The 230,686-nt window shown below is 39.2% G+C and carries 204 protein-coding genes, 1 tRNA gene, 1 other RNA gene, 2 pseudogenes and 1 riboswitch (2 of these 209 only partly in view); of the genes and pseudogenes, 114 read left to right on the top strand and 94 right to left on the bottom strand.

Annotation, left to right across the window (positions count from 1 at the left end; all coding sequences use genetic code 11):
- Together GR160_RS01285 and GR160_RS01280 are read left to right on the top strand one after the other, a co-directional pair.
- Positions 1 to 563 (top strand): annotated as a pseudogene (locus GR160_RS01285) (alkene reductase) (it extends 538 nt beyond the left edge of the window).
- A gap of 15 nt (positions 564 to 578) precedes the next feature.
- Positions 579 to 1,567 (top strand): annotated as a pseudogene (locus GR160_RS01280) (aldo/keto reductase).
- A gap of 17 nt (positions 1,568 to 1,584) precedes the next feature.
- Here GR160_RS01280 and GR160_RS01275 read toward each other — a convergent pair.
- A complete protein-coding gene (locus GR160_RS01275; protein ID WP_160748020.1) occupies positions 1,585 to 2,160 on the bottom strand; it encodes a Crp/Fnr family transcriptional regulator in 576 nt (191 codons plus the stop codon).
- A gap of 207 nt (positions 2,161 to 2,367) precedes the next feature.
- On the opposite strand from GR160_RS01275, the gene GR160_RS01270 reads away from it, so the two are divergent.
- From GR160_RS01270 to GR160_RS01245, 6 genes are all read left to right on the top strand, one after another.
- The gene (locus tag GR160_RS01270) at positions 2,368 to 2,907 is read left to right on the top strand and encodes a hypothetical protein (RefSeq protein WP_160748019.1); all 540 of its coding nucleotides are present in this window, start codon (positions 2,368 to 2,370) and stop codon (positions 2,905 to 2,907) included.
- 40 nt (positions 2,908 to 2,947) lie between these two features.
- Positions 2,948 to 3,175: a 2TM domain-containing protein gene (locus tag GR160_RS01265; RefSeq protein ID WP_160748018.1), complete on the top strand. Its 228-nt coding sequence runs from the start codon at positions 2,948 to 2,950 to the stop codon at positions 3,173 to 3,175.
- Between the two features lie 2 nt (positions 3,176 to 3,177).
- Positions 3,178 to 3,744, top strand: a complete 567-nt coding sequence (locus tag GR160_RS01260) for a cupin domain-containing protein (protein ID WP_160748017.1) — start codon at positions 3,178 to 3,180, stop codon at positions 3,742 to 3,744.
- A 12-nt stretch (positions 3,745 to 3,756) separates the two neighbouring features.
- Positions 3,757 to 4,311, top strand: coding sequence for a carboxymuconolactone decarboxylase family protein (locus GR160_RS01255; RefSeq protein WP_160748016.1), 555 nt, complete (start codon positions 3,757 to 3,759; stop codon positions 4,309 to 4,311).
- Positions 4,312 to 4,395: 84 nt separating this feature from the next.
- Complete coding sequence (locus GR160_RS01250) at positions 4,396 to 5,250, top strand: alpha/beta hydrolase (RefSeq protein ID WP_160748015.1); 855 nt, start codon at positions 4,396 to 4,398, stop codon at positions 5,248 to 5,250.
- Positions 5,251 to 5,489: 239 nt separating this feature from the next.
- Entirely contained in the window at positions 5,490 to 6,575 is a 1,086-nt protein-coding gene (locus GR160_RS01245) for an adenylate/guanylate cyclase domain-containing protein (protein ID WP_160748014.1), read from the top strand.
- A gap of 140 nt (positions 6,576 to 6,715) precedes the next feature.
- Here GR160_RS01245 and GR160_RS01240 read toward each other — a convergent pair whose 3' ends face one another.
- Positions 6,716 to 7,234 (bottom strand): hypothetical protein, encoded by a 519-nt coding sequence (locus tag GR160_RS01240; RefSeq protein WP_160748013.1) that lies wholly within the window; start codon positions 7,232 to 7,234, stop codon positions 6,716 to 6,718.
- 242 nt (positions 7,235 to 7,476) lie between these two features.
- Here GR160_RS01240 and GR160_RS01235 point away from each other — a divergent pair, with 242 nt between their 5' ends.
- Entirely contained in the window at positions 7,477 to 7,767 is a 291-nt protein-coding gene (locus tag GR160_RS01235; RefSeq protein ID WP_160748012.1) for a hypothetical protein, read from the top strand.
- A gap of 79 nt (positions 7,768 to 7,846) precedes the next feature.
- Here the strand turns inward: GR160_RS01235 and cysK are convergent, their stop codons facing one another.
- The 5 genes from cysK to GR160_RS01210 form a co-directional block, all read right to left on the bottom strand.
- Positions 7,847 to 8,755: a cysteine synthase A gene (gene cysK / locus GR160_RS01230; protein WP_160748011.1), complete on the bottom strand. Its 909-nt coding sequence runs from the start codon at positions 8,753 to 8,755 to the stop codon at positions 7,847 to 7,849.
- Between the two features lie 28 nt (positions 8,756 to 8,783).
- A complete protein-coding gene (gene epsC / locus GR160_RS01225; protein ID WP_160748010.1) occupies positions 8,784 to 9,599 on the bottom strand; it encodes a serine O-acetyltransferase EpsC in 816 nt (271 codons plus the stop codon).
- A 353-nt stretch (positions 9,600 to 9,952) separates the two neighbouring features.
- The gene (locus GR160_RS01220; protein WP_160748009.1) at positions 9,953 to 10,333 is read right to left on the bottom strand and encodes a hypothetical protein; all 381 of its coding nucleotides are present in this window, start codon (positions 10,331 to 10,333) and stop codon (positions 9,953 to 9,955) included.
- A gap of 149 nt (positions 10,334 to 10,482) precedes the next feature.
- On the bottom strand, positions 10,483 to 12,396 hold the full coding sequence (locus GR160_RS01215; RefSeq protein ID WP_160748008.1) for an OmpA family protein: 1,914 nt from the start codon (positions 12,394 to 12,396) through the stop codon (positions 10,483 to 10,485).
- A 10-nt stretch (positions 12,397 to 12,406) separates the two neighbouring features.
- Positions 12,407 to 13,345, bottom strand: coding sequence for a type IX secretion system membrane protein PorP/SprF (locus tag GR160_RS01210; protein ID WP_160748007.1), 939 nt, complete (start codon positions 13,343 to 13,345; stop codon positions 12,407 to 12,409).
- Between the two features lie 320 nt (positions 13,346 to 13,665).
- Between GR160_RS01210 and GR160_RS01205 the strand changes: the two genes are divergently transcribed.
- From GR160_RS01205 to GR160_RS01190, 4 genes are all read left to right on the top strand, one after another.
- Entirely contained in the window at positions 13,666 to 15,255 is a 1,590-nt protein-coding gene (locus GR160_RS01205) for a peptide chain release factor 3 (RefSeq protein ID WP_160748006.1), read from the top strand.
- A 375-nt stretch (positions 15,256 to 15,630) separates the two neighbouring features.
- The gene (locus GR160_RS01200; RefSeq protein WP_160748005.1) at positions 15,631 to 16,425 is read left to right on the top strand and encodes a sensor histidine kinase; all 795 of its coding nucleotides are present in this window, start codon (positions 15,631 to 15,633) and stop codon (positions 16,423 to 16,425) included.
- A 4-nt stretch (positions 16,426 to 16,429) separates the two neighbouring features.
- The gene (locus GR160_RS01195) at positions 16,430 to 17,098 is read left to right on the top strand and encodes a response regulator transcription factor (RefSeq protein WP_160748004.1); all 669 of its coding nucleotides are present in this window, start codon (positions 16,430 to 16,432) and stop codon (positions 17,096 to 17,098) included.
- Between the two features lie 223 nt (positions 17,099 to 17,321).
- Positions 17,322 to 17,795: a hypothetical protein gene (locus GR160_RS01190; RefSeq protein WP_160748003.1), complete on the top strand. Its 474-nt coding sequence runs from the start codon at positions 17,322 to 17,324 to the stop codon at positions 17,793 to 17,795.
- A 53-nt stretch (positions 17,796 to 17,848) separates the two neighbouring features.
- Here GR160_RS01190 and GR160_RS01185 read toward each other — a convergent pair whose 3' ends face one another.
- A complete protein-coding gene (locus GR160_RS01185) occupies positions 17,849 to 20,923 on the bottom strand; it encodes a T9SS type A sorting domain-containing protein (RefSeq protein ID WP_160748002.1) in 3,075 nt (1,024 codons plus the stop codon).
- 294 nt (positions 20,924 to 21,217) lie between these two features.
- Between GR160_RS01185 and udk the strand changes: the two genes are divergently transcribed.
- The 6 genes from udk to GR160_RS01155 all read left to right on the top strand — a co-directional run bounded on the left by udk (position 21,218) and on the right by GR160_RS01155 (position 28,158).
- Entirely contained in the window at positions 21,218 to 21,826 is a 609-nt protein-coding gene (gene udk, locus GR160_RS01180; protein ID WP_160748001.1) for a uridine kinase, read from the top strand.
- Between the two features lie 88 nt (positions 21,827 to 21,914).
- Positions 21,915 to 22,265 carry a septum formation initiator family protein gene (locus GR160_RS01175; RefSeq protein WP_160748000.1) on the top strand — a complete coding sequence of 117 codons (351 nt, stop codon included), beginning with the start codon at positions 21,915 to 21,917 and terminating at the stop codon, positions 22,263 to 22,265.
- A 13-nt stretch (positions 22,266 to 22,278) separates the two neighbouring features.
- Positions 22,279 to 23,649, top strand: a complete 1,371-nt coding sequence (locus GR160_RS01170) for a methylmalonyl-CoA mutase subunit beta (protein ID WP_160747999.1) — start codon at positions 22,279 to 22,281, stop codon at positions 23,647 to 23,649.
- Positions 23,650 to 23,806: 157 nt separating this feature from the next.
- Positions 23,807 to 25,942, top strand: a complete 2,136-nt coding sequence (scpA, locus tag GR160_RS01165; RefSeq protein ID WP_202390686.1) for a methylmalonyl-CoA mutase — start codon at positions 23,807 to 23,809, stop codon at positions 25,940 to 25,942.
- Between the two features lie 19 nt (positions 25,943 to 25,961).
- Complete coding sequence (locus GR160_RS01160; protein WP_237421152.1) at positions 25,962 to 27,494, top strand: hypothetical protein; 1,533 nt, start codon at positions 25,962 to 25,964, stop codon at positions 27,492 to 27,494.
- A gap of 43 nt (positions 27,495 to 27,537) precedes the next feature.
- Complete coding sequence (locus tag GR160_RS01155; protein WP_160747997.1) at positions 27,538 to 28,158, top strand: M949_RS01915 family surface polysaccharide biosynthesis protein; 621 nt, start codon at positions 27,538 to 27,540, stop codon at positions 28,156 to 28,158.
- Between the two features lie 3 nt (positions 28,159 to 28,161).
- Here GR160_RS01155 and GR160_RS01150 read toward each other — a convergent pair whose 3' ends face one another.
- Complete coding sequence (locus tag GR160_RS01150; protein WP_160747996.1) at positions 28,162 to 28,725, bottom strand: DUF4256 domain-containing protein; 564 nt, start codon at positions 28,723 to 28,725, stop codon at positions 28,162 to 28,164.
- A 139-nt stretch (positions 28,726 to 28,864) separates the two neighbouring features.
- The gene (locus GR160_RS01145) at positions 28,865 to 30,313 is read right to left on the bottom strand and encodes a glyceraldehyde-3-phosphate dehydrogenase (RefSeq protein WP_160747995.1); all 1,449 of its coding nucleotides are present in this window, start codon (positions 30,311 to 30,313) and stop codon (positions 28,865 to 28,867) included.
- A 249-nt stretch (positions 30,314 to 30,562) separates the two neighbouring features.
- Between GR160_RS01145 and GR160_RS01140 the strand changes: the two genes are divergently transcribed.
- Positions 30,563 to 32,158 (top strand): T9SS type A sorting domain-containing protein, encoded by a 1,596-nt coding sequence (locus GR160_RS01140; protein ID WP_160747994.1) that lies wholly within the window; start codon positions 30,563 to 30,565, stop codon positions 32,156 to 32,158.
- 351 nt (positions 32,159 to 32,509) lie between these two features.
- Here GR160_RS01140 and GR160_RS01135 read toward each other — a convergent pair whose 3' ends face one another.
- Positions 32,510 to 33,907 carry a Do family serine endopeptidase gene (locus GR160_RS01135; protein WP_160747993.1) on the bottom strand — a complete coding sequence of 466 codons (1,398 nt, stop codon included), beginning with the start codon at positions 33,905 to 33,907 and terminating at the stop codon, positions 32,510 to 32,512.
- Positions 33,908 to 34,019: 112 nt separating this feature from the next.
- On the opposite strand from GR160_RS01135, the gene dapF reads away from it, so the two are divergent.
- From dapF to GR160_RS01115, 4 genes are all read left to right on the top strand, one after another.
- The gene (gene dapF, locus GR160_RS01130; RefSeq protein WP_160747992.1) at positions 34,020 to 34,802 is read left to right on the top strand and encodes a diaminopimelate epimerase; all 783 of its coding nucleotides are present in this window, start codon (positions 34,020 to 34,022) and stop codon (positions 34,800 to 34,802) included.
- Positions 34,796 to 35,326: a GNAT family N-acetyltransferase gene (locus GR160_RS01125; protein WP_160747991.1), complete on the top strand. Its 531-nt coding sequence runs from the start codon at positions 34,796 to 34,798 to the stop codon at positions 35,324 to 35,326. The genes dapF and GR160_RS01125 overlap by 7 nt, the downstream gene beginning before the upstream one ends.
- An 11-nt stretch (positions 35,327 to 35,337) precedes the next feature.
- A complete protein-coding gene (mltG, locus tag GR160_RS01120) occupies positions 35,338 to 36,378 on the top strand; it encodes an endolytic transglycosylase MltG (protein WP_160747990.1) in 1,041 nt (346 codons plus the stop codon).
- Positions 36,379 to 36,649: 271 nt separating this feature from the next.
- Positions 36,650 to 37,303, top strand: coding sequence for a peptidoglycan-binding protein LysM (locus GR160_RS01115; RefSeq protein WP_160747989.1), 654 nt, complete (start codon positions 36,650 to 36,652; stop codon positions 37,301 to 37,303).
- 7 nt (positions 37,304 to 37,310) lie between these two features.
- On the opposite strand, the gene GR160_RS01110 is transcribed toward GR160_RS01115, so the two are convergent.
- From GR160_RS01110 to GR160_RS01045, 14 genes are all read right to left on the bottom strand, one after another.
- Entirely contained in the window at positions 37,311 to 37,718 is a 408-nt protein-coding gene (locus GR160_RS01110) for a hypothetical protein (protein WP_160747988.1), read from the bottom strand.
- A 365-nt stretch (positions 37,719 to 38,083) separates the two neighbouring features.
- Positions 38,084 to 40,360 (bottom strand): aconitate hydratase, encoded by a 2,277-nt coding sequence (locus tag GR160_RS01105; RefSeq protein WP_160747987.1) that lies wholly within the window; start codon positions 40,358 to 40,360, stop codon positions 38,084 to 38,086.
- A 54-nt stretch (positions 40,361 to 40,414) separates the two neighbouring features.
- Positions 40,415 to 43,195, bottom strand: coding sequence for a bifunctional aconitate hydratase 2/2-methylisocitrate dehydratase (locus GR160_RS01100; protein ID WP_160747986.1), 2,781 nt, complete (start codon positions 43,193 to 43,195; stop codon positions 40,415 to 40,417).
- Between the two features lie 716 nt (positions 43,196 to 43,911).
- Positions 43,912 to 44,286, bottom strand: a complete 375-nt coding sequence (locus GR160_RS01095; protein ID WP_160747985.1) for a hypothetical protein — start codon at positions 44,284 to 44,286, stop codon at positions 43,912 to 43,914.
- A gap of 56 nt (positions 44,287 to 44,342) precedes the next feature.
- Positions 44,343 to 44,762 (bottom strand): hypothetical protein, encoded by a 420-nt coding sequence (locus GR160_RS01090; RefSeq protein ID WP_160747984.1) that lies wholly within the window; start codon positions 44,760 to 44,762, stop codon positions 44,343 to 44,345.
- 25 nt (positions 44,763 to 44,787) lie between these two features.
- Positions 44,788 to 45,741, bottom strand: a complete 954-nt coding sequence (locus GR160_RS01085) for a MoxR family ATPase (protein WP_160747983.1) — start codon at positions 45,739 to 45,741, stop codon at positions 44,788 to 44,790.
- A 105-nt stretch (positions 45,742 to 45,846) separates the two neighbouring features.
- Positions 45,847 to 47,256 carry a peptidylprolyl isomerase gene (locus GR160_RS01080; protein ID WP_160747982.1) on the bottom strand — a complete coding sequence of 470 codons (1,410 nt, stop codon included), beginning with the start codon at positions 47,254 to 47,256 and terminating at the stop codon, positions 45,847 to 45,849.
- Complete coding sequence (locus GR160_RS01075; protein ID WP_160747981.1) at positions 47,240 to 48,091, bottom strand: peptidyl-prolyl cis-trans isomerase; 852 nt, start codon at positions 48,089 to 48,091, stop codon at positions 47,240 to 47,242. Before GR160_RS01075 ends, GR160_RS01080 begins: the two co-directional genes overlap by 17 nt.
- Positions 48,091 to 50,100: a peptidylprolyl isomerase gene (locus tag GR160_RS01070; RefSeq protein WP_160747980.1), complete on the bottom strand. Its 2,010-nt coding sequence runs from the start codon at positions 50,098 to 50,100 to the stop codon at positions 48,091 to 48,093. The genes GR160_RS01075 and GR160_RS01070 overlap by 1 nt, the downstream gene beginning before the upstream one ends.
- A gap of 224 nt (positions 50,101 to 50,324) precedes the next feature.
- Positions 50,325 to 50,525: a hypothetical protein gene (locus tag GR160_RS01065; RefSeq protein WP_160747979.1), complete on the bottom strand. Its 201-nt coding sequence runs from the start codon at positions 50,523 to 50,525 to the stop codon at positions 50,325 to 50,327.
- Between the two features lie 138 nt (positions 50,526 to 50,663).
- Positions 50,664 to 51,326, bottom strand: a complete 663-nt coding sequence (gene mnmD, locus GR160_RS01060; protein WP_160747978.1) for a tRNA (5-methylaminomethyl-2-thiouridine)(34)-methyltransferase MnmD — start codon at positions 51,324 to 51,326, stop codon at positions 50,664 to 50,666.
- 154 nt (positions 51,327 to 51,480) lie between these two features.
- Positions 51,481 to 52,884, bottom strand: a complete 1,404-nt coding sequence (locus GR160_RS01055) for a glycosyltransferase family 2 protein (RefSeq protein WP_160747977.1) — start codon at positions 52,882 to 52,884, stop codon at positions 51,481 to 51,483.
- 238 nt (positions 52,885 to 53,122) lie between these two features.
- Positions 53,123 to 54,256, bottom strand: coding sequence for an aldo/keto reductase (locus GR160_RS01050; RefSeq protein WP_160747976.1), 1,134 nt, complete (start codon positions 54,254 to 54,256; stop codon positions 53,123 to 53,125).
- Positions 54,257 to 54,345: 89 nt separating this feature from the next.
- Entirely contained in the window at positions 54,346 to 55,236 is an 891-nt protein-coding gene (locus GR160_RS01045) for an OmpA family protein (protein WP_160747975.1), read from the bottom strand.
- 144 nt (positions 55,237 to 55,380) lie between these two features.
- On the opposite strand from GR160_RS01045, the gene GR160_RS01040 reads away from it, so the two are divergent.
- Positions 55,381 to 56,922, top strand: a complete 1,542-nt coding sequence (locus GR160_RS01040) for a serine hydrolase (protein ID WP_160747974.1) — start codon at positions 55,381 to 55,383, stop codon at positions 56,920 to 56,922.
- Positions 56,923 to 56,925: 3 nt separating this feature from the next.
- On the opposite strand, the gene GR160_RS01035 is transcribed toward GR160_RS01040, so the two are convergent.
- Both GR160_RS01035 and GR160_RS01030 read right to left on the bottom strand, forming a co-directional pair.
- Positions 56,926 to 57,708: an OmpA family protein gene (locus GR160_RS01035; RefSeq protein ID WP_160747973.1), complete on the bottom strand. Its 783-nt coding sequence runs from the start codon at positions 57,706 to 57,708 to the stop codon at positions 56,926 to 56,928.
- Between the two features lie 114 nt (positions 57,709 to 57,822).
- Positions 57,823 to 60,012 (bottom strand): glutamine synthetase III, encoded by a 2,190-nt coding sequence (locus GR160_RS01030; RefSeq protein WP_160747972.1) that lies wholly within the window; start codon positions 60,010 to 60,012, stop codon positions 57,823 to 57,825.
- A gap of 353 nt (positions 60,013 to 60,365) precedes the next feature.
- Between GR160_RS01030 and GR160_RS01025 the strand changes: the two genes are divergently transcribed.
- Positions 60,366 to 60,629 carry a hypothetical protein gene (locus GR160_RS01025; protein ID WP_160747971.1) on the top strand — a complete coding sequence of 88 codons (264 nt, stop codon included), beginning with the start codon at positions 60,366 to 60,368 and terminating at the stop codon, positions 60,627 to 60,629.
- A 129-nt stretch (positions 60,630 to 60,758) separates the two neighbouring features.
- Entirely contained in the window at positions 60,759 to 63,122 is a 2,364-nt protein-coding gene (locus GR160_RS01020) for a glycosyltransferase (RefSeq protein WP_160747970.1), read from the top strand.
- Between the two features lie 60 nt (positions 63,123 to 63,182).
- On the opposite strand, the gene GR160_RS19360 is transcribed toward GR160_RS01020, so the two are convergent.
- Positions 63,183 to 63,365 (bottom strand): helix-turn-helix domain-containing protein, encoded by a 183-nt coding sequence (locus GR160_RS19360; protein ID WP_237421151.1) that lies wholly within the window; start codon positions 63,363 to 63,365, stop codon positions 63,183 to 63,185.
- A 222-nt stretch (positions 63,366 to 63,587) separates the two neighbouring features.
- Here GR160_RS19360 and GR160_RS01010 point away from each other — a divergent pair, with 222 nt between their 5' ends.
- The 7 genes from GR160_RS01010 (at position 63,588) to GR160_RS00980 (ending at position 69,602) form a co-directional block, all read left to right on the top strand.
- The gene (locus GR160_RS01010; RefSeq protein ID WP_160747969.1) at positions 63,588 to 63,842 is read left to right on the top strand and encodes a hypothetical protein; all 255 of its coding nucleotides are present in this window, start codon (positions 63,588 to 63,590) and stop codon (positions 63,840 to 63,842) included.
- 2 nt (positions 63,843 to 63,844) lie between these two features.
- Positions 63,845 to 64,591 carry a DUF3667 domain-containing protein gene (locus GR160_RS01005; RefSeq protein WP_160747968.1) on the top strand — a complete coding sequence of 249 codons (747 nt, stop codon included), beginning with the start codon at positions 63,845 to 63,847 and terminating at the stop codon, positions 64,589 to 64,591.
- A 278-nt stretch (positions 64,592 to 64,869) separates the two neighbouring features.
- Positions 64,870 to 65,727, top strand: coding sequence for a carboxylating nicotinate-nucleotide diphosphorylase (gene nadC, locus GR160_RS01000; protein WP_160747967.1), 858 nt, complete (start codon positions 64,870 to 64,872; stop codon positions 65,725 to 65,727).
- A complete protein-coding gene (locus GR160_RS00995) occupies positions 65,727 to 66,653 on the top strand; it encodes a YihY/virulence factor BrkB family protein (RefSeq protein ID WP_160747966.1) in 927 nt (308 codons plus the stop codon). Before nadC ends, GR160_RS00995 begins: the two co-directional genes overlap by 1 nt.
- 28 nt (positions 66,654 to 66,681) lie before the next feature.
- Entirely contained in the window at positions 66,682 to 67,110 is a 429-nt protein-coding gene (locus GR160_RS00990; RefSeq protein ID WP_160747965.1) for a DUF2147 domain-containing protein, read from the top strand.
- Between the two features lie 287 nt (positions 67,111 to 67,397).
- Positions 67,398 to 68,630 (top strand): GAF domain-containing sensor histidine kinase, encoded by a 1,233-nt coding sequence (locus GR160_RS00985; protein ID WP_160747964.1) that lies wholly within the window; start codon positions 67,398 to 67,400, stop codon positions 68,628 to 68,630.
- A gap of 54 nt (positions 68,631 to 68,684) precedes the next feature.
- Positions 68,685 to 69,602: an AraC family transcriptional regulator gene (locus GR160_RS00980; protein WP_160747963.1), complete on the top strand. Its 918-nt coding sequence runs from the start codon at positions 68,685 to 68,687 to the stop codon at positions 69,600 to 69,602.
- Positions 69,603 to 69,678: 76 nt separating this feature from the next.
- On the opposite strand, the gene GR160_RS00975 is transcribed toward GR160_RS00980, so the two are convergent.
- The 7 genes from GR160_RS00975 to GR160_RS00945 all read right to left on the bottom strand — a co-directional run bounded on the left by GR160_RS00975 (position 69,679) and on the right by GR160_RS00945 (position 77,015).
- Entirely contained in the window at positions 69,679 to 70,056 is a 378-nt protein-coding gene (locus GR160_RS00975) for a DUF779 domain-containing protein (protein WP_160747962.1), read from the bottom strand.
- Positions 70,057 to 70,198: 142 nt separating this feature from the next.
- Positions 70,199 to 71,233 carry an alcohol dehydrogenase AdhP gene (gene adhP / locus GR160_RS00970; RefSeq protein WP_160747961.1) on the bottom strand — a complete coding sequence of 345 codons (1,035 nt, stop codon included), beginning with the start codon at positions 71,231 to 71,233 and terminating at the stop codon, positions 70,199 to 70,201.
- A gap of 199 nt (positions 71,234 to 71,432) precedes the next feature.
- A complete protein-coding gene (locus tag GR160_RS00965; RefSeq protein ID WP_160747960.1) occupies positions 71,433 to 72,485 on the bottom strand; it encodes a 2,3-butanediol dehydrogenase in 1,053 nt (350 codons plus the stop codon).
- Positions 72,486 to 72,573: 88 nt separating this feature from the next.
- Positions 72,574 to 74,100 carry an aldehyde dehydrogenase family protein gene (locus GR160_RS00960; RefSeq protein ID WP_160747959.1) on the bottom strand — a complete coding sequence of 509 codons (1,527 nt, stop codon included), beginning with the start codon at positions 74,098 to 74,100 and terminating at the stop codon, positions 72,574 to 72,576.
- 142 nt (positions 74,101 to 74,242) lie between these two features.
- Positions 74,243 to 75,157 carry a phospholipase A gene (locus GR160_RS00955; RefSeq protein WP_160747958.1) on the bottom strand — a complete coding sequence of 305 codons (915 nt, stop codon included), beginning with the start codon at positions 75,155 to 75,157 and terminating at the stop codon, positions 74,243 to 74,245.
- A gap of 126 nt (positions 75,158 to 75,283) precedes the next feature.
- Positions 75,284 to 76,345, bottom strand: coding sequence for an inorganic phosphate transporter (locus tag GR160_RS00950; protein ID WP_160747957.1), 1,062 nt, complete (start codon positions 76,343 to 76,345; stop codon positions 75,284 to 75,286).
- Between the two features lie 25 nt (positions 76,346 to 76,370).
- Complete coding sequence (locus tag GR160_RS00945) at positions 76,371 to 77,015, bottom strand: DUF47 domain-containing protein (RefSeq protein WP_160747956.1); 645 nt, start codon at positions 77,013 to 77,015, stop codon at positions 76,371 to 76,373.
- A 196-nt stretch (positions 77,016 to 77,211) separates the two neighbouring features.
- Between GR160_RS00945 and GR160_RS00940 the strand changes: the two genes are divergently transcribed.
- On the top strand, positions 77,212 to 78,840 hold the full coding sequence (locus GR160_RS00940; RefSeq protein WP_160747955.1) for an acyl-CoA carboxylase subunit beta: 1,629 nt from the start codon (positions 77,212 to 77,214) through the stop codon (positions 78,838 to 78,840).
- Between the two features lie 571 nt (positions 78,841 to 79,411).
- On the opposite strand, the gene GR160_RS00935 is transcribed toward GR160_RS00940, so the two are convergent.
- Positions 79,412 to 81,046, bottom strand: coding sequence for an NADP-dependent glyceraldehyde-3-phosphate dehydrogenase (locus tag GR160_RS00935; protein ID WP_160747954.1), 1,635 nt, complete (start codon positions 81,044 to 81,046; stop codon positions 79,412 to 79,414).
- A 187-nt stretch (positions 81,047 to 81,233) separates the two neighbouring features.
- Here GR160_RS00935 and GR160_RS00930 point away from each other — a divergent pair, with 187 nt between their 5' ends.
- Positions 81,234 to 82,127 carry a sulfite exporter TauE/SafE family protein gene (locus GR160_RS00930; RefSeq protein WP_160747953.1) on the top strand — a complete coding sequence of 298 codons (894 nt, stop codon included), beginning with the start codon at positions 81,234 to 81,236 and terminating at the stop codon, positions 82,125 to 82,127.
- Between the two features lie 68 nt (positions 82,128 to 82,195).
- Here the strand turns inward: GR160_RS00930 and GR160_RS00925 are convergent, their stop codons facing one another.
- From GR160_RS00925 to GR160_RS00910, 4 genes are all read right to left on the bottom strand, one after another.
- Complete coding sequence (locus GR160_RS00925) at positions 82,196 to 82,714, bottom strand: DinB family protein (RefSeq protein WP_160747952.1); 519 nt, start codon at positions 82,712 to 82,714, stop codon at positions 82,196 to 82,198.
- Positions 82,715 to 82,716: 2 nt separating this feature from the next.
- A complete protein-coding gene (locus GR160_RS00920; protein WP_160747951.1) occupies positions 82,717 to 85,293 on the bottom strand; it encodes a phosphoenolpyruvate carboxylase in 2,577 nt (858 codons plus the stop codon).
- 79 nt (positions 85,294 to 85,372) lie between these two features.
- Positions 85,373 to 85,852: an Lrp/AsnC family transcriptional regulator gene (locus GR160_RS00915; RefSeq protein ID WP_026300077.1), complete on the bottom strand. Its 480-nt coding sequence runs from the start codon at positions 85,850 to 85,852 to the stop codon at positions 85,373 to 85,375.
- An 84-nt stretch (positions 85,853 to 85,936) separates the two neighbouring features.
- Positions 85,937 to 87,091 carry a M14 metallopeptidase family protein gene (locus GR160_RS00910; protein WP_160747950.1) on the bottom strand — a complete coding sequence of 385 codons (1,155 nt, stop codon included), beginning with the start codon at positions 87,089 to 87,091 and terminating at the stop codon, positions 85,937 to 85,939.
- Between the two features lie 272 nt (positions 87,092 to 87,363).
- Between GR160_RS00910 and GR160_RS00905 the strand changes: the two genes are divergently transcribed.
- Positions 87,364 to 87,942, top strand: a complete 579-nt coding sequence (locus tag GR160_RS00905) for a helix-turn-helix transcriptional regulator (RefSeq protein WP_160747949.1) — start codon at positions 87,364 to 87,366, stop codon at positions 87,940 to 87,942.
- A gap of 262 nt (positions 87,943 to 88,204) precedes the next feature.
- On the opposite strand, the gene GR160_RS00900 is transcribed toward GR160_RS00905, so the two are convergent.
- Positions 88,205 to 88,810 (bottom strand): NUDIX hydrolase, encoded by a 606-nt coding sequence (locus GR160_RS00900; protein WP_160747948.1) that lies wholly within the window; start codon positions 88,808 to 88,810, stop codon positions 88,205 to 88,207.
- Between the two features lie 7 nt (positions 88,811 to 88,817).
- On the opposite strand from GR160_RS00900, the gene pyrE reads away from it, so the two are divergent.
- From pyrE to GR160_RS00880, 4 genes are all read left to right on the top strand, one after another.
- Complete coding sequence (gene pyrE, locus GR160_RS00895) at positions 88,818 to 89,462, top strand: orotate phosphoribosyltransferase (RefSeq protein WP_160747947.1); 645 nt, start codon at positions 88,818 to 88,820, stop codon at positions 89,460 to 89,462.
- A gap of 104 nt (positions 89,463 to 89,566) precedes the next feature.
- The gene (locus GR160_RS00890) at positions 89,567 to 90,037 is read left to right on the top strand and encodes a hypothetical protein (protein ID WP_160747946.1); all 471 of its coding nucleotides are present in this window, start codon (positions 89,567 to 89,569) and stop codon (positions 90,035 to 90,037) included.
- Positions 90,038 to 90,073: 36 nt separating this feature from the next.
- A complete protein-coding gene (locus GR160_RS00885; RefSeq protein WP_160747945.1) occupies positions 90,074 to 90,466 on the top strand; it encodes an SRPBCC family protein in 393 nt (130 codons plus the stop codon).
- A 134-nt stretch (positions 90,467 to 90,600) separates the two neighbouring features.
- A complete protein-coding gene (locus GR160_RS00880) occupies positions 90,601 to 91,311 on the top strand; it encodes a DUF4241 domain-containing protein (protein WP_160747944.1) in 711 nt (236 codons plus the stop codon).
- Positions 91,312 to 91,379: 68 nt separating this feature from the next.
- Here the strand turns inward: GR160_RS00880 and GR160_RS00875 are convergent, their stop codons facing one another.
- Positions 91,380 to 92,000, bottom strand: a complete 621-nt coding sequence (locus tag GR160_RS00875) for an L-threonylcarbamoyladenylate synthase (RefSeq protein ID WP_160747943.1) — start codon at positions 91,998 to 92,000, stop codon at positions 91,380 to 91,382.
- A 129-nt stretch (positions 92,001 to 92,129) separates the two neighbouring features.
- The gene (locus GR160_RS00870) at positions 92,130 to 92,642 is read right to left on the bottom strand and encodes a DUF6155 family protein (protein ID WP_160747942.1); all 513 of its coding nucleotides are present in this window, start codon (positions 92,640 to 92,642) and stop codon (positions 92,130 to 92,132) included.
- Positions 92,643 to 92,764: 122 nt separating this feature from the next.
- Between GR160_RS00870 and GR160_RS00865 the strand changes: the two genes are divergently transcribed.
- The 3 genes from GR160_RS00865 to GR160_RS00855 all read left to right on the top strand — a co-directional run bounded on the left by GR160_RS00865 (position 92,765) and on the right by GR160_RS00855 (position 94,788).
- Positions 92,765 to 93,133 carry a hypothetical protein gene (locus tag GR160_RS00865; RefSeq protein ID WP_160747941.1) on the top strand — a complete coding sequence of 123 codons (369 nt, stop codon included), beginning with the start codon at positions 92,765 to 92,767 and terminating at the stop codon, positions 93,131 to 93,133.
- Between the two features lie 125 nt (positions 93,134 to 93,258).
- A complete protein-coding gene (locus tag GR160_RS00860) occupies positions 93,259 to 93,543 on the top strand; it encodes a DUF3817 domain-containing protein (protein ID WP_160747940.1) in 285 nt (94 codons plus the stop codon).
- Complete coding sequence (locus GR160_RS00855; protein WP_160747939.1) at positions 93,544 to 94,788, top strand: mechanosensitive ion channel family protein; 1,245 nt, start codon at positions 93,544 to 93,546, stop codon at positions 94,786 to 94,788. It abuts the gene before it with no gap.
- On the opposite strand, the gene holA is transcribed toward GR160_RS00855, so the two are convergent.
- Positions 94,785 to 95,789 carry a DNA polymerase III subunit delta gene (gene holA / locus GR160_RS00850; RefSeq protein WP_160747938.1) on the bottom strand — a complete coding sequence of 335 codons (1,005 nt, stop codon included), beginning with the start codon at positions 95,787 to 95,789 and terminating at the stop codon, positions 94,785 to 94,787. The two genes, GR160_RS00855 and holA, sit on opposite strands and share 4 nt — an antisense overlap.
- A gap of 46 nt (positions 95,790 to 95,835) precedes the next feature.
- Here holA and GR160_RS00845 point away from each other — a divergent pair, with 46 nt between their 5' ends.
- From GR160_RS00845 to GR160_RS00835, 3 genes are all read left to right on the top strand, one after another.
- Positions 95,836 to 96,288, top strand: a complete 453-nt coding sequence (locus tag GR160_RS00845) for a type I restriction enzyme HsdR N-terminal domain-containing protein (RefSeq protein ID WP_160747937.1) — start codon at positions 95,836 to 95,838, stop codon at positions 96,286 to 96,288.
- Positions 96,285 to 97,274, top strand: a complete 990-nt coding sequence (locus tag GR160_RS00840) for a glycosyltransferase family 2 protein (RefSeq protein ID WP_160747936.1) — start codon at positions 96,285 to 96,287, stop codon at positions 97,272 to 97,274. The genes GR160_RS00845 and GR160_RS00840 overlap by 4 nt, the downstream gene beginning before the upstream one ends.
- 82 nt (positions 97,275 to 97,356) lie before the next feature.
- Positions 97,357 to 98,193: an OmpA family protein gene (locus tag GR160_RS00835; protein WP_160747935.1), complete on the top strand. Its 837-nt coding sequence runs from the start codon at positions 97,357 to 97,359 to the stop codon at positions 98,191 to 98,193.
- An 83-nt stretch (positions 98,194 to 98,276) separates the two neighbouring features.
- Here the strand turns inward: GR160_RS00835 and GR160_RS00830 are convergent, their stop codons facing one another.
- From GR160_RS00830 to GR160_RS00820, 3 genes are all read right to left on the bottom strand, one after another.
- Positions 98,277 to 98,522 carry a hypothetical protein gene (locus GR160_RS00830; RefSeq protein WP_160747934.1) on the bottom strand — a complete coding sequence of 82 codons (246 nt, stop codon included), beginning with the start codon at positions 98,520 to 98,522 and terminating at the stop codon, positions 98,277 to 98,279.
- A gap of 200 nt (positions 98,523 to 98,722) precedes the next feature.
- Positions 98,723 to 99,208 carry a hypothetical protein gene (locus GR160_RS00825; RefSeq protein ID WP_160747933.1) on the bottom strand — a complete coding sequence of 162 codons (486 nt, stop codon included), beginning with the start codon at positions 99,206 to 99,208 and terminating at the stop codon, positions 98,723 to 98,725.
- A 117-nt stretch (positions 99,209 to 99,325) separates the two neighbouring features.
- Positions 99,326 to 99,820: a DNA-deoxyinosine glycosylase gene (locus GR160_RS00820; protein WP_160747932.1), complete on the bottom strand. Its 495-nt coding sequence runs from the start codon at positions 99,818 to 99,820 to the stop codon at positions 99,326 to 99,328.
- Positions 99,821 to 100,008: 188 nt separating this feature from the next.
- On the opposite strand from GR160_RS00820, the gene GR160_RS00815 reads away from it, so the two are divergent.
- The 3 genes from GR160_RS00815 (at position 100,009) to GR160_RS00805 (ending at position 108,237) form a co-directional block, all read left to right on the top strand.
- Positions 100,009 to 100,635 (top strand): ferritin-like domain-containing protein, encoded by a 627-nt coding sequence (locus GR160_RS00815; protein ID WP_160747931.1) that lies wholly within the window; start codon positions 100,009 to 100,011, stop codon positions 100,633 to 100,635.
- Between the two features lie 158 nt (positions 100,636 to 100,793).
- On the top strand, positions 100,794 to 105,899 hold the full coding sequence (locus GR160_RS00810; RefSeq protein ID WP_160747930.1) for a translocation/assembly module TamB: 5,106 nt from the start codon (positions 100,794 to 100,796) through the stop codon (positions 105,897 to 105,899).
- Complete coding sequence (locus GR160_RS00805; RefSeq protein WP_160747929.1) at positions 105,889 to 108,237, top strand: BamA/TamA family outer membrane protein; 2,349 nt, start codon at positions 105,889 to 105,891, stop codon at positions 108,235 to 108,237. The genes GR160_RS00810 and GR160_RS00805 overlap by 11 nt, the downstream gene beginning before the upstream one ends.
- A 72-nt stretch (positions 108,238 to 108,309) precedes the next feature.
- Here GR160_RS00805 and GR160_RS00800 read toward each other — a convergent pair whose 3' ends face one another.
- Positions 108,310 to 109,587, bottom strand: a complete 1,278-nt coding sequence (locus tag GR160_RS00800; RefSeq protein WP_160747928.1) for an NAD(P)/FAD-dependent oxidoreductase — start codon at positions 109,585 to 109,587, stop codon at positions 108,310 to 108,312.
- Between the two features lie 271 nt (positions 109,588 to 109,858).
- Between GR160_RS00800 and GR160_RS00795 the strand changes: the two genes are divergently transcribed.
- Positions 109,859 to 110,827 (top strand): YihY/virulence factor BrkB family protein, encoded by a 969-nt coding sequence (locus tag GR160_RS00795; RefSeq protein ID WP_160747927.1) that lies wholly within the window; start codon positions 109,859 to 109,861, stop codon positions 110,825 to 110,827.
- Here the strand turns inward: GR160_RS00795 and GR160_RS00790 are convergent.
- Positions 110,817 to 111,884: an FUSC family protein gene (locus GR160_RS00790; RefSeq protein ID WP_160747926.1), complete on the bottom strand. Its 1,068-nt coding sequence runs from the start codon at positions 111,882 to 111,884 to the stop codon at positions 110,817 to 110,819. The two genes, GR160_RS00795 and GR160_RS00790, sit on opposite strands and share 11 nt — an antisense overlap.
- A gap of 154 nt (positions 111,885 to 112,038) precedes the next feature.
- Here GR160_RS00790 and GR160_RS00785 point away from each other — a divergent pair, with 154 nt between their 5' ends.
- From GR160_RS00785 to GR160_RS00760, 6 genes are all read left to right on the top strand, one after another.
- Positions 112,039 to 112,569 carry an RNA polymerase sigma factor gene (locus GR160_RS00785; RefSeq protein ID WP_160747925.1) on the top strand — a complete coding sequence of 177 codons (531 nt, stop codon included), beginning with the start codon at positions 112,039 to 112,041 and terminating at the stop codon, positions 112,567 to 112,569.
- Positions 112,569 to 113,357: an anti-sigma factor domain-containing protein gene (locus GR160_RS00780; protein ID WP_160747924.1), complete on the top strand. Its 789-nt coding sequence runs from the start codon at positions 112,569 to 112,571 to the stop codon at positions 113,355 to 113,357. The genes GR160_RS00785 and GR160_RS00780 overlap by 1 nt, the downstream gene beginning before the upstream one ends.
- Before the next feature lie 184 nt (positions 113,358 to 113,541).
- Positions 113,542 to 114,231 (top strand): NAD-dependent deacylase, encoded by a 690-nt coding sequence (locus GR160_RS00775; RefSeq protein ID WP_160747923.1) that lies wholly within the window; start codon positions 113,542 to 113,544, stop codon positions 114,229 to 114,231.
- Between the two features lie 400 nt (positions 114,232 to 114,631).
- Complete coding sequence (purB, locus tag GR160_RS00770) at positions 114,632 to 115,981, top strand: adenylosuccinate lyase (protein WP_160747922.1); 1,350 nt, start codon at positions 114,632 to 114,634, stop codon at positions 115,979 to 115,981.
- 102 nt (positions 115,982 to 116,083) lie between these two features.
- Positions 116,084 to 116,686, top strand: a complete 603-nt coding sequence (locus GR160_RS00765) for an NAD(P)H-dependent oxidoreductase (protein WP_160747921.1) — start codon at positions 116,084 to 116,086, stop codon at positions 116,684 to 116,686.
- A 2-nt stretch (positions 116,687 to 116,688) separates the two neighbouring features.
- Positions 116,689 to 118,569 (top strand): monovalent cation:proton antiporter-2 (CPA2) family protein, encoded by a 1,881-nt coding sequence (locus tag GR160_RS00760; RefSeq protein WP_160747920.1) that lies wholly within the window; start codon positions 116,689 to 116,691, stop codon positions 118,567 to 118,569.
- Between the two features lie 86 nt (positions 118,570 to 118,655).
- Here the strand turns inward: GR160_RS00760 and GR160_RS00755 are convergent, their stop codons facing one another.
- Positions 118,656 to 119,459 (bottom strand): SDR family oxidoreductase, encoded by an 804-nt coding sequence (locus tag GR160_RS00755; protein WP_160747919.1) that lies wholly within the window; start codon positions 119,457 to 119,459, stop codon positions 118,656 to 118,658.
- A 108-nt stretch (positions 119,460 to 119,567) separates the two neighbouring features.
- A complete protein-coding gene (locus GR160_RS00750; protein ID WP_160747918.1) occupies positions 119,568 to 120,614 on the bottom strand; it encodes a family 43 glycosylhydrolase in 1,047 nt (348 codons plus the stop codon).
- Between the two features lie 191 nt (positions 120,615 to 120,805).
- Here GR160_RS00750 and GR160_RS00745 point away from each other — a divergent pair, with 191 nt between their 5' ends.
- Positions 120,806 to 122,590 carry a long-chain fatty acid--CoA ligase gene (locus GR160_RS00745; RefSeq protein ID WP_160747917.1) on the top strand — a complete coding sequence of 595 codons (1,785 nt, stop codon included), beginning with the start codon at positions 120,806 to 120,808 and terminating at the stop codon, positions 122,588 to 122,590.
- A 79-nt stretch (positions 122,591 to 122,669) separates the two neighbouring features.
- Here the strand turns inward: GR160_RS00745 and GR160_RS00740 are convergent, their stop codons facing one another.
- A complete protein-coding gene (locus GR160_RS00740; protein WP_160747916.1) occupies positions 122,670 to 123,263 on the bottom strand; it encodes a hypothetical protein in 594 nt (197 codons plus the stop codon).
- Positions 123,264 to 123,434: 171 nt separating this feature from the next.
- Here GR160_RS00740 and GR160_RS00735 point away from each other — a divergent pair, with 171 nt between their 5' ends.
- Positions 123,435 to 124,325 (top strand): alpha/beta hydrolase, encoded by an 891-nt coding sequence (locus tag GR160_RS00735; RefSeq protein ID WP_160747915.1) that lies wholly within the window; start codon positions 123,435 to 123,437, stop codon positions 124,323 to 124,325.
- An 81-nt stretch (positions 124,326 to 124,406) separates the two neighbouring features.
- Here the strand turns inward: GR160_RS00735 and GR160_RS00730 are convergent, their stop codons facing one another.
- Both GR160_RS00730 and GR160_RS00725 read right to left on the bottom strand, forming a co-directional pair.
- The gene (locus tag GR160_RS00730; RefSeq protein WP_160747914.1) at positions 124,407 to 125,789 is read right to left on the bottom strand and encodes a T9SS type A sorting domain-containing protein; all 1,383 of its coding nucleotides are present in this window, start codon (positions 125,787 to 125,789) and stop codon (positions 124,407 to 124,409) included.
- A 133-nt stretch (positions 125,790 to 125,922) separates the two neighbouring features.
- Positions 125,923 to 127,497: a helix-turn-helix transcriptional regulator gene (locus GR160_RS00725; protein WP_160747913.1), complete on the bottom strand. Its 1,575-nt coding sequence runs from the start codon at positions 127,495 to 127,497 to the stop codon at positions 125,923 to 125,925.
- 144 nt (positions 127,498 to 127,641) lie between these two features.
- A riboswitch (Fluoride riboswitch) is annotated at positions 127,642 to 127,713 on the top strand.
- A gap of 40 nt (positions 127,714 to 127,753) precedes the next feature.
- Here GR160_RS00725 and GR160_RS00720 point away from each other — a divergent pair.
- On the top strand, positions 127,754 to 129,022 hold the full coding sequence (locus tag GR160_RS00720; RefSeq protein WP_202390685.1) for a voltage-gated chloride channel family protein: 1,269 nt from the start codon (positions 127,754 to 127,756) through the stop codon (positions 129,020 to 129,022).
- Positions 129,023 to 129,028: 6 nt separating this feature from the next.
- Here the strand turns inward: GR160_RS00720 and GR160_RS00715 are convergent, their stop codons facing one another.
- Positions 129,029 to 130,705 carry an amino acid permease gene (locus GR160_RS00715; protein ID WP_160747912.1) on the bottom strand — a complete coding sequence of 559 codons (1,677 nt, stop codon included), beginning with the start codon at positions 130,703 to 130,705 and terminating at the stop codon, positions 129,029 to 129,031.
- Between the two features lie 230 nt (positions 130,706 to 130,935).
- On the opposite strand from GR160_RS00715, the gene GR160_RS00710 reads away from it, so the two are divergent.
- The 4 genes from GR160_RS00710 to GR160_RS00695 all read left to right on the top strand — a co-directional run bounded on the left by GR160_RS00710 (position 130,936) and on the right by GR160_RS00695 (position 132,899).
- Positions 130,936 to 131,574 (top strand): peroxiredoxin, encoded by a 639-nt coding sequence (locus GR160_RS00710; RefSeq protein ID WP_160747911.1) that lies wholly within the window; start codon positions 130,936 to 130,938, stop codon positions 131,572 to 131,574.
- Positions 131,575 to 131,602: 28 nt separating this feature from the next.
- A complete protein-coding gene (locus tag GR160_RS00705) occupies positions 131,603 to 131,917 on the top strand; it encodes a thioredoxin family protein (protein ID WP_160747910.1) in 315 nt (104 codons plus the stop codon).
- Positions 131,898 to 132,158 (top strand): hypothetical protein, encoded by a 261-nt coding sequence (locus tag GR160_RS00700; protein ID WP_160747909.1) that lies wholly within the window; start codon positions 131,898 to 131,900, stop codon positions 132,156 to 132,158. Before GR160_RS00705 ends, GR160_RS00700 begins: the two co-directional genes overlap by 20 nt.
- 234 nt (positions 132,159 to 132,392) lie before the next feature.
- Positions 132,393 to 132,899, top strand: coding sequence for a GNAT family N-acetyltransferase (locus GR160_RS00695; RefSeq protein ID WP_160747908.1), 507 nt, complete (start codon positions 132,393 to 132,395; stop codon positions 132,897 to 132,899).
- A gap of 99 nt (positions 132,900 to 132,998) precedes the next feature.
- On the opposite strand, the gene hxlA is transcribed toward GR160_RS00695, so the two are convergent.
- Both hxlA and hxlB read right to left on the bottom strand, forming a co-directional pair.
- Positions 132,999 to 133,631, bottom strand: coding sequence for a 3-hexulose-6-phosphate synthase (hxlA, locus tag GR160_RS00690; protein ID WP_160747907.1), 633 nt, complete (start codon positions 133,629 to 133,631; stop codon positions 132,999 to 133,001).
- 35 nt (positions 133,632 to 133,666) lie between these two features.
- On the bottom strand, positions 133,667 to 134,272 hold the full coding sequence (gene hxlB / locus GR160_RS00685) for a 6-phospho-3-hexuloisomerase (protein ID WP_160747906.1): 606 nt from the start codon (positions 134,270 to 134,272) through the stop codon (positions 133,667 to 133,669).
- A gap of 203 nt (positions 134,273 to 134,475) precedes the next feature.
- Between hxlB and GR160_RS00680 the strand changes: the two genes are divergently transcribed.
- Positions 134,476 to 135,333, top strand: a complete 858-nt coding sequence (locus GR160_RS00680) for a helix-turn-helix domain-containing protein (protein ID WP_160747905.1) — start codon at positions 134,476 to 134,478, stop codon at positions 135,331 to 135,333.
- Positions 135,334 to 135,434: 101 nt separating this feature from the next.
- Here the strand turns inward: GR160_RS00680 and GR160_RS00675 are convergent, their stop codons facing one another.
- Both GR160_RS00675 and GR160_RS00670 read right to left on the bottom strand, forming a co-directional pair.
- Positions 135,435 to 136,559: an endo-1,4-beta-xylanase gene (locus GR160_RS00675; protein ID WP_160747904.1), complete on the bottom strand. Its 1,125-nt coding sequence runs from the start codon at positions 136,557 to 136,559 to the stop codon at positions 135,435 to 135,437.
- A 12-nt stretch (positions 136,560 to 136,571) separates the two neighbouring features.
- Positions 136,572 to 137,678, bottom strand: a complete 1,107-nt coding sequence (locus GR160_RS00670) for a glycoside hydrolase family 43 protein (protein WP_237421150.1) — start codon at positions 137,676 to 137,678, stop codon at positions 136,572 to 136,574.
- Between the two features lie 232 nt (positions 137,679 to 137,910).
- Between GR160_RS00670 and GR160_RS00665 the strand changes: the two genes are divergently transcribed.
- The 6 genes from GR160_RS00665 (at position 137,911) to GR160_RS00640 (ending at position 143,484) form a co-directional block, all read left to right on the top strand.
- A complete protein-coding gene (locus GR160_RS00665) occupies positions 137,911 to 138,762 on the top strand; it encodes an AraC family transcriptional regulator (protein WP_160747903.1) in 852 nt (283 codons plus the stop codon).
- Between the two features lie 177 nt (positions 138,763 to 138,939).
- Positions 138,940 to 140,892: a threonine--tRNA ligase gene (gene thrS / locus GR160_RS00660; RefSeq protein ID WP_160747902.1), complete on the top strand. Its 1,953-nt coding sequence runs from the start codon at positions 138,940 to 138,942 to the stop codon at positions 140,890 to 140,892.
- A 41-nt stretch (positions 140,893 to 140,933) separates the two neighbouring features.
- A complete protein-coding gene (gene infC / locus GR160_RS00655; RefSeq protein WP_370519201.1) occupies positions 140,934 to 141,467 on the top strand; it encodes a translation initiation factor IF-3 in 534 nt (177 codons plus the stop codon).
- 124 nt (positions 141,468 to 141,591) lie between these two features.
- Positions 141,592 to 141,789, top strand: coding sequence for a 50S ribosomal protein L35 (rpmI, locus tag GR160_RS00650; protein WP_160748961.1), 198 nt, complete (start codon positions 141,592 to 141,594; stop codon positions 141,787 to 141,789).
- Between the two features lie 103 nt (positions 141,790 to 141,892).
- The gene (gene rplT, locus GR160_RS00645; RefSeq protein WP_160747901.1) at positions 141,893 to 142,237 is read left to right on the top strand and encodes a 50S ribosomal protein L20; all 345 of its coding nucleotides are present in this window, start codon (positions 141,893 to 141,895) and stop codon (positions 142,235 to 142,237) included.
- A 209-nt stretch (positions 142,238 to 142,446) separates the two neighbouring features.
- Complete coding sequence (locus GR160_RS00640; RefSeq protein WP_160747900.1) at positions 142,447 to 143,484, top strand: heme A synthase; 1,038 nt, start codon at positions 142,447 to 142,449, stop codon at positions 143,482 to 143,484.
- Between the two features lie 3 nt (positions 143,485 to 143,487).
- Here the strand turns inward: GR160_RS00640 and GR160_RS00635 are convergent, their stop codons facing one another.
- Positions 143,488 to 143,937, bottom strand: coding sequence for a hypothetical protein (locus GR160_RS00635; RefSeq protein ID WP_160747899.1), 450 nt, complete (start codon positions 143,935 to 143,937; stop codon positions 143,488 to 143,490).
- A gap of 310 nt (positions 143,938 to 144,247) precedes the next feature.
- Here GR160_RS00635 and GR160_RS00630 point away from each other — a divergent pair, with 310 nt between their 5' ends.
- Entirely contained in the window at positions 144,248 to 144,640 is a 393-nt protein-coding gene (locus GR160_RS00630) for a hypothetical protein (RefSeq protein ID WP_237421149.1), read from the top strand.
- Between the two features lie 77 nt (positions 144,641 to 144,717).
- Positions 144,718 to 144,900, top strand: coding sequence for a CsbD family protein (locus GR160_RS00625; protein WP_160747897.1), 183 nt, complete (start codon positions 144,718 to 144,720; stop codon positions 144,898 to 144,900).
- Between the two features lie 75 nt (positions 144,901 to 144,975).
- On the opposite strand, the gene GR160_RS00620 is transcribed toward GR160_RS00625, so the two are convergent.
- The 12 genes from GR160_RS00620 to rpmH all read right to left on the bottom strand — a co-directional run bounded on the left by GR160_RS00620 (position 144,976) and on the right by rpmH (position 158,649).
- On the bottom strand, positions 144,976 to 145,824 hold the full coding sequence (locus GR160_RS00620; protein WP_160747896.1) for a sugar phosphate isomerase/epimerase: 849 nt from the start codon (positions 145,822 to 145,824) through the stop codon (positions 144,976 to 144,978).
- Positions 145,825 to 146,164: 340 nt separating this feature from the next.
- The gene (locus GR160_RS00615) at positions 146,165 to 147,574 is read right to left on the bottom strand and encodes a carbohydrate porin (protein ID WP_160747895.1); all 1,410 of its coding nucleotides are present in this window, start codon (positions 147,572 to 147,574) and stop codon (positions 146,165 to 146,167) included.
- Positions 147,571 to 148,830 (bottom strand): sugar MFS transporter, encoded by a 1,260-nt coding sequence (locus GR160_RS00610; protein ID WP_160747894.1) that lies wholly within the window; start codon positions 148,828 to 148,830, stop codon positions 147,571 to 147,573. The genes GR160_RS00615 and GR160_RS00610 overlap by 4 nt, the downstream gene beginning before the upstream one ends.
- A 12-nt stretch (positions 148,831 to 148,842) precedes the next feature.
- A complete protein-coding gene (locus GR160_RS00605) occupies positions 148,843 to 149,781 on the bottom strand; it encodes a carbohydrate kinase (protein ID WP_160747893.1) in 939 nt (312 codons plus the stop codon).
- 46 nt (positions 149,782 to 149,827) lie between these two features.
- On the bottom strand, positions 149,828 to 150,850 hold the full coding sequence (locus tag GR160_RS00600; RefSeq protein WP_160747892.1) for a LacI family DNA-binding transcriptional regulator: 1,023 nt from the start codon (positions 150,848 to 150,850) through the stop codon (positions 149,828 to 149,830).
- A 140-nt stretch (positions 150,851 to 150,990) separates the two neighbouring features.
- The gene (locus GR160_RS00595) at positions 150,991 to 152,385 is read right to left on the bottom strand and encodes an NAD(P)/FAD-dependent oxidoreductase (protein ID WP_237421148.1); all 1,395 of its coding nucleotides are present in this window, start codon (positions 152,383 to 152,385) and stop codon (positions 150,991 to 150,993) included.
- A gap of 232 nt (positions 152,386 to 152,617) precedes the next feature.
- Entirely contained in the window at positions 152,618 to 154,117 is a 1,500-nt protein-coding gene (locus GR160_RS00590; protein ID WP_160747891.1) for a malate:quinone oxidoreductase, read from the bottom strand.
- Positions 154,118 to 154,219: 102 nt separating this feature from the next.
- Positions 154,220 to 154,636, bottom strand: coding sequence for a Holliday junction resolvase RuvX (gene ruvX, locus GR160_RS00585; protein WP_160747890.1), 417 nt, complete (start codon positions 154,634 to 154,636; stop codon positions 154,220 to 154,222).
- A 58-nt stretch (positions 154,637 to 154,694) separates the two neighbouring features.
- The gene (locus GR160_RS00580; RefSeq protein ID WP_160747889.1) at positions 154,695 to 154,973 is read right to left on the bottom strand and encodes a hypothetical protein; all 279 of its coding nucleotides are present in this window, start codon (positions 154,971 to 154,973) and stop codon (positions 154,695 to 154,697) included.
- A gap of 140 nt (positions 154,974 to 155,113) precedes the next feature.
- A complete protein-coding gene (locus GR160_RS00575; RefSeq protein WP_160747888.1) occupies positions 155,114 to 155,386 on the bottom strand; it encodes a hypothetical protein in 273 nt (90 codons plus the stop codon).
- Between the two features lie 104 nt (positions 155,387 to 155,490).
- Entirely contained in the window at positions 155,491 to 158,343 is a 2,853-nt protein-coding gene (carB, locus tag GR160_RS00570) for a carbamoyl-phosphate synthase large subunit (RefSeq protein ID WP_160747887.1), read from the bottom strand.
- Positions 158,344 to 158,487: 144 nt separating this feature from the next.
- The gene (gene rpmH, locus GR160_RS00565; protein WP_026979292.1) at positions 158,488 to 158,649 is read right to left on the bottom strand and encodes a 50S ribosomal protein L34; all 162 of its coding nucleotides are present in this window, start codon (positions 158,647 to 158,649) and stop codon (positions 158,488 to 158,490) included.
- Between the two features lie 171 nt (positions 158,650 to 158,820).
- Here rpmH and GR160_RS00560 point away from each other — a divergent pair, with 171 nt between their 5' ends.
- Positions 158,821 to 159,360: a DUF2892 domain-containing protein gene (locus GR160_RS00560; protein ID WP_160747886.1), complete on the top strand. Its 540-nt coding sequence runs from the start codon at positions 158,821 to 158,823 to the stop codon at positions 159,358 to 159,360.
- Positions 159,361 to 159,418: 58 nt separating this feature from the next.
- Positions 159,419 to 160,048: a hypothetical protein gene (locus GR160_RS00555; protein ID WP_160747885.1), complete on the top strand. Its 630-nt coding sequence runs from the start codon at positions 159,419 to 159,421 to the stop codon at positions 160,046 to 160,048.
- 64 nt (positions 160,049 to 160,112) lie between these two features.
- Here GR160_RS00555 and GR160_RS00550 read toward each other — a convergent pair whose 3' ends face one another.
- From GR160_RS00550 to GR160_RS00540, 3 genes are all read right to left on the bottom strand, one after another.
- Positions 160,113 to 160,274 (bottom strand): lmo0937 family membrane protein, encoded by a 162-nt coding sequence (locus GR160_RS00550; protein WP_160747884.1) that lies wholly within the window; start codon positions 160,272 to 160,274, stop codon positions 160,113 to 160,115.
- A 22-nt stretch (positions 160,275 to 160,296) separates the two neighbouring features.
- On the bottom strand, positions 160,297 to 160,893 hold the full coding sequence (locus tag GR160_RS00545; protein ID WP_160747883.1) for a DUF4142 domain-containing protein: 597 nt from the start codon (positions 160,891 to 160,893) through the stop codon (positions 160,297 to 160,299).
- A gap of 135 nt (positions 160,894 to 161,028) precedes the next feature.
- Positions 161,029 to 162,231, bottom strand: coding sequence for an FAD-binding oxidoreductase (locus GR160_RS00540; RefSeq protein ID WP_160747882.1), 1,203 nt, complete (start codon positions 162,229 to 162,231; stop codon positions 161,029 to 161,031).
- Between the two features lie 137 nt (positions 162,232 to 162,368).
- Here GR160_RS00540 and GR160_RS00535 point away from each other — a divergent pair, with 137 nt between their 5' ends.
- The gene (locus tag GR160_RS00535) at positions 162,369 to 163,568 is read left to right on the top strand and encodes an LETM1-related biofilm-associated protein (protein WP_160747881.1); all 1,200 of its coding nucleotides are present in this window, start codon (positions 162,369 to 162,371) and stop codon (positions 163,566 to 163,568) included.
- Positions 163,569 to 163,583: 15 nt separating this feature from the next.
- On the top strand, positions 163,584 to 164,069 hold the full coding sequence (locus GR160_RS00530; protein ID WP_160747880.1) for a DUF4199 domain-containing protein: 486 nt from the start codon (positions 163,584 to 163,586) through the stop codon (positions 164,067 to 164,069).
- Between the two features lie 79 nt (positions 164,070 to 164,148).
- On the opposite strand, the gene can is transcribed toward GR160_RS00530, so the two are convergent.
- Positions 164,149 to 164,793, bottom strand: a complete 645-nt coding sequence (gene can / locus GR160_RS00525; protein ID WP_160747879.1) for a carbonate dehydratase — start codon at positions 164,791 to 164,793, stop codon at positions 164,149 to 164,151.
- 184 nt (positions 164,794 to 164,977) lie between these two features.
- Positions 164,978 to 165,475: a Dps family protein gene (locus GR160_RS00520; RefSeq protein WP_160747878.1), complete on the bottom strand. Its 498-nt coding sequence runs from the start codon at positions 165,473 to 165,475 to the stop codon at positions 164,978 to 164,980.
- A gap of 120 nt (positions 165,476 to 165,595) precedes the next feature.
- Here GR160_RS00520 and GR160_RS00515 point away from each other — a divergent pair, with 120 nt between their 5' ends.
- From GR160_RS00515 to GR160_RS00440, 16 genes are all read left to right on the top strand, one after another.
- The gene (locus GR160_RS00515; RefSeq protein ID WP_160747877.1) at positions 165,596 to 166,546 is read left to right on the top strand and encodes a LysR substrate-binding domain-containing protein; all 951 of its coding nucleotides are present in this window, start codon (positions 165,596 to 165,598) and stop codon (positions 166,544 to 166,546) included.
- A 122-nt stretch (positions 166,547 to 166,668) separates the two neighbouring features.
- Complete coding sequence (locus GR160_RS00510) at positions 166,669 to 167,433, top strand: TIGR02757 family protein (RefSeq protein ID WP_160748959.1); 765 nt, start codon at positions 166,669 to 166,671, stop codon at positions 167,431 to 167,433.
- Between the two features lie 68 nt (positions 167,434 to 167,501).
- On the top strand, positions 167,502 to 168,074 hold the full coding sequence (locus GR160_RS00505) for a hypothetical protein (RefSeq protein ID WP_160747876.1): 573 nt from the start codon (positions 167,502 to 167,504) through the stop codon (positions 168,072 to 168,074).
- Positions 168,075 to 168,147: 73 nt separating this feature from the next.
- Positions 168,148 to 168,504: a heavy-metal-associated domain-containing protein gene (locus tag GR160_RS00500; RefSeq protein WP_160747875.1), complete on the top strand. Its 357-nt coding sequence runs from the start codon at positions 168,148 to 168,150 to the stop codon at positions 168,502 to 168,504.
- A 33-nt stretch (positions 168,505 to 168,537) separates the two neighbouring features.
- A complete protein-coding gene (locus tag GR160_RS00495) occupies positions 168,538 to 169,497 on the top strand; it encodes a hypothetical protein (RefSeq protein ID WP_160747874.1) in 960 nt (319 codons plus the stop codon).
- A gap of 183 nt (positions 169,498 to 169,680) precedes the next feature.
- A complete protein-coding gene (locus GR160_RS00490; RefSeq protein ID WP_160747873.1) occupies positions 169,681 to 170,130 on the top strand; it encodes a MarR family winged helix-turn-helix transcriptional regulator in 450 nt (149 codons plus the stop codon).
- 66 nt (positions 170,131 to 170,196) lie between these two features.
- Positions 170,197 to 172,587, top strand: coding sequence for a 3-hydroxyacyl-CoA dehydrogenase/enoyl-CoA hydratase family protein (locus GR160_RS00485; RefSeq protein WP_160747872.1), 2,391 nt, complete (start codon positions 170,197 to 170,199; stop codon positions 172,585 to 172,587).
- Positions 172,588 to 172,735: 148 nt separating this feature from the next.
- A complete protein-coding gene (locus tag GR160_RS00480) occupies positions 172,736 to 173,917 on the top strand; it encodes an acetyl-CoA C-acyltransferase (RefSeq protein WP_160747871.1) in 1,182 nt (393 codons plus the stop codon).
- A 156-nt stretch (positions 173,918 to 174,073) separates the two neighbouring features.
- Positions 174,074 to 175,876, top strand: coding sequence for an acyl-CoA dehydrogenase family protein (locus GR160_RS00475; RefSeq protein WP_202390683.1), 1,803 nt, complete (start codon positions 174,074 to 174,076; stop codon positions 175,874 to 175,876).
- Positions 175,877 to 176,048: 172 nt separating this feature from the next.
- Positions 176,049 to 177,719 carry an OstA-like protein gene (locus tag GR160_RS00470; RefSeq protein ID WP_237421147.1) on the top strand — a complete coding sequence of 557 codons (1,671 nt, stop codon included), beginning with the start codon at positions 176,049 to 176,051 and terminating at the stop codon, positions 177,717 to 177,719.
- A gap of 52 nt (positions 177,720 to 177,771) precedes the next feature.
- Entirely contained in the window at positions 177,772 to 178,962 is a 1,191-nt protein-coding gene (locus GR160_RS00465) for an aspartate aminotransferase family protein (RefSeq protein ID WP_160747870.1), read from the top strand.
- Positions 178,963 to 179,118: 156 nt separating this feature from the next.
- On the top strand, positions 179,119 to 180,516 hold the full coding sequence (locus GR160_RS00460; RefSeq protein ID WP_160747869.1) for a tetratricopeptide repeat protein: 1,398 nt from the start codon (positions 179,119 to 179,121) through the stop codon (positions 180,514 to 180,516).
- A 156-nt stretch (positions 180,517 to 180,672) separates the two neighbouring features.
- Positions 180,673 to 181,413 carry a shikimate dehydrogenase gene (locus GR160_RS00455; RefSeq protein ID WP_160747868.1) on the top strand — a complete coding sequence of 247 codons (741 nt, stop codon included), beginning with the start codon at positions 180,673 to 180,675 and terminating at the stop codon, positions 181,411 to 181,413.
- Between the two features lie 152 nt (positions 181,414 to 181,565).
- The gene (locus GR160_RS00450) at positions 181,566 to 183,638 is read left to right on the top strand and encodes a DUF349 domain-containing protein (protein ID WP_160747867.1); all 2,073 of its coding nucleotides are present in this window, start codon (positions 181,566 to 181,568) and stop codon (positions 183,636 to 183,638) included.
- A gap of 242 nt (positions 183,639 to 183,880) precedes the next feature.
- A tRNA-Arg gene (locus GR160_RS00445) sits at positions 183,881 to 183,954 on the top strand.
- 266 nt (positions 183,955 to 184,220) lie between these two features.
- Complete coding sequence (locus tag GR160_RS00440) at positions 184,221 to 184,631, top strand: VOC family protein (RefSeq protein WP_160747866.1); 411 nt, start codon at positions 184,221 to 184,223, stop codon at positions 184,629 to 184,631.
- Between the two features lie 107 nt (positions 184,632 to 184,738).
- Here GR160_RS00440 and ffs read toward each other — a convergent pair.
- Positions 184,739 to 184,837: signal recognition particle sRNA small type (gene ffs, locus GR160_RS00435), an RNA gene on the bottom strand.
- Positions 184,838 to 184,926: 89 nt separating this feature from the next.
- Between ffs and GR160_RS00430 the strand changes: the two genes are divergently transcribed.
- Positions 184,927 to 185,964: a glutaminyl-peptide cyclotransferase gene (locus GR160_RS00430; RefSeq protein WP_160747865.1), complete on the top strand. Its 1,038-nt coding sequence runs from the start codon at positions 184,927 to 184,929 to the stop codon at positions 185,962 to 185,964.
- Between the two features lie 244 nt (positions 185,965 to 186,208).
- On the opposite strand, the gene GR160_RS00425 is transcribed toward GR160_RS00430, so the two are convergent.
- The 3 genes from GR160_RS00425 to GR160_RS00415 form a co-directional block, all read right to left on the bottom strand.
- Positions 186,209 to 186,604, bottom strand: a complete 396-nt coding sequence (locus tag GR160_RS00425) for a response regulator (protein ID WP_160747864.1) — start codon at positions 186,602 to 186,604, stop codon at positions 186,209 to 186,211.
- On the bottom strand, positions 186,591 to 188,093 hold the full coding sequence (locus GR160_RS00420; protein ID WP_160747863.1) for a PAS domain-containing protein: 1,503 nt from the start codon (positions 188,091 to 188,093) through the stop codon (positions 186,591 to 186,593). The genes GR160_RS00425 and GR160_RS00420 overlap by 14 nt, the downstream gene beginning before the upstream one ends.
- Before the next feature lie 82 nt (positions 188,094 to 188,175).
- Positions 188,176 to 189,078 (bottom strand): site-specific tyrosine recombinase, encoded by a 903-nt coding sequence (locus GR160_RS00415; RefSeq protein ID WP_160747862.1) that lies wholly within the window; start codon positions 189,076 to 189,078, stop codon positions 188,176 to 188,178.
- A gap of 88 nt (positions 189,079 to 189,166) precedes the next feature.
- On the opposite strand from GR160_RS00415, the gene GR160_RS00410 reads away from it, so the two are divergent.
- Positions 189,167 to 189,820 (top strand): porin family protein, encoded by a 654-nt coding sequence (locus tag GR160_RS00410; RefSeq protein WP_237421146.1) that lies wholly within the window; start codon positions 189,167 to 189,169, stop codon positions 189,818 to 189,820.
- 211 nt (positions 189,821 to 190,031) lie between these two features.
- On the opposite strand, the gene dnaB is transcribed toward GR160_RS00410, so the two are convergent.
- From dnaB to GR160_RS00380, 6 genes are all read right to left on the bottom strand, one after another.
- Entirely contained in the window at positions 190,032 to 191,567 is a 1,536-nt protein-coding gene (gene dnaB, locus GR160_RS00405) for a replicative DNA helicase (RefSeq protein ID WP_160747861.1), read from the bottom strand.
- Positions 191,568 to 191,712: 145 nt separating this feature from the next.
- Positions 191,713 to 192,666, bottom strand: a complete 954-nt coding sequence (locus GR160_RS00400; protein ID WP_160747860.1) for an acetyl-CoA carboxylase carboxyltransferase subunit alpha — start codon at positions 192,664 to 192,666, stop codon at positions 191,713 to 191,715.
- Positions 192,667 to 192,745: 79 nt separating this feature from the next.
- Positions 192,746 to 193,720 (bottom strand): DMT family transporter, encoded by a 975-nt coding sequence (locus tag GR160_RS00395; RefSeq protein ID WP_160747859.1) that lies wholly within the window; start codon positions 193,718 to 193,720, stop codon positions 192,746 to 192,748.
- The gene (locus GR160_RS00390; protein ID WP_160747858.1) at positions 193,707 to 194,783 is read right to left on the bottom strand and encodes an LptF/LptG family permease; all 1,077 of its coding nucleotides are present in this window, start codon (positions 194,781 to 194,783) and stop codon (positions 193,707 to 193,709) included. The genes GR160_RS00395 and GR160_RS00390 overlap by 14 nt, the downstream gene beginning before the upstream one ends.
- A gap of 150 nt (positions 194,784 to 194,933) precedes the next feature.
- Entirely contained in the window at positions 194,934 to 196,064 is a 1,131-nt protein-coding gene (tgt, locus tag GR160_RS00385; RefSeq protein WP_160747857.1) for a tRNA guanosine(34) transglycosylase Tgt, read from the bottom strand.
- A gap of 181 nt (positions 196,065 to 196,245) precedes the next feature.
- On the bottom strand, positions 196,246 to 197,364 hold the full coding sequence (locus GR160_RS00380) for a DUF4476 domain-containing protein (RefSeq protein WP_160747856.1): 1,119 nt from the start codon (positions 197,362 to 197,364) through the stop codon (positions 196,246 to 196,248).
- 322 nt (positions 197,365 to 197,686) lie between these two features.
- Here GR160_RS00380 and GR160_RS00375 point away from each other — a divergent pair, with 322 nt between their 5' ends.
- Together GR160_RS00375 and GR160_RS00370 are read left to right on the top strand one after the other, a co-directional pair.
- Positions 197,687 to 198,370 (top strand): hypothetical protein, encoded by a 684-nt coding sequence (locus GR160_RS00375; protein ID WP_160747855.1) that lies wholly within the window; start codon positions 197,687 to 197,689, stop codon positions 198,368 to 198,370.
- A gap of 247 nt (positions 198,371 to 198,617) precedes the next feature.
- On the top strand, positions 198,618 to 199,562 hold the full coding sequence (locus tag GR160_RS00370) for an FAD:protein FMN transferase (protein WP_237421145.1): 945 nt from the start codon (positions 198,618 to 198,620) through the stop codon (positions 199,560 to 199,562).
- A gap of 40 nt (positions 199,563 to 199,602) precedes the next feature.
- On the opposite strand, the gene GR160_RS00365 is transcribed toward GR160_RS00370, so the two are convergent.
- A complete protein-coding gene (locus tag GR160_RS00365) occupies positions 199,603 to 201,192 on the bottom strand; it encodes an ATP-binding cassette domain-containing protein (protein WP_160747854.1) in 1,590 nt (529 codons plus the stop codon).
- A 479-nt stretch (positions 201,193 to 201,671) separates the two neighbouring features.
- Positions 201,672 to 204,548, bottom strand: coding sequence for a glycoside hydrolase family 2 protein (locus GR160_RS00360; protein WP_237421144.1), 2,877 nt, complete (start codon positions 204,546 to 204,548; stop codon positions 201,672 to 201,674).
- Between the two features lie 302 nt (positions 204,549 to 204,850).
- Here GR160_RS00360 and GR160_RS00355 point away from each other — a divergent pair, with 302 nt between their 5' ends.
- The 3 genes from GR160_RS00355 to GR160_RS00345 all read left to right on the top strand — a co-directional run bounded on the left by GR160_RS00355 (position 204,851) and on the right by GR160_RS00345 (position 210,395).
- A complete protein-coding gene (locus GR160_RS00355; protein ID WP_160747853.1) occupies positions 204,851 to 207,373 on the top strand; it encodes an alpha-L-arabinofuranosidase C-terminal domain-containing protein in 2,523 nt (840 codons plus the stop codon).
- 1 nt (position 207,374) lies between these two features.
- Positions 207,375 to 208,442, top strand: a complete 1,068-nt coding sequence (locus tag GR160_RS00350) for a glycoside hydrolase family 43 protein (RefSeq protein WP_160747852.1) — start codon at positions 207,375 to 207,377, stop codon at positions 208,440 to 208,442.
- A 63-nt stretch (positions 208,443 to 208,505) separates the two neighbouring features.
- Positions 208,506 to 210,395 carry a family 43 glycosylhydrolase gene (locus tag GR160_RS00345; protein ID WP_202390722.1) on the top strand — a complete coding sequence of 630 codons (1,890 nt, stop codon included), beginning with the start codon at positions 208,506 to 208,508 and terminating at the stop codon, positions 210,393 to 210,395.
- A gap of 69 nt (positions 210,396 to 210,464) precedes the next feature.
- Here the strand turns inward: GR160_RS00345 and GR160_RS00340 are convergent, their stop codons facing one another.
- Positions 210,465 to 210,983, bottom strand: coding sequence for a lipoprotein (locus GR160_RS00340; protein WP_160747850.1), 519 nt, complete (start codon positions 210,981 to 210,983; stop codon positions 210,465 to 210,467).
- A gap of 117 nt (positions 210,984 to 211,100) precedes the next feature.
- Here GR160_RS00340 and GR160_RS00335 point away from each other — a divergent pair, with 117 nt between their 5' ends.
- Together GR160_RS00335 and GR160_RS00330 are read left to right on the top strand one after the other, a co-directional pair.
- Positions 211,101 to 211,676: a DUF1543 domain-containing protein gene (locus GR160_RS00335; protein WP_237421143.1), complete on the top strand. Its 576-nt coding sequence runs from the start codon at positions 211,101 to 211,103 to the stop codon at positions 211,674 to 211,676.
- A 40-nt stretch (positions 211,677 to 211,716) separates the two neighbouring features.
- Complete coding sequence (locus GR160_RS00330; protein WP_160747849.1) at positions 211,717 to 212,379, top strand: spermidine synthase; 663 nt, start codon at positions 211,717 to 211,719, stop codon at positions 212,377 to 212,379.
- 2 nt (positions 212,380 to 212,381) lie between these two features.
- On the opposite strand, the gene GR160_RS00325 is transcribed toward GR160_RS00330, so the two are convergent.
- Complete coding sequence (locus tag GR160_RS00325) at positions 212,382 to 213,428, bottom strand: endonuclease/exonuclease/phosphatase family protein (RefSeq protein WP_160747848.1); 1,047 nt, start codon at positions 213,426 to 213,428, stop codon at positions 212,382 to 212,384.
- Between the two features lie 215 nt (positions 213,429 to 213,643).
- Between GR160_RS00325 and GR160_RS00320 the strand changes: the two genes are divergently transcribed.
- Together GR160_RS00320 and GR160_RS00315 are read left to right on the top strand one after the other, a co-directional pair.
- Positions 213,644 to 214,495, top strand: a complete 852-nt coding sequence (locus tag GR160_RS00320; RefSeq protein WP_160747847.1) for an aldose 1-epimerase family protein — start codon at positions 213,644 to 213,646, stop codon at positions 214,493 to 214,495.
- A 70-nt stretch (positions 214,496 to 214,565) separates the two neighbouring features.
- Positions 214,566 to 214,970: a hypothetical protein gene (locus GR160_RS00315; RefSeq protein WP_160747846.1), complete on the top strand. Its 405-nt coding sequence runs from the start codon at positions 214,566 to 214,568 to the stop codon at positions 214,968 to 214,970.
- 70 nt (positions 214,971 to 215,040) lie between these two features.
- On the opposite strand, the gene GR160_RS00310 is transcribed toward GR160_RS00315, so the two are convergent.
- Complete coding sequence (locus GR160_RS00310; protein ID WP_160747845.1) at positions 215,041 to 216,015, bottom strand: hydrogen peroxide-inducible genes activator; 975 nt, start codon at positions 216,013 to 216,015, stop codon at positions 215,041 to 215,043.
- 221 nt (positions 216,016 to 216,236) lie between these two features.
- Here GR160_RS00310 and GR160_RS00305 point away from each other — a divergent pair, with 221 nt between their 5' ends.
- The 3 genes from GR160_RS00305 to GR160_RS00295 all read left to right on the top strand — a co-directional run bounded on the left by GR160_RS00305 (position 216,237) and on the right by GR160_RS00295 (position 218,529).
- On the top strand, positions 216,237 to 216,656 hold the full coding sequence (locus GR160_RS00305) for an OsmC family protein (RefSeq protein WP_160747844.1): 420 nt from the start codon (positions 216,237 to 216,239) through the stop codon (positions 216,654 to 216,656).
- 107 nt (positions 216,657 to 216,763) lie between these two features.
- Complete coding sequence (locus GR160_RS00300) at positions 216,764 to 217,204, top strand: hypothetical protein (RefSeq protein WP_160747843.1); 441 nt, start codon at positions 216,764 to 216,766, stop codon at positions 217,202 to 217,204.
- 146 nt (positions 217,205 to 217,350) lie between these two features.
- Positions 217,351 to 218,529, top strand: a complete 1,179-nt coding sequence (locus GR160_RS00295; RefSeq protein WP_160747842.1) for an acetyl-CoA C-acyltransferase — start codon at positions 217,351 to 217,353, stop codon at positions 218,527 to 218,529.
- 94 nt (positions 218,530 to 218,623) lie between these two features.
- Here GR160_RS00295 and GR160_RS00290 read toward each other — a convergent pair whose 3' ends face one another.
- Positions 218,624 to 219,514 (bottom strand): DUF808 domain-containing protein, encoded by an 891-nt coding sequence (locus tag GR160_RS00290; protein ID WP_160747841.1) that lies wholly within the window; start codon positions 219,512 to 219,514, stop codon positions 218,624 to 218,626.
- A 295-nt stretch (positions 219,515 to 219,809) separates the two neighbouring features.
- Between GR160_RS00290 and GR160_RS00285 the strand changes: the two genes are divergently transcribed.
- The 7 genes from GR160_RS00285 (at position 219,810) to GR160_RS00255 (ending at position 229,411) form a co-directional block, all read left to right on the top strand.
- Complete coding sequence (locus GR160_RS00285) at positions 219,810 to 220,571, top strand: C40 family peptidase (protein ID WP_160747840.1); 762 nt, start codon at positions 219,810 to 219,812, stop codon at positions 220,569 to 220,571.
- 72 nt (positions 220,572 to 220,643) lie between these two features.
- Complete coding sequence (locus GR160_RS00280; protein WP_160747839.1) at positions 220,644 to 221,489, top strand: alpha/beta hydrolase; 846 nt, start codon at positions 220,644 to 220,646, stop codon at positions 221,487 to 221,489.
- 64 nt (positions 221,490 to 221,553) lie between these two features.
- Positions 221,554 to 222,054 carry a carboxypeptidase-like regulatory domain-containing protein gene (locus tag GR160_RS00275; protein WP_160747838.1) on the top strand — a complete coding sequence of 167 codons (501 nt, stop codon included), beginning with the start codon at positions 221,554 to 221,556 and terminating at the stop codon, positions 222,052 to 222,054.
- Positions 222,054 to 222,749 carry a carboxypeptidase-like regulatory domain-containing protein gene (locus GR160_RS00270; protein ID WP_160747837.1) on the top strand — a complete coding sequence of 232 codons (696 nt, stop codon included), beginning with the start codon at positions 222,054 to 222,056 and terminating at the stop codon, positions 222,747 to 222,749. The genes GR160_RS00275 and GR160_RS00270 overlap by 1 nt, the downstream gene beginning before the upstream one ends.
- A 679-nt stretch (positions 222,750 to 223,428) precedes the next feature.
- Entirely contained in the window at positions 223,429 to 223,806 is a 378-nt protein-coding gene (locus tag GR160_RS00265; RefSeq protein WP_240409066.1) for a hypothetical protein, read from the top strand.
- Between the two features lie 82 nt (positions 223,807 to 223,888).
- A complete protein-coding gene (locus GR160_RS00260; protein WP_160747836.1) occupies positions 223,889 to 228,268 on the top strand; it encodes a CusA/CzcA family heavy metal efflux RND transporter in 4,380 nt (1,459 codons plus the stop codon).
- 3 nt (positions 228,269 to 228,271) lie between these two features.
- The gene (locus GR160_RS00255; protein WP_116787916.1) at positions 228,272 to 229,411 is read left to right on the top strand and encodes an efflux RND transporter periplasmic adaptor subunit; all 1,140 of its coding nucleotides are present in this window, start codon (positions 228,272 to 228,274) and stop codon (positions 229,409 to 229,411) included.
- A 234-nt stretch (positions 229,412 to 229,645) separates the two neighbouring features.
- Here the strand turns inward: GR160_RS00255 and GR160_RS00250 are convergent, their stop codons facing one another.
- A protein-coding gene (locus GR160_RS00250) for a cation:proton antiporter (protein ID WP_160747835.1) crosses the window boundary here: on the bottom strand, positions 229,646 to 230,686 show its 3' end. 1,080 nt of this gene lie beyond the right edge of the window; the window shows 1,041 of its 2,121 coding nt (coding positions 1,081-2,121); its start codon lies beyond the right edge, outside the window; its stop codon occupies positions 229,646 to 229,648.

The following is a 230,686-nucleotide window of genomic DNA, read 5'->3' as shown; positions in this document are numbered from 1 at the left end:
GTGCAAATGGCTACCTGATAGAGCAATTCCTGAATCCTTTTGTTAATAACCGTACAGATGAGTATGGCGGCAACATAGAAAACAGGTCGAGGTTTTTACTTGAGGCCATTGACGCTACAATAGAAGCTATTGGAAATGATAAAGTAGGCATAAGACTTACACCTTACGGAGGTCTTGGAGATTTACCTCATTATGAAGAAATAGAGGCTACATATCAATATCTCGCAAAAGAATTAGCCAAAAGAAATATAGTATACATCCACCTGATGGATCAACTGTCAAAAGGCAGCCATGCATTACCTAATGGATTTATTGAACGCTTTCGTTCGTGGTATGACGGAGTAATTATCCTGGCAGGAAGTATGAACAGAAAATTGTCTGAACAACTTATCAATGACGGGACAATTGATATTGCCGGATTTGGAGAACCGTTTATTTCTAATCCTGATTTAGTGGAACGCCTACAGAACAACTGGGAGCTTACACCTCCAAACCGTGAGCTGCATTATGGTTTGGGAAACCATGGCTATACAGACTGGGAAACTTACAAAAAAGTATCATAATTAAAGAAATTAGAAATGGAATATCGAAAATTAGGAGATTCAGATCTCCAACTGTCGGCAATTACGTACGGTAGTTTTGCTATCGGAGGTACGATGTGGGGTGGTACAGAGAAGAAACAGGCATCAGCAGCTATTCTCGCGTCTCTGGATAATGGAGTTACAACTATAGATACTGCGCCTTTTTACGGCCTTGGCCTTAGTGAGGAACTTATTGGAGAAACCATTAAAGGACTTGACCGGTCTAAATTACAGCTGCTTACCAAATTTGGAATGGTATGGGACGGCAGCAATAAAGGGCGTGGAGATTTTATGTGGAACCAGGAGCACGATGGAAAGAGCTACCCGATTTATAAATATGCATCTAAGGAGAACGTAATCAAAGAAGCAGAAGAAAGCCTTAAACGCCTTGGCACAGACTACATTGACCTTTTACAGTTGCACTGGCCTGATTCTACTACTCCTATTGAAGAAACTATGGAAGCACTTGAGAAACTTGTTGATCAGGGTAAAATTCGTGCAGCCGGGGTGAGTAATTTTAATAGTGACCAGATGTTGAAAGCACGTAGATCGATAGCAATTGCATCCAATCAAATGCCATATAGCATGCTTAACAAGGCCATAGAGCAGGAAGTGATTCCAGCCGCAATGATAATAATATCGGGATCATTGCATATAGCCCGCTCGAAAGAGGATTGCTTAGCGGTAAATATTTCAGGGGAGAACAATTAAAGTCTGATGATCATCGCAATAGTTATTTTGGCAGATTTAACCCGGAAAAAGTTCAGGAATTCTTAAGCAGGATAGAAACAATAGCTCAGGATAAAGGTAGCAGCCTGGCACAACTTGTACTACGATGGACAACCTTACAGCCGGGAATAACAGTAGTGCTTGCAGGTGCAAGAAACGCATCACAGGCAATTAGTAATGCCGAGGCGATGAATCTACAACTGAAGGATGAAGAGCTTCGTTTGATCAATTTTGAATTGAACAGCATTCTCGGTTAAATAATTCTTCATTCAATTTACTTTCCCAGCATCCTTTTACGAAGTCTGCTTAACGACTCCGGTTTGATACCAATATAAGATGAAAGCTGGTTTTGGGAGACTTTCTGGAACAGGTGGGGTTCATTTTTGAGGACGGTTGCATAACGCTCTTCAGGAGTCTGAAAGTGAAGCATCTCTTCCCTGTTAATAATAAAAAGGTATCCCCACTCTGCTATAAGCCTGCCAAATTTAGACCAGTTTGGAGTGCTGTCATACAGTTTTTCTATTTCTTCATGCGCTAAGGCAATAACTGTAGAGTCTTCCATGGCTCTCCAGTAATAAAGAGCAGGTTTTCTTGTAATAAAACTGGCAAAATCAACAACAAAATCATCCGGTTTACAAAACCTGCTGTTTATTTCATTGCCTTTATAGTCAACATAAAACATCCTGAAAAAACCCGATTCTATAAAATATACATGACGGCATACCTCTCCCTGTTGTAAAAGGTCGGCGTCTTTCTTTATAGTCATGCGATTTATCAGAGGCAGCATACGTTCATACTCCTCATCGGGCATTGCTACAAAAGAGGTTATCACGGCTTTGATCCGGTCCATAAAATTACCATTTGTATAGTTCTTTAAAATTAACGGTAATCTGTAAACAAGCAAAATTATAAGCCGAAAATTTATTTAGATACAGGTTATGTTCTTAACCAAAGTCAATGGCATCTGAATAACCTCCACAATAACTTTGCCTTGTAAACAAACTGATAATCAAACACTTTATTCAATAAAAATTTAACCACCTAACAACTATCAATCATGAAACCAGTATTAAAAAATCAGAAAGCAGTCCAGACCAAATATGCCGACCAATATGTTGCTGCTTTTCCCATCAACCTGCCAGCAGAGCAAATAGATCTTAGCAAATGGTTCAGGGAAATGATACAGACAGATTATGTTTCGTATTCGCCCGCCCATATTGCCATGAACAGCTTTACAAAAAATGGAATTCTTTACAGTACCAATGTAGAGAATATAGGTTTCGACCAGATAGTTCAGCATTATGCTATGCGCTATGAAACTAAAGGGCATATACTGCTACAATCTTCTAAATCTGATGTCTATATCATGAGGTTTGTACCAATTTCTGTAGGTGTGCCCTGGGAAATGCAAATAAGACCGCTTACTGAAAACACCTGTGAATTTGTATGCATGTTTGGTATAAATTACCCAAACCGGCTTTTAAAAGCTGTATTCTCTTTCTACGGACTTGGTGGCTTATTCCTAAAAAAACACCTAAAAAGAGAAGGTGTTGAATTTGCCAAAGACATTGAAAGAAAATTCAGCATGCATAATTAATACTCATAAATCATATTATCAACACAAAAACCATAAAATCATGAAAACAAATCTTGACGCTGAAACAGCACTGAAAAATGCAAAATTAGGATTTCGTATCCACCTATTAGCTTTCATTGTACTTACCCCTATCATCTGGCTGGTATGGTACTTAACTGATACTACTTACCCTTGGCCATTATGGACAACACCTGCATGGGCACTTGGGGTTATTTTCCACTATTTAGGAGCATTTGTTTGGAGTAAAAAACACTCTAAAAACTATTAATCATGGAAACCATCACATCAACATTTAGACGCATCGTGACAGGTCATGATGCCAATCGTAAAGCAATTGTAGTATCAGATGCTGCTCCGGAACGCACCTACATGGTAGGTGGCCCAAATGGTGCAAAGTTTTTCGAGGTATGGAATACAGCACAAACTCCGGCTATTATAGACAACGGATCTTTTGATCAGGAAACCAGCCTTGTTCTTGGCCCACCAAAAGGAGGTACCCGCATAAGAGTAATTGATTTTCCGCCCGAAGGAGATGAAATAAGAAATCTTACCAAAGAAGAAGCTGCAAAACACTTTAAAACCATGAGCGATGAACATGCTTCAAGGGCAGGTGATGAGGCACCGCATCCTTTAATGCACCGCACCCAAACCATTGATTATGGTATAGTGATCGAGGGCGAACTTACTATGATACTTGATCGTGGAGAGACTACTGTTAAAGCCGGAGATATAGTGATTCAGCGGGGTACAAATCATGCCTGGGCTAACAGAACCAACAAAATATGCCGTGTAGCATTTATCCTGATAGACGGCCAATTTGAAGAATCATTACGTTAAAACAACAGTATCATGAGAGCAAAACCCTTTCTCCCTGAAGAAATGAACTCCGAAGTGCGATTTGTACATGACGAAGTGGTAAAACTTGTAACCCACAGCCAAGGCCCTGTCTCAATGCTAAATGCGCAAGGCGCTTTAATTGGTCCCTTCCCTCCTATGTTACGATTCCCACAGTTTGGGATACCCGCACTAAGTTTTGTGCGTTCGTTAGACAACCATGCAACATTACCTAAAAAATTAAAAGAGGTAGCCATTCTTACGGTTGGAGCAGCATTCAATTGCAAATTTGAACTATATGCCCATAAAATAATGGCCCTGCATTTTGGTTTTACTGCCAAATCTGTCGAAGACCTTTCATCAGGAAACCGTCCAAATGATCTTACTCCTGAAGAAAATATTACTTACGACATTGCCACAGTTCTGGCAAAAGGAGATTCGCTACCTGATTCATTATATAACCATGCAATAACATTGCTGGGAGAACATGGAACGGCAGAATTACTTTTTCTTATCTCTGCCTATGCAATGCTTGCCATGGTATTGAACGGTTTTGATGTGCAGGAATAAATATAAGAGCATTCTGAAATAAAACACTTACCCGTACGCACTACATGTGCAATAATCTGAATATTAATTTTTACAAAGAAAAAAATGAAAACAAATGAATTTAATGTAACCAGGTCTTTTAAGACCGTATCGAAGGCATTCATATTGCTGTTGACCGTATCAGCATTTGGTGGCTGTTCGGATAATGACAATGAAGATGTCAGCGCAAAATCTCCCATAGTTTTAGTACACGGAGCATGGCAGGGCGCTTATGTATGGGATCAAACCGAATCAGACCTAAAAGCTGCCGGATATCGTGTAAGTGTAGTAAAATTACCGGCACATGGCGACGACACTACACCTGCATTTCAGGTATCACTTAAAGCATATGTAGATGTGGTTAAAGCTGCTGTTAACAATTATAACGAACCGGTAATCCTTATTGGGCACAGCCTGGGTGGTGCAGTAATAACACAAGCAGCCTCTGAGCTTCCTACAAAAATCAAAAAACTGGTCTATGTTGCTGGTTTTATCCCAAAAAGCGGAAAAAGTGTTCTGGACTATGCAAATATTGATACCACTTCTTTGTTAGGTCCTGCCATACGTTTATCTGAAGATCAAACCGTTGCAAATATTGACAATCCTGCTGTAAACCTTTCAAATATATTTTGCCAGGATGGTACAGATGCACAAAAACAATATCTTGTGGGTCGGTATAAAGGAGAACCAACAATTCCTTTAGGAACCCCGCTAAATTATAATGCGGCAGATTATAGTGCCGCGGGTACTAAATATTACATTCACACTACTGCAGACAAAACCATTACTTATGGCTTTCAGCAACAAATGGCAACAGATGCAGGAATCACTAACGCTTATACTATAAATTCAGGCCATAGTCCTTTTATTTCAAAATCATCTGAATTGACCTCGCTTCTTAAAAAAATTGCAAAAAAATAAATGCCATTGAGGTAACCGAGTCGCTGATTCATTACTTCGGATCAAATATTAAAAATCCGATTGAATACAATACAGACTGAAATTGATTGTTAGGTTGATGATAATGTGTGTTATGCGCATTATCCTAAAAGCCCACTGAATTTTCTGTGGGCTTTTGTTGTTAAATAAATTATAGCATAAGCTTTTATCGTAATCACTTCAAAAAATAATACCTTGCATATAAGTAATCCACGTAAAATATGTTTTCACCTAAAGCAAAAAGGAATATTATACGCTTATTGCCATTTGGCTTTATGTGGGGATTGTTTAGTTCGATCTATCTTTTTCTTGAGAAAGGACTTCTTGGAGATCTGAAGTATTATCCGGCATCTGGAAATCAATATGCTTTCGAAAAGAACATTATTGCTATTCCCTCACTGGCATTACTTATTGGCATCATTACAGGCATCCTGGAGATCTTTTATTTTAGTAAGCGGTTTAACAGAGAAAGCTTTACCAAAAAAATTCTTTACAAATCTATTATTTATTTGCTGCTTATTGTTCTTTTTCTTGTCATTGTATTTATTGTTACAGCTAATAATATACCTGAAACAATTACACATGTAGATTTCTGGATGAGTATATGGATTTTTTTTAACGACTATTCTTTTTTGTCAGTACTTCTTTATATAACTTCAATAATTGTAGTAACCCAATTTTATACCGAAGTGAGTGAAAGCATAGGAACAGTTAAATTAAGCAACTTCTTTTTAGGAAAATATTACAAGCCTGTAGAAGAAGAAAGGATATTCATGTTTTTAGATATGAAATCGTCAACTCAGATTGCAGAAAAACTTGGCCATGCGAAATACTTTGTGATGTTGCAGCAATATTTTTATGACCTGTCCGATTCCGTAATTGAGCATTCAGGAGAAATATATCAATATGCCGGTGACGAAATGATACTGACATGGAAGCTGGACAAAGGCCTTAAAAATAATAACTGCGTGTGTTGTTTTTTTACCATGAAAGAATCTCTACTTAACAAAGCTACTTCTTATAAGGAAAAATATGGTATAGTACCCAGCTTTAAAGCAGGATTACATTTTGGAAAAGTAACTACCGGAGAAATTGGTGTCCTTAAAAAAGAGATAATTTTTACCGGAGATGTACTTAACACTACAGCACGAATAGAAGGGCTTTGTAATCAATATAATGTTGACCTTCTTGTATCAGGTCTGTTAATTAAGAAACTTGATCTTGATGAACATTACAAAATTATATCAATTGGAGAAAATGAATTGAGAGGAAAAGAAGAGAAAATAGAATTATTTACCCTTGTCTAAGATTAAACAGCCTAAGACGTAGCCAATTTATTTAAATCCTTAATAAAATAGTTTGGGATTTGTCCTGTAAAGATCATTAACAAAAAAACCATCAGCAAATTACGCTGATGGCTTTCTTCCACTATAAAAAATCAAAGTACTTAAAAAAGAGGAGCATCATACCATGATGATAACGATTTGCATGGCGTTACACTGTTAGATCTTTCAAACACAAATCTCCACCTGTAACATGCGGGTAAATCAGCAGGCACTACATTAATAACAGGGGCATTTGCAACAACGTTATAAAAAACAGAACCCCCAAAAAATACAGGTAAACCGCTGGCAACATTAATATCTTCGCAGTCTGCAAGCTCCTGTACTTCAACAGTAACCACATACCCGGCCGATGCCGATAAATTTGACGGTGCATCTGCAACAAAATTAACTATAGGTTTGTTTAGCCCTGCTGTTACATCAATTGTTGTATGTGCGGCAAGACCATTAAAACAAGATGCTACAGGCAACTCTCCTGTACCCGGTTTAGTTTTAGATGCAGTTGCACGTGCACTATATATAATTTCGGTATTTTTTTCCTGATTTAATATTTCATTACTGTCGTCTGCAGAACACGCAGCAAAGAATAAAGCTATTAATAATAGCAGGTATATTTTTTTCATTCGTCGTAATTTTTATGTTTTTAGCCGCCACAAACATACATCTTACCGAAATACCTATAATTCAAAACCTTAAAAAAACGTTAAAGCGACAAAATTTTTCGGCAAGATGCACCAAATACAAAAAAATAGTCGTGTTAATCATGCGTTAATTGTAAAATGTTTAAAGTGAGGTATTAGTAACTTTATAACTATACATTGAACAACAAGCATTTTACCAGATTATTAACCATAAAAAAAATATCATGGAAAACGATCAAAACAGCATTATTGGTAACAGCGTGCCAGTAAACCCACAGAAAACCGTAGGGATAAGCAATAAAAATACAGCGCATGATCCGGATCTGCCTTATGAAGATCCGGCAATTACAAATCCGCAGGAACTTGCTTCGTTTCCTAAACCAGCACCTATTGTCGATGCTGAGGATGTTGAAAACGAGAGTGAAAGCAGACTTGTAAACCACAGAAGTCCGGTTAGGGATGGCAGTCATATTGCAAGAACAGATAATGCCCCGGATGAAAGAGGGTATATATAACCAACAATCCTAAAACTATAAACAACAAAAAAGCGGAAATTTATTCCGCTTTTTTGTTGTTTATAAGTGTAATGCGAGTTTAAAATAATCCTTCAATAGACAGGTAACGCTCTCCTGTATCATAGTTAAAGGTAAGCACCACAGCATCGGTATGAATTTCGCCCAGCTTTTTGTTTACAGCTGCCAAAGATGCTCCGGTAGATATACCAGCTAATATACCTTCTGTTTTGGCAATATTACGGGCATAATCAAAAGCATCATCTTTCCCTACCTGTATAACTCCATCTATGGCATTACTGTTATAAATAGACGGTACAAAACCTGCTCCAATACCCTGTAATGGGTGAAGTCCCGGGCTACCACCGCTTAACACCGGAGATGCCTCCGGCTCTACAGCAAATACTTTAAGACCAGGCCATTTTTCCTTTAATGCTTCGGCAACACCTGTAATGTGTCCACCCGTACCAACACCAGTAATAATATAATCTACACCTTCAGGAAAATCGGCTATAATTTCCTGAGCAGTAGTCTTTTTGTGCACCTCAACATTAGCAGGATTATCAAACTGACGGGGAGACCATGCATTAGGTGTACTTTCGGTAAGTTCGGCTGCCTTTGCAATAGCGCCCTTCATGCCAAGTTCGCGCGGTGTAAGCTCAAACTCTGCCCCATAAATAGACATTAGTTTTCTGCGCTCAACACTCATACTTTCGGGCATTACAAGAATTAACTTATAGCCTTTTACAGCCGCTACCAACGCAAGACCAATACCTGTGTTGCCACTGGTTGGTTCTATAATAACACTGTCTTTATTTAAAAGACCTTTTGCCTCTGCATCTTCTATCATGGCAAGGGCAATCCTGTCTTTAATACTATTGCCGGGGTTAGTGCGCTCAAGCTTTATATAAACATTGTTATTAGGAAAAAGTTTGGTAAGCTTTACGTGGGGGGTGCCCCCTATGGTTTCTAAAATACTTTCTACTTTCATGTTGTATTAATTTATTATGTTGCGGATATTATATTACAAAATTTAACGGCTCCGGAAAAACTTCCCTACTTCTTACCGATGCCACACTTTTATGATATACAAGCGAATTTTCGGGTACAGAATTGGTTATCCATACATTGCCACCAATAACACACCCGTCTCCAATAGCAGTTTTTCCACCTAATATTGTAGCATTGGCATAAATGGTAACATCGTTGCCTATGGTTGGATGGCGCTTTATTTCGGCTTCCGCCTTGCTTACACTAAGGGCTCCAAGAGTAACGCCCTGATACATTTTTACATCGTTGCCAATAACAGACGTTTCCCCAACCACAATGCCTGTGCCATGATCTATAAAGAAACGTTCTCCAATTGTAGCCCCCGGGTGTATATCTATACCTGTTTTGCCGTGCACATACTCGCTAAGCATGCGTGGCAATACCGGTACATTATTGATCCATAATTCGTGCGCAATGCGGTAAACGGTAATGGCAAAAAAACCTGGATAGGAAACCAACACCTCGCTTCGTGACTTTGCTGCCGGATCGAACTCAAAAATGGCTTTAAGATCATCTTCAAGCTTTTTATGAAGCACTACCGACTTGTTATGAAGCTCCAGCTGCAACGGCTCTATTTTATCTTCGGCAAGACCACTTAAGTGTAAAAGCTGTTTAAGCAAATCTTCCAGTTCTTTTTCTTTCGTAATAAAAAAATTATAGTCGGCATATTGTGGGCCAATACAAAAAAACCACTGAAAAAATTCCTCGATCCAATAAGCAGTTTTTGCCTTATCAGGCAAAATGCCCGATTTAATATAATTAGCCGTGTATATAGGATGTTTCATATAAAAAAGGCTTCTAAATATTAATACGGAAGCCACAAAAAATTGCAGTAAATTAATTCTAAACAGGCATGTTTACATGCACGGTTAACAAATGTAAGGAAAAAAATTACAAAGTCTACAGAATAAGTAGATTTATATAATGGTTAAAATTTAGTCGATTTGAAAATTATCTTCAAAAGATATCGGTGAAGGTAATATAAACGAACTTATAGGTACTCAAGGAATAATCCTTGGAAATGTATTGATGTCAATCAAACTTTTACAGGATTGAAAATTCAGATATTTTTCAAATACGTTTCAAACAAAAAAACATCCCTTAATAGGGATGTCTTTAATTGTGGGTTATTTTTTATTTACTGCCTTACAAACGTTGTTATGATAGGCTCTGTTTCCGCCTGCATATCCTGTACATACATATTACCTAATGTAATAGTGGTGTTATTTACCACTTCAAGGTCGTGTAATGTAATATAGTCATTATTTAAAAGTGCTAAATGCAATTGCCCATCCTTTACCGTATATTCATAAGTGTCAATGTAATTAGTATTTCCATACTGAAGGGTTACGGTACCCGCAGAAAATGTAAGTGTCCTGGCGTTAGGTGTTGGGGTTGTTTCCACCCATGTGCCTAACAGCGCATTACTTGTAGCAGTTTGTTCTGTAATTGGGTCATTGTCGCTGCAAGCCGTGAGGGTAAATGCAGAAAATGCCAAAAAGAGGAATATTTTTTTCATGATTTTATGGTTTTTTATACAGATGCAGAATAATTATAAAGGTTGCGTTAATATATATATTTTAACGATAAAATTCTGTCTTTTACATAGTCCTAAGATGCCAAACCTCTAGGTACTTTAAATTTAAAACCTGATGGCTTTCAACCAACTCACTTCTTCACCACAATAAAATCTGATCTTCGGTTTAGTTGGTGCTCTTCTGGAGTACATTCTACGCCGTTAGAGCAATGGTTGCGAAGCTGGCTCTCGCCATAGCCTTTTACGCTTTCGATGCGTGTTGGCAATATTCCTTTACTCACAATATAGCTGTAGGTAGATTTTGCCCTGTCGTCGGAAAGGCGCATGTTATAATCGTCGTTACCACGCGAGTCGGTATGCGATTCGATCTTAATAACCACATCCGGGAAATTTTGCATAACATATACCACCTTATCCAACTCTACGGCAGCCTGCGGAGTAATGTAATATTGGTCGAAATCAAAATAGATGGGGTTTATATCTATCCTTTCGACGTTGTCTTCTTTCTTTACGAGATCGGCATAGGCAGATAGTTCAAAATCAATCCTGAGCAATTCGGGCTGTATTTTTACAATAGTATGCTCTGGTTTAGAAGCTTCTATAACCACTTTGCCACACGGTATATCTAAAGTATAATTTCCATTGGCATCTGTTTTAACCGAAGCTGTTAAGGTTCCCTGCTCATCATAAGCTTTTACGTCGGCACCTTCTATCGGGGTTTTGGCTTTCAGGTTTACTACAGTTCCGGCAATGCTATGGGTACAGGGCTTTTTAACCTGTGCAACATAATAAATATCATCATCTCCTTTGCCTCCTGCCCTGTTAGAAGAAAGGTAGCCAAACGCACCGCTATTATCTGTCACAAAAGCAAAATCATCAAGATTAGAATTTACAGGACTGCCAATATTCTGTGGAGCCTCGAACTGCACTTCTCCTGTTCTTTTACTTATAAAAACATCAAGACCTCCCAATCCGTAATGCCCATCTGACGAAAAATACAGAACATCATTATTAATAAAAGGAAACATTTCACGCCCGGGCGTATTTATTTCAGGACCAATATTTTTAGGTTCTCCCACTACCCCATCGCTAAATATTTGTGCTATATAAATATCTGTTTCGCCATACCCCCCCGGCATATCGCTTACAAAAAATAGCCAGTGCCCATCGGCACTTACTGCCGGTTGACCAACTGAATAGTCTTTGCTGTTAAACGACAGTGTTGCAACATTTACAAGCGCATCGCCTTTTATTTCTCCTTTTATTAGTTGTATGTTGTTAGTACCTTCAACACTGTTTTGAAGTTTGTCTTTTTTATTTACCGTATTGGCACTGTAGTACACCGTCTTTAGGTCAGGGCTAAATGCAGGTGCAGCATTATGATAATCAGTCTGTGTTTTTGCTAAAAATTTCTTTTCATTTAAGAATGCTCCGCTTGCAGTATCTCTGTCGGCAACATACAAAGAAAGATAAGGTTGCTGGTTCCATGAATAGGTTTTGCCACCTCCTTTAACTGTATCTTTTGCCGATGCATAGACCATCTTATTGCCATAAAAGGCAGTACCAAAATCGGCCTTGTTTGTATTAATATCAAGATTTTTAACCGTATATAGATCAGCATTCTTTACAAGGCTGTCTAAATGCTGTTTTTGGTTAACAAAACTTTTTTTGAGTGTTTCATCTCCAATAGCATCTAACCGCTGAAATAATAATTCATCCGCCCTTTCATATCGTTCCTCCCCTCTTAGTGCCAGGATATAGCGTCTAAAATGAGTGTCATCCATGGCCGCTCCCTGTAGTTCATACAATTTTTCATACCAGCGCAACGCCCCTCCCATTTTAGCAGTAAAATAATAAGCATCGGCAGCATGAGTTATCACTTCGGGTTTAGGATCTTTTACACCTGTAAGATACTCTTCATACAACTGTGCCGCCTCTGTATAAGCAAACTCTGCAAAAAGCTTATCGGCACGTCTAAGCTTTTGCTGGGCAAAAGTTCCTGCAAAACACAAAAAGAATGAGAGTATGAAAAGCGGTTTTGACATATCTTTTATCTTAAAAAAACCTCGGCGATCTTATACGGTTAGCTTTTGGCAGCAACTGAAAACGTATCATAAACTCGTGTGTGCCGTTATTATATTTATTGAGCTCAGTAACCGAATAATCATAAGAATAGGCTACAAAAATATTTTCGGTTACCTGTACGCCTGCCAACGCACTCACGGCATCATTCCAACGATAGGCTGCACCAAGGGTAACCGTTTCCTGTATTAAAAAATTAGCCGAAGCATCTACCGTTATAGGAGCGCCATTTACAACTTTTGCCATTACTGCAGGTTTAAATTTAAGATTATCGCTAAAATTAAAAACATAGCCTGCAATGGCATAATAATGAAGCCTGTCACTCACAATGCTTTCCTTTACATCGTCATAAATATTAGTGCGCACAAAATTGGGTACAGATACACCTGCATACCAATTATTAGTATAATAATAAATACCTGCTCCAAGCGCAGGAGCGATCCTGTTGTTAATGTTGTTGTTTAATAATGGGTCGCCCTCCTGATAATACCTCCCGCGGGACCAGTCTGTATTAAGTACCCTTGCTCCGGCCTTAAGACCAAAAGCAAGTTTACCCTCTGCTCCCGTTAGTATTGTATAAGAAAAATTACCATCTACATACACCTCATCGCTCGGACCTATCCTGTCGTTTACTACACTAAGACCTATCCCTATATGTTCATATAATTGCGAATATGGCGAATGTATACTGAAAGATTGTGTGCGTGGTGCCCCATCTATGCCTATCCATTGCGAACGGTGTAAAAGGTTAGCTTCTATGCCACCTGTAGATCCTGTATAGCCGGGATTGATGGTAAGCGTATTGTACATATACTGTGTGTATTGCGGATCCTGTTGTGCCTCCAGGTTTATAGCCCAAAGCAACAGCAACAAAACCAAATACTTTTTAGTAAATGCAAACAAGCCTTTCATAGATTTTTTACAAATATGCCCACCTTTTTAGCAGAAGGTTTGTAAAAATAGCATTTTCATTATTAATAACTCACATGTTTGAACTGATTTTTAAAAACACATCATTAGTGTGTGAATTTTACAATGCATTTCGCAGTAAAACCCACTATTATCACTAACAACCACCATTAATGTTAATTGAGTATGATAGTGAATTGGACTACTAACTCAATGTCCCCGTTTTTACAGCAAACTTTAAGTGGTAAGTTAGCATTCAGATTTTCAGATTAATATTATATAGCTTATTTTTGCGGCTTTAAACAAACAATTGTTAAAGACTGATGAGTTTTACAGACGAAATTGAAAGAAGGAGAACATTTGGCATTATATCTCACCCGGATGCGGGTAAAACAACACTTACCGAAAAACTACTGCTTTTTGGAGGTGCCATACAGGAGGCAGGAGCTGTAAAAAGCAACAAAATAAAAAAAGGTGCTACGAGCGACTTTATGGAAATAGAGCGCCAGCGTGGTATATCGGTATCTACATCGGTACTGGCATTTAATTATAAAAACAAAAAAATAAATATACTCGACACCCCCGGCCACAAAGATTTTGCCGAGGATACCTTTAGAACCCTTACCGCTGTAGATAGCGTTATTGTGGTTATAGACGTTGCAAAAGGTGTTGAGGAACAAACCGAAAAACTTGTAAAGGTGTGTCGAATGCGCAAAATACCTATGCTGGTTTTTATAAACAAGCTTGACCGCGAAGGTAAAGATGCATTCGACCTTATGGACGAAGTAGAACAAAAACTTGGACTAAAGGTTACACCGCTTAGTTTTCCTATTGGTATGGGCTATGATTTTAAAGGTATATATAACATTTGGGAAAAGAACATTAACCTTTTTAGCGGGGACAGCAGAAAGAATATTGAAGAGACCATAGCAATATCTGACATTAACAGTAAAGATATAGATGCTCTTGTAGGTGAAACCGCTGCCACGCGCCTGCGCGAAGAATTAGAGCTTATTACAGAGGTATATCCTGAATTTGACCGTAAAGATTATCTTGACGGCAATTTACAGCCTGTTTTCTTCGGTTCGGCATTAAATAACTTTGGTGTTCGCGAATTACTGGATTGCTTTATAGAAATAGCACCATCGCCAAGACCAAAAGACAGCGACACACGCGAAGTTAAACCTTACGAAAATAAATTTAGCGGCTTTGTATTTAAAATACATGCCAACATGGACCCTAAACACCGCGACCGTATTGCATTCGTTAAAATAGTATCGGGTATTTTTGAGCGTAATAAGCCCTATTTGCATGTGCGCCATAACAAAAATCTGAAATTCAGCAGTCCTAATGCGTTCTTTGCCGAAAAGAAAGAGATTGTAGATATATCTTATCCAGGAGACATTGTCGGCCTGCACGATACAGGCAACTTCAAAATTGGTGATACACTTACCGAAGGGGAGCAAATGAGCTTTAAGGGCATTCCAAGCTTTTCGCCCGAGCACTTCAGGTACATTAACAATGCCGACCCAATGAAAGCTAAACAGCTTGAAAAAGGTATAGACCAGCTTATGGACGAAGGTGTGGCACAGTTATTTACCCTCGAAATGAACGGTCGTAAGGTAATTGGAACCGTTGGCGCACTACAATATGAAGTAATACAATACAGGCTGGAGCACGAATATGGTGCCAAATGTAGCTACGAAAATTTCCCTGCCTACAAGGCCTGTTGGGTAAAGCCTGAAGATCCTAAAAATGTAGAGTTTGCCGAGTTTAAAAGAATTAAGCAAAAGTTTTTGGCTAAAGATAAATTTGGTCAATTGGTGTTTTTGGCCGACTCTGAATTTTCAATTCAAATGAGTCAATCTAAATATCCTACAGTAAAATTATTTTTTACATCGGAATTTGAATAAAAAGTAGTAATTTAACATTAAATTTTTTAATTCTAAAAACAGTATAAAACAGGCCCTACTGAGTTTTAAACAAATTGTCTCAAGAGCAGCAGGCTTAGTCTAAGCCTGCCTTTACAAACACAGGTTTCGTTAGGAAACAAAACGATATTGGTTGTGCTATAAACTATATGTAAGTTTTTGACTCATATACAGGTGTCTTTTGCATAGCTTACAATCGTATGGTCATGTTTGCACACCGTTGCAACTTAGATTATGTTTTAGTACAGGTTATTTTCATGATTTTAATTATCCCGTCCTTTTTATTACATGATAAGAAAAATTATTATAACTGTTTTTTTGCTGCATTTTTTTATATGTTCAGGCTGTTGTAATGCAATGGCTCATACACCTGTGCAAATCGGCAATGTATCGACATTTATAGTATTAAGCAAAAATTTTTCTTTTCCGGCCCAGGAGGCCGAACATTTAAAACAGGATACGGACAATAACAAAATACTTGCTCTTGCATTAATAGCCAGTGTGTTCTCGTCTATGCTGTTATTCTATCAGCTTGTACAAAGGCACAAAAAAGAACGTCTCCTGGACACTTATGCCGCCGAAACCAGGCTATCGAGAAAGGTGCACGATGAAATTGCCAATGAAATTTATACAACGCTGCATTATATAGAAAATGAAGAAGTTATATCAGGATCTAAAAAAGATAAACTGATTGCCAAACTGGACAGCATTTATATGCTTACGCGAAATATATCGCGGGAGAATAATGATATAGATGTTGGCCTCAGGTACCCCTCCCAACTAAAACTAATGCTTGGCTCTTATGCCGATACAAGCGTAAACGTTATTACAAAAGGGCTACAAAAAATAGAATGGGATAAAGTAGAGGCTACTAAAAAAATTGTGGTTTACCGCATTTTGCAAGAACTCATGGTAAATATGAGAAAACATAGCCATGCCTCTATTGTGTTAATCGATTTTAATTATGACAGAAAAAAGATACGAATCATTTATTCTGATAATGGCGTAGGATTTTCGGCATGTAAGGATATAAAATCGAAAAATGGACTCCAAAATGTGGAAAACCGTATTGCTTCTATTGGTGGTACTGCTATTTTTGACACCAAAGCCGAAAGAGGTTTTCACCTTGAACTAAATTTTACCGGCTCTTAAGTGTATGTTTACAAAAATTTTAGTGTGCGAGGATATAGACAGCATAAGCCTTGGCATAATGACAGTGCTGCAAAAAAACTTCCCTGCCGATATCAGGAGTGCTAAATATTGCGATGATGCGCTTTTAAAAATTAAAAGGGCAATTTACGAACAGGAAGCTTTTGACCTTTTAATTACCGATCTCTCTTTTAAAGCGGATTACCGGGATGCAAAAATCGTGTCTGGCGAAAAACTTATAGAAGCAGCAAGGAAAGAACAGCCCGACCTGAAAATCATTGTTTATTCTATAGACGATAAACCCTACAAAATAAAGTCGCTTTTTGATGATCATAGTATAAATGCCTTTGTTGCAAAAAGTCGCGAAAGTGCAACAGAACTTGTAGAGGCAATAGAAACTGTATACACAACAGATGAATTTTATATATCGCCACAGTTATCTCACATTGCCCGTGATATGGCAGTATTGGAAATTGATGAAAACGATATTTTGCTATTAGATTATCTTTCTAAAGGACTAACCCAACCCGAAATAAGTTCCATACTAAAAAATGCCGGAATAGTACCATCCAGCACAAGCAGTATTGAAAAAAGGATCAATAAACTTAAAATTTATTTCAAAGCACACAATACTATCCACCTCATAGCAATTGTAAAAGATTTAGGGTTAATATAATTGCTGTATATTAACTCGTTTTAACATTTTGTTAACGTTTACTTACGGAAAACCGTAAGGAGAATTTGTAGTTAATGGATAATTTTATTACATAAAATAACATTATTATCTCAATTTAAAGCAATAAAATTATCATTTTAATAATTGACAGCGAATTCGTTTGCTAGCACAGTTATGCATTCTTCACACAAAAAAACAAACCAAACCAAATTATTTAGTAGCTATGAAGTACATAATTGTTAAAGGTGGTAAAAGTGCCGGAAAGGCAGAGACCATCAACGAGGTATGCCGACGGCTAAAGCCCGAACAAATCTGCAGGGTCTATTTTGCTGACAACGGCAAAATATTTTTAAAAAAACTCAATTCCACTTCAGATCTTTCAGACGGCACTTACATTATAACGGTAAGGAAAAAGCATATACTGCTTGTCTCATCGTCGCCAACACAACAAAGGCAACGTATTACCACTATAATCGAATCAGTGCTCAACCTAAACTTACATCCTGAATTTGCCATCGTTGCCATGAGTGGCCTCGAAAAACTGAAGAACTTTGCTACCGCAAAGGAGCTCGAAAAATTTGGCAAGTGTATTTATGAAACTAAAATTTGGCGTATTCCCTCCAACAAATATAACCTTACTGAAGAGTGGAATAAAAGGGTGTCTTATCTTACGGCAATTACCCTTCACAACATATAAAAAGCAAAGGCCACCTTTTCAGGCAGCCTTCAATTAATTTATTCTTTTTGTTATTAGTTCTTGATAACCTTAATAGTTTCAAAATTATTGCTAAATTCTACTCTAATAAAATAAGTACCTCCTGTTAGGTTGGCCATATTTACAGTTACAGAATCAGCATTGCTGTTCTTAGAGATAACCGGCTGACCTAACAGATTGTGTACTGTTACTCCTGTTATAGTTTTATTGCCTTTTACAGTTACAACATCGGTAACCGGGTTAGGGTATGCTGTAAACGCAGTTTTTGTAAATTGTGTATTACCCAATATCTCATCTACAGTAACCGCAAGAGCCTCGCTTGCGCATTCTCCAATATTTGCAACTGCAAAATAAGTTGTACCGTCTACAAGAGCGGTTGAAGCATCTAATACTTCTGTAAGCTCGCTATTTTCATACCACACTATACCATCACCTGTAACTGCAAGGGCTGCCAAGGTGTCTCCTGCGTTAAACATTTGTGTTTGTTCACCTTCCGGTGCGGGTGTAACATTAATACTTACCTCAACAGCCGTTCTTGCACTTTCACAACCGCTTATTGTTTGAGAAACATAATAAGTACGTGTTTCCAAAGCTGTATCTTGTGTAAGAGCTTGCCCACCTGTCTGTTCAGTATACCATAGCGGTGCTATTCCTGTAGTTACTGTAAGACCACTAACCGTACCAGTCCCGCAAAATGCCTGAGCCAAAGCCACAGGGGCAGCAGTGCTGTTGAACTGTATTGCAACTGCCGTTCTTGGACTTTCGCAACCGTTTACCGTTTGCGATGCATAATAAATTGCTATACCAGGTAATAAAATAGTGTCTTCAGTCAAAATATCGCCACCTACAGGTGTTGAGTACCAATGTATATTTTCGCCATCAACATCAAGCTCTGCCACAGTTGCATTATTGCAAAATGTTTGTACGCCAGCATTGTTTACAGGAGCAGCAGGCAATGCATTAACCGTAACTGCAACAGCTATCCTCGGGCTTTCGCAACCATTTACAATTTGAGACACATAATAATTACCTGAAGTCAGGGCAGTGGTATTGCTCAAAGGTGTTCCTCCCTGCGCGGCATCATACCATAAAGCATTTACACCCTCAGGTACTATAAGCTGGGCAACAGTGGCCGCTCCGCAAAACTCGCTCACAACAATTGTTGGCGCAACAGGTATCGTGTTAATAGTTACTTCTACTGGCGTGCGCAACATGCTTTCGCAACCGTTCACTGTTTGCGAAACAAAATAAATACCGTCTGTAACAACAACATCAGGAGTTAAAGCCTCACCACCAGTGGCCTCAGTGTACCATAATGGGTTTGTGCCGGTAAGCACAGACAGGTCTGCAACAGTACCTTCCCCACATATAGCCTGGGCAGCAGCGGTTGGGGCAGCAGGCGTGGTGCTTATCGTTACTGCAACAGCAGTCCTAGCACTTTCGCAGCCATTTATGGTTTGAGAAACATAATAAGTAGCCGAACCAAGCGGCACATCGGCTGGTAGTGCATTGCCCCCTGTAAGGGCAGTGTACCATTTTGGAGCTTCACCAGTAACCATAAGTGATGCTATGGTAGCAGGACCACAAAACAACTGGTCTTCGGCAACAGGAGCCTGAGGAATTTCGTTTACGGTGATTTCAACAGCAGCACGCGGGCTTTCGCAAACACTTACTGTTTGCGATACATAGTAAGTACCCGTAGCAAGTACTGCATCGACTGCAAGGGCTTCACCATCAGTATCTGTAGTATACCACTTTGGAGCTTCGCCTGTAGTAACTATTAAATCGGCTACTGTAGCTGTTCCGCAAAATTGTTGTGCCTCTGCAACAGGAGCCCCCGGAATTTGTAATATAGATGCCTCGGTACTGGCTGTAAGACTCTCACAACCATTAATAGTTTGTGTAACAAAATAGTTACCGTTTATAAGCATAGTGTCAGGGCTAAGAGGCTCACCCCCTACTTGCTCATACCATGTTAAATTTTCACCTGTAAGGGCAGTAAGCTCACCTACAGTACCAATCCCGCAAAACAATTGCTCAACAACAGTTTCAGGTGCCGGGGGCAGTTGGTTTACAGTAACCTCAACGGCTAATCTTTCGCTTTCGCATCCTCCAACAGTTTGCGATACATAATAAGTAGCAGTAGTAGCTATAACAGTATCTGCCGTTAGTGCTGTGGTGCCTGTTTGGTCTTCATACCATTTTATTACAGCGTTGGTATCTCCTGTAGCCATAAGCCCGCTCACGGTGCCTCCGCCACAAAATAATTGCGCAGCGGCAGTTGGCAGTGGAACAACCCCACATGAAGGAACATCAACCGTAATTATATTAGAATGTCCGGAAATTAACTCCCCTATTTCGGCTCTTACTCTATAATAGTAAGAAGTATTAGGCAATATACCACTACTAACGTACTGAGATAAGCCTGAAACAGCTAAATTATCGTAATCTTCGAGTATGTTATTAAAATCGGCATCGCTGCTAACATCAAGACGGTAGCCCGTAGCCCCCGTTACGGCATTCCAATTGGCTGTAAAACCTGCCGTAGTTAATGCTGTAGCCGCAGTTGCCAACGGGGCCTGTATAAATACTTCGCCATTAATTACTAATGTTTTAACGTGGCTATAGCCAAGGCCTGACGTGCTGCCCGGAGACCTTGGTATGTTTATGGTAACTATATTTCCTGATGTTACAAGTTGGTTCTGTTCCGGAACCAAAAGTTCGCTAATTTGAGTTCCTCCGTTACAACTACTTGAGCCGCTTACAGTACTGGCGGCACCATTTGCGGTACCATTATTTATTACCTGAAAATTAAACTGTGTTGGCCCCGAATTACTCCTTACACCGGTTCCGGTAATAGATTCTATTGTAAAATTATATCCCGGAGCGGCTCTTAATATTAAGGTTGTAACGGCATTACCTCCATTAGATGTTGTTACACAACTTGTCTGGCCGCTATAGCTAACAATCTCAATGCCGGTAGGTAATCCGGTTGGGCCGCCAAACCCATGGTTTAAAGTGTAGGAAGTTTGCGCCCATGCTGTATGGACTGAAAATAAGGTTGTCAGTGCTACAAAAAGCCATAACCTTTCCTGTAAAAATCTAATCATAATTGCTTGTTTTATTAATTTTAATTGGTGGTTATGCATTGAAAAAAATCAATGCTATCAAAATTATGATTCTACAGCACTGCAAAGGTTTTCGCTAAATAAAATTTATGTTATCAATTTATCAATCAAACAATTAGCTTTGAACCAAATTGTATCTTTTATATTTATTTAACATTACCTGTTTGTTTAAATCCAATAAAGAAGGGAAACACAAATTTGACATATTAATTTGTGTTCAATGCTTTTTATCACGCCTCTAATTGCTATTTTTGCAAAAACAAAACAAACTTTTAAATGCTTATTATAGGAATTGCAGGCGGCACCGGTAGTGGAAAAACTACAGTAGTACACCAAATAATGAACCAACTGCCATTAACAGAGGTAGGGATCATATCTCAGGATCATTACTATCGCGAAACCACACACCTTAGCTATGACGAACGTGCCAAAATTAACTTTGACCATCCGCGGGCTATAGACTTTGATCTTTTAACAGAGCATTTAAAAGAGCTTAAAGCAGGAAACACGATTCCACAACCAGTATATTCATTTGTTACCCATAACCGTACAGACGACACGATACTTACACACCCACGTAAAGTAATGATCGTGGAAGGTATTTTAATACTTGCCGACCCAAAACTGCGTGAGATGTTTGACATTAAAATATTTGTACACGCAGATTCTGATGAAAGGTTAATCCGCCGTTTAAAACGTGACATTGCAGAAAGAGGGCGCGATATGGAAGAAGTTTTAAACCGCTACCAAAACACCCTTAAACCTATGCATGAGCAGTTTATAGAGCCTACAAAAGCCTTTGCCGACATTATTATTCCAAACGACAAGTATAATACTGTGGCTATTGATGTAGTAAGGGCAGTTATAAATCAAAAAATACTGTAACAGTATATTAGATTTAGAGAATATAGACAAAAATTAAATTTTTTGACTGTAAATTTGTAATTTGGTTTCCGTAATCCGGTTTTAATTCATGGGATTCTTTAAAAATTTTTCCGAGCGCTATCCGTTCCTTGCTATTTTAGGGAACCGCTATGTGCTGGTCATAATTTTTGTTATTGTATGGATGATGTTTCTCGATAATTATTCGTATTTTGAGCATAAAGTGCTTGATAAAGAAATTAACGAGCTCGAAGACAATAAACAATATTATATTAACGAAATAAAAAAGGACAGTGCCAGCATTAAACAGCTTAAAAATGCTGACCAAACCGAAAAATATGCCCGCGAGAAATATTATATGAAGCGCGAAGATGAGGATATTTATATAATAGACTTTGAAGAAGACGCTCCTAAAATAGAAGACAGCACATCTGCACTTTAAAATATTGTAGACTATGAGCGAAAATCTTTTTGACGAATTTGATCCTGTATCCTCTAAATTGTGGAAACAAAAAATTCAGTATGAGCTTAAAGGAGCCGAATACACTACCCTTTTATGGGATAGTCCCGAAGGCATAAATGTAAAGCCATTTTATCATATAGATGAGGCTAAAGAACCTCTTGCCATTGGTGCTAAAAACGATACCTTTAAAATTGTTCAGGACATTTTTGTGAAGGACATTGAAAAAAGTGTTTCGAGGGCTAAAACCACCCTTAAGCGCGGTGCCGAAGCGTTACAGTTTGTTATAAACACTCCTGATACAGATATTGATACCCTTTTAAAGGATATTGACACATTGGTTTCGGTCTATTTTTATTTACAATTTTCATCAATCGATTTCGTAAAAAAACTTGACCGTATAGCTGCCGATAAGTCTGCAACTTTTTATGTATATACAGACCCAATAGGCAATCTTGTAAAAACCGGAAATTGGTTTGTGGGTCAGGATAATTTTGAACTGCTTAAAACCCTAAATACGTCATGCAAAAAAATAAACTTTTTAAGCATTAATTTAGGCATATATCAAAATGCAGGAGCAAATATTGTTCAGCAAATAGCTTATACCCTTGCGCATGCCAACGAATATTTTAACCGTATAGCTGATATAACTAGTACAATAACCCTACAGGTATCTGTTGGGTCCAATTACTTTTTTGAAATTGCAAAGTTGCGTGCGCTCAAAGTACTATTTTCATTAATTGCTAATGAATATGGATATAAGCAAGACTGCCACATAGTAGCCACCCCTACCCGACGTAACAAAACCTTATATGATTATAACACGAACATGCTTCGCACCACTACCGAATGCATGAGTGCTATACTGGGTGGTGCCGATGCTGTACTGAATCAACCTTATGACGTTTTATACCACAAAAGCAACGAATTTGCCGACCGTCTTTCGCGTAACCAGCTGCTGATCTTAAAAAATGAAAGCTATTTTGATGCCGTAAACAACCCTGCCGACGGCAGTTATTATATTGAAGAGCTAACACGTCAATTGGCCGACAGAGCCTTGGAGCTTTTTAAAGATATAGAGGCCCAGGGCGGATTTTTAAAGCAACTTAAAGATGGGGTAATTCAGCGAAAAATACAGGAAAGTGCAACAAAAGAGCAGGAGCTTTTTGATACTGGAAAAGAAGTCCTTACAGGCACTAATAAATATCCAAACCCCAAAGACAGGATGAGCGAAGACATACAGCTTTATCCGTTTGTAAAAAATAATCCGCGTAAGACCCTAATAAGTCCGGCTATAGAAAAAAGACTGGCAGAGAAACTGGAGCAACAGCGTTTGGAACAAGAGAAAGTTAGCAGTACTCAATAACTTTCGTAGCAAAAAATTATTATATTTACATAAAAAGGAATCGTATGGAAGCAATTCGTCAATATGTAAAGATAAATAGCAGGAATATCAGTATTACACTACCTGATGATTTTGTTGCCGAAGAGGTAGAAGTGATTTCCTAAATAATTTTCTTATAATGAGAAAAAACCTCCAACATCTAAAGCTCAACTCTATACCTAAACAGGATATTTTACCTTATCCTGAAAAGGAAAACCTGGTTACAGCCGAAGGCATTGGCCTTAAGCAAAACTACAGCCATGCAGATATTGAAAATTTAGAACATCTCGACTTTGGTTCCGGGTTTGCTCCATATCTTCGTGGCCCTTATACAACAATGTATGTGCAAAAACCCTGGACAATAAGGCAATATGCAGGCTTTAGTACAGCTCAGCAAAGTAACGCTTTTTACAGGCGTAACCTTGCCGCCGGTCAAAAAGGGCTTTCGGTTGCATTTGACCTTGCCACGCATAGGGGCTATGACAGCGACCATGATCGCGTTGTTGGCGATGTTGGCAAAGCCGGAGTAGCCATAGACAGTGTAGAAGACATGAAAATACTGTTTGATGGCATTCCTCTCAATGAAATGTCGGTCTCAATGACCATGAACGGGGCTGTACTGCCCATAATGGCCTTTTATATTGTTGCTGCCAAAGAACAGGGAGTTACTCCTCAACAGCTTTCGGGCACTATACAAAATGATATACTCAAGGAGTTTATGGTGCGCAATACGTACATATACCCTCCTGCTCCATCGATGAAAATTATTGCTGATATTTTTGAATATTCCAGCAAAAACATGCCTAAGTTTAATTCGATAAGCATATCGGGTTATCATATGCAGGAGGCAGGCGCAACAGCAGATATAGAACTTGCTTACACCCTTGCAGACGGACTTGAATATCTGCGCACCGGGCTTAAAACGGGCATGAAAATAGATGATTTTGCACCCCGACTATCATTTTTTTGGGCTATTGGCATGAACCACTTTATGGAAATAGCAAAAATGCGTGCAGGCAGGCTGCTATGGGCAAAGCTATTGAAACAATTTAATCCTAAAGATGAAAAATCGCTGGCATTGCGCACCCATTGCCAAACCAGCGGATGGAGCCTTACTGAACAGGATCCGTTTAACAATGTTGCCCGCACCTGCATTGAGGCTGCGGCAGCCGTTTTTGGGGGTACACAATCGCTGCACACCAATGCTTTGGATGAAGCTATAGCACTGCCTACTGATTTTAGTGCACGCATAGCCCGCAATACACAACTCTATTTACAGGAAGAAACAAAAATCACTAAAACAGTAGACCCCTGGGCAGGCAGTTACTATGTAGAAAGTCTTACTAACGAGCTTGTGCAAAAAGCGTGGACACTTATTGAAGAGGTTGAAGCTCTTGGCGGCATGACAAAAGCCATTGAAGCAGGCATACCCAAACTTCGCATTGAGGAAGCGGCGGCACGCAAACAGGCACGGATAGACAGTGGAGAAGATGTTATTGTGGGAGTTAATAAATACCGCCTGCACAAAGAAGATCCGCTTGATATATTGGAAGTAGACAATCAGGCGGTGCGCAACCAGCAGATAGCCCAACTTGAAATTATAAAAGCATCCAGAAACAGTGAAAAAGTTACAGAAATACTTAATAGGTTAACTGAATGTGCTAAAAGCGGAGAAGGTAATCTATTGGAAATTGCCATTGAAGCGGCTGAACAACGGGCAACACTTGGCGAAATAAGCAGTGCTCTTGAACTGGTTTATGGCAGGCATAAAGCTCAAATAAAATCGTTTAGCGGTGTGTATAGTAAAGAAATAAAAAATGACGAAAGTTTTGCAAAAGCAAAGCAACTTGCCGATGAGTTTGCCAAACTTGACGGACGCAGGCCACGCATTATGATAGCCAAAATGGGGCAGGATGGGCATGACCGTGGAGCCAAAGTAGTAGCCACCGGTTATGCCGATGTGGGTTTTGATGTAGATATTGGCCCACTGTTCCAAACACCTGCCGAAGCTGCAAAGCAGGCAGTTGAAAATGATGTGCACATTCTTGGAGTATCTTCGTTAGCGGCCGGACACAAAACATTGGTTCCGCAGGTAATTGATGAACTTAAAAAATATGGTCGTGAAGATATTATGGTAATCGTTGGTGGTGTAATACCAAAGCAGGATTATCAACATCTTTTTGATGCCGGTGCAGTAGCTGTATTTGGTCCCGGCACAAAAATAAGCGAGGCTGCCATAACACTGTTGGATATATTACTTCAAAGTTTTGAGTAATAGATTTGGGTATTTTGCCATGAAAGCACTTGCTTTAATTGCTGCTATTATTTGTATTAGTGCCTGCTCCAATAAAATAAGCCCATACTTTAAAAACAACAAGTATATAGCAGTGTCAAATAATATTATTATTAATGATAGCCTTAAGTTTCAGCATAAATCTTATGGTGATGTAGATTTTACAAAAGAGAAAAAACATTTAAAGCTTGTTTTAAAACAAAAACATTATAGGTTTGATAATGTACTCGCTTATGGTAAAACTAACATAGAGCCTATTTATGAATATTTTATATTAATAGATTCTAAAACAAGGTGGAAAGAACAGCCGTGCTTTTATATAAAAGATACGGTTGCTAACAATCATACCTATACTTTTATTGGTATTCCCCAAAATAATCACTTACCGGAATATGATTTTAAATATCTTTCTTCAAGCTTCAAGTTTGAAGAAGATTACAATAAAGGTACAGAATCTATAATGGCTGTATCTGAGAAATATGCCAATACCAATTTGTTTTATAAGGCACTGACCGAAATAAGCGACTTTCCGGTTTATGACAGTACTGAAGAGAACATAAAATTGCAACTTCAACTTACCTATGCTTCTTTTCTTGGCCCAAATAATATTTATAATTCACTTATTAAAGAATGGGAAAAAGGTATGCCTAACGACAGTATTTCGGCAATAATAAAAGCTAAAGGTATTTCGGGATTGGATAATGTTAAGACCAACATTTTAACTGCAACCAAAGATCGAAAGGTTGTAATGTTTAATGAAAATCATTTTTATCCTGAACACCGCAGGTTTTTTACTATGCTGCTACCCAAATTAAAAGAACAGGGATTTAAATATTTGGCACTCGAGGCACTGTATGAAAAACAGGACAGTGTACTTAATTTGGGAAACAAAGTTAGCCTACAATCAGGCTTCTATACTAAAGAACAAAATTACAGACAACTTATTGAAACAGCTCAGGAACTTGGCTTTCTATTTGTTGTTTATGAATATAGCAGCAACGGTAACCGTGAAGAAATGCAAGCCACTAACCTCTACAACAAGACAATTGGTTTGGATAAAAGTGCAAAAGTTGTAGTATTTGCAGGCATAGACCATATTAATAAACTGCCCGGCAGCGATGGCAAAAAAAGAATGGCAGCTTATTTTAAAGAAAAATATAATATAGACTCTTTGACATTTTCGCAAACGGGTTTATTATTATATCGATATGATTGTCCGGATGTAACGCTTTTAGAGAGTTCTGATTTTTCAAATAACAAGTTACATGTAACAGACTATCAAATAGTAAACAATATAAGCTTAAAGGACAGTTTGCACAATTTTGAGTATAAGAATAATTTTAAACAAACTGTACAACTGAATATTTTTGAGTTTGAAGAAAATAAGAAAAGTTATATGTCTACAGTTCCCTACAAATCACGTTTGGTAGAAAGTAATGAGATCATGAAACTGCATCTTACTAAAGGGAGTAAAAAAATAATAATTTTAAATAAAGAAGGTAACGTTATTGAAGAACAAATGATTTCTTTATAGATTATTAAAAATTGCCTGCTATTTTATTCTTAACAACAACACTATGTATAAAACCATCTTACTTATTTTTCTTAGTATAACGTGTTTTGCACAGCTAAAGGCGATAAAGCTTACCACAAAAGATATTCCTGAGTCTATTGAGTATAAAGGTAATATTGTAGATGCCCAGCGTTTTAAAGATGATCTGGGGGAACACATTATACTAATTACAGAAACCGGTGTAATTGATAATAAAAGTAGCGGAGAAGAATTATACCGCGAAGCAGAATTGTTTGCTTATAAGTACTTATTATCAGATGGTAAATGGGCCTTGCAATGGAAAGTATATGACTTTATAAAAGAATGCCCCGTTGATGTAGAAGCTAAATTTATAAAAGATGCTTTTACAGTGACTGACCTTAATAAAAATGGCAGAGCAGAGGTGTGGCTTATGTATAAAATTGCCTGCTATGGAGATGTAAGTCCCGCTGAAACAAAAATTATAATGTATGAAGAAGGTAAAAAGTATGCTATGCGAGGCGAAGAAAAAATAACATTTCGATCTACAAAAGATAAATACGGAGGACAATATATTTTCGATCAATCATTTAAAAAAGCTCCTGTAAGCTTTAGAGAGTATGCTAAAGCCCTTTGGACAAAATATGCATACCGCATAATAGAATAAAAGTTACACTCTCAACATCCCTCTGAAACCTCTGGCGGCATAATAAGACTGTGCCCCGTTATGATATACAAACACGGTTTCATAACGATAATCGGCAAAAACAGCACCTCCAAGCTTTCTAATAGCAGCCGGAGTAACAATCCAACTCGAAGTTTTGGCATCAAAATTCCCCAAAGTTTGCAGGTAGCGATACTGCTCTTCATTTAAAAGCTCTATACCTAATTCTTCAGCCATCACAACGGCACTACTCTCCGGTTTGTGCTCTTTTCTTCCTTCAAGAGCTTCATGGTCATAACATAAACTTCGACGCTCTTTAGGGCTCTCGGCAGAACAGTCATAAAAAATATACTCTCCGGTATTTTTATCAAAATCAACTACATCGGGCTCTCCTCCGGTTTCTTCCATTAGATACAGCGACCATAGTTTACCATCATTATTTTCAAGTCGCGCTAATACATTTGTCCATGTAACATGTTTATGACGGTTCATATTTTTTTCAAACCGCTTTTTTAGAACACTAAACAGTTCTTGTTGTTGCTCTGATGTTACTTTCTTTATAACTGACATATTTAGAGAAATATATTAATGTTAGATGTTCTGTAAAGTTATAACTTAATCTGAAAATTGTAGCAAAAAAAATCCGCCCCGTTTGGATTGGCAGGGCGGAAAAATCACACAATAAATATTAAAAAGATTGGTCAAACTCTTAGTAATAGGTAAATCTTCTGACTTTGGCTATATATTTTGCAAGCCTGATTACCTGATGGCTATAGCCATATTCATTATCATACCAAACATATAAAATAATGTTCTTTCCGCCAGTAGCCACGATAGTTGCATTACTGTCGTATATTGCAGGAGCAGTTGTGCCTACAATATCACTCGAAACCAGTTCATTATTAAGCGAATATTTTATTTGTTCAACAAGCTCTCCCTCAAGAGCATAATGTTTCATTATTTCATTTATCTCAGCAACCGTTGTAGGTCTTTCAACTTCGAGGTTAACTACCACAAGCGATCCGTTAGGTACAGGAACCCTAATGGCATTACTGGTTAGTTTACCACTTAACGAGGGTATTGCCTTCGCTACAGCGCTACCCGCACCGGTTTCTGTTATAACCATATTTAGAGCTGCTGCCCTTCCCCTACGGTATTTTTTATGCATATTATCGACCAAGTTCTGATCGTTAGTATAGGCATGTATTGTTTCGAGATGTCCTTTTACAATACCCAGCGTATCTTCTATAGCTTTAAGTATAGGTGTAATAGCATTTGTAGTGCATGATGCTGCCGACCAAACCTGAACCTCATCAGGATTATAGTCTTCATGGTTCACACCATATACAATATTAGGTACTCCTTTTCCTGGTGCAGTAAGCAGCACTTTACTTACACCTTTAGACTCTAAATGACGATTTAAAGCTTCGGATGTTGTAAAAGCCCCGGTATTGTCTATTACAAGTGCATTATTAATGCCATAAATAGTATAATCGATCTCTTCAGGGCTGGAAGCGCTGATAATATGAACCGTTGTACCATTAATTATTAGTGTATTATTCTCTGTATCGGCAACTACCGATCCTAAAAAATCGCCATGAATTGAATCATATTTTAAAAGAGAGGCTCTTTTAGCCAGTAGTACAGCATCATTTTTATCGCGTACTACTATGGCACGCAACCTGAGTTGTGCCCCTTTGCCAATTTTAGAAACCATCTCGCGGGCAAGCAGCCTACCTATACGACCAAAGCCATACAATACAACATCTTTAGGTTTTATATTTTTAGACGCCTTGGCTTTGTTAAGCTTGTAACCAATAAATTCGACAGCATCATGAAAAGGATTTTCTTCAAGATGATATTCATAAGTCAGCTTGCCAATATCTATTCTTGCCGGGGGCAAATTGGCTGTTTTAATAGCACGGGCAATTTCTACAGTATCAAAAACATTTATAGGTTTCTTTATAAATTCGGCTGCATATTCGTGCAGGTTTACTATTTCGCCCACACTTTTATCAAGCAACTGGTTGCGAAAAAGAACCAGCTCTATAGATCTGTCATACCACAACTCACTTACAATTGCTATAAGTTCTACACAGGCTTTACGCCTGCTGGCCTGATAGGAAAGTTCTTTTTCAAATAAAACAGCATTATTCATTATGCAAACTATTAAATTTTATAGAAACAAAGCAAATGTATAAAATTTCAATCGTTTTCGTAAAATTATTTTCAATATTTTTTTCATTTATTTTACTTTTAAAGTATTCAATATATAAATAATGTAGATTATACACCATTTACATTTAATAGCCAAAATAAATATAAAACAGTATTTTTTTATTTTTTATACACATAAAGTATATTTTTTGTTATTTTTATATATTGAAAAATACATTAAAATTTTACTATGAAAAACACATTACACTTATTTTATGCATTAGCCGCAGGCTTATTACTGCTTCCGGCGACGGGAAATGCCCAGATTAGCTACACTCAGGGATTCGATGATGAAAACCATGGCTGGACAGAGTCAGAGTTTTATATTGAAGAAGCTGCCGCTTGTGCAGGTACCAGCTCGTTAGTGGTAAATTTATATGATGGATTCTTTTGGGGCTATACCGGTGAAACTATTTCTCCTTCATTAGGCACCTCTAATGGCGGTGAAATAACACTGACTTACAGCTACAAAATTGTAGATTGGGATATAGAGTTCCCAAGTGTCCCAACAACAAATGATTCTAACTGGGGAACCTTTGGTGTATATTATGCTACTTCAGAGGAAGGCCCTTACACACTTGCGGAATCTATTACGCCACAAAACCACACAGAATCGGCTGACTGTGCTCCACGTTCTGTTAGCTTTTGGCTTCCTGAAGGAGAACAGCTTTATATTCGTGTTTATGGTATGCTTGGCAATTTAGAAAGTGATTTCCTGATCTACCTTGATGATATCGAAGTAACTCAGGCAGATCCTGTACAATGCTCCGGCACTCCTGGTGTGTCAACTACTGTGGCCACAGCTACTGCACTATGTAACGGAAACTCATCTACACTATCACTTAGCCCTGCATATACTGACGCGGGCCTTGCCTACACCTGGCAATCTTCTGCTGATGGTGAAACCTTTACTGATATTGCCGGCTCTACGGGCAGTACTTACAGCATTACCCAATCACAAACTACATGGTACAGGGCAATAGTTACCTGTACTGCAAGTAACGACTTTGTGTATAGCGAACCTGTACAAATTACAAACACAGGACTTAACTGTTTGTGCGATATTCTTTTTGACTCTGATATTGAACCTATTAGCCGTGTAATATTTGCAGGAATAGACAATACATCTCCGGCACCAGTAAACGGCAGCCCTGGTGTAGAGAATTTTACTGGTGTTACTCCGGGCGAAGTAACACAGGGAGAAACATATGACATTGCATTAGAAGGTAATACTGCCGATTCTGGTGATGATGCATATGAAAACTATTTTACTGTTTACATAGACTGGAATCAAAACAGCGACCTTACAGACGAAGGAGAGCGTTATGAAATTGGCTCTATCATATTCTCTGATGGAACTGACGGAATACAGGCTACAGGACAGATTGATGTGCCTGAAGATGCTTTACCGGGACTGACACATATGAGAGTTATAAAACTTTATGACGAATATGCTGATGACCCTTGCTCAAGCGAAATAGGTCTTGGCTATGGTCAGGCAGAAGATTACCTTTTAAATGTATCAACATCTACAAACAGCAGAGACGGTTTTAATGCAGCAAACTTTAAATACTATCCAAACCCTGTAACCAACGTACTTAATCTTAACTACATTAAAAACATTACTGGTGTAGAAGTGTTTAACATTGTAGGACAAAAAGTAATAAGTAAAACTGTAAATCAAACAGAGACTACAGTTGATATGTCTGCTTTATCTGTAGGAACTTATATGGTTAAAGTAAGTTCTGCAGAAGGATCTAAAACAGTAAAAGTAGTTAAACAATAGCATTTCTGATTTTAGTTTTTTATATCGGGCTGCCAATTGGCAGCCCGATTTTTTTACAAATCATCGCATCATAAAAGCTTTTTAACGTACAGGCTTAAAACTACCCCCAGATCAATACCAATTTGATGCAGTTTACCCACACTTAATTTACTTTATCTTTTTGTATGTCTTGCAGCTTTGCAAATAACAAGCAAAGCACTTAATCATATTAAAATATAGTATAGCTTTCAATTAACCTTACCTATCTTACTTAGATGAATATAAATCAGCATTATATAGCTATTAAAACACAAAGCCCCGGCCTGCATTACAGGCCGGGGCTTAACAATATAAAAAAGCAAGATGAATTTATTACATTATAAAACGTACTATTTGTCCGTTTTTGGTAAGCATCTCTACACGTACACGCTGGTTAGGGTTTTTATTTCCTAATATAGACGATACTGTTTCTATATCGATGGCTTTTGTATTGTTTATGGTAAGTATAATACCGCCTTTTAATTCATCATAATAAGGCATATAATCTTCATCAGTAATCTCCTTTATACGAACACCATAGTTTAATTTAAGCTGTTTCTTTTCATCTGCACTTAAATCCTGTAACTCAAGACCATCGTAACTATAGCTGTTTATTTCATTTTTACTCAGTTTTACAGGTACAGTAACTAGATCTCCACCGCGTTGCAATGTAACTTTAACTACATCGTTAGGGCGTTTGGTTACAATAGCAGCATTAAGGTCAGAGAATCCGTTAACAGCCTTATCATCAATTTTAACAATAATGTCTCCTTTTTTAATCCCTGCTTTTTGGGCACCACTTTTATCTACCACACTGTTAACATAAAATCCCTGCGTTTGGTTTATACCCAGCTCTTTGCTCACAGTGCTGTTAAGTTCGCCACCCTGCACGCCAAGTGCACCACGCTGCACATTGCCATACTCCATGATGTCTTCAATGATCTTACGTGTAATATTACTTGGCACTGCAAACGAGTAGCCTACATAAGAGCCTGTTTGAGAAGATATCATAGTGTTTATACCTATAAGTTCTCCACGCGTGTTAACTAATGCACCGCCACTATTACCCGGATTAACGGCCGCATCGGTTTGTATAAAAGACTGTAAGCCATCTTTGCTAAGGTTTCTGGCTTTTGCCGAAACGATACCTGCTGTAACGGTACTGGTAAGGTTATAGGGATTACCCACGGCAAGCACCCACTCGCCTACCTTCATGTTATCGCTGTTTCCAAAAGTGGCATAAGGCAGTTTTTCTTTAGCATCGATTTTTAAAAGTGCGATATCCATTTTGCTGTCGGTACCCACAAGCCTCGCTTTATAAGACTTATTGTCGTTCAGGGTAACTTCGAGGTCGCTCGCATTTTGTATAACGTGGTTATTGGTAACAATATAACCGTCTTGTGTAATAATAACACCGCTACCCGTGCCTACCTGAGCCTGTGGTTGCTGACCCCTTGAGCCGTAGAAAAATTCAAGCATAGGGTTGGTGGCAGTGGCATAAGTTGTGTTCTTTACGTGTACCACTGTATGTACAGCTTTGTCTGCCGCCTCAGTAAAATCGACCGATTCGGGTACGCCTAATGATACATTTTTTGTGTAAGATGATGATTGCGGAGCGGCAATTGATAAGGCAGAACTTGGTGTGTCGTTATCAAATACCAGTTTATAAGCTCCAAGAGTAGTGGCCCCGCTTAAAAGGGATACCAAAAACAAGCTCGAAAATCTTTTCATAATAAAAGCAGTATTTAATTTAAATGGTTAATTAATTATAACTAAACTGCGGTTGCAACCCTGTACGGAATGTCGTTAATATTTGTACTTTTGTTCTTTATTATCTGCAAAAATGGAATACACTTTTTACAAATATCAGGGTACCGGTAACGACTTTGTCATGGTAGACAACCGTGATGATGTATTTCCCAAAAATGATACCAAACTTGTTGCAAAACTGTGCGACCGCAAATTTGGCATTGGTGCCGATGGACTCATCTTATTAGAAAACGCAGAAAGTACCGATTTTCGTATGGTGTATTATAATTCTGATGGAAATGAAAGTACTATGTGCGGTAATGGGGGAAGATGTATTGTAGCTTTTGCCAACCACTTAGGCATTATTGACAACGAAACTGAATTTGATGCAGTAGACGGGAAACACCATGCTACGATAAATAATGAGGGAATTGTATCGTTGCACATGAAAGATGTTAACACAGTATCGGTTTATGAAAATTATGTTTTTCTTGATACCGGATCGCCCCACCATGTAGAAATAGTAAGCAACCTCCCGGCACTAGATGTTAAAGGTATTGGTGCCAACATTAGATATAGCGGCCTATATGGAGACAAAGGTGCTAACGTAAATTTTGTGAGCCAGGCTGCCCCTGACATTTTTTCAGTGCGCACCTACGAACGCGGTGTAGAAGACGAAACACTTTCGTGCGGAACAGGTGTTACCGCAGTGGCTTTAGCTATGAAAGTTACTGGAAAGACAGAATCTGACAGCGTAACGCTAAACACTCCGGGGGGTGAACTTAATGTGTCTTTTAAACAAAACGGGCATCAGTTTACTGAGGTATATTTAACCGGCCCTGCAAAATTTGTTTTTAAAGGCCAGGCGCAATGGTAACCCTAACCGGAAGCACAATATATCTTAGGGCACTCGAACCCGAAGACCTTGAATTTATTTACCGCCTGGAAAATAATGAGACACTTTGGAGTGTGAGCAATACACAAACGCCTTATAGCCGTTTTTTAATACGCCAGTATCTTGAAAATGCCCATCAGGACATTTATGAAGCTAAACAACTTCGACTTGCCATTTGCCTTAGTGGAAGTTTTGGAGCAATTGGACTCATAGATCTTTTTGATTTTGACCCAACAAACCAAAGGGCAGGTGTTGGTATTGTAATACAAAACCCGGAAGACCGTAGCAAAGGCTATGCAAAAGAGGCATTACAGCTTGTAATAAACTATAGTTTTAAGGCGCTGCAACTACATCAGCTATATGCTAATATTGATGTTGCTAATGTTGCAAGTACCAGCCTTTTTACTAATTTTGGCTTCCGTTTAATAGGGATAAAAAAAGATTGGAACAGACGCGAAAATCTCTATTTTGACGAAGCTTTATATCAATTGGTTAACAAACTTTAAAAAAATACACTTTGAGTTTTAAAAGAATTATCAGCATCGCATCGGTTGTAATCATCATAGGAGTTTCGATCTATGCCTACATTATGTACCAAAAAGTTTTTTCTGTAAACACTAAATTCAGCGAAAGCGAAGTAGCGGTTTATATACCTACAGGGTCTGATTTTAATAAGGTAAAGGAACTGGTTGCCCCTTATGTGGAAGATATGGATCGTTTCGAGATGGTAGCCGAAAAAAAGAAATATCCGCAAAACGTTAAATACGGAAAGTTTATACTTACGAACGGTATGAACAGTAACGATATTATTAATGCCCTGCGCTGGCCTGTGCCTGTAAAACTCTCTTTTAACAATCAGGAAACACTGCAAAACGCTGTAGGCCGTATTGCCCAACAGATAGAACCGGATAGCCTTTCGTTATTACAAGCTTTTACCGACAAAACATTTTTAGAAGAGAACGGCTTTAACGAAGATAATGTGCTTAGCATTTTTATACCAAACACTTATGAGTTCTTTTGGAATACGAGTGCCACAAAAGTTAGGGATAAGCTAATTAAAGAATACCGAAAATTCTGGACACCGGAGCGTGTTGCAAAAGCAGAAGCGCAGGGGTTGACTCCGTTACAGGTATCTGCATTAGCTGCTATTGTACACAAAGAAACCGTTAAGAACGACGAAAGGCCTCGTGTCGCCGGAGTATATCTTAACCGTCTTCATAAAGGGATTAAACTTGAGGCCGACCCTACAGTGATCTATTCAATCAAAAAACAATCAGGTGATTTTGACCAGGTAATTAAACGTGTATTCTTTAAAGACCTTGTTATAGATTCTCCTTACAATACATATAAGTATGAAGGCCTGCCACCAGGCCCGATTGCTATGCCCGATGTGACTGCTATAGATGCCGTATTAAACCCGGAAAAGCACAATTATATTTATTTTTGTGCAAGCGTAACCAATTTTGGCTACCATGAGTTTGCCGTTACTCCGGCACAACACGAAGTAAACCGTCAAAAGTATGTTGCCTGGGTAGAAAAAATGGGTATAAAGAGGTAATTTCTTACATTAAATCATATTATACCCGGACAGTTTTACAGCTCTCCGGGTATTTTTTTTCAAAAAAATACCCATTAAAAAACGTCAGACTGAATTTTCCTTAAGCCCTTTGTTTCGGGTAGTTTAAAGCCGTTTTTATGTTAAATTAACAGTCTTAAAATTACGTTAAAACAAAACCATTTTGTAATTATCTGTAAATCAAGCGTTGTTTTTGCTTATATTTGCATCCTGTGAAATTCATAAAGTGACAGTTTATGAGCAATCAAATAGAATGATAAAAAGACAATGGACATACTTTTTGGGTTTAGCCCTTTTTATAACAGTAGTAAGCTCAGGCTTTAAAGCTAAAGAAGAGAAACAGTTTGGAAAAATAGAAGGTTTTCACCTTTCAGAAGATGAAATTACAAACTACTCTGTTCCTACCATTGATGAAACCGTTAAGGTAAACTTTAATTTTCCATTTACAGGAAAATCATACATAGGCTTTAAACAGGCTATAGCCATTAAAGAAAGCCAGGGCCTTTACAAATTAGTAAGCCGTTACGGTTATTTAGGCAAATACCAGTTTGGCAGAAGCACCCTTCGTGCCCTTGGCATAAAAAACACACAATCTTTTTTAAACAATCCGGGGTTACAGGAACGCGCATTTAAAGCCCTTTTAAGCAAAAATAAATGGGAACTTAAAGGCGAGATAGAACGTTATGAAGGTAAGGTAATAAAAGGCGTAAAAATAACCGAATCGGGCATTTTAGCAGCAGCTCACCTTGCTGGGGCTAATTCTGTAAAAGGATACCTTAATTCAAACGGCAGGCGTGGCTTTAAAGACGGTTTTGGAACTTCTTTAAAAAGCTATATAAGAAAGTTTGGCGGTTATGACACATCTAATATTGTAGCCCATCCTGAGCCAAAAGTAAGGCTTAACTAAGATTTTTTTAGGCGGTTAATTTACTAATTAAAGCCTGAGCTTCATTTAACTTAATTTGCTGGCTTTTTAATTCTTCAGTTGTTTTCATTAACACAATCCTATTGTCGGTATTTTTTACTTTTAAAAAAACTTTATCAGAGAGATTCTGTAAATGATTCTTTTGCATTTGCCTAAGATATTCGCCACAGGTAATGTCCTTCTCAATAATTGTCTTATTAGCATTATTAGCTAAAATATAATTACTAAGGTCGTCCTGAAGTTTCTTAGAACGTAACCTCTCCTGCTGGAAAATATCTAGCAGATTTTTCTTCCTGTTCCTGTAAGAAGAACGACCATTAATGAGTCTGAAAAGCAGGTATAGCAACAATATAGCTATAAGCGACAATAAAAATATAAGGTCGGGAAAGAGTGGCATAATAAAGTTTATTGAAGCCACTAAATTACATAAAACAACACATTATTGTTAACAGTTTTAGATATTAAATAATAAAAACCAATTATTTAATACAAATAGCTTTTAATTAACAAATACCGCATTGTAAACCCTTAAAAATCAGAAAAACTTAATATTATACCGAGTTTTTCAATCTCACAGATGTATATGCTCACTCAATTTATTTAAATTTTACATTTAAATACTATAGGTAATATGAAAATTCTGGAGGCAAAAAACCCTTTTAGAGTTGTGTGCAAACTAAAATAACTAACCGTCCAAAAAATCACATAAAAAAACTCCTACCTTTTCAGGTAGGAGCTTTTGATATACTAAAAAAATATGTTTTAAACTTTTTCTTCTTCGCCTGCCTTAGCAATAAGGTTAAGTGCGCTACCTGCCACAAACCAGCCTATTTGGCCTTCGTTGTAGCTGTGGTTTACTTTAATCTCTTCAGTAGTACCATTATCGTGCACTATCTGAATAGTGATTTGCTTACCCGGAGCAAATTCTTTAAGATCAGTGAAGTTAAAGGTATCATTCTCCTGTATTTTATCATAATCAGCCTCATTATCAAAAGTAAGCGCAAGCATACCCTGTTTTTTAAGGTTTGTTTCATGAATACGTGCAAACGATTTTACAAGCACAACCTTAACACCAAGATGTCTTGGCTCCATAGCTGCGTGCTCGCGGCTTGAACCTTCGCCATAGTTGTGGTCTCCCACAACAATACTTGGCACACCGGCAGCTTTATAAGCGCGGGCAGTAGCAGGTACAGCCTCATATTCGCCTGTAAGCTGGTTTTTAACATTATTAGTTTTCTGATTAAAGGCGTTTACTGCACCAATAAGCAGGTTGTTAGATATGTTGTCAAGGTGTCCGCGGAAACGCAACCATGGGCCCGCCATAGAAATATGGTCGGTAGTACATTTACCAAATGCTTTTATAAGAAGTTTGGCACCTGTAATATTCTCACCATCCCATGGAGTAAAAGGAGCAAGAAGCTGTAAACGCTCAGACTCCGGATTAACAGCAACCTGCACTTTAGAACCGTCCTCTGCCGGAGCCTGATAGCCCGGATCTTCGGCGTCAAATCCTTTAGGAGGAAGTTCATTTCCTGTTGGTTCATCAAGCATTACCTCTTCGCCATCTTCGTTAATAAGCTTGTCAGTAAGCGGGTTAAAACCAAGATCGCCAGCAATAGCAAGAGCCGTAACAAGTTCCGGAGAACCTACAAACGCTAATGTATTAGGGTTACCATCTGCACGCTTAGAGAAATTACGGTTAAATGAGTGTACAATAGTGTTACGCTCTTCTTTCTCTGCACCTTCCCTGTCCCACATACCAATACATGGGCCGCAGGCATTAGCAAATACAGTACCTCCTATTTTATCGAATGTATCGATAAAACCATCGCGTTCTATAGTGTAGCGTACAACCTCCGAACCCGGAGTGATCGTAAACTGCGCTTTTGTTTTAAGTTTCTTTTCGGCAACCTGCCTGGCAAGAGAAGCCGAACGTGAAATGTCTTCATAAGACGAGTTGGTACAAGAACCTATTAAACCAACCTGAACCTGTAAAGGCCAGTTGTTCTTCTCTGCCTCTTCCCTCATTTTAGATATAGGAGTAGCAAGATCCGGAGTAAAAGGGCCGTTTAAGTGCGGCTCAAGCTCGTTAAGGTTAATTTCGATAACCTGATCAAAATACTGCTCAGGGTTAGCATAAACTTCTGCATCACCAGTTAGGTATGGAGCTACAGCATCGGCAGCATCAGCTACATCGGCACGATTTGTAGCACGAAGATAACGGCTCATAGAATCGTCATAACCAAAAGTAGATGTTGTTGCACCCACCTCGGCACCCATATTACAAATAGTACCTTTACCAGTACACGACATAGATGTGGCACCTTCGCCAAAATATTCAACAATAGCACCAGTACCCCCTTTTACAGTAAGAATACCAGCCACTTTAAGAATAATATCTTTAGGAGCTGTCCAGCCCGATAGTTTGCCTGTTAGTTTTACACCTATAAGTTTAGGGAATTTAAGCTCCCATGCCATGCCGCTCATTACGTCTACTGCATCAGCACCACCAACACCAATGGCAAGCATACCAAGACCACCTGCATTAACAGTGTGAGAGTCGGTACCTATCATCATACCACCCGGAAATGCATAGTTTTCAAGCACTACCTGGTGAATGATACCTGCACCCGGTTTCCAAAACCCAATGCCATATTTATTAGATATAGAAGACAGGAAGTCAAAAACTTCGTTGCTCTGTTCTTTTGCACGTTTTAAATCGGTCTTAGCATCAACCTTAGCCTGTATAAGGTGGTCGCAGTGCACAGTTGTAGGCACAGCAACGCGCGCTTTACCTGCGTGCATAAACTGTAAAAGAGCCATCTGGGCGGTTGCATCCTGACAGGCTACCCTGTCCGGAGCAAAGTCCACATAATCTTTACCTCTTGTAAACGCCTGGGTTGGTAAACCTTCCCAAAGGTGAGAATACAGGATTTTTTCTGATAGTGTCAGAGGGCGGCCAACCAGTTCGCGTGCTTTATCAACACGCTCAGCCATAGTCCCGTACACCTTTTTTATCATTTCAATATCAAAAGCCATATCTCTATAATTTAATATTAAACGTTTATTGTTCTGTCAGCCTAAGCACCAAATTTACACAGCCAACTGTTTATGAGTCGGAGAGAACTTAGTTAAGTTAATTCCCTCTACTGCAGCCTTGTATTCATTGATGGTTGGGATACGGCCTAAAATTGCCGATAATACAACAACCGGTGTAGAAGCAAGCAACGATTCTCCTTTTTTACGTTCTGTATCTTCTACAACACGGCCTTGGAAAAGACGTGTAGAAGTCGCCATAACGGTATCGCCTTTGGCTGCTTTTTCCTGATTACCCATACAAAGGTTACAACCCGGACGCTCCAAATACATCATGTTTTCGTATTCCGTACGTGCAGTATTTTTAGGTAAAAGGTCGCTGAACTCAAAACCTGAATACTTTTGTAACAAATCCCAATCGCCTTCAGCTTTCAGCTCATCAATAATATTATAAGTAGGTGCGGCTACAACAAGTGGGGCGTTAAACTTAACTTCACCCTGTTGTTCTTCAAGGTTCTTAAGCATTTGAGAAACGATTTTCAAATCGCCTTTATGAACCATACACGAACCTACAAAGCCTAAATCAACTTTTTTATCATCGCCATAATAAGATATAGCGCGAATTGTATCGTGTGTATATCGTTTAGAAACATCTTCATTATTCACATCCGGGTCAGCAATCATCGGTTCTGCTATAACATCAAGATCGATAACAACTTCTGCATAATATTTTGCATTTTCATCCGGAGTTAAGACCGGTTTTACGCCTAATTTTATATCAGTTATCCTCTTATTAGCCTTGTCTATCAAGCCCTGTAGTACCTGATTGTGGTTATCCATACCTTTATCGATCATGATCTGGATCCTGCTTTTAGCGATTTCCAGTGATTCGATCAAAGTATCGTTATTAGAGATACATATTGAGGCTTTCGCCTTCATTTCCGCTGTCCAGTCTGTAAACGTAAATGCCTGATCTGCTAAAAGTGTGCCAATATGAACCTCTATGATCCTACCCTGGAAAACATTTTCGCCATCAAATTGCTGTAGCATTTGCAATTGTGTTGCATGAACAATATCGCGGAAATCCATGTAATCTTTCATTTCACCTTTGAATGTAACTTTTACAGACTCCGGTATTGGCATCGAAGCCTCACCCGTTGCCAATGCAAGTGCTACGGTTCCTGAATCGGCTCCAAAAGCAACACCTTTAGACATCCTTGTATGCGAGTCACCCCCAATGATGATAGCCCATTCATCTACAGTAATATCGTTCAGAACTTTGTGAATAACGTCGGTCATTGAATGGTAAACGCCTTTAGGGTCGCGGGCAGTAATAACACCAAAATCGTTCATGAACTTCATTAGTTTAGGGATGTTTGCCTGCGCTTTTTTATCCCAAACCGAAGCCGTGTGGCAACCTGACTGATAAGCTCCGTCAACACTTGGCGAAATAACCGTTGCTGCCATAGATTCCAGTTCCTGTGCGGTCATAAGGCCTGTCGTATCCTGAGAACCAACAATGTTTACCTTTACACGAACATCAGAACCTGCATACAACAGTTTGCCCGGTGTTACGCCAACTGCATTTTTATTGAATATTTTTTCTACAGCAGTAAGTCCCTGTCCTTCGACTGAAATTTCTTTTGATGGTGCAAATACCGCCGGAATATCAATACCCAAAGTTTGGGCCGCGAATGTTTGTATTTTTTTACCGAACACCACAGCATAAGAACCACCCGCTTTGATGAATTCTAATTTTTGCGGCGTAAAGGATTTAGAAAGGTCAATCAGTTCCTGATCTCCGTTATATAATTTTTTCTTCCTGGTATTAATCGTTAAAACGGTTCCGGTAGCAACAGAATAAACCTCTTCTAAAACAGGCTCTCCTTTTTCGTTACGTACAAGGTTGCCGTCTGCGTCATGTTTTTTAACCCAGTTTTTAAGGTCAATCCCTATACCACCTGTAACATCTACAGTTGTAAGGAAAATAGGCGAGATACCATTTGTTCCGCCCACAATTGGTGCAATATTTACGAACGGTATGTAAGGACTTGCCTGTTTACCTGTCCATAGTGCCACGTTATTTACACCCGACATACGAGATGAACCTACACCCATTGTACCTTTTTCCGCAATCAGCATGATGCTTGCATCGGGAAACTGTACTTGAAAATCCTTTATTTCCTGTTGTTGCTGTGGCGTCATCATACACAATCCATGTAATTCGCGGTCAGAGCGTGAGTGCGCCTTATTACCCGGCGAAAGCAAATCAGTAGAAATATCACCTTCAGCAGCAATATATGTAACAATTTTTATCTCTTCCGGAACTTCAGGAAGCTGTGTAAAAAACTCTGCCTGCGCATAGCTTTCTAAAATTTCTTTGGCAATTGCATTTCCGCTTTCGTAGGCCGCTTTCAAACGGTCTGTATCCGCCTCATAAAGAAAAACCTGTGTTTTCAGTACATCTCCAGCATGCTTTGCTATAGAAAAATCATGACCAAGAGCTAAATCAAGCAATACCTCGATTGATTTACCACCTTTCATGTGCGATAATAATTCAAAGGCAAATGCAGGAGTGATTTCTTCAACTACAGCTTTACCAAGAATAATTTCCTTTAAAAATTGTGCTTTCACACCTGCCGCTGGAGTTGTACCCGGCAAAGTATTATAAATAAAAAACTTAACAGAATCTGTTCTGTGCGGATTATCGGTATCTTTTATTTGGGCAATAATTTCGCTTAATAGTTCTGCTCCGTCAATTGGTTTAGGGTGAAGTCCCTGGGCTTTTCTTTCTTCAATTTCTTTTATATAATCTTGATAAATATTATCAAAAGCCATAGTAAGTATATTATGTTCGTTTGTAAAAAATGTCTGTAAAGTTACTCAAACTTATTTCAATTAAAAAATTTTTAGCTATTCTTTAGTTTGACGAAATTATTATTTATAAACATTCTATTTTACTGTTTATATTTCAATAAATTTAAGATTAAAGGCTCTTCATTCAGGATTAGTCAATTATTTTTAAAAATATTAACAAATCGTAATCATTAGGCTTAATTTTATAAAATATAGAAAATTAGCTGAAACAAAAAATACAAAAATATTTTACTTAAATCAATTACTAAACCGTTTTAGTTGGTGGTTTTGCTGCTATTTTTCATTTTCATGTAATAACTAAGTAGTCCTGAAGACAGCACAACTCCAATCCCAAAAAGCAATGCTTTTATAATCAGAAATTTTAAATGTCCATCCGCTTTTACAACGGTTGCAAAATAGCCGAAAAATGCACTGATAAACATGTAAAGAGAAAACACAAAAAGTGGTATACCGCAAAATATACCCAAATATTTTTGATCATAAAATAACTGCAGCATAAGTAATACAAATGCACCAACTGCCGGATAATTGATAATACCTAACGAAAGGTAAGACTCTGAAAACCAAAAAACAGCAAGTAAAATAAAGTACAAATAAGAAATATTGCGAAACACTCTAACCATAACGCAATTAAATAAAAAAACTGAATAATTGAATATTTAATCTCTGTTTATGCATTAAGTAGTGTATGGCATTTTAAGAGCCGGTTTAGCCTTTGCATATTTGTAAACCATAGCCGAAGCGGTAAAAAAAGAGAAGATAAAAACTCCTGCGCCTGTAATTAAAAAATCTAATCCGTCTGCCGATCCCACAGGAAAGTCGTTAAATTCAGAGCACACAGCAAGCAACATAAATAGCGAGAATATTGCAACTACAATACCAACAGCAAGCCCTACTATCCTTTTCTGAAAAAATATCTGAAATAGAAATAATAAAGCAGCAGTAATGGCAAAATAATTTACATGGCCACTTGCAGCAAGATTTTCCAGCAGCCAGTATAACGAAAACGCAAGAAAGAAAAATTCAGGAAAAACAAGAATATTTTTTTTCATAGTGATAACAATTGGTTGTAAATAATCTAACGGCAAGATGTTTACTTTAGTATGAATTAATTTACACCATAACTTTGAATTGCTACAATTCGGCTATTCCTGTAGAAAGAATATTTTTTTTCAGTACGCTCAAGATACCTGTAAAGTAACAGGGATTTATTAAACAGTTGTTTTGCCTCTCCTCTATTTTCAGTCTGAAGCTGTTCTTGTGCCATAAGGTAAAGCACATCAGCAAGCTTTTCATAATTACCCTCATTGAATTTACCTGTATCTATAAGTCTCTGTAAAAAATCATCATCACCCAACATTACAGCTTCATCAGGATCAAAACCTAATTCAGCTTTAAGCGCAAGTGATGCAAGCTGCTTAGAAGTTTCCAGCCCCGGACTTTTCTTTCCTATCAAAAAGCCTATAATATTCTTAAGCACAAGCCCCAGCTGCTCTATCTGACTTTCTAAATAATCTCTTTTTTCCATAATACATAAATACAAAAAAAGCTGTTTAAAACAGCTTTTTGATTATCATTTCTTCGGTTATACCTTCGGCATCAGCCTTGTAGTTTTTAATAATCCTGTGGCGCAATATACCTGTTGCAACAGCCTGGACATCTTCTATATCGGGGCTAAACTTGCCCTGCAAAGCTGCATTGGTTTTTGCCGCCAATATAAGGTTTTGCGAAGCTCTTGGCCCCGCCCCCCAGTCAAGATAAGTCTTCACATAATCGTTGCTAAGCGGATTGCCCGGCCTTGTCTTATTTACCAGGGTAACGGCATACTCTATTACATTATCTGCCACAGGAACACGACGAATCAGGTGCTGAAAATCAGTTATTTCCTGTGCGTTAAATAGTGGATTTATAGTGGCTTTGGTGTCGGCAGTAGTACTCTTAACAACCTGTACCTCTTCGGCAAATGTTGGATAATCAAGTTTAATAGCAAACATAAACCTGTCCAACTGTGCTTCCGGCAGCGGATAGGTTCCCTCCTGCTCTATTGGGTTTTGTGTTGCCAATACAAAATAAGGCAATGGAAGCCTATGATTTTCTCCGGCAATAGTTACCGATTTTTCCTGCATAGCCTCAAGCAGCGCAGCCTGTGTTTTGGGCGGTGTACGGTTTATCTCATCAGCAAGGATAATGTTAGAAAAAATAGGCCCTTTTAAAAATTTAAACTGCCTGCTCTCGTCTAATATTTCGCTGCCCAATATATCAGATGGCATAAGGTCGGGCGTAAACTGTATGCGCTTAAACTCCAGACCCAGAGCCTGCGATATAGTGTTTACCATCAATGTTTTTGCAAGACCCGGCACACCCACTAAAAGGGCATGGCCTCCTGCAAAAACACTAAGAACGATCTGGTTTATAACTTCTTCCTGACCTACAATTACTTTTGCTATCTCTTTTTTTAATGCTGCCTGTTTTTGTACTAAGTTTTGTATCGCTGCTACGTCTGACATAGGGTTTGCTGATTCTTTTAATTAAAAATAAAGCTAAGGAAATCCTTAGCTTCAAACTTATAAATAATTTTACGGTTTACCTAAATATTAAACACACAAAGGCAATTATTTTTTTACCCAGTTGTTCGTGAATTTACACTCACGATACTCACCATTTACTTTAATATAGGTGTCCTTAATTTTTTCGGCACTCCATTTTGCAATGGTCTTTATCTGTTTTTCCTTAAGGGCAAGCTCCTTAATTTTTGTATAATCTTTTGCATAATCAGCAGGATGTTCATCATAGCGGTTAGTAACCGTTAGCAGCTTATAGCTTTGCATACCTCTTTGATCTGTATCCAATATAGGTTCAGACACTTGTTTATCCTTAAGATCTGACACCTGATTATAAATGGTAGGATCCATTTTAGTAAGCTCAAAACGGGTTTCCAGCGTGCGTGGGTTCATTAGTAACCCCCCACTGTTTTTTGTCTCTTTTTCATCCGATTCTGATCGGGCTGCATCAGCAAAACTTATCTCCCCGCTAACAATTTTTTTCCTTATCGATTCGGCCTTGTCTTTGGCTTCGCGCAATGCCTCCGGAGTAACTTTAGGTGAAATAAGTATGTGCCTTACATCAAGCTCTTGGCCTCGTATTTTTTCAACATAAATAAGGTGATAACCATACTCAGACTCAACAGGTTCAGATATTTCTCCCTCTGCAAGGCTAAAAGCCGTATCCTTAAACTCTTTTACAAATTGTGTTTTACGTGTAATTTTATAAAAACCTCCACTGGAACGCGACCCGGGGTCTTCTGAATAAAGCACTGCCTTACTGTAAAAACTCGAACCATCCTGAACGTCTTTTTTTATCTGCTTGAGCCTGTCTATTACTATTTGCTTTTCTGCCTGAGAAACCTTTGGCTTTATAACAATTTGTGCTACTTCCATCTCTGCACCAAACACCGGCAGGTCGTCTTTACCAAACTTTGCATAAAACTGCCTCACCTCTTCAGGGGTAATAGTAACTTCATCAATGATCTTTTTTTGCATCTGCTCTGTAAGCTTTTGCGTTTTTATCATTTCGAAAAGCTCGGTTTTAAAGCTCTCTATGTTTTTCTTTTTAAAGTATGCTACCATTTTATCTACAGACCCCAGTTGCTCTACGAAGTAGTCTATCTGACGGTCCATAGTTTCGTTTACCTCAGCATCATGCACAATAATACTATCCTGTATTGCCTGGTGAGCATAAAGTTTATCTTCCAACAATTTACCTAAAAGTTCGCAACGGGTTACCTCTTCAACAGGTACATTTTGAGCCTGGAGCTCTTTATACATAAGATCTATATCGCTGTCTAAAACCACATAGTCACCTACAACTGCAATTACACCGTCAACCTTAAGTTTACCTTTTTTAGATGCAGGCTTTACACTGTCTTTCACCGTTGCTGTAGGTATAATTTCCTGAGCAGCGGCCGATAGCCCTAAGAACACAAAGGCTAAAAGCAATGCCAACCTGTTATTTATAAATTTCATACTTCTTATTTTTAATCGCGTCATCCGTAATTTCTTTTTGGAATTTCTTTATTAACTCCAGTTTCCTGTTATTTATTATTACCTGCTCTAAAGTTGGCTTTATATATTCAAAAGGGGCTATTTGGTTTGCATCTATTACACGCGATACCTTAACAATATAAACATCTGTAGAATCAGGATATTGATAAGATATACCGCTGCTTATATATTTTGCACGGTTGTCGGGCGTAATAAAAGGCAGTTTTTGGTAAATCCCATTCATATCTGTCCAAACCGTATCGTTAAAAGCATAGCTTTTAAATTGCAAAGCCATATCTGTAAGCGCCTTAAAGTCTTTTTTATTGCCACTTAAAAAACGTTGTCTTGCAATACCATATTTTGGATGGTCTTTAGCTATGCGAATATACTTTAACCTTGCAAGGGAGCCTGTTGTTTTAAAATTCTCTTTGTTGCTGTTGTAATATTTTACAAGCTCATCATCTGTAACAAGAGTATCTACGCTTTGCTTAACTACTTCCTCCAAATAAGCTTTGGTGTACAGATCGGCAGCATATTGTTTGACCAGTGCATCAAGCTCCTGTTGCTTTTCGCTGCCAATGTTTACAACGGCTGCATCATACATAAGCCTTTGCGATGCCCAGCGGTCTATGTAGTTCTTTATAATGGCAATACTGTCCTGTTTGGTAGTTCCGGCAGGTACCATACCTGCAAGTTCCTGCCTGTCAAGATAAGAATTGTTTACCCGCGCAGCGGCATTATCAGGTCCTGCTTCCTGTTTGTTGTTGCAGGCCCACAATGTTATTGCGCAAAATAGCAGTATTGCCCTTTTTACCATTATTGGTTAAGCTCTTTTTTTACTTTTTCAAACACTTCAGCATTTACCTTAACAGTAAACTCTTTCTTAAGGTCGTCTACCCATGTGTTTTCAAGATACTGCTGATAATCGTTAACAACACGGCCTTTGGCCTCTTCAAGTGTTTTAGGACCCGCAGGCAATACTTTTATCGTTTTTGTTACATAAAAATAATCACCCTCTTTTATAATTGAAGATATACCAGTTTTCCACTCTGCCTGTTTTGGTAAAGCTTCACTGTCCTGCTCATAAGTACCCGTTTTTTCAATTACGTTTACTTTATCTTTAGTATTAAGTTTACTTTTAATATAGGCTGCATCTTTACCTTTAAGCAGATAATCTCTTGTTTTCTTAATGTCCTTTTCGTTAGTAGACGAATACACCTCTGCTTCTACCCTTGCTTTCCATTGGTAATTGGCAACATTGGCATCATAGAAATTCTTAAGGCCAATAGTATCGTTTTTAGCTTTTTCCCATATCTCTTTTTCCATCAGGTCAAAAAGCAGTAATCCGTCACGATATTCTTCCATAACCTGTGCAAACTCCGGAAACTCCTTTTCCAGGTTATCATTGTAATACACATTAAGTTGTTCGCTTGTAAAACGGTCTAAAAGCATGTCGGCAGCTTTGGCTACAGGCTTAGTACTGATGCCCATTCTTTGCTGAGCGTTTACATATTCCAGAAAATCTTTACCCGTAAACTTTTTATCATTGTTTATAGTAAGCAGTGTCTTATCAAATGGTTTAAGGTCGGCAGGAGGTGTCCAGCCCATAGTGTAGATACTGTCGGTAATCGTTTTTACAACCTCGCCATATAGTTTTTTATCTTTCTCTACGGCATATTTGTTTTTAAGCTTTTCATTCATAGACTCAACAATGCGTCTTGAACGTTCGTCTCTTTTTATCCTTGCTTCAATATCGCCTTTAACCTCTTCAAGTTTTTTAACAGGTTTCTTTTCCACAAGCTTTATTATATGCCATCCAAACTGGGTTTCTACCGGAGCAGAAAATTCCCCCGGTTTTGTAAGAGCAAACGACGCATCTTCAAATTCCTGAGAAGTAAGGTCTCCTGAGTTGAAAGAATTAAGCACACCGCCAGCATCAGAACTTGATTTATCTTCACTAAACTGTTTGGCAAGAGCAGCAAAATCTTCGCCTTGCTTAAGTTTTTTATAAATATCGTCTATCTTGGTTTTAGCTTTTGCAGCCTCTGCAGCATTCTCAGCCTTAGGCTTCATTATCATAATATGAGCCACTGTAACCTCGCCTCTGTTTGCTCTCTCATCGGTAACTTTTACAATATGGTAACCAAAACGTGTTCTTACAGGTTTAGACACCTGTCCTTTTGGAGTGTTGTATGCTATATTTTCAAACGGATAAACCATTCTGAATACTGTAAAATAGCCAAGATCCCCCTTATTTTCTTTTACAGACGGATCTTCAGATGTTTCTACTGCCAGTTTTTCAAAATTCTCTCCGGCAGCTGCTCTCTTATAAACAGCAATAGCCTTATTATAAGCTTTAAGAGTATCGGCAGGTGCAGCATTTTCATCTGCCATGATCAATATATGCGACGCTCTTAATTCTTTAAGCGAACGGTTGTAGGCTTCATCTATAAGTTCTGTAGTAACCTTACTGTCGGTAAGATAGTTTTTTGCAAGCTGAGTGCGGTAGCTTTTAAGCTCTCCCTGGTATTTTTTGTTATTTTGAAGCCCAAGCTTATTTGCTTTATTTACTTTAAGCTTATATCCTGTAAAGAGTTCAAGATAATTGGTCAGGTCTTTTTGAGAATCGTCTTTTACGAGGTCGAGGTTTTTGTTATAAACCCTTACAAATTCATCTGTGTAATATGGTTTATCGTCTATGGTAAACAAAATATCTTTTTGGGGTGCCGGTGCTGCCGCTGTTTGTGTGGTTTCCTGAGCGGTTTTGCAACCCGAAGTAAGTAACGCCGTTAGTAAAAGGCCTGAAAGAACCTGGTTTAGTCTCATTATAAAATTAATTTATATGCTTAAATACGGTTTGTAAACGTAGTATCGGTTAAAAAATTATGATTGCTTATTTTTTGCAACTCACAAAAGTAAGCAATCGGCAGTATTATGCAAGTATATAATGTTTATTTATACACTAACCTGCTCAACTTTTTAGCGAAAAAACATGTATAAAAAAAGGCATCTGCAAACAGATACCTTTTAGACAGAGGCATTAAAGCCTTTTATTTCTCTTCAACATAGGCAAGGCATTCGTGCAGTTCCGGCCTGTTGGTTATAAAACCTTTAAGCCAGTCTATTAACTGCTCCAGTTCGTAGGGCAAAAGTAATTTTAAAGCTTTTTCTACTTCCTTGCTAAAAAGTTTAGGGTCAAAGCTCACATTTTCCAATACAGTCTTTGTGTAGCTAAACATTGATGCAGGCATAGTTAATTATACATATTGAGGTTAGTGGTGATTGAAAAATTTCATTGTAAAAGTAAATAAATATTTTTTCACTATAACGTTTTATATGATAATTTTATTACTCCCAAATTCTCAATATGCGATTTATTTAACAAAAGATTAAGTTTTTGTTGCCATTAGCATTTCACGCTTACCGGGAGGTCCGGCCAGTTTTTGCGTAGTAAATCCGGCGGCTTTCATGTTGTTTTTAATAACCGATCGACATGCATAAGTAACAAGTATACCTCCGGGTTTTAATGCATTATACATTTTTTTAAAAATTTCCTCACTCCATAAGTGTGGTTGATACTGATAACCAAAGGCATCAAAATATACTAAGTCAAAAATATTTGAATCGTTAATATCTTCAAAAAACTGTTTACGCTTGGTTAATCTGAAATTTAGGTTTAGTTTAACTTCATTGCCCCAGTCGGCGCTGTGCATAAAGTTAAAAACATCTAAATATTGCGTTGCTTTTAGCTGCTCTGCATAATTAAGCAGGGCACTATGTTCTTGTTCTACCGGATAAGCCTCTACTCCTACATAGTCTATCTTTTGTCCTGTCCCTACCGATTCTAAAAAAGTGATAAAAGCATTAAGCCCTGTGCCAAAGCCTATTTCTAAAATAGAGAGTTGTTCATTAGGTTTCAAATGTAGTCCGTTCTTTATAAAAACATGCTGCGCCTCCTGTATGGCTCCAAATTTAGAATGGTAGGTTTCCTGCATTTCAGGCAGGTATATGGTTACAGAGCCGTCTTCTGTAATAATAATTTCTCTTTTCAACTGTATCAGCTTTTAATCATCAGTAATAACAAAGGTATATTTAAAAACCTAAACACCTGTCAGTCTCAAAACAATAAAAAAGAGAACCCGCATGGATGGGTTCTCTTTTCCGTTTGTAGATATATAGATATGTAGAAAATTTACTTTAAACAGCTTACCCTCTGGTAAGCCAGCCTCTTTTGCTTGCTGTGGCAATAGCATAAGGCGTTATCCAGAAAAGTGCAAATGTGTATAATAAGCTGTATGAATAAGCATAAAACGATTCTGACACATTATATTTTTTAGCATAAAACAGTACCGAAAAACTCGACATTACCAGTATACTGAACAGCGTTGAACTTAAGAACAATACCGGATAGCTTATTACCAGGAACAGCATTAGTATGATAAAAGGATATGACAAAAATATAGACATAGCCTGATTTAACCACAGCAATCGTGTCCCCACTTTAGACTGCTCCCTGAATCCTTTAAATACAAACTTGGCCATCATCAGGTTTTCACGCACATTGCTCCTGCCCCATCGTATAAACATTTTATACAGTCCTTTATATTTTTCAGGAACGTTGGTTAAAACATAAGCATTACGCTGGAATAAAATGTGGTAGCCCTGTTTCATGATCATGTTTGTCATAGCACGGTCTTCGCCAATATCCGATGGTTTACCCATAAACGTTTGGTTTATCCATTCAGGCAGGCAGGCAAAAACAGCTTCCCTACGGTAGGCAGCCAATGCGCCCGGAGTACATAATACAGATCCTAAAGCACTCTCAGCAGAACGAATAAATTCAAAACTAAGCACAAAGCTAACATTAAGCATTTTAGGGATAATGCTTTTACGATTATTAAGCACTCTTACGTTACCTGCAACCGCACCACATTGTTTGTTTGTTACAAGCGGGCTAACCAAGTTTCTTAATGTATCTGCTTTTACAATAGAATCGCTGTCTACCGTTACAAAAACCTCGCCTGTACCAACATTAAAACCACGGTATAAAGCATGGCGCTTGCCCATATTTTTTGGTTGTTTAAATATCGAAACCTTATCGCCCAGTTCTTCTTTAGCCTTTAATATCCATTGCCATGTATCGTCTTTACTACCATCATCTATAGCCAAAAGCTGTAATTTATTTTCAGGATATTTGCTGGCAACGAGGCTTAGAAGTGTATCATAAACCAATTTACCCTCATTATATGCAGGAACAATAACTGTACATGTTGGCAATTCATCATCAGATACTGATTTTACAGGCTTGTACCTAAAATATAAAAACAGATTATAGGCAAAAAAAGCTCCCTTAATGGCAAGCAGACCCAACGTTACAGCAATCAGCACTATTCCCCAAAAAGAAGCCATACGCTCTTCGTGCAGCTTTTCAAACTCAGGCTGTAATTCATAAACCAGAAAAGTTCCGGCAAGAAGCACCAATAACGTCGCTGCCTGAATCATCAGCCCCTTAGTATTTTTATGTTTTGGTTTATTCTTTGTAGTATTAGAAGTAGTAAAACTTTCTTTATTTAAATTGATCGGGTTTGTGGTAAACGTTTCTGCATTCATATTGTGCTTGTATTTATTGAGAGGCATAATTTATCCCCTCAATTATTTACAAGCACCATACCACCACAAAAAACAACTGTAAATCAAAACATTACACATATACGCAAAAATTGCGAATTGTAGAATTGTGTAGAAAAAAATCCCCATTTTCTACACAATTGAATCATTAAGAAGCAATATAAAAGTAAAATGCCCACCAAAATATGGCAGGCATTTCTATTACATTATAACCTATTATTTACACTGGAGCGTTTTGCTCTATAAGTTTCTCTTTTTTGAGCTCAGCCCAAAAATCAGCAGGTATGCTAACCTTCATAGATGCTGCATTTTCCTGTACCTGTTTTGCGTTACGCGCACCTGGTATTGTTGCCGATACCACTTTTGGTGCAACAGTAAATTGCAGGGCAGCCGTTCGAAGGTCTACCTTATGTGCAGCAGCCACCTTTTTCATTTTTTCATATTTAGCCATGATGTCAGTAGGTTTTTCTCCCCCATACAAATAACGATCCTGACCTGCTAAAAGCCCGGCAGCAAGAGGCGCGCCAACAACTATACTTACTCCTCTTTTTTCGCAGGCGGGAAAAAGCGTATTAAGGTCGTCTTTGTGTTTTACAAGCGAATATTGCGTTGCTGAGAGAAATATATCAGGATCTGCTACTTCAAGGGTTTTAAGTGCGGGCTCTATAGTATTTACTCCCAATCCCCAGCCTTTTATAAGCCCTTCGTCGCGCATTTTTGTAAGCTCTTTCATGGCGCCATTCTGTGCTATTTTAAAATAGTCCAGCCATTTATCGCCAAGATCTTTGTTATCAGGCGAAAGGTCGTGTATAAAAACAATATCTAACGCAGGTATACCCAATCTCAGCAGGCTGTCTTCTACCGATTTTCTTGCTCCCTCGGCAGTATAATCGTATTTATAATTAAAGTTAAGCCTGCCTTTCCACAACGGATGGCTAAAATTTGCATCAGGGTGCATAAGCCTGCCTACCTTAGTCGATATAACATATTCTTTTTTGTCTTTACTGTGTAAAAAATTACCTATTCTGCGCTCGCTAAGACCAAGCCCGTACCATGGCGACGTATCAAAATAGCGAATGCCCGAATCCCACGCGGCCTGCATAGCCTGTAGCGAATCGGTATCTGAATTTTCTTTAAAACCATTACCCAGTGCCACACCACCAAGCCCAATAGTATAGGGCGGACGATAATGCTCTCTGACAGACGGTTCAAAACTACCCGAAGATTGGGTAATTACAGGTGTTACATTACTTTCGGGAGCAAGGTCGAAAGCATTGCCCACGAGTGGAGTTATAGAAGCTGCTGCAGCCCCTTTGGTGAGTGTGTTTATAAAAGTGCGTCGTGTAGTAGCCATGATAGTATTTGGATTTAATAGTTAAAATCCAAAGTTAGTCATCGCTTCATAGCAAAGCAATTATAGAATCTTAAAATATTGCTAAAGCCCTACGGATTTTCAACTATCATTACCTCTACCCTACGGTTGGCCTCACGCTCTTCGGGAGTTTTTTCGGGGATGGTATAAACAGGTTCAGAGACTCCAAACCCCTGAAATGACAACCTGCTTTTATCTATACCGTTTTGGTTTAAGAACATCATTACTGCTTTAGCCCTTTGGGTAGATAGATTTTTACGGTCAGCCGTCATACAGCACACATGCCCTAACAGTTTAATCTTAAGCCCCGGATTAGATTCCATTACCTGCAACAACTCATAAAGCCTGTGGCGTGATTCTGTCATTACTGCAAAAGTATTCTCATAAAAATTAAGGTTCTCTATCTTAATTTTCTCACCCTGTTTGGCTTCGTTTACTTTTTTCATAAAAACTACATCAAGAGTCATTTCCTGATCTTTACCGCCCGGCCCCTGTACCATTATCTTTTCAGGATATTTTATAGATTTTTTATCTACTGCGACGGGCTTTTTCTCTTTAATGCCTAATATTTCGTTCTCTTTAGCAAGATCTTTTTTCTGGAGGAAATAAATAGTAACCTTACGGTTCTCAGCTTTTACAGGCGAATGTTTGTGCAGTTCGCCAAAACTCCTTATCCGGAAATCTTCTCTTGTATTGATCTTTCCTTTTAAAAGACTAAATACATGTGTTACACGTCGCTGAGCCAATGTATCGTTAAGACCTGTGCTTCCGTCTTCATCGGTGTAACCATTTATAGCCAGCACCTTGCTCTCTTTATTGTCGCCCATCCAGGTTTGCAGTTTTGCAAACTCTGAAGGTTTAAGTTCGTATTTATTGCTGTCAAAATAAACCGAAAATTGTTCCTGTGCACTCAATGTGACAGTAACAAACAAAAGCGACAATAGCGAAAACAGCTTTTTCATAATAGTGTTGTTAGATTAGCTAAACGAAAATAAGTATTTATTTATTATTAACCGTTAAGTATATGTTTATTACCAACAAAAATTCCTACAGGTTTACAAATTCAATTCGTACTATTGTACAATCAATCATCAAACAATCATCTAATGAAAAAATCTCTCTTAATACTGTTCTTCTGTCAAAGTATCCTGGCGCAAATCCCGTCTGCTAAAATAGACAGCATGGTTACTCATGCCATGAAAAAATTTAATGTAGCAGGCACCGCAATAGCCATTGTTAAAGACGGTAAAATTATTCATAATAAAGGGTATGGCGTAAAGTCTATTACTACAAAAGAACCAGTAAATGAGCATACTAATTTTGCAATTGCATCGAATACAAAAGCCTTTACATGTGCAGCACTTGCCATTTTAGCAGAAGAGGGAAAAATTTCGTGGACTGATAAGGTTAAAGACCACATACCCGAGTTCAAAATGTATGACGATTATGTTACTGAAAATTTTAACATACAGGATTTGCTTACCCATCGCAGCGGACTTGGGCTTGGTGCGGGCGATCTTATGTTTTTTCCTAACGGAAGCGATTTTACACTGAAAGATCTGTTAAACAGTTTCCAGCATTTTAAACCGCAGTCTGCCTTTAGGACAAAGTTTGACTATGATAACCTGCTGTATATTGTAGCGGGCGAAGTTATTGCCCGCGTGAGCGGCATGAGCTGGGAGCAATATGTACAAACGCGTATTATTAATCCTTTAGGCATGAATGATTCATATACTTCCATTGGCATGATGAAAGATAAAAACAATCTGGCAACCCCTCATAACGATGTAAAAGGTGTTTTAAAACCACTGCCCCACTGGGATGAAATGATAAATGGTGCTGCAGGAGGCATTTATGCAAATACTGACGACCTTTGCAAATGGATGTTGGTACAACTTAATAAAGGTAAATACGGCGAAAGCTTAAGCTCCAAACTATTTACTGAAGACAGTCAGCGTGAAATGTGGAAGCTGCACACTGTTGAGGATAGCTATGGAGGGCGTTATAATACTCATTTTTCAGGGTATGGCCTGGGCTGGTTTTTAACCGATGTTAAAGGCAATATGATGGTGACGCATACCGGGGGATTGCCGGGAATGCTATCTATTACCACACTTATACCCGACCTTAACCTGGGCATCGTAATACTTACTAATACAGATCCGGGCGGCGGTTTGTTATTTTCTGCAATCAACAATACCATTTTAGACAGTTACCTTAAAATGGATGATTTTGGCTGGATAGATAAATATCATAAGGAATTTGCAGAAATACAAAATGAAGGCGATAAAGTAACCGATAACGTTTGGAAAACCGTAAAAGCGGCATCTAAACAAAAAATAAACTTCAGCCCCTATATAGGTATTTATGAAGACAAATGGTTTGGCAAAGCCGAAGTTTTTATGAAAGGTAAGCAACTTTGGTTTAAATGCCTGAGGTCTCCAAAGCTTAACGGACCGATGTATTTTTACAAAGCAAATTCTTTTGCAATAAAATGGGAATATCAGGATATGAATGCTGATGCTTTTGCTGTTTTTAGCCTCGACGAAGAAGGTAAAGCACAAGGCATAAAATTAAAGGGGATCTCGCCAAATATTGATTTTAGTTTTGATTTTCAGGATCTTGATTTTGTGCGCATAGAAAAGTAAAGCCTAATTATCCAGGATTTCTATCTCTACCCTTCTGTTAGCTATTCTTTCTTCTTCATTTTTTTCGGGCAATGGGTGTATAGGCCTGCTACTGCCAAAACTTTTATATGACAGCCTGTCTTTGGCAATACCGTTGTTTATTAAAAATTTATAGACCAAAACAGCTCGCTTAAGAGATATTTCGTTCTCTTCTTTTTTTTGGCAGCAAATATGTCCCTGTATATCAATTTTCAGCACAGGGTTCTTCTGTAAAATGTCAAGCAACTCCCTTAGCACTGGCTTCGAGGTGTTCAGCATAATATCAGTATTATTATAAAAGTTCAGGTTAGGTATTACTATTTTGTCTCCTTTCTCAGCATCGGCAACCTTTTTTGCAAAGGCGGTTGGATCTTTCTCCTGTACAGGTAACTCATTAATTGAAGGGGAAACACTATAATGTATTACCACTTTACGGTCTTTTATGCTTTTTCCTGTAGCCTTTGTTTCTCCATAACCAATCTTCTCGGCATCATCAACACTAAAACCATTTTCTTTTAATAGGTTATAGATATAAGCTGCCCTTCGCTCGGAAAGATCTGTGTTATAAATTGCTTCACCCACACTATCAGTATAGCCGCATATTTTACTTACAACAGCATGAGGGTTCTCTTTTATCCAGTCATATAGCTTTTTATTTGACTGTTTATCAGCCTCATCTATATCAAAATCAAAATATACGGTAAACTGTTGCTGGGCCTGAATTTGCCCCATAATTAAAAAAGACATACAGGCTAAAAGACGTTTCATTTGTGTAAGTTTTTTAGTATAACGATAGGCTCCAGATTTTATTTTGTATACAAAACTTAAAAAGCCTGCCGCAATCCGCGACAGGCTTTTTACATATATAAACCCTATGTAATATTAGCGTGTAAACAACAGCTCTCTGTATTTTGTAAGTGGCCATGCCTCGTCGTCTACAATAAGCTCCAGCTTGTCGCAGTGCCTCCTGATAACGTCAAAATATGGTTTTACGCTGTCGCAGTAAGCATGAGCCATTTCTTCGGCAGTACCAAGTGCATTAGCAGCTTTACGTGCCTCGGTCATTTCTTCAACTTTGCTATTAATACCGGCAATGTGACCAGAAATTTCCTTAATGATGCTTATTTGTTCTTTACCTATAGCCTCATATTCAGAACCAAAGATCTCTTTAAGACCTTTTACGTTATCAATAAGTACATTTTGGTAACGTATAGCCGTAGGTATAACGTGGTTACGTGCAATATCTCCAAGTACACGGCCTTCTATCTGTATCTTTTTAGCATACTCTTCAAGTTCAATCTCGTAGCGTGCCTCAGCCTCTGTGTGATTCATTACGCCAAGCTCTTCAAATAAAGCAAGTGCCGACTCAGATACTTTAGCTTTAAGTGCGCCCGGAGTTGTTTTATGGTTGCTAAGTCCGCGTTTAGCAGCTTCTTCAGCCCATGCATCGCTATAACCGTCACCTTCAAAAAGAATCGCTTTTGTTTCTTTAATATACTCTCTCAGTACATTAAATATAGCATCGTCTTTTTTCATGTCTTTACCTTCTATAAGCGCATCCACTTCTTTTTTGAAGTCTCTTAGCTGCTTAGCCATGATAGAGTTAACTATGGTCATTGCGTTAGCACAGTTTGCAGAAGAACCAACTGCCCTGAACTCAAATTTATTACCTGTAAATGCAAATGGCGATGTACGGTTCCTGTCTGTATTGTCAAGCAATACATCCGGAATTTTACCTACCACGTTAAGTTTAAGATCGGTTTTTTCTTCAGGAGAAAGTTTACCTGCAGAAACACCTTCAAGCTCAGCAAGTACTTTTGTAAGCTGGTCTCCAATAAATACTGATATAATTGCAGGAGGTGCCTCGTTTGCACCAAGCCTGTGGTCGTTAGATGCCGTGGCAATAGAAGCCCTCATTAGCTCCTCGTTAGTATAAACCGCTTTAATAGTATTTATAAAGAACGTAAGGAACTGTAGGTTGCTCATTGGCGTTTTGCCCGGGCCTAACAGGTTAACACCTGTATCTGTAGCCATACTCCAGTTGTTGTGCTTACCGCTACCGTTTACACCTGCAAAAGGTTTTTCATGAAGCAGTACTTTAAAAGCGTGGCGCTCGCCCACTTTTTGCATAACATCCATTAATAAAGAGTTATGGTCTACCGCAAGGTTAGCCTCTTCAAATATTGGAGCAAGCTCAAACTGGTTAGGGGCAACCTCGTTGTGGCGGGTTTTAACCGGTATACCTAAAAGCATACACTCGTTTTCAAGGTCGCGCATGTAGTTAAGTGCCCTTGTAGGTATAGAACCAAAATAATGGTCGTCTAACTGCTGGCCTTTCGCTGAAGAATGCCCAAGCAACGTGCGTCCTGTAAGCGTAATATCGGGCCTTGAAGCAGCAAGAGCAGCATCTACAAGGAAATATTCCTGCTCCCATCCAAGAGTTGCAGTTACTTTTTTAACGTTCTTGTCAAAATAGTTACATACAGCCACAGCAGCTTCATCTACAGCCGTTAGTGCCCTTAGTAAAGGAGTTTTATAATCTAATGCCTCACCTGTATAAGATATAAATACTGTAGGGATGCAAAGGGTCGTACCAAATATAAATGCAGGCGATGTAGGATCCCATGCGGTGTAGCCACGTGCTTCAAACGTGTTACGGATACCACCATTAGGAAAACTTGATGCATCCGGCTCCTGTTGTACAAGCTGGCCGCCGCCAAATTTTTCTACCGGATCGCTGCCATCAAAAGATGTTTCAAAAAACGCATCATGTTTTTCGGCTGTAGTGCCTGTTAATGGCTGAAACCAGTGTGTATAGTGAGTTACACCTTTGCTTAGTGCCCACTCTTTCATACCCATTGCTATATAATCGGCCAGTTTACGGTCTATTTTAGTTCCATGCTGCACTGCACTTTTAACCGCCTTGTAAGCCTCGGGCGTTAAAAACTGTCGCATTGCTTTGTCATTGAACACATTACTACCAAAGATAACAGACTTTCTGTCCAGCTCTTTAACCTCTACCGGCTTTCTGCCTGCGGTTTCTTTCAGAGCCTCAAAACGAAATGTTGACATGAAACTTATTTTTAAATGTTTATTTTATGTTTAAAACTGGTGCAAATGTACAAAAAAATGTTTCGCACAACAGCCACACCCTATTTTCTTAGGGGTTAAAGTTTGCATATTTTATCAAAATCTCAATTTAACCCACATAAATTAAGGAATCATCACATAAAAATTAATTTACGTGAAATTTACATTCTGGGATTACATTATTTTCAATAAAATTCCTACATAGGTTAAAATTAATTTAAAATTCATAACGCCCCGTTAATTGAGTTAAATATTTACTAACCAAATAGGTAGTAAGATGAAGATACTGTAATTTGGCTGAAGATAAAAAAACAATCTTTAAAACCTAAATACAAATGGCAAACAAAAAACTGATATTGGGTATTGCTGCGGGAGCAGCGGTACTTGCAGGTGCAGCGGTAGTAGTAGCCCGCAAAAGGTCTCAAAACAAATACCGCGCACAGGTAGAAGAAGCTAAAGAAAACTTTAAAGGCAAACTTAATGAGTTGCAGCGCAAAGCGCAGAAAGAGTTTAAAAATGCTTCATCTGATGCTAAAGAAGCTGTAAACAGCGCAAAAGAAAGAGCTACAGAGTGGGTTAACAAAGCTGCGAATGCTTAAACAGCCACCTGATCTTTTTGGATACTAAAAACCGGTTTTAATATAAACCGGTTTTTTAAATCGTTCTTGTACAACCAACCATATATACATGACTTAAAAAATTATTATTAAAAAATACCCTACAATGCCATGAAAACCAGAAAATCTGCCGGAAACAAGTTCCAGCCATTCCATTCGATCATTGAGCAAATATCAGCCCAAAACATACCTACAACATTAGATGTACTCCCCGAAATACTGGTTATAACAACGTTTCCGCCAAGGCAGTGTGGCATTGCAACCTATTCGCAGGATCTTATCAAAGCACTTAACGACCATTATGTAGATTCTTTTTCTATAAAAGTATGTGCTATAGAAAGTAAAAACGAACAACACACCTACACAGATCCTTCGGTTAAATATATCCTGAACACATCTGAACCGCAATCGTACACCAAACTGGCCAAAGCGATTAATGAAGATGAGAATATTAAGATCGTGCTAATGCAGCACGAATTCGGGCTTGTACATGAAACCGTAAGCCATTTTAATACATTTATTGACGATGTACAAAAACCGCTTTCGGTAGTATTTCACACAGTACTGCCCAACCCTAACGAAGAATTTAAAGCCAATGTGCAGCACATCCTTAACAGGGCAGACTCTTTAATAGTAATGACAAATAACGCGGCCGATATACTGGTTCGCGACTATATAGTAGACCGTACTAAAATTGCAGTTATTGCGCACGGTACACACCTTGTTGCCCATGGCCGTGAGGCAGAACTCAAAAAACAATATGGCTTTGAAGGCCGCAAGGTGCTTTCAACATTCGGGTTGTTAAGTTCGGGTAAAAGTATCGAAACCACGCTCGATGCCCTCCCACAGGTAGTAAAAAATCATCCTGATGTGCTTTTCCTTATCATTGGCAAAACCCACCCTACCGTGGCTTTGCAGGAAGGCGAAGTGTACCGTGAGTTCCTTACACAAAAAATCGCAGAGAACGGACTGGAGAATAACGTACAGTTTATAAATAAATATGTTGCGTTAGATGAGTTGCTGGATTACCTGCAACTGACAGATGTCTATGTATTCTCGTCTAAAGACCCTAACCAGGCTGTAAGCGGCACATTCTCTTATGCATTGAGCTGTGCCTGCCCTATTGTGTCTACGCCTATTCCACATGCCAAGGAAGTATTAGCAGGAGATACCGGAATGATCTTCGACTTTGGCAATAGCCAGCAACTGGCAGATTGCCTCAATGAAATGCTGGGCGATGAAGAACTGCGAAACAGAATGATACATAACGGCCTGCACAAAATTGTGCACACCATTTGGGAAAACTCTGCCGTAAACCACGCAAAAGTGCTGCAAAAAACTGCCGGAAACAGCTTCAAACTGCAATACCGTAACCCTAAAATAAACTTAGATCATGTAAAACACATGACTACCGATTTTGGGTTCCTGCAATTTTCTAAACTTAATGTGCCCGACCCGGAATCAGGCTATACTATAGACGATAATGCAAGGGCAATGATAGCACTGTGCCAGCATTATAAAAAATACAGGGACAGAGAGGTTATTAAATACCTTAAAATTTATCTTGACTTTATTGAGTTTTGTCAGCAGCCCGACGGCAGATTTCTTAACTACGTAGATGTAAATAAAAAATTTACTGCACAAAACGATAACGAAAACCTCGAAGACAGTTCGGGCCGTGCCATGTGGGCATTGGGCTATATGGTATCGTTAACCGGAATGCTGCCTGCCGAGCTTACCGATAAAGCTGAAGGATTATTCCAAAAAACACTAAGCCTTACAAAAGACATTTATTCTACTCGGGCTATGGCATTTGTTATAAAAGGGCTTTATTACTACAACCGTCAGGTTAAGGATGCAGATACTCTAATATACATTAAAATGTTTGCCGATCGATTAGTACAAATGTACCGCCATGAAGCCGATGAAAACTGGAAATGGTTTGAAAGCTACCTTACCTACGCTAACAGCGTACTACCCGAAGCTCTATTACTATGCTATGCCATTACAAATAATGAAGTATACAGGGATGTAGCTAAAGAGGCTTTTGATTTCCTTCTTGAAAACACTTTTGATGATACTTCAATTAAAATTATTTCTAACCGTGGCTGGATGGTTAAGGGCAAAAACCGCGAGCAGTATGGCGAGCAGCCTATAGATGTGGCCTACACCATACTGGCACTGCGCAAGTTTCATGATATTTTTAAAGATGAAGAATATCTTAATAAAATGGAAATGGCCTTTAACTGGTTTTTGGGCAACAACCACCTTAACCATGTTATTTACAACCCATGCACCGGAGGATGTTTTGACGGACTTGAGGAACACAGCGTAAACCTTAACCAGGGAGCCGAAAGCACACTAAGCTACCTAATGGCAAGGCTTACCATTACCAAATACTTTGGCAACCCAGACACCGTTTACTTTAGAAGAAAAATTAAAGCTGCCAAAACTGGTGCTTTTAAGATTGCGTAAAAAATAAATATACTTATATAACTGAGGGCTGTTTTTAAATAAGACAGCCCTCTTTTAGTATTAAACCAAGCCTTCCAGTTGTTTAAATACCGGTATTAAGAGCCTGCCTTTTTCGGCAAGATTGTATTCTATGTGCAGTGGCTTTTGTTTTATAATTAATTTTTCCAGCAGTCTAGCTTCTTCAAGCTCACGAAGCGCTACAGATAATGATTGCCTGTTTGCCTCTTTTATTTCACGCAACAATATACCGGATGAGGATGAAGCCGAAAATCTCTGCTTTCCATTTACCTGATAATAATTTTAGAAGAGCCTGAGCCGGGCATGTTTCGGCTTCATTGGTATTTTTTTGAGTAGTCATAAATTTCTGACTTATTGCAAAGCAAAAATAATTGGTTGATGTTTGTAAAGATAGAAAAATTAGTTTCTTTTCAAAATAATACTTATACTTGCTTTTAAAATTACACAATGAAGAATAATAGCTTTACAGAATTAAGCACTGAAAAACTAATAAAAAAACGGGATTTGCTAAAAGGCATCGTTATCGGAATTGCAATTGTATGGATTGCGATGTTTGGTCTTGCTTTGTATTTTTACATCAATAAGTCATCGGCTATATTATTTATATCTGTGGCGGCACTTCCTGTTACCCTTTTACCTGTTTATAACTACATAACTGCCTTAAACAAAGAAATTAAGCATAGGCAGCAAAATATTTCATAGCCATGAAAGAGGTTAATTGCCTAAATTGTGGTCATGAAATTACAGCGAATTATTGTCCTAACTGTGGCCAAAAAAACAGCACACACAGGTACTCTTTAAAACATTTTTTAGAGCACGACCTTATACATGGAATTTGGCATGTAGATAAAGGAGCACTATTTACTATTAAAGAACTTTTTACCCGTCCAGGACATAGTGTAAGGGAATATATTTTAGGGAAAAGAGCTCCTTATTTTAGTTTTGTTACACTTATATTGCTAACTTTAGCCGTATCTACCTTAATAGGACACTATTCACATGTAAAGTTATTAGATATTATTCCGGAGGCAAGTAGAGAAGCAATGTCTCCATTTGAAAAATTTGTATCTAAAAACCCTAAGATAATCCTCTTAGTTACTATACCTATATATTCTTTATTTAGTTTTTTATGGTTTAAAAAAGCAGGATTCAATTATTCTGAACACTTAGTTTTGAATTCGTATAAAGTTGCATCAGAATTAATTGTAGGATTGCTCTTTACAATACTCACCGTTTTTTACACGAACCCACAAGGCTTAATGCTTATAAACTACATTTTTGTAACCGGATTCAGCATTCTATATACCGCCTTTTTTTATTACCAGTTTTTTTCTAAGTCAGGATTATCAAAAAGATCGCGCATTTTCAGAAGTATAATGGTGCCTGTTTCTTATCTGTTATTAGCAATGATGGCCGGCGTAATATGGGCAATAGCGACCAAATCCAGATAAATAACTTTAGTATTAAGCGAATATTATACTCAGAAACTTGTCTTGTTATTAGCTATATCTTGAATAAACTCAGAAAACCGAAAGCTTAAAAAGCTATAAAAAAACTAAACACGTGCAAACTGAAAGTCTATACATTTAAGAATAGCCGGGGAGTAGCCGATTGAGATCAAAACCAACAAACCTACGCTTCCCCCCACCCCCGGCTTAATTCTTATAAGGATATCAAAAAAACATTAATTCCGCAAAAAATCCTTATTTTAGCGTTATAATACCACATAATGATATCTGACATTCAATTTCAAAAAGAACTCGATATAATAATAGCCAATGCCATCCGCGAAGACGTTGGCCCCGGCGATTACAGCTCTCTTGCCTGTATTCCCAATACCGCAACCGGACGTGCCAAACTGCTCGTTAAAGACAACGGACTCCTTGCCGGTGTGGCTTTTGCCCAGCAGGTGTTTGCCTATGTAGACCCGGCTCTTACTTTTGAGGTTTTTATTCAGGATGGCACCCCTGTACAATATGGCGATGTGGCTTTTCATGTACACGGCAGTTCGCAAAGCATTCTTAAGGCCGAAAGACTTGTACTCAACGCCATGCAGCGCATGAGTGCCATTGCAACCAAAACCGCCAAATACGTTAAAATACTTAAGGGCACCGGAACTGGCGTGCTGGACACCCGCAAAACCACTCCGGGCATTCGTGCGCTCGAAAAATGGGCGGTAAAAATAGGCGGAGGAGAAAACCACCGTTTTGCCCTTTATGATATGGTAATGCTTAAAGACAATCACATAGATTTTGCAGGCGGCATTACCCCTGCCATACAAAAAACACAGGAGTACCTTAAAGCCAACAACCTCGACCTTAAAATTATTGTCGAGGCCCGCGACCTTGACGAGGTTAAAGAGATTATGCAAAACCCGGGTATTCACCGAATACTGCTTGATAATTTTGACTATGCACAAACCCGCGAAGCAGTGGCTCTTATTGGAGATTATTGCCAAACCGAAAGTAGTGGCGGCATTAATGAAGACACCATGCGCCATTATGCAGAGTGTGGTGTAAACTATATTAGCAGCGGTGCGCTAACCCATTCTGTTTATAACATGGACCTCAGCCTAAAAGCATTTTAATGTCTGTAGAACTGGAACATAAGCTGGAGCGCATTCCGGTAATAAAACACCTTGTGCGTTTTGGCAAAAGCATAAAACTTCCTTACAGCGAAGGGCTTACCCTGTACCACCTTTTAGAACTATACATTACAGGTATTGTAAAAGGCGATATATCCTATAGAGCCGGAGCCATTGCATTCAGTTTCTTTATGTCGCTGTTTCCGTTTGCGCTGTTCATCCTCAACCTTATACCCTATATTCCGTTAGAGGGGTTTCAGGAAGATTTTTTAAACTTCGTGGCAGATAATGTACCTCCAAATACCTTTGATGCCATTAAGGACATACTGGCAGATATTTTATTAAACAGCCAGGGCAGCCTCCTCTCTACAGGTATATTGCTCGCTATATTGCTTATGAGCAACGGCTTGAACGCTATATTGAGCGGTTTCCAGAACAGCATGCACATTACCATAAAGCGCACTTATTTCCGTCAATATGCTTTGGCTATTGGGCTGTCGCTCATACTCACCCTCCTGTTAATAGTAACAGTGGCATCTATAGTAACGCTCGAAGTTATTATACGCACCCTCGAAAAGCAAGGCATTATTGGCGAAGACGATTACCTGCTTCCGCTGGGGCGCTATGTTTTTCTTATTTTAATGATACTAACCACTACCTCGTTACTCTTTAAATTTGCCGCAAAAGAAACCCGTAATGCCGCTTTTTTCAGCTATGGATCGGTTTTCAGCACGCTGCTTTTTGGTGTAACGTCGTTTGCTTTCAGTATATATGTAGTGCGTTTTAGTAAATACAATGAGTTGTACGGCTCTATTGGCACGTTGCTTGTATTGATGCTTTATATATGGATCAACTGTTTTATTTTGTTGCTTGGTTTCGAATTAAATGCGCTGATTCATAAATTAAAAAGAAAAAATTTGTATATTTAGCATAAATAACAACTCAAAATTATTTACTATGAAAAAATACATATTCGCATCCTTACTTTTTATTGGCATCGGTTTTACGTCTTTGCAGGCTCAGGTAACCGGAAAATGGAAAACAGTAGACGATGAAACCGGTGAAGCAAAATCGATTGTAGAAGTGTATGAAAAAGACGGAAAAATTTATGGTAAGGTAGTAGAGATACTAAACCCTGCCAAAAAAGATGCCAAATGCAAAGACTGTAAAGGTGCCGATAAAGACAAACCTATTCTTGGACTGGTTATTATAAAAGGGCTTACCAAAGACGGCGACGAGTATACAGACGGCGATATTTTAGACCCTAACAAAGGCAAACTTTATAGCTGCACTATTAAATTAGATGGTAAGGATAAACTTAGTGTTCGCGGATATATGGGCATTTCTTTATTAGGCCGTAGTCAAACCTGGAGCAGGGTTAAATAGTTTAAAAATACTACATATCAAAATATATCAAGGAATCTTAGTAACAGGGTTCCTTTTTTCATAGATTATATTTTATTTTTTAACAAAGATTAACAGCCATTCATGACCTTAATTGATACAATAGCCTTAATTTAGGGAAAAATTAGTAAGAGTAGGATGCACAACCTCATAAGGTTATAACATCATGCGGTTTTGGTTACAACATTGCGTACAACCCTTACTAATGTAAAATTTAAAATTTAATTTCGCCCCACAGGATTTAACTTAGAATCCGTTTAAAAGTGTCAATGACGTACCGCAGACCATATTCAGTGCCCGATAATGAGCTCCTTAGACTTGAAAAACTAAGGGAATATCACATTTTGGACACGCACTCTGAAGATACCTTTGATAAAATTGCTCTTTTGGCCGCACAGGTATTCAACACATCCGGGGCATTTATAAATTTTGTAGATCAGGACAGGGTCTTTGTCAAATCTAATGTGAGCCTGTTGCACTTTCAGGACGTTCCCAGGGCCGACAGCATATGCTCTCTGGCAATTACATCAGATCATGTTACTGTTTTTAACGATGCGTTAGAATCGCCTGAACTTGCCAATAAATCAGATAAAATATTAGAAAGCGGTGTGCGTTTTTATGCCGCTGCCCCTTTAAAAACCCCCGAAGGTTTTAATGTGGGTACTATATGTGTGGTTAACAACACTCCTCTACACCCTGCCGAAGAACAACTTGACATGCTTAAAACCATGGCATCGTTGGTAATAGACAAGTTAGAGAACAGGCTGCGCTACCGAAAATCGATAGAATCTCAGGTTAATTTAATGAACATTGTGCTTCATGAAATTAAAAACCCATTGGCATCTATAAAACTTGCTAACGAAATCATATCTAAAAAGCCCGAAAGTGCCGTGCGCATGACCGATAATATTCAGTCGGCTGTAGTAAGAATCCAGACGAAACTCTCTGAGCTTTTAAAACAGTCTGAGCTCGAAGAAAAAGACATGATGCTCAACATTGAGGAAGTAGACCTTAAAGAGATGTTCGTTAGGCTTTTATACAATTTTGAGCTTTTAGCCAACCGCAAAAAACAGGTTATAGAGTTTAATTGTGATGAAAGCCTGCCTAAAATCGAGGCAGACCGTACCAAAATATCTGATGTACTTCATAACCTTTTAAGTAACGCTATTAAATATTCGTATCACGATACTACTATAAAAGTTACAGCAAGAGAGGCTGGAAACTATGTGCACATAGAAGTGAAGGATGAAGGACAGGGACTGAATTTCAGCGACATGCAAAAGCTATTTACCAAGTTTGCTAAGTTAAGCTCTACCCCTACCGGTAAAGAAACCTCTAACGGTTTGGGATTGTCTATTACAAAATCTTTTGTGGAACTGCATGATGGAAACATTTATGCCATGAGCCCAGGAAAAGACAAGGGTACTACGTTTATTGTTTCCATTCCATTTAAGCACAAAAGAAACGAAGAGCTAACCGAAATCTCAGAATTAAATCCCTAAAAATTTTTCTGAAACGTTTAATATCACTAAATTTAAGTTACTTAAAATTAGGGTATGAACAACCACAAAACACTACTGCAAACACCATCGCTATCAGTAGAAAAATCGCTTAAAACTTTAGTAGAGAACCGTACTATTTATTCACTCGACAATTGCGAACTCAATTTATTTGAAACCTATCAGGAAAGTGTATTGGTACCTTTAAAGTTTAACGACCTTGTGGTTACAAGCATGCTACGCGGCAAAAAGGTAATGCACCTGTTTGATGACCCGGAATTTGAATACCTTCCGGGCGAAACAGTTATTGTTCCCGGAAATGTAGAAATGAAGATCGATTTTCCTGAAGCTTCAGCCAATAACCCTACGCAATGCCTTGCCCTGGCAATAGACCACGATAAAATTACAGAAACACTCGATTTTTTAAGTGAGCGATATCCTAAGCAGGATGGCGCATGGCAGCTTAACCACCATAATTACTTTTTTTATAATAATACTGATCTTGCCACAACACTAAACAAACTGGTTAAAGAATGCATGGGAACATCGGTTACTAAAGATGCCCTTGCCGATCTTGCATTGCAGGAACTGCTAATAAGAATTGTACAAACACAAACTACCCAGCGCGCCCACGAAAATAAGGGAATAGATACTGACAGTGCCATTTATGAGATTACGAAATACATTCGAGATAATATAAACGCGCATATTAATCTAAAGGAACTTAGCGACAAAGCCAATATGAGTACCGCCTCTTTTTACAGGTATTTTAAACGGGAACTAGGCACTACCCCAATGGAATTTATATTAAATGAAAAAATAAAGCATGCCAAACAACTGCTCAACAATCCAGGTATACAGGTAAATGAGGTATGCTATATGGCAGGTTTTGAAGACTGCAATTATTTTATCCGTCTCTTTAAAAAACACGAAGGCATTACACCAAAACAATACCAAATGCTTAATGTTAGCTGATTTGTTCTTTTGGTAATTTGCTGATTTGGTAATTCGGTTATTTGAAAATCCAACAACCATCAACTTACAACCAAAACTAATCCTCGTTCAAGCGCACAGGCTCTAAATTCTTTTCTTCTTCGGGAGTAAATATCCTGTAATTTACTTTAAACGATTTTCCTCGCGGAGATTCTAACGAAAAACCGCCTGCACCAAACGCATCTACAACATCAAGTTCAAAATGGGCATGCTTCCAATACTCAAACAGGTCGCGGTCTACCCAAAATTCAAAACTTTCCACTTCTCCTATACACACATCATTGCTGCGCAGGTAGTATCCTCCTTTTTCAAAACATTGCGGTTGCGTACCCTCGCAGCATCCGCCTGCCTGATAAAACATCAAGTCGCCAAAATCAGCCGAAATTTCCTTTATCAGCTGCCTGGCTTTATCGGTAGCATCGAGCCTTTTTATCATAACTAATAGCTTAAATTAAAACATAAACCTCTAAGACCATAACTTTTTATGCAGTGAATTTGGGGGCCAACGTTACATATAATACATTATGGCCTTAAGGTTTACAAATTGGGTTAGTTAGGTTAACAACAGGTTATTTTTGCTAAGTGTTTGCAATATCTAAAACCATACGCCCGTCTATTTGGCCTTTTTTCATTTTGTCAAACACTTCGTTTATATCTTCAAGTTTGGCTGCAGTTACATTAGCTTTTACTTTACCTTCATTGGCAAATTCTATGGCCTCCTGCAAATCTTTACGTGTACCTACGATAGATCCTCTTATAGTGATCCTGTTAAGTACCGTATCAAAAATAGAAAGGTCAAAATTGCCCGGGGGCAAACCATTTAATGCCATAGTGCCTTTTCGCCTTAATGTTTCTAAACCCTGTTTAAATGCAATGGGCGAAACAGCCGTTACAAGTGCACCGTGCATACCCCCTACTTCTTTTTTAAGATATTCTCCCGGATTTTGATTTTTTGCATTCACAACCAAATCTGCACCAAGGCGTTTTGCAAGGTCAAGTTTTGTGTCATCAACATCAATGGCAGCAACATGCATTCCCATTGCTTTTGCATATTGTACAGCCACGTGGCCCAAACCACCAATACCCGATATAGCAACCCACTCTCCAGGTTTGGTCTCTGTTTCTTTAAGTCCCTTATAAACAGTTACCCCGGCACAAAGAATAGGAGCCATTTCCATAAAGTTTACATTGTCGGGCAGTTTACCCACATAGCGCGCATCGGCAATTACATACTCGGCAAAACCTCCGTCTACGCTATATCCTCCATTTTGCTGGCTGTCGCAAAGCGTTTCCCATCCGGTAATACAATATTCGCAACCACCACAGGCACTATACAGCCAGGGCACACCCACGGCATCGCCCTCTTTTACATTGTTTACATCAGGCCCTACAGCAACTACATAGCCCACACCCTCATGGCCTGGTATTAAAGGCATTTTTGGTTTAACAGGCCAGTCTCCTTCTACGGCATGCAAATCGGTATGGCAAACACCACTGGCTATAACCTTAACCAATATCTGGTTTCTGCCGGGACGTTTAACTTCTACTTCTTCTATCTGAAGATCCTTTCCAAATTCGCGCACAACAGCGGCTTTCATTGTTTTTGGAAGCATAATTTATGTTTGTTTAATGGTTAAATCATTTACAATTTTGGCTAAGAAAAGGCATAACAGCCCTGAACATACTTTTTATTGTATATTCTAAAAGCCTAAAGAAATTACCTGCTTTAAATTTTAAAACAGGTAATTTTTTAAAAAAAATTAGATTAAAAAAACAGACATTATTTTACGTATGCCTGAAATAAGTTTAGAATTATCCGTTTATATCTACCAATATTTTTACCTGAGACGGATTGGAAACGAGAGCTTCAAAACCATCAGTAACAATATTGTCGAGACCAATTTTTTGTGTCACCAGTTTTTCTACCGGCATGCGGCCACTGTCTATAAGACTTATAACCTGCGGAAATATATTCCTGTATGCAATAATACCTTTGATTGTAATTTCGCGCACCACTTGTGCAAAAGCATCGTGCGTAACAGGTTTTCCAAACAGGGCTACAAGCACTGCAGTACCACCATTGCGAAGACTTTTTATTCCGTTATTAAAACTAACCTGAACCCCGGCAGCATCAAGAAACACATCAGCACCTCCATTGGTCAGTTTTTGTATTTGCGCTACTACATCGTCAGCTTTACCGTTAATAACATGTGTTGCCCCTGCCTCTTTAGCTTTTTCAAGCCTTTTATCGGCAATATCGACCACTATTACATTTGCTGCACCAGCAGCAATAGCAGCCTGCACACACAACAAACCAATTGGCCCGGCACCATAAATAACACATGATTGCCCAAGTTTTAAACCACTTTGCAATACAGCATAAACAGCTACGGCAGCAGGTTCTACAAGCGCACCCTGTTCAAAACTCATCGTATCGGGAATTTTGTGCACCATATAATCTTCTACTACAGTATATTTTGCAAAACCACCGTTTGATGTTAAGCCCACAAAACCAAGCGGTTCAGATAAATTATATTCGCCATTAGCAATAAAAGGACTGTCAGGATTTTTAAAAAGCGGTTCTACCACTACCCTGTCTCCGGGTTTAACGGTGGTTACACCTTCGCCCACTTCGCTCACCACTCCTGAGAATTCGTGCCCAAGTGTGGTAACTCCCTGATGTCCGTTAAGTGAATAAGGTTTATCTACAGGAATAAGCATTGGGCCATGACTGTATTCGTGTAGGTCTGACCCACAAATACCTGCAAATTTTACTTCAATTTTTACTTGTTTTTTTCCGGCAACAGGAATTTCTGCCTGCTCGACACGGATATCTTTTGCAGCATACCAACGTGCTGCTTTCATTGTTTGAGACATTCTTATTTTATTTGTATTATTTAAAAGCATAAAAAATGCAGGCCGCAAAAGCAGCCTGCAACCCCAAAAAATTATCTTAGAAAAAGCCTAATTTCTTTTTATCGTAAGATATAAGCATGTTTTTGGTTTGCCTGTAGTGATCAAGCATCATTTTGTGGTTTTCGCGTCCTACACCCGATTGCTTGTATCCTCCAAATGGTGCACCTGCAGGATAGTTATGGTAGTTGTTTACCCATACACGGCCTGCCTCTATGCCACGCGGCACCTGATAGAGTTCGTGCGCATCGCGTGTCCATACACCAGCGCCAAGCCCATAAATAGTATCGTTGGCAATTTCAAGAGCCTCTTCGGTAGTTTTAAAAGTTGTTACGGCAAGTACAGGCCCAAAAATCTCTTCCTGGAATATGCGCATTTTATTATTACCTTTAAAGAGTGTCGGCTTAATGTAGTAGCCTTCCTCAAGACCGTCTACATGGTTGGCAGCACCACCTACAAGTACTTCGGCACCTTCTTCTTTACCAAGTTTAATGTATCCCAATATTTTATCATACTGCACTTTGCTTGCCTGTGCACCCATCATAACAGTAGGATCTAACGGATTACCAATTTTAATGGCTTTTACACGCTCTATGACACGTTCTATAAAAGCATCGTAAATGTCTTCGTGTACCAACAAACGCGACGGACAGGTACACACCTCGCCCTGATTGAGAGCAAACAGTACGGCACCTTCTATAGCCTTATCAAGATATTCGTCATCAGCATCCATTACCGATGGGAAGAAAACGTTTGGTGATTTACCACCAAGCTCTAAAGTAACCGGAATAATATTCTCGGTAGCATACTGCATTACCATACGTCCAGTTGCCGTAGAACCTGTAAAGGCTGCTTTTTTAACCTTAGGATTTGTTACCAAGGCCTTGCCCAATTCCGCACCAAAGCCATTTACAATGTTTACAACACCTTCAGGAATTAAATGCCCTATAAGTTCGAAAAGATACATTATAGAAATTGGTGTGCTCTCGGCAGGCTTTAAAATAACTGTATTACCCGCTGCAAGTGCCGGAGCAAGTTTCCATACTGCCATCAGTATTGGGAAATTCCATGGAATTATTTGTGCGATAACACCAATTGGCTCATGTATAATTAAAGAAAGTGTGTCTTCATCCAGTTCGTTAGCCGATCCTTCTTCAGCACGCAGTACGCTGCCAAAATACCTGAAATGGTCTATTGCCAACGGAATATCTGCGTTAAGAGTTTCACGTACAGCCTTACCATTATCATAAGTCTCTACAGCCGCAAGTGCCTCAAGATTATCTTCCATAACCTGTGCTATTTTAAATAACAGGTTACTCCTATATGTAGGCGAAGTTTTGCCCCAGGTTTTAAAAGCTTTTTCGGCTGCATTTACAGCAAGCTCAAGATCTTCTTTAGAAGAATGTGCCGCCTCTGAGAATTTTTTACCGTTAGTAGGCGAAATAACGTCAAAGTACTTACCATTTACAGGTGCAGTCCATTGACCGTTTATGTAATTATCATATTTGATTTTTAGTTCAGGGAGCTTAATTAAGTTCTCTTTTTTTGGTTCTGCAATTGTGCTCATAACTATTTGAATTTAGTTTTATTCTATCAAAGTTATAGCACTACAACGATTAAGAATAGCATAAAATCGTCAAATAGTAGCACAATTTTATCAATAACACTTTTTTAGCACAGATAAATTACGAAGTATTAAAAACTCTAATCTAATTCCATTCAATTAACGATACACCTAAACCAATGGTTGTTTGCCTGTTATTATAATCTATAAGGGTTTCGCCATAGCCATGTGTGAGTTGCAGATAAGCTTTTAAATTCCCAAACAACCTATAAGACCATGCAGCCTCAGCATATCCGCTAAAATGCCTGTTAAAGCTAAAATTAGAGCTCCCTATAAAAGACAGGTCGCTTCTCCCCATGCTGTAAGTAACTGTTACATCTCCCCTGCCTATGCGATCAACTATATCGGGGTTGTCATCGCCTTTTGCATCATCAGGCAACCGTATCCATGGGCGCAGATACACCTGCCAGTTGTTTTTAGTAAACCCGGCATGAAATATTATCCTGTTCCAGCTTCGCGACAACGGCATAGGACGACCATTGCTCTGGTGGTTAAAGCTAACGCCGGTCATGCGGTTCGTAAATCCGAACATTTTAAGGTTGGTTGCAAAATTCAGTATAACCTCAGGCTCATAGTTAGTTTCCCTAAACGGTCTAGAAAGACTGCTTGTATATACCTGCCAGTGCGATTTTTGAGTATAAGCGACCCAAAGATCGCCGTAGCGTCCAAAAATGGTTTGCAGTATTTTTACTTTAAAGCTTATCTGGAATTTAGCTTCAATGTTATTAAAATCCTGGCCCTCGGGAATAACGTAGCCTTCTGACGGATTGCCACTATAGGGCCTGTCGTTAGGCTGGCTCGACCACCTGAACGGAAGAATGTAGATAGGCTTGTAGGGCGTGAATACAAATGTCCCGGCAGAAGTAAGGGTATCCAGCTCCCAACGCTGTGCCATAGAACGCTGCCTGTTGTTATTAAAGGCCGAACTTACCTGAGCGCCGGCAACAGAAGTCATTAATAACAAAAAAGAAAGCAGGCATAGGTTTTTCTTGTAGTACATAAGTAACTCTGTAAGTGGATGCTTACCAAAGATACTGTTATGCCTACAAAAAAAATATAGCCGCTTTGTTAAAACGGCTATAAAGTTTTTATGAATAACTGAATGACTTATGTCTTCAGAATTTTCCTAAGAAGTAAACAACGATATTACGTAATACATTAATCCGGCAATTATTGCAGATACAGGTATTGTAAGAACCCATGCCCAAAGCAGGCTTATGGTTACCCCCCAACGCACGGCAGATATCCTTTTTGTAATACCCACACCTATAATAGAACCTGTAATGGTATGCGTTGTAGAAACCGGAATACCCATATGTTCTGAAGCATAAAGTGTAATAGCACCTGCAGTTTCGGCCGCCACACCTTCAAGAGAGTTAACCTTAGTAATTTTAGAGCCCATGGTTTTAACAATTTTCCAGCCACCACTCATAGTACCAAGACCAATCATCATAAAGCTGGCAAGAGGTACCCAATACCAGTGCTGAACAAAATATTTAAACGGATCTTCTACAAGATAATTAGGATCTACATCTATATTAGTATGATAAAATATTACGGCAGCACCAATAATACCCATAACTTTTTGTGCGTCGTTAGCACCATGGCCTAAACTGAATAGAGCCGATGATACCAACTGCAATTTCCTGAACCATTTGTCTGCCTTAGACGGATTTGCATTACGGCAAACATTCAGGATAAAAATGGTTATAAAGTAAGCCACAACCATACCTATAAACGGTGCAGCAAAAATAAACAGCACAATAGGCAACACCTTGGCATAATTAACAACCGTATTAAGGTCGGCACCCGGAATAGTAAAAGCATGGGCCAGTGCCGCACCCATAAAACCACCAATTAGTGTATGCGATGATGATGATGGGATGCCCAGTTTCCAGGTAAGCAGGTTCCATGTAATTGCCGCTACAAGACCTGCAAAAATAACCTCAAGGGTAATAAAATCTTCGCTAACGGTTTTGGCAATAGTGTTACCAATTTTAAATTCGCCCACTATATACATAGATATAAAATAGGCCAGGAAGTTAAAGAAAGCAGCCCAAAGCACTGCCTGAAAAGGTGTAAGCACCTTGGTAGCCACAATGGTTGCTATAGAGTTTGCTGCGTCGTGAAAACCGTTTATAAAGTCGAACGCTAACGCAAGCACAATTATTATTATAAGTAGCGTCATAAAGCTTTGCTTAAGTAATTGGTATTTAAGAATGTTTTACTGTAATAGACTCCAGTACATTCGCTACTCCTTTACATTTATCGGCAGCAGTTTCTAACGACGACAGTACTTCTTTATATTTAATAATATTCTTAGCATCGGTCTCATTTTCAAATATATCAGCAACTGCTTTATCAAAAACGTTATCTGATTTATTTTCAAGTTTATTAAGCCTGATGCATATCTCTGCAATGCCTTTAAGGTTTTTCATATCCTTAAGATCGCCCACTGCAACCTGAATAAGCTGGCAGCTTTCAAGAGTTATCTCGGTCATTTTACGGATAGACTTTGTAATTTTTTCTACCTGGTACAGCCTCATACGGTTAGCTGCACCATAAAGATAATCTGCTACATTGTCCATAGCTGTAATAAGTGCATGCACATCCTCCCTGTCGAACGGGGTAATAAAATTACGGCTAAGTTCTAGATTGGTTTTATGCGCTATCTCCTCTATAACAGCCTCAAGCTCTTCTATTTTTTTAAAATAAGCCTCTCTTTCTGCTTTAGGGGCATTTACAGCCTCGTGTAGCGTTTGGGCAAGAATTACAAGGTTTTGTGCTGCCTGCTCAAAAAGCGGGAAAAATTTTTTATCCTTTGGTACAAGAAACTGGAAGATACTGTTTATAGACATTTATATCAAATTTTATGGTGCAAATGTAAATCTCCAATGTTAAGAAATTATTAAGTAATTATAAACATGAGGTTATTAAAGCAAAAGGGAGTAATAACAATATTTTTATGAGTATTTCAAAAAAATATTTTATTTACAAACGTTTTCGTATTTTAGCAGTGAACAAATGTAATTATATTTATAATACCATAAAAGTATGGATATTAATTTCAATAAAAACGAGGACCACAACAAACTTCTTTTGAGCACACTCAGGCAAAAACTTGCCAAAGTAAAATTGGGAGGCGGAGAAAAACGTATTGAAAAGCTGCACGCCGAAGGCAAAATGACAGCACGTGAGCGCATTAACTATTTACTGGATGCCGATGCTCATGCTATAGAAATAGGTGCTTTTGCCGGAGAAGACATGTACCCGGAACATGGTGGGTGCCCAAGTGGTGGCGTGGTAGTAAAAATAGGCTATATAAAAGGCCGACAGTGCATTGTTGTTGCTAACGATGCTACAGTTAAAGCCGGGGCGTGGTTTCCTATTACAGGCAAAAAGAACCTCCGTGCACAGGAGATAGCCATAGAAAACCGTTTACCTATAATATATTTGGTAGACAGCGCCGGGGTGTACCTGCCTTTACAGGATGAAATATTTCCTGATAAAGAACATTTTGGCCGCATTTTTAGAAACAATGCCATTATGAGCAGTATGGGCATAACACAAATTGCTGCCGTTATGGGCAGTTGTGTGGCGGGCGGTGCTTATTTACCTATAATGAGCGATGAAGCACTTATTGTTGACAAAACCGGAAGCATATTTTTAGCCGGAAGCTACCTCGTAAAGGCTGCCATTGGCGAAAACATAGATAATGAAACACTTGGCGGCGCTACTACTCATTGCGAAATATCGGGAGTAACAGACTATAAAGCGAAGGATGATAAGGATGCCCTTGACAAGATAAAGAACATTGTAGATAAAATCGGTGATTATACCAAAGCGGGATTCAGCAGGGTTGCAGCACATAAACCCGAATTGGCACAGGAAGAAATTTATGGCATATTACCAAACCTTCGCAACGAGCAGTATGACATGATGGAGATCATTAAACGCTTGGTTGACAGCAGCGAATTTGAAGAATACAAGGCGGGTTACGGCCAAACCATAATTACCGGCTATGCCCGTATAGACGGTTGGGCTGTAGGTATTGTAGCCAACCAGCGCAAAGTAGTTAAGACAAAAAAAGGCGAAATGCAATTTGGTGGTGTTATTTATAGCGACAGTGCCGACAAAGCTACCCGTTTTATAGCCAACTGTAACCAAAAGAAAATTCCGTTGGTGTTTTTGCAGGATGTTACAGGATTTATGGTTGGCTCTAAATCAGAGCATGGCGGTATTATTAAAGACGGTGCCAAGATGGTAAATGCTGTTAGCAATTCAGTCGTACCAAAATTTACTGTTGTAATAGGCAACTCTTATGGAGCCGGTAATTATGCCATGTGCGGAAAAGCTTATGATCCCAGGTTCATCGTGGCCTGGCCAAGTGCCGAGCTTGCCGTTATGGGCGGTGCACAGGCTGCCAAAGTGCTCATGCAAATTGAAGCTGCATCACTTAAAACCAAAGGCGAAACGCTAACCCCTGAAAAAGAAACCGAAATGTTTAACAGAATAAAAGCTAAATATGATGCGCAGGTATCGCCTTATTATGCTGCTGCACGTTTGTGGACTGATGCTGTAATAGACCCAATAGATACCCGAAAATGGATATCTTTAGGTATAGAAGCCGCCAACCACTGCCCTATTGAAAAACAGTATAATCCGGGTGTGATTCAGGTGTAGCAAGATTATTATCAAAAAGCAAAAAATAAAGAATTACATTTGAAATTAGAAATAATTTTAATGTGATGAGGAAAACATATTATATTTTAACCTATCCTGCCTGTGTAATCCTTGGGCTGGGTTATCTATTCAGAATTATGCACTGGCCGTACGCTATACTTTTAATAGTAATAGGTTTTTCAATTATTTTATTTGGGATTATTCCGCTTTATCTCTACAACAGATACAAGAATAAACGATGATTTAAAAATACAAATGAAATATCGTTTAAGCCTAAAAAATTGACAATTTGTATTTTTTATAAAAGAAGATGCTAATAAATAAAAGCGGAGGCCCCCTACAAGCCTCCGCCTAAGTTTTTGTTCTAATACTAAAAGTATTCGAACACCAACACAAACACACTAAGTATTAAACATATTTGCTTAAAAGCAGCAAAAATGATAAACACTAAAGCACAAAACTACATATTAGGTTTCAAATTGAAGCAATAAGACTGTTAAAAATTAATTAAAATAGGTTTACATAAAAAAGAGGCCGAAGCCTCTTTAAGTTATATTTTGAATACAAACGATTAAAAAATATAGTCGGTACTTAAAAAATTAGAATCATGGTCGCGTACTATGGTGTTTAGCAACTCCTTATTAGCTTCAGTATTTTTTGCAGCTACCAATGATCGAATTGAGAACGAACGCAACGCATCAAATACCGATAGTGTACCCTCAGCACTGTCCTTACGGCCTGTAAAAGGAAAAACATCGGGTCCGCGCTGCGCCTGGCAGTTAATATTAACACGGCTTACCAAATTAACAAATGGATCAATAAGGTTTGCCACCTCCTGAGCGTCATTGCTAAATATACTTACCTGCATGCCATGAGAGGCTTCTATTTGATATTTGATAGGCTCATCTATAGTTTCAAAAGGCACAACCGGCACGATCGGGCCAAATTGCTCTTCATGATACAACGTCATTTTATCATTAACAGGATAAACAACCGCAGGGAATACTAACGATCCGTTAGTAACACCACCGTTTTCATTAATAACCTTACCCCCATTAGCAATGGCATCTTCAATACAATCTTTAAGATAGGCAGGTTTGTCAAGCTCAGGCAGCGGAGTTATTTTTACATCTTTATCCCACGGCAATCCGGGTTTCATTGCAGAAACTGCAGTACTAAGCTTTTGTACAAACGCATCAGCAATGTCTTTTTGAACAAATATAAGTTTAAGTGCTGTACAACGCTGCCCGTTAAATGATAATGCACCTAACAAACACTCGTTAACTGCCACATCAAGATCGGCATTTTTAGTTACAATGGCAGCATTTTTAGCATCAAGACTCAAAATAGCCCTCAAACGGTTTACTTTAGGGTGTTGCTTTTTAAGCCCGTTTGCTACTTTACTTGAACCAATGAACGCTAAAACATTTACCTTGCCGCTCTCCATTATTGGCGATATAATTTCCGATCCTTTTCCGTAAAGCGTGTTTACCGTTCCCGGAGGAAAAGCCTCTTTAAATGCTTTAAGCAACGGGTAGTGCGCCAGCACACCATGCTTTGGCAGCTTAAACAATATGGTATTACCCATTATAAGAGCCGGGATGAGTGTAGTAAATATTTCGTTAAGCGGGTAGTTAAACGGCCCCATGCTTAGCACTACTCCAAGAGGCGAGCGGCGAATTTGTGCCAACGTGCCCTCAGCCTGCTGAAAACGCGATGACTCACGGTCAAGGTCTTTAAGCGCATCTATGGTAGCGTTAATATATTCAACTGTACGGTCAAACTCTTTAGTAGAATCTGCAAGGGTTTTACCTATTTCCCACATAAGCAGGTTTATAACCTCATCGCGCTCCTTTATCATTAAATACACAAATTTTTCCATGCATTTAATACGGTTCTCCACACTCATGGTTGGCCACTCTCCCTGTCCGTTGTTGTAGGCTGCAACAGCGGCATCAAGGGCTTCCATAGCCTCTTTTGGCGATGTTTGTGGGATAGATCCCACCACTTTGCGCCCGTAGCTGCCGTCAGATTTTACAAATACCGGCGAAAGTATATCCATGGTCTTACCACTCCATGGTACTAATTCCCCGTTTAAAAGGTATTCGCGTTGGTGTATAGGGTTTATTTTAAATTTCTCGGGAATTTGGCTTTCTTCTACGAAAATGTTTGCGAAAGCTTCTGTGCCTGCATTAATGTTTTCCATAAAGTGTATTGTGTTTATTTATACAGAATAAAGTTAGGTAAGTAAAATGTAATGAAGCGCATTGTGAAAGGTTTTTTTTATTAAAAAATCTTTATCACTTTTTATGACTGCTTAAAGCAAATTTGTTTATTATATTTGCACACACTATTACTCTATAGAAATAGTATAGTAAATTAAAAACTATCGAATGACCAGGATTTTATTGCAACTGGAGAAAGCCACGAACACTATTAGTTTTAAACAAATTGCCATTACAATGTTGTTATTAAAATTAGTAATTGTGGGCTATTTTGCCTACTTGCTTATTGGCGAACTTTATAATGGTACACTGCTTTTTGACAGCACCTTTTTTATATTTATGACCGTAGGTTTTCTTGCTCAGGTAGTAGACGGTGCTTTGGGAATGGCTTATGGCGTTAGTTGTACCACACTGCTTATAAATTTTGGCATACCTCCTGCCCTGGCTTCGGCAAGCGTGCATACCTCTGAAATTTTTACCACAGGCATATCCGGATTGTCACACATAAAATTTAAGAATATTGATAAAGGACTATTTTTTAAAATAGTAGTAACAGGAACACTTGGTGCCGTTTTGGGAGCTTATCTTATTGCTGATTATTTTGATGGTGATATTGTAAAGCCTTATATATCTGGTTATCTTATTTTATTAGGCTCCTATATTATCTATAAAGGATTTGCCAATAAAATAAACACAAATAAAGCAGTAAAAGGTGCACCATTACTTGCATTGTTTGGCGGATTTTTAGATACCATTGGCGGTGGCGGTTGGGGACCAATAGTTACATCTAACCTTTTAAGTCAGGGCAAAAATCCCCGCGAAGCAATTGGCACTGTAAATACTGCTGAGTTTTTTATAACCTATTTTGCCACTGCCATTTTTGTATTTATACTTGGGGTAAAGCATTGGCAAATAATACTCGGCCTGATAGCCGGAGGCGCACTTGCCGCACCTTTTGGGGCTTTTCTTGCCTCAAAGATAAACAAGAGGGCTTTGTTTTTCATGGTAGGAATACTTATAATAATTACTTCGGGCTATTCGCTTTATAAAGCATTATTATAAAACCCGAAAGCACTAAAACATAAAGGGCGGCATTTTAAAATGCCGCCCTTTATGTTTTAGTAATCTCCTTACAAATATCTTTCTTTAAAAACATTCAAATGATGTTTTTGATGACCAATAATTATAAAACCTATTGCCCTTACCGACGCAGTATTGCCCGAAGCTATACCCCGCTTTAAAAAATCTTCGCTATTAAAAGACTTAAAAAGCATAATGGTAGATTGCCTTACTATTGACAGCTCTGTAAGAAGGTCCTGTAATTTTCTTTCCGCCCCATTAGCAGTAGCGGCAAACAGGTTTTCGTCAAATCCGGGCAACTCAGTACTGTCATTACGTGCAAAACGCAAAGCTCTGTAAGCGAATATCCTCTCAGTGTCTATAAGGTGCTGTAGGATATCTTTTATTGTCCATTTACCTTCAGCATACCGGTAATCATATTTATCCATGGGTATATCCTGAACAAAACGAATAAGGCTGTGAACGCTTATTTCCAGCTCTTCTATAAGTGTCCACTCATTGCCCACCAAAGGCAGGTAAGTATCATAATACCGGGCATATTCTTCCGGTTTCAAATCAGTAACTTTCATTATTAAGCAGAGTTTCTTGCAGCATTAATATTACCAAACAGCGAGCGTGTAACTATTTTTTCATACACTTCAAGCAATGCATCGTCCTGTTGGCCATTTTTCATTTTTCTTATCGCACTAAGCGCATATTGCTGTATGGTTAGCAGGGGTACTACTATTTGCTCACGAAGTTTAATAGAAGCCTTACCATCAGGGTAATTCTCCATAAGTTCTTTATAGCCTGATATTTTAAGCAACAGACGTTTGGTTTCTAAAAACTCGTTGTATATAATTTCCCAGAATGCACCAAACTCAGCATCATCTTTCATATAGGCCGTTAAGGGAAAGAAAGACTTGGTTAGCGACATCATACTGTTTTCGAGCAGTGTCCTGAAAAATAATGAATCCTGATAAAGCGCCTGTACTTTTTCCCATTCTCCTCTTTTTTCATATTCGCCCAATGCAGCTCCGAGTCCAAAAAAGCCCGGTACGTTTTGCTTTAACTGACTCCACGACCCAACAAAAGGTATTGCCCTTAGATCGGCAAAATCAAGCTTACTGTCAGTATTACGTTTAGACGGACGGCTGCCAATGTTAGTCTTTGCATAATAATTAAGAGTACTCATTTTTTCCAGGTACGGCAAAAACTTGTCATGGCCTTTAAAATCCATGTACTTTTTATAGCTAATCCTTGCCATATCTTCTATTAGTGCTTTCTGGTCATCACTAAATGGCTTGTCACTTTTATTAAACACCCCATTGGTTATACCCGCACTTAAAAGATTCTCAAGGTTAAAACGGCAAGAATCAGGCGTACCAAAGTTAGAACTTATGGTTTGCCCCTGTATCGTTACCTGTATTTCCCTGTTTTCAATGCCAGGCCCCAGCGATGCATAAAACTTATGTGTTTTACCGCCACCACGTGCCGGAGGACCACCTCTACCATCAAAAAACACCACTTTAATGCCATGCTCACGCGCCATTTGAGTAAGATTTTCTTTAGCCTTATAAATACCCCAGTTAGCCATAAGGTAGCCACCATCTTTAGTACCGTCGCTAAAACCAAGCATTATGGTTTGGCGGTTTCCTCTCGATTTAAGGTGAGCTGCATAACGCTCATTTTCATACAAAAGCTTCATTACGTGCCCCGCATCTTCAAGATCGTCTACGGTTTCAAACAAAGGAACAATGTCTACAGGAGGCGTTTGCCAGCCTAAAAGACTAAACAGCGTCAAAAGTTCCAGCACATTAAGAGCACTTTCGTTATTACTTATAATGTATCGGTTAGAACCTTTTTCCCCATTATTTTGTTGTATGGTTTTGATTGCCAGTATTGACTCAAGAGTTTTTCGGGTGTCTTCGTCGTCAAAATCTTCAGGAGAAATATTTGCCTTGAGCCTGCTTAAAGCTTCGAGCTTAGTTTTCTCATCAAAATTGGCATATCCGTTAACCGAATCATTAGCTTTTTCAAGATGCTTTATAATGTTGGTAAAAACAGCATTATGTATTTTACTGTTCTGGCGAATATCAAGCGATGCAAAATGGAAACCAAAAAGATTTACTTTATTTATAAAACAATCAATTTGGTCTAAATATAATGATTGGTGCTGGTTAATAATGATCTCTCTTATTTCTGCAAGGCCCTTTTTAAGTTCGTCAAGGGTAATGAATAGTTCTCCTTTAGAATAAAATACCGATCGGTATAGGCTTTGCTCAAGCTCTCCTATTTTTTCGTGAACGCTGTTAAAGGTAAGTTTACGCTTAAGGTCGCGCACATCGTTATAATAACATTTTAAAATTGATGTCCTTAGTCTGTCTGCCACTTTAAGCGTAATTTCATTCGTCACGAACGGATTACCGTCACGGTCGCCACCCGGCCAAAAACCGAATGATATGACAGGGCTTGGCAGCAACTCGCCATCATATACTGAATCCTGTAAATAAGATGAGATATCGCCTGCAGCGTTATAAAACACATTCTCTAAATACCACAACAAACTTATAGCCTCATCATAAGGTGTTGGTTTTTCTTTTTGTATAAAAGGAGTTTTGCCTAGCTGTGCCAGCAGGGTCTTAATTTCGCCGAGGTTATTATTTTTAATAGCATTAGTCAATGAAGTGATGATACCCAATACAGACCCCGGGTAGAACTGCGTTGGGTGAGCCGTTAGCACCGGACGTATGCTAAAATCTTTTAAAAACTCTCTTAGTTCCTGCTTTTGCCCATGATTTTCTGCTTTTTCGCGGCTTTCACGTAACGATCCGCTGCCTTCCAGATTATTGAGCTTACTAAAAGCAGCGTCTTCTATAGCATCGAAAAGCACTACCTGACGTTCAACATATTGTATAAACCTAAACATAAGGTCTATTCTTTCTTTATCGCTATATTCTGTAAGGTATTTTTCGGCAAACTCATTAAAAATCCCCTCAGGACTCTTACCATTCTTAAAACCTTCATCACAAATTTCTGAAAACAGCGGCAACAATGCACCTGTATTATCTATTGCCTGAAATGGCAGGGTAATAAAGATGCTGTTAAAAAGCTGGTATTTAAGCTGAACGTCTTCGTTAAAACGCTCTATTCTGGTTGCAGGATACATGTATTATTTTTTTGCTGAATTTAATAAAAAAACCCCCTTGCCACCAAGCAAGAGGGTATTAATATTTTGATAAAAAATCTTACAGGTCTTTAAAGATGGTGTGCATCAGCCTTTTCTTATCATTAATGCTTTCTTCAAGCGATATCATGGTTTCCGTCCTGTAAACGCCTTCAATATCGTCTATCATAAAGATAACTTCTTTTGCGTGCTTGGTATCTTTTGCTCTTATTTTACAAAAGATGTTAAACTTACCTGTTGTAACATGTGCCACGGTTACAAATGGTATTTCATTTATCCTTTCAAGCACAAATTTAGTTTGAGAAGTGTTATGAAGAAACACACCAACGTATGCAATAAAAGAATATCCAAGTTTTTCATAATCCAGTGTAAGAGAAGAACCCATAATAATACCGGCATCTTCCATCTTTTTAACCCTTACGTGTACCGTTCCGGCAGAGATTAAAAGTTTTTTTGCAATGTCAGTAAATGGCACCCTTGTGTTGTCAATCAGCATATCTAATATTTGGTGATCAACCTCATCTAAACGAAATTTGCTCATAAAAATGTGTGTTTTAAAAAGGTTTATGTATCTGGTCGAGGTATTAAACTTTATTAAATTTTCACTTTATAAGAAATGTACTGCTTAAATTTCCTGTCCGTTAACAAATTTTCTGCTTTTTCCTATCAAAAAATCTGCTTTTTCATCTATTTCAGGAAAATCAGACCCATTTTGTGAGGTAAATTCTGCGCCGTTGCAGTCAATTTCTGCGTGCCCATGCTTACCCTCTAAATTGCCTATTTCACTAATAAACGCTCGAAAAATTACAGAATTATCAAATAATACTTCCCTATATTGTGATGCAAAATTCGTGAATTTTTCTTTATTTTCATAATTTATCTTAACTTTTTTATATATCAAATCATAAAAAACAATCTTATTTTGAGGAATATCGAAATATTCTTCGATTTTATTTTCAACTAAAACGTTTTCGTTAATTGACTTAAATCCTGAAAATAATGCAAAAAAGATAAACTTACGGGTTTGCTCCCTTTCATAATCGTTTTCATAATGCCCGGCTTCAAATAATATAGTTGGCACATTTAACGACTGAAACATATCGCCAATGCAATTAATATTAAATGAATCATCAAACCTACCCACCTGCCCCGGAATATAGTTTTGCAGCGTTTTATTCATATCTGCAATAACATTTATTGCTTTTTGCCTTACATCGTTTATATCACGCTCATTATTATATGCAGGCGCCAAGAAAGAAACCGTTGCAGGCTTTGGATCATTACCTACACCAAATATGGTTCGCTGGTCGTGCATATTAAAACAATAATGCGGTTTAAAGGCTTCAAAACACTTTCTTAATAACACACTTTCGGGCTGCGAGAGGTTTACAGAATCGCGATTTAAATCTACCTCATTTGCATTGGCACGAGTGTACAATTCTGCTCCGTCAGGGTTAACTATAGGTAGTATAAACAAGGTAAAATAGTCCAAAAAAACTCTGGCTGTTTCATCTCCGTTTTTCAGGAAATTTAAAAGGTCAAAGATTGCTTTTGTGGTAGTAGATTCGTTACCGTGCATCTGCGACCATATAAAAATACGCACATTTCCATTACCTGCTTTTATACCATAAATAGGTTTTTGCTGTACAGAGACCCCTTCAGTACTTACCTCAAATACATCTTTCAATCTTTCAAGCAAAGGCTCAATATGTTTGTTTGTAATATATCTTCCATACAGAGTTTGCTCCTTATTAGCATTATAAATGGCTTCTAAATTCATGTCAATATTTTAAATCATTACAAAAGTAAACATCCTTTGTTTTACAATTGTAAACAACAAATAAAAACAGTGTGTTTACAATTGTGAAAAGACGTTTTTAGCATGTATCATTGAGATGATCTTTAAATTAATTTACACTTGTAATATTTTAAAATCCAGTATTAAGAGTGTGTTTATATAAACTTTTAAATTAGTATATAATCCATCTTTATGCTCCCTGTTGCATAGCTTAATTATTTTGTTTACATTTGTAAAAATAAACACAGTTTACAATGTTAAACATAGATAATTTCATAAAAAGGCTTGAGATACTACTCAATTACTACAATATTTCAGCTTCGGTTTTTGCCGATAGGCTCGGTGTACAACGTTCCAGCTTATCACACCTTTTGTCGGGCCGGAATAAACCCAGCCTTGATTTTATTTTAAAGATTGTTGAAACTTTTCCTGAAGTAGACCTCTACTGGCTGCTCGATGGCAAAGGCAGTTTTCCTAAAAAAGAAGGAGATGAAAATGCAGTTACAAAACCTTTAATACAACCCGAACCAGTAGTAGCACCTACTGCCCCGGAGCCGATTCCTGCTTCCTCTCCCGCACCTGTTTTTGCTCCCTCTCCTGCTCCTGTTTTTAATGTGGAACCCGAGCTTTTTTTTGAAGAAGAAAAACCACCTGTGCAACCTAACAAGCCTGATCTTTTTAGTGCACCTGAGTCGCCCCAAAAAGAGCCTGCAGCCGAAGAAAAAATTATACAAAAGGAAGACAATAAAATAACGTTGAACAATGCCGGAGAGATAGAACGCATTGTTGTGTTTTATAAAAACGGTGTTTTTAAAAACTATAACCCGGGATAAATAAAAAACCCCGGATGCCTTATAAAAAGCAGCCGGGGCCATTAACCAATAAAACAAACACAAATTATCTTTAAACCCTTCTAAAAGTATAATGTAAACAGTACACGATTTATCGGTTAAAATATTTTGCTTTTATAAAATTACAACTCATAATTGTTAAATACTCTCAACATGTAGTTAAACTGTTCTTAATAGTTTTACAATAAAAAAAGCTGCAGGTAGTGTGCAGCTTTTAAAACATTGAGGCATTTAAATCAAAGAATCATTCCTGTATTATTTTATGCTCCTCAAAAAGAAGCTTTATGTTTTCATAAGAATTTTTTAAGGCCTCTTTAATTTCGGCAGGGCTTAGCCAGGCAACTTGTTCAATTCCCTCCTCTGCCTGTCCTGTCAGGATTCCGTTATAATTGGTTTTCATTTCAAACCAGTGTGTCACCTTAAGTTTGTAGCTGCCGTTGCGCTTAAATATATGATAGGTTTTTTGCAGCTTGTTCACAATCTTTAATCCGCCTACCCCGGTTTCTTCCTCTACCTCCCGTAGGGCCGTTTCTTCAATGATCTCCCCTTTCTCCATCCCGCCTTTCGGTAAATCCCATTTTCCGTTGCGCAATATAAAAAGTACCTTGCCTTCTTTATTATATACAAGCCCCCCGCCTGCTTTAGCCACAGGAAATTTTTCTTTAAGCATTTTTAATGAAAGCTTCTCGTCGGGATGATATAAAAAAGCTTTGTCTATCTTATGGTTAAACATCTTAACAATAAGCTGCTCTATATCAGCTGTTTCTAAAAGAAAAATCTGAAAATCAGTTTCCTTTTCAACAGTACTGGTTAAAAAAAGAGGTTTATCGTTTACAAAAACTTTATACATTTGCACTATGATTTTTAATACAGACACAGCCAAAAAAACAGCCGAATTGCTTTTACAAATAAACGCAATTAAATTAAATCCTAAAAGTCCTTTTACATGGGCTTCAGGTTGGAAATCGCCTATTTATTGCGATAATAGGATAACTCTTTCATTTCCACCAATAAGAAATTACATAAGGGAAGAATTTGCACGCCATATAGAAAAAGAATATGGCCGCCCCGATGTTATTGCCGGTGTAGCCACAGGAGCTATAGGCATTGGCATACTGGTTGCCGAATATATGGGACTCCCATTTGTATATGTTCGCCCTGAGCCAAAAAAACACGGTCGCCAAAATCAGGTAGAAGGCTTTTTACAAAAAGGACAGAATGTTGTGGTGGTAGAAGACCTTATTAGTACAGGCAACAGCAGCCTCCAGGCTGTAGAGGCATTAAGGGCAGCCGGAGTAAATGTAAAAGGCATGGTTGCTATTTTTACCTATGGGTTTGACATCTCTGTAGAAAATTTTAAAAATGCAAAAGTAAACCTGCATACACTTGGCAACTACAGCACACTTCTTGAACTTGCCGTTTCTAAACAATACATTACTGAAGCGGAACATGAAACCCTGAAAGAATGGAGTAAAAATCCGTCTGCATGGGGGCAGGAATAATTCCATACAGATAAAATATATTTTCAAAATAAGGATTCCCTCAATGAGGGAATTTTTTATTGGTATAGTATTGCAATCAAAATATGATACAAATACAATTAACCATGAAAAAAATTATTTTATTTCTTGTCCTTACCCTAAGCACAATTTCATTTGCTCAGCTAAAAAAAGTAGAAGCCAGCGCAGAATCTAATATCATTACCATTGGTAAAGCCCAACAATTGGGTGCTCCCCTTGAAGCTTCTTGTGATAAAAAAGGTAATACTTACTTTTTTACAATAAAAAACTCAGCTTATAAAACTTTAACAGAATATAAAACATTTTCTTTTGAAGATGTAGACAATACTTTTGAAGATCTTTACAAAACCATTGAGGAGGGCTTTAACACTATGCCAAAAGAAGCCGTTAAACTTGAATTGCCTGATCATTACCTTTGGCTAAAATTTGACAAGTTTTTTGGAGGGGCCGTACTAACGATAACATTCTCTGAAGACAAAACTGCCAGTACACAGCTTATATCGTCTAATCAGATAGCAAAAAAACAAATTGAAAAGCTTTTTGGCAAAAGAAAATAATCTGTACTTTTACTGTATAAATTATAAACTTTTACAATGAATTTAGACAGTCCAAAGGTTACCGTGCAAAAACCTGCTCAATATATTTTTGATGCCCTTAGCGATGTTAAGAACTTTGAAAAACTAATGCCTGATAACATTGCAAAATTTGAGGTAACCGGAGAGGAATCGTTTATTTTTGCTCTAAAAGGCATGCCTGAAATTAAGCTTAAAATGAAAGAAAAACAGGCGCCAAATAAAATTGTACTTGGTGCCGCCAGCGACAAGCTGCCTTTTACATTAACCGGAAATATTACTGAAACAGGTACAGAAAGCAGCGACATTCAGCTTTTTTTTGAAGGTGAGTTCAACGCTATGATGGCCATGATGATAAAAGGCCCTATAACCAAATTTATAGAAACGCTTGCAAACAACATGCACAAGCTGTAAATAAAAATATACCCCTTAACAAAGCCCTTTAGCAAAACTAAAGGGCTTGTTTATTTAACGGTTAAAGATTTTATAAAACAATCTTTACACCACATTATTTGATTAAATTTAACAAACAAAAAAAACTAATACCCATGAGCAATACAAACGATCTTGAACTCCCTTATAACCTTAACGAGCTTATTAGCGACGAAGGACTGGTAGAAATACACATTGGCGACGTAAACCTGCCAACGGGCCAAATTATTGCGTCAGATCCTTTTTTTACAACAGAACAACGCCCTTTTTTGCGTACTGTAGAGCCCGATAAATACCCTGTTTATATTCATGTTGCCGAAGTAGACGATTTACACCATCGTATTGCTTATGCTAAAATAAAATTTCGTACAGACGAACCCACAAAATGGGTACTTGCCATTACAGACGATATTAGCCCAGAAGAACTTGATGAGCTTGAAGAAGATGAGTTTTATGGCTTTCCTGTAGAATCCGGACTTGCTGCCTTTCTTGATGCCGAAACAGCAGCACAGTTTACAGCCAAGATAGATAAACTCGAAGAAACTAATCCTGAAGGTAATTTTTATGATGATGTTTTATCTCCGGAATTTATGGAATATTCGGGTAAAAATAACTTTTCACGCGAGTTGGGCGACTGGAACGATCACAAAATAAGTGCTGATTCAGACAATAATGTTATTATGTTCGCTTCCGGATGGGGAGACGGCTACTATCCTGCTTATTGGGGTCTAAATGATAACGGAGATGTTATAGAGTTAGTTATCGATTTTCTGTTAGATGAGTTTGACGACCTTGATGACGAAGAAGATGACGACTTTGAAGAATAAAAATAGTACATACATAGACAAAAAAATCAGCCCAAAGAGGCTGTTTTTTTTGTTTAGAACTTTGACGCTTAAAAAATGTCTATGTCTCCTTTACCTTCCCTAACCACAACAGGTTCTGAGCCTGATAGATCTATGATAGTTGAAGGACTATTGTCTCCATATCCTCCATCTATAACTACATCTACAAGGTTTTGCCATTTTTCAAAAATAAGTTCAGGATCAGTGCTGTATTCAATTACCTCATCGTCATCATAAATTGAGGTAGATACTATAGGGTTTCCTAATTGTTTTACAATTTCTATGGCAATAGGATTATCGGGCACACGAATGCCCACCGTTGTCTTATTTTTAAAAGCTTTTGGCAAATTATTATTACCAGGCAAAATAAACGTATAAGGTCCCGGCAGAGAGCGTTTCAGGATTTTAAAAGTAGCCGTATCAATCTGTTTTACATAGTCTGACAAGTTGCTAAGGTCGCTGCATACAAACGAAAAATTAGCTTTCTCCAGTTTGATTCCTTTAATCCTGGCAATGCGTTCTAAAGCTTTTGTATTGGTAATATCGCAACCAAGGCCATACACAGTATCTGTAGGATATATAATTATGCCGCCATCCTGCAATGCCTTTACTACTTTTGCAACTTCTTTTTCGTTAGGGTTTTGCGGATATATTTTTATAAACTGAGCCATACTTTTTCAGGTTAAAAGTTTTAAGTCAAAGGCTTTTATCAAAAACCTCAACAATATTCCTACAAAATTAAGCTTTAGTATGCTATACATTATCCATATTAACAAATTTTAGCACTGCAATAAAAAGGTTTATTCAAAATTATCATATATCCTTTCAAACTCTTTTTCATTGTCCCACTTTTGCCGATAAACTTCGCTGTGCACATTTGCAACACGCGATTTAAACTCGGGCTTTGCTCCATTCACTATAACATAGTCAACCACTTGTTTGTAAGAGTTTAATATGCTTTTATAGAACGATCCGTAACGCATTTCGCGCTTTGCAGAATATTTTAACGCGGTTTCGATATTAAAAAGCATAATATCGGCAACTATAAACGGGTCTACCCCAAGAGTTAAAAAATGTTTGATGTATTTCTGCGCTACAGATCGGCGCAACTTGGCACGCTTGCCACGTGCAGGAAAATATTCGTTAGTGATTTTTGCCTTTGCTTCCTGTTCCAGCTTGTCTTCTTTAGGGTTAAAAACAAAATTATAGTAGGCCTTAACATCGGTAAATTTTTCATAAAGAGACAATAGCTGTTCTTCCAGCTCTTCTTTAGGCAATGATGCAAGGTATTTTTTAAGGTCGCGTTTACTCATATACAGCAGTAGATACAGGTTAATTTTTCTATCATAATAAAATCCAAAAAAGATATGGTAAAATTAGATAAAATACTATTTTTGCCTTTCTTATTAAACTCACAAAAACTTAAATATTTACTGTGGAAAATCCGAGTGCACAAAAACTGATCAATAAAATACAGCTGGACCTCTTTAAAAAAGGTTTTGACGCAGAGGTATTGATTGCCGACCTGAAAAAATTACGCGAATATTCCCTTGAAGAAAATAACCCTGTGCTTACAAAAGCCATACGCCTAACGTATGAACACCTTGAAGCTAACGGCGCGTTCCTTATACCTATACCCGATGATGAGCCTTTAGAAGACGAAGAGCTTGTTACTGACGAAGCACCGGCCAACGAAAACAATCTTGAAAGCCTGGAATATCTTATAAACCTTTTTAGTGATCTTTCTCACAAAAACAATATATTAGATCTTAGAGAATACAATAAAGCGTTCTTAGCGTTTTAATTCTTTAAATATCTTAATAATCTAAAGCCATTTGTAACCCAAATGGCTTTTTTATTTTTACATTAAATTGCATTTTTGCTTTAAAACCAAACGTTGCTTGGCTACCTTTGCAAAAATTTAATTTTATGATACGTTTTTTTAAAATAATTGCCACTCTTGAGGGTATATCGCTACTGCTTTTGTTTTTTGTTGCGATGCCTTTAAAATACTTTTTTGATAACCCCGAGTATATCCGCCCAATGGGTATGGCACACGGACTGCTTTTTATTGCCTACATTATTATGGCACTGATGCTTAAGTTTGAACAGGACTGGCCTGTAAAAAAAATGCTTATTGTATGCCTTGCTTCTATTGTACCCTTTGGCACATTTTATATAGAATACAAATATTTCAGGACTCAAAAAAACTAAATGAGCGTATTTAACTGGGCATATAAACTACTTCGCGAGGCTAATGTAGACGGCATGACGGCATCTTACATTAACCTCGCAGTAGATATTGTTATTATTACTATTGTAGCATACATTTTAGATGCTATAGCTAAAAAAGTATTAATAAAAGTTATGGGCGTAATGGCGCAAAGAACAAAATCGTCTTTTGATGATTTTTTGGTTGCCAATAGAACCCCTAAATATATTGCCCACGCTTTTCCGCTTTATTTTATTTACAAAACCGTACCTCTTGCCTTAAAAGGTTTTACCTACTGGGATTATATATTTGACAAGACCATAACCATTTGTGTTATCCTGCTTGTTTTATGGATCGTGAGGAGCATACTCAATGCGCTACAGGACCATTTAAAACTGCAACCAAGCTATAACGATAAGCCTATAGACAGCTACATACAGGTAGTAATGATAGTGCTTTGGATATTTTGCACCATAGCCATATTGCTTATACTGCTCAACACCAATATGGTGACGCTATTGAGCACTTTTGGTGCCATATCGGCTATTATTATCCTTATTTTTAAAGACACAATACTGGGGTTTGTGGCAAGTATTCAGGTAACCATTAACGATATTGTTCGTATTGGCGACTGGATTACTATAGAAAAATTTGGTGCCGATGGCAATGTTATCGAAATTAACCTGGCTACCGTTAAAGTCCAGAATTTTGACATGACCACTACTACCATACCAACATATAGCCTTATATCAGACTCGTTCAAGAACTGGCGTGGTATGCTTAATTCTGACGGGAGGCGTGTAAAAAGGCATATTCTTATAAAAGCCAATAGTGTGCGTTTTATTCATGAAGACGAACTGGAAAGCCTGAAAAAAATACAGCTCATATCTGCTTACCTTGACCATCGCCAAACCGAGATAAATAAATATAACACTACCCATAATATAGACAAATCGTTATCTATAAACGGGCGAAACCTTACCAATCTGGGTATTTTTCGTAAATATATAAACAGTTATATTGAAGATTATCCGGGAGTAAATAAAGACATGATAATAATGTGCCGACACCTGCAGCCCACAGAAAAAGGCATACCCATTGAAATTTACCTCTTTACAAAAGACAAACGCTGGATTAACCACGAATACATAATGGCCGATATTTTTGACCATATAATAGCATCTGTAGGTTATTTTGGGCTAGAGATATTTGAGCTGCCTACAGGCAAAGATTATGTTGAGGCTTAGTTAAATATCTTAACTAACATTTCTCTTAAAAGATCTGATTGCGGAAGGGCACTGGCTCCTACTCCTTTGCTCTTAACATCTATATCGCGCAGGGTAGCCACAATGGCACTCACCTTTCTCATAGGGTAGTTACGCAGCGCAATATCATAATCCTTTAAAAAGTATGGATTTACTTTAAGCATTTTAGCTGCATTTGCAGGGCTTTTATCTTTCAATCCATGATATTGCAGCAATTGTGTAAAAAATCCAAATACAAGCCCTACAGTCATTACCAGCGGGTTGTCTTTAGGGTTATTGGCAAAATGATCGGCAATTTTATAAGCCTTTAACTGATCGCGCTCTCCTATAGCCTTTCGGAGCTCAAACACATTATAATCTTTACTTATGCCAATATTCTCTTCAATATGTGCAGGTGTAATGGCACTTCCTTTTGGCAAAATAATAGTAAGCTTGTCAAGCTCATTGCTAATTTTGCTCAGGTCGTTGCCCAAAAACTCGACCAACATGGCAGCAGCTTTAGGCTCTATGGTATAACCCTTGCCCGAAAGCACTCTTTTAATCCACTCCCCTACCTGGTTTTCATACAGCTTCTTACTTTCAAACACCAGCCCGTTCTTGTCTATAAGCTTTGTAACTTTTTTGCGTTTATCGAGGGTTTTATATTTATAGGCAATAACAAGTACTGTGGTTGGCTGTGGGTTTTCGGCATAGCTTTCCAGCTTTTCTATAGTACGGCTCAGCTCCTGGGCTTCTTTTACAATAACCACCTGCCTGTCGGCCATCATGGGGTAGCGTTTAGCATTGCTTACCACTTCTTCTATAGTAACATCGCGACCATAAAGCACCATTTGGTTAAAGCCTTTCTCGTCTTCGCTAAGCACATTATCTTCAATATATTCTGTAAGCCTGTCTATATAATACGGCTCTTCTCCCATTAAAAAATAAATGGGCTTAATGTTGCCCTGCTTAATCTCGTTTACGATCTTTAAAACTTCGTCCACCCTTTGTGCTTTGTTATTTGTTGGCTAAAAATTTTACATTTGCAATATGCAAAAGCTCAATTTTCCGGCCTATACATTTCGTTTCAAAAATAGTGAAAATAAGGTAGCCATTTTTGATGAGATACGTAAAAAATTTATTGTGCTGACTCCCGAAGAATGGGTGCGGCAACATGTAGTGCGCTTTTTGACAGAAGAGAAAAAGTTTCCTAAATCACACATAAACGTAGAGAAAATAGTAAAAATAAACGGCCTTACCAAAAGATATGACGTAGTGGTTTTTAAGCCCGACGGAACAATATTTTTAGTGGTAGAATGCAAAGCCCCGGAAGTTGCCATATCTCAGCAAACATTTGACCAGATAGCACGCTATAACATGTCGCTCAACGCCTTAAATCTTATGGTTACAAACGGGCTCAACCATTATTTTTGCCAGATGGATTATGAAGCCGAACGCTATAACTTTATGCCCGATGTACCTCAATACCTCCCAACTTTATGAAAACAGCAGCAGTAGTAATACTTAACTGGAACGGCAGGCAACTGCTGGAGCAATTTTTACCATCGGTAGTGCAGCACTCAGCAGGTGCGCAGGTGTATGTGGCTGATAATGCCTCTACAGATGACTCTGTGGCTTTTATACAGGCACACTACCCTAACATAAAAATTATAAACAACCCGGGCAATTATGGCTATGCAAAAGGCTATAATTTAGCCCTGCAGGATGTTAAAGAAGATATTTATGTTCTTGTAAACTCAGACGTTGAGGTAACAGAAGGCTGGCTTGATCCCGTACTCGAACTGTTTGAAAAAGATAATGAAACGGCAATTATACAGCCTAAAATACTCGATTATAAAAACAAGACAAATTTTGAATATGCAGGTGCAGCAGGTGGCTTTATAGACAAATATGGTTTCCCGTTTTGCAGGGGAAGAATATTTGAAACTGTAGAACAGGATAACGGGCAGTATAATGACGAAGCCGAAATATTGTGGGCATCGGGCGCGTGCTTTTTTATAAGGAAAAACGTTTTTAGGGAGCTTGGCGGTTTTGACGAAGATTTTTTTGCCCATCAGGAAGAAATAGACCTTTGCTGGAGGGCTTTTAATAAAAATTATAAGGCTCGTTTTTGCAGTAAATCGGTAATTTATCATGTAGGGGGGGCAACTTTGAGCACAGAGAATCCTAAAAAGACCTTTCTGAATTTCAGGAACTCACTTTGGATGATGACGAAGAACCTGCCCACAGCACAATTATTCCCTGTTCTCTTTATACGGCTAAGTTTTGATGGAATAGCGGGAATACGCTTTTTAATGTTGGGGAAATTTCCACATCTTTTTGCAGTACTAAAATCTCACTTTTACTTTTATTTAAAACTTTTTCATTTTCTAAACAAAAGACAATCAAAACAGTACAGAAATTACTACAAAAAAAAGAGCATAGTTTACCAATATTATGTTAAAAACGGCAGGGTATTTGTTTCGTAATTTAACAATAGTTTATGCGTAATTGCGTTCCTATTTTTTTAATTAGTATTAATTTTGTTAAAAATTTAAAATTTTAAACTTTATGAGAAGAGCCATCCTAATGCTTTCGTTAGTAGCGATTACACTCACTTCCTGTGGAAACAAAAAGAAAATTGCTGCACTGGAAGCAAAAAACAAGGAAATTCAGGATCTGCTGAATACTGCCACTGTAAAGCTTAATACCTGCCTTGCAGAAAAGGACCAATTAAACAGCCAGGTTGATTACCTTAAAAAGAACAACTCTGACCTAATCAATACTACGGCAAACATGACCACGCTTACGAGCAAGGGAGCCGAGAACCTTGAGAAATCTCTTGAAAGCCTGCGTGAAAAAGACCTTAAAATTACAAGGCTTCAGGATGCACTTACACGCAAAGACTCTGTAACCCTTGCGCTTGTTACAAGCATTAAAAGAGCCGTGGGCGTAAACGACCCGGATATTGATGTTAGTGTAGAAAAAGGTGTGGTGTACATTTCTATTGCCGATAAACTTTTATTTAAAAGCGGTAGCTATAATGTAACAGACAAGGCTAAAGAAATTTTAGGCAAAGTTGCAAAAATTGTTCAGGACAAACCTGATTTTGAATGTATGGTAGAAGGCCACACTGATAATGTGCCTATCAAGAACGCTGTACTTGTAGACAACTGGGATTTGAGTGTTAAACGCGCTACATCTATTGTAAGGATACTTCAAAACGATTTTAGCATAGACCCTAAACGCCTTGTGGCATCTGGTCGCGGAGAGTATGTGCCTCTTGGAGAGAACACTACACCTGAAGGCAGGGCACGCAACAGGAGAACAAGAATTCTTGTATTGCCTAAAATCGACCAATTTTATGACATGATCGAAAAAGAAATGAAAAACCAACAGGGTAAATAATCATTTACTGTCATGAAGATATAGAACAGGCTGCCTTTTCGGGCAGCCTGTTTTGTTTAGAAACCCCAAAATAACACTCAATCTTAAATATAGGATTGGTGTTTTACCAGTCTTAGCTTAGATTGCTTTTTGGCTAATATTTTTCGTCGTGCCTTTGCTACTACAGGTTTATTTATAATAATGCCTGTAATGCAAATTAAAAGTAAAATAATCATGAGTCCAAGATAGATGCTCCCATCAAAGGTTGTAATGTCAGGAAAATCAGATACAAGAAAATAAAAAGTAACCATAAAAGTTGCTACGGATACAATTAGGCTAAAAATTTTCATAGTCCTTTAATTTTGTGTTGTTTTAAAGTACAAATACTTAAAAAGGACTTATGGAAAATCCTTTCTTACCTGTTATTTTTCATGGTTAATAAAAACAAATTTATATACAAATAAAAAATATAAAGAGATAACCCTTAGATCGTTACTCTATAAAGGTAAGAAAAAACTTTTTGAGAAACGGCAAAATGTTTATGATTTTTTTAAGATTTACTTTTATAAGCCATTATAGGGCTAAAAAGCTTTACAATATAGTTTTCTATACAGGTAAGATCGGCAAGGGTTGTGGCGTCCTGCTTTAATTTTGCATTCTCAATAAAGTTACTTTCGGCAGTTGACACTACTTTTTGTTTTTTAACCTTTTTATAAAAAACAATGTTGCTAACTGTAACCCTATACTTGCCTTCTTTCAGTTCTATCTCAAAATCATAACTATAGTCATTCTTTAGAAGATTCGAAGATCCCGGGCATGTATTTCTCAGCTCGACAGCCTTACCTTTATAAACCAATCCTTCAGACGATATAATTTTAAGTCTCGAATGCCTCCCTACAATATTAGGAATATTTGTTTCGGTGCTGATAAATACATTTTCCCAAACCAGCTTGTCTTTTTCAACTATAAAATTATTATCCTGAGCAATGCCGGATAATGAGTACAGAAATAAAAAAATAACGAAAAACTTTCGCATAAGGCCGTTGTGTGTTTGTGTTCTTGGTGGTTACCAAAGTTAACGCTTTTTTAAATTGCTTTTACGGCAATATCTTATAAGAAAACACCTATTTCGTTACAATATTTTGTCAAATATTTAAGTATTACTTACAATATTTAAAATTTTAATTTTCCATATATCAAGCTTTTGCAAAAAAGTCATAGTTGCATTGGCACCACTTGGCGATGGCAGCACACCATATATAATATCAGGTCTTCTACCTACATATCTGTCATAGTAAACAGCAGCATTTTTGCTCGAAAACAGCACATGTTTTATTTGAGGATATTTGCCATAGAAAACGTTGAAATTGTTAGGCACTTCATTTTTAATATTACTGTCAAGGCTGCCCTCGCGTTCGCAATATTCCAAAACATCCCAAAGGGCTATATTGTGTTTTTTAAGCAGGGCTATTTTATCTGCATAATCATCTTTGGGGCCCTCATTAAAAACTCCACACAATAATCTCCAAAACTGGTTGCCACGATTGCCATAATATTCCTGCAATTGCAACGACTTTTCGCCAGGCATTGTGCCAAGTATTAGTATCTTACTGTTATTATTCACTATAGGTTCAAAGGCTTTTTTCATTAAAACATAAAATATTTGTAGCAGAATATAAAACCGAAACAACAACATAAGTATTCTACTACACAGCAGGTTAAAGTATTGTTATTATGGTTTTATTTAAGTTTTTGTTAGCACCGCAGGGCAAATTCATTATATAATTTTGTTAGAGATGATATCAAATACAACAATCAAAATTAAACTAAAAAGTTATGAAAACAGCAACAAGAACAACTGCAAAAAACACAAAAACAAATGCAACTGCGACTGCAAAAACAGCCACAACAAAAACTACCTCTAAAAGAGGCATTGTAAAAGCTAAATCTACCGCTGCCGAAGGCCTGAAAGAATTATTTATAGACAGCCTGAAAGATATTTACTGGGCCGAAAAAGCATTGACCAAAGCTTTACCAAAAATGATTAAGAATGCTACAACCCCTGCCCTTGCCAACGGGCTTACAAGCCACCTTGCAGAGACCGAAGAGCACGTGGCACGCCTTGAACAGGTATTTGAAATTGTTGGTAAAAGAGCCGTCGGCAAAAAATGTGAGGCTATGGACGGCCTTATCAAAGAAGGACAGGATATTATGGAAAGCACTGAACAGGGCGCAGTGCGTGATGCCGGAATTATTGCCGCATCTCAAAAAATTGAGCACTACGAAATTGCGACTTATGGTACACTGTGTGCCTTTGCCAAAACACTTGGCATGGACGATGCAGCTAAAATATTGCACACTACACTTGAAGAAGAAAAAACGGCAGATATAACATTAACAGAGGCAGCCTATAACACCATAAACTTTGATGCTGCTGATGCAGATGATAGTGAGATGGAGTAAACAGCAGCATTGTTGAAGGATGGAGCCCTAACAAGGCTCCATTTTTTTATTTTAAAATCAACGTTTAGAGTACTATTAAATTTAAAGCCGAATCTTGTAAGATTTTTTAGCAAAACTTTAAACAGCATCTGTTAAAATTATGGCTATTTTTAGCATTGATGAACACAAAACTAAAAAAGTACTTACGTAAAACCATTAAAATTATCCTATGGATCATAGGATCTGTAATTGCATTGTTCCTGCTGATAGTTTTACTGCTTCAGGTTCCGGCAGTGCAAAACTATGTTAAAGATAAGGCTGTCAGTTATCTTGAAAAGAAAATAGGCACTGAGGTTAAGATAACTAAAATAGAAATTGGCCTGCCTAAAAAGGTAATTTTAGAAGGTGTTTATTTTGAAGGTCAGAACGGAGACACGCTTATTGCCGGAGATAAACTGGCTGTTGATATAAGTCTGATGAAGCTTTTAAGCAACGAAGTAGAGATCAATTCTATAAATTTAGAGGGAATAACTGCCAATGTCAGCCGTAATAAAGATTCGGTCTTTAACTTCGACTATATTATAAAAGCGTTCGACTCGGGCAAACCCAAAGATACCACAGGTGCTCCAATGAAATTTTCTATTGAAGATATTAATCTTGACCGTATCAGGGTAAAGTTTAATGACGATATTTCTAAAAACTACGTTACGGCAAACATTAATCATTTTGATACTTCAATAAAAAAATTCGACCTTGATAAGATGGACTTTGAGGTACCGGACATTAATCTTGACGGGCTTAAAGTGCGGCTGAAACAGGGAATGGTTGATGAAATTGCAATGGGCACCCAGAAAGCGGCTGAGGAAGCCTCTAAACAACCTGATCTTAAACTAAAGCTTAAAAATATTTCTCTTGCCAACATAAATGTAGGATATGACAACGAAGGCAGCAGGCTGGATACAGGCATTAAACTTAATAAGCTATTAGTTGAAGTAAATACCGTAGATCTTAAAACCCAGCTTGTAGACCTTGACAATTTAGAACTCAATGGTCTTAAAGGCCAGCTTGCATTTGGTAAATTTGAAAAGCAGGTGCAGCAGGCATTACCCAAAGAAACCGCTGCAGTACAACAGGCACAATGGAAGCTTAAACTGAACAACGCCGAAATTATTGATGTAGCCTTTAAGTTTGACGACCAAAACTCGGCACCTGTAGCAAAAGGTATCGATTTTAAACACCTTGATATATCTAACTTAAATTTAAAGGCTAAAGAGCTTTCTTATGCTCCGGAATCTATTTCGGGTAAAATAGAAGATTTTAGTATGGCAGATAAAAGCGGTGTAAATGTTGCCCAACTGCGCACAAACTTTTTCTATGGGCCTAAAGGGGCTGAACTTAAAGACCTTTATCTTGAAACACCTAACACATTGGTAAAAGACCAAATTGTGGTGGGTTATCCTTCGCTCAATGCGGTTAGTAAAAACATTGGGAGCCTATCTGTAAATGCTAACCTCGACCACAGTAAAATAGGCTTCAAAGACGTATTGCTTTTCGTTCCTGATCTTGCAACAACTGCACCTTTTAAAGGCAACCCTAACGGAACGCTATACATAAACAGCCGCGTTCAGGGCAAAGTTAGCGATCTGTACATCAACAACCTCGAAGTGCGTGGCATAGGCACGACCGTAATAGCTGCCAGCGGACGTATAAAAGGCCTTCCGGACGCCAAAACCGCTTACTTTGATATGAATGTAAGGCAGTTTAAATCTACCGCAAAAGATATTAATACATTTCTGCCGCCCGGCACATTGCCTGCTAATTTTCAGTTGCCTGCGGGTATATCGGCAAAGGCAAGTTTTAAAGGAACGCTTAATAGTTTCTCTACAAACCTTGATCTTGCCAGCACTTTTGGCAATGCTAAGTTTAAGGGTATGTTCGACCAAAGCCGCAAAGGTCACGAGCGCTATGATGGCGATGTAGATATTGCCAATTTTGATGTAGGTAAACTGCTTAAAAACGATTCTATTGGCAAAATTACTATCAAAGCAAAAGTCAAAGGCACCGGCTTAGACCCGCAAACAGCAGTAGCAAGCCTGAAAGGCAAAGTCATTAAAGCAGAATTTAATGGCTACACCTATCGTGATTTAATGATAGACGGCAAAATAAATAAAGGTCAATTTGATGCCGTTGCAAAAATGGACGATCCTAACCTTGACTTTGACCTTACTGCCAAAGGTGGGTTTAACGGAAAATATCCTAACGGGAAAATAAAATTAAATGTAGATATTGCCGACCTTAACAAACTCAACCTGCACGCCGGGCCATTAAAACTGCGTGGCAATGTAGATGCAGATATTGCAGATGCTAATCCAGATAATCTTAACGGAACAGTGCATTTGCACAGCTTTATGTTTGTAAATGAAAAAGAAGAATTTGCTTTAGATTCTGTTACACTTAAAGCGGTTACTACACCCGATAAAAACCTTATAACCTTAAAATCTCAAATAGCACATGCCAAAATAGAAGGCAAATACAAACTCACAGAGCTGCCTGCGGCATTGCAATATACCATTGCAAAATACTACAATACTGCTGCCACAGCACCTAAAAAACCTGCTGCCCCGCAGCAACTCTCGTTCGACATTCGAATAGACAACGATCCTGTATTGTATAAACTGGTACCGCAAATTACCCGTTTAGAACCTATTTCTTTAAGCGGAAAGTTTAATAGCGAGGGCGATACATTAATAGTGCATGGCGCAGTGCCACGCCTTGTTTATGGAGCAAACACCATTAGTGGTATTACTATAGATGCCGAAGCTAAAGACACCGCACTGGTGTACAGCGTAAAAATTGAAGGTGTAGAAAATGAGCAATTTCAACTGGCAGGCACTACCCTTGCAGGAGATATTAAAAACAACGTTGTAAAATATAGGCTTGATATAGAAGACCGTAAAAAGAAACAGCAATACATGCTTGCAGGTAAGGTTGAGGCTAAAGACGGCAATACCGAAATTGTTTTAGACCCTGATGGCCTTATGCTCGATTATATACCATGGACCATTGCACAGGATAACCTTATTCGTTTTGGAGAAAATGGCCTGTATGCCAATAATTTTGAAATGAGCAATGAAGGAGGGGCCATAAAACTACAATCAGAATCAGACACGCCAAATGCACCTTTAAATGTAGAACTCGAAAACTTTAAAATAGAGACCATTACCAACATGGTTCAAAAAGAAGAGTCTAAGTTTCATGGAACTATAAACGGCACAGCCAACATTAAGGACCTTACTACAAGCCCTGTATTTACAGCTGACCTGACGATTGCCGATTTTGCCGTGAGCAAAGACACAGTAGGAGAAATTAAAATACAGGTAAACAACAATATAGCCGACACATATGCTGCCAATGTGAGCATTAGCGGAAACAACAACCAGGTAAATCTTGAAGGGAATTACAACACTGCAGGAAGCAGTTTTGATATGAACCTCGACATACAAAAATTAACCATAGCGAGCCTTCAGGCATTTACTTTTGGGGCTTTAAAAGAAGGCAAAGGCGATCTTAACGGCAACTTTAAAATTACAGGAACTATAACAGATCCTAACGTTATTGGCGACCTTAAATTTAATGATGTGGCTTTTAGGGTTACCGAACTTAACTCTTATTTTAAAGGCATTAACAATAACATTAGCTTTACTGATGCCGGGATTGAAATGAACAACTTTAAGGTAGAAGACGAAAAAAACAACCTGCTAACCATAGACGGCAACATTGCCACTACCGATTACAAAGCTTTTGGTTTTAACCTTAATGTAAAGGCAGCAAACTTCAGGGCTATAAATTCTACTGCAAAGGATAACGATTTTTATTATGGCGACCTGTTTATTGATGCCAATCTTAAAATTAAGGGTACAATGGAAAGCCCGGTTATAGATGGTGACCTAAAAATAAACGAAGACACTAAATTTAGTGTGGTACTGCCGCAACAGGATCCGTCTATTGCCGACAGGGAGGGCATTGTAGAGTTTGTGGATGAAGATAATGCAGAGATGATGCAACGCCTTAAGATAGAAGAAACTGTAAACAGCTCTCAGGTAAAAGGTATGGATGTTTCGGTTAATATAGAAATTGTGAAAGAGGCCGAACTCAACCTGATAATAGACAAAGGCAACGGCGATTTCCTGCAACTTAAAGGTGAAGCACAACTTAATGGCGGCATAGATCCATCGGGCAAAACTACACTGACAGGGCGTTATGAGTTTAGCGAGGGATCTTACCAAATGACTTTCAACTTCCTGAAAAGAAAATTTGATATAGAAGAAGGCAGCTACATTTTATGGACTGGCGAACCTACTGATGCTACTATAAACATATCGGCTGTTTACAAAACTGAGACTCCACCTATTGACCTTGTGGGCGACCAGTTAGGGTCTGACCAGTTTAGACGAAACAGATTTAAACAAAAAATACCGTTCAATACTGTTCTTAAAATGGAAGGCGAATTGCTAAAACCTGAGCTTTCGTTCGACATTATCATTCCGGATGGCAACTACAATGTAGATACAGATGTTATAAACACAACCAAATCTAAACTGGACCAGTTGCGCCAACAGCCGTCTGAACTAAACAAACAGGTATTTGCCGTATTGTTGCTTAACCGCTTTATTGGCGAAAACCCTTTTTCGAGCGAGGCCGGAGGTACCAGTACCGAATCGTTGGCAAGGCAAAGTGTAAGCAAAATACTGTCGGAACAGTTAAACAACCTTGCCGCCAACCTTGTAAGCGGTGTACAGCTAAATTTCGATTTGGAATCTACCGATGATTATACCACAGGGCAATTACAAAGCCGTACCGACCTTAATGTGGGAATTTCCAAGCAACTGCTTAACGACAGGCTTAAAGTAACCGTAGGCAGCAGCTTTGGTCTTGAAGGACCACAACAGGCTAACGAAGAGACCACTAACATTGCCGGAGACGTATCTCTTGATTACCAGTTAACACCCGATGGGCGCTATATGGTAAGAGCATATCGCAAAAACGAATATCAGGTAGCCTTGCAGGGACAGGTAGTAGAAACCGGCGTTGGATTTATAATTACAATGGACTATAATAAATTCCGCGAGCTTTTTCATAGAAGCAAAGAAGAAAAGGAAATGCTGCAACGTGAAAGAGAGCGAAAGCAGAGAGAGAAGGAAGAAAAGAAAAAACAGGAGGAAAAAGAAAAGACAGAAGCAGAAGCCGATAAGTTACCGCCAAACAGCACTGAAAATGATAAATAAGCCCATATATTACCTTTTTATAACAGCATTACTGTTGGCTTATGGCTGCAGCAACACGAAACATCTGCCCGCAGGCGAGATGCTTTATATAGGTGGCGAAGTAAAGGTTAAAGACTCTTTATTGAGCCGCAAGGAACGTAAAGCAATGGAAAAAGAGCTCGAAGACCTGTTGCGGCCAAAACCTAACAGCAGTGTACTTGGGCTTAAATTTAAACTCTATTTTTATAATCTTGCAGGCGAACCTAAAAAAGAAAAGGGCTTTAGACACTGGATGCGCACAAAACTGGGCGAACCTCCGGTATTAATGAGTCAGGTAGATCTTGATTATAACGCAGATATCCTACAGAATTTTAGTGAAAACAATGGCTATTTTAAAACCCGAACCAGTGCCGACTCTACCTCTAAAGCCAAAAGAGCAAAGGCTCTATATACCGTTACTACAGGCAAGCAATACAAAATAAGAAATGTAACTTTTCCGGTAGATACTTTAAGTACCGAAAAAGATTCTACAGAAGTAAACCTTGAAAAGGCCATTGCAAGAACCAAACGCAGGAGCCTGCTAAAAAAAGGCGATCCTTACAGCCTGGACGTTATTAAGCAGGAGCGCGAGAGGATAGACAACCGCCTTAAAAACCGTGGTTATTTTTATTTTAAAGACGATTACCTGCTTATGCGTGTAGACAGCACCGTGGGTAGCTATGAAACTGACATAAAAGTTATTATTAAAAACGAAACCCCTGCAAGGGCCAAAAAAGTGTATCATATAGATGATATAATTATTTATCCTAACTATTCATTATCTGAAAATACAGAGAAAAAATATCCAAGGGATTCTGTACAGGAATACAAAGACTTTAAGATCATCGATCCGGAGCATACGTTCAGGCCTATAATTTACGATCGTACGCTGTTTTTCCATAAGGGCGATATCTACAGCCGCCGCGACCATAATCTTTCGTTAAACAGGCTGGTAAATCTGGGCACATTTAAATTTGTTAAGAATGAATTTAAACCCTCAGACAGTATCAGTGCTAAACTTGACGCCTATTATTATTTTACGCCCCTACCCCGAAAATCTATACGGGTAGAAACTTTGGCTAAGACCAACTCGGCTAATTATAACGGGTCAGAAATTAATGTAAACTGGAGTAACCGTAATGCTTTTCGGGCTGCAGAACTCCTCACCGTATCAGTATTTGGGGGACTTGAAGTACAGGTATCCGGACAAAACCGGGGCTATAATGTATATCGTGTTGGTGGAGAGACCAGTATTGTTTGGCCCAGGTTTATTTCGCCCATACACATTGCCGACTCCAGCGCATTTGTACCGCGCACTAAGGCATTGGTCAGCTATGAATATCAAAAGCGTATGAAACTGTATGCCCTAAACTCTTTCAGGGGGCAGTTTGGCTATTTATGGAAAGACAATGTGCGCGAAGAGCACCAGCTTTATGTTACTGATATAAACTATGTAAGTCCTGCAAATGTGACTGACGAATATAACCAAATGGCAGAAAACAACGCCGCATTACAGCGTGTAATAGACAAGCAGCTCATTTTTGGTCCCTCATATTCGTACACCTATACCAACACCATGCAAAAGCGCAAAAAACATACGTTTTATTATAAAGGTGCATTGGAAACATCGGGTAATGCAGTGGGGTTGATCATGGGAGCCGATGCAAAAGGAGGTAATCCTAAAAACATACTCGGGGTACAGTTTAGCCAGTTTGTAAAAATGGAACATGATTTTAGGCATTATCTGCGTCTAAATGATAATTCGCAAATTGCCAGCCGTATAATTGTTGGGGTGGGTGCCCCATACGGCAACTCGGGCGAATTGCCTTTTATACGGCAGTTTTTTGTGGGAGGCACAAACAGCATACGGGCTTTCAGGGCACGGTCTATAGGCCCAGGATCTTACAGAAATCCCGACATAGATGCAAACTCATTCCTTCCGGATCAGGGTGGTGATATCAAGCTCGAGCTCAATACCGAATATCGCGCTAAGCTGTTTAGCGTAGTACACGGAGCTATATTTGCAGATGCCGGAAATATATGGCTCTGGAACAAAGATGAGGGCAACGGCACAGACGATTCAGGCAGGCCCGGTGCAGAATTTACTGGCAAGTTTTTAAATCAGTTGGCTGTGGGTACTGGTGCCGGTTTAAGGTTTGACCTTTCGTTTTTGGTACTAAGGCTTGATCTTGCCTTTCCGCTGCGCAAACCCTGGCTGCCTGAAGGTGAGCGCTGGGTGTTTGACGACATAGATTTTGGAAGCAGGGCATGGCGCAAAGAAAACCTTGTGTTTAACCTTGCCATTGGTTATCCGTTTTAAGGAGTTACAAAATATAATATATGAAAAAAGCAGCCCTGTTTGGAGCTGCTTTTTTGTTATGTGATTCGTGATTTACTTCACTTCCGTATTCTTATTCTTTTTCTCCGGCCTGATAATCATACGCAGTGGCTGATCCATAGAGAAGTAAGATATCATCCAGTTCCAGAATGTTACCAGCCTGTTACGGAACGTAATTAATGATAAAAGGTGTATAAACAACCACATTAACCATGCAAGGAAGCCTTTAAAGTGCATTTTAGGGCTTGGTAAATCTACCACTGCCTTGTTCTTACCAATAATGGCCATTGATCCCTTGTCGTTGTATTTAAACGGTACAAGCGGCTGCTTGTTTAACGACTTTTTAAGATTCTTGGCAAGATGTTTACCCTGCTGTATAGCTACCTGCGCCACCTGTGGGTGTCCGTTAGGAAAAGCTGCATCAGACGTTTGGAAACAGGTATCGCCAATGGCATATATATTAGTAGTGTTGGCTACTTTGTTATACTCGTCAACAATCATCCTTTTGCCGCGTCCATAGCTTTCTACAGGTATACCCTCAAAAGATTTAGCCGAAACTCCGGCAGCCCATATAAGGTTTTTAGAAAGTATGGTCTCACCATTTTCAAGATGAACGGTATCGTCTACATAGTCGGTTACACGGGCATTAAGTTTTATAATAACGCCAAGCTTTGTAAGTGCATCATAAGTATCCTGCTGCGATTGTTTGCTCATTGGGGCAAGCACCGCATCGGCACCATCTACAAGGTAAATGTTGCTTACGCTTGTAGCAAGCTCCGGATATTCTTTACGCAAAATACCGTTTCGCATTTCGGCAAACATACCCGATACCTCAACACCTGTAGGACCACCGCCGGCAACAACAATATTTAAATATTTGCGTCGCTCACGGCTGTTTTTTTGCAGCGTTGCCTTTTCCATGCGCTGTAACAGTTTGTTACGCATTTCTATGGCATCGTTAAGGGTTTTCATCGGTATAGAGTTCTTACGAACGTTCTCCATACCAAAATAGTTAGTTTCGGCACCGGTTGCAAAAACAAGCGCGTCATACTCTATCTCGCCATTATGAAGCACAGCAATATTCTGTTCCGCTTTTACAGATACCAGCTCGCCAAGCCTGAAATGGATGTTTTTCTTTTTAGAGTAATACCTTCTGAAAGGGTAACTGATCGCCGATGGCTCAAGGTAAGCCGTAGCCACCTGATAAATGAGTGGCGGAAAAAAGTTGTAGTTGTTCTTGTCTACCAGGGTAACGTCAAAACTCTTGTTATTGGCCAGTTCGTTGGCCATATTTACGCCTGCAAATCCGCCGCCTATAATAACTATCTTCATGAAATTGTTGTTGTTACGGAAAGTTAATTCTTATCCCATAATTGCTGCATAAAATTAAGTTTTTTAGCACAGGTGTACAATATTCTTGGCACCCTATTATGAATATTTATGAAATTATTAGCGGATAATGTAGCACTGTGGCATTACCATAAAAAAAGGCAATTAAAATTATTAAGTAAACACATATATATGTTAATATTGTAGTATTTACCTCATGCAGTTGCTATTTTTGTGATATAATTGCACTATTTTTTACGAAAACGATATATTTATGTTGAAAAAGATATTCAGGCGAAAAACAATTACAGACAGTGTACATGTACTAAAAGAAACCTTTAATGGGTTTATGCAGGACAAAGGCCTCAAGCTAAGTGCCTCGCTGTCTTACTACACCATATTTTCTATGGCGCCGCTGTTGCTGCTCATTATTTCACTTGCCGGCTTCTTTTTTGGCAGGGAGGCCAGCGAGGGCAGGATATTTAATGAACTTAACGGGCTTATAGGCAACAACGCAGCCGCCCAAATACAGGAAGTAATAAAGAACATGGAACTGTCTGGCAAAACAACCATATCTGTAGTTATAGGTATCGTTACACTTATAATAGGTGCTACGACCGTTTTTGGAGAGATACAGGATTCTATAAACATGATATGGAAAGTAAAGGCCAAACCCAAAAAAGGCTGGCTAAAACTTGTAAAAGACCGTTTCAGGTCAGGATCTATAATTGTAGGGCTCGGTTTCCTGCTTATAGTGTCGCTTATAATTAACGGGGCACTTGTTGCGCTTCACCAATTCTTAAAAGATTTTTTCCCTGATTTTACTCTCATATTAGTTAATCTTGCCAACGTTGCCATAAGTTTTATGGTAATTACGGTTTTATTTGGAGTTATATTTAAGGTATTGCCCGATGCCAAGATAAAATGGAAACACGTGCGTGCAGGTGCATTTTTTACAGCATGCCTATTTCTTTTAGGCCGATATATAATAGGTCTCTACATTACCACCACAGGTGCGGGTTCTCCCTATGGGGCTGCCGGATCTATAATTGTAATATTGCTTTGGGTATATTATACTGCAGCCATATTATATTTTGGTGCAGAGTTTACGAGAGCTTATGCCATATTTAGAGGGTCGCGCATAGAACCTGCCGATTATGCCGTATTTATAGAGCAACGCGAAACCGAGAAAGAAAGCGCCGTTATAACCCATGTAAAACCGCAAGACAATACTAACGTTTAAGAATAACCCTTGTTTTGCGCAGTTGTCGCGCCATTTTGTTTTTAAGCTTTTGGTGGTATAAAAAGTAACCGCCTACTGCCCCCACGGCACTGCCAATAAAAATATCGGTAAAACGGGCTGTAACCAACTCGTTAGGATGGTTTGCAATGGCACTGCCAAATTCGGCAAGCATTAGTGTGAGCGATGTTATAAAAACAACCGCATAGGCATAGTTGCGTGTAATAAACATTTCTACCACAAACTGCATCACCATTATTACAGCACAAATGGCCCACTCCGGCAATTTGAGAAGCAGTAAAACCCATGCCAGGCTCAATCCTAATAAAGTACCTACAACACGTTGCAGGCTGCGCTGCCATACATGTTTAGCACTCACCCCCTGCATAACCGCAAGGCATGAAACCGGAACCCAATAGGGGTTATCGAGTTCTAAAATCTTGGCAATCAGCAACGATGACCCTATAGAAAGCCCAAAAATAGCCGATTCTATATGACTGGTAAATCCGCGTAGATTTTGTGTGGTTGCACTAACATCATCAGTAGTTTTGCTTTTTACCAATATTCCATATACAAGAGCCAACAGGCAGGCACTCATGCAGCCCATGCCCACAAGCCCTGTTTTATAGGGTATGAGAGCCATATTGTGAGGCATGCAAAAACCAATCGATGCCAGCATAATAAAGAAAAAATTAGAAGGCGGCTTAAGTTTGAAATATTTGGTAGACCAGTGCACCAAATGTGTAAATCCACCCAGCACAACTGCCGATAGTATTGGATTAAAACTAAACAGCAACCCAATAAAAAAAGAGGCCATAAGCCCAAAAGAACAGGCCATTAATGTAACCATACGTTTTGTAAACGACGCTTCGGGCAGGTACAGTATTACAAGCCCGGCCATACTGGCAAGCGAACCATTATGAACATTGCCTAAAAAATATCCGGCTAACAACGGTAACCCCACACACAACGATGCCAAAAAGGGTATGTGCCACCCACGGGGCGACGGTTTAAGAACATACAGCTCTCTTATTTCGGTTACTAGTTTTTGTGCATTCATAGAGTGCTGCAAAATTACTATATATTGTTGCAAAGAAAAAGTACAATGGCAACATTAAACAGACTGTATATTGTATTCTTTATACTCAATATATTGGGTGATTGGCTATAAGCGTAAATTCTTTTTAGTATATTAGATGAACCAAACCTTAATTATGACACAGGAAGAATTACTGGAAAAAATTTATAAAAAAGACAGTAAAGCATTCACCGCTTTATATGACATGTATTCTAAAAGCCTATATGGCGTAATATTTAACCTTTTAAAAGATAAAGAAGAAAGTGAAGATGTTTTACAGGAAGTCTTTGTCAAAATATGGAAAAACATAGACAGCTATAATGAGAGCAAGGGTCGTTTTTTTACCTGGATACTTAATATTGCCCGCAATGCCTCTATAGACAGGCTACGCTCTAAAGGTCACAATAACAATAAAAAAAACCTCTCAGCAGATAATTTCGTACATATTCTTGATTTTAATACCACTGCAACCAACAAGATAGATGCTATTGGCATACGTGAGTTTATCAAAAAACTTAAGCCAAAATGTATACGCCTTATAGATCTTCTTTTCTTTAAAGGATATACACAGCAGGAGGCGTCGGAAGAGCTTGAAATACCACTTGGTACCGTAAAAACACAAAACAGGAACTGCATAGGCGAACTACGAAATATACTTCAGGAATAATGGACACTCAGGAATACATAACATCGGGTACACTCGAATTTTACGTTTACGGACTATTGACCGAAGAGGAAAATATTGAAGTAAACAAACTGGCACAGGAACACGAAAGTGTGCGTGCCGAAATACTCTCTATAGAAAAGGCTGTCATAAATCTATCCTATAGTGTATCACCACATTTATCGGCAGAGAATTATGAAAAAATACGCCAAAGGCTAATCGAAAAACACAGTAACGACGGTGTGGTTAAGCTGGAGCATAAACGCGGCATGAACCCATACATAGGTTGGGCTGCAGCCGTTGTGCTTATGTTCGGCTTGATCTTTCAGTATTATAAATACAGTGAAGTAACAAAAGAGGTAGAAGCTGTAACTACTCAAAAATCAAAATTTGAGCAGTTGCTTGCCAGTACACAGCAAAAAAATACTGAAACAGAAAAAGCTCTTGCCATTGTGCGCAACAATGGCAGCACAGTAGTGAAACTTGAGGGTCAGGAAATTTCTCCTGAGTCATATGCTAAAGTTTACATTAATAAAACCAGTAACGAAACTTATGTAGATCTTGCCGGGCTGCCAAAAGCTCCTGCCGGAAAAGTATATCAGGTTTGGGCACTCAAACTAGACCCACTAACTCCCACAAGCATAGGGGTCATAAACGATGCTGCACTGCAAAACGGTATATTTAAAGTAGATAATAACGATGGCGCACAGGCATTTGGTATAACTCTGGAACCTGCCGGTGGTAGCCCTACCCCTACTTTAGAGCAACTGTATGCTTTAGGCAAGGTGTAAAATTAGGGAACACGGATGACACGGGTGTTGCGCAATCACAGATTTAAACAGATTTAAAAACAGTGTTAACCTTTTGATTAACTCTTATAAATCACATTGTGGGTTAGGCGTAGCAATGCTACGTCTCTACAGGAAATCCGCGATAATCCGTTAAATCCGCGTTCCAAAATAATTAAATTTGGGTATGAAGAAAAAACTGGTAATACTATCGGGCGCAGGCATAAGTGCCGAAAGCGGTGTGGCAACCTTTAGGGATTCGGGCGGATTATGGGAAGGCCACGACGTTATGGAAGTGGCATCGCCCGAAGGCTGGCGCAAAAACCCGGCGCTGGTGCTGGACTTTTACAACAAACGTCGCCGTCAGCTTTTTGAAGTACAGCCCAACAAAGCCCATTTTATTGCCGCTGAGCTTGAAAAAGATTTTGACGTTACCATTATTACCCAAAACGTAGACGACCTGCACGAACGCGCCGGAAGTACCAACGTAATACACCTGCATGGCGAGCTGCTTAAAGCGCGAAGTGTGTACAACACTCTTGATATTATTGATTTTACAGGCGATATTACCCTTGGCGACCTGCATACTGACGGATACCAATTGCGCCCGCACATAGTGTGGTTTGGCGAGGCCGTACCTGCCATTGAAGATGCCATACCCGTTGTAGAGCAGGCCGATTACATTATCGTGATAGGCACCTCCTTACAGGTTTACCCTGCGGCAGGGCTGACTGATTTTGCCAAACGCACCACCCCTATTTTTTACATAGATCCTAAGCCTGCCGGCATCCCGAATATGAAAAATCCATTGGAGGTTTTCCCGCTAAAGGCAAGTGAGGGGATGGAAATTGTGGCGGGGAGGTTGAGGAATATATAACAGAATTGATTTCCATTTTGAGCGAAGTGCAACGAAGTCGAAAAATCTCGATAAAGAGATTCCTCAATTCCGCTGCGCTGCATTCGGAATGGAACAGCTACTTAGACTGCTTCGTACCTCGCAGTGAGGGTGCGTGAAGAAAGTAAGGTTTAAACCCATTAATCAAGAAGATTGCTTCGTCGTGCCTCCTCGCAATGACAGTACGTGAAGATAGTAACTTATAAAAACAAATTCGCGAAAATTAGTGTAATTAGTGTCTGAAAAAAAACCGTAAAATCCGCGATTGCGCAGCATCCGTATAATCCGCGTTCCAAAAAAATTAGTGTTAATTTGTGCAATTAGTGGCTTAGCTTTTTTTTACTTATATTTGCGCGCATAAATAATACAACACACAATATTTATGCAATTATCTGAACTGAATGCCATATCGCCTATAGACGGCAGGTACAGGAGCAAAACCGCAGCATTAGCCAATTATTTCTCTGAAGAAGCCCTTATAAAATACCGCGTTCTGGTAGAAATAGAATACTTTATTGCACTTTGCGAACTTCCGTTACCTCAACTTTCAGGCGTATCTAAAAACATATATGAGCCGCTGCGCGACATCTACAGAAACTTTAGCAGTGATGATGCACTTCAGATAAAAGAAATTGAAAAAACTACCAATCACGACGTTAAGGCTGTAGAATATTTTATCAAGTCGGCTTTCGATAAATTAGGGCTTGAGGCATTTAAAGAGTTCATTCACTTTGGCCTTACCTCTCAGGATATTAACAATACTGCCATACCGCTTTCTACAAAAGACGCTTTCGAAAAAGTGTACATGCCATTGTTCATTAACGTGATTGCAAAGCTTAAAGAGCTTAGTACCGAGTGGATGGATGTACCCATGCTGGCACGCACACACGGGCAGCCTGCATCTCCTACCCGTTTAGGTAAAGAAATAGCAGTATTTACAGAGCGTTTGGAAGAACAGTTGCGCTATCTTAACAATGTGCCATTCGCTGCTAAATTTGGCGGTGCTACGGGCAACTTTAATGCTCATTTTGTAGCCTATCCTGCCAACGACTGGAAAAAATTCGGTAACGATTTTGTAGAGGGAACCCTTGGATTAAAACACTCTTTCCCAACTACCCAAATTGAGCATTATGACCATTTTGCTGCTTTTTTTGATGTGCTTAAACGCATCAATACCATACTTATAGACCTTGACCGCGATATTTGGACGTATGTGTCTATGGATTACTTTAAACAAAAAATTAAAGCCGGAGAAGTGGGTTCATCGGCTATGCCGCATAAGGTTAATCCTATCGACTTTGAAAATTCTGAAGGCAACTTAGGCATTGCCAATGCATTGTTTGAGCACCTTTCAGCTAAGTTGCCTATATCACGCCTGCAGCGCGACCTCACCGACAGTACCGTATTACGCAACGTTGGTGTGCCTGTGGGTCATACAATTATTGCTTTTGAGGCTACCCTGAAAGGGCTTAACAAGCTTTTGCTAAATGAAGCTAAGTTTGCCGAAGATCTTGAAAAGAACTGGGCGGTTGTTGCCGAGGCCATCCAGACCATTTTGCGTCGTGAGGCCTACCCAAACCCGTATGAAGCCTTAAAAGACCTTACACGGACTAACATGGTTATAAATAAAGAGGCTATCCATACTTTTATTGGCACGCTAAACGTGAGCGATACTGTTAAAGAAGAGCTCTTAAAAATAACACCTGCAAATTATTTAGGCATAATGCCATAAATTTTGTTAAAGCCTGTCTAAATTGTTTCTGTAAGAAATTATAAAGCTTATTTTTGATAAAATCGCTTTTACTGACCTTACTCAATTTAAACAGGCTTTTTTATGCCCAACAGGATACTCATACTCTTTGCACATCCGCTATTCGAAAAATCGAACGCAAACAATGTGCTTGTAAATCATATACCTGACTCGCCCAATATTACATTTCACGACCTGTATCAGGAATATCCTGATTTTGACATCGACATAAAACGCGAACAGGAACTGCTCCTGCTTCATGATATTATTATATGGCACCACCCCATGTATTGGTACAGCTGCCCTCCGCTTTTAAAACAATGGATAGACCTGGTATTACAACATGGATGGGCATACGGGCACGAAGGAAAAGCGCTTAAGGGCAAACTATTGCTGCAAGTGCTTACCACCGGCGGAAGAAAAGAAAATTATTGCGCAAGCGGAAAAGACCGCTTTACCATACTACAACTCTTAGAGCCTTTTTGCCAAACGGCTAAAGTTTGTAACCTGTTGTACCTCCCTCCTTTTGTTGTGCACGGCACTCACTCTATGGAGGAAGAAAGCTATCTGCACTATGGAGAACTATACGGAAAAGTACTGGAATATCTGGAAAATAAAGAGATCAGTACTGCCGAAACTGCAAACTATCAGTATTTTAACGACTACCTAACCTCTAAAATGGTTTAATTATGGAAGAAAGTTTGTTATATCAGGCCATAATATACCTGCTTGCTGCCGTAATTTGCGTTCCGTTAGCAAAAAAATTAGGTCTTAGTTCCATACTTGGATATTTGTTTGCAGGTATTATTATAGGGCCTTATGTGCTTGGTTTTATAGGTCATGAAGGAGAAGACATCATGCATTTTGCAGAGTTTGGCGTAGTTATGATGCTTTTCCTTATCGGGCTGGAACTCGACCCTCATAAATTTTGGCGCATGCGACGCATTATTATTGGTATGGGTATGTTGCAGGTGGTAGGAACGGCAGCCGTGCTTTTCATAACCTGTCTGTTGGTTTTGCGCTGGGACTGGCAGTCTACGCTGGCAATATCGCTGGCATTGACGCTGTCTTCAACCGCAATTGTAATGCAAACGTTAAAAGAAAAGGGGCTTACACAAACCTCTATGGGGCGCTCATCGTTTGCAGTGCTGCTCTTTCAGGATATTGCTGTCATACCAATATTAGCCATACTGCCGCTTTTAGCCGATGGCGACATTACCAACAAAAACATCAGCCAGTCGCTCATATCCGACTTGCCTGCCTGGCTGCAAACCCCTATTGTTTTTGGCACAATAGGCCTTGTATATTTGGGTGGTCGGTACCTTATCATACCTCTGCTTCATATTATTGCCAAAACGCGTTTACAAGAGCTATTTACAGCCTCTGCCCTGCTTTTAGTTATGGGGGTTTCTTTTATTATGCAACTGGTGGGGCTTAGCCCGGCACTTGGTGCATTTATAGCTGGGCTTGTATTGGCAAACAGCGAATTTAGGCATGAATTGGAAGGAGATATAGCCCCTTTTAAAGGACTATTGCTTGGCCTGTTCTTTATTGGCGTAGGAGCGTCTATCAACTTTACGCTCATTATGGCCGACCCTGTATTTATTATCATTTTCAGTACCATTTTTAACAGCATCAAGTTTTTTGTGCTGCTTATTGTTGGAAAGGTGTATAAAAAAAGTTCCGATCAAAACCTGCTGTTCTCGTTCGCGCTTAGCCAGGCAGGAGAGTTTGGTTTTGTAATATTAGGCTTTGCGATACAGTTAAGCATTATGCCTACTGCACTTGCCAACCAAATGATGGCGGTTATTGCCATTAGCATGGTAGGCACGCCGTTCCTTCTTTTAATTAATGAGAAATGGATAGACCCGTTTTTTGGTGTTAAAGAGAAACAACCTAAAAACAAATATGACACCATAGAAAATGAACACAATGATGTGGTGATTGCCGGGTTTGGAAACTTTGGCAGCACCATTGGCCGTTTATTAAAGGCAAACGGCATACCGGCAACTGTATTGGACATGGACTCAGACAGAGTAGAATCGTTGCGCAAACTTGGGTTTAAAGTATATTATGGCGATGCCTCAAGATTAGAACTTTTAAAATCGGCAGGGTGTGAAAATGCTAAAATATTTATTGCTGCTATAGACAACCCACGTGTAAACCTACAGGTAGTAGAAATGATAAAAAAGCATTTTCCGCATCTCAAAATACTGGCACGGGCCCGCAACAGAAATGATGCCTTTGAGTTGGTTGAAATGGGTATAAACGACTTTTACAGGGAAAATCTGTACAGTGCCGTTAACCTTGGTGTAGACGCCCTAGTAGAAATGGGACACCGTCGTTATACTGCCACGAGACAGGGACAGCGTTTTATTAAGTATGATGAGGAAGCTACCTTTAGACTGGCAGAAAAACGCCATGATAAAGCAGCTCTGCTAATGAGTACTATTGAACAGATACAAATGCAGGAACAGCTTATAAAAGAAGACTTATATGCGCCTCTTGGTGCTAACGACCACGCATGGGAAAGCGACGATTTGCGAAAGGAAGAAGGCAATAATACTTAGCCAGGAATTACACCTTTTTGCCACAACCTAGTTTAAAAATACAAGATTTGATCTGTACAAAAAAGTGTAATTCCAAGCTAAGAATACTACAGCTTATAGTGGTTCATGAGCATTTTTTCGTATATCTTATCCGGTAATATCTTTTTAAGGACTATAGAGAACTTTTGCATAAACACCCCTACTTTGTAGTGCACATTTGGGTTAGGTGTTTTCATTATTGCATACACGGCTTCGGCCATTTCGAGTGGATTGCTGCCCGCGTCTACGTGTGTGTTCATCATTTCGAGCGTATTGCCATAAGGCACTTCATAGGCACTGCCCTTAAGCAATGGCGCATGATAGCGTCCTGCTGCAATATTGGTGGCAAAATCGCCCGGCGCCACGCTGGTAATGGTAATACCAAAACCTTTAACCTCCATGCGCAAAGCTTCTGTAATAAGCTCTAAAGCCCCTTTAGAAGCCGAGTACACACTGCGATATGGTAATCCCATATAGCCTGCAATAGATGTAACGTTAATAATGAGTCCGCTTTTTTGGTTACGCATTTGTGGCAACACCGCTTTCATTACCTCTATAGGGCCAAACAGGTTTACCCCAAAATTGTTCTTTATCTCATCGGCAGGAATTTCTTCCAGCGGCCCGGTAATGCCTACGCCTGCATTGTTTACCAAAACATCAATAGCTCCTGCTTCGGCAATCACTTTAGCAACAGCCTGTTTTATGCTCTGTGCATCGCGGACATCGAGTGCCACCAAAGGAAAAACAGAATCCATTACCCTCTCCGGATTACGGCTTGTGCCATATACATTATAGCCTTTTGCGTGCAAAAATTCGCCTATAGATTTTCCAATGCCCGATGATGCCCCGGTTATAAATATTACTTTACTCATTTTTATTTTTATGTTACAGCTACTTTAACCATAAAACAGGTTTAAACAGCTTTATGCAAATGTATTGGCAAAATGCCATATATTAAAATCAAGCCTTTAAAAAGCCAGTTAACGCTTTTTAGATGAGCCTGTACCCGCAGCATTATCATCTAAATCCTGACCAAAATCGGGCATTCCGTCTTTCGTCCATCCTAAAACTCTAACGTGGGTATTTCGGTTAGGGTCGTATAACGATTCACCTTTTATCTCTTTATAATTTCTTGTATGGTAAATCATAATGTCCTTTTTTCCATCTTCGGAAACACTGAAAGAATTGTGTCCCGGGCCAAAACGTTTTAAACTTTCGTTAGTGTAAAAAACCGGTTCAGGTAATTTATGCCATGATTTAGGATCAAGAAGATCAGCTCCCTCATCTGCCCAAAGTAAACCTAAACAATAATTATGGTCGGTAGCACTGGCCGAAAAAACCAAAAATACCTTTCCGTTCCTTATAATTACGGCTGGCCCTTCATTTACGTTATATTTTTTCTTTTCCCATTCATAGTCGGGCTCAGAAATAACTACCTGCTTTTCATCCAGCATAGTAGGGCTTTTCATTTTTGCAATATACAAACCTGTATTATTACTGGCTACCCTGTCTACCCAAATCATATAGCGTTGATCCTTGTGTAAAAATGTTGTGGCATCCAGCGAAAATTCGTCTTTTAAGCTTACCAATTGCCCTTCTTCTTTCCATTCTCCTTTAAGCGGGTCTTTTGAAGCGTTTGATAATACATATTTATGGATTGCCCACTTGTTCTCAGCCGACCCGGCAGCAAAATAAATATACCATTTACCATCTATAAAATGAAGCTCAGGAGCCCATATATGGTTGCCCATAGGGCCTTTATCATGCTTGCGCCATACAACTACCGGCTTAGCCGTTTTTATACCATTAATTGTTTTGGCAGAGCGTATTTCTATTCTGTCATATTCCGGAACCGTTGCAATGAAGTAATAAGTACCATCGTCAGCCTTTGTTAGAAAAGGATCTGCACGTTGTAACACCAAAGGATTTTCAAAATTATTTTTTGCTTTCCCCTGACCAGTAGCAACTATGCCGCTAAAAGAGATCAGTAAAAAAGCAGAAAATTGTAAGAGCTTTCTAAATTTCATGCGAGTACTATTTATATTTAAAAATTCAAACTACAAATAACGCATAAAAACAGCAAACCGACACCATGAGTTTTGGCACATGCTTTAGTTTGAAGCCCTTTTTATAACATATTCTAAATTATAACATCTTAAATTTATTGATTTATAAAATATAATTTCTTAATTTGCATAGACAATATACACACAAAATCATGAATAAGATAACCCGCCTGTTCGATTTCCCCTACTACCAGCTGGAAAAATATAACCTTAATGCCGCTTTGGTAACTAAGCAGGGCAACGAGTGGGTTAAAACCTCGACACAGGAGTATATAGATCAGGCAAACGCCTTTAGCCGTGGGCTATTGCGCATGGGCATCAAAAAAAACGATAAAATAGCCGTCATATCGCACAATAACCGCACCGAATGGAACATTGCCGATATTGGCATACTGCAAACAGGAGCGCAAAACGTGCCGGTGTATCCTACTATAAGTCAGGAAGATTTTGAGTACATATTAAATCACAGTGGTGCACAATATGTTATTGTGAGCAATGAAGACCTGTATCAAAAGATATCTTCTATTAAAAGTAAAGTTACTGCGCTGAAAGAAATATATTCTTTTGAAGAAGTAAGCGGTTGCAAAAACTGGAAAGAAATACTGGATCTCGGTAAAGATACTGCTAACCAGCAAGAAGTAGAAGATATTAAAAACAGCATTAAGGAAGATGAACTGGCTACTATAATTTACACATCGGGTACTACAGGAAGGCCGAAAGGAGTAATGTTATCACACAAAAACATTGTGAGTGATGTGCTTATGAGCGAAGAACGTGTGCCATTTGTAAAAGGCGAAAGTGTGGCACTCAGCTTTTTGCCGGTATGCCATATTTATGAACGCATGATACTGTATATATATCAGTATGTGGGTGTATCTATTTACTTTGCAGAAAGTATAGAAAAGGTAAGCGACAACATTAAAGAGGTTAAACCTCATGTTATTACTGCTGTGCCAAGACTTCTGGAAAAAGTATATGATGCTATTATAGCAAAAGGATCTGCACTTACAGGCATCAAGAAAAAACTGTTCTTTTGGGCGGTTGACGTTGGCCTTGAGTATGAGCCTTATGGCGCAAACGGTCCATGGTATGGTTTTAAACTTTGGCTGGCACGTAAACTTATATTCAGTAAATGGAAAGCAGGACTTGGCGGCAATTTAGGCCTAATGGTTAGCGGCAGTGCTGCCATACAGCCAAGGCTTGCAAGAGTATTTGCTGCTGCCGAAATTCCGGTAATGGAGGGCTATGGTCTTACAGAGACTTCTCCTGTTATTGCTGTAAACGACCAACGTAATGGAGGTTTTAAAATAGGAACCGTAGGCAGACTTCTTAAAGGCGTTGAAGTAAAAATTGCCGAAGACGGCGAAATATTGGTCAAAGGCCCTAACGTAATGATGGGATATTACAACGACGCTGAGAAAACTGCCGAAGCGTTACAGGGTGGGTATTTTCATACAGGCGATATTGGCAACGTAGACGCCGATGGTTTCCTTAAAATAACAGATCGTAAAAAAGAGATGTTTAAAACAAGCGGTGGTAAGTACATTGCACCGCAGCTTATAGAAAACGCCATGAAGCAAAGCCGCTTTATAGAGCAAATAATGGTTATTGGCGATGGCGAAAAAATGCCTGCTGCTTTTATTCAGCCTGATTTTGCTTTTGTAAAACAATGGGCTTCGCGAAAAGGCATTAACTTAGAATCTAACCAGGCTCTTGCCGACAGTAAAGAAGTACACGACAGGATACAGGAAGAAGTAGATGGTATTAATAAAAAATTTGGGCATTGGGAGCAAATTAAAAAATTTGAAATAACCCCCGATGCATGGAGTGTTGAAGGAGGCGAAATGACTCCTACCCTTAAACTGAAACGCAAAGCCGTTAAAGAAAAATACCAAAAGCTGTATGATAAGATATATAACTCGGCTGAAAAAGTTTAATTTTCAAGCTTCACAATGTTTGTTTCTATCAATAAAAATGCTCCTTGAAGGAGCATTTTTTATTGATAGAAACCCATTTTTATAAATAGCGTTTTAACTGTATGGTAAAGTTTTTTGCGAGTTTTTCATAGGCCCCTGCAATGCGGTTTCCGGGGTCGTAGGCACTGGTGCCCGGAAGAGGCTCTATGCCGGGAGACTTGTCATAAAAAACCTTTATCAAAATGTTCTCCGGGTTAGCCGTTTCATAAACCGTAAGCACAGCACTTATCTTAGCCTCTTCTTTTCCTACACCAACATTGTATCCGGGATACAGCCATATTGTTTTAACCTGTAACGTATATTTTGCTGTAGCATCTTTTGCCATAACTACCTCTTTATTGGCTACCCTTTTATTAAAATAGGCAATAAATTTAGGTTCATAATTAGCTTCGCGATCCGCAAACCATTTGATTTTAAAGTCTTCTGCCTTTTGCCCCTCACGCTTGGCCATCTTGCTTTTTAAAAACTCTTCTTCGGTCTCAAAATCGGCAATTTTCATATTGGTATAGTCAAAAACCACATTATATTGCTTTATTCCTGCAAGAGCTTTAAAGCTACCCGACTCAACTTCCCTTTGCGCAAAAACAGCATTAAAAGTCAACATTAAAAGCAGCAGTGTGTACAGTTTTTTCATAATTATCTTTCTTTATAAAGCAGGCAAATATAGTATATAAACCCTTACCTATTTTATACTTAGCTATTATCTAAATCTTAAAGCATGCACTGACTATTTTAATAATTTTGTAAGAACACGGCTTAAATTATTATACTTTTACTTTCTATAACTAAAACGTTTTTTATATACATGAAAATCAACCTTACCCTACTCATTATGCTTGCAGCTTTTAGCCTGAGTGCGCAGGAAGTACTGCCGCTTTATAAAAAGATACCCAACAGCAAACCTACTGCCGATAACGAAAAAAGCACTCCGGGGCGTGTAACCGCTGTTACTATACCTACCTTAACCGTGTTTAAACCACAAGTTGCAAACCCGCAACGCAGTGCAGTTATTATTTGCCCGGGTGGTGGCTATGGCATGCTGGCTGTTGGTCATGAGGGAGAAGATGTAGCAAAAGCCCTTAATAATTTTGGCATAACGGCCTTTGTTTTAAAATACCGCCTACCACAGGACAGCATTATGAAAGATAAAAGTATAGGGCCTCTACAGGATGCGCAGCGTGCTATACAGATGGTGCGCGAAGGTGCAGCCACATGGAATCTTGACAGTTCTAAAATAGGTATTATGGGCTTTTCTGCCGGAGGGCATTTGGCATCTACTGCTTCTACACACTTTAATCAGGAAGTTATAGACAACCCTAAACATACTTCTCTAAGGCCTGATTTTTCTATTTTGATATATCCTGTTATAAGCTTTAGCGATAACCTTACCCATTCGGGAAGCCGCACTAACCTTATTGGCAAAGAACCATCGGCAGAAAAAATAAAACTATACAGCAACGAATTACAGGTAACCGCACAAACGCCTCCTGCATTTTTAGTGCATTCTGCCGACGATAAAGCGGTTCCGGTAGGCAATAGCTTAGAATACTACCAAGCGTTGCTCAAAAACAATACATTAGGCGAAATGCATATTTATCCGCATGGCGGACATGGCTATGGCATGAACAACAAAACTACCGAAAGCAAATGGATAGACAGCCTTAAAAACTGGCTTAAAGAAGGCAAATATCTTTAAAATAATTTTCCTTTATAAAAACACAACGCCCGCAGGATACCTGCGGGCGTTGACACATTAAATTAACTTACACTATCAAAATTACTGTTTTATTACTTTAAAGGTTTGGCTGCCTCCGTTTTCGAGCATTACATTTACCATATACATGCCGTTAGCAAGTAGCCTCATATCTACAGAGTTTTCGTTTACAGTATATCCGGATACACTGCGTCCGTCTATAGCATAGAGTTTTACAGCTTCTACCCTGCTTTGAGAGGCTATTGTTAAAACATCTTTTACAGGGTTTGGATAGTATTTTATTTGAGTAGCCTTAGGAGTTTCTGTGTCCATAGTTTCAGAACAAAAACCGCCAACTGTAAACACCTGATTTAGATCTGTATTTTGCTGCCATGTTGTGCCGCTGTCATAAGATGTATAAGAATCTACCCCTATGCCCGCTAAGGTTGTGGTTTCCCAAACGGTCAGGTCGCTAAAATAAAGGGTTGGGGTAACCTCAATAAAATAAGTTCCGGCGGTAAGGGCAATAGGCTCATCAAATTTAAAATTGGTCTTTACTGTTGCCACATCCGACCTTGATCCTGGAAACGGTCTCCAGCCATCGAACTCTTCATAATCAGGGCCCTTGTTTGTAAAACTGTGTAATACTTCGCCCGGAAGAAAAAAGTTGGAGCTCCTTATTTTTATTGTTGCATTGTGTATGGTTCCCGTCATTAGTGCCGACATAGTAAAATCAGTCAGATAGAACGTAGTATTTTCAGGCACAATAATATCATCTGCAATGGTAACCACCTGTCCAAACTGCACAAAATGCACACCGCCCTCATAATTGTTAGAGGCGTTCTGCTGGCCACAAACTTCGCCATAGTTAGGTTGTTCTTCGCCTGTTGGTGTGCAGGTTCCCCCTACCTGAAATACTTTGTTGTAATATCCGCCGCCACCCCACGGATCGCTCTCAAAAGTGCTGTAATCAAATACTCCATACGTTTGTTCTTCGCTGGTAATTTCCCACCAAACACCGTTTTCATCAGTCGTGTTTGCTGCCACCTTTATAAAATATTTGCCTGTCTCTAAAACAACTTCAGATGGTAGCGCAAGCGTTATTTGGTAGGTATCCAATTCACCTTCCGAAATATCATAAACAAACTCTTCGGCTGTTGGCACCAAATTATCAAAGGCCTGTATAACACTGCCCGGCATTCCCTCCTCTTCATTTAAAAATGAAACATTCACATAGTTTAAGGGTGCATTGCCTTTAAGTACGTTTATGGTAATACTGTTTGCCGAGAACGATGTTGCAAAGGGTACATTAAAATCTACAGCCCCGGCATATTCATACTGACCTCCGGTAGATATATTCTCACCCATTCCTGTAATATCAGTTGTGGTACCATAACTGCAGGTTTCCTGAGCAAAGGCTGCTAAAGAGCCTGCAAGAAGTAAAGCAGTAAGTAATTTCTTTTTCATAATTCCTGTGTTTAATTTTTGTTGAGCTAAAATTATGTAAAAGCATAAAGCAAAATCTTTACTATGCTTTCAAAATATCATATTTTAAAACCCTTACAAAAAACAAAACACTAATAAACAAATACTTAAAAAACTACCCCGTCATGTTTAATTTTTCTTCTTCGCGTAAAAATACTGATGGAGATATGCCTGTTACCTTTTTAAAAACAGTAGAAAAAGCACTGTGCGATGTAAAACCGCAATCTTCGGCAAGGTAGCTTATCTTGTAATTGGCATATTCGCGCTGCTCATGTATCTTTCGGCAAATGTATTTAATGCGCAGCTCATTTATGTAGGCATTAAAATTATTGTCTTTATGCGCTTTTATTACTGCCGACAGATAGGCCGGATTGGTTTTTAATGATACAGCAAGCATCGAGACTGTTAAGGCCGGGTTGCGGTAGCCCTCATCTTCTTCAAAATTTTGTAATCCTTCGAGTATTTCAGCCTCTACTGCCGGGGGAATGGTATAAGCTGTCTGAATATCGGTCTCAATCTCCTGTTCACTTTCTTCCGGTTGCGGCAATGCGAATGATGATTGGCTTTGTAAACGCTCTATGAGGTTTAGATACAAAGCTCTTTCTTTTTTCTTGGCACGGTTTAGATATACAATAATGCCACCACTAATAAACAGAATACCCAAAATGGCAATCGTCAGCCATGTATTTTTTTGGTCGCTTCGCTGCACCGATTCAGAGAGGCTTTTTTTCTCAACATCAATAGCGGTATTTATAGCCTCACGTTCGCGGCTTTGAAGCGTATCACGCAGGGCAAGGTGTTTTTCGTTATATAATGCATAATTGGCAGCATCACCCAATGCCTTGTAGTTGCGGGACAGATTGAGGTAAATTTCTATTTTAAGCGGTTCGGCGTCAAAATCACGAGCTTTCAAAACAGACTGCAATGTATCTACAGCACGTTTATATTCCCTTCTCCCTCTGTATACCTCAGCCAATGTTGTCTCTATATAAAATTTTAACTCCGGATTTTTAGGGTCTTTAAGCAGCAATGCATGGTTGAGGTACGTCTCTGCCGAATCTGCCTGCTGTAAAAAATGGTATGAATTGCCAATGTTATACAATGCCCTGCGATAATGATAAGTGCTCTTATTCTTTACGCTCTTTATAGATCCAAACTGGCTCAGTGCTTTTTTATAATTATCGTTAGCCCTTTTATAATCTTTAGCATTAAAATCGAGATTGCCCATTTCTAAAAAACTCAGGGCTTTAAGTTTATACTTATTATCGCCTGATGGCATGTTCTCTATATGCTTTATGGCAGTGGCAAGATAAGGACGGGCTTTATCTGTAAGGTCGAGCTGAAAATAAAGATTTGCTATAGACCCATAAGCCTGTGCCAGTGTTTCGGCATCGCCAAACTCTTCAGCGGCATCTTTAGCCTTAAAGGCATAAGCAATAGACTTATTAATATCGTTTACATGAAAATACCCTACCGATATGCGCTCTAAAATTTCAAACCTTTGTCGGCTGTTTGATGAATTCTCCAAAATGAAATTTGCCGTGGCAAGCAAATGTGCGGTGTCCCGTGCCGGTATGCCAACCAAAACAGTTTCAGCACTGTCTGCCTTCTGTTGTGGGGTTTGTGCCACTAAAAAACTAATACCCAAAAGCATCAGTACAATAGTAAATATGTATTTGTTTGCAGGCATTGCAAATAGAGTTCTTATTAGATGTGCTAAAAAAGCTAAAATTAGCAAATAATATTCAGCAAACATTATTTAGCCATAAATTACAGTAATTATCACAAATTAGAGCAATAAATAAGCCTGATTAAAGTAATTATCTATCTTTGTATAAAATATGGCAATGATGTCTGCCTTAAACCGCACGCAATTGTATTTGCAGCTGATGACGTCTGTTATTAATGGCTTATGCCACAACAGATGTATTTAAATCAACCTCACTATGGCAAATCAAGACTTTAAAAGACACATTGCAAACCTGCAACAATTCACAATACTATTCTATTGCATTAAATGGCTGGCACTTTCTTTGTGCATTGGCTTTTTTACAGGCTGTGTATCGGCATTTTTCCTTACGTCTTTAAACTGGGTTACGGGGTGGCGAGAAAGCCATGTTTGGATCATATCACTGCTTCCTTTGGGCGGGCTTATAATAGGTTTAACCTATCATTATTATGGGAGCAGTGTTGTAAAAGGCAATAACCTTTTGCTCGAAGAACTGCACAGTCCTAAGCAGATCATTCCGCTCAGGATGGCACCATTGGTACTGTTTGGCACACTGGCAACGCATTTATTTGGCGGATCGGCCGGGCGTGAGGGTACCGCTGTACAAATGGGCGGTGCTATTGCCGACCGTTTTAGCCATTGGTTTACTATTACCCCAACCGACAGGCAAGTTATATTGATAATGGGCATAAGCGCAGGGTTTGCATCAGTTTTCGGTACGCCCATTGCCGGGGCATTGTTTGCTTTAGAGGTAATGTTCATCAGTAAAAAGCTGCGACTAACTGCTCTTCTACCCTCTTTTGCCGTGGCTTATATTGCCCACTATAGCTGTTTGTTATGGAATGTGCCACATACACACTATATTATACCTTTTGTGCCACAACTAACACCCCTAAACTTTGCCTGTACTATTGCTGCTGCAGTTTTGTTTGGGCTTGCTGCATTACTGTTCAGCAGGCTGGTTCATTTTTTTAGCAGCGTGTTTAAAAAGTATGTAGCTTACCCACCATTGCGTCCGTTTATTGGAGGAATATTCATTGAGCTTTCGGTGTACCTGCTAGGCACTACAAAATATATTGGATTGGGTGTGCCAACTATAGTAGAATCTTTTACTACTGCGCAGCCATCTTATGCCTTTTTATTGAAACTATTGCTTACCACCTTTACGCTGGGTGCGGGCTTTAAAGGTGGCGAAGTTACACCACTGTTTTTTGTAGGAGCTACACTGGGCAGCGCACTGTTCCTGGTTGTACCGTTACCTATGGCACTGCTGGCCGGAATGGGATTTGTGGCTGTTTTTTGCGGTGCCACCAATACTCCCATTGCATGCATTGCCATGGGAATAGAGTTATTTGGTTTAGACTGCGGCCTATATATTGCTCTTGCCTGTGCCGTAGCTTATTTTACATCGGGCATGACGGGCATTTATTCTTCGCAGGTTGTGGGAGGAATGAAAGGATATGTTTATGGGAGGTTTAGGAAATGAAAAATGCTACTTAACCGCATTCAACTTACTGTTTTTTCTGCCATAGGTAAAGTAAAATATAAGCCCTAATAAAAGCCATACGCCAAACCACATCCAGTTATTAAGTGCCATACCCGTAAGCAGGTAACAGCACGACACTAACCCTAATAATGGTATTAGCGACAGGTTTTTAAGAAATGCCAACACTGCCATTATAATGCATAGTATAAAAAACAATACCATAGTAACGTTTGTGGTAATGGCATCGCCCGAAAAGTCTAAAGTATTGGCAAAAAAATCAGGGAACAAATAGTTTACCAACACTATTGCCACGATAACAATCAACGGAAAAATAAACTTGGAGTTGATATACGGTATCCTGAATTTGCTTCGGGTCTTTGCTTCGGCTACCTCAGCTTCGCTTTGCGGAGACAACAGCAATACACCACCACACACCAGTACAAAAGCAAACAGGGTGCCTATACTTGTAAAATCAAGTACAAAGGTTTCATCGGTAAAAAAGATGGGCAATCCTACCACTATACCTGTAACAATGGTTGCAAAACCCGGTGTTTTAAATTTAGGATGAATGCTCGAGAATTTTTTAGGCATAAGTCCGTCCCTACTCATGGTCATCCATATACGGGGCTGACCAAGCTGAAACACAAGCATTACACTGGTCATCGCTACAACTGCTGCTATAGATACTATAAAGAGCATCCATTTTACACCTTTAAGGGCAAAAATTTCTGCCAGCGGGTCGGTCACACCAAGAGCTGTATAAGGCACCATACCAGTCAGTACCAAAGCCAAAATAATGTATAGAACCGTACATATAACTAACGAATAGATCATTCCCTTTGGCAGGTCGCGTTGCGGATTTTTAGATTCTTCTGCCAGTGTAGATACGGCATCAAAACCAATATAGGCAAAAAACACTGCCGAAACCCCTGCCATTACACCGCCAAAACCATTAGGCATAAAAGGTGCCCAGTTGTCTATATCTACATAAAAAATACCAACAGCAATTACCAGCACCACTATAAGCAGCTTAATAATTACCATGGCATTGCTAAAGTTTTTAGATTCTTTAGTGCCACGGTATACCAAATAGGTTATAAGCACATTAATTATAACGGCAGGCAGGTCGAATATAATTTTCAGGCTGCCCAGCATAGGTGCGTTTTGCCAGGCGGTAAATCCTTCGCCTGCTTTATTTTCAAGAAAATTACGGTGTGCCTCTGTATAATTAATAGTGAGCCATTCGGGTAAATGAATGTGGAAACTCTCCAGCAGGTTTGTAAAATAGCCGCTCCACGAAAAAGCAATGTAAATATTACCTATAGAATATTCCATTATAAGTGCCCACCCTATTATCCATGCGAAAAGTTCGCCAAAAGAAACATAAGCATAAGTATAGGCACTGCCCGATACCGGTACACGGCTGGCAAACTCGGCATAGCACATGGCTGTAAAGCCACAGGCAACGGCACAAAGCACATACAGTAAAATTACACCCGGCCCGCCCGAAAAACAGGCATTACCAATGGCACTAAAGGTACCCCCTCCAATAATTGCGGCGATTCCAAAAAAGGTCAGATCTCTTACCGTTAACACTTTATGTAAACCATCGTGTTCTCCATCGCCACCCTGTTGCAGTATTTTACTTATTGGTTTTGTACGGAAAAGATCTTTAAATGCCATATATAAATTAATTGTTTTAGTTGTGCAGCTAACAAATATAAAAACTAATGTGCTAAATTAATCATGTTCAGCAGCTAATTCTTAATCTTTTCTTAAACCCATCATAAAAAATAGTATTTCCCTATATAAGGATAGAGAAATATGATGCTTATCATTTTTCCTGTAGGGTTAAGTAACCTATTTTTGTAATCGGAAAATCAAATTATACTAATCACTTAAATACAATTTATATGGCATTCGTAGGAAAAAAATTCCCAAACTTTGCAGTAGACGCTATCTCTGAAATGGGTGACAACCTAAAGATCAACGTTTTTGAAGAAGCAGTAAACAACAACAAAAAAGTATTATTGTTCTGGTATCCTAAAGACTTTACTTTTGTGTGCCCTACAGAACTTCATGCTTTTCAGGCTGCCCTTGGCGAATTTGAAAAAAGAAACACTATTGTAATTGGTGCTTCTTGCGATACTAACGAAGTACACTTTGCATGGCTAAACACTCCAAAAGATAAAGGCGGTATAGAAGGAGTTACCTACCCTATCCTTGCCGATACTAACAGGAACCTGGCTAATGCTCTTGATATTCTTGATATAGAATCGTCTGAATTTAATGACGAAACCGGAACTGTAGTTCTTGAAGGCAGCAACGTTACATACCGTGCTACTTTCCTTATAGACGAAACGGGTAAAGTTTTCCACGAGAGTGTAAACGATATGCCTCTTGGCCGTAATGTAAACGAGTACCTTAGACTTGTTGATGCTTATACTCACGTACAGGTTAAAGGCGAAGTTTGCCCTGCAAACTGGGAAGAAGGCAAAGAAGCTATGACTGCAGACCGCGATGGTGTTGCTTCTTACTTAGCCTCTAACTAATTAAAAAAACCTAAACAGAAAAACCATCATGTTACAGGAACTTGAAAAAGATAATTTGGCAGAGATCGTATCCGGTGCTCCCGTTGTTGTAGTACAATATTCGGCAGGATGGTGCGGCAACTGCAGGATCATGAAGCCAAAATTTAAAAAACTGGCTACAGAGAATGACGGCGTTACTTTTGTACTGGCCGATGCCGAAAATTTCCCTGAATCGCGCAAACTGGCCAAGGTAGACAACCTGCCAACGTTTGCTACATTTAAAAACGGCGTACTTGTAAACCAGGTACAAACAAATAAAGTTGAAGTTTTAACCGATCTTGTAAATGAAGTTACCAGTAATTAAGCACTTAACTCAATTTATTGAGGATAACGACCAGGACTACATTATAGAAGCTCTGGAGGTGTTGGAGGCACTTACCGAAGTTCCGTCGTTAAAAGATGAAGAACTGGATGTTGTTGGAGAACTTATCTCTAACATGTATGGCGCGCTCGAGGTAAACAAAATGATAAAAGACGGAATGGACAAAAAAGCTGCGCTCAACGCTTTTATGATGCGCGTGCTTGGAGCCATAGATAAAGGCTAAATTTAATTTTGGGATTTTAAATTCAGGGAACGCTCTCAGTAATGAGGGCGTTCCTTTTTTATTTACCACGAATTGCACTAATTTTCGCAAATCAATTTTGAATTTTGCTTTCAGTTTCTTCTAATCCAAACCCAAATTTAGCTAAGAGGTTAATCAATTGGTTTAAATTAGTGTAATTCGTGGCTAAAATTACCTGCAAAAAAATGAAATTTGCATTTTAAAAGTAATCAATAAATGGAATACATTTTCAGGCAGGCAACTGCCAACGACATATCTCAAATTTGGGAAATATTACAGGGAGCTATAGAACGACGCAGGCAGGACGGCAGCAACCAATGGCAGGACGGCTACCCGAACCAAGAAGTAGTTAAAAATGATATTGATAAAGCCATAGGCTATGTGCTTACCGATGAAGATACAATTATTGGATATTGTGCCATATTGATAAACGATGAGCCTGCTTATGCAGATATTGAAGGCAAATGGATTACGGATGGTGATTTCGTTGTATATCACCGGATTGCCATTTCAGACAACTATTTGGGTAAAGGGCTTGCACAAACCATGCTGAAACACATTGAAGATTTTGCTGTTAAGCACAACATAACGAGCCTAAAGGTAGACACTAACTTTGATAATACAGGCATGTTAAAAATCCTTGACAAACTTGACTATGTATATTGCGGCGAAGTATTTTTTAGAGGAGCGCCAAGAAAAGCTTTTGAGAAGGTGTTAAAATAGTTTTTAAAAATGGTGTACAAATTCACAACCATTTTTTATATAACAATGCCCAATTAGAGAATTTTAATTGGGCATTGTTTATACTGTTAGCTTAAAAAATTAGGCAGCATCAATTGCTTCACGAAGTGCCTTTGCCGCCGCCGCAGGATCTTCGGCACCATAAATAGCAGCACCGGCTACAGCAACCTGTGTGCCTGCTTTTATAACTGCTGCAACATTATTAATGTTTACACCTCCAGCAACAGATACAGGTACACCCACACGTGCAGCCTCATCTATTAAAACCTGGATAGAATAGCCTTCTGTCCACTGCTCATCAAGCCCGGCGTGAAGTTCTACAAAATCAACACCCAGTGCTGTAACTTCCTGTGCTCTTTTAACACGGTCCGGGTTACCTATGGTATCTACCACTACTCCTTTGCCATGTGCTTTTGCAGCTTTTACAGCACCTGCAATTGTAGCGTTGCCTACAGTACTCATAACGGTTACTAAATCGGCACCTGCTTTAAATGCAATATCTGCTTCCAGTTCGCCTGCATCGGCTGTTTTTAGGTCGGCAAAAACCAGTTTATCAGGGTGTGCCGCTTTCATTGCTGTAATAACACCCGATCCTGCATTTTTTATAAGTGGAGTTCCCAACTCTATAATATCTACATAAGGGGCTACTTTTGCTGCTAATGCTAATGCCTCTTCGGTTGTCAATAAATCTATTGCTACTTGTAATTTTGCCATGACGGTATTTATTTACTATTAAAAATTAAATTTGTTTATTCTAAGTTGGCGTGCCTTTTCCATAGTTCTTCGGCAGGTGTGTTGTCCAGTTTCCATAGCGAAAAGAAAACGGCATCCATAAGCAGGAGTAAAAACTGTTCAAAAAGGCTGCCTGCATACTGCTTAGACCTGTTGCCTCCATGATCTTCTTTTTCCGCAGCCGGAATATAAACCACATGGTGTGCCAGTGCAGCCAGCGGCGATTGTGTATTGGTAGTTAATGCAACAAGATTTGCTTTTACAGTTATGGCTTTCTCTGCGGCTTTTACTATACTGCCTGTAGTACCCGATCCTGATGCGGCAATTAAAAGATCGCCCTCCTGTATGGCCGGGGTTGTGGTTTCTCCTGCAAAATAAACCTGCAATCCAAGATGCATTAGTCTCATGGCAAAAGAGCGCATGGCAAAGCCAGATCTTCCTGCCGACAATATAAAAATGCGCCCGGACTGTTTTATGTATGCTATTAAAGGAATCAAGCTTTCTATATCTGTTTTTTGTGACAATAGTATATTTTCTTCTAAAATAAGGTTTAACCCGGCTTTGAGGCTGCTTACCAATTTCTGTTCATCTTGTGCACTTTTAATACTGTTCCCTGTATGCATATTGTAAAATTTAGCAGGGGTAAAAGTATGTCAGTGGCTAAAAGATATGGTTACACAATCATCACATAATATGGGACAATATGGAAACATTTCGACAAAGACAACCACATAAATCACTGAAAAACAAACATATTTCCGAATAGTCCTCTATAATATCCTAATAATCCCATCCCGGAAATTTCATAAGTGTTACTTTTGCACTTATGAATGAGCCTGCAATCCCTACACTCGAAAAATCACTTCTTTATATAAGAAACCTGAACAACTGCCCGCCCAGTTATCTTAACGATCCGGGGCGGAAAGATTTTTTTGAAATAGTATGGCTAAAAAACGAAGAGCCTCTGCATGGCATCAGCGACCCTGCCTATGGTATAAAAGGCGACTGGATCTATCTGATACCTCCCTATCGCGTGCATCAACTGAACAAAGCAGATAAAAATGGCGAGCTTATATCTTTTAAAAGGTCTATGCTGGAAGAAGAAGATAAAGATTTTCTTCTCGACCTGTTCAGGATATTTAATGTACAGGGCGAGTTTTCCTGTATTAGACTGGATGAAACGGCTGCGAAAGGCCTTGGCGATATTTACAGGATAATGGAGGAAGAGTATAATAGCGGCAATAACTTTAGCATGCTCCAGGCACTGCTAAAGGTTTTCCTGCTAAAGCTTATAACGGTAAAAGAACACGAATTTTCTAGTCACGATGTTCATCAAAAAAGGGTTTATGAGTTTTTGATGCTTTTGGAAAGCAATTTTTTAACGGTAACCAATATCGATTTTTATGCAGGCAAACTGGGCATAAGTTCTAAACGCCTTAACCAGATCTTACGCGAAAAGCTGGACAAAACCGGCACACAAATTATTCATGACAGGATTATCCTGGAAGCCAAGCGCAAGATTATCCACAGCGATGTTACTATAAAGGAAATAGCCTACGACCTTGGTTTTACAGACCGTCCTTACTTTAGCCGTTTCTTTAAAAAACAAACCGGAGAGACCCCGGAGGAATTTCAAAAGAAAGCACGGGTGCATATAGAAACTAAATTCAATACGCTTGTTTAGCTCTTTTGTAAATTGATATAATGTTTGGATATAAACAACAAAACGCCCCATATAAGGGCGTTTTGCTTCTCTAAAAATATTTAAAAACGAATAAACTTAAACTACTTAACTGTACTTTTTATGGCACTGAAAAGTGCCTGTTTTTCCTTATACTGCCTGTCATACAGCAACGGATAGTTGGTTCGCCCGGGCATAGGAAAATTATTAAGCCACGAATCGCCATCGGTAAGCCCCCAAAAGGTTACCCTCGAAACATATTTGTCATACTTTACAAATATCCTGAAAAGATCAGCATACCGCACTGCAAGATCTTTTAAAACCTCTTCAGGCAGCCCTTTTGTATAAGGGTTATACTTAGCATTATATACCTCTTTATTAGAAATATCGGCCGTTAAATTATTATCCTTTTCAGGCAACACACTTACATCAAGCTCTGTAAAATTTGTAATAATATTCAGCGCAGCAAAATCGGTAATAACATTTTCCACTTCGTTTATTGGTGGATTATTCAAGCCATAGTGTGCCTGCTCCCCTACTGCAGTTATTTTTATATTTGCCGACTTAAGTTTTTGCACCAGCTTTAAAATACCCGACCTTTTAGAAGCTTTATAAACATTGTAGTCGTTGTAATATAACTCCACATTTGGGTCGGCAGCATGGGCATATTCAAAGGCTTTTTCAATAAAATCCTCACCAATAATAGTGTACCATTTAGACTGTCTGTAAGTACCGTCTTCATTAAAAGCTTCGTTAACCACATCCCAACCGCCAATCTTGCCTTTGTAACGGCTAACAACAGTAGTAATATGATCTTTCATCACCTTAAGCAATGCTTCCCGGGTTAAGGGTTTCCCATTCTCGTCTTCAAAAACCCAATCCGGTGTTTGAGAATGCCATACCAGTGTGTGCCCTATAACAAACATTTTGTTTTTAACCCCAAAGTCAACATAGGCATCGGCGTGCTTAAAATCGTAGCCACTGCGGCCGGGATGTATCTTCTCCCATTTCATGTCGTTCTCAGGGCTTATGCTGTTAAACTGACTACTTATTAAAGGCTGCGCTTTTTTATCTGTACCATTAGCCTGATTACGATTAATGGCAACGCCTATATAAAACTTATCCTTAAAAGCATCTTTTAAAGCAATTGCATCACTTTTATTTTGTCCATTTACACCAACAAAGCCCAACGTAAAAACAGCGATAGCTATTAACCTAAAATTCTTCATCACGGCAAAATATTAAGGCTTAATAAGCTCTATACCACCGTCAGCAGTGTGCTTAAGCTCGGTTACTTTTACGTTGCGAAGGTGCGTTTTGCCTGATAGTTGGGTATCATGATAAAATATATACCACTTGCCTTTAAACTCTACAATAGAGTGGTGTGTTGTCCACCCCTGCACAGGATCCATAAACGTTCCCTGATACGTAAACGGCCCATAAGGATTATCGCCAATAGCATAAGCAAGGAAATGGGTGTCTCCGGTTGAATACGTAAAGTAGTATTTACCATTAAATTTGTGCATCCACGAGCCTTCAAAAAAGCGTCTGTCGTGGTCGCCTGTAAGTAGCGGTTTGCCATCTTTATCTACAATAACCACATCTTTAACCGGGCCATCAAACTTAAGCATGTCTTTACTCATTTTAGCAACTTTACAGCTTAGCGCAGGCTTATTATTATCTTCAAGGTCGGTTTTAGAACCGTTCTTATCATAGCTTCCCGATGTCCAGCGTTGCAGTTGGCCTCCCCAAATACCGCCAAAGTACATATAAGAATCACCATTATCATCTGTAAACACAGCTGGGTCTATACTAAAGCTGCCCGCAATAGGCTCTTTTTCTGCTTTGAACGGCCCTGCCGGAGATTTGCTTGTAGCTACCCCTATCCTAAAAATATCCTCTTTATCTTTAAGCGGAAAATACAAATAGTAGGTGCCGTTTTTGTAAGCAGCATCGGGAGCCCAAAGTTGCCTTCCGCCCCAAGGAACATCTTTAGCGTCCAATGCCACACCATGGTCGGTAACCGCACCGCCAATGCTGTCCATAGAAAGAATATGGTAATCTTTCATGGCAAAATGGTCGCCGTTGTCGTTTTCGGTAACCCCGGCATCTATATCGTGCGACGGGTAAATGTATATTTTACCCTCGAACACATGCGCAGATGGGTCGGCAGTATAAAAATCTTTTACTAAAGGTTCCGACAGATATTTCTTAACCTCTTTTTCTACTGTTGTTTTTTCTTCGGTTTTCTCTTCCGTTTTTTTACATGCCGCAACACCGCAAAGCAATGCAACCGCTGTTATGGTTTTTACAGAATTGGTCATTTTCCTGATCTCTGTGTTTTTCATAGTCTATTGGTTTAAGATCGTAGTAGGTTATTACGTGTTTATGGTTTTTACAATTAATAGTAACTGTATTTTTATTATCGGCAATAAACACACCTTTAATAAACGAATACAATTATTTTATTTCCAAATTTAGCCGAAAACGTTTTAGTTTTAATTTACTTTTTTACTTAAAACATAAACTATATTACTATAAATTGCATACCAATAAAACCTTTGCAACTAATATAATAGTATGAAACCCTTTATAGAAAGGCTGCCTGTAGCCGAAGGCAATTCGTTTGTAGCCAACACCCACCGCACCCCGCGCTTTGAAGTACCGTGGCATCAGCATGTAGAATATGAGCTGATCCTGATCACTGAAGGCAGTGGCCTGAGCTTTATTGGCAACTATGTGGGCGAATTTAAAGTGGGCGATATTTTTTTTATTGGCAGCAATGTACCCCACACTTTTAAAAAAGAGAACGAACAGATTACCAGCGCAGTAGTTGTACAGTTTACCGACATGTTTTGGGGTTCCGACTTTTTAGCCCTACCCGAAAACAAACTGCTGCGTGACCTTTTAAGACTGTCTATGAAAGGAATAAAACCCGAAGGCAGGCACAAAGCTGCATTGGCAAAGCTTATAAAAAAACTGGAACACTGCACCGGAATAGTACGCATTAGCACACTGCTGGAATGCTTAAGCCTGCTTATAGAAGACGAAAACAAAACCATACTTTCTACCAACGAAATGCCTGTACTGAACGAAAAATACCAGGACAGGATGGACAACATATTTAAGTTTACTATATCTAACTTTCAAAACCCCATAACACTAAACGAAATAGCCTCCATTGCCAACATGACGGTTACAGCGTTTTGCTTTTACTTTAAAAAAAGCACCAAAAAAAGCTATATAGAGTTTTTAAACGAAATAAGGATTGGTCATGCCTGCAAACTGCTTCAAAACACCAGCAAAACAGTTACAGAGATTTGTTACGAAAGCGGTTTTAACACCGCAGCCAATTTTAATAAACAGTTTATTAAATACAAAAAATCATCACCCAGCCACTTTAGGGCAAGTTTTAAAGAGGTGAAATTCTGAAATCAGAACGAAAAAAGACTCTTTGGATTTCGAAACTCCGTTATACTTCAGTCTAAATAGAAGACCAACCATCCAAAACCCAAGACCTAATAACCATAAAATAATATAAACTCCCTTGCTACACATATTGTTTGCAATGGGTTAATTATTATCTTTGCACACTATAAATTTTTAATAATGATAAATATTACATTGCCGGACGGTTCGGTTAAACAATTCGACGCCGGGGTTACTCCCCATGAGGTTGCCATGAGCATAAGTGAAGGCTTGGCAAGAAACGTGATTTCTGCAAGCTTTAATGGTACAACTGTTGAAACGAAAACCCCACTGACGACCGACGGCTCATTAATATTGTACACATGGAACGACAAAGAGGGCAAAAAGGCTTTTTGGCACTCAAGCTCGCACGTTTTGGCACAGGCTCTTCAGGAACTGTACCCGGGCGTTAAGCTTACTATTGGCCCTGCTATAGAAAACGGTTTTTATTATGACGTTGATTTTGGCGACCATGTGGTTACTGATAAAGATTTTAAAGCCATTGAAGACAGGGTGCTTGCCATAGCGCGCGAAAAGCATGAGTTTACTATGCGCAGTGCTACCAAGGCTGAGGCTTTGGCTATGTATGAAAAAGAAGAGAATCCTTACAAAATAGAGCTTATACAAAACCTTGAAGACGGTACTATTACGTTTTGCGACCACGCAACCTTTACCGATCTATGTCGTGGAGGGCACATTCCTAACACAGGGATTATCAAGGCCATGAAAATAATGAGCGTTGCAGGTGCCTACTGGCGCGGCGACGAAAAGAACAAACAGCTTACACGCGTTTACGGCATATCGTTCCCTAAGCAAAAAGACCTGACTGAGTATTTGGAGCTTTTGGAAGAGGCAAAACGCCGCGACCACCGCAAACTGGGCAAAGAGCTGGAATTGTTCTCTTTCTCTCAAAAAGTGGGTCAGGGTTTACCCCTTTGGTTGCCTAAAGGTGCCGCGCTTCGCGACCGCCTGGAGCAATTTTTAAAGAAAGCACAGAAGAAAGCCGGATATGAGCAGGTGGTTACACCGCACATTGGGCAAAAAGAACTATATGTAACCAGTGGACACTATGCCAAATATGGCGCAGACAGTTTTCAGCCAATACATACTCCTAACGAAGGTGAGGAATTTTTGCTGAAACCAATGAACTGTCCGCACCACTGCGAAATTTACAATACTAAGCCATGGTCTTACAAAGACCTGCCTAAGCGTTATGCAGAGTTTGGTACTGTGTACCGTTACGAGCAAAGTGGTGAGCTACACGGCCTGACACGTGTTCGTGGTTTTACTCAGGATGATGCACACATTTTCTGTACTCCTGACCAGCTTGATAGTGAGTTCAAAAAAGTGATCGATCTTGTATTATATGTATTCAGTTCGCTTGGTTTTGAAAACTTTAGCGCACAGGTGTCTTTACGCGATCAGGAAAACCGTGAAAAGTACATTGGCAGCGATGAAAACTGGGAAAAAGCAGAAAACGCTATTATCAATGCCGCTAAAGATAAAGGCCTTAATACTGTTGTAGAGTATGGCGAAGCTGCTTTTTATGGTCCTAAACTTGACTTTATGGTTAAGGATGCTCTTGGCCGCCAGTGGCAGTTAGGCACAATTCAGGTAGATTATAACCTGCCTGAAAGGTTCGACCTTACTTATAAAGGCTCTGATAATGAGCTGCACAGGCCGGTAATGATTCACCGTGCACCGTTTGGATCTATGGAGCGTTTTATAGCGATATTGCTGGAAAATACAGCCGGAAACTTCCCGCTTTGGTTAATGCCTGAGCAGGCTATCATACTGTCTCTTAGTGAGAAATATGAAAATTATGCCAAAAAAGTTTTGGAATTACTGGAAAATCACGAAATTCGCGCCACCGTAGACAACAGGAACGAAACTATTGGTCGAAAAATCAGGGAAGCAGAGGTTCAAAAACTTCCGTTTATGCTGATCGTAGGTGAAGAAGAAGAGAAAAACGGTACGATTTCTGTCCGTAAACACGGAGACTCAGGTAAGAGTAACCAAACAATGACTATTGAAGCCTTTGCTGCGCTGGTGCAGGAGGAAGTAGATAAAACATTAAAAACATTTCAAGTTTAACTTAAATTTTTACAGCCATAGCTATTAGAAACAACAGAGGCATACAGCCCCGCGTAGAGAAAAAAGATGCTCACAGGATTAATAATGCCATCCGCGTACCGGAAGTAAGGCTTGTGGGCGAAAATGTAGAGCCCGGAGTATATAAAACTTCGCAGGCGATGCAAATGGCAGAGCAATTTGAGCTTGACCTGGTGGAGATTTCACCAAACGCCGAGCCTCCTGTTTGCAAAATAATGGATTACAAAAAGTTTCTTTATGAACAAAAGAAGCGCGATAAAGTACTTAAGGCTAAGTCTACGCAAATTGTTGTAAAAGAAATTCGCTTTGGCCCTCAGACTGACGAGCATGACTATGAGTTTAAGAAGAAAAATGCTGAGAAGTTCTTAAAAGAGGGGTCTAAGCTTAAAGCTTTTGTATTTTTTAAAGGACGCTCTATTATCTATAAAGAGCAGGGACAAATATTGTTGCTAAGACTTGCCCAGGATCTTGAAGAATGGGGCAAGGTTGAAGCACTGCCGGTTCTTGAGGGCAAAAGAATGATCATGTTCATTGCGCCTAAAAAGAAAAAAGCATAAAGACAGTCATTAAGGTCTAAAATCATAAGGTCTTAAAGTCCACAACAGGACATTCGACTTTATGACTTTAAAACTTTCGACTAAAAATAAAGTAAGTAAGAGTAAATTAAAATACAGGAACAAGATGCCTAAAATGAAAACCAAATCCTCTGCCAAGAAACGTTTTAAAGTTACCGGCTCAGGAAAAATTAAAAGAAAGCACGCTTATAAAAGTCACATCCTGACTAAAAAGTCTAAAAAGCGTAAGCTTGCACTTACTCACGCTGCATTGGTTCACCCAACAGATGAGAAGAGCGTTAAACAGCAATTAAGGTTAATATAACAACCTGCTGTTTCGGTTAAAACAATTAAATAACCCTGGAGCATGGCTTTTACAAGTCCCTAAAATTTAAAAAAGGGCGCCTGCTACAAAATCAAGAAAAATTATGCCAAGATCAGTAAATTCAGTTGCTTCAAGAGCTCGTAGAAAAAGAGTATTGAAGCAAGCCAAAGGTTTCTTTGGAAGACGTAAAAACGTTTGGACAGTAGCCAAAAATGCGGTAGAAAAAGCAATGGTTTATGCTTACCGCGACAGAAAACAAAAAAAGAGAAACTTCCGTTCACTTTGGATCATGCGTATTAACGCCGGTGCAAGACAACACGGCCTAAGCTACTCTCAATTCATGGGTAAAGTTAAAGGTGCAAACATCGAATTGAACCGTAAAGTTCTTGCAGACCTTGCCGCTAACCACCCTGAAGCGTTTGCTGCTATAGTAAACCAGGTGAAATAACAAAAAACGTTTTATAAACAATATATTTATTCTTACTTACACATCGAACCCGTTTAGCAATAAGCGGGTTTTTTGTTGCTTATTGCTAAACCATGACAATTATCATTAAAAAGCAATAGTAATAAGTTACCTTTGCCCCAGTATAATTTATAAAGCAGTGAATAGCTAATTATAGTTTCACAACAGCTAATTTGTTTTAGATAATAATCATGAAACTTAACTTCCAGAAAATAACCAAAACCGCACTTGTTCTTGTATATTTAGTAATTGTTGCCGGCGCCCTAGTGCGCATGACAGGCAGCGGAATGGGATGCCCGGACTGGCCAAAATGTTTTGGCTATTACATTCCGCCAACAGATATTAAAGAGCTGCAGTGGAAGCCTAACCGCGAGTTTAAACGTGGCCAGGTTATTATAAAAGACGAAAAACTTTGGGTAGCCAAACAAACCTTTACAACAGCCGAAACCTATAATGAGGCGAATTGGGAGCATTACACCAAACACGACTATGCCGAGTTTAACCCTATGCACACCTGGGTAGAATACATAAATCGCCTTACGGGAGCTTTGGCAGGGCTTGCAGTACTGGCTATGGCTTTTGCATCGTTTAGGTTTGCCAAAACAAAATCATCTATTATTTTGCTATCATGGCTAACTGTGTTTTTAATGGGTTTTCAGGCATGGCTGGGTGCCACGGTAGTGTACAGTGTACTAAACCCTGTAAAAATAACACTACACATGGTGGTGGCACTAATAATAGTTGCTGTAATATTGTATATACTAGACATTAGCAAAGATCTTTCCTATAATCAAAAAAAATACAGGTACGACAAACTGTTTAAAGGCATGTTGTGGTTTTCTTTAGGACTTACACTTGTACAAATTGTTATGGGCACACAGGTGCGTCAATTTGTAGATGAACAAATAAAACTGTTGGGCTACGAAAACATTAGCCTTGTAATGGACGAGCCTACGGTTAACTTTTATGTACACCGCAGCTTTTCTATAATAGTGCTGTTTACAAATATTGTGTTGTTTAACCGAAACAAAAAATTCTCGCTTGGCTTTAGCAAAATGTCTTGGGTACTGGCACTGCTTACGTTAGAAATAATTTCGGGTATTGCTATGTATAATTTTGACTTCCCGTTTGCCTCGCAAACCATACACGTAGTATCGGCATCATTGCTGTTCGGAATACAATTTTATATGATACTTGAGAGCAGGAGAAACAAAGTGGTAACGGTATAAATATTAACAACCACACTCACCAAATATAGGTTTTGTTATTGCTTTTCCTTTTTTGGGCATTATAGTTATTGTGCCTTTACTTTGCCATGTTTCATCAATTTGCCCGGTTTGCTTAGTATTAATAATAACCTCATAATCATTATTCTCAAAGATTTCATTTGAGCGTTTTTCCGGCAAAGTATCCGATTTAGTTAATAGCAGTTTAACCATCTTGCCATTTAGTTTCACAAAAGCATTTGAATTATAATCATCTGCATAAATGTATTTGCCATTATTGAATTCTGTTTCATTATTAGAATAATAGCATGCACACCCATCTATTTCGGCTGGAAAAGTTGAAAAAGTATCTATTACTATTTTATCGGTTATTGATTTTTTACTTTTGCCATGTTCTTTACCGCAGGAACACAAGAATAAAAATAGTATTGCGATTGAAAAAGTGCTTTTCGACATTATATTGTTTGTAAGATTTCAAAAATATAGAAAGCTATTTAAATCGTGCTTCTTATGAATGAAATAGATAATATAAAAATTACCAAGAGTATAATTTTTTATGCGCTGCAAAGTTATATCTTCATAGCCACCTAATCATTTCACTATGAAGACCTTTACCCTACTGCGAATTGTTGCGCTTGTTATATTTTCAAACTTATTGATGTGTTGTTCCCAGGAAGAACCAGCGTTCCTGAAAAATTTTAAGTTGGAAAACTCCGGTAAAAAATTATATACAACCAGAATTAATAGACAGGTTTTAGAGGTATTGATGGCAACCAATGAGGTAAACCAACCCATTTTTAATATAAACCATACCTACTATTACGGCTTCCAAAAAAAGCTGAACGATAGCCACTATCTAATTTCCTACCAGGACCGGTACAGTGCCGCATATAGTTATAAAAACCGACTTTTGGGCTGGAAAGACATTTATTACTGCATCTATAACAGCACTGCCAACACTGTTGTCTCTAAACTCAGGGTACAGTCGTCTGACCCGATATTGTCTTATTGTGAAGAGAAAGATGGTATATATACTATACGATCGCGTTATTTCAAGTTTATTCCTGAAGAAAATACTCCGTCTCATAACATGGAGACGAAAAGAGATTCTACAGTTTCAAAATACAGGATAAGAAACAACAGGTTTGTTCAACTTTAGTAAACCTTTATAATTACTTTACCATCAATTTAGCAAAACAGGATGTAATTTTACATTGTAACCAAAATAAAAATACAATGCCAAATTCAACAGAAATTAAAGGAACCTGGGACGAGCTGAAAGGAAAACTAAAACAAAAATATGCCGAACTTACAGACGATGATCTGAAATATGAGGAAGGCAAAGACGATGAAATGTGGGGACGTCTTGAACAGAAAATAGGCAAAGCGAAAAAAGAAATTCTTGCTTTATTTCAATAGCCATTTTCCTTTAAGTACCATAACCGCATATTCGAAACTGTTCTGTAAACATTAAGTGTTTGCCGAACAGTTTTTTTATTGCACCTCCTCAATTTTCTGCTTTAAAAAGTTAAGGCTGCCCAACGCCAAAGCATCAGCATCATGAGGCGAAGTTTGCCATAACGAAACAGCCTGTTGCATTCCCGGTATGGATGACGAGAAATTTTCCAAAACCAAATTACCTTCAAAATCTATTGTTTTTAAGCCTCTGAAAAGCTCATCCCAATTCACAGTGCCTTCGCCCGGCATACCACGATGACTCTCGGTAATATGCAAATGCTTCAGTAATTTACCTGACTGTAATATAGGGTCATAAAAATTATTCTCTTCAATATTCATGTGGAAAGTATCAAGGTGCACACCCAGATTGTCTGCTCCTGCCCTTCCTATTAATTCAATAACATTTACGGCTGTGTTGCAAACATAGCTTTCGTAACGATTTATAGGTTCAATTCCTATAGTTATACCTAAAGCAGCCGCATGGTGTGCAGCTTCTCCCCAAACATTAGCAGTAATATCTTTTTCGGCTTCTGTTACTGGGCTGCCTGTAAAAACACCAATACCGCCATGCAATACACCTCCTAAAAAAGTGGCATCTACACCTGCTGTTTTATCTAAAGCCTGTTTTATTAAGATCAAAGCCTCTTTAGGATAAAACGGTATGTGTGCCTCTTTAGGCAAATTAAGTGAACAGGCCACATCAAGGTTATTATCCCTGAGTTGCTTTTTTACGGTTGTAGCATCAAAGTCCATATTGTTGGGCAATAATATCTCTATCAGGTCAAAGCCAGCCTTTGCTGCTTTTTGTATGGCATAATGCCCTGCTTCCGCTGTCCATAACGGCGTTATATAAGAGAGCAGCGATGCACCAAATTGTATTTTCATAGTGGTTTCATAGTAGTTTTATTGTAAGAATAATCTATATTTTCATGAACAAATGAATCAGAATATTGACTCCCATATTTATAAGAATTGAATCTGGACGGGTAATTTTACCACAATGGTCACAAAGTTTTTCACAATGAACACAAAGTTGTGCTATTAATACTGTACACAACGGACAACAAGTTGTCCTACAAAGTTTACAAAGCTTTACGGATATCGTTGGCAGGTTCAGCCTTGTGAACCTAAAAGCGAAGCTTAACCATAGTGAACCTTGTGAAAAATCTTCGTGGGCTTTGTGTTAAAAAATAACGCGTTTGCTTTGCTTTAAAAACTTGAGCGTTTAAAACACCCACCACTCAGACCGTACCCCAAAATAAGTACCCAATATTTTTTGCCCGGCCTGCTCTAAAAATGGCGAATACATGGCGTTCTTAGCATAGTCGTTATAACGCGCAACTTCGGCAATAAGCCTTATATGCGGGCGTGCCCAAGGGCTGCGTTCGGCAGAGGGAACTATGGTAGGGGCCAATACAAATTTTGTCATGGTTGCCTGAGGGTTGTATCCGTCTTTACGCATAGTGTAATGCAGTTCTGATATCAGGTGAAACCAATTAGTAAGATAATGGATAACCCGCGTACCCACAGCCAGCTCATTTTTATAATTGTAAATTTGCCTGTCATAAAAATCCGTTGCCCTGCCACGGGTTTCTGCACCGCCCTTGCTTTGTGTGTACACGACATAAGGGTTAAGGCTTATCCTGTCAGACAAATTCAGGAGTAAATGCTCTACCATGGTAAACGAGTAAGCCCCTTTATAGGTTTGATCATTTACGCCCGGTGCGCCAAAAGTACGCCACGTTTGAGTATTGCCGCTATCGCCGCCGTTGGCTATGCCGGTTCCGTAGCGAACAGAAAACTGGTTAAACGATCCCGGTTTAGGCGTTTTAATATCAGAACTTATTTTTGCCCCTAACACAAAGCCGTAATCTGACGGATAGGATGGATCGGCATTTTTGCGCACGGCAGAAACATAATGGTATTCAGCCAGCAGCTTTACCAAATGTTTTTTGGTAATATTAAAACTGTGTTCTGCCACCATAACTTCCCGCTGGCGGTAGGCTAACTGTTTTGTTCCCGAAATTATATTGGCATAAGAGTAGGGTGTTACATTAGCCGAAGTAGTATCTATAGCCGCAGGAAAGAACATAGAGAACTGCGTTTTTTTATACTTTACACCAAAGCCCTGTGTGGAGTGGTCGTCGAAATAAAAATAATCGGCAATATGTATGTCATCATAACGCATGTAGCGGGCCCCTGCCCAAACCGTCCAGGGGCTCCCCACAATATTGCGCGCCTCTACAAATGCTTCGGGCAGGCTTACTATCATGCCGTTTATTGATCCCGAATGTACATTACCCAAAAAAGTACCATTAGAGGAATAAAAGGCAAGCCGCACCTGAAAATCAATTGAAGTGCTGTCCTTATTAGCATTTACGGGCGTGAAATGAAAAGCCGGAAGCAGGTCTACATAATCGCCCTGATCCATACGGCCGCCCAGCGATCCCTGTCCCAATAGATTAAGCTGGCGTCCGGTGTGCCCTTCAATATCCGGAGAGTACCCAAACCCTATACGTCCCGTAGTGCCAAAGGAAAAATTTTTATTTGTTATAACTATCTGGCTGTTGGTTGTTATGCTAAAAAGCATCAATAAGCCCGGTATAATAATCCTGAGAAAAGTACCGGATATCATGCCGCGTTTTTATTTAATACAACGGTAGTACCAAGTGTTTTTGGCCTATAGTATTTTACTGCAAATAACAGTATCACCAAGTAGCATACTATAGGCAAAAGGTAGGCATAGGCAATATCTGTATTAGCTACAAGCCCCATTATGGGAGGAAAAACTGCCCCACCAAACATGGCCATAACCAAAAATGATGATGCCTGTTCAGTTTTATTGCCCAGTTTTTTAAGCCCAAGGCTAAATATAGTGGGATACATTACACTTAAAAAGAAGTTTAGCATGACCAATGCACCAAACGAAATCCAGCCAAAACTTTGCGATATAATTACACACAATATCATGTTGCATACACAGTAAATGGCAAGCAGTTTATTGGGTGCAATGTAGCGCATTAAAAACGTTCCTATAAAACGTCCTGCCATCATCATGGCCATACTGAGCGAAAAATAGTAGGCTACCTGCTTATCAGCAAGGCCTGTTTTTTCTACGCCATAGTTTATAAAATAAGCCCATGTCCCACCCTGTGCGCCAATATTGAAAAATTGTGCCAGTACGGCCCACATAAAATGGCGTTGCTTATAAAGAGGGGCATTAACAACAATGTCCTGATTTTCGGCATCCACATCATTATCAGAATGACTGCCATGCGGATCTTTGAGTTCAGGCACTTTTACAAACCAAAAAGCTAGCCCTATAAAAAGTATAACCGCACCTATTATAGTATATAGCGTCTTAACCGATTCCAAACCTTCTGTACCTTGGCTGTCAAGTATAAAAAATCCGCCCAAAAGCGGCCCTATTATTGCCCCTAACCCATTGAACGATTGCGCAAAGTTTATGCGTTGGTCGCTGGTTCTTTCATCTCCTAAAGATGCTACAAAAGGGTGTGCAACGGTCTCTAAGGTTGCAAGGCCTGATGCCAATATGAATAATGCTACCCTGAAATAGGTAAACGATTCGTTCTCTGCCGCAGGCACAAAAAGAAAAGCGCCTAAAGCATAAAGCAATAAACCTAACAACACACCTTTTTTATAGCCGTATTTTTTCATGAATAATCCTGCCGGAATTCCCATAACGGCATAGGCTCCAAAAATAGACAATTGTACTAAGCCGGATTCTGACTTGCTGATGTGCAGCACGTTTTGGAAATGCTTGTTAAGCACATCGCCCATAGTAATGGCAATGGCCCAAAAAAGAAAGAGTGACGTAACAAAAATAAACGTAATGGCATATTTTTTCTCGGTGAATTTAGCCTGGCTCATATCTGTAAATAATTAAATACTGTTATTAGAAATGCTGTCAAGGCTCACATTATTGGCAGCGCAAAACAATTCGAAATCCGTAAATCGATAGTCAGGACACGCTCCTTCTTTAGAAGTAATAAATGCCCCTAATGCTGTTGCCTGCGCCATAACATCGGCCGCAGTGGCATCAACAAGCCTTTTAGAAAGGAAACCGGCAAGGAAAGCATCTCCGCTTCCCACAGTATCCTTAATAGTTACAGGTACAGCCGGGGCCTCATAATGATTGCTGCCATTGTAATAAACAGCTCCTTTACTTCCTTTACTTACCAATACTTCGGCTATTTTAAATGTGTCCTGCACAAAGCGTATACTATCATCTTCGCTTACATAGTCTTTTCCTAAAAAGTCAAGTACTAACCGTAGTTCAGCTTTATTCATCTTTACAAGGTCGGCTTTATACAACAACTCTTTTATCAGTTCAGCCGAATAAAATGGTGGACGCAGATTAACATCGAACACACGAAATTTAGCCACCTCTAAAAGCCGATAAAGTGTATTGCGCGAAACTTCGTTACGGGTAATCAGGCTGCCAAAAACAAAAGCATCGGCCTGACCAACCTTTTCGGTATAATCATTTCTATGCTCAATAAAGTCCCATGCAACGGGCTGCACAATATCATAATGTGCCTCATTGTGCTCGTCAATATGCGCTATAACCGTACCTGTTGGATAAGTATAGTCTATCTGGCTGTCCTGGGTAGGAATGTTCCAAGCTGCCACCTGTTTCATCAGATCATGCCCAAGCTTATCTTCACCAATGCGGCTTATCATATGGGCATCGGCCCCCATTCGCATAAGGTTGTAAGCAACATTAAAAGGAGCACCTCCTGCACGTGCCCCTTCAGGGAAAATATCCCAAAGCACTTCTCCATAACAAAATACAGAGGGTTTATTTATTTGATTTTTCATAATTATACTTGATTAAACGTTTAAGCAAATGAATAAATAAAAAAGATCAGGCTTGTTTTGGACTGGAAGATGCAGCGGTATGCAATTCAGCATTCAATACAACCTTATCTATCGGTAGTAAATGATCGTCAATTTTATTATGAAGCATACGAACAGCTGTTTTCCCTATATCGGAAAGCGGCTGCCTTACAAAAGATAAAGGCACACTAAACAGCTCATATGCCTCTGTTTCGTCAAAAGCAACAACAGCTACATCCTGAGGAATTTTTACATTGAGCTTCATTAGTTTTTTTAGCCCTGATACCGCCAGTTTATTGCTGGTAAAAAATATAGCATCGGGAGTGTTAGCATCCGAGAACAGAAAGTCAAAGCCTCGGTTAACGTCCTCATCAATCGCATCTTTATCTATATAAAGAACAGAATTATCAGACAACTCTAAATTATTTTGAATTAGCGCATCTTTAAAACCATTAGTTCTTTCTATAAGGTGCTGTAATAGGGTATCATAGGCAATAAGTACAAGATTTTTTCTGCCACCTGCAATTAAATGCTGTGTAACTTCAAAACTTATGGCATAGTTATTAACCTGAACAATATCAGCATTAATTTTAGGAAGATAACGGTCTATAAACACAAACGGAATATTTTGCTTTTGCATTTTTTGAAGGCAATCCTCTGCGCCTTCAACCGGGGCAATAATAAGCCCGTCAACCTGCCGGTCGCAAAACATATTTATAAGTCCTTCAAACTTTTGCACATTTTCGTCGGAGCTGCCTATAATGAGTGTATATCCCTTTTGTTTCGATTCATTTTCAATGATACGCGCTATTTGAGAAAAGTATGGGTTGGCAATATCAGCCACAACAAGCCCAATGGTATAAGTGCGCTGTGTTTTCAGACTCTTTGCAATGTTATTTGCTCTGTAACCCAGTTCTTCGGCAGCTTTTTTAACCTTGTCTACTGTTTCTTTACTTATACGACTATCCACCTTATTGTTAAGCACATAAGACACTGAAGCGATAGATACCCCTGCCTTTTGTGCTACGTCTTTAATGGAAACTTTTTTCACTATATCGATTTCTAACGAGGCAAATATAATAAACTTAAACGTTTAAGCAAATGATTTCATAACATTTTATTAAAATTTTTAATCTTAAGGCGTATAATGTGACAGATCATCGGTCTGGAAAGATGGAATATCAGTGTATTTTAAACATCACTCCTGGTTTGATGCCGCCCTCTTGGCGAATCACTAATGCGAAGCACCTGTTTTGAATGAAGAGCTTCTGCAGCCTCTGCCGACCCCTTTACTTTAACAGCACTCCGGTCTAACATTTCTGACTCAAAATCAGCCAAAATATTTTGTATGACACCATCTTTTTTCCAGTCAAAAGCTCTGCAGCCAGTATAAATTTTCCGTGCCAAAGAGAGTGCATCAAGCAATGCCTGATTGGCACCCTGCCCTTTAAACGGGCTCATGGGGTGTGCTGCATCTCCAATTAAAGTTACATTTTTTGAATTCGAAAACATTTCCGGTTTGAGCAATTCACGATCGTAAGCAGGATATCCTGAAATGTATTGTGTTGGAGTGGCCGACAAAATTTGCGGAATAGGATCGTGCCATTGTGCCCTTCGGCAGGCTTCTTCCTTAAGGGCATGGACTCCAAGCCTGTTTAATTCTAAAGCTTCTTCCTCTGCAATCGGAAAGCTAAACTGCCACATAACTGAGTCTGTTGTAAAAGGCATCATATACATGCGCTCGTTGCCGTTAGCCGTTTGAAATACAGTAGCAGAGTCGAGTAAAGGATTTTCAAGCTCACTAAGGGCAGATAAAGGGCAAATGCCTAATATTACAATACAGTTCAAATAGCGCAAAGGTGTAATCTTTTCTCCTATTAACAACCTTCTCACGACACTGCGAATGCCATCGGCACCTACCAGAATATCTGCTTTGGTATTCTCAATTTTTCCATCCACTTCAAATTTAAGCAGTACACCACTGTCAGTCGCTTCGAAGTCAATTAGCTGATGCGTCCATTGTATGGATTCACTTCCTCCAAGCTGATCCAGCAAGGCCTGACGTAACGATTGCCTCGCAATATGAATATTAGAATGCTTTGAGACTTTCTTTTCGTCAGGCTGTATCCATTTTCTGTATCCCCACTCCCCTATCACTGTCCCATCAGTAGTATGCACCACATGTTTTGTAGACACCACTCCGGCGGGTAATGAAAAAATACCGAATCCCTGCATGGCTTTACTGGCCTGTTGCAATGTTAGGCCATACCCCTGAGATCTGGCCTCGAAATTACTATCCCGCTCATACAGCGTAAAGGGAATACCTCTGTGCAAGCATGCAACAGCCAAAGCTACACCACCTATACCACCACCTATAATGGCAACATGCGGATATTTTTCTTTATCAGCAACCGGATGAAGTTTGGAAGGAATCAACCCAGAGCCACCACAATTTGTACAAACGCTCACATGCCCTTTCGGCCGTTCCGGGGCAGATCCAAGCTTATTTTCATTTTCAAAACTCTCAAGTTCTCCCTCATACCGAAGCTTGGCTTTTTTAGTTAACCCCCGGCTTTTTTTGCCCATCCCGTGGCAACTTTTGCAGACAGCCCAGCTTTCACCCTTTTCATTCATATTCATTGTTCTACCTGTATTAAGCTCATTTTGGACAACTATATTAAAGTTGGTGCAAATTTAATTTAAAACTTTTGCAATGTATATATACGAGGCATACATGAGCCTATTGTTATATTTTGTCCATTAAAAAAGCCCTAACCAGTAATTGTTTAGGGCTTTAGTGTATGATAAGTTTTATTTACTATTTAGTAAGTCCAAGAACTTTATGCGAATGCTGTCTTACCTCTGCAAGCAGTTCCGGTTCAGCTGCTAACGATTTACCGTAAGAAGGTATCATAGTACGCAGTTTTTGCTGCCAGGCTTCGGTTTTCACCTCGTCCTGATAACAACGTTCTAAAAGCTGGAGCATGATCGATACTGCCGTACTGGCACCAGGTGATGCACCAAGCAATACTGCAAGTGTACCGTCGGCACTGTTTATAACCTCTGTACCAAATTCAAGCTTTCCGCCTCCTTTTTCGTCTTTTTTTATAACCTGTACACGCTGCCCCGCGGTTTCCAGAACCCAGTCTTTCATTTGTGCATCCGGCATATACTCTTTCAGCGCTTCAAGCCTGTCTTCCGGACTTTGTGTTACCTGCTGAATAAGGTATTTTGTAAGCGGTATATTACTAAGTCCAGCCGATATCATTGGCCTGATATTATTTAGGCGTATAGAGGTAGGCAGGTCTAAATAAGAACCCTGCTTTAAAAATTTAGTACTGAAACCTGCATAAGGACCAAAAAGAAGTTCTTTTTTGCCATTTATCATACGGGTATCAACGTGAGGCACACTCATTGGCGGCGCCCCTACAGATGCTTTACCATATACCTTAGCATTGTGCTTTTGTATAATATCTTCATTAACACACCTTAGCCATTGTCCGCTTACAGGAAAACCTCCAAAGCCGTGGCCTTCAGGAATATCAGCTTTTTCAAGCAGGTGTAAAGAACCTCCGCCTGCGCCAATAAACACAAATTTGCCATATACACGTACCTTCTCGCCAGTGGCAAGGTCTTTTATTTTAAGTTTCCATTTGTTGCTTCCGTTTCTTGAGCGGCGCATGCTGGTTACATCCTGCCCAAAGAAAAGGTTAACACCATCCTGTTTTCCAAGCCACGCAAACATATCGCGCGTTAGCTGGCCAAAGTTTACATCGGTACCAATTTCCATGTTGGTAGCGGCAATAACATCATCTGCTTTGCGGCCCTGCATTACAAGAGGCATCCATTTTTGTATAACGTCATGGCTTTCGCTGTATTCCATTCCTTCAAAAAGAACCGATTTCTGTAAAGCTTCAAAACGTTTTTTTAGGTACTCAACATTTTTTTTCCCCCATACAAAACTCATATGCGGAATACTGCGCACAAAATTCTGCGGTTCGCTTATAAGACCTTTTTCTGTAAGGTAAGCCCAAAATTGTTTTGATTGTTCAAACTGCTCGGCAATTTTAATTGCCTTTACCGTTTCTATATCGCCGTTAGGAAGTTGTGGTGTGTAGTTAAGCTCGCAAAATGCAGAGTGACCTGTACCTGCGTTGTTCCATGCATCAGAACTTTCGGCAGCGGCAACATCAAGCCTTTCATAAATATTTATTTTAACATCCGGCATCAGTTCTTTTAAGAACATGCCCAGCGTAGCGCTCATGATCCCGGCTCCTATAAGTATAACGTCGGGTTCCTGTTTTATATCTGTAGACATCGTAATATTTTGAATACACAAATTTACAGGTAAAATATCATATAATAATATAATATTGGCATTGCAATAGTTAAAATAATATTTTTAACAAAAAGTGTATTTTTATAGCTTATTTTTTCGGGATAAATAATCCTGCAACAATATCGTTGCCGAAATTTCATCAACAAGTGCCTTATCCTGCCTTTGTTTCTTTTTTAAGCCACTATTTATCATGGTCTGAAAAGCCATTTTGCTCGTAAACCTTTCATCAGCGCGCTCTAAAGGCATATCAGGAAACTGCTCTGTAAATTTATCCACAAACGCATTTATAAACACAGCACTTTGCGATGGTAAACCATTCATTTGTTTTGGCTCCCCTATTATAACGCGTTCTACCTTTTCTTTAGTAAAATAATCTTTTAAAAAAGTCAATAACGTGCCCGTTGCAACAGTGGTTAGCCCCGATGCTATAAGCTGCATTTCGTCGGTTACGGCTATTCCGGTACGTTTTTCGCCATAATCTAATGCCAATACCCTCATAAAAATATAGTTTGCAATGCAAAGATATATCTTATAAACTTAAATTACAGGAGAATGATCATATCTTACTGAAATCTTCGACACACTTTTTAGCATAAAACTTAGTAATTGCAAATACTCTTTTTTTCGCTTCCGTATCTTTTTCAAGCTTATGGTTAGCTATAAAAGATGAGGCAGTGGTCTCGAATTCTTTTTGAAGGTCGGTTATAAATGCTTCTAATTTAGATCCTCCGGCAGAAAGATAAATATCCTTATTAAATTTCTTGTAGAAATCTTTGTGTAACTGTTTGCATGATTCTTCTAATAGTTTTTCCAATTCTTTTTGGTTGAAACTCATTCTAAAAATATGTGATTAAAACGTTAAATCACAAATTAAGCATATAGAACACCCTCAAAAGTTATAAAATTAAACTCAAAATTAATAAAATTCTGCTAAGCAAAATAAACAACTACTAACCAATTAGTTAACTCATAATTTTATACGATTTTACTGTATTTATCCAAACAGCTTTTGGCATACTTTTTAGCAATATTTTGTATAAGTGACATTCCCTGTAAATCTTTTTCCAAATCATTTTTTGACACAAAGGCAGCAACAACTTTTTCAAATTCCTGCCTTATCAACTCTAAAAAGGCCTCAAGCTTGCCAGGGCCACCCGATTGATAGTTTAGCTTGTATTGTTCTGTAAGGTTAACAATAACCTCATCACAAGCGCAATTAAAATCGTTCTCTAATACAGTATAATCCATATCCGTTTGGTTTTTAACTAAGATAAGAAATTTAGGACACAAAAAAAAAGCTCCCTGAAAAATCAGGGAGCTCATTTATCTAAATAGTATAAAGGCAATACTTCTTATTTGCTCAGGTACATTTTACGGCGTGAGTACAACTCGTAAAACTGGTCGTCTTTAAGGTCGTCTATAAAGAGAATGCTCTCTCCTGTAGACTTCATTTCAGGTCCAAGTTTTTTGTTTACACGCGGGAATTTATTAAACGAGAACACCGGTTGCTTAATAGCATAACCTTTAAGCTGAGGGTTAAAAGTAAAGTCTTTTATCTTTTTGTCGCCCAGCATTACTTTTGTTGCATAGTTTACATAAGGCTCGCCATAAGCTTTTGCTATAAACGGCACTGTGCGCGATGCCCTTGGGTTAGCCTCGATGATGTAAACAATATCGTCTTTAATAGCAAACTGTATATTAATAAGGCCTACTGTTTTTAGCGCAAGGGCTATTTTTTTAGTATGGTCTTTTATTTGTTGCATTACAAACTCGCCAAGGTTAAATGGCGGCAATGTTGCATTACTGTCTCCACTATGCACACCACAAGGCTCAATATGCTCCATAATACCTATAATGTACACATCTTCGCCATCGCAAATTGCATCGGCTTCAGCCTCAATGGCACCGTCAAGGTAATGGTCTAACAGCAGTTTGTTGCCAGGTATGCTTTTAAGTAGATCTATAACGTGCTCTTCCAACTCCTGTTTGTTGATTACGATTTTCATACCCTGACCACCCAATACATAACTTGGCCTTACCAGTAGCGGAAAATCTAAAGTTTCAGCAAGTACAGATGCCTCATCGGCACTCTCGGCAATACCAAACTTAGGGAACGGTATGTTAAGCTCTGTAAGCAAGTCTGAGAAACGTCCACGGTCTTCGGCAAGGTCAAGCGCATCAAAGCTTGTTCCTAATATTTTTATGCCATAACGATCAAGCTTCTCGGCAAGCTTAAGGGCTGTTTGTCCACCAAGCTGAACAATAACCCCTTCCGGTTTTTCATGACGGATGATGTCATAAATATGCTCCCAAAACACAGGCTCAAAGTATAATTTATCAGCCGTATCAAAGTCGGTAGAAACCGTTTCCGGGTTACAGTTTATCATAATGGTCTCATAACCACACTCGGCAGCGGCAAGAACACCGTGTACACAAGAATAGTCAAACTCAATACCCTGTCCTATTCGGTTAGGCCCAGATCCAAGAACCACTACTTTTTTCCTGTCGCTTACAATACTTTCGTTATGCACGTAGCGTGTACCGTCGGCACGCTCAATTTCGGCCTCAAAAGTAGAGTAGTAGTAAGGTGTTTTAGCTTCAAACTCAGCCGCACATGTGTCTACCAGTTTGTAAACACGTTTAACACCAAGTTCTTCGCGTTTATTGTACACATCGCTTTCTTTGCATTGAAGCATATGGGCAATCTGCCTGTCGGCAAAACCTTTTTGCTTAGCCTCAAGCAATAATTCTTTAGGCAATGTATCTATAGTTAAGCCTGAGATTTCTTTTTCAAGAAGGTAGAGTTCCTCATACTGTTTAAGGAACCACATATCTATTTGTGTAATTTCGTGTATGCGGCTCAACGGAATACCCATTTGTATGGCATCATAAATAACAAATACCCTGTCCCAGCTTGCATGGGTTAGCTTGTCTATTATCTGCTCATAGTTCGTGTATCCTTTGCCATCAGCACCAAGGCCGTTACGCTTAATTTCAAGCGACTGTGTTGCTTTGTGCAGTGCCTCCTGGAACGAACGCCCAATACCCATAACCTCACCCACCGATTTCATCTGAAGGCCAAGCGTTCTGTCGGCACCTTCAAATTTGTCAAAGTTCCAGCGTGGTATTTTTACAATAACGTAGTCTAAAGTAGGCTCAAATAAAGCCGATGTAGACTTGGTAATTTGGTTTTGAAGTTCATCAAGATTGTAGCCAAGCGCCAGTTTAGAAGCAATTTTAGCAATTGGATAACCCGTTGCTTTAGAAGCAAGTGCCGATGAACGCGACACCCTTGGATTGATCTCTATGGCAACAATATCTTCTTTATCGTCAGGGCTAACAGCAAACTGAACATTACAACCACCGGCAAAGTTGCCTATGCTGCGCATCATCAGTATTGCCATATCCCTCATTTTCTGGAATGTGGTGTCGCTAAGTGTCATGGCAGGTGCCACTGTAATACTGTCACCCGTATGGATACCCATAGGGTCCATATTTTCGATGGAACAAATAATAACTACGTTATCGTTCTTATCGCGAAGCAACTCCAACTCATATTCTTTCCAGCCAAAAAGAGCTTTATCTATAAGCACTTCATGTATTGGCGATGCTTCAAGGCCGCGGGTAAGCAACTCATCAAAATCTTCTTTTTTATGTACAAAAGCTGCCCCTGTACCTCCCAGCGTAAACGAAGGACGTATTACAAGCGGGAAACCAAACTCCTGCGCAATTTCTTTACCTTTAAGGAACGAATTTGCTGTTTTTGCAGGTGCGGCAGGTATGCCTATCTTTTCAAGCAATTGTTTAAACTGCTCGCGGTCTTCGGTAATATTAATAGCCTTAACATCTACCCCTATAAGGCGTACGTTAAAATCAGACCAAATGCCTTTCTCATCAGCTTCAAGACATAGGTTGAGTGCAGTTTGTCCTCCCATTGTTGGCAAAACAGCATCAATTTCCGGATGATCTTTAAGTATCTCTATAATAGACTTGGTAGTCAGCGGCTTTAGGTACACATGATCAGCCATAGACGGATCGGTCATGATGGTTGCCGGATTCGAGTTGATAAGGATAACTTTAATTCCTTCTTCCCTTATAGACCTTGCCGCCTGAGAGCCGGCATAATCAAATTCGCATGCCTGGCCTATTACAATTGGACCAGAACCGATAATAAGGATGCATTTAATAGAAGTGTCTTTTGGCATTTGTTTATGTAGTTGTTGTGTTGTGCAAATTTACGTTTTTTTAACCTTAAACCTAATCTAATATTTCTGATAAGGAGTGGATTGGGTATAAAAAAAGGCGTTACTAAAAAAAAGTAACACCTTTATATATGTTTGATACAAACATTATTTTTTGTGACGAGGCTCGCTTGACACAGTTAGTTTATGCCTGCCTTTAGCTCTTCTGCGAGCAAGTACTTTTCTTCCGTTGGCAGAAGCCATCCTTTCCATAAAACCGTGCTTATTTCTTCTTTTTCTTTTCGATGGTTGAAATGTTCTCTTACTCATTGCTTTGTATCTTTAAATCTTAATTGAAATATCTTATTGTTTGTTCTCAGTTATACCTTTCCTAAAAACCGAGTGCAAATATACAAAGCTTTTTTTTGTTAGCAAGTACTTTTTAAAAAATATTTTTAGCTAAATTTATTACCTTTGCAGTCGCAAATATATACAGGTGTTATGTTTAATAAAAATCTTAAGCTGGTTTTAACAGCTTTAATACTTATCACTGCCGTGTGGCAGTTTACCGAAAGCAATATAGGCAACGGTATTTTCCTAATATTATTTTCGCTTATTTTTGTATTCCTATATTTTAAGAACGAAATGATATTGCTGGCCTTTTTAAAACTGCGCAAACAGGATTTTGACGGTGCCAACAAATACCTTGATAAAATTAAAGATCCTCACACTGCCCTGGTAAGAAAACAGGAAGGCTATTACAACTACCTTAAAGGACTTATGCTGTCGCAAACCAACCTTAACCTTGCCGAAAAACATCTTAAAAAAGCGGTTGAGCTTGGACTTAATATGGATCAGGATCTGGCAATGGCAAAACTGAACCTTGCGGGTATTGCCATGAGTAAGAATAAAAAAATTGAGGCCGAGAAACTTTTGGCAGAAGCTAAAAAACTGGACAAGCAGGGAATGCTAAAAGAACAGCTAACCATGATGAAAGCCCAGTTAAAAAAAGGCCCTCAGGTACAAATGAGAAGATATTAATTGAAAACCGCCTATTGGCGGTTTTTTTGTGGGCACACAATCAATATTCTACTTGATTATGGCAACTAAATTTGAAATTTTAAAATCACTCCCTTCAACCGGACCAATGTATGTTTCTGTTTCTGAAGAAAATACCTTCTATTCTGATTTCTCAGAAGGTTTTGTAGTACGTTTCTATAAAAAAGATGGCAGCGAATGGGTAGCAAACATACAGAGGGGACTTACAAATTTTGACACCGTAATTGAATTAACTGAAAGTTCTAACATTATAGTGATTGCTGGAGGACAGGCTTATATCATAAACCCGGAAAACACAAAGCCTATTTCCTTTTTCGGAAGCCAGTACAAATATAGTATTAGTAATACAGAAGGACAGTGCGTTTTAAGTGACTATACCGGCCTTACCATCATTGAGCCAGACGGCAAATATTGGCATAGTGAAAGAATTAGCATTGATGGAATAGAAGATTTAAGAATTGAAGATGATATTGTTTATGGAGTTGTATATATGCCAATAGACGATGCCGATGAGTGGCTCGATTTTTCATATAATATAACTACCAAAATAATGACAGGCGGGATTGGTCCATTTACGGCTACAGAGTCGCAACTGTCGAATATAACTATCAAGACAACAACAGGCGCGGTTGGCAAGCGTGAAAATAAACCTTGGTGGAAATTTTGGTAAACAGGTATAAAAAAACCCGTGGCACTATTTGTACCACGGGTTTTCAATTGCCAATAATATTGGATTACAAAGGCCTCCTATCGCGCCTTAGCAGATTCAAAAGTATCATAACTATTGCAATTACTAATAGCACATGTATAAAAGCACTTGTTACATGGTAGGCAAAACTGCCCAAAGCCCAACCTATTAAAAGCAATATGGCAATTACATACAATAAACTTCTCATAGCAATGTATTTTTAAAACGGCTTATCTAAGCGCGTCGGTTTTTGTTTTTACCATTTTAGAATGTTCCAAATGCTTGTTTAGCTCAGGTAAAGAAGCGGCAGCCCAGGCTTTAATATCCGGGTCTTTTGCTTTTTCTGAAGCTTTTTGCATTTTGTCTATCATTTTTTCATGGCCTTCCACCATTTTATCGGCATAGGCTTTATCAAAATCAACACCTGCTTTGTCGTTCAGGTCTTTGTAGCTGTCCTGAACCTTATCTGTAGCAGCGGCAGGCAGTGTAATGCCTTTTTTATCGGCAAGGGCTTTTACATCGGCAGCCGCTTTTGTGTGTGCATCAACCATCATTTTACCTAAAGCTTTTACATCGGCGTTAGTGCTTTTGGTTTGGGCAAGCTTGCCAAGTTCAATTTCTTTCATGTCAACTTCAGCGGCATCCACAAGATATTGAGAGTCGTCCTCAAGACTGTCTGTAGCTTCGGTGTCAAGATTTTCTTCATTTGCCTCTTCGGCTACTTCTTTAGGGTCTTCTGCTTTTGGTTCGTTTTTACACGATCCTAAAGTCAGGGCAACTACTGCGGCACTTAAAAGTGTTTTGCTAAATAATGATGTCTTTTTCATAATAAAAGTTATTTTGCTGTTTGTTTTAACGAAATTACTACTATTAAAAAGACAATGTTGTTAGCGATTTCACAATAAGTGTTACGGAAGTCATAAAGTGACCTAAGGTACTAAGAAGCTAAGAACCTTAGCTCCTTAGTTTCCCCTTCCAAAAGCAAATAACTCAGCATCTTTGTTATGCTTCCCTTGCAACAGGTCGGTTATAATCTCTGCGGCAATAAGGCTAAAAGTAATACCATTGCCTCCAAAACCCAAAGCAAAATAGCCGTTTGGCAGCTTTTCGTATGGGCCAATGTATGGCAAACCATCTTTGGTAGAACCAAAAGTACCTGTCCAGCTAAACTCTTCTTTAAAGTTAAGTTCAGGAAAAAGCTTGTTGACATCTTTGGTAAGCTGCTCCGTTTTCTTTTTTATCAGTTTATCGCGCATTTCGGCATTGCTAAAATCTTCGTCCCTGCCCCCTACCAGCACACGATTATCGGGTGTAGTGCGCATATACAGGTAAGGATTTGCAGTATTCCATATCAGCACCTCATCTTTCCAGAAATTGCGTTCGTTATACTGCTCACTTACTACGGCATAGGTAGAAAGCAGGTCTACAATTTTTTCATCAACAAAGTCTACCGCCTCATACCCTGTGGCATATATAAGTTTATTGGCTTTTATGGTAAATCCCTCTTCAGTAGTAAGCAGCACTCCTTTTTTGGTGTGTTTTATATCCGTTACCGGCGACCTGTCAAATATCTTATTATCTTCATGCCCCTGCTGCAACAAACAATGGCTCAGCATGTAGGCATTGGTTTGCGCTGCAAGTTCGCTTAATATGGCACCGCAACTATCAAAACCATATTGCTCTTTAACCTCTTCGGGCTCCAGCCAGGTTACAGCAAAGCCAGCCTTTTTTCGGGCTTCAAACTCCTTTTTTAGCCAGCCTGCATCTTTTTTAGCTGCTGCATAATATAGGCTCTTCTTCTTCTCAAAATATTCTATACCTACCTCTTGAGTTATATCTTCGAGCTTATTAATAGCATCAGCACAAAGTTTATAGGAGCGTTCGGCTTTTTCAAGGCCTATCATTTCGGTAAGCCTGTAAAGCGGCACATCTATTTCATACTGCAAAAGCGACGTACTGGCACAGGTACTGCCCAAACCAATGGTTCGGGCATCTATAGTAGTGCATTGTATACCGGCCTTAATCAGATAATAGCGCACCAGCGCACCACTAATGCCAGCACCAAGTATGGCAACATCGGTCTCAATATCATGGTCGAGTTTGGGAAATGTAAACGGCAGCCCATTTTTTATGAGCCAGAACGGATAGCCTGCTTTTAGTGTCATTGGGGTAATTGTTATTATACTAACAAATTTATCCGATTTGGTGATACCTAAATTAACAGGAAATTAAATATAGGATTTAATTAACACCTGTTGAGCCTCGCTATTTTTGCATAGCTTTGCATCATAAAAACCTGACGATGATTAACCCTTCTGCCAGCGGATGGATCGATAAGTTTTTCGGGCAGCTAAAGAACAGGCTTTCCGTTTACGAAAATTCCCATGCCTTTTACAGGGCAATACGGGATACAGGTTTTATATACGGGCATGTACTGTCTTTTAATAATATTGACGCAAAAGAATCGAGAGGCTGGAATACGGAAGAAGTGACCAAAGCGGCACTGCTAAACACCTTGTTTGATGTGTATAGGCTGATTACTAAAACCGAAGATACGACCGATTTTATAAATAAAACTGTACTTTTTTATAAGTCAATACAACCGGCCGGGTTCGAACTGCTAAAAAAAGTACTGCCGTCATCAGCACCCGGCCAAGAGCTTGAAAATATACTTGACGACAGAATAAAGACCAACGAAAACATTTTTAGCCGCAGCATTTCGCATATACTTACCAACGCACTGCTGTTTATGGATGTGCTGGCCTACAGGCAATTTTTATTAGAAAAAGAACCTCCGCAAAAATACCTTAAAAAGCTTGAAGAAACCGTTATGGGCATTGTAACGGTAGCCCTTAAAAGCAAAGAACTGCCCAGCGATTATGACACTTTGCTGATAAAGCTTTTTGAAGCATCAGTGCGCTATACAAGGCTATCTGAAATTAATGCCGATGAAACTGTTGCAGGTTTTGATTATTTTGAATCGAAGTCTGAAAAAAATTACCTGCTCGATATGGCTGCTATGGCCATTTACAGCGACGGGTTGGCACAGCAAACCGAAATAGATTTTTTATACCGCCTTGCCGAACGCCTTGGACTTAGTGATGAGGCCGCCGCCGAAAGCATGGCCTCTTATGACGTGTTTTTAAGGGTTAACAAAAGGCACATTCCTTTTTTTAAATACAGTAACCCGGTCAAGCATTTTTATGACCATGCATCGCAAAGCGTTACACAGCTTATAATTCGCAATAAAAACCGTTTGGTTAAAGAGCTTAGTAATAATGGAGAGTTGGTGGTTTTGTTAACCCACTCTACCCACCGTAACCTTAACGACAAAGAAAAGAAGAAAGTAAAAAAACAATTGCTCGAAATTTGCAAGACCATACCATCGCTTACTATATTTTTATTGCCGGGAGGAAGCCTTTTATTGCCGCTTCTTATTAAATTTATACCTCAGCTGCTGCCAAGCGTGCTGAATGAAAATTTAGAGCGCGACGGGGAATAATCAAAATAAAGGATCATGAAAAAAATTACAACCGAAATTAAATGGGCGGTAGTATTTACATTAATGACATTTGCATGGATGTTTATAGAAAAAGCTGCCGGACTGCATGATGTGCACATAGACAAACACCCTATATATACAAACTTTATAGCGATACCTGCCATTGCAATTTATGTATTTACATTGCTCGACAAACGTAAAAACCATTATGGAGGTGCAATGACATATGGACAGGGGGTTAAATGCGGGCTTATTGTTACAGGTTTTGTTACATTATTGAGCCCTTTATCGCAATATGTAACCTCTACTTTTATTACACCTGATTATTTTGCCAATGTAATAAAATATTCGGTGAGCCATAACTATATGATACAACAAGAAGCCGAAGATTATTTTAATCTCAAAAGTTATATCATTCAGGGGTTAATGGGGGCTCCGGTTATGGGAATTATTACTACTCTTATTGTTGCTGCTTTTACAAGAAAAAACTCGGTTATATAAATTAAAGCTATATTTAGTCAACTTAAAAAGCCCTCTTCGTGTTAACAAAGAGGGCTTTGATATTTAAAGAAGAAATTTATTAAGAAAACCTAAGGCGGTCTACCTTATTAAGTTCTTCGTTATTACCAAAGTTAACTTCAAGGTCTTTTACAATACCGGTTTCAAGGCCATACACCCAGCCGTGCAGCCATAGTTCCTGCCCGTTTTGCCACGCGTTTTGCACTATAGAGGTTTTGGCAAGATCTGTAACCTGCTCTTTAACATTGATCTCTACAAAAGCATCAAAACGTTTTTTTTCGTCAACAATAGAGTCAAGATACTGGTGATTAAGCCTGTAGGCATCTTTTATATGACGTATCCAGTTATCAATAATACCAATACTGTCATTGCCCATGGCTGCCTTTACACCGCCACAACCATAATGCCCGCATACAATAACGTGCCTTACTTTTAGCACATTAACAGCATAATCAAGTACACTAAGCATGTTCATATCGCTATGTACCACCATGTTTGCAATATTGCGGTGTACAAAAACTTCTCCCGGTTGCGCGCCAATAACCTCATTAGCAGGAACGCGGCTATCGCTGCAGCCTATCCATAACAACGGTGGCTTTTGCAGGCCTGCCAGCCTATGAAAATATTCCGGATCTTCAGAAAGCTTGGTCTCGCTCCATATTTTATTATTGTCTAATATCTTTTTGTAAAAGTCATCATGGTTCATACTCCGGTAATTTTATGTAAGTAGTTAATGTTTTATATTTAAAAAGCCTCAAAAAGCGTTACACTTTTTGAGGCTGCAATTATTTATGCTTTAAACACACTCCAGTTTGCCACAACTTTGGCGGGCAAAAAAGGCGTTATGTTTTTAGATACATTCATTTGTGAGCGAAATTATAAATTTAAAATTATATTTCCTCTTCGCTCCATGCTTTCATCATCCAAATGGTTTTTTCCTGCTCTTTAATAAAATCGCTCATCATGCTGTTCGTGCCCTCGTCGCCAATTTTGGCAGTTTCGTCAAGAATAACCCTTTCTATTTGAAGCAGGTGAGAAAGCGATTCGATAATCAGGTGTACGGCAGCCGTATCTTTAGATATATTCTTACCAATAGTCAGTTTATTATTGGCAATATAATCTTCAAAAGTATGCAACGGAGTACCACCTAATGTAAGTACCCTTTCGGCTATCTCATCAATTTTTAGCTGGGCATCATTATAAAGCTCTTCAAATTTTACATGAAGCTGAAAAAAGCGCTTGCCGCGAATATTCCAGTGTATACCGCGCAGGTTTTGGTAGTACACCTGGAAGTTAGAAAGTAAAATATTAAGTTCGGCAGCTATAACTTCGGTTTCCTGTACAGGTAGTCCTAATACATTTAGCGTTTCTTTTTCAGTAGTTTTCATCGTGTTATGTTTTGTATGTTATTGTAAGTTTTTACACGTATAAATTTAAGTAAAAATATGTATTAAAAGAATAGGTAATATCAATCGTTTTTATAATTTTATCATAAAAATCTATTACTAATGACCATTACTCAACTACACTATGTACTGGCCGTTGCCGAGCATAAAAATTTTACTGTTGCAGCCGATAAATGTTTTGTAACACAGCCCACACTGAGCATGCAGATACAAAAACTTGAGGAAGAACTGGATATACAAATTTTTGACCGTGGTAAAAAACCCATCCAGCTAACCGATGTAGGACAAAAAATTGTAAATCAGGCGCGCAATATAGTAAACGAAAGCGACCGCATTAAAGATATAGTAGACCAGCAAAAAGGGTTTGTGGGGGGCGATTTTAAAATAGGTATTATCCCTACGGTTATGCCTACACTGTTGCCTATGTTCATGGCTAATTTTGTAAACCGCTACCCAAAAGTCAACCTTATAATAGAAGAGCGCAATACAGAAGAGATTATCCGCATGCTTAAAAATGGGCAATTGGATGCCGCTATTGCTGCCACCCCTCTTAATGAAGAAACTATTAAAGAAATAGTACTTTATTATGAACCTTTTGTGGCCTATGTGCCCGAGAACAACCCTTCCTATCAAAAGAAAGAATTTGAAGTGGAAGACCTTGAGGCCAACCTGAGCAACATATTGCTGTTACAGGACGGGCATTGTTTTAGGAACAATGTGCTGAATATTTGTCGTACTTCTGCACTTCCTCACGATAATCATTTTCAGATAGAAAGCGGCAGTTTTGAAACCATGGTGCGCCTTGCTGATGAAGGCCTTGGCATGACGCTCCTGCCCTATTTGCACACACTGGACATGAGTGAAAAATCTAAAACCAAACTGCGCCAGTTTAAAGAACCAAAACCATCGCGCGAGGTTAGCCTTATTTACTCTAAAAAAGAACTTAAACTGCATATTATAGATGCACTTCGCAATACCATATCCGGCGTGGTTCGTGGTGCTATTGCCTTTCAGGATGTAGCTATAAGCAGTCCGCTTCAAAAGGCAAAATAGTTTTTTAGAACAGCCACAAATTGCAGCAATTATCACATTTTTTTAGACAACATGTAAACTAAGATGAATGACAATTGCTACAATTTGTGGCTTATCTGTAATTTTGTAGTATGGACATACAAATGAATGCTGCCGAATTAAAATCGTTTTTAGACGAAAAAGTACTGCAATACAATAATCCTAACTTTATAGAGAGCGACCCGGTTCAGATACCACATCTGTTCAGCCTTAAAGAGGATCGCGAAATAGCAGGATTCCTTGCCGCAACCATTGCCTGGGGCAACCGCAAGATGATAATCAACAACGCAAAAAAAATGGTGGCACTTATGGGCAACAGTCCGTATGACTTTGTTATGAACCATAACGAAAACCATCTTGAAACCCTGCAAAACTTTGTACACCGCACCTTTAATGGAAGCGATTTCAGCACCTTTATAGCCGCACTGCGCCACATTTACACCAACCATGGCGGACTGGAAGGCGTGTTTACAAAACATCAAAATAGTGAAGGATTACAGCCTGCTATCAATCAGTTCAAGAAAGTTTTTTTTGAGATAGAGCACCTAAGCCGTACCCAAAAGCATGTAAGTGATCCTTTGGCGGGTTCGGCTGCCAAGCGAATAAACATGTACCTGCGCTGGATGGTGCGCAACGACAACGCCGGTGTAGACCTGGGGTTGTGGAAAAACATCTCCCCCGCCCTCCTTTCGTGTCCGCTCGATGTACACAGCGGCAACGTTGCCCGAAAGCTTGGCCTGCTTACCCGAAAACAAAACGATGCCAAAGCCCTTGCCGAACTGGACACCCAACTCCGCGCCCTTGACCCGTCCGACCCGGTTAAGTATGATTTTGCGCTGTTTGGGCTTGGGGTGTTTGAGGGGTTTTAATTTCAAATAAAATATTGAAGCGCTTGAATATTAGAAAAACAGATTATCTTTAGATTTTATTTTTTTTCATGGAAAATCAGTTACTTGAACATCTTCTTATCCACATGTCTAAAATGGCTACTGAACATAGTCAAAAAGATTATGACAACTTTGAACGCGCAGATAAAATTGTTATTTGGATTGTAGGATTTTCGATTGGAATTTTTGTTTTGCTTTTGGGCAAAGAAATTGATAAGTCTTTACCATTACCATGTAACTCAATAATTATAATTTCATTAATCATAATTATATTTGGGCTAACATATAGAATACTTTCCTTTTTTACTACTATGTTAATGAGTAAGATACTTGTTTCTTTTGTAAGCGATATCGAAATATCTGCGAATATTAAAAACATATTATCATCAGATCAAAATGCTTCACAAAATATCGAATGCCAAATTAATGAATACAAAAAAACTATTAGTCTTTATTTTGGAATAAATGAGAAGCAACTTAATGAAGACAACACAAAAAAGACCCGATCTACAGGCAAGAGATATAGAAATTTATTATATACATCTTATACAATGTTTTTTCTTACCATTGGATTATTTATAGTTGAAACATTATACGTTTTATACTCTTTTATAACGACTTAAACATTTCATTTGTAATGTCACTGATTCATTACTTTATGACAATTTTCCCTACATTTGAAAAAACCTTAAACCTATGAAACCCCTGCAATTCATCCTCATCGCTTTTACAGTATTATTATTCAGTAATAACGCAACCGCCCAGCAAAAAACAGTACAGACCGCTACCATAAAAACCACTATTTATTGCGACCACTGCAAGCACTGCGAAACCTGCGGCGATAAATTTAACCGCACACTGCTTAAAGAAAAAGGCGTGCAGATGGTGGTACTCGACGAAAAAGCCATGACCATTAAAGTTACCTACAACTCTAAAAAAACAAACCTCGACAGTATAAAACAGGCCATAAGTAAACTGGGCTATGATGCCGACGATGTAAAGGCGGTGCCCGATGCCTATGCAGGCCTAGACGACTGCTGCAAAAAACAATAGCAAAATATACATTTAAACCAACCACCACCTTACATGAAAAAACTTTTTCTGCTTATTGCAGCTGTTGCTTTATTGCAAAGCTGTAATGAGGCCAATGTTGTAGAAAATAAGAACATTGACACCAAACTTCGTGAAACCATTAATAGTAAGAACAAAGAATTTGTTTCTGCAATGGCTACCACAAATATCAATGCCCTTTTTTCGTTAGAGTCAGACGAGTACAGAAAACTCAGGAAAACAAGCCGCCGCAAACCAGCCGATCTTTTTAAAAGGCATATCCTTAAAGACAATTTCACAGTTTACGATGAATTTTGGGTAACCAGTCCGGATCGTTACACAGAAAATAAAGTTACATCTAAAGATCACGGTTACACTTTTACTTTTACTAACGATAAGATACAGTCTTATGTGTCTGTATTAAAAGTTTCAGGCTACCAGTTTGATGCTCTTCTTGCCATTACTTACGGACTTACCGACGAGGATGGCTGGAAAGTATATGCAGTAGACCTTTTTAACCTTGGAAACTGGGGTAAAACATTATTAGACTATTACAACATGGCTAAAGAAAATGAACAAAAGGGCTATCTGGTAAATGCCTATACCTATGCAAGAAATGCCAGTGAACACATTTTAGAAGATGAAGACCTTAAATTAAAATGGGAAAAAGAAAAACACATAAAACTATATGTTGGCCAACTGGCAGATAAAATACTGAGTAAATACAGCTTTCCGTTACAGCTTAAAAACATTAAAACAAAACCGGCTATCCTCTCTGTTGAGCCTAAAGCCATTTACCAGAATATAGTTCCTGAAATAAACTACTACAGTACTATAAGTATTTTTGACACCATTAAGTTAAAACAGGAAAAAGAGGCCATTAAAAAAGAACTTAGAAAATCGCTTCCCGAACTTAATGTAGACACTCCGATGGTTTTCAGGGTTTTTGACAGCCCGAACGGCAATGGCAACACCTATCATTTTATTGACAAATAATTGTTAAACTCTCCTATGCGGAGAGTTTTTTATTTATACCCATTTAATTTTTATTCCTATATTTACTAAGACACTTTTAGCATCTCACTAAAAAAAGTGCCGATTTTTTAAACAAACAAAAAAATATTTTTTATTTAATATGCATGCATACTATTTTATTTGTATATTTGATACACCAACAACATGAAAGAGAAAACTATTGACTATATACTGAGGGCTACCTGGCAGGCAGTATCAAGAATGTATAACGAAGAAGCATCTAAATATGGTGCCAGCATGTCGATAGGTTTTGCGCTGCTTTCTATAGATAAAGAAAATGGCATATCGTCTACCGCACTGGGACCACAAATGGGCATGGAGCCCACAAGCCTTACCCGAACGCTGAAAAGCATGGAAGAAAAAGGCCTGATAGTTAGAAAAAAAAACCCGGTAGACGGTCGTGGGGTGATTATACACCTCACTAAACTGGGAAAAGAAAAAAGGGAACTGAGCCGCGACACAGTGCTGAAGTTTAACGAAGTGATAAAACAGCATGTTTCGGCTGAAAAGATGCAGCATTTTATAGAAGTTGCCGATGTTATAAACGATCTTATTGCCGAGAAAAAGATCTTTAACAACGATTTGACTGATTAATACAAACAACACGGTGGAGCCGTCCTGATTATCCGGTTTCATCCAACAAACTAAAAACAGTAATTAATGAAACGCACTATTAAAAAGGCGGCTGTTATAGGCTCCGGCATTATGGGGTCGGCCATTGCTGCCCATCTTGCCAATATTGGCGTACAGGTGCTTCTGCTCGACATCCCGCCAAGGGAACTGACCGAAGCAGAGCAAAAAAAAGGACTGACCTTAGAGAGTAAAGCAGTAAGGAACCGCATAGTGAACGACCATTTGGCCAGTTCACTAAAAAGTAAACCCTCCCCTATTTACCACCAAAAATTTGCTTCACGCATTGCTACCGGAAACACCGAAGACGACCTGCATAAAATTGCCGACGTTGACTGGATTATTGAAGTGGTGGTTGAAAAACTTGAAATTAAGCAAAAGGTTTTCGAGAATATCGAAAAATACCGCAAACCCGGTACACTTATTACCTCGAATACATCGGGTATCCCTATAAAATTTATGAGCGAAGGCCGCAGCGAAGACTTCAGGAAGCACTTTTGCGGCACGCACTTTTTTAACCCACCGCGCTACCTGAAACTTTTTGAGATTATTCCGGGTCCCGATACTTCTGCCGAAGTACTGGATTTCCTGAACATGTATGGCGAAAAGTTCCTTGGTAAAACATCCGTGGTTGCAAAAGATACCCCAGCCTTTATAGGCAACCGTATAGGTATTTACGGTATTATGAGCCTGTTTAAACAGGCTAAAGACATGGGGCTTACCATTGAAGAGGTTGACAAGCTTACCGGCCCGGTTATTGGCCGCCCTAAGAGTGCCACTTTCCGTACGGTAGATGTGGTGGGCTTAGATACACTGGTACACGTTGCCGAGGGTATTTATGAAAACTGCCCTGATGACGAAGTGCACGAACTGTTTAAAGTGCCCGACTTTATCAATACCATGATGCAAAACAAATGGCTGGGCAGTAAAACCGGACAGGGTTTTTATAAAAAGGTAGATAAAGACATACTTTCGTTAGACCTTGACACGTTGGAATACCGACCTCAAAAAAAGGCATCTTTTGCTACGCTCGAACTTACAAAAACTATAGATAAGCCTATAAATCGCTTTAAAGTTTTGGTTGGCGGACAGGACAAGGCTGGCGAATTTTACCGCAAAAACTTTGCGGGTACGTTTGCCTACGTGTCGAACCGCGTTCCTGAAATTACCGACGACCTTTATAAAATAGACGATGCCATGAAAGCCGGTTTTGGCTGGGAAAACGGCCCGTTTGAAATTTGGGATGCTGTGGGTGTAGAAAAAGGTATTGAACTGATAAAAGCCGAAGGCCTTGAGCCTGCCGCATGGGTAACCGAAATGATTGCAAGCGGCAACAAAAGCTTTTATACGGTTAAAGAGGGCGCAACCTACTACTACGACCTTGCCACGAAATCTCAGAAAAAAGTGCCGGGTCAGGATGCGTTTATTATACTGAACAACATTCGCGAAAGCAAAAAAATATGGAGCAACAGCGGTGCCATAATCCAGGATTTGGGCGACGGCATTATCAACCTCGAGTTCCAAAGCAAAATGAATACCATAGGCGGCGATGTGCTGCAGGGCATCAATAAGGCGATAGACCTTGCCGAAAAAGAATATGACGGACTTGTGATAGGCAATCAGGCGGCAAACTTCTCGGTAGGGGCTAACCTGGGTATGATATTCATGATGGCTGTAGAGCAGGAATATGACGAGCTTAACATGGCCATCAAGCTGTTTCAGGACACCATGATGCGTGTGCGCTACTCGTCTATTCCCGTTATTGTGGCACCACATGGAATGACGCTGGGCGGAGGCTGTGAAATGAGCCTGCATGCCGATAAGGTTGTGGCTGCTGCCGAAACTTATATTGGCCTTGTGGAGTTTGGCGTTGGGGTTATTCCCGGCGGCGGCGGCAGTAAAGAGATGGCCTTAAGGGCAGCCGATACTTTCCGTAAGAACGATGTGGAGCTTAACGTGTTGCAGGAATACTTTTTAACCGTGGCTATGGCAAAAGTATCTACCTCTGCTTACGAAGCTTTTGATACCGGAATATTGCAGCACGGCAAAGACGTAGTGGTGGTAAATAAAGACAGGCAGCTTGCCGAAGCTAAGAAATACGCCAAACTGCTTGCCGAAGCGGGCTATACTGCCCCTATCCGCCGTAAGGATGTTAAGGTACTGGGCAAACAGGCATTGGGTATGTTCCTTGTAGGAACCGACAGTATGGAAGCAGGGCATTACATCTCTGAACACGATAAAAAGATTGCCAACAAACTGGCCTATGTTATGGCCGGTGGTGATTTGAGTGAAGCGACTTTGGTTACTGAGCAGTATCTGTTAGACCTTGAGCGTGAGGCATTTTTATCACTTACAGGCGAAAGGAAAACTTTAGAGAGGATACAATTTATGCTTACGAAAGGGAAACCTCTGAGGAATTAAAAGCCCCCTAACCCCCAAAGGGGGAATTGTAGGAGACTGAAAATCGTACGCTGAAATTTTAAACGTTAATTAGCAATTCGCAAGGATGAAATTATAAATCCTACTTACCCCTGGTAGGAATTCCCCCTTTGGGGGTTAGGGGTTTATTATGAAAACAGCATATATAGTAAAAGCATACAGAACTGCGGTAGGCAAGGCTCCAAAAGGCGTATTTCGCTTTAAGCGCCCTGACGAACTGGCTGCAGAAACCATACAGTTTATGATGAATGAACTGCCTGATTTTGATAAAAAACGTATCGACGACGTTATGGTGGGCAACGCCATGCCGGAGGCGGAACAGGGACTGAACTTTGCGCGCCTTATATCGCTTATGGGGCTTAAGGTAGACGATGTTCCGGGGGTAACGGTAAACCGTTACTGCGCATCGGGGCTGGAAACAATTGCTATGGCAACGGCAAAAATACAAAGTGGTATGGCAAGTTGTATTATTGCAGGCGGTGCCGAAAGCATGAGCTACATCCCTATGGGGGGCTACAAACCCGTACCGGATTATCAGGCAGCACAGGCAGGCCACGAAGATTATTACTGGGGCATGGGCTTAACTGCCGAAGCCGTAGCAAAGCAGTTTAAAGTAAGCCGAGAAGACCAGGACGAGTTTGCCTACCACTCGCACCAAAAAGCACTGAAAGCTCAGGCCGAAGGCAAGTTTGACAAACAGATAGTACCCATTACCGTAGAGCAGGTGTATATAGACGAGAACGGTAAAAAAGCCACTAAGAGCTACACGGTTACTAAAGACGAAGGTCCGCGTGCCGATACATCTATAGAAGCATTAGGCAAACTAAAGCCTGTTTTTGCTGCCGACGGCAGCGTTACGGCAGGGACATCGTCTCAAATGAGCGACGGTGCTGCCTTTGTTATGGTAATGAGCGAAGACTTGGTTAAAGAACTTGGACTTGAACCTATTGCACGCCTGGCAAGCTATGCCGCAGCCGGTGTAGAGCCACGTATTATGGGTATTGGCCCTGTAAAAGCCATCCCCAAAGCGGTTAAGGCAGCAGGATTAGAGCTTGAAGACATCCAGCTTATAGAGCTTAACGAGGCTTTTGCATCGCAGTCGCTTGCCGTTATCCGCGAGCTGGGCATCAATAAAGATATTGTAAATGTAAACGGCGGTGCCATTGCCATGGGTCACCCACTGGGTTGTACCGGTGCTAAACTATCGGTTCAGTTATTCGACGAGGCCAAACGCCGTAGCAATAAATACGGCATGGTAACTATGTGTGTAGGTACAGGCCAGGGCGCTGCGGGGGTGTTTGAGATACTATAAGCCCCCTAACCCCCAAAAGGGGAATTCTTACTCTTATAAATAAAAGTTCATCTAAATAATCATAATCTACACCTTCCTGTTCTTCTGATTCAGAAGGTGCATCTAACACCCTGCTACCCCTACAGGCGTTCCCCCTTTGGGGGTTAGGGGGCTATTATGGAAACAATAGAAAAACAACTCGCCAGGGGCGGCCAGTTCCTTGTTACAGAAACAAAAAGTGAAGATATTTTTACTCCCGAGGATTTCTCTGAGGAGCAACTGATGATGCGCGATTCGGTAAAGGAATTTATCGACCGTGAGATATGGCCTAACAAAGACCGTTTTGAGAAAAAAGACTATGCGTTTACCGAAGAGAGCATGCGCAAAGCCGGGGAACTTGGCTTTCTGGGTGTGGCCGTGCCCGAAGAGTATGGCGGGCTGGGTATGGGCTTTGTAAGCACTATGCTGGTTTGCGATTATATATCGGGGGCTACAGGGTCGTTCTCTACAGCGTTTGGTGCCCATACTGGTATCGGCACCATGCCAATTACTTTATACGGCACTGAAGAACAAAAGTTGAAATACGTTCCTAAACTGGCTTCGGGCGAATGGTTTGGCGCCTACTGCCTTACTGAACCAGGTGCGGGCAGCGATGCCAATTCAGGCAAAACTAAAGCTGTGCTTAGCGAAGACGGTACACATTATAAAATTACCGGACAAAAAATGTGGATATCTAATGCAGGGTTTTGCAGTGTGTTCATAGTATTTGCACGTATTGAGAATGATAAAAACATTACCGGCTTTATTGTAGAAAACGACCCGTCTAACGGAATATCGCTTGGCGAAGAAGAGCATAAGCTGGGCATCCGAGCCTCCTCTACCCGACAGGTGTTTTTTAACGACACTAAAGTTCCGGTAGAGAACATGCTGAGCGAAAGGGGCAACGGCTTTAAAATAGCCATGAACGCCCTTAACGTTGGCCGCATCAAACTTGCGGCTGCCTGTCTTGATGCACAGCGCAGGGTAACAAGCGCATCGGCTAAGTATGCCAACGAAAGGGTGCAGTTCAACACGTCTATAGCAAATTTTGGGGCTATCCGCGCCAAGCTTGCCGAAATGGCTACAAGCTGTTATGCTGGCGAAAGTGCCGCCTACCGCGCTGCAAAAAATATAGAAGACCGCATTAACGCCCGTGTTGCCAAAGGCGAGAGCCATCAGGATGCTGAGCTTAAAGGTGTAGAGGAATTTGCCATTGAGTGTTCTATACTTAAAGTGGCAGTATCAGAAGATATTCAGAATTGTTCAGACGAAGGCATACAGATATTCGGCGGTATGGGCTTTAGCGAAGACACCCCTATGGAAAGTGCCTGGCGCGATGCCCGCATTGCCCGTATTTATGAAGGTACCAACGAAATTAACCGCATGCTGAGCGTGGGCATGCTGATTAAAAAAGCCATGAAAGGCCACGTAGACCTGCTGGGTCCTGCCATGAAAGTTGCTGAGGAACTGATGGGCATACCATCATTCGACACGCCGGATTACAGTGAGCTATTTGCCGAAGAAAAAGAAATGGTCGCCAAGCTTAAAAAAGCATTCCTTATGGTTGCAGGCAGTGCAGTGCAAAAATACGGCCCGGCTTTAGACGAGCACCAGCAATTGCTAATGGCTGCAAGCGACATACTTATAGAAATATACATGGCAGAGTCGGTTATTTTACGTACCGAGAAGCTTGCAAAAAGCAAGGGTGCCGATACCGTTAAGGAACAAATTGCCATGGCGCAGCTATACCTCTACAAAGCCGTAGATATTGTAAACATAAAGGGTAAAGAGGGCATTGCATCCTTTGCCGAAGGCGATGAACAGCGTATGATGCTAATGGGCTTGAAACGCTATACAAAATATAACAACATGCCTAACGTAGTAGCTTTGAGAGAAACCATTGCTGCAAAGATCGTGGCCGAAAATACTTATCCGTACTAACCAAATAAGTACCAGTTTTTAGTTTAGTTAACTAATGAGACCGCTGTAATTTTTGCAGCGGTTTTTTTTGCTTCATATAATTTTAACGCATTTCCCACGTTTTTAAACCAAGCAAAAAACGGCTCGCTTATTGTAAGCTATTTTGCTTAAATTTGCCCTAAAATTAGCAACATTGAAAAAATACTTTTTCGCACTTATAAGCTTTATATTCTGCACAGTATCTGTTTTGGCGCAGCAAAAAAAAACTTCTAAGATAATCATTGAGCATTCTGATTTTATAGACCGCAACCAAACCGAGGTTCCGGGGGCTATAATTTTTACGGGCAATGTGCAGGTTTTGCATGACGGCGTAAAAATTTCGTGTAACAAAGCCTACCAGTTTGAAAGCGAAAATTATATTAAGGCTTTTGGTGATGTGAAAATGAACCAGGGAGATACCATTTTTATGGACAGCAAATATGCCGAGTATAACGGCGATAAAAAATTTGCTTTTGCCAGCGGTGGTGTAAACATGCGATCGCCGGATATGCGCCTTGTTACTGACACAGTGTATTTTGACCGAAACATTCAGCAGGCGTTTTACAACTCTACCGGAACCATTTACAGTGGCGAGAACGTATTGAAAAGCAAACAGGGACGTTTTTTTATGACCCAGAAAAAATACCAGTTTACTACTGCTGTTACCCTAACAAACCCACAGTATATAATGAAGTCCAATCATTTGGATTATTATACTAACTCCGGGCATTCTTATGTTTTTGGACCTACTACCATTACAGGCAAAAAAGACTTTATTTATACAGAAAAGGGCTTTTATGACACTAAGAAAAATTTTGCACACCTGCTTACCAACTCTTACATAAAATATGACACCCAGATAATTCGGGGCGACAGTTTATATTATGACCGAAAGCGGGAATTTTCATCCGCAACCAACAATGTGCGGGTTACCGATACTATAAACAAGTTTTTGGTCAGCGGCCATTATGCCGAGGTTTACAGGGCAAAAGACTCAATATTTATAACCAAACATGCTTTGGCTGTAACGCTTGTAGAGAACGACTCAGTGTACAGCCACGCCAAACGTATGGTCGTTACCGGCAAGGCCGGCAGCAGGATAATACGTGGGTTTAATGATGCCCGTTTTTATAAAACCGACATGAGCGGTAAATGTGATTCTATACACAGCAACGAACTTACCGGACTTACACAGCTTATAAAACGTCCGGTTGTATGGAATGGTGAGAGCCAGGTTACCGGAGATGTCATTCACCTGATATCGAACAATAAAACGCAACAGCTTGATTCTTTAAAGGTATTAACCAACGCCTTTATTACACAACTTGACACTATATGGTCTTACAAAAACCCTACAAAGCCCCGGTACAGCCAGATAAAGGGTGTCAATCTGTATGGAAAGTTTAGGGACAACAAGCTCTATGAAGTAGACCTTGTAAAAAATACCGAAAAGATATACTATATGTATGACAGCGACAACTACCTTATTGGCATAGACAAAGGAGTGAGCAGTAAAATACATTTAGAGATCGAAGACAATCAGATTACAAGTGTTACTTCTATGGTAAAACCTGAAAGCTCAAGCTATCCTGATAAAGAACTACCGGAAAATGCCCGTAAGTTAAGAGGTTTTATATGGCGTGGCGATGAACGGATACGCACCAAAGACGATATTTTTCCGGAGGAGGAAAAGAAAATACACGAAGAAATATTGCGAAAAACAGGCAGGCTAAAAACCGAACCGGACAAACCTATGGAGCCGCTTAAAGAAACGTTGGACTATGACAAGAACAACCCTAAGCCTAAACCTCCTGCTGGCGAATAGTTTTTAGTTTACAGTCGCAGTTTGCTGTGTACAGCTCAAAGAATACAATATTATGATTAATGATTTTTACAAATACCAGGCGCAAACATCTTCCTATCCTTTAGGGCTTGAAGTGAGCCATGCCGAAGGTTCTTATATATACGACACAAACAATAAACCTTACCTTGATTTTGTTGCAGGAGTATCTGCCGCAAGCCTTGGGCACAGAAACCAAAAGGTAAATCAGGCAATAAAAGACCAGCTTGATAAATACAGTCACGTAATGGTTTATGGTGAGTATGCCCAGCACCCGGCCACAGAGTTTTGCCGTTTATTAGCAGAACATTTACCACAGCCTTTAAGCAAAACCTACCTTACAAACAGCGGCACTGAGGCTACCGAGGGTGCTTTAAAACTTGCCCGTAGGGTTACAGGCCGCAGTCAGCTTATATCGTGTAATCATGCCTACCATGGCAACACCATGGGGTCAATGAGCGTTATGGGGCATGAAGAACGCAAACAGATATTCAGGCCGTTGGTACCCGATGTAGACTTTATTACATTTAATAATGAAGAAGATCTGCAAAAAATAACCACTAAAACTGCAGGAATTATACTCGAAACCATACAGGGAGGTGCCGGCTTTATACAGCCTCACAACGATTTCCTGAAAAAAGTGCGTCAGCGCTGTACCGAAGTTGGTGCGCTAATGATACTCGATGAAATACAGCCTGGATTTGGCCGTTGCGGCAAATTGTTCGGATTCCAAAATTATGATGTAGTGCCCGATGTTATTGTAATGGGCAAAGGCATGGGAGGCGGTATGCCGGTGGGAGCTTTTACAGCCTCACCCGAAATGATGGACCTGCTGAGCCACGACCCTAAACTTGGGCACATTACCACCTTTGGCGGTCACCCGGTTATAGCCGCAGCCTGCCTTGCTACTTTAAAAGAGATCACAAAAACTGACATTATGGCACAGGCTTTGCAAAAAGAAAAACTGTTCCGTTCACTGTTGATACACCCTCTGATAAAGGAAGTGCGTGGTGAGGGCCTTATGCTTGCCGCAATGACCGAAAAGGCTGATATTACTGATAAAGTTATTTTGCGGTGTCATGAAAGAGGTGTAATATTGTTTTGGTTACTGTTTGAAGGCAGAGCCATTCGCATTACTCCACCGTTAACAATTAGCGAAGATGAAATTCGCGAGGGTTGTGGCATTATTCTTGAAGTTATGAATGAGATAATGGCTGAGGCCGTTTAAAATAGATATTGAAAATAACAAAGGCACAGAATGGGCGTTAAACAAACAGTTAGCACACGGAAACTGTTAATTAAATTGTTTAAAAGATATTCGCACAAATTCCTTTTTAAGTAAACAATTCGTAACTTTAAGAAGGATAATTTTAAACAAAAGAGTATGAATCTGAGCCACGAAGAAGAAGATCGCAGTTTATCCTTATCAAAATTTGAATCGATGTTAAAAACTAACAAAGTATTCTTTTTTGATTCAGAAGAGTTTGAAGATATCATCCTGCATTACCTTGACAACGGTAAGATCAATTTAGCTAAAAAGGCCTTAAAATTAGGACTGGAACAACATCCCAGGTCGACAGGTTTAAAATTAGTACAGGTTGAGATACTGATCTTTGATGATAAACTCGACGTTGCAGAAAAATTATTATCCGAGCTTTATGCAATAGAGCCCACCAACGAAGAAATTTATATTCAGAAAGCCAATATTTACAGCAAGCGCGACCAGCATGAAAAAGCGGTCGAACTATTACAGGTAGCCCTAAAATATACTGATGATTATGCCGATGTATACTCACTTATAGGCATGGAATACCTGTTTATGGATAATCTTGAACTGGCAAAAGAAAACTTTATTAAATGCCTTGAAGAAGATACCGAAGACCACTCTGCACTGTACAACGTAGTGTATTGCTTCGATTTTCTTGACCAAAATGAAGATGCTGTAGTGTTTTTGAACAGCTTTATTGATAAAAATCCGTATAGTGAAGTAGCATGGCACCAGCTTGGGCGCCAGCATTATGTTTTAAAACAGTATGAAGAAGCATTGCGTGCATTTGACTATGCAACACTTATAGATGAGGCATTTCTTGGAGCATTTCTTGAAAAAGCAAAAACCCTTGAAAAGCTTAAACGCTATGAAGATGCCATAGAATGCTACAACACCACTATGGAGCTTGACGATCCAACATCTTTTGCGTTGCTTCGTGTGGGCAAGTGTTACGAGAGACTGGGCAACAACGAAAAGGCACTTAAGTTTTATCTTAAAACGGTTCATGAAGATCCGTTATTAGACAAAGCATGGATAGCGATAACCGATTTTTATATTCGTCGTAAAAACTACCAAAAAGCGTTATATTATGTAAACAAAGCTATTGGTATAGACAATGAGAACAGGTTGTATTGGAAACGATATGCGACTATAAATAATGCACTTCATTTTCATGAGGAGGCCGAAGAAGGTTATCGCAAAGCCATAGAGTTTGGTGACAGTAATTTAGATACTTTTCTATTTTGGGCAGATACATTACAGTTTTTAGGTGAAAATGAGCATGCAGTAAAAGCCCTTTTAGATGCCACCGAGATATTTCCGGATGAGTATGAAATAGAATACCGTCTTGCAGGTTTATACTTTTTGATGCACGAAACAGATAAAGGTGTGTTTCACCTAAGCAATGGGCTTACATTAAACCATAAGCACCAAACACTGCTTGAAGACTTCTTTCCGTTAGTTTACCATAGTTCTGCCGCACAGGAAGTAATAAAGCGTTTTAAAAAGAAATAACAACTAATGCAATAATTGTTACGCCGGGAAATCCCGGCGTTTTTTTTATAGTTAAATCTAAAAAAGATAACAAAAACATAAAAACAGATTATAATTTAACGCTTATATTGCATACTACTTACCATAACCCAATGGTATTCTAAAATTACCTTTTACATGAAACCAAAACAATTTGGCCTTATCGGCCGCAATATAAGCTATTCGTTTTCGGCAGGATATTTCAAAGAAAAGTTCGACAATCTTGGTCTTAAAAAATACAGTTACAATAACTTCGATATAGAATCTATTGATAAACTACCCAAAATAATAAAAAAAACTGAAGGACTAAAAGGACTTAATGTTACAATACCTTATAAAGAAGAGGTTATACCGCTGTTAGATAAGCTATCGAAAAATGCAAAGATCATTGGCGCCGTTAACACCATTACAGTAGACAAAAACGGAAAGACCAAAGGCTATAATACCGATTTTTACGGGTTTAAAAAAGCCTTAGAACCCCTGTTGCAACCTCATCATAAAAAGGCACTTATACTGGGTACAGGCGGAGCAAGCAAGGGGGTGGCTTTTGCATTGCGCAAGCTAATGATAGAATATGACTTTGTTTCACGCAGAGGGGATGAAACCGTTTTTGGTTATGATGACCTTGATACCGAAGTTTTTAATGATTACCAGATCATTATAAACACAAGTCCGCTGGGCACCTACCCCAATGTAGATGATTGCCCTCCGTTGGATTATACATTATTTACAGATAAACACATAGCGTTGGACCTGGTATATAACCCGGCCGAAACCAAATTTTTAAGACTGGCAAAGCAGCAGGGAGCTATAATAGAGAACGGTTATGCTATGCTGGTACATCAGGCAGAAAAGGCTTGGAAAATATGGAACAAATAGGCTTTTACATTGCTTCCGTTTGATAATAATATCGGTTTGTAAGCAAAAAACTATCAAAATCGCTATAAATTAATGTTTTTCTTTGAATTTAAAAACAGCTTTGCTATCTTTCGGCAAGCAAAGCACATCAACCCCTTAAGCATTTTAATACAATGTTAGAAGAAAAGAATGATAACCTGCACCATGCAGACGGAGAAGAGATCAATCCGGTAAACGGCTCGATACAAAAGGATTATACTCCACAGGAAGAAACCGGCAGTGAAGACGAAGCAACTTCTGCGCACGTTGGCGAAACAGAAGGACAGTTGCCTTTTGCTCCCGAGGAAGTTATAAACGGAGGCAAGGAGAACGAAATTGCCGAAGAAACTGAGGTTTCTCAATCGCCTGTTACAATAACAGAAGAGGTTGCTGAAGCTGAAGTAACTGCTGCCGAAGAAAACAGCCAAGAAGCCACAGACGAGGATATAGCCGACCATGAAGAGGATCATGCCGAAGAAGTGCCGGATTATAGCACCCTGAGCATGGAACAACTAACGGATGAGCTTGAAAAAGTTGCCGCAACTGATAAAGTACTTTCGGTAAAAAATCGTGTTGAGAGCCTTCGTAGGGAGTTTTATGCTAAATACAACCATTTAATAGAAGAGAAAAAAGACGAGTACAGCCATGAGAATAATGGCGACACTACTGATTTTGAATATAATTTTCCTTTAAAGGGCAAATTTGACAGTCTTTACAACCAGTACAGAGACAAAAAGAATTCGCACTTTAAAAAAGTACAGAACGACCTTAAAGGCAACCTTGAAAACAGGCTTGCCATTGTGGAAGAACTTAAAGCCGTAGCCGATGGTGGCGAGAGCCTTAAAGACGGACTTAAACATGTAAACGAATTGCGTGAGCGCTGGAAAAACGCAGGACCTATTCCGCGCGATAAGTATAATCACGTGTTTAATAACTTCCATTTTCACATAGAGCGCTTTTATGACCAATTGCACCTTGACCGCGAAGCCCGCGATCTTGACTTTAAACATAACCTTGAGCAAAAACAAAAGCTTATTGCGCGCGCAGAGCAACTTGTAAACGACACTGACGTTAATAAGGCTTTTCGTGAATTACAGGCTTTGCACAAAATATGGAAGGAAGAAATTGGACCGGTATCTCGCGAGCACCGAGAAGAAATTTGGAACCAGTTTAGCGACCTTACCAAACAACTGCACGACAAGCGCGAAGCTTTGCTAAATAAAATTCGTGAGCAGGAAAACGAGAACCTTGAGAATAAACAGGATATTATTGCGCGCATTAACGCCATAGCATCAGAAAATATTACCGCCCACAGTGGCTGGCAGGGACAAATTGACCGTATTGAAAAACTGCGTGACGAATTTTTTAAGGCAGGTAAAGTTCCTGCCGAAGTAAATGAAGACACGTGGGCAGCCTTTAAAGCGGCTGTGCGCAACTTTAATACTGTTAAGAACTCTTTTTATAAAGACATAAAAAAAGACCAGCAAACCAACCTTAACCGCAAGCTTGAACTGGTTGAAAAAGCCAACGCACTTAAAGACAGCGACGATTTTGAGACTACTACACCTGTTATGAAACAAATTCAGGATGAGTGGAAAACCATAGGCCACGTGCCAAGAAAATACAGCGACAGTGTTTGGAAAGATTTTAAAGCTGCATGCAATCATTATTTTGACAGGCTGCATGCCAAACGCAATGAAGCTAACAGCGAAGAGCTTGAAGCGTTTGAAAAGAAAAAAGAATATCTAGACAACCTTAAAGACTTTGAGCTTATCGGAGACCACCGCACCGATCTTGATGCCATTAAAAAGCATATAGAGACATGGAAAACCTTTGGACGCGTGCCACAGGCAAGAAGACATATTGAAGGCAAATTCAACAAAGTTCTTGATGCTTTGTTCGACAAGCTTAGCCTGAGCAAAAAAGAGGCCGATATGGCTAAATTCAGCAACAGGCTGGAACAGCTTAGCGAAGGCGACGACAGCCGCGGCCTGCAAAATGAGCAGATCTTTATAATGCGTAAGATAGACGAGATTCAGGCAGAGATCTTCCAGTTAGAGAACAATATTCAGTTCTTTTCTAACGCTAAAGGAAATAACCCGCTTGTAAACGAGGTTAAGAAAAATATTGAGCGCCATAAAGAAGAGCTGAAAAGCTGGAAAGATAAGCTCAAACAAATAAGAAACCTGAACAAACCACAGGAATAATAAAAAGAAACCAGCTTTATGCTGGTTTTTTTTATGCTTTATATTTAAAACAACAACCAAGATCTAACCACATATAAATCAAAGCTATAAAACATTATTTCATAAAACAATTGGCACATTACACCCCCTGCCGAACACATTTATGTAAGTAAAATGCAATTATTTTTTGCTTGACATCACAATTGTTTAATATTATATACTATATTTGCACCCGCTAACACAAACCTTTTGTATGTAGCAATGGTCGCGTAGCTCAGCTGGATAGAGCACCTGCCTTCTAAGCAGGCGGTCACAGGTTCGAATCCTGTCGCGATCACATAATAACTTCAAAAAAGCTCTGCAAATGCAGGGCTTTTTTATTTACTGCCAAGACCTGAAATAAGTCAGCCTATTGAATACAAACACTAACAATTCATTCAAAAATAAGGTCTCCACACAAAATTGCTATTCCAAAAATTAAAAAACTTGTTTTCAAAGAGTAGACACTCAGAAATATTCTGAAAAACAAAAACTCAACATTACTGACATACAGCTGTCATGACACAAATTTAATTTTACTGAATAATTTTAAATCTTTAAAAAATGAATTTAGTATCTGCACGCATCATTACAGCTAACGTAGACCGCCTTGTAACGTTTTATGAACAATTAACACAAATGCCAATAGTACGATACACACCGGATTTTGCCGAAGTACGAACAAAAACAGCCACGTTAGCTATAGGCAGCACCAAAACATTGCAGTTTTTCGGTGGTGAATTAGTTGCTCAGGCAGCACAAAATCGTAGCGTGATTATTGAATTTATGGTAGAAAATGTTGAAAAAGATTACGAAAGGCTGGCAGATTTTTTACAGCCTTATCTTGTTCAAAAACCAACGATAATGCCATGGGGAAACAATTCTCTTTTATTTCGTGATCCTGATGGTAATTTAGTCAATTTATTTACACCGGTAACACCTGAAACTATAAATAAATTTGAAACTAATAAATAGGCACAAATTAAGAAGTAATTTTTACATGTTAACAGAATGCGTCTTACTGATTTGGAACCCTCTAAAAACAAAAAAATCTCCACAAGGGAGACACTAAATAGAAGAAAAAATGGCAAGCGACCTACATCGCACCGCTACAACCACATACCTTTGCTGTGTTCCCACCCTGGAGGAGTCTGCAGGAGCTGGTCGTGTAGGACTTGCCGCTGCAAATATACAACCTTTTTGTTTTTTTGCAAGCCATTGCCCAATATAAAATAGCGTTGTATATTGCCATACTATTAGTAACCAAAACATGAAAAAACATAACTTATTAGCTGTCATTTTATTGGGCGCACTATCAATAGCCTGTAATGACGAAAATATTTCTTTTAATATAGATGCTTCTAACCTAAAAGGGCAGTATAAACCCGAAGAAACACTGCCATTGACCATAGCCGCAGCAGAAAACACGGCAATAGACTCGGTTGTTTATTATCTTAACGATACTAAAGTAGGCAGTACAAAAGGCAATACTAAACTAGACGCATCTTTGCAAAACCTAAAATTTGGCTATCAAAATATTAAGGCCATAGTTTTTTATGAAGGCAAGACAAGCGAAGCTACAAGCAGAATAGAGTTGGTTAGCAATATAGAGCCAAAGCTGCTTAGCTATGAAATTGTGAACACCTATCCGCATGATAAAACATCATACACACAAGGGCTTGAATTTTACAAAGACACACTTGTAGAGGGTACAGGGCAATATCAAAAGTCTACACTAAGAAAGAACAACTATAAAACCGGAGAGGCTTACAAACAAATTGCCCTTGAAGGCAAATATTTTGGAGAGGGAATAACAGTATTTAACAACAAGCTATACCAGCTAACCTGGAAAGAAAAAACCGGATTTATATATAATGCGGGCAACCTGAATAAAGAAAAAGATTTTACTTATTTCAGGGATGTTCAGGGATGGGGTCTTACACATGATGATAAATACCTGTACCAAAGTGATGGATCGGAAAAAATTTATAAACTAGATGCCGAAACCCTTAAAGAGGTTGATTATGTAAATGTGTACACGAACACCCGAAAAATTAAGGATATTAATGAACTGGAATGGATTGACGGCAAAATATTTGCCAACCTGTATCAAACCGACCTTATTGTGGTAGTAGATCCTGCTACAGGCGCTGTAGAGGGATTGCTTAATATGGCTGACCTTAAAACAAAAATTACTACAGAACCGGAAACAGATGTGCTTAACGGTATTGCTTACAACCCTAAAACAAAAACTATTTTTGTTACCGGAAAAAACTGGGATAAAATGTTTGAAATACGTTTAAAATAATAGAACTGATTTAAACTTTTTTGATTGAAGCGAAAAATAGGGATTTTTGTTCCAGATTTTAGCTTTTTTGCACTGCATAGCAGCGCTACGAAGTAATAAAACAGGTAAAATATGGGGCAAAAAGACCATTTTGCAGCCAATTGAAAAAAGTTTAAATCAGTTCATATACTTCTTTATAAACAACAAAGCCTTTTCGTTAGTTCGAAAAGGCTTTGTTGTTTATGACCTGCTTTATTTAAATTGTTTAGGATACAAATATCTTATCAAGGTCTTCCTTGCAAATAGGTTTTAAGAAATAATCTTTAACGATATCTCCGTAGCCCTTTGCCTTGTTAATATCTACTTCATCGTTAGAAGAGCTTATCATATATATAATGGCGCATTTAGAGAACCTGTCTTTAAGTTTGGCATATTCTTCTATAAACTGCCAACCGTTCATTATAGGCATGTTTACATCCAGCAAAATAAGATCGGGCAAATCATTTTCATCTTTATGAAGTTTCATTGCCTCAATAGCCTCCTGCCCATTATTAAAAAAGGTAGAATTAATCTCTATTCCGTTCTGCTTAAAAAGATTTTTAAGCAAGAAATGGTATATCCTGTCGTCATCTATAACATACATGCTGTTAATCTTTTTCATCAAAGTAAATTTTAAAAGTTGTACCCTTATTAACTTCGCTGGTAACTTCTATCCTTCCTCCCATCGCCTCTACCTGGTTTTTGGTTATAAATAAACCTATGCCACGGGAATTTTGGTTTTTATGGAATGTTTTATACATACCAAAAAGCGAATTTTTATGTTTTTTTAAATCGATGCCTAATCCGTTATCAGAAATAGAAAGCACTTTTTCATCATTCTCCAGTCCAAAATCATACGATATAACAGGCTTTCTCTCCGAACTTGAGTACTTAATAGCATTTGTCGTAAAATTAAGTAATATGCTCTCTAAATAAGCCGGATTATAACTTACAGTAACATCCAGTGGAATGTTGATCTCAATAGTAACCCCATGCTTAGTGATTTCATTATGTAATATAGACAATATATTTTTAAGATAGTGCCTTAAATTTAAAGTTTCCTTTACATTTTTAACCTCGGTTTGTATCTCTACAAGCTCTTTTAAATGGCTTATTGTAATGCTTAATCCGTCTGAAATACCTTCAAGATGTTCCAGCATTTCCTCCCGCTCGCTTTCTTCCGCATTTTTGAGTAAATCCAGGAGCATTTTTAAGTTACTGGCGTGCGAACGGAGGTTGTGGCTCACTATATGCGCAAAGTTGCTCAGCCTGTTATTTTGATCTCCAATAATATTAAGCGTGTTGCCAAGCTGTATCTCTTTCTCTTTAATTTGGGTTATATCCCTAAGTGTCCCTACAGCCCTCAGTGGTTTTCCTTCGGCATTATATTTAATTATTTTACCCCGGCTCAGCACCCAACGATACTTTCCGCTATCTGTAACAATGCGGTAAACACTTTCATAATAAGGTGTTTTTTTATTCAGGTGTTTTTGCCTTGTATTTTGGTACGCCTCCATATCATCAGGATGTATATGGCTCATCCAAAAAGATATGGGTACGGTTACCTCTTTCTCCTCCCGGCCAAGTATTTTCATTAACTGGGCAGAAAAGTAAACTTTATCGTCTACAATATTGAGATCCCACACGCCTTCAGACGATGCTTTCATAGCAAACTCAAACCTTTCGTCTGCAAGCAGCATTTTTTGCTCCTGCAACTTATAATCGGTAATGTCGCTTATGCGTGAATAGAATGTGACAGTACCATCGTTATTTTTCTCAGGTTTTCCGGTAATGCGCAGCCAACGCAGGCCTTTTTCCGGAAGCTTTACCCTGAACTCATGATGATAGCGCTCCTGCTTTTTTTTAGAAACTTCCATTTTCTTTAAAAAAAGCTCCCTGTCTTTTGGCACAATACGTTGGTATGTAAAAATATCAGGATTATCTTTAAATTCTCCGGCAGTTATTTCCAACAACTCATTGACTGATTCGCTGCAATACTCCACAGAAATTTTACCATCTGAAAAAATGGCTTTAAAAATGAGGCCGGGTACCTCATCAAGAAGTTTTTTATAAAATGCTTCTGCACTTTCAGTGCCGTCTTGTGTATGCATTGTAAATCAGGGGCAATTGCAATACAAAAATAAGAGTAGATAGCTAAAAAAAATAGCTTTTTACAATAATTATGTAGTTTGCTTAATTTTTTCGCGGATGATAAGCATTTAATACTTCATTTAAAAATTTTCTGTCTAAATGCATGTAAATCTCAGTAGTTGTAATAGACTCATGCCCAAGCATAAGCTGTATAGAACGCAAATCGGCACCATTTTCAAGCAAATGTGTGGCAAAAGAATGCCTGAATGTGTGTGGGCTAATAGTTTTATTAAGGCTAATTTTTACTGCGAGCTGTTTAATTATAGTAAATACCATGGCACGTGTAAGCCCCCTGCCCCAGCGGTTTAAAAATAAAGTATCTTCATGCCCTTTGTTTATATTTAGTGTTCTGCGAACAGTAGTAATATAAAAGTTTATATATTTTTGCGTAAAGCCGCCAATGGGCACAAAGCGTTGCTTATTGCCTTTTCCCGTAATTTTTATAAAGCCTTCGTCAAAAAACAGGTCTGACAGCTTCAATGATACAAGTTCAGAAACACGAAGTCCACAACTGTAAAGCGTTTCGAGCATAGCCCTGTTGCGTTCGCCCTCATTAGTACCTAGGTCTATAGCACCAATAAGACTGTCAATTTCTGATGTAGATAGCGTATCAGGTAATTTTCTACCCAGTTTTGGCACCTCAATAAGCTCCATAGGCATGTCTTTACGGTAATCTTCGAACACTAAAAAGTTAAAAAAACTCTTAAGGCCCGAAATTAAGCGAGCCCTGGAACGCGGGCTCAAATTTGCTGCAACGCTGTAAATAAATTGTTGTAAGATTTCTTCTGTTATATATATGGGAGAAATTTCAATTTTGTTATCCGTCAGATAATCAGTAAGCTTTTGCAGGTCGAAGGCATAATTGGTAACCGAATTGGCAGACAAACCTCTCTCTATTTTAAGATAGCTTTTGTAATCATTTATGTAATTAACCCAACTTTTCATACGGTTAAAGTTATGTGAATTAAGAATTTGTTCAGAATAGCCCCATGGCTAAAGATATAATTTTGGAAAACAAAACTAAAACAAATTAATGATGAAACTATTTAAATTATTATCAGTAAGTGCACTATTAATGGGTGCTGTAACAGTATCTAACGCACAGGAAGACGCAAGTAACTCAAGCTCTATGTCGCCAAGTTTTGGTGTAAAGGGTGGTGTAAACTTTGCTACCGTAAATGGCGATTTCGATTCGCCCGATTCAAGAACAAGCTTTCACGCAGGTGTATTTGGAGAGTTCCCGGTAGCCGAGATCTTTTCGTTACAGGTAGAGGCTTTATATTCGGGTCAGGGATTTGAATACACCACACCCGAATTTTTAGGTGTTGGAGGAGATAAAGTAGAATACCAATTAGATTACATTAATGTTCCTGTACTGGCTAAGTTTTATATTTTAGAAGGTCTTAGCGTAGAAGCAGGGCCACAGTTTAGTTTTCTTGTAAACGAAGAAATAGACTCCAGGCCTAATGATGATGCCGGTGATACAGATACTGACGAAGCCAAAACATTTGAATTTGGTGTAGCCGGAGGTATAACATTCCAAACACCAATGGGATTATTTGCTACTGCAAGATATACTCAGGGCTTAACCGATGTGCTTAAAGAAAGAAGAGGCATTGACGGAGAAAACATCAACAACTCTATAAACAATGGAGTATTCCAGATAGGTATAGGATTTAAATTCTAAAAGCCACCACATATACAAACAAAAAATCGCGATAGCAAAAAAAACTATCGCGATTTTTATTGAAACAATACGTTTAAATTTATTCTTCTACAGTAACAATCTCTGCACCATTAACAAATATCTGGCTAATAACTTCGGTTTCTGTAGCTTGTGGTATAAACTCGTTTATCATATATCTCTTTTATAATGTTGGTTATTTTACTTGTTTTATTTAGAACGGAACATCGTCATCGTCATGGCTGTTCATATTGCTTCCAAAAGCTTCATTTGCCGATGGCAGGTTTCTGGTTATGGATGCGTTGTCGTTCATGCTCGACGGCAACTCATCAAACGGAGAACCAAAGTCGTCAAGGTTATCAAACTTACCAAGGCTGCCAATAAATTTAAGCCTGATGTTATCCAATCCACCGTTACGGTGCTTAGCCACAATAAACTCGGCCTGTCCCTGTGTTGGCGATTGTTCTTCATCATCCCACTCCTCAATTTTATAATATTCAGGCCTGTAGATGAACGATACAATATCGGCATCCTGCTCGATCGCACCTGATTCCCTAAGGTCAGACAGTAATGGCCTCTTGCTCGAACCACGGGTTTCTACTGCACGCGAAAGCTGAGACAATGCAATAACCGGAACCATTAACTCTTTTGCAAGAGCCTTCAGGTTTCGGGAAATGGTCGATATCTCCTGTTCACGGTTACCTCCGTTCTTTCCGCCACCTCCGGCCGTCATTAGCTGAAGGTAGTCAATAATGATCATTTTAATACCATATTGAGAAGACAGCCTCCTCGCCTTTGCCCTAAGGTCGAATATGGAAAGTGATGGTGTATCATCTATATATAGTGGAGCTTTTTCCAGGTCTTTTACCTTAATACTAAGCTGCTCCCATTCATGCTTTTCAAGTTTTCCTGTACGTAGTTTTTCTGAAGATAATCCCGTTTCGCTCGATATCAAACGTGTAATAAGCTGTACAGATGACATCTCAAGAGAGAACAACGCTACAGGATGCTGAAAGTCTATGGCTATATTTCGCGCCATAGAAAGTACGAAGGCAGTTTTACCCATACCCGGCCTGGCAGCAATAATAATCAAATCACTTGGCTGCCATCCACTGGTAAGTTTATCAAGTTCATGAAAACCGGTAGCAATACCACTCATCCCTTCTTTACCGGCAATCTCTTCAATACGTTTTTTAGCCTGTATCACAAGGCTTTGTGCCGTTTCAGAGCTTCGTTTAATGTTACCCTGGGTAACTTCATAAAGCTTAGATTCTGCCTGATCTAACAGGTCGAAAACATCAGTTGTCTCGTCATAAGCCTCTTCAGTAATTTCGGCAGAGATACGTATAAGGCTGCGTTGAATGTATTTTTGAAGAATAATGCGCGAGTGAAACTCTATATGCGCCGATGATGATATTTTTTGTGTAAGCTGTATCAGGTAAAAGTCGCCCCCGGCAAGTTCCAGCTTGCCGTTCTTTCTAAGCTGTGCCGATACTGTTAGGAGGTCTATAGGCTGTGTATCGTTAAAAAGCTGTACAATAGCCTCAAATATATGTTTATGCGCATCTTTATAAAAAGCATCGGCCTGCAGGATGTCAATAACCTCGTCTACCCCGCGCTTGTCTATCATCATAGCACCAAGTACAGCTTCTTCAAGATCAAGCGCCTGCGGCTGTATCTTTCCCTGCTCTAAAGCAATTACTTTAGATTTATCTTTTTTACCAGAATTTATGTACTGTGGATTTTCCATCAAATAAAAGTACCCCTTTTATAAACTTTATAAATTATGAACTAGTAACACAACGCTGTTCATAACATTTAAATTTTGTTAACAACCCAAAAAAAAACCAAAGCGTATAAAGCTTTGGGATTTTAAAAATCTATGTATCAAAAGATTACTCTTTAAACTCACCCATTTTACTGTACTTATCCATCCTTTGCGCTACAAGATCGTGTGTTGATAAGTCTTTTAGCTCATTAAACGCTTTAAGTATATATTCTTCAACACTTTTAAACGTAGTTTCCCTGTCGTAGTGTGCGCCACCAAGCGGTTCAGGAATAATATCGTCTATAAGGTTTTGTTTTTTCATGTCAAACGACGTTAGCTTTAAGGCCTCAGCTGCCTGCTCTTTGTATTCCCAACTGCGCCATAAAATAGATGAACAAGACTCAGGAGATATTACAGAATACCATGTATTTTCAAGCATGTAAACTTTATCTCCCACACCTATTCCAAGGGCACCACCTGATGCTCCTTCTCCTACTATAACGGTAATTATAGGTGTTTTAAGGCGGCACATTTCAAAAATGTTTCGGGCAATGGCCTCACCCTGTCCGCGCTCTTCGGCTTCCAGCCCCGGATAAGCCCCCGGAGTGTCTACAAGAGTAACCACAGGAATACCAAACTTTTCGGCCATTTTCATCAGCCTTAATGCTTTACGATATCCTTCGGGGTTAGCCATACCAAAGTTTCGGTATTGCCTGGTTTTTGTATTAAAACCTTTTTGCTGGCCAATTATCATAAACGACTGTCCGCCTATTTTGCCCAACCCGCCTATCATTGCTTTGTCGTCTTTAAAACTGCGGTCTCCAAAAAGCTCCAGGAACGTTCCTCCTGTTAAAGCCTTTACATGATCCATAGTATAAGGACGGCTTGGGTGCCTTGATAGCTGAACCCTTTGCCAGGCTGTAAGATTTTTATATATTTTCTTTTTAGTCTCTTCGAGTTTTTTTTCTATCTGTTTGCAGGTGTTAGATACATCTACATCCGACTCCTGGCCAATAACAGTACACTTGTCTAACTGCTCTTCCAGTTCCTTAATAGGAAGCTCAAAATCTAAATATTCCATAGTAAAGGCAGATTTTTTATTTTAGTGAAAGCTGCAAAGATAAAACTTTTACAGCAAGTATGCCAACTCAAACTGCCAATTACTTAGCAGTTTCGGCTTTGTTTTTCAACACCCCGTTGATAATCACAGTAATGAGAATGATGGCTGCACCTATATAGAAAGTGTAACCCATTTGTTCTTCGCCCCTAAACACCAATAATGCAAGAATAATCCCATAAACGGGTTCAAGGTTTATAGTAAGCATCATGGTGTATGGCGTAATAGTTTTCATGACTTTTACAGCCGCTATTTGGGCATAGCCTGTACAAACAGAACCCAAAATAAACAACCAAAGCCAGTCTGAACTGCTGAGTGTAAAGAACCCCACAGTAAACTCTCCTTTAAACAAAAGGTAAAGCGAAAAGAAAAAGATACCGCCAAGCAACTCATAGAACGATATGGTTACTGAATTATATTCTTTAGCAAATTTTCCGTTTATAATAGCAAACAATGCCGATAGCGATGCAGAGAACAACGCAATCACTATTCCCAGCAACAAGTGTCCGTTGCCTGTGGGAGTACTTTCTATTGCCTGAGATAATACCGAAAAAGAAAACGGCCCCTGTGCTATTTTAGAGAACAGTGCCACAAAAAAGTCGCCATATATAATAATACACAACGCAAGTATTACCAAAAGGCTTAACAAGAGCTCATACCAAACTATTTTTTTACCGTAAAACACGGTTTCAAACAACGATGCAAAAAACGCCCCGGTCGACAAACATGCCAGTGTTACTGAAATATTTGAAACCTTTATGGCCTGGAAAAAAGTGAACCAGTGCAATGCGATTACCAATCCGGCAAGAGCAAAGCGCACAAGTGTTTTAGCTGATATTTTAAAAGGTGCTTTAACTATGAGACCGTAAACAAATATAATAGATATGCCTACACACATCCTGAACCACACTAAAGGGAAGGCACTAAGTGTAATGAGCTTGCCCAGCACAGCCGTAAAGCCCCACACAAAAACTATTAAGTGCAGGTGCAGGTTATTTTTAAAGCTATCTCCTTGCATTGCGAAGCAATATTACAGCTAGTACACCAAAGGCAACATTAGGAATCCACACGGCAATAAGCGGAGAAAAGCTTGATTTCTCGGCCATGGTGCCAAACACTTTATCGAAAAATATAAATATAAATGCCAGGGCAATACCCAACGCAAGGTTTATACCCATACCTCCGCGACGCTTCATAGAAGATACAGCCACAGCAATAATAGTCAATATAAATGCCGAAACCGGTATGCTGTATTTTTTATACTTCACTACCAAATAAGCATTTATGTTACCCGACCCACGGTTTTTCTCACTTTCTATAAAGTGGTTAAGTTCACCCAACGTCATAGTCTCTGCTGCATATACGGTAGGTGTAAGATCGTCAGGCATGAAGTTAAACTTAAACTTTTTTGTGGGTGCAGTCTCAATTATATCCTCCATCGGGCCAATAGTTCTTTTGGTATAGGCCGATAAAGTATATGTACTGTCCTGCTCATTATATCTGATAGACCCGGCATTTACTTTAGATACCAAAACATTATCTTTAAATGTTTCAAGATTAAAGTTGTAACCCGTTTTACTGTTGTAGCTAAAACTGCTTACATAAATATACTCGTTATCGCTGATCTGCTTGTAAACATCAGAACTTTGGCGCACCTCCGGGTTATTCTTTAAATAGGTGTATCTAAAATCGTTAAAGCCTTTGCTGGCCTTGGGCACAAAAAAGAACCCCATTAACAATGCTAATACAGATACTATGCTTGCCCCTATAATATAAGGGCGCAAAAACCTGAAAAAAGATATACCTGACCCTAATATAGCGATGATCTCGGTATTATTGGCCAGCTTGCTCGTAAACCATATTACCGAAAGAAACAGGAATATGGGAAAAAGCAGGTTGGCAAAATAAATGGTAAAATTGCCATAATATAGCGCCACCTCTGCAAAAGGCACTTTGTTTTGCAGTATTTTATTTACTTTTTCAGACACGTCTATAACTATACCAATAGGTATAAACATGAGCAGCATTACAAAAAAAGTAACTAAATAGCGCTTAAGGATGTACCAGTCTATTATTTTCATCTATTATTAGTTGTCGGTTGTTAGTTGCAGGTTGCCAGAAGTATCTAACAACCTTAATATAAACTAATACAATTTAAATAAGCTATTGGTTGGTAACTTACTTGATTACCGGCAACTTTCTAACAAACCGATAACCAACAACCATTATAACTATAATCTTTGACTCATATTGCGCACCATCATTTCCTTCCACTCTCTAAAATCACCCTCAATAATGTGTTTGCGTGCCTCGCGCACCAGCCACATATAAAAACCAAGGTTATGTATGGTAGCAATTTGCTTGCCTAAAAATTCGTTGGCAGCAAAAAGGTGCCTTAAATAGGCTTTGGTATATTGTGTATCTACAAAGGTTATACCCATTTCATCTATGGGAGAGAAATCGGCTTCCCATTTTTTGTTCTTAATATTTATTGCTCCGTTAGCCGTAAACAGCATACCGTTTCGTGCATTTCGTGTAGGCATAACACAGTCAAACATATCTACACCCAGCGCTATATTCTCTAAAATATTTATAGGCGTGCCCACCCCCATAAGGTAACGTGGTTTATCTTCGGGTAGTATGCTGCACACCACATCGGTCATGGCATACATTTCTTCAGCAGGCTCTCCAACGCTCAATCCGCCAATGGCATTACCCACTGCTCCGGCATTGGCAATATATTCTGCACTCTGCTTTCTAAGATCAGTATAAGTGCTTCCCTGTACTATAGGAAAGAACGCCTGGCTGTAACCATATTTATAGGGTACTTTTTCAAGATGGGCAATACAACGGTCTAACCAGCGGTGCGTCATGTGCATGCTTCTTTTGGCATAACGGTAGTCGCACGGATAGGGTGTACACTCGTCAAAAGCCATAATAATATCGGCACCAATGGTGCGCTGTATTTCCATTACGCTCTCCGGCGAAAAGAAATGATACGACCCGTCTATGTGCGATTTAAACTTAACGCCTTCTTCCTTTATTTTTCGGTTAGCGGAAAGCGAGTACACCTGATACCCACCGCTATCGGTAAGTATAGGCCTGTCCCAGTTTATAAACTTGTGAAGTCCGCCTGCTTTTTCAAGTATATCGGTTTGCGGACGCAGATATAAATGATAAGTATTTCCCAATATAATATCGGGGTTAATATCTTCTTTTAGCTCGCGTTGGTGTACACCTTTAACGGTACCTACCGTGCCTACAGGCATAAATATAGGGGTCTCTATAACTCCGTGATCGGTAGTAATACTACCTGCCCTGGCCTTGGTTTGCGGGTCTTTTGTAAGTAAATCAAATTTCATGGGTCTCTTTTACAGCCTGCAAAGATAGGGAATAGATTTTAGATGATAGACGTGAGATATTAGATTGTGCGATGATGGTTTTAAAGTAAAAAGCATTGATAATAGATTATAAATTTCCCCGAATTTAATAAACAAAAAAACCACCCAAAGGTGGCTTTATCAATAAACATATCTCTTACAACTATCGCTGTAATTTAACGTAGTCATTAAGCTCGGTTTTAGAACTTTCGAATGTAAAAGCACTGTTTACCTTATAGTAGTTGTTTTTATCTACACAATAGGTATAGGCATATTTAGCCAGGTCCATCCTGCCTTCGTCAAAAGTAATAAGCTGCACAAGAGCCAGTACCTGGGTTGCCGAAACGCAGTTTGCCGAAATTATCTGCTTGGCTGTGCTTATTCTGGTATCGTCAAAATTATTATCCTTAATGGCACTTTTAGCAGCTTCAAAATCGCCATTGTTCATAGCTACCCTGCAAACACCATTACTGTTAGGATTTCCGTTATTGTTATTATTATTGTTATTTTGGTTATAGCCATTGCCATTATTGTTGCCATTGTTATTGTTATTCCCATGGCCGTTACCATTATTATAGCCATTTTGGTTACCGTTATTGTAGCCATTGCCATTATTTTGGTTATAACCGCCATTGTTACCATTATTATAACCATTTCCGTTATTATAGCCGTTGTTTTGGTTATAACCTCCATTTTGGTTTCCGTAACCTGTTCCGGTAGTTGTGGTCGTAGTAGTCGTTGTGGTTGTAGTTCCCGGCACATTAACGCTAACACCCATACCCCCCATATTTACACCAAAACTTTCGTTTGTAGAGGTTTGCTGTACGGTTACCTGCTGGGTGTATAGTGTACCATCGGCTCCCATAATCATATCATCAGGCCTTCCGCATCGATATACAGCACAATTTGACGGTCTGATCATGTTTTGCTGCGCAGGTACTGACGAATAATAGCTAAGCGTCCTTTTTCCTTTTCTTGTTTTTATTCGATAGGTAACATCCTGCATAACATCGTCTACATCAGTAAGCATCAATGTTTTTTTAGTTAGTATTGGTTTACGCGGGTCGGCAAAAACAATTTTGCAGCTATAGTAAGGATTAGGCAACTCTTCTATCCTTACATTAGTTTGCGCAACAGTGTTGTAGCGCATACCATTAAGCTCAAGGAAAAATTTTGATCCGTCTTCGCTAAAAACAGTAAGGTTGCCTGTAGGGTTTCTTTGTGCAAAAACACTAAGGGTATTGAGCACAAAAACAAATAGTAAGATGGTAATTTTATTCATAAGGCGTGTTTTTAATGTTATAATTTTAAGTATTTGGTATTTTTTTAAAAGTAAAACTACTATTATTTTAAAATACTAACCAATTTGCGTGCCAAAGATATTAACATTCTTTAACGTTTTTATAACATATCGGTTTTTGACACTTCCAATAAAACCTACTATTACCAAAACCAAACTGTTAAAACCTTAAAAGTTAACAAATTACTAATTTTAACAGATTTATTTAGACGATACTAAATTATTCATAATAAACACGGCTCAATTTTGATTTATAGCAAAACCGAACGAACTTTGGTTTAAGTAACATAAAAACAAAACAACCATGAAAAATTTAAAATTAGTATTAGGAGCAGCACTTATTGCATCAATATTTACCTCTTGTAAAGATGAAGCAAAAATGACTGCCGAAAAGAATGTAGACCATTATGTTGTATATGTAGACTCTGTAAACAACCTTGATGCAGCCGAAAGGGTAGCTAATTGGGAGGCTATTGAGGCCGAATATGAAGCGAGAACCGCAGAAGCAGAACTTGCCCTTGCCACATTGGAGAACGAAGCTAAATCTCAGGAGCGCATAAATGAAGCCAAATCTAAATTTGAAGGTGTAAAAACTGCTGCACAGGCAGATGCCAAAGCTAAGGCAGAAGCAGAAGCCGCAACAGCACCAGCAAACCTTGCCGACACATTTTTTGGCCCCGGCAACGTAGTGGGTAACGACATGAAATTTGCCTGGGTAAATAAAGACAATATTTTAAGCGTATACCAAAAATTTGTAGATACTTTTAATGCTAATAAAGACAACTATTCAAGACAGGATTTTGACAAGATAAAAGCCTGGTATGAAGCTTTGGACAGCAGGAAAAATACTGTTGAAAAAGAAGGCCTTTCTGGTGAAGACAACAGAAAGATAGCTGCTCTAAAACTTGAGTTTGCCCCTAAGTTTAAATGGGAGCGTATGACAGCAAAAGGAGACGAAAATAAAGCTGCAAAAGACGCTGCAAAATAACATATTATTGTAATATTCCTTTCTTTAAGAGGCAGGCCGATAAATTCAGTCTGCCTCTTGTTTTTTATTTTCATTCATATTAAAAAATAAGAATCCTTAATATCGCAGCACATAAAAGCCTACATTTTATAACTTTGCCACTGTAGTGTGCAATAAACTCTGTTAATCCCACCTGTTTAAGCCTTAAATGCACACTTTTAAATAAATGAAAAATCTGTTTTTACCAATCCTCTTATTACTATGTTTAATGTGCCAAAGCCAGGTCTTACGCAAGCGCACAGTAAAACTAATGGGCAGCCGTTTTGATATTACTATTGTTGCAGAAACCAAAGAAAGTGCCGAGGCATATATAGATACTACTATTGCAGAAATTACACGAATTGAGAACCTTATAAGTGACTGGAAACAGGACACTCAAATATCGGAAGTCAACCGAAATGCAGGCATTAAACCGGTAAAGGTTGATAAAGAAGTATTTGATCTTGCCGAAAGAGCCCTCCAATTATCTAAAATTACTGATGGTGCGTTTGATATAAGTTTCGCTGCAATGGACAGGATATGGAAGTTTGACGGATCTATGACTGCAATGCCAACCGAAGAAGCCATTAAAAAATCGGTAGAAAAGGTGGGTTATCAAAACATTATACTTAATAAAGAAGAACAGACTATTTTTCTTCAAAAAGAAGGTATGAAAATAGGTTTTGGAGCATTAGGTGAGGGCTATGCCGCTGATAGGGTAAGAGAAATGATGATAGCCAAAGGTATTAACGCGGGGATTGTAAACGGATCGGGCGATATGAATACCTGGGGCAGTCAGCCTGATGGCAAACCCTGGACGGTAGGCATTACAAACCCGATAGATAAAAATAAAACTTTTGCCATAATACCGCTAAAAGAAAGTGCTGTTGTGACATCGGGGAGTTATGAGAAATTTGTGATGTTCAACGGCAAGCGATATGCCCACATTATAAACCCCAAAACCGGATATCCGGCTTCGGGGTTGTGTAGTGTAACCATTTTTGGCACCAGTGCCGAAATGGCTAACGGCCTTTCTACATCAATAATGGTATTAGGCAAAGATGAAGGACTGAAACTCCTTAAGCAATTCCCCGATTTACGCTGCATTATGGTGACCGATAAAGGAAAAATATTTTCTACCGACAATATTGACGTAAAAAAATATAAATTGTAATCCGGTTTTCATACAGCACCAGAGTTTACAGTACAGTCGATTAAGCCAATACTATTCTTCTTTCTACATTTATCTGCTCTAAAAAAAGCTCATCGTGAGATACTACCAGTAACGTTCCGTTATACTTCCTAATTGCCTGAGTAAGTATTTCAAGATTTTGTATATCAAGGTTATTGGTAGGCTCGTCAAGCACCATAAGATCGGACATATGATTATTAAGAGTAAGACAGCAAAGCAAAAGCCGCATTCTTTCACCCCCACTCAAAGCACCGCAGGGCTTATTCCAATCATCCTTCAGGAACAGGAAACTGTGAAGCTTTATTTTTATTTCGTGTTCCTGTAATCCAGAGTTATTAAACTGCATAGCCTGAGCATAAACGCTTAGAGAGTTGTCTATAAGAGAATAATCCTGATCTATGTATACAGAAATCCCTGCAGCATTTTCTATACTTCCGCAAGTCGGTTCAACTTTGCCCAGCAACAGCTTTAAAAGAGTTGTTTTTCCAGAACCGTTATCTCCTTTAAACGCAATACGCTCTCCACTTGTAATTATAAAGTTTAAATGTTCTTTCCAAAGTATATCATTTCCGTAGTTAAAATTAACATCTTTAACCATAAACAATATTTTACCTCTGTGCAGCGACGAATCGTTTAAACCCATCCTCATTTTGTCAATTCCCGGGAGTGAAGATCGCAGTTCCCTCAACCCCTCATGTATCCCATTGATCTTTTCAGCATGGGCGCTTTTAAGCTTAGAGGTACTGTTCTCTGCATTATTTTTAAGGGTATTCATCATTATACGCGCAACCCCCGATTTTGACTGCTTCTTCTTCCCCCTCGCATCCAACTTTTGCTGCCGTTCCAGGGTTTCTCTTTCTTTTTCTTTAGCCTTACGCAACTCCCTTTCTTTAGCCTGTATATCGTTACTAAGGGCATTATTTTCAACTGTTTTTTGCTCTGCATAAAAATCATAATTGCCCCCATATACAGCAATTCCGTTTCTGTGCAGTTCGCAAACCGTATTCATTAAATTTAAAAGTTGCCTGTCATGGCTCACAACAAAAAGCGTTGCCTGTGTAGTATTTATAAAATTATAAAGGAGCTTTCTGGCTGTGTCATCAAGATGATTACTGGGTTCATCTAGCAACACCAACTGCGGTCTGTGCAAAGATATACCTGCAAGAAACACCTTAGTTTTTTGTCCGCCACTTAGAGAGCTGAGTTTTTGCGATAGCGCTATGTTGTTCAGTTGCCAATATTGCATGGCTTCATGGCAGCGCTCTTCAATTGTCCAGTCGTCTCCAAGTAATGCAAGGTTCTCTTCAGTAACATTGCCTTCAAGGATTTCCTTAAGTGCATTTAGCTTAACTTCTATTCGCAATGCTTGTGCTACAGAAAGATGATCGAACTGCCCGAAGATCTGGGGTACAAGATAAGGTTCTGAAGTTGTTTGCACTTGCCCGGCAGTGGGCTGTAGTTGTTGGGCAATAATTTTAAGCAGCGTAGATTTTCCGGAACCGTTATTGCCAACAAGGGCAACTTTATCATTACCGTTTAAAGATAAATTTATATTGCTGAAAAGCGTGTCCATACCTGGATACAGGTAGGATATATTGTGTAAAATAAGCATAATTTCTTTGTATAATACATTAATAAATACTTTGGAGCAGAAGATGCCCAAAGCCTGTAGTATTTTTTGAAGAAACTATTTTTTACACTTAGATGGTTGTTTGATTAATCTGGTGCAAATTTACAAATCATCTTTTATAAAGAAAAGATTTAGCTCTCAATTTAATGGTATACCAGCTATATTTAGACTTTAGTCTGATATAGCTGGTTTTTATTTTCACGCAAAGGCGCAGAGGCGCAAAGCTGTATGAAGATATTTCTATTCCGAGCGGCTGTTAAGCCGCCAAGCTTGGCGGCTTAACAGCCGCTTAAGAACCTAAAATGAACTTACAGCTTTGCGCCTCTGCGCCTTTGCGTGAGAATTTATTCAGACTATTTTATACTAATAAATGGTATTATTAAAAAAGGAACAACTTTAATCTCAATAAAAAAAACCTGCCCGCAATAGCGAACAGGTTATACAATTATAGATCATAAACTTTACTCTTTCTTTTTAACCTCATCGGTAAGGATGTTCTCTGTAGGCATTACGAACTGTTTGTCCGTTTTTTCAGATTCTGGTAATCCAAAGTAAAAATACAGTGTGCGCTTGGTAGTTCCTTCTACTTTATTAGGCTCTCCTAACGGCCCTAATGATGCGGTGTCGTTATTGAGGCCAAAGGCAAGTTTTGTACCTATTGCCGGAATGTTATCAAGGAATGATATATCGCCTACAGGCAGCACAGGCTGCGGCACCGGCCCCGAAAGACCATGAAAATCGAACAGGCGCACAAACATATTATCCTGTGCTGTGCCAATAATAAACTTTCCTTCGGCAGTATCCATTTGTATCCAAGACACATCGGCAAAATAGCCTTTAAATTCAGGATATGTCCAGGTGCTACCGGTGTGGGTGTCATTTTTCATACTTTGCCAAACATTTAAAGATGCTCCCTGCATACGGTTTTTCCAAACACGATATGGGCCATCGCCAAGCCATTTCGCTCCAAATACATAATTTTCAGGATAAGTAAAACTCACACCTGTAAACGGATAGGTGCCGTTAAGGGAATATTCGTAGCTCATTTCGAGCCAACCTCCCGGATACATTTTCCATACTACTTTTTTAAGGTCGCCGCTGTAAGTACTTTCTACAACATACATCTCGCCTTCTTTATAGTGTTTTAGGCTACCAAACTGTGCTGTTCCTGATACCATTACAGGCCCGTTGCCAAACGAAAGAGCTTTGCTTTTATCGTTATTAAGCCCCTTAAGCATACCGTCTTTTTTACTGATCGTTATACCAATTCCGTTAGATTTGAGTGTTACTCCTTCCTCTGTTTCGGTGGCGGTTACCTCCTTGCTCTTAGTTATCGATTTTATGATATCGTCTACAATAACCTTACTGTCTTTTATTCTCCATACCCATTTATAAAGCTCATCTTTATGTTGGTCGTAGGCAGTAAGTGTTAGCGCATCATAGTTTTTCCAGTCGGCAGGCAGGTTCAGTTTTAAATTGCCTTTAGCTACAGGCTTAACAGACGGTGCTGTAGCCGAACCTTTTTTAGCTACGGCATATCCTGTTGCAAAATCTCCCGGCTTATTAAAATTTACCAGCTCCCAGTTATAGGTACATTGGTTAAGATTGGTAAAGTTATATCGGTTTTCTACCGGAATAGTCCCATTAAAATTAGCAGGTAATTCTTTAAGGTCTATTTTTACAGGAGAATATATTTGCTTAATGGCATTGTAGCTACCTTCTTTTTCACGGTGTGGCCCAAGAATGCCATCGGGGGCATTAATACCGTTAACGTCTACAAGGTTGTTCATGTCAGTACGCACAATGCCTTCATCAAGCAATGCCCATATAAAGCCTCCTGCCCCTTTTTTAGATGTCCAGTGCAAATCCCAAAAATCAGATAATGATGCTGCTCCGCCACCATCATCCTGCGCATGCAAAAACTCGGTAACCATGTAGATATTCTCATCTTCCAATATTTTTTTGGTGCTGTAATAGTTTTCGTAGTGGTTGCAATCTATACCACCAAAAGCATTGCCCGGTTTGTGATGAGCATGTATTACAGGTCGTGCCGAAAGGTCGTATTTTGCATATTCGGCATCAAGGTCAAAATTATGTCCCCCTTCGTTACCGTTACTCCAAAATATAATAGACGGGTGGTTGGTATCTTTAGTAACCATTTCTTTTACAAGCGGTTTACCTGCTTTGGTGCTGTATGCTTTTTGCCAGCCTGCCAGTTCGTCAAGCACATAAAGACCTAAAGAGTCGCAGTAGCGCAAAAAGCTTTCATCAGGCGGATAGTGCGAGCAACGAACAGCATTCATGTTCATGCCTTTAATGATCTGCACATCGGCAAGATCTATATTAGCATTAACACTGCGCCCCGTCTCAGGCCACCAAACATGCCTGTTAATGCCTTTCATTTTTATTTTAGTCCCATTTACATAGATACCGTCTCCCTTACGTACTTCAATAGTCCTGAACCCAAATTTTTCGGTTAACTGATAGGTAGTATTAGTACCTAAAGTTACTTTAACCGAGTATAGATTAGGGGTTTCGGCAGTCCATAATAATGGCGACTTTAGCTTTGTTTTGAGCTGAACTAAAGTATCGTTAGCTTTTACCACTGCCGTTGCAGTTGCTACGGTTTTTCCTGCAGCATCTATAATTTCGGCTTTTAACTGATTGGCTGTAGCATTTTTAAGGTAGGCATTCATAGCAAAAGAACCATCGGCTTTGGCATCTATGGCCACATTGCTTATATGCTCTTTTGGAGTCGCTTCTAAATATACAGGACGAAAAATCCCCCCGAATATCCAATAATCTGCAAGTCGCTCTGCGTTGTTTACAGAGTCATCTGCCGACATTTTAGAAACCACAACCTCTAAATGATTGGGCTTATCATAGTTTATTTTATCGGTAATATCATACTTAAATCTGTAAAAAGACCCCTGATGAATAGGCCCGGCAGATTTGCCGTTTATCTTAACTTCGGTATCGGTCATCGAGCCCTCAAATACTATAGCAATCGATTGCCCTTTCCAAGACGAAGAAACATTAAAATCGTAAGTATAAATACCTTTCTCGTCGGCAAACCTAAAGTTTTTGCCATAGGTAACATAATCGCGCCCGTAGTTATAAGACCCAAAGCCTTGCTGCTCCCAGCACGATGGCACCTGTATGGTAGACCATTCTCCGCTTTTTCGGCCTCCTGTACAATAAAACTTCCATGTTTTGGTATTGATGTTGTCTTTACCCGAAAGGTATTGAAATTGCTTAGTGCTTTGCTGTGCCTGTGCATAAATGCCCGATAGCATAAATGCCAGCAAGTACAGCACCTTTGTTTTTAAGTTATACATATTAGTGATTTTACATTACTGAAGTGTTTAAGCAAAAACCGCCTAAATCGTTTTAGTTTGGCAAATTAAATATAAATAAGCATAAATTGAAAGAAAAATAAAGTCTAAATAGCTAAAGACTACATTTTATTAAGGATTCGTGCCAAAAAATTTCATTATAATAACACTAAAAGGATTTCCTTTTACATTAAAAACATTTTAATGCACTGATTATTTGCTTTCTTTAAAAATATTACACTAAATTTGAAAGTGTAATATACACATTTATTAATAACATTAACCTTACTCTCAAAACAACATTAATGAAAAAGTATTATCTGTTATTTTTTTCACTTTTAGTTCTCTTATCAGGCAAAACACCCGTTTTTGCTGTTACAAATTTTAAAGATCCCGGTAAAGTTTATCTTTTTGCTTATGCCACTACCGAAAGAAAAGGCCAGAACGGGCTGCACTTTGCCTGGAGCAACGACAAAAAGAACTGGTACACCATTGGCCCTGAGCACAGCTTTTTAAAATGCGATTACGGCCGCTGGGGTTCGCAAAAAAGAATGCTTACTCCTTATTTATTTAAAGACAATAATGGGCTATACCATTGTGTATGGAGCGTTAACGAGAACGATGCGGTTTTTGCACACGCAACATCGGGTAACCTTACAGACTGGAACAGGCAAACATACGTACCTACAGTAAAAGATGCCAACGTTATAAAACCGCAAATTAGCTTTGCAAACGGGCTTTATACTGTGGCATGGCAAAGTGAAGGCGATAAAGCTTATAGTACTACAACAAAAGACTTCAAAAAATACGGTGCCATTCAATCAGCGAAGGCACCACAGCAGCAAAGGCAAAACATAACCATTGCCGGAAAAGTACAGGAAGGTACTGTTATAGAGACCGATTGGGAAACTGTTACCTTACTTAAAAAGACTGTTGAAAGCATTAAATTTAAAAATCAGGCCAATGCAGCAACGGCAAAGTCTGACAGTGCTTTATTTGCAAACCTTAAACCTTTTACGGCTTCAATCGCAATCGATAAAGCAAATACAAAAAAAATAAGCGACATGCTTGTTGGGGTTTTCTTTGAAGACATTAACTATGCTGCCGATGGCGGGCTATATGCCGAGCTGGTACAAAACCGCGATTTTGAATATGCCCCGTCTGACAAAGAAGGCAGGGATAAAAACTGGAACACTCACTTTGCATGGAGCGGCACTTATACTATAGACAGCCTGAACCCAATACACCAAAACAACAGGCATTATGCCGTACTGAAAAACAGCAGCATTGCCAATGAAGGTTTTGATGGTATTGCGCTTAAAGCAGGCGAAAAATATGATGTAAGTATTTTTGCAAAAGGCAGTAAACTAACCATTAAGCTTAAAGATGCCGATGGCAAAACCCTTGCCGAAACCTCTATTAAGCCAAACAGCAACTGGAAAAAATATACTGCTGTTTTAAAACCGTCTAAAACGGTTACAAATGCTAAACTGGAAGTAACTGCTACTGGCGAAAGCTCTATAGATATGGTATCTCTTTTTCCGCAAAATACATTTAAAGGCCGTAAGAACGGTTTGCGCAACGATCTTGCACAAACGGTTGCAAACCTGCACCCTAAGTTTGTTCGCTTTCCGGGAGGCTGTGTAGCACACGGTGATGGCCTTGGCAACATTTACCGATGGAAAAACACTATAGGCCCGTTAGAATCAAGAACACCTATGCGCAACCTGTGGGGGTACCACCAAACCATGGGGTTAGGCTACTATGAATACTTTTTATATTGTGAAGATATGGGTGCACAGCCCGTGCCGGTGCTGGCAGCAGGCGTTCCGTGTCAAAACTCTGGTGTGGGTGGTGCCGGACAGCAGTTTGGCATACCTATGGAGCACATGGACGAGTATGTTCAGGATGTGTTAGACCTTATAGAATATGCAAACGGCAGCGTAAACACTACTTGGGGTAAAAAGCGTGCAGAGGCAGGACACCCTAAGCCTTTTAACCTAAAATATATTGGTATTGGAAACGAAGACCTTATTACCGATGTTTTTGAAGAGCGCTACACACTAATAGTAAATGCTGTGCGCAAAAAATATCCTGAAATTACGGTTATTGGTACTGTAGGCCCTTTCTTTGAAGGTACAGACTATAGGGAAGGCTGGGATATTGCCGACAAACTAAAACTGCCAATGGTAGATGAGCATTATTATGAAAGCCCGGGATGGTTTATAAACAATCAGGATTTTTATGACAGCTACGACCGCTCAAGATCTAAGGTATATTTAGGCGAATATGCATCTCGTGGCAATGCTTTTTACAACGCTCTTGCCGAAGCACTTTACCTTACCTCTTTAGAGCGTAACGGCGATGTGGTTAGCATGACGTCTTATGCGCCGCTTTTGGCCCGCGAAAAACATACGCAATGGAATCCGGATCTTATTTATTTTTCAGGCAGCGAAGTTAAACCTACCGTAAACTATTTTGTACAGCAACTTTACGGTGAAAATCCGGGCGATATTTATCTGCAAAGCAGTATTACCACAACAGATAATAACAGCGAAGTTAGCAAACGCATAGCTTCATCGGTAGTGCAGGACAGCGCAACAGGCGATGTAATTATTAAACTGGTAAACGCACTTCCGGTAGCAGTAACACCATCTGTAAACCTTAACGGGCTTGCTACAAAAGATGCTGCGTCTTATACTGTACTGACAGATAAACCCGACAGCAAAACCTCAAGACCTGCTGCTGTAAAAATTTCGGCTAAAGAAGCGTTGAGCAAAGAACTGCCTCCATACTCGTTTACAGTAATACGCCTAAAAACAAGGTAATATGAAAAATATGCTAAAAAACGCGGCATGTGTACTGCTCATGTTTTTATGTGCCGCTCCTGTTATGGCTCAGAAAAAAAAGAGCATCCCACAGGAAAAAGATATGGCTGCCTACCTAATGGTTTATTTTAAAGACGATACGCACGGCCTATACATGGCATTGAGTAAAGACGGGCGAAGCTTTAAAGATATAAACAACGGGCTGCCGGTTATGGCCGGAGACACCCTTGCCGAGCAAAAAGGCATCAGGGATCCGCATATTTTTCGCGGGCCCGACGGGGCGTTTTATATTGCCATGACCGACCTGCATATTTTTGCTCAAAAACAGGGCCTTCGCACTACCGAATGGGAGCGCGACAAAAGCTATGGATGGGGAAACAACAGGGCATTGGTTTTAATGAAATCTTATGATTTGCTACACTGGACACATACCTCATTCAGATTGGATAAGGCATTCCCTAACTTAAATGATATTGGCTGTGCATGGGCTCCGGAAATTACGTATGACGAGCAGAAGAAAAAAATGATGGTTTATTTTACAATGCGCATAAAAGAGGGCATTAACCGCATATACTACTCTTATACCGATGATGCCTTTACTAAACTGGAAACCGAGCCAAAACTGTTATTCGAATATCCTGACGGCAAAACCTGCATTGATGGAGACATTACCAAATTTGATGGTAAATACCACATGCTTTATGTGGCCCATGATGGTGAACCGGGAATAAAACAGGCTATTGCCAATACTGTTACAGGCCCTTACACTTATTTGCCCGAATGGATAGACCAGGAACCTAAAGCCTGCGAAGCACCCACGGTGTACAAACTTATTGGGCAAAAAAAGTGGATCGTGGTGTATGACATTTACAGCATTAACCCGCATAACTTTGGTTTTAGCGAAACCACCGATTTTAAAACTTTTACCCCCATAGGGCACTTTAACGGTGGGGTAATGAAATCATTAAACTTTAGTTCGCCCAAGCATGGTGCCGTAGTACACCTTACTAAAAAAGAGGCAGAAAATTTGGCAAAAGCCTGGAAATTTGATTTGTCTTTTAAAGAATAGTCCACTTAAAATCATCTTATGAAAATATCACATTTTACTTTTACTATAGCATTATTACTGGGTATGTTCAGTAGCAATGCACAGGAAAAAACAATTGCCACTACCCCACCACCCATAGCCGAAAAAGACCTTAAAGCATACCTTTTCGTATATTTTGTAGGCAAAAGCGAAGACAGCGAGGCCGTGCGCTATGGTGTTAGTACAGACGGCTACCACTATTATGCGCTTAACAACAACAATCCTGTTTTAGACAGTAAAAAAATAAGTGAGGCCGGTGGTGTGCGCGATCCGCATATTTTGCGCGGCGAAGACGGAAAAACCTTTTACATGGCTATTACAGATATGGTTGCCGCTAAAGGATGGGATTCTAACCGCGGAATGGTGCTCCTAAAGAGTACCGACCTGGTAAACTGGACCTCGACTGCCATAAATATGCAAAAAGCCTTTCCGGGCAACGAAGACCTTAAACGTGTATGGGCACCGCAAACCATTTATGACGCCAAGGCAGGTAAATACATGGTTTACTTTTCTATGAAGCATGGCAACGACCCCGATAAAATTTATTATGCTTATGCCAATGCTGATTTTACAGGACTTGAGTCGGCACCAAAATTGTTGTTCGTGCCAAAGTCTAAAGGGGCATGTATTGACGGAGATATTATTATTAAAGACGGAGTGTACAACCTGTTCTATAAAACCGAAAGCGAAACTCCAGGTATAAAGGTTGCTACCACTACCGACCTGACATCAGGTAAATGGGAAGAAAATGACAACTACCTGCAGCAAACCAAGCAAAGTGTTGAAGGATCGGGCGTGTTTAAACTTAACAACTCTGATACGTATATATTAATGTATGATGTGTACAGAGATGGTAAATATCAGTTTACAAAGAGTAACGACCTGCGCAACTTTACTGCGATAGACAATGAGGTTACTATGGACTTTAAACCGCGTCATGGCACCATATTGCCTATTACACGCAGTGAACTTAATACACTTACTGCCAAATGGGGCAAACCCGCTGCCCTGCCGGAGTTAGACAACAACCCTGTACTGGAAGGTTATTATGCCGACCCTGATATATTGTATTCTGAAAAGACCAAAAAATATTACATCTATCCTACCAGCGATGGCTATACCAACTGGGCAGGCGATTATTTTAAAGTTTTTTCGTCAGACGATCTTACCAACTGGAAAGACGAAGGTGTTATTTTAGACCTTAAAAAAGATATAAGCTGGGCTAAAACCAATGCCTGGGCACCATGCATTGTTGAGAAAAAAATAAACGGTCAGTACAAATACTTTTACTATTTTACGGCTGCACAAAAAATTGGCGTTGCTGTTAGCGATAGTCCTACCGGCCCTTTTACAGATAGTGGAAAAGCGCTTATAGACACTAAACCGGAAGGCATTAGCCGAGGGCAGATAATAGACCCTGACGTATTTACCGATCCAAAATCGGGGAAAAGCTACCTGTATTGGGGCAATGGTTTTATGGCTGCCGCCGAGCTTAACGACGATATGACAAGCATAAACCCAAAAACGCTTACGGTTATTAAAACCGACAACACGTTTAGAGAAGGCACTTATGTAATTAATCGTAAAGGTACTTACTATTTTATGTGGAGCGAAGACGATACCCGCAGCCCTAACTATAAAGTGCGCTATGCTACTGCTAAAAATCCGTTAGGCCCTCTCACTATCCCTACAGATAATATAGTGATACAGGGCACTAAAGAAGCAGGTATTTATGCCACAGGACATAACTCTGCAATACAGGTTCCGGGTAAAGACGAATGGTATCTTGTTTATCATCGCTTTAGCTACCCTAACGGTCAGGATCTTGGGCGTGCAGCAGGTTACAACCGCGAAGTGTGCATAGACAAACTACTGTTTGACAAAAAAGGTAATATAATCCCGGTTGTCCCTACACTTAAAGGAATAAAAAAATAGGTAGTACTTGCCACAAACCAAAAGGGCTTCGCAAATTGCGAAGCCCTTTTGATGTAACTTAGACAGAGATTATTTTCTTGTGCTGTTACCCCTGTTGCTTTCTACAACATTGTAGCGTTTTACAACAGAGTTATAATCGCGTAGATCTACACGGTTGGCAGAATTATCAAACCCTTTAAGTATCACTACCCTGAAATATTGGTCTAAAGCATAATCAGGAGCCTGAGCCAAATCAAAATTGGCATTTAGGTAAAAAGCAATACTGTTTCTTGTAAAATCAGTGTTATAAGATAGTTTATCGCCTCCCTCAAACTCATAGGTAGTAGGAACAGGTTCCCAAATATCTTCAGGAGCGTTATAAGGATCGCTTACCAGCCTGTAAATCAACACTACATCAGCTTGGCCTATGGCAGGATCTAAAGTATAAAGGTAAGTATCTACATCATTAGTAAAATTAATAGGATTTGATCCTCCACCTATCTCAAAAGTTTCGTTGCTCGTGTTTGCCACAACCACATCGTCGTCGTTATTACATCCCGTCAGCGTTAAAAGTCCTGTAAGTGTAAAAAGTAAAAGTATCTTTTTCATGGTCTCGTTTTTTTAAGGTTCGTTATTATTGTTACTAAAGGTAGTTTCAAAAAATGAGCCAAAAAACCGTTTTAGCATAAATTTGATAAAAAATAATTTGGCTACATTTGTAAGGCTATGACAAACACCCCTACATTATACATGGTTTTGCTGGGCTGTACCCCTTTAGGAAGGCTTACAGAACAGCATGATATTTTTTTTGGTATTGGAACTTCGGTAACCGGATTAAAAAAAGAAATGTATGCCTTTTGGCCCGATGGAGGACAACTTCACATTGATTCGTGGAGGGAGGTTACACAGGTTAACGGATACCAAATAAGTATAGTGCCTAAAGAACTTGCAACACCTCAAGATGAAAAACTCTTCTTTATAAACCTTGGAGGTTATAAACCCGGCGATTTGGAAGAATATCATTATAAAATGCTTGTAGTAGCAAAAACTATGGGGCTGGCAGTAAGGGCATCTAAAAAAACAGTTTTTTATAAGCACTACGGTTTTAAGGGCGCCGAAAGCCATATAGACGAAAAATATGGCCTTGATGTAGACGATGCTCACAAAGTAGAAGATATACTCCCCGCAAGTTTTAGAGAAAAATACAGCCTCCTGATTACACCAACTAACAATATAACAGAAGATAAACTGCATGTAGGCTATTTAAAACTGGGTAAACTACAAAAAGCCACTCAACAATAATTAATTTATATTTACCTGCAAAAAACTGCACAACCACCCCATGCTTAAAAAACTGCTGAGTTATTTTATACCCGTAAACCTTGTAAAAAAACAATCGGATGTTAGCCAAAATCTTGAGGTAACGCTAAATTATGGACAACTGGTTCTCGACTCTAAGAACACCAACTATTCTTATGGCAGCCTGCAGCGTATTTTGCGAAAAGGGCTTAAATATATTGGTTTTGAACGCATAAAAGGTTTTAACAATATACTTGTATTGGGTGTTGCAGGTGGTAGCGTGATTAAAACATTAGTTAACGAAATTGGCTACAAGGGCAAAATTACAGGTGTAGAACTCGACCCAAAGGTTATAGAACTGGCCAACACCTATTTTGGCCTTAACACCATAGAAAACCTCGATGTGGTTATTTGCGATGCTTTCGAGTTTGTGCTTAAAACCAAAGACACCTACGATCTTATCATCATCGATATTTTTAAAGACACAGTGATGCCTGCTTTTTTGTTTGAAGACTTTTTTATAAACCGTATAAATACCATACTTAACATTAACGGTTTTATACTTTTTAATACCATGACCCTAAACCAGCAGCATAAAGATCGTAACACAACCTACAGGACAAATTTTGATGATGCTTATTCAGTCAGGATGTATCCAAAAGTGGAAGACCACAACGAACTGTTTACAATAAAGAAGTTAAAATAACATTACACTTTTGCTTTCTTTTCTTCAGCAAGTTCTACATCATCAGCGTCTACTTCCAGCGATTCCTGCTGATGCTTTGCTACCTGTTCATATTGCAGATGAATGTATATAGGAAAATGGTCTGACTTAAAATTACTAAGACGTTTCATGCCCACCAGCTTAAAATCGGTGGAAATGAAGGCATGATCCAAAGGAAAACGCAAAAACGGGTAATGTGCATGAAAAGAATTGTAAAAGCCCCTGCCCCGTCTTGGATCTAAAAGTCCGCTCATTTTTAAAAACAGCTCTGTAGTATAACTCCATGCCACATCATTAAGATCGCCCACAACAATAACAGGCAGTTTACTTACTTTGGCAAGATCGGCAACCAGTAAAAGCTCTTTATCTCTTTCGGTAGAACGCGGATTTTCGTTAGGCACAGGTGGTGTTGGGTGCACTGCATATAGCTGAACCTGCCTTCCGCCTTTTAAAACTATTTTTGTGTGTATACTCGGAATACCTTCTTCTACCATATATTTTACTTCACTTTCTTTAAGTTCCAGCTTAGAGTAAAGCAGCATGCCATAAGTATTTTCTAATGGTACTTTTACACTGTATTTATAGGCTTCAGACAGCTCTTTAGTGCCTTCATCCCAAGCTTTATCGGTTTCCAGAAGCAGCAATACATCGGGGTTTGCCCGCCTCACCACAGCAAGGCAACCTTTATGGTTTTGGTTATCCTGATATACGTTAGATATCATTACACACACCTGGTCGTCAGGTCTGCGGTCTTTAATTCGCAACACCTGCTTCTTTGCAAAAACGGTAAAAGGCCATATGAGCCAGCCCAAATAGATAAGATTGGCTGCAATAAGCGGAATGAAAGTGGTATAAACCCAGCAATCCGGCTCATAATAAAACGCCAATAAAGCAAGGCAAACAGCAGATACTACAAATTTTTGCAGCCTTGGGTAATCAAAAACCCTGAACGTCCAGTAATCATTTTTTATTAACGACATTATGGTAAATAAAAGCAACAATGATGAAAGAACAGAAAGGAAAATGGTCATTATATTTTTGGTAAAAGATGGGTTAGTAAATATAAGGATTTTTTGATATTTACCTTATTATGTAAGGCTGAATCCTTGTAAATGTAAGAGCTGTTTTGAAATATTTATAAGGCTGATAAATATTATATTGAAAATGCTATCTTTGGGCAAATAGCTTTATAAAAAACTACGTTTGAAACCTTGCAGAGCACTGTACTTTAAAAACATTATATATTTTGGATATAACCATTAAAAACGGCCAACTTACAGCCACCATTAACCCAAAAGGTGCCGAACTAAACTCGCTTAAAAACAATACCGCAGAATATATATGGGAAGGTGATGCCAAATATTGGGGCAAGCATTCGCCAGTCTTATTTCCCATAGTGGGCACACTAAAAAACAACTCTTATTTATATAACGGACACACATATGTACTTAGCCGTCATGGTTTTGCAAGAGATAATGATTTTAAGATTAAATCTCAATCAGAAGACAGCGTAGTATTTTCATTAACTTCTAATGATGACACCCAACAGGTATATCCGTTTAATTTTGAACTTGAGCTTGCCTATACTTTAAAAGACAATACGTTACATTTAGAATATACTGTAACCAACAACAGCACAAATGCAATGCCTTTTAGCCTTGGCGCACATCCTGCTTTAGCATTGCCTGGTAATTTTGAAAGCTACAGCCTTAAATTTGAAAAAGACGAGCCGTTAGAAAGCGTACAGCTTGTAAACGATTTGTTGTCTGACAATCGTACTACTTTACCTGCCAATAACGGCATACTGCCTTTAAACTATGAACTGTTTAAAAACGACGCCCTTATATTTAAATCACTGGAATCTAAATCGATAATTATTACAAAAGACGACAAAGATTATATAAAAGTAAGCTATGCCGATTTTCCGCATTTAGGCATTTGGACAAAAGAAGGTGCGCCTTTTTTGTGTATAGAACCTTGGCAGGGATATTCAGACACTGCTGATGCAACAGGTAATATTACTGAAAAAGAGGGTATTATTACATTAGATGCAGGCAGTAAATATTTGGCGAGATTTACTGTAGAAATTGCCAATTAAATAATTAAAAACAATTTTACGCAACCTTTTTACTAATTTTACATCTGTATAGCAACAACAAAATATTTAGATGAAAACTATAAAAATTAACTTTTTAGCATTTCTTGCAATAATAGCATTAGTAACAGCCTGTAGCGTAGGAGATGATGAACCATCTTGTACTGCTCAGGCATATTCTGCAGCAACGGCTGTTACAGGGCCTGAAGAAACTACTGTTAACGTGCCTATTACTTTTAATGTAACTTTTGCAAAGGGCACTACCTGTGGTGCTTTTAACCGCTTTGCAGAATCTGACGGCTATCCAAAAACCGTAATGGCTATTTTAGACTATAATGGCTGTACCTGTAGCGCTGTTACTACACAATTAACACAACCTTATACATTTACTGCATCTACTGCAGGTACTTATGTGCTTAATTTTGTTAGAGGAAACGCTCAGGAGCCATTACAAAAAACGATTACTGTAACTCAATAACTATCGTAAATCAATTATATAAAATCTTCCCTAACCGGAAGATTTTTTTGTTTTAATACATCACATAAAATTAACCTTTAAGACTGCTTACTGCCTTTATAAAATAGGGAGAATCGTTCCAACGGATCTTTTTATAAGCTGTGTGTTTTTTAAGATCATCGGGCAGGCAACTGTAAATGCATTCGCTCATTTTTTCGAGCAACAGCTTGCGCGAAAAGGTATCGGCAACTACAAGGCTTATTTCGCGCACCGGCACCGGGTCGGCAAAAGGTTTAAACAGGCTTTTATCAGCTTCATTTACCACAGCAAGCTGAGGGACTATAGCAAACCCCAGTCCAGCCCTTACAAGATTTTTTAAAGTTTCTATAGAGCTTATATCATAACTGAATTTATCCCACACTTTGCCATGTTCTGTAATGTTACAAATATCCAGCAATTGTGCATTATAACAATATTCGCTTTGGAGAAATAATAATTCAGGCCTGTCCTGCAACTGCATTTTATAAAACGGTTGCTGCGCCATTGGATGCCCAGGATACAGATATGCCACAAAAGGCTCATAGAAAACAGGATATTCTTTTAAATTGCCGTTGCCTGTGGGAGTAGCCATTAGGGCAATATCTATAATACCCGATTCTACATCATGCATTAGCTGCCCTGTGTTCATTTCTTTAATAATAAAATGCATATTGGGTGCTACTAAAGCCATTGCCTTTATAAACAGAGGCATTAAATAAGGCGACAGTGTAGAAATAACCCCAATAGTAACCGTACCTTCAAGATCGTTTTTTTTATTTACCACAAAATCACGGATGGCATCGGCCTCCCGAAGTACTTTACGAGCCCTGCTTATAATTTCTTCACCTGCTCCAGTAGGCTTTAAAGGCACTTTCGATCGGTCAAAAATCTTCATACCTATTTCATCTTCAAGATTTTTAAGTTGTATTGTAAGCCCTGGCTGAGTAACCATACACTCCTCGGCAGCTTTGGCGAAATGACGATGTTCATCTAACGCTACTATGTATCTTAATTGCTGAATAGTCATTATTATAAAATTATTTTATAAAGGTAAAAAATTATTAATTTGACTAATAAACAGATCTGCAATAAATTTGTCTCATAAAAATCAGCTAATGCAAAGCTAAGAGTATCATAAAATATAATTTTAAATTAACGCCCTTAGGTACAAATTCAATAACTTTACAGGAAGCACTATGCAACCTGCAAGCAATTAAACAATTATAAACACATTAAAATTTAAAGATCATGAAATTTACAAGGAAAGCAAACACCAACTGGAAAGGAACAGGCAAAGACGGAAAAGGTTTAGTGAGCACTGAAAGCACCACTCTTGACAAAGCGCAGCTATCGTTTAAAACCCGTTTTGAAGAAGGTGTTGGCACGAACCCCGAAGAACTTATTGCTGCTGCCCACTCAGGCTGTTTTACTATGCAGTTGAGTTTTTTAATAAGCGAAAAAGGCTTTACTCCCGAAAACCTTGATACCGAAGCTCAGGTAACTTTTGAAGACGGAACTATTACTAAAATAAACCTTAAGCTTGAAGCTAATGTTCCTGGAATGACCGAACAGGATTTTCAGGAAACGGCTGCCAAAGCAAAAGAAATATGCCCAGTATCTAAATTGCTGAATGCCGAAATTACATTATCAGCAACATTAGTAGAATAATCAACATCACAAACCCTGCTCATAAAGAGTGGGGTTTGCATTTTATAACAACCATTCATTTTTATATCTCTTTGTTGTATTTTTGGTAAAATCTAAAGCTTGAAACAATGCAAGGCACATGGAAAGGTTATTACCGGTACGAAAAAGAAACTATACGGGATATTGTAGGGTTCGAGCAAACAAATTATACAATTACCATTACTTCTTTTAATGGCAAAAATTTTGAAGGCATAGTTAACGATGATATAGAGACAGGTGGAATGGAAGGTACCGGAAAAATTATTGGTACACTAATCGATAATAAAATCACGTTTGAAAAATTTATGCCAAAAGCATCTGTGATTATTAATACCGATGGGGAACTAAAGAAAACCAATAAAAAGCATAAAACGCTTTATTATTCTGGAAAAATATCCGACACTAAAAAAGAAATAATGGGAACCTGGAGATTTAACCTTTCACTAATTTTATTATTCGGTTTTATTCCAATTATATATAGACCTGGAAAAGGAACATGGAGTATGAAGCTTACAGACAGCGAAAGCTAAATCTCAAAATTAAATCATCCAAAGACTTCAAAAATTATTAATCACCAATAAAACCATTGTTTCACAAACTTTTTTTTGATAAATTAATTTTTATACACTAAATTTTTAATTAAATTCGCAATACAAAACAAGCAGATAATTGTATCATGAATAAAAAAGTAGTAATCGTATCGGCAGTGCGTACCCCTATTGGCAGCTTTATGGGAGGATTATCTACCGTTACAGCTCCGCAGTTGGGTGCAGCCGCTATAAAAGGTGCTCTTGAAAAAATAAATTTAGACCCAGCCCTTGTAAACGAAGTATTAATAGGCAACGTGGTTCAGGCTGGTGTGGGCCAGGCTCCGGCACGCCAGGCATCGCGCCTTGCAGGCCTGCCCGATAATGTTATTGCTACAACTGTAAATAAAGTGTGCGCCAGCGGTATGAAAGCCGTAATGCAGGCAGCGCAGGCCATACAATGCGGCGATGCCGATATTATTGTGGCAGGAGGCATGGAAAACATGAGCCTTATTCCGCATTATGTGCACATGAGGAACGGCTATAAATTTGGTCCTGCCCAAATGATTGACGGCTTACAGCGCGATGGCCTTAGCGATGCATACGACAATAATGCCATGGGGGTTTGTGCCGATGCCTGCGCTACTGAATATAAAGTGAGCCGCGAAGATCAGGATGCTTTCGCAATTGCCTCCTACCAACGCAGTGCTGCTGCATGGGATGCAGGCAAGTTTGACAACGAAGTAGTGCCTGTTGCCGTGCCCCAACGCAAAGGCGACCCTATAATGGTTACTAAAGACGAAGAATATACTAATGTAAAAATTGATAAAATTCCGGCGTTAAACCCTGTGTTTACAAAAGACGGAACCGTTACTGCAGCCAATGCTTCAACAATTAACGATGGTGCTGCGGCTTTGGTAATTATGAGCGAAGAGAAAGCTAATGAACTTGGACTAAAACCCCTTGCTTACATTAAAGGCTATGCAGATGCCGAACAGGAGCCTAAATGGTTTACCACCTCTCCAGCCCTTGCGTTGCCAAAAGCTCTTGATAAAGCAGGCATAACTAAACAGGATGTAGACTTTTTTGAGTTCAATGAGGCGTTCTCTGTAGTAGGTATTGCCAACACCCGCATTTTAGGACTTGACCCTGAAAAAGTAAATGTTAATGGTGGTGCAGTATCGTTAGGTCATCCACTGGGATGCAGTGGCGCAAGAATTATCGTTACGCTGATAAATGTATTAGAACAAAATAATGCCAAAATTGGTGCCGCTGCTATATGCAATGGTGGTGGTGGTGCTTCGGCTATTGTTATAGAAAGAGCATAAAAAACTTAAGCCACGGAATTGCACTAATGTTTTACAGCTAATTCCCTATAAGGATATGCATGTAAATTAATGCAATTCCGTGGCTTTAATTTTATTAAACTGCTTTTGCAGGTTTAAAAAGAGAAATGATCTTTTTAACAACAGTAAATACAATTACCGCCAATATTCCTGCTATTAGGCCAATAGTAAATTGTTTTAGGAACGAAGGCACAGCCGGAACAATGTGGTGCAAATAATCTACATTGTGTACAAATATCCCTCCCGATACAAGCAATAAAGCAAGCGTGCCAATAACCGCTAAAAACTTTATTACAAGCGGCAGCAGTTTTACCAGAAACTGTCCGAGGGCAGATAAAAAGCCTTTATTATTGCTGCGCTTCATTAGGTTATAACCGGCATCATCCATCCTTACAATAAGAGCCACAAGACCATAAACACCTACTGTAGCCACAAAAGCTACAATAGAAACGGTTAATATTTGTGTAACAAGATCTTCTCCCAAAACAGTACCAAGCGCTATAATCACAATTTCTACCGAAAGTATAAAATCTGTAGTGATTGCTGACTTTACCTTTACTTTTTCAGCATCCAGGGCTTCAGCTTCAGTGGCTTCTTCCACCTCTTTTACAGCGGTAGCATCTTCATGCTTTTTATGGAAAAAGAATTCAATAATTTTCTCAACGCCCTCAAAAGCAAGGTAAAAACCACCTGCAATCAGTATCCATTTTATGGCCACCGGAAAAAAGAAATTGAGCAAAAAAACTATTGGCAACAATATAAGCTTGTTTAAGAACGAACCTTTTGTAATAGCCCATAAAACGGGCAGTTCTCTCGACGATAAAAATCCTGTTGCTTTTTCTGCGTTTACTGCAAGGTCATCTCCTAAGATGCCTGCTGTTTTTTGTGTTGCAATTTTGCTGCTTACAGCTACATCATCCATTAGTGCAGCTATGTCATCTAAAATTGCAAAAAAACCTGAAGCCATATTTAATATTTAGTGATTGGTTTTACAAATATAGACAAAACAGCCACTTTTAAAAGGATCTGCCAACCCAAGTATGATTAATTTTTTGGTAAAATTTCTTCTTTGGAATTCTTTACAGAAAGTTTAGGTGTACGTTAAACCTGATATTATTATCTTATACTTTCTTTACGTATTTTCCTTAATACTGTAAGCAAGGCTTAAAAATTAACTGCTATATTTGTGCTTTGGAGAAAAGCTTCAGTAAAGACACCGTTACTAAGTAATAAACAGAACCTATAAAATAATCTATCAAAAAATGTTTGGTATTTGTAATCTTGCCATTGTGCCGCTTCGGCTTGAACCCAGTGACAGAAGCGAAATGACATCGCAGGTTTTGTTTGGCGAGCACTTTAAAATACTGGAACAAACCGAGAAATGGTCGCGCATAGAAATGGGCTTTGACAATTATACTGGATGGATAGATAACAAACAATTCCGTAGTATTACCGATGCAGAATATAATCAGCTTCAGGAAAGTGCCCCGGTGCTTAATGCCGATCTCATAGAATGTATTGCTACCCCAAACAACAGCCTGATGAGCATACCTATTGGCTCGTCTATTACTTTTTTAGACACACCATCGCTCAACCCCGAAGGTTATGTTTTTGAGGGGCTAAAAGCAAGTGGTGTTACCAGCAAGCAAAACATAGTGCAAACGGCTTTTATGTACCTCAACGCTCCCTACCTGTGGGGAGGGCGCACCCCTTTTGGCATAGACTGCTCCGGAATGGTGCAACTGGTATATAAACTCAATGGCTACAATTTATTGCGAGATGCCTACCAACAGGCCACACAGGGCGAAGCACTGAGCTTTATTGAAGAAAGTGAACCCGGTGACCTTGCCTTTTTTGATAACGACGAAGGCCGCATTATACATGTAGGCATTATAATGGAAGATAACCACATTATTCATGCACACGGAAAAGTGCGCATAGACAGGCTGGACCATTTAGGCATTTATAATGTAGATTCCGGAAGGCACACCCATAAACTAAGGGTTATTAAAAAAATCGTCTAACTTTTTTAGACTAAATATACAAGGCAGGTTTACATCCTGCTTTTTTTGTATCTTAATGGCAAATAAAATGTTATGAAATATCCTTATGTATTAATACTGTTCATTGGCCTGTTGTTTGGCTGTTCGTCTAATGATGACACAAACAATGAAGTCCTAAACCTACCCCAGGAATCACTTGTAGATGTAGCTTATGGACCAGATCCGCTGCAAACCATGGATGTGTACCTACCTGCCAATCGTAACAGCACAGACACCAAAGTTGTTATTGTGGTACACGGCGGCTCGTGGGTGGGCGGAGATAAAGATGATATGGCTGAAGCAGCCCTTTTAATTCAGGAAGAGTTTCCGGAACATGCCATTGTAAACATAAATTACAGGCTTGCCACCACGACCAGCCCAGCCTATCCTAAACAGATTGAAGACATACAGCAGGTGGTAAACTTTTTAAAGAACAGTGATTACCATATATCTAACCAATATGCTTTTTTAGGAGCCAGCGCCGGGGCGCACCTTGCCATGCTGTACAGCTATAAATATGATACTGCACACGAAGTTAAAGCCGTTTGCAACATTGTAGGCCCGGCAGATTTTACAGATCCGGCATACGTAAGCCATCCGCTGTATCCGTTTGCGGCACTTATAGTATTAGGCACACAGAACATCACACCTGCACTCATAGAAAATGTTAACCCTATTGCGCACATAACACCACAGTCTCCTCCCACAATTATGTTTTATGGCGGTGCAGACGAGCTTGTACCCTCCAGCCAGGGTCCACGGCTAAAGGCTTCACTCGATGCCGCAGGAGTTTACAATGAATTTAATTTCTATGAGGAAGGTGGTCATGCCGATTGGGATGACGCTACTTTTGCCGAAGTATATGCAAAGCTCACCGCCTTTTTTGAGACACGGTTTTAATTCGAACAATATTTAAGAGGTTTTTATTGTTGTATTAAATGATAACCAAACTATTGCACACCACATGACACCAACCCAACACAACAATCACAGTATAAAAACAGTAAAGTTTTTTATATACGCAGTTATATTATGTTTTTATAGTCTTAATTCGGCACAAATAATTGCCCAAACTAATCAGGCTACTCAGGTTAAATCCCTTACCGTTAAAGGAAAGATAACCGACACGGATGGCATGCCCCTACCCGGAGCAGCGATAATAAACACTACTACCAAAGCAAGTGTAAACACCAATATAGATGGTGAATTTACTATAGAATCAGCCATAAATGATATGCTGGAAATAAGTTTTTTAGGCATGAAATCTCAAAATGTAACAGTTACAGGTTTAGATACAATAGAAATTGCTTTGACCGATTCCGGTACTGCAGGAAATACAAATTTAGCCGCCTATCCTGCCCAGGCAAAAGCTACGGCAACAAACAAGCCTCTTAAATTCAACATGCCCGATGCTAACTTTTTCAGTAATCTGATGTATTATGTTAGCACTAAAGTTAAAGAATAATGGCATCTAAACTTCAAATATCGATACTGCAGCCATGCCATGAAAACTGGCAGGATATGACTATGGCCGATAAAGGCAGGTTTTGTGCTTCTTGCCAAAAGGAAGTCTTGGATTTCACAAAATTATCTGACAGGCAAATTGCAGAAGTTTTAAAAAAAGACGGCAAACTCTGCGGAAGGTTTTATACTTCTCAACTCGACAGAGATCTTGTTATACCTAAAGAAAAGAGTACATTATGGGTAGCGGCGGGTGCAGCTGCGATGACATTTATAAGCTTAGGAAATGAAGAAGTTTTTGCGCAAAATAAAGAACAGGAAACATTACAACTGCAACACGAAACAATCAATGATACTGCATCAATACCGAATCAAAAAATAATTAAAGGTATTGTAGTGGATGAATTCAATGTTGTTATTCCCGGTGTAGAAATTGTAAACCTAAATTCCGGTAAAAAAATATTAACTGACATACACGGATATTTTTGTATTGAAGCTGAAGTTTGCGACGAAATTGATTTCCAAATTTTAGGGATGCAATCACAACATATCATAATAGAAGAAGACAATGATAATTTAAACATCGTTTTGAAAGAAGATACGTCCCTGCTCTCTGAAATTTTAATATTGGGAGGAATTAGTGTGCGCCACACCTTTTTTGGGCGCGTGTTCAACTCTATAGGAAATATATTTAGGTAATTAAAATCCTGAAAAAAAAATGCCCCTGCTTTACAGCAGAGGCATCTATTATCTAAAATCTAATTCTCTTATCTAAAAGAATTATTTAACTTCTTCAAAACTAACAGGTCTTAAATATTAATAACTTACGATTCAATGGTACAAATAAGGTACAAAATAAGCTTAACTTATTATTACTTTATAAGATTGGTAAACTAATTACTTTGCCCCTATCCCCCAATTTAATGACGACAGTATTACTTGTAAACCAATATATATGGTCAATTTAAAATCTGCGAAAGTGTTTAATCAAGTATTGATGCAGATGATTATCGTGAAACAAAAGTAGCATACAATCTCGTTTTGTTAAATAAATTTACGTGATTAAAAAAAGGACAAAACGAAGATATTTTCGATTTGCTCGGTTTATAGCGTTGCCTGAACAAATGTCGAACTTTTTGAAGGAAGATTTAGAACGCTTGACAAATTATTTTAGCTATTTTAAACTTAAAAGTTCCCAAAATTAGTAAAAAAATAAAGTGTTCGAACCCTTGACAGCCCACAAAAGACAAACAGTGCCATTGGAAGACAATGGCGTTGTTTTTTTCTTCTACTCCCAATTCTTTCCACATTTTAGTTTTTACTTTGATGCCATTGAAAATAATTTGCTGTTATTGCTTCAACTTGATACCTTTGCATTGTGCGAAAAATATGTATCTACATACTTGTCCTTGTACTTAACTTTAATAACTGTCTGTTTGAGCAGTTGTTTAAGGTACCCGTACTTATTGAACATTATGTAGAACATCAGGATAGAAATGCCGATATTTCGTTTACTGATTTTCTTGCCATGCACTACTGGGGAAAAGACATTAATGATACCGATGATGAACGTGACAGGCAGCTTCCGTTTAAAAATATAGACCACCACGTGTCGCATCTTGTATTTATACCTAACCGTATATATACCTCAAATGTGCGTATTGTACCTACTGCTTCGCATATCATAATTAATTACAAGAATAATCTTCGCCACAACCCACACTTAGGGGCATTGTTCAGGCCACCTATCGCATAATTCTTTTTACCGGTTTTGATCGATACCATGCTGCATAAGTTGCAGCTTGATGTATTGCATTTTTAATTCCAAAAAAGAAGATATGCTTAATAAGATAATCCAGTTTTCAGTAAAGAATAAACTGGCAATAGGCATTTTTACACTGCTGTGGATAGTCTATGGCGTGTATGAAGTAAGCCGCTTGCCAATTGATGCCGTGCCTGACATCACTAACAATCAGGTACAGATAATAACCACTGCGCCATCGCTGGGTGCGGAAGATGTAGAACGCCTTATAACCTTCCCTATAGAGCAGGCTGTAAGCAACATCCCCCAACTAAAAGAAAGCCGTAGTATTTCACGCTTCGGGCTGTCGGTAGTGTCTATAGTCTTCGATGATGATACTGATGTGTATTGGGCGCGCCAGCAAGTGGCCGAGCGCCTTCAAAAAGTAGACATTAATGAAAATGCCAACCTGCCGGAAATGGCACCCGTTACTACCGGCCTAGGCGAAATTTACCAGTATGTATTAAAACCGCAACCGGGATATGAAAACAAATATTCCCTCGAAGAGCTGCGCACCATACAGGACTGGACCATACGCCGACAGCTTTTAGGCACCCCGGGCATTGCCGATGTTTCCACATTTGGTGGAAAACTCAAGCAGTATGAGGTGGCGGTAAACCCGGCAAGGCTTAAAGCGCAGAACCTTACTATAAGCGATGTATTTACGGCCCTGAATCGAAGCAACCAGAACACGGGTGGTGCTTATATTGAGAAAGGACCAACAGTGTCGTATATACGCAGCGAAGGCCTTGCCCGTAGTATTGAAGATGTAGAGAACATTGTTATAAAAACCACACAGGCCGGTACGCCGGTTCTGGTTAAGAACATTGCCGAGGTAAAGTATTCATCGGCAATACGCTATGGAGTTTTAACTACTGATGATATGGGCGAAGCCGTAGGCGGTATCGTAATGATGCTTAAGGGCGAGAATGCCAACAACGTTATAGGCAATGTAAAAACCAAAGTCGCTGAGATAGAGAAAATTCTACCGGAAGGCTTAAAGATAGAACCGTTCCTTGACCGTACCAAGATGGTAGATAATGCTATAGGCACCGTAGAGCACAACCTGCTGGAGGGTGCCATCATCGTAGTATTGGTATTGGTTATGTTTCTGGGGAATTTCAGGGCGGGTTTTATAGTGGCATCGGTAATACCACTGGCCATGCTGTTTGCCATTATCATGATGAACACCTTTGGCGTAAGCGGTAACCTTATGAGCCTTGGTGCGCTTGACTTTGGCCTTATTGTAGACGGAGCGGTGATTATTGTGGAAGCCATTCTGCATCACCTGCATTCGTCCGAAAAATATAAGAGCATCAATACTATTTCGCAGGACGAAATGGATAAAGAGGTGTCCAGATCGGCTGCCTGGATGATGAATGCGGCTGTTTTCGGGCAAATCATTATCCTTATCGTATACCTGCCCATACTCTCGCTTTCGGGTATTGAAGGTAAAATGTTTAAGCCTATGGCACAAACCGTTGCCTTTGCTATACTTGGGGCATTTATCCTTTCACTGACGTATGTACCCATGGTGAGCGCGCTGTTCATCAGTAAAAAGATAAGCCATAAGTCTAATATTTCCGACCGTGTAATGGCTAAGTTGGAAGGCTGGTATGAAAGTGCATTAAATAAGGCGCTAAAAATTCGTAAAGCCCTTGTAGGTATTGCAGTTGCCTTATTTGCCATTGCAGTGTTTCTGTTTATGCAAATGGGCGGCGAATTCATCCCTCAGCTTGAAGAAGGTGATTTTGCCGTAGAAACCCGCCTGTTGTTAGGTACAAACCTTACTACCACAGCTGAAACGATAACTAAAATATCGAAGGAACTGAAAAAGCAATATCCCGAGGTTAAAAAAGTGGTATCGCGTATAGGTAGTGCTGAAATCCCAACCGACCCCATGCCTATTGAAGGTGGCGATATGATTATTGTACTGAAAGACAAATCAGAATGGACAAGCGCATCGTCATTCCCCGAACTGGCAGAAAAAATGTCCAAGACAGTACAGAATGTTGCGCCGGGAGTAAGTACGGGTTTCCAGTATCCGGTACAAATGCGTTTTAACGAACTAATGACCGGTGCCAAACAGGATGTAGTATGTAAAATATATGGCGAAGACCTTGATAAGCTGGCGGAATATTCTGAAAAACTTGGTACCATAAGCCGCACGGTTAAAGGGACAGCCGACCTGTATGTAGAAAAAGTTATCGGTATGCCACAGATTGTTATTGACTACAACTGGGCAGAAATGGCTAAATACGGCCTGTACGTGCAGGATATTAACCGTACGGTTAATGCCGCTTTTGCCGGTGCAGTAGCAGGTAATATCTATGAAGGAGAAAAACGGTTCGACCTTGTGGTGCGTGTAGAAAACAATAGCAGGCAAGGTATTGATGATGTGCGCAACTTACTTGTAGCAACACCTTCGGGTGCGCAGATACCGTTGTACCAGGTGGCTTCAGTAAAGGAAATTGAAGGTCCTAACCAAATACAGCGTGAAGATGCCAAAAGGCGTATCATTGTTGGTTTTAACGTGCGTGGACGCGATGTACAAAGCATTGTGAACGAGCTACAGCAAAAAGTAAACGCCGAAATTAAATTCGACCCGGGGTATTATATTACTTATGGCGGTGCTTTTGAAAACCTGCAGCAGGCAAAAAGCCGCCTAGGTATTGCCGTACCTGCCGCGCTACTCATGATATTCGCATTACTTTATTTCGCGTTCCGATCGTTTAAAGAGGGTATTATCATCTTTACAGCCATACCACTATCGGCTATTGGAGGGGTGTTTGGGTTGTTCCTCCGTGATATGCCTTTTAGTATTTCAGCCGGAGTTGGCTTTATTGCGCTCTTTGGCGTAGCGGTACTTAACGGTATTGTACTGATATCAGAATTTAACCGCATACAGAAATATGGCGAACAAACCGACCCGCTACAAATTATCCTAACCGGTACTAAAAACAGGCTGCGCCCAGTACTGATGACAGCTGCTGTGGCATCGCTTGGCTTTTTACCTATGGCACTGAGCAACGGTGCAGGAGCCGAGGTGCAGCGTCCCTTAGCTACTGTGGTTATTGGTGGGTTGGTTACAGCGACATTGCTTACGCTATTTGTGCTGCCTGCCATTTACCTTATGAGCTATCACATCAAACCCCTTAAAAGAAAAATGAAAAAGAAGAATTTGGGTAATATTGCTACCATAGTACTGTTGATCTTTAGCATAAACGGTATGTTTGCGCAGCAACCTGAAAAAGTCTCGTTACAGCAATCCATAGATATTGCCCTTAAAAACAACAAACGTGTTAGCGCTGCAAAATACAACGAGCAATCTAAAAACTACCTGACCAGGTCAGCGTATGACTTGCCTAAAACTGTGATTGATGCTGATTACGGGCAGTTTAACAGCCGCATGAACGACACGCGTTTTGGCATAAGCCAGTCGTTTAATTTCCCAACGGTGTACACGAGGCAAAAGAAAGCCCTTATGGCCGGAGTTGAGGCCGCTAAGGCACAAACCCAACTCACGCAACAGCAGATTAAGGCCAGTGTGCGCACGCTGTATTATGAGTTGCAATGGCTGAATAATAAACGAGAATTACTAAAGTATGCAGATAGTATTTACCGCCTGATGGAAGATAAATCGCAACTCCGTTTTAAGGTTGGCGAAACCAATGTGTTAGAGAAAAGTGCCTCGCAGTCGGCACGGCAATACTATACCAACCAGCTGAATATGATACAGCAGGATGTTGATATTACACTCCGCTCGTTTAACGCTGTGTTGCAGGACAGTGTAAGCTATGTTCCACAGACTGACAGCATAAAGATTGATTTTAGCCCGCTTTCAGAAATGCAATCCGCTGATGATTTCCCCTTATCAAAACTTTGGCAACACGAAACCGAAGCCGCAAAATGGCGTTGGAAAACCGAGCGTGCCCGTATGTTGCCTGATTTTAACCTGGGGTACAATAACCTGAGCATAACCGGTTTCCAAACCAATGCCGCCGGACAGGATACTTACTACGGCACAGGTAACCGCTTCAGTTACATAACGGCAGGTATTAGCATACCACTATTTTTTGGGAGCCAGTCGGCAAAAAATAAAGCTGCCAAAGCCGAGTATCAAAATTATGAGGCACAGGCTTCAGCCGTAAAAACAGAACTGTTTGCACAATTGGTCAATGCGGTTAAAGAAGTAGAAAAGTATAATGCCAGCCTTAGTTATTATGAAAACGAGGGGCTTGCCAATGCGCAAACCATTATCAATGCGGCAAACGACCAATTGGGCAATGGTGATATAGACTACCTGCAATGGGTAGTGGTGGTAAACCAGGCCATTACCATAAAAAATGAATACCTGGACACCGTAAATAATTATAACAAAGCAGTGATAGCACTGCAAACCCTTACAAACCTGTAACAAATGAAAAAGTATATAATAGTAACCGCTGCGATACTGGCTTTGGTATCGTGTGGTAAAAAAGAAGAAACGGAAACTAAAGCAGAAACAACACAAGCCTCGGCTCCCAATATTGTAACCCTAACCCCAGAGCAGGCAAAGAATGCCGGAATAGTTGTTGGTTCTCCAGAAGAAAAGGAACTGAGCGGTACCGTGCAGTTGCAGGGAGAGGTTACTGTACCTCCGCAAAGTTTGGTAAATGTAACCTTTCCTTTAGGCGGATATATCCGAAAAACGAATGTTCAACCCGGCATGCATGTTCAGAAAGGACAGGTTTTAGCAATAATTGAAGACATGCAGTACATTCAACTACAGCAAGACTATCTTACAGCTAAAGAGCTGTTTAATGTGGCAGAAATGGAGTACACACGCCAAAAGGAACTGAATGCCAAAAAGGCCAGCAGCGATAAGCTTTTTGAGCAAATTAGCGCCGAGCGTGAAACCCAGCGTATTGCCACAGCTTCCTTAAAGCAAAAGCTTGAACTATTGGGTGTAAATGTTAGCAGGCTGACTTCAGCCAATATAAGTAAATCAATAAGTATCTTATCTCCTGTAAGCGGATTAGTCTCTAAGGTCAATGTGAATGTAGGTAAGTATGTAGCGCCAACAGAGATGCTTTTTGAGCTGACTGATATGAATGATGTGATGCTGACTTTTAATGCTTTTGAGAAAGACGTGCAATATCTTAAAACCGGACAGCAGCTTGACGTATACAGCAACGATAACCCGGAGAAGAAATACACTGCCAAAATTCAGTTTATAAACCATAGCCTGAATGCCGATCGTGCAGCGGTTGTAACTGCAAAACTTTACCGCTATGATGTTGTATTTATTCCGGGATTATTTGTAAACGCCAATATTCACATAAAAAATAAAAAGCAATTGGCCTTACCGCAAGAAGCCATTGTAGACTGGCAAGGCAAAAGCTATGTTTTTGAGGACAAGGGTAACGGTAGCTACACCATGATAGCAGTAAAAACGGGTATTTTACAGGATGGCTTTAAACAATTTGAGTCGGAAACAATTACTGTTTCATCTAAACTTGTAGTTAAAAATGCCTATTCATTACTTATGAAGGCTATGAATAGTGGGGAGGAAGAATAAAGCGATTTACTTTATAATTATATCGACTTTAAAATTGGGACTAAATGTTCAATTGTAATACAAACACTTTATAGATGACAAACAACGTCATTGGAAGACAATGGAGTAATTGAGTTCATATTTATACTTATTTTAAAGTTTCAAAAAACGTCAAAATTGGAGCAAGGTGTTCGACTGTGATCCCTGACACTCCACACAAAGTCAACCAAAGCCACTGGAAGACAATGGCTTTGGTTATTTAAATATCTTTCCAATAACTTTTCCTATTTCGGCAAAATCATGATGATTACTAACAGCTCTTTTTTCTGTTATAGTTTTATAAGTTTTGGAGAATGGGTAAATAAGCATATAATTATGGCCATTTAATTTTTGATTCAGCAATTCGGGGACTGCGCGCATCTGTGGGAAATAAGAGTACATGCCCCTGTCTGCCATCATTACGATCAAACCTTCATTATCTCCCAAATTATAAGCTGCTTCTTGAGCCTGTTGCCATGTTGTAACGGCGTTGAATTTAGCTTCAATATTTGCCTTTTTTATAATGCGCTTTAAAATATCCAGGGTACTGCTACTTCCATAAAAAATCATGGAAGCACCTGAATTTCGCCCTATATTCCATATTCGGAGCATTGCGTGGAAGAAACCAGCATCTTTTTCGGCATTGGCAGGAACAAGCACTATGTATTTTTTAATGGTTGATACCGGCTGCACGGCGTGATATACAATTACATTAGCATTTTTATTGCGTAAATATCCGTTATAGAGGTTGTCGGTAAAAGCAGTAGAAAAACCTTTTTCATCCTCAAGCCCAATGATAAGGTCGGTAATGCCCTGTTCTTTAATTACATTGTTAATGCCACTGACCACATCATTATCATGGCGGGTAATGGCATTTAGCTTTACGTCAGCGGCCGAGGCCATATTTACGGCCGCGCCCAATATCTTTTCGGCATTTTTTGCAGAGGATTCATTGGCTTCTTCATTAATTACGTTAATACCGAAAAGGCGGTCTTTATTAGTGATTGTCTTAACCAATAGTCCCAAGTTCACTAATTTTTCAACTGTAGTAGTGTGGTTTATAGCCAGTAGGATTTTTTCTTTTTCCTCGCTTTTTCCGGATACCGTATTGTCCTTATCTGCTTCAGCGATACGTTGGGCGCTGGCCATAGCTACAAATGAAGAAACCGTACAGGATATAAGTATTAGAAGAATGCTGCCATTCAACACATGCTCGTTCAGCAACCTGATGGGCTCCCCTGCTTCATTCTCCGATAT

It is taken from the genome of Flavobacterium sp. Sd200 (assembly GCF_009826935.1).
GTDB lineage: Bacteria > Bacteroidota > Bacteroidia > Flavobacteriales > Flavobacteriaceae > Flavobacterium.
Note: the sequence above shows the minus strand (reverse complement) of the source record. Positions and strands in the feature narration are given on the sequence as shown.

What these genes read in the sequence shown, in the direction of transcription:
- GR160_RS01275 (WP_160748020.1), bottom strand. Translation starts at nt 2,160, where the DNA reads ATGGACCGGATCAAAGCCGTGATAACCTCTTTTGTAGCAATGCCCGAT.
- GR160_RS01270 (WP_160748019.1), top strand. Translation starts at nt 2,368, where the DNA reads ATGAAACCAGTATTAAAAAATCAGAAAGCAGTCCAGACCAAATATGCC.
- GR160_RS01265 (WP_160748018.1), top strand. Translation starts at nt 2,948, where the DNA reads ATGAAAACAAATCTTGACGCTGAAACAGCACTGAAAAATGCAAAATTA.
- GR160_RS01260 (WP_160748017.1), top strand. Translation starts at nt 3,178, where the DNA reads ATGGAAACCATCACATCAACATTTAGACGCATCGTGACAGGTCATGAT.
- GR160_RS01255 (WP_160748016.1), top strand. Translation starts at nt 3,757, where the DNA reads ATGAGAGCAAAACCCTTTCTCCCTGAAGAAATGAACTCCGAAGTGCGA.
- GR160_RS01250 (WP_160748015.1), top strand. Translation starts at nt 4,396, where the DNA reads ATGAAAACAAATGAATTTAATGTAACCAGGTCTTTTAAGACCGTATCG.
- GR160_RS01245 (WP_160748014.1), top strand. Translation starts at nt 5,490, where the DNA reads ATGTTTTCACCTAAAGCAAAAAGGAATATTATACGCTTATTGCCATTT.
- GR160_RS01240 (WP_160748013.1), bottom strand. Translation starts at nt 7,234, where the DNA reads ATGAAAAAAATATACCTGCTATTATTAATAGCTTTATTCTTTGCTGCG.
- GR160_RS01235 (WP_160748012.1), top strand. Translation starts at nt 7,477, where the DNA reads ATGGAAAACGATCAAAACAGCATTATTGGTAACAGCGTGCCAGTAAAC.
- cysK (WP_160748011.1), bottom strand. Translation starts at nt 8,755, where the DNA reads ATGAAAGTAGAAAGTATTTTAGAAACCATAGGGGGCACCCCCCACGTA.
- epsC (WP_160748010.1), bottom strand. Translation starts at nt 9,599, where the DNA reads ATGAAACATCCTATATACACGGCTAATTATATTAAATCGGGCATTTTG.
- GR160_RS01220 (WP_160748009.1), bottom strand. Translation starts at nt 10,333, where the DNA reads ATGAAAAAAATATTCCTCTTTTTGGCATTTTCTGCATTTACCCTCACG.
- GR160_RS01215 (WP_160748008.1), bottom strand. Translation starts at nt 12,396, where the DNA reads ATGTCAAAACCGCTTTTCATACTCTCATTCTTTTTGTGTTTTGCAGGA.
- GR160_RS01210 (WP_160748007.1), bottom strand. Translation starts at nt 13,345, where the DNA reads ATGAAAGGCTTGTTTGCATTTACTAAAAAGTATTTGGTTTTGTTGCTG.
- GR160_RS01205 (WP_160748006.1), top strand. Translation starts at nt 13,666, where the DNA reads ATGAGTTTTACAGACGAAATTGAAAGAAGGAGAACATTTGGCATTATA.
- GR160_RS01200 (WP_160748005.1), top strand. Translation starts at nt 15,631, where the DNA reads ATGGCTCATACACCTGTGCAAATCGGCAATGTATCGACATTTATAGTA.
- GR160_RS01195 (WP_160748004.1), top strand. Translation starts at nt 16,430, where the DNA reads ATGTTTACAAAAATTTTAGTGTGCGAGGATATAGACAGCATAAGCCTT.
- GR160_RS01190 (WP_160748003.1), top strand. Translation starts at nt 17,322, where the DNA reads ATGAAGTACATAATTGTTAAAGGTGGTAAAAGTGCCGGAAAGGCAGAG.
- GR160_RS01185 (WP_160748002.1), bottom strand. Translation starts at nt 20,923, where the DNA reads ATGATTAGATTTTTACAGGAAAGGTTATGGCTTTTTGTAGCACTGACA.
- udk (WP_160748001.1), top strand. Translation starts at nt 21,218, where the DNA reads ATGCTTATTATAGGAATTGCAGGCGGCACCGGTAGTGGAAAAACTACA.
- GR160_RS01175 (WP_160748000.1), top strand. Translation starts at nt 21,915, where the DNA reads ATGGGATTCTTTAAAAATTTTTCCGAGCGCTATCCGTTCCTTGCTATT.
- GR160_RS01170 (WP_160747999.1), top strand. Translation starts at nt 22,279, where the DNA reads ATGAGCGAAAATCTTTTTGACGAATTTGATCCTGTATCCTCTAAATTG.
- scpA (WP_202390686.1), top strand. Translation starts at nt 23,807, where the DNA reads ATGAGAAAAAACCTCCAACATCTAAAGCTCAACTCTATACCTAAACAG.
- GR160_RS01160 (WP_237421152.1), top strand. Translation starts at nt 25,962, where the DNA reads ATGAAAGCACTTGCTTTAATTGCTGCTATTATTTGTATTAGTGCCTGC.
- GR160_RS01155 (WP_160747997.1), top strand. Translation starts at nt 27,538, where the DNA reads ATGTATAAAACCATCTTACTTATTTTTCTTAGTATAACGTGTTTTGCA.
- GR160_RS01150 (WP_160747996.1), bottom strand. Translation starts at nt 28,725, where the DNA reads ATGTCAGTTATAAAGAAAGTAACATCAGAGCAACAACAAGAACTGTTT.
- GR160_RS01145 (WP_160747995.1), bottom strand. Translation starts at nt 30,313, where the DNA reads ATGAATAATGCTGTTTTATTTGAAAAAGAACTTTCCTATCAGGCCAGC.
- GR160_RS01140 (WP_160747994.1), top strand. Translation starts at nt 30,563, where the DNA reads ATGAAAAACACATTACACTTATTTTATGCATTAGCCGCAGGCTTATTA.
- GR160_RS01135 (WP_160747993.1), bottom strand. Translation starts at nt 33,907, where the DNA reads ATGAAAAGATTTTCGAGCTTGTTTTTGGTATCCCTTTTAAGCGGGGCC.
- dapF (WP_160747992.1), top strand. Translation starts at nt 34,020, where the DNA reads ATGGAATACACTTTTTACAAATATCAGGGTACCGGTAACGACTTTGTC.
- GR160_RS01125 (WP_160747991.1), top strand. Translation starts at nt 34,796, where the DNA reads ATGGTAACCCTAACCGGAAGCACAATATATCTTAGGGCACTCGAACCC.
- GR160_RS01115 (WP_160747989.1), top strand. Translation starts at nt 36,650, where the DNA reads ATGATAAAAAGACAATGGACATACTTTTTGGGTTTAGCCCTTTTTATA.
- GR160_RS01110 (WP_160747988.1), bottom strand. Translation starts at nt 37,718, where the DNA reads ATGCCACTCTTTCCCGACCTTATATTTTTATTGTCGCTTATAGCTATA.
- GR160_RS01105 (WP_160747987.1), bottom strand. Translation starts at nt 40,360, where the DNA reads ATGGCTTTTGATATTGAAATGATAAAAAAGGTGTACGGGACTATGGCT.
- GR160_RS01100 (WP_160747986.1), bottom strand. Translation starts at nt 43,195, where the DNA reads ATGGCTTTTGATAATATTTATCAAGATTATATAAAAGAAATTGAAGAA.
- GR160_RS01095 (WP_160747985.1), bottom strand. Translation starts at nt 44,286, where the DNA reads ATGAAAAAAAATATTCTTGTTTTTCCTGAATTTTTCTTTCTTGCGTTT.
- GR160_RS01090 (WP_160747984.1), bottom strand. Translation starts at nt 44,762, where the DNA reads ATGGAAAAAAGAGATTATTTAGAAAGTCAGATAGAGCAGCTGGGGCTT.
- GR160_RS01085 (WP_160747983.1), bottom strand. Translation starts at nt 45,741, where the DNA reads ATGTCAGACGTAGCAGCGATACAAAACTTAGTACAAAAACAGGCAGCA.
- GR160_RS01080 (WP_160747982.1), bottom strand. Translation starts at nt 47,256, where the DNA reads ATGAAATTTATAAATAACAGGTTGGCATTGCTTTTAGCCTTTGTGTTC.
- GR160_RS01075 (WP_160747981.1), bottom strand. Translation starts at nt 48,091, where the DNA reads ATGGTAAAAAGGGCAATACTGCTATTTTGCGCAATAACATTGTGGGCC.
- GR160_RS01070 (WP_160747980.1), bottom strand. Translation starts at nt 50,100, where the DNA reads ATGAGACTAAACCAGGTTCTTTCAGGCCTTTTACTAACGGCGTTACTT.
- GR160_RS01065 (WP_160747979.1), bottom strand. Translation starts at nt 50,525, where the DNA reads ATGCCTGCATCAATGTTTAGCTACACAAAGACTGTATTGGAAAATGTG.
- GR160_RS01055 (WP_160747977.1), bottom strand. Translation starts at nt 52,884, where the DNA reads ATGAATGCAGAAACGTTTACCACAAACCCGATCAATTTAAATAAAGAA.
- GR160_RS01050 (WP_160747976.1), bottom strand. Translation starts at nt 54,256, where the DNA reads ATGGCTACTACACGACGCACTTTTATAAACACACTCACCAAAGGGGCT.
- GR160_RS01045 (WP_160747975.1), bottom strand. Translation starts at nt 55,236, where the DNA reads ATGAAAAAGCTGTTTTCGCTATTGTCGCTTTTGTTTGTTACTGTCACA.
- GR160_RS01040 (WP_160747974.1), top strand. Translation starts at nt 55,381, where the DNA reads ATGAAAAAATCTCTCTTAATACTGTTCTTCTGTCAAAGTATCCTGGCG.
- GR160_RS01035 (WP_160747973.1), bottom strand. Translation starts at nt 57,708, where the DNA reads ATGAAACGTCTTTTAGCCTGTATGTCTTTTTTAATTATGGGGCAAATT.
- GR160_RS01030 (WP_160747972.1), bottom strand. Translation starts at nt 60,012, where the DNA reads ATGTCAACATTTCGTTTTGAGGCTCTGAAAGAAACCGCAGGCAGAAAG.
- GR160_RS01025 (WP_160747971.1), top strand. Translation starts at nt 60,366, where the DNA reads ATGGCAAACAAAAAACTGATATTGGGTATTGCTGCGGGAGCAGCGGTA.
- GR160_RS01020 (WP_160747970.1), top strand. Translation starts at nt 60,759, where the DNA reads ATGAAAACCAGAAAATCTGCCGGAAACAAGTTCCAGCCATTCCATTCG.
- GR160_RS01010 (WP_160747969.1), top strand. Translation starts at nt 63,588, where the DNA reads ATGAAGAATAATAGCTTTACAGAATTAAGCACTGAAAAACTAATAAAA.
- GR160_RS01005 (WP_160747968.1), top strand. Translation starts at nt 63,845, where the DNA reads ATGAAAGAGGTTAATTGCCTAAATTGTGGTCATGAAATTACAGCGAAT.
- nadC (WP_160747967.1), top strand. Translation starts at nt 64,870, where the DNA reads ATGATATCTGACATTCAATTTCAAAAAGAACTCGATATAATAATAGCC.
- GR160_RS00995 (WP_160747966.1), top strand. Translation starts at nt 65,727, where the DNA reads ATGTCTGTAGAACTGGAACATAAGCTGGAGCGCATTCCGGTAATAAAA.
- GR160_RS00990 (WP_160747965.1), top strand. Translation starts at nt 66,682, where the DNA reads ATGAAAAAATACATATTCGCATCCTTACTTTTTATTGGCATCGGTTTT.
- GR160_RS00985 (WP_160747964.1), top strand. Translation starts at nt 67,398, where the DNA reads ATGACGTACCGCAGACCATATTCAGTGCCCGATAATGAGCTCCTTAGA.
- GR160_RS00980 (WP_160747963.1), top strand. Translation starts at nt 68,685, where the DNA reads ATGAACAACCACAAAACACTACTGCAAACACCATCGCTATCAGTAGAA.
- GR160_RS00975 (WP_160747962.1), bottom strand. Translation starts at nt 70,056, where the DNA reads ATGATAAAAAGGCTCGATGCTACCGATAAAGCCAGGCAGCTGATAAAG.
- adhP (WP_160747961.1), bottom strand. Translation starts at nt 71,233, where the DNA reads ATGCTTCCAAAAACAATGAAAGCCGCTGTTGTGCGCGAATTTGGAAAG.
- GR160_RS00965 (WP_160747960.1), bottom strand. Translation starts at nt 72,485, where the DNA reads ATGAAAGCAGCACGTTGGTATGCTGCAAAAGATATCCGTGTCGAGCAG.
- GR160_RS00960 (WP_160747959.1), bottom strand. Translation starts at nt 74,100, where the DNA reads ATGAGCACAATTGCAGAACCAAAAAAAGAGAACTTAATTAAGCTCCCT.
- GR160_RS00955 (WP_160747958.1), bottom strand. Translation starts at nt 75,157, where the DNA reads ATGTACTACAAGAAAAACCTATGCCTGCTTTCTTTTTTGTTATTAATG.
- GR160_RS00950 (WP_160747957.1), bottom strand. Translation starts at nt 76,345, where the DNA reads ATGACGCTACTTATAATAATAATTGTGCTTGCGTTAGCGTTCGACTTT.
- GR160_RS00945 (WP_160747956.1), bottom strand. Translation starts at nt 77,015, where the DNA reads ATGTCTATAAACAGTATCTTCCAGTTTCTTGTACCAAAGGATAAAAAA.
- GR160_RS00940 (WP_160747955.1), top strand. Translation starts at nt 77,212, where the DNA reads ATGGATATTAATTTCAATAAAAACGAGGACCACAACAAACTTCTTTTG.
- GR160_RS00935 (WP_160747954.1), bottom strand. Translation starts at nt 81,046, where the DNA reads ATGGAAAACATTAATGCAGGCACAGAAGCTTTCGCAAACATTTTCGTA.
- GR160_RS00930 (WP_160747953.1), top strand. Translation starts at nt 81,234, where the DNA reads ATGACCAGGATTTTATTGCAACTGGAGAAAGCCACGAACACTATTAGT.
- GR160_RS00925 (WP_160747952.1), bottom strand. Translation starts at nt 82,714, where the DNA reads ATGAAAGTTACTGATTTGAAACCGGAAGAATATGCCCGGTATTATGAT.
- GR160_RS00920 (WP_160747951.1), bottom strand. Translation starts at nt 85,293, where the DNA reads ATGTATCCTGCAACCAGAATAGAGCGTTTTAACGAAGACGTTCAGCTT.
- GR160_RS00915 (WP_026300077.1), bottom strand. Translation starts at nt 85,852, where the DNA reads ATGAGCAAATTTCGTTTAGATGAGGTTGATCACCAAATATTAGATATG.
- GR160_RS00910 (WP_160747950.1), bottom strand. Translation starts at nt 87,091, where the DNA reads ATGAATTTAGAAGCCATTTATAATGCTAATAAGGAGCAAACTCTGTAT.
- GR160_RS00905 (WP_160747949.1), top strand. Translation starts at nt 87,364, where the DNA reads ATGTTAAACATAGATAATTTCATAAAAAGGCTTGAGATACTACTCAAT.
- GR160_RS00900 (WP_160747948.1), bottom strand. Translation starts at nt 88,810, where the DNA reads ATGTATAAAGTTTTTGTAAACGATAAACCTCTTTTTTTAACCAGTACT.
- pyrE (WP_160747947.1), top strand. Translation starts at nt 88,818, where the DNA reads ATGATTTTTAATACAGACACAGCCAAAAAAACAGCCGAATTGCTTTTA.
- GR160_RS00890 (WP_160747946.1), top strand. Translation starts at nt 89,567, where the DNA reads ATGAAAAAAATTATTTTATTTCTTGTCCTTACCCTAAGCACAATTTCA.
- GR160_RS00885 (WP_160747945.1), top strand. Translation starts at nt 90,074, where the DNA reads ATGAATTTAGACAGTCCAAAGGTTACCGTGCAAAAACCTGCTCAATAT.
- GR160_RS00880 (WP_160747944.1), top strand. Translation starts at nt 90,601, where the DNA reads ATGAGCAATACAAACGATCTTGAACTCCCTTATAACCTTAACGAGCTT.
- GR160_RS00875 (WP_160747943.1), bottom strand. Translation starts at nt 92,000, where the DNA reads ATGGCTCAGTTTATAAAAATATATCCGCAAAACCCTAACGAAAAAGAA.
- GR160_RS00870 (WP_160747942.1), bottom strand. Translation starts at nt 92,642, where the DNA reads ATGAGTAAACGCGACCTTAAAAAATACCTTGCATCATTGCCTAAAGAA.
- GR160_RS00860 (WP_160747940.1), top strand. Translation starts at nt 93,259, where the DNA reads ATGATACGTTTTTTTAAAATAATTGCCACTCTTGAGGGTATATCGCTA.
- GR160_RS00855 (WP_160747939.1), top strand. Translation starts at nt 93,544, where the DNA reads ATGAGCGTATTTAACTGGGCATATAAACTACTTCGCGAGGCTAATGTA.
- GR160_RS00845 (WP_160747937.1), top strand. Translation starts at nt 95,836, where the DNA reads ATGCAAAAGCTCAATTTTCCGGCCTATACATTTCGTTTCAAAAATAGT.
- GR160_RS00840 (WP_160747936.1), top strand. Translation starts at nt 96,285, where the DNA reads ATGAAAACAGCAGCAGTAGTAATACTTAACTGGAACGGCAGGCAACTG.
- GR160_RS00835 (WP_160747935.1), top strand. Translation starts at nt 97,357, where the DNA reads ATGAGAAGAGCCATCCTAATGCTTTCGTTAGTAGCGATTACACTCACT.
- GR160_RS00830 (WP_160747934.1), bottom strand. Translation starts at nt 98,522, where the DNA reads ATGAAAATTTTTAGCCTAATTGTATCCGTAGCAACTTTTATGGTTACT.
- GR160_RS00825 (WP_160747933.1), bottom strand. Translation starts at nt 99,208, where the DNA reads ATGCGAAAGTTTTTCGTTATTTTTTTATTTCTGTACTCATTATCCGGC.
- GR160_RS00820 (WP_160747932.1), bottom strand. Translation starts at nt 99,820, where the DNA reads ATGAAAAAAGCCTTTGAACCTATAGTGAATAATAACAGTAAGATACTA.
- GR160_RS00815 (WP_160747931.1), top strand. Translation starts at nt 100,009, where the DNA reads ATGAAAACAGCAACAAGAACAACTGCAAAAAACACAAAAACAAATGCA.
- GR160_RS00810 (WP_160747930.1), top strand. Translation starts at nt 100,794, where the DNA reads ATGAACACAAAACTAAAAAAGTACTTACGTAAAACCATTAAAATTATC.
- GR160_RS00805 (WP_160747929.1), top strand. Translation starts at nt 105,889, where the DNA reads ATGATAAATAAGCCCATATATTACCTTTTTATAACAGCATTACTGTTG.
- GR160_RS00800 (WP_160747928.1), bottom strand. Translation starts at nt 109,587, where the DNA reads ATGAAGATAGTTATTATAGGCGGCGGATTTGCAGGCGTAAATATGGCC.
- GR160_RS00795 (WP_160747927.1), top strand. Translation starts at nt 109,859, where the DNA reads ATGTTGAAAAAGATATTCAGGCGAAAAACAATTACAGACAGTGTACAT.
- GR160_RS00790 (WP_160747926.1), bottom strand. Translation starts at nt 111,884, where the DNA reads ATGAATGCACAAAAACTAGTAACCGAAATAAGAGAGCTGTATGTTCTT.
- GR160_RS00785 (WP_160747925.1), top strand. Translation starts at nt 112,039, where the DNA reads ATGACACAGGAAGAATTACTGGAAAAAATTTATAAAAAAGACAGTAAA.
- GR160_RS00780 (WP_160747924.1), top strand. Translation starts at nt 112,569, where the DNA reads ATGGACACTCAGGAATACATAACATCGGGTACACTCGAATTTTACGTT.
- GR160_RS00775 (WP_160747923.1), top strand. Translation starts at nt 113,542, where the DNA reads ATGAAGAAAAAACTGGTAATACTATCGGGCGCAGGCATAAGTGCCGAA.
- purB (WP_160747922.1), top strand. Translation starts at nt 114,632, where the DNA reads ATGCAATTATCTGAACTGAATGCCATATCGCCTATAGACGGCAGGTAC.
- GR160_RS00765 (WP_160747921.1), top strand. Translation starts at nt 116,084, where the DNA reads ATGCCCAACAGGATACTCATACTCTTTGCACATCCGCTATTCGAAAAA.
- GR160_RS00760 (WP_160747920.1), top strand. Translation starts at nt 116,689, where the DNA reads ATGGAAGAAAGTTTGTTATATCAGGCCATAATATACCTGCTTGCTGCC.
- GR160_RS00755 (WP_160747919.1), bottom strand. Translation starts at nt 119,459, where the DNA reads ATGAGTAAAGTAATATTTATAACCGGGGCATCATCGGGCATTGGAAAA.
- GR160_RS00750 (WP_160747918.1), bottom strand. Translation starts at nt 120,614, where the DNA reads ATGAAATTTAGAAAGCTCTTACAATTTTCTGCTTTTTTACTGATCTCT.
- GR160_RS00745 (WP_160747917.1), top strand. Translation starts at nt 120,806, where the DNA reads ATGAATAAGATAACCCGCCTGTTCGATTTCCCCTACTACCAGCTGGAA.
- GR160_RS00740 (WP_160747916.1), bottom strand. Translation starts at nt 123,263, where the DNA reads ATGAAAAAACTGTACACACTGCTGCTTTTAATGTTGACTTTTAATGCT.
- GR160_RS00735 (WP_160747915.1), top strand. Translation starts at nt 123,435, where the DNA reads ATGAAAATCAACCTTACCCTACTCATTATGCTTGCAGCTTTTAGCCTG.
- GR160_RS00730 (WP_160747914.1), bottom strand. Translation starts at nt 125,789, where the DNA reads ATGAAAAAGAAATTACTTACTGCTTTACTTCTTGCAGGCTCTTTAGCA.
- GR160_RS00725 (WP_160747913.1), bottom strand. Translation starts at nt 127,497, where the DNA reads ATGCCTGCAAACAAATACATATTTACTATTGTACTGATGCTTTTGGGT.
- GR160_RS00720 (WP_202390685.1), top strand. Translation starts at nt 127,754, where the DNA reads ATGGCAAATCAAGACTTTAAAAGACACATTGCAAACCTGCAACAATTC.
- GR160_RS00715 (WP_160747912.1), bottom strand. Translation starts at nt 130,705, where the DNA reads ATGGCATTTAAAGATCTTTTCCGTACAAAACCAATAAGTAAAATACTG.
- GR160_RS00710 (WP_160747911.1), top strand. Translation starts at nt 130,936, where the DNA reads ATGGCATTCGTAGGAAAAAAATTCCCAAACTTTGCAGTAGACGCTATC.
- GR160_RS00705 (WP_160747910.1), top strand. Translation starts at nt 131,603, where the DNA reads ATGTTACAGGAACTTGAAAAAGATAATTTGGCAGAGATCGTATCCGGT.
- GR160_RS00700 (WP_160747909.1), top strand. Translation starts at nt 131,898, where the DNA reads ATGAAGTTACCAGTAATTAAGCACTTAACTCAATTTATTGAGGATAAC.
- GR160_RS00695 (WP_160747908.1), top strand. Translation starts at nt 132,393, where the DNA reads ATGGAATACATTTTCAGGCAGGCAACTGCCAACGACATATCTCAAATT.
- hxlA (WP_160747907.1), bottom strand. Translation starts at nt 133,631, where the DNA reads ATGGCAAAATTACAAGTAGCAATAGATTTATTGACAACCGAAGAGGCA.
- hxlB (WP_160747906.1), bottom strand. Translation starts at nt 134,272, where the DNA reads ATGCATACAGGGAACAGTATTAAAAGTGCACAAGATGAACAGAAATTG.
- GR160_RS00680 (WP_160747905.1), top strand. Translation starts at nt 134,476, where the DNA reads ATGAATGAGCCTGCAATCCCTACACTCGAAAAATCACTTCTTTATATA.
- GR160_RS00675 (WP_160747904.1), bottom strand. Translation starts at nt 136,559, where the DNA reads ATGAAGAATTTTAGGTTAATAGCTATCGCTGTTTTTACGTTGGGCTTT.
- GR160_RS00670 (WP_237421150.1), bottom strand. Translation starts at nt 137,678, where the DNA reads ATGAAAAACACAGAGATCAGGAAAATGACCAATTCTGTAAAAACCATA.
- GR160_RS00665 (WP_160747903.1), top strand. Translation starts at nt 137,911, where the DNA reads ATGAAACCCTTTATAGAAAGGCTGCCTGTAGCCGAAGGCAATTCGTTT.
- thrS (WP_160747902.1), top strand. Translation starts at nt 138,940, where the DNA reads ATGATAAATATTACATTGCCGGACGGTTCGGTTAAACAATTCGACGCC.
- rpmI (WP_160748961.1), top strand. Translation starts at nt 141,592, where the DNA reads ATGCCTAAAATGAAAACCAAATCCTCTGCCAAGAAACGTTTTAAAGTT.
- rplT (WP_160747901.1), top strand. Translation starts at nt 141,893, where the DNA reads ATGCCAAGATCAGTAAATTCAGTTGCTTCAAGAGCTCGTAGAAAAAGA.
- GR160_RS00640 (WP_160747900.1), top strand. Translation starts at nt 142,447, where the DNA reads ATGAAACTTAACTTCCAGAAAATAACCAAAACCGCACTTGTTCTTGTA.
- GR160_RS00635 (WP_160747899.1), bottom strand. Translation starts at nt 143,937, where the DNA reads ATGTCGAAAAGCACTTTTTCAATCGCAATACTATTTTTATTCTTGTGT.
- GR160_RS00630 (WP_237421149.1), top strand. Translation starts at nt 144,248, where the DNA reads ATGGCAACCAATGAGGTAAACCAACCCATTTTTAATATAAACCATACC.
- GR160_RS00625 (WP_160747897.1), top strand. Translation starts at nt 144,718, where the DNA reads ATGCCAAATTCAACAGAAATTAAAGGAACCTGGGACGAGCTGAAAGGA.
- GR160_RS00620 (WP_160747896.1), bottom strand. Translation starts at nt 145,824, where the DNA reads ATGAAAATACAATTTGGTGCATCGCTGCTCTCTTATATAACGCCGTTA.
- GR160_RS00615 (WP_160747895.1), bottom strand. Translation starts at nt 147,574, where the DNA reads ATGATATCCGGTACTTTTCTCAGGATTATTATACCGGGCTTATTGATG.
- GR160_RS00610 (WP_160747894.1), bottom strand. Translation starts at nt 148,830, where the DNA reads ATGAGCCAGGCTAAATTCACCGAGAAAAAATATGCCATTACGTTTATT.
- GR160_RS00605 (WP_160747893.1), bottom strand. Translation starts at nt 149,781, where the DNA reads ATGAAAAATCAAATAAATAAACCCTCTGTATTTTGTTATGGAGAAGTG.
- GR160_RS00595 (WP_237421148.1), bottom strand. Translation starts at nt 152,385, where the DNA reads ATGGGCAAAAAAAGCCGGGGGTTAACTAAAAAAGCCAAGCTTCGGTAT.
- GR160_RS00590 (WP_160747891.1), bottom strand. Translation starts at nt 154,117, where the DNA reads ATGTCTACAGATATAAAACAGGAACCCGACGTTATACTTATAGGAGCC.
- ruvX (WP_160747890.1), bottom strand. Translation starts at nt 154,636, where the DNA reads ATGAGGGTATTGGCATTAGATTATGGCGAAAAACGTACCGGAATAGCC.
- GR160_RS00580 (WP_160747889.1), bottom strand. Translation starts at nt 154,973, where the DNA reads ATGAGTTTCAACCAAAAAGAATTGGAAAAACTATTAGAAGAATCATGC.
- GR160_RS00575 (WP_160747888.1), bottom strand. Translation starts at nt 155,386, where the DNA reads ATGGATTATACTGTATTAGAGAACGATTTTAATTGCGCTTGTGATGAG.
- carB (WP_160747887.1), bottom strand. Translation starts at nt 158,343, where the DNA reads ATGCCAAAAGACACTTCTATTAAATGCATCCTTATTATCGGTTCTGGT.
- rpmH (WP_026979292.1), bottom strand. Translation starts at nt 158,649, where the DNA reads ATGAGTAAGAGAACATTTCAACCATCGAAAAGAAAAAGAAGAAATAAG.
- GR160_RS00560 (WP_160747886.1), top strand. Translation starts at nt 158,821, where the DNA reads ATGTTTAATAAAAATCTTAAGCTGGTTTTAACAGCTTTAATACTTATC.
- GR160_RS00555 (WP_160747885.1), top strand. Translation starts at nt 159,419, where the DNA reads ATGGCAACTAAATTTGAAATTTTAAAATCACTCCCTTCAACCGGACCA.
- GR160_RS00550 (WP_160747884.1), bottom strand. Translation starts at nt 160,274, where the DNA reads ATGAGAAGTTTATTGTATGTAATTGCCATATTGCTTTTAATAGGTTGG.
- GR160_RS00545 (WP_160747883.1), bottom strand. Translation starts at nt 160,893, where the DNA reads ATGAAAAAGACATCATTATTTAGCAAAACACTTTTAAGTGCCGCAGTA.
- GR160_RS00540 (WP_160747882.1), bottom strand. Translation starts at nt 162,231, where the DNA reads ATGACACTAAAAGCAGGCTATCCGTTCTGGCTCATAAAAAATGGGCTG.
- GR160_RS00535 (WP_160747881.1), top strand. Translation starts at nt 162,369, where the DNA reads ATGATTAACCCTTCTGCCAGCGGATGGATCGATAAGTTTTTCGGGCAG.
- GR160_RS00530 (WP_160747880.1), top strand. Translation starts at nt 163,584, where the DNA reads ATGAAAAAAATTACAACCGAAATTAAATGGGCGGTAGTATTTACATTA.
- can (WP_160747879.1), bottom strand. Translation starts at nt 164,793, where the DNA reads ATGAACCATGATGACTTTTACAAAAAGATATTAGACAATAATAAAATA.
- GR160_RS00520 (WP_160747878.1), bottom strand. Translation starts at nt 165,475, where the DNA reads ATGAAAACTACTGAAAAAGAAACGCTAAATGTATTAGGACTACCTGTA.
- GR160_RS00515 (WP_160747877.1), top strand. Translation starts at nt 165,596, where the DNA reads ATGACCATTACTCAACTACACTATGTACTGGCCGTTGCCGAGCATAAA.
- GR160_RS00510 (WP_160748959.1), top strand. Translation starts at nt 166,669, where the DNA reads ATGAATGCTGCCGAATTAAAATCGTTTTTAGACGAAAAAGTACTGCAA.
- GR160_RS00505 (WP_160747876.1), top strand. Translation starts at nt 167,502, where the DNA reads ATGGAAAATCAGTTACTTGAACATCTTCTTATCCACATGTCTAAAATG.
- GR160_RS00500 (WP_160747875.1), top strand. Translation starts at nt 168,148, where the DNA reads ATGAAACCCCTGCAATTCATCCTCATCGCTTTTACAGTATTATTATTC.
- GR160_RS00495 (WP_160747874.1), top strand. Translation starts at nt 168,538, where the DNA reads ATGAAAAAACTTTTTCTGCTTATTGCAGCTGTTGCTTTATTGCAAAGC.
- GR160_RS00490 (WP_160747873.1), top strand. Translation starts at nt 169,681, where the DNA reads ATGAAAGAGAAAACTATTGACTATATACTGAGGGCTACCTGGCAGGCA.
- GR160_RS00485 (WP_160747872.1), top strand. Translation starts at nt 170,197, where the DNA reads ATGAAACGCACTATTAAAAAGGCGGCTGTTATAGGCTCCGGCATTATG.
- GR160_RS00480 (WP_160747871.1), top strand. Translation starts at nt 172,736, where the DNA reads ATGAAAACAGCATATATAGTAAAAGCATACAGAACTGCGGTAGGCAAG.
- GR160_RS00475 (WP_202390683.1), top strand. Translation starts at nt 174,074, where the DNA reads ATGGAAACAATAGAAAAACAACTCGCCAGGGGCGGCCAGTTCCTTGTT.
- GR160_RS00465 (WP_160747870.1), top strand. Translation starts at nt 177,772, where the DNA reads ATGATTAATGATTTTTACAAATACCAGGCGCAAACATCTTCCTATCCT.
- GR160_RS00460 (WP_160747869.1), top strand. Translation starts at nt 179,119, where the DNA reads ATGAATCTGAGCCACGAAGAAGAAGATCGCAGTTTATCCTTATCAAAA.
- GR160_RS00455 (WP_160747868.1), top strand. Translation starts at nt 180,673, where the DNA reads ATGAAACCAAAACAATTTGGCCTTATCGGCCGCAATATAAGCTATTCG.
- GR160_RS00450 (WP_160747867.1), top strand. Translation starts at nt 181,566, where the DNA reads ATGTTAGAAGAAAAGAATGATAACCTGCACCATGCAGACGGAGAAGAG.
- GR160_RS00440 (WP_160747866.1), top strand. Translation starts at nt 184,221, where the DNA reads ATGAATTTAGTATCTGCACGCATCATTACAGCTAACGTAGACCGCCTT.
- GR160_RS00430 (WP_160747865.1), top strand. Translation starts at nt 184,927, where the DNA reads ATGAAAAAACATAACTTATTAGCTGTCATTTTATTGGGCGCACTATCA.
- GR160_RS00425 (WP_160747864.1), bottom strand. Translation starts at nt 186,604, where the DNA reads ATGAAAAAGATTAACAGCATGTATGTTATAGATGACGACAGGATATAC.
- GR160_RS00420 (WP_160747863.1), bottom strand. Translation starts at nt 188,093, where the DNA reads ATGCATACACAAGACGGCACTGAAAGTGCAGAAGCATTTTATAAAAAA.
- GR160_RS00415 (WP_160747862.1), bottom strand. Translation starts at nt 189,078, where the DNA reads ATGAAAAGTTGGGTTAATTACATAAATGATTACAAAAGCTATCTTAAA.
- GR160_RS00410 (WP_237421146.1), top strand. Translation starts at nt 189,167, where the DNA reads ATGATGAAACTATTTAAATTATTATCAGTAAGTGCACTATTAATGGGT.
- dnaB (WP_160747861.1), bottom strand. Translation starts at nt 191,567, where the DNA reads ATGGAAAATCCACAGTACATAAATTCTGGTAAAAAAGATAAATCTAAA.
- GR160_RS00400 (WP_160747860.1), bottom strand. Translation starts at nt 192,666, where the DNA reads ATGGAATATTTAGATTTTGAGCTTCCTATTAAGGAACTGGAAGAGCAG.
- GR160_RS00395 (WP_160747859.1), bottom strand. Translation starts at nt 193,720, where the DNA reads ATGCAAGGAGATAGCTTTAAAAATAACCTGCACCTGCACTTAATAGTT.
- GR160_RS00390 (WP_160747858.1), bottom strand. Translation starts at nt 194,783, where the DNA reads ATGAAAATAATAGACTGGTACATCCTTAAGCGCTATTTAGTTACTTTT.
- tgt (WP_160747857.1), bottom strand. Translation starts at nt 196,064, where the DNA reads ATGAAATTTGATTTACTTACAAAAGACCCGCAAACCAAGGCCAGGGCA.
- GR160_RS00380 (WP_160747856.1), bottom strand. Translation starts at nt 197,364, where the DNA reads ATGAATAAAATTACCATCTTACTATTTGTTTTTGTGCTCAATACCCTT.
- GR160_RS00375 (WP_160747855.1), top strand. Translation starts at nt 197,687, where the DNA reads ATGAAAAATTTAAAATTAGTATTAGGAGCAGCACTTATTGCATCAATA.
- GR160_RS00370 (WP_237421145.1), top strand. Translation starts at nt 198,618, where the DNA reads ATGTGCCAAAGCCAGGTCTTACGCAAGCGCACAGTAAAACTAATGGGC.
- GR160_RS00365 (WP_160747854.1), bottom strand. Translation starts at nt 201,192, where the DNA reads ATGCTTATTTTACACAATATATCCTACCTGTATCCAGGTATGGACACG.
- GR160_RS00360 (WP_237421144.1), bottom strand. Translation starts at nt 204,548, where the DNA reads ATGTATAACTTAAAAACAAAGGTGCTGTACTTGCTGGCATTTATGCTA.
- GR160_RS00355 (WP_160747853.1), top strand. Translation starts at nt 204,851, where the DNA reads ATGAAAAAGTATTATCTGTTATTTTTTTCACTTTTAGTTCTCTTATCA.
- GR160_RS00350 (WP_160747852.1), top strand. Translation starts at nt 207,375, where the DNA reads ATGAAAAATATGCTAAAAAACGCGGCATGTGTACTGCTCATGTTTTTA.
- GR160_RS00345 (WP_202390722.1), top strand. Translation starts at nt 208,506, where the DNA reads ATGTTCAGTAGCAATGCACAGGAAAAAACAATTGCCACTACCCCACCA.
- GR160_RS00340 (WP_160747850.1), bottom strand. Translation starts at nt 210,983, where the DNA reads ATGAAAAAGATACTTTTACTTTTTACACTTACAGGACTTTTAACGCTG.
- GR160_RS00335 (WP_237421143.1), top strand. Translation starts at nt 211,101, where the DNA reads ATGACAAACACCCCTACATTATACATGGTTTTGCTGGGCTGTACCCCT.
- GR160_RS00330 (WP_160747849.1), top strand. Translation starts at nt 211,717, where the DNA reads ATGCTTAAAAAACTGCTGAGTTATTTTATACCCGTAAACCTTGTAAAA.
- GR160_RS00325 (WP_160747848.1), bottom strand. Translation starts at nt 213,428, where the DNA reads ATGACCATTTTCCTTTCTGTTCTTTCATCATTGTTGCTTTTATTTACC.
- GR160_RS00315 (WP_160747846.1), top strand. Translation starts at nt 214,566, where the DNA reads ATGAAAACTATAAAAATTAACTTTTTAGCATTTCTTGCAATAATAGCA.
- GR160_RS00310 (WP_160747845.1), bottom strand. Translation starts at nt 216,015, where the DNA reads ATGACTATTCAGCAATTAAGATACATAGTAGCGTTAGATGAACATCGT.
- GR160_RS00305 (WP_160747844.1), top strand. Translation starts at nt 216,237, where the DNA reads ATGAAATTTACAAGGAAAGCAAACACCAACTGGAAAGGAACAGGCAAA.
- GR160_RS00300 (WP_160747843.1), top strand. Translation starts at nt 216,764, where the DNA reads ATGCAAGGCACATGGAAAGGTTATTACCGGTACGAAAAAGAAACTATA.
- GR160_RS00295 (WP_160747842.1), top strand. Translation starts at nt 217,351, where the DNA reads ATGAATAAAAAAGTAGTAATCGTATCGGCAGTGCGTACCCCTATTGGC.
- GR160_RS00290 (WP_160747841.1), bottom strand. Translation starts at nt 219,514, where the DNA reads ATGGCTTCAGGTTTTTTTGCAATTTTAGATGACATAGCTGCACTAATG.
- GR160_RS00285 (WP_160747840.1), top strand. Translation starts at nt 219,810, where the DNA reads ATGTTTGGTATTTGTAATCTTGCCATTGTGCCGCTTCGGCTTGAACCC.
- GR160_RS00280 (WP_160747839.1), top strand. Translation starts at nt 220,644, where the DNA reads ATGAAATATCCTTATGTATTAATACTGTTCATTGGCCTGTTGTTTGGC.
- GR160_RS00275 (WP_160747838.1), top strand. Translation starts at nt 221,554, where the DNA reads ATGACACCAACCCAACACAACAATCACAGTATAAAAACAGTAAAGTTT.
- GR160_RS00270 (WP_160747837.1), top strand. Translation starts at nt 222,054, where the DNA reads ATGGCATCTAAACTTCAAATATCGATACTGCAGCCATGCCATGAAAAC.
- GR160_RS00260 (WP_160747836.1), top strand. Translation starts at nt 223,889, where the DNA reads ATGCTTAATAAGATAATCCAGTTTTCAGTAAAGAATAAACTGGCAATA.
- GR160_RS00255 (WP_116787916.1), top strand. Translation starts at nt 228,272, where the DNA reads ATGAAAAAGTATATAATAGTAACCGCTGCGATACTGGCTTTGGTATCG.